This window comes from Haloarcula salina (assembly GCF_010119195.1).
Classification (GTDB): Archaea; Halobacteriota; Halobacteria; order Halobacteriales; family Haloarculaceae; genus Haloarcula; species Haloarcula salina.
The window spans coordinates 167,863-389,731 of record NZ_WRXL01000002.1 but is presented as its reverse complement, the minus strand read 5'-3'; the positions used below and the strand labels follow the sequence as shown (position 1 = coordinate 389,731).

At 67.7% G+C, this 221,869-nt stretch carries 232 protein-coding genes and 4 tRNA genes (2 of these 236 running past the window's edge); 96 read left to right on the top strand and 140 right to left on the bottom strand.

What is annotated here, in order from left to right:
• Both GM656_RS06945 and GM656_RS06940 read left to right on the top strand, forming a co-directional pair.
• A protein-coding gene (locus GM656_RS06945; RefSeq protein WP_162412938.1) for a molybdopterin-dependent oxidoreductase crosses the window boundary here: on the top strand, positions 1-361 show its final stretch. Its footprint begins 1,160 nt before the window's first position; 361 of the gene's 1,521 nt are visible here — the last part of the coding sequence; its start codon lies off the left edge, out of view; it ends in the stop codon at positions 359-361.
• Between the two features lie 42 nt (positions 362-403).
• The gene (locus GM656_RS06940) at positions 404-694 is read left to right on the top strand and encodes a DUF7526 family protein (RefSeq protein WP_162412937.1); all 291 of its coding nucleotides are present in this window, start codon (positions 404-406) and stop codon (positions 692-694) included.
• A 94-nt stretch (positions 695-788) separates the two neighbouring features.
• On the opposite strand, the gene GM656_RS06935 is transcribed toward GM656_RS06940, so the two are convergent.
• On the bottom strand, positions 789-3,953 hold the full coding sequence (locus GM656_RS06935) for an adenosylcobalamin-dependent ribonucleoside-diphosphate reductase (RefSeq protein ID WP_162412936.1): 3,165 nt from the start codon (positions 3,951-3,953) through the stop codon (positions 789-791).
• Between the two features lie 525 nt (positions 3,954-4,478).
• Here GM656_RS06935 and GM656_RS06930 point away from each other — a divergent pair.
• Positions 4,479-4,667 carry a hypothetical protein gene (locus tag GM656_RS06930; protein ID WP_162412935.1) on the top strand — a complete coding sequence of 63 codons (189 nt, stop codon included), beginning with the start codon at positions 4,479-4,481 and terminating at the stop codon, positions 4,665-4,667.
• On the opposite strand, the gene trpG is transcribed toward GM656_RS06930, so the two are convergent.
• From trpG to trpD, 4 genes are read right to left on the bottom strand one after another with little or no spacing between them, the layout of a single operon-like run.
• Entirely contained in the window at positions 4,664-5,287 is a 624-nt protein-coding gene (gene trpG, locus GM656_RS06925) for an anthranilate synthase component II (RefSeq protein ID WP_162412934.1), read from the bottom strand. The genes GM656_RS06930 and trpG overlap by 4 nt on opposite strands.
• Positions 5,284-6,930: an anthranilate synthase component I gene (gene trpE / locus GM656_RS06920; protein WP_162412933.1), complete on the bottom strand. Its 1,647-nt coding sequence runs from the start codon at positions 6,928-6,930 to the stop codon at positions 5,284-5,286. Before trpE ends, trpG begins: the two co-directional genes overlap by 4 nt.
• A complete protein-coding gene (locus GM656_RS06915) occupies positions 6,927-7,571 on the bottom strand; it encodes a phosphoribosylanthranilate isomerase (protein ID WP_162412932.1) in 645 nt (214 codons plus the stop codon). The genes trpE and GM656_RS06915 overlap by 4 nt, the downstream gene beginning before the upstream one ends.
• The gene (gene trpD / locus GM656_RS06910) at positions 7,568-8,563 is read right to left on the bottom strand and encodes an anthranilate phosphoribosyltransferase (RefSeq protein WP_162412931.1); all 996 of its coding nucleotides are present in this window, start codon (positions 8,561-8,563) and stop codon (positions 7,568-7,570) included. The genes GM656_RS06915 and trpD overlap by 4 nt, the downstream gene beginning before the upstream one ends.
• A 178-nt stretch (positions 8,564-8,741) precedes the next feature.
• On the opposite strand from trpD, the gene GM656_RS06905 reads away from it, so the two are divergent.
• The 3 genes from GM656_RS06905 to GM656_RS06895 all read left to right on the top strand — a co-directional run bounded on the left by GM656_RS06905 (position 8,742) and on the right by GM656_RS06895 (position 10,451).
• Positions 8,742-8,816 (top strand) — tRNA-Val (locus GM656_RS06905).
• 473 nt (positions 8,817-9,289) lie between these two features.
• Positions 9,290-10,033, top strand: coding sequence for a class I SAM-dependent methyltransferase (locus GM656_RS06900; RefSeq protein ID WP_162412930.1), 744 nt, complete (start codon positions 9,290-9,292; stop codon positions 10,031-10,033).
• Between the two features lie 58 nt (positions 10,034-10,091).
• Positions 10,092-10,451, top strand: coding sequence for a helix-turn-helix domain-containing protein (locus tag GM656_RS06895; protein ID WP_162412929.1), 360 nt, complete (start codon positions 10,092-10,094; stop codon positions 10,449-10,451).
• Here the strand turns inward: GM656_RS06895 and GM656_RS06890 are convergent.
• Positions 10,448-10,939, bottom strand: coding sequence for an HTH domain-containing protein (locus GM656_RS06890; RefSeq protein ID WP_162412928.1), 492 nt, complete (start codon positions 10,937-10,939; stop codon positions 10,448-10,450). The two genes, GM656_RS06895 and GM656_RS06890, sit on opposite strands and share 4 nt — an antisense overlap.
• Before the next feature lie 169 nt (positions 10,940-11,108).
• Positions 11,109-11,441 carry a lycopene cyclase domain-containing protein gene (locus tag GM656_RS06885; protein WP_162412927.1) on the bottom strand — a complete coding sequence of 111 codons (333 nt, stop codon included), beginning with the start codon at positions 11,439-11,441 and terminating at the stop codon, positions 11,109-11,111.
• A 107-nt stretch (positions 11,442-11,548) separates the two neighbouring features.
• On the opposite strand from GM656_RS06885, the gene GM656_RS06880 reads away from it, so the two are divergent.
• Entirely contained in the window at positions 11,549-12,691 is a 1,143-nt protein-coding gene (locus GM656_RS06880) for a CBS domain-containing protein (RefSeq protein ID WP_162412926.1), read from the top strand.
• A gap of 68 nt (positions 12,692-12,759) precedes the next feature.
• Here GM656_RS06880 and GM656_RS06875 read toward each other — a convergent pair whose 3' ends face one another.
• Positions 12,760-13,773, bottom strand: a complete 1,014-nt coding sequence (locus GM656_RS06875) for an NADP-dependent oxidoreductase (protein ID WP_162412925.1) — start codon at positions 13,771-13,773, stop codon at positions 12,760-12,762.
• A 206-nt stretch (positions 13,774-13,979) separates the two neighbouring features.
• Here GM656_RS06875 and GM656_RS06870 point away from each other — a divergent pair, with 206 nt between their 5' ends.
• Entirely contained in the window at positions 13,980-15,338 is a 1,359-nt protein-coding gene (locus GM656_RS06870; RefSeq protein ID WP_194242949.1) for a hypothetical protein, read from the top strand.
• Positions 15,339-15,374: 36 nt separating this feature from the next.
• Here GM656_RS06870 and GM656_RS06865 read toward each other — a convergent pair whose 3' ends face one another.
• Positions 15,375-17,600: a CDC48 family AAA ATPase gene (locus tag GM656_RS06865; protein ID WP_162412924.1), complete on the bottom strand. Its 2,226-nt coding sequence runs from the start codon at positions 17,598-17,600 to the stop codon at positions 15,375-15,377.
• A gap of 255 nt (positions 17,601-17,855) precedes the next feature.
• Here GM656_RS06865 and GM656_RS06860 point away from each other — a divergent pair, with 255 nt between their 5' ends.
• The gene (locus GM656_RS06860; RefSeq protein WP_162412923.1) at positions 17,856-18,272 is read left to right on the top strand and encodes a universal stress protein; all 417 of its coding nucleotides are present in this window, start codon (positions 17,856-17,858) and stop codon (positions 18,270-18,272) included.
• Positions 18,273-18,384: 112 nt separating this feature from the next.
• The gene (gene larC / locus GM656_RS06855; RefSeq protein WP_162412922.1) at positions 18,385-19,728 is read left to right on the top strand and encodes a nickel pincer cofactor biosynthesis protein LarC; all 1,344 of its coding nucleotides are present in this window, start codon (positions 18,385-18,387) and stop codon (positions 19,726-19,728) included.
• Here larC and GM656_RS06850 read toward each other — a convergent pair whose 3' ends face one another.
• Entirely contained in the window at positions 19,729-20,526 is a 798-nt protein-coding gene (locus GM656_RS06850; protein ID WP_162412921.1) for a hypothetical protein, read from the bottom strand. It lies immediately after the preceding gene.
• Between the two features lie 167 nt (positions 20,527-20,693).
• Between GM656_RS06850 and GM656_RS06845 the strand changes: the two genes are divergently transcribed.
• Positions 20,694-21,524 carry a hypothetical protein gene (locus GM656_RS06845; protein WP_162412920.1) on the top strand — a complete coding sequence of 277 codons (831 nt, stop codon included), beginning with the start codon at positions 20,694-20,696 and terminating at the stop codon, positions 21,522-21,524.
• A 41-nt stretch (positions 21,525-21,565) separates the two neighbouring features.
• Positions 21,566-22,273, top strand: a complete 708-nt coding sequence (radB, locus tag GM656_RS06840; RefSeq protein WP_162412919.1) for a DNA repair and recombination protein RadB — start codon at positions 21,566-21,568, stop codon at positions 22,271-22,273.
• A 208-nt stretch (positions 22,274-22,481) separates the two neighbouring features.
• Here radB and phoU read toward each other — a convergent pair whose 3' ends face one another.
• The 9 genes from phoU to GM656_RS06800 form a co-directional block, all read right to left on the bottom strand.
• Positions 22,482-23,162, bottom strand: a complete 681-nt coding sequence (gene phoU / locus GM656_RS06835) for a phosphate signaling complex protein PhoU (RefSeq protein ID WP_162412918.1) — start codon at positions 23,160-23,162, stop codon at positions 22,482-22,484.
• Positions 23,163-23,267: 105 nt separating this feature from the next.
• Positions 23,268-23,594 carry a hypothetical protein gene (locus GM656_RS06830; protein WP_162412917.1) on the bottom strand — a complete coding sequence of 109 codons (327 nt, stop codon included), beginning with the start codon at positions 23,592-23,594 and terminating at the stop codon, positions 23,268-23,270.
• A gap of 55 nt (positions 23,595-23,649) precedes the next feature.
• Positions 23,650-25,185 (bottom strand): TrkH family potassium uptake protein, encoded by a 1,536-nt coding sequence (locus tag GM656_RS06825; RefSeq protein ID WP_162412916.1) that lies wholly within the window; start codon positions 25,183-25,185, stop codon positions 23,650-23,652.
• Positions 25,186-25,280: 95 nt separating this feature from the next.
• Positions 25,281-26,612 carry a Trk system potassium transporter TrkA gene (gene trkA / locus GM656_RS06820; RefSeq protein ID WP_162412915.1) on the bottom strand — a complete coding sequence of 444 codons (1,332 nt, stop codon included), beginning with the start codon at positions 26,610-26,612 and terminating at the stop codon, positions 25,281-25,283.
• A gap of 110 nt (positions 26,613-26,722) precedes the next feature.
• Complete coding sequence (locus GM656_RS19470) at positions 26,723-26,851, bottom strand: hypothetical protein (RefSeq protein ID WP_277815042.1); 129 nt, start codon at positions 26,849-26,851, stop codon at positions 26,723-26,725.
• A 207-nt stretch (positions 26,852-27,058) separates the two neighbouring features.
• Positions 27,059-27,607 carry a DUF7344 domain-containing protein gene (locus tag GM656_RS06815; RefSeq protein WP_162412914.1) on the bottom strand — a complete coding sequence of 183 codons (549 nt, stop codon included), beginning with the start codon at positions 27,605-27,607 and terminating at the stop codon, positions 27,059-27,061.
• A 57-nt stretch (positions 27,608-27,664) separates the two neighbouring features.
• Positions 27,665-28,357, bottom strand: coding sequence for a DUF7344 domain-containing protein (locus GM656_RS06810; RefSeq protein ID WP_162412913.1), 693 nt, complete (start codon positions 28,355-28,357; stop codon positions 27,665-27,667).
• 502 nt (positions 28,358-28,859) lie between these two features.
• A complete protein-coding gene (locus tag GM656_RS06805) occupies positions 28,860-30,578 on the bottom strand; it encodes a DUF7343 domain-containing protein (protein ID WP_162412912.1) in 1,719 nt (572 codons plus the stop codon).
• A gap of 180 nt (positions 30,579-30,758) precedes the next feature.
• A complete protein-coding gene (locus GM656_RS06800; RefSeq protein ID WP_162412911.1) occupies positions 30,759-31,532 on the bottom strand; it encodes a helix-turn-helix domain-containing protein in 774 nt (257 codons plus the stop codon).
• Between the two features lie 148 nt (positions 31,533-31,680).
• On the opposite strand from GM656_RS06800, the gene GM656_RS19315 reads away from it, so the two are divergent.
• Positions 31,681-31,794 carry a DUF2089 domain-containing protein gene (locus GM656_RS19315; protein WP_217284957.1) on the top strand — a complete coding sequence of 38 codons (114 nt, stop codon included), beginning with the start codon at positions 31,681-31,683 and terminating at the stop codon, positions 31,792-31,794.
• Between the two features lie 151 nt (positions 31,795-31,945).
• Here the strand turns inward: GM656_RS19315 and GM656_RS06795 are convergent.
• Positions 31,946-32,020 (bottom strand) — tRNA-Val (locus GM656_RS06795).
• Positions 32,021-32,067: 47 nt separating this feature from the next.
• The gene (locus GM656_RS06790) at positions 32,068-32,337 is read right to left on the bottom strand and encodes a DUF7553 family protein (protein ID WP_162412910.1); all 270 of its coding nucleotides are present in this window, start codon (positions 32,335-32,337) and stop codon (positions 32,068-32,070) included.
• Between the two features lie 161 nt (positions 32,338-32,498).
• Between GM656_RS06790 and GM656_RS06785 the strand changes: the two genes are divergently transcribed.
• Positions 32,499-33,449, top strand: coding sequence for an MBL fold metallo-hydrolase (locus GM656_RS06785; protein ID WP_162412909.1), 951 nt, complete (start codon positions 32,499-32,501; stop codon positions 33,447-33,449).
• Positions 33,450-33,496: 47 nt separating this feature from the next.
• On the opposite strand, the gene GM656_RS06780 is transcribed toward GM656_RS06785, so the two are convergent.
• The 11 genes from GM656_RS06780 to GM656_RS06730 form a co-directional block, all read right to left on the bottom strand.
• A complete protein-coding gene (locus tag GM656_RS06780) occupies positions 33,497-35,059 on the bottom strand; it encodes an NADH-quinone oxidoreductase subunit N (RefSeq protein ID WP_162412908.1) in 1,563 nt (520 codons plus the stop codon).
• A complete protein-coding gene (locus GM656_RS06775; RefSeq protein WP_162412907.1) occupies positions 35,060-36,595 on the bottom strand; it encodes a complex I subunit 4 family protein in 1,536 nt (511 codons plus the stop codon).
• On the bottom strand, positions 36,596-38,689 hold the full coding sequence (gene nuoL, locus GM656_RS06770; RefSeq protein ID WP_162412906.1) for an NADH-quinone oxidoreductase subunit L: 2,094 nt from the start codon (positions 38,687-38,689) through the stop codon (positions 36,596-36,598).
• A gap of 3 nt (positions 38,690-38,692) precedes the next feature.
• On the bottom strand, positions 38,693-38,995 hold the full coding sequence (gene nuoK / locus GM656_RS06765) for an NADH-quinone oxidoreductase subunit NuoK (RefSeq protein WP_162412905.1): 303 nt from the start codon (positions 38,993-38,995) through the stop codon (positions 38,693-38,695).
• Positions 38,992-39,414 carry an NADH-quinone oxidoreductase subunit J family protein gene (locus GM656_RS06760; RefSeq protein WP_162412904.1) on the bottom strand — a complete coding sequence of 141 codons (423 nt, stop codon included), beginning with the start codon at positions 39,412-39,414 and terminating at the stop codon, positions 38,992-38,994. Before GM656_RS06760 ends, nuoK begins: the two co-directional genes overlap by 4 nt.
• Positions 39,411-39,680 carry an NADH-quinone oxidoreductase subunit J gene (locus tag GM656_RS06755; protein WP_162412903.1) on the bottom strand — a complete coding sequence of 90 codons (270 nt, stop codon included), beginning with the start codon at positions 39,678-39,680 and terminating at the stop codon, positions 39,411-39,413. Before GM656_RS06755 ends, GM656_RS06760 begins: the two co-directional genes overlap by 4 nt.
• 321 nt (positions 39,681-40,001) lie before the next feature.
• The gene (locus tag GM656_RS06750; RefSeq protein WP_004518194.1) at positions 40,002-40,463 is read right to left on the bottom strand and encodes a NuoI/complex I 23 kDa subunit family protein; all 462 of its coding nucleotides are present in this window, start codon (positions 40,461-40,463) and stop codon (positions 40,002-40,004) included.
• A 34-nt stretch (positions 40,464-40,497) separates the two neighbouring features.
• Positions 40,498-41,538: a complex I subunit 1/NuoH family protein gene (locus GM656_RS06745; protein WP_162412902.1), complete on the bottom strand. Its 1,041-nt coding sequence runs from the start codon at positions 41,536-41,538 to the stop codon at positions 40,498-40,500.
• Positions 41,538-43,220, bottom strand: coding sequence for an NADH-quinone oxidoreductase subunit D (locus GM656_RS06740; protein ID WP_162412901.1), 1,683 nt, complete (start codon positions 43,218-43,220; stop codon positions 41,538-41,540). Before GM656_RS06740 ends, GM656_RS06745 begins: the two co-directional genes overlap by 1 nt.
• 3 nt (positions 43,221-43,223) lie before the next feature.
• On the bottom strand, positions 43,224-43,916 hold the full coding sequence (locus GM656_RS06735; protein ID WP_162412900.1) for an NADH-quinone oxidoreductase subunit B: 693 nt from the start codon (positions 43,914-43,916) through the stop codon (positions 43,224-43,226).
• Entirely contained in the window at positions 43,909-44,322 is a 414-nt protein-coding gene (locus GM656_RS06730; protein WP_162412899.1) for an NADH-quinone oxidoreductase subunit A, read from the bottom strand. The genes GM656_RS06735 and GM656_RS06730 overlap by 8 nt, the downstream gene beginning before the upstream one ends.
• A gap of 197 nt (positions 44,323-44,519) precedes the next feature.
• Here GM656_RS06730 and GM656_RS06725 point away from each other — a divergent pair, with 197 nt between their 5' ends.
• Entirely contained in the window at positions 44,520-45,467 is a 948-nt protein-coding gene (locus GM656_RS06725; RefSeq protein WP_162412898.1) for an AAA family ATPase, read from the top strand.
• On the opposite strand, the gene GM656_RS06720 is transcribed toward GM656_RS06725, so the two are convergent.
• Positions 45,464-45,922: a GtrA family protein gene (locus GM656_RS06720; protein WP_162412897.1), complete on the bottom strand. Its 459-nt coding sequence runs from the start codon at positions 45,920-45,922 to the stop codon at positions 45,464-45,466. The genes GM656_RS06725 and GM656_RS06720 overlap by 4 nt on opposite strands.
• Before the next feature lie 6 nt (positions 45,923-45,928).
• Positions 45,929-47,353 (bottom strand): sulfatase-like hydrolase/transferase, encoded by a 1,425-nt coding sequence (locus tag GM656_RS06715; RefSeq protein ID WP_162412896.1) that lies wholly within the window; start codon positions 47,351-47,353, stop codon positions 45,929-45,931.
• 411 nt (positions 47,354-47,764) lie between these two features.
• Between GM656_RS06715 and GM656_RS06710 the strand changes: the two genes are divergently transcribed.
• Positions 47,765-49,120, top strand: coding sequence for a DUF7827 domain-containing protein (locus GM656_RS06710; protein ID WP_162412895.1), 1,356 nt, complete (start codon positions 47,765-47,767; stop codon positions 49,118-49,120).
• Positions 49,121-49,155: 35 nt separating this feature from the next.
• Here the strand turns inward: GM656_RS06710 and GM656_RS06705 are convergent, their stop codons facing one another.
• Positions 49,156-49,767, bottom strand: coding sequence for an ArsR/SmtB family transcription factor (locus tag GM656_RS06705; protein ID WP_162412894.1), 612 nt, complete (start codon positions 49,765-49,767; stop codon positions 49,156-49,158).
• A gap of 65 nt (positions 49,768-49,832) precedes the next feature.
• Positions 49,833-51,134 carry a S8 family serine peptidase gene (locus GM656_RS06700; protein WP_162412893.1) on the bottom strand — a complete coding sequence of 434 codons (1,302 nt, stop codon included), beginning with the start codon at positions 51,132-51,134 and terminating at the stop codon, positions 49,833-49,835.
• A 184-nt stretch (positions 51,135-51,318) separates the two neighbouring features.
• Here GM656_RS06700 and trpB point away from each other — a divergent pair, with 184 nt between their 5' ends.
• On the top strand, positions 51,319-52,473 hold the full coding sequence (gene trpB, locus GM656_RS06695; protein ID WP_162412892.1) for a tryptophan synthase subunit beta: 1,155 nt from the start codon (positions 51,319-51,321) through the stop codon (positions 52,471-52,473).
• 25 nt (positions 52,474-52,498) lie between these two features.
• Here the strand turns inward: trpB and GM656_RS06690 are convergent, their stop codons facing one another.
• Genes GM656_RS06690 through GM656_RS06680 form a run of 3 tightly spaced genes read right to left on the bottom strand, consistent with a single transcriptional unit; the run spans position 52,499 to position 55,413 of the window.
• The gene (locus GM656_RS06690) at positions 52,499-54,214 is read right to left on the bottom strand and encodes an ABC1 kinase family protein (RefSeq protein ID WP_162412891.1); all 1,716 of its coding nucleotides are present in this window, start codon (positions 54,212-54,214) and stop codon (positions 52,499-52,501) included.
• Between the two features lie 18 nt (positions 54,215-54,232).
• Positions 54,233-54,589 carry an Hsp20/alpha crystallin family protein gene (locus GM656_RS06685; protein WP_162412890.1) on the bottom strand — a complete coding sequence of 119 codons (357 nt, stop codon included), beginning with the start codon at positions 54,587-54,589 and terminating at the stop codon, positions 54,233-54,235.
• A gap of 47 nt (positions 54,590-54,636) precedes the next feature.
• Positions 54,637-55,413, bottom strand: a complete 777-nt coding sequence (locus GM656_RS06680; RefSeq protein ID WP_162412889.1) for a GIDE domain-containing protein — start codon at positions 55,411-55,413, stop codon at positions 54,637-54,639.
• A 126-nt stretch (positions 55,414-55,539) separates the two neighbouring features.
• Between GM656_RS06680 and GM656_RS06675 the strand changes: the two genes are divergently transcribed.
• Complete coding sequence (locus tag GM656_RS06675; RefSeq protein ID WP_162412888.1) at positions 55,540-56,463, top strand: molybdopterin-binding protein; 924 nt, start codon at positions 55,540-55,542, stop codon at positions 56,461-56,463.
• A gap of 1 nt (position 56,464) precedes the next feature.
• Here the strand turns inward: GM656_RS06675 and GM656_RS06670 are convergent, their stop codons facing one another.
• From GM656_RS06670 to ahbB, 6 genes are all read right to left on the bottom strand, one after another.
• Entirely contained in the window at positions 56,465-57,097 is a 633-nt protein-coding gene (locus GM656_RS06670) for an HAD family hydrolase (RefSeq protein WP_162412887.1), read from the bottom strand.
• A gap of 128 nt (positions 57,098-57,225) precedes the next feature.
• Entirely contained in the window at positions 57,226-57,642 is a 417-nt protein-coding gene (gene lwrS / locus GM656_RS06665; protein WP_162412886.1) for an LWR-salt protein, read from the bottom strand.
• A 1-nt stretch (position 57,643) separates the two neighbouring features.
• On the bottom strand, positions 57,644-57,922 hold the full coding sequence (locus tag GM656_RS06660; RefSeq protein WP_162412885.1) for a 4a-hydroxytetrahydrobiopterin dehydratase: 279 nt from the start codon (positions 57,920-57,922) through the stop codon (positions 57,644-57,646).
• Between the two features lie 49 nt (positions 57,923-57,971).
• Positions 57,972-59,318 (bottom strand): glutamyl-tRNA reductase, encoded by a 1,347-nt coding sequence (hemA, locus tag GM656_RS06655; RefSeq protein WP_162412884.1) that lies wholly within the window; start codon positions 59,316-59,318, stop codon positions 57,972-57,974.
• Positions 59,315-59,962, bottom strand: coding sequence for a precorrin-2 dehydrogenase/sirohydrochlorin ferrochelatase family protein (locus tag GM656_RS06650; protein ID WP_162412883.1), 648 nt, complete (start codon positions 59,960-59,962; stop codon positions 59,315-59,317). The genes hemA and GM656_RS06650 overlap by 4 nt, the downstream gene beginning before the upstream one ends.
• Before the next feature lie 37 nt (positions 59,963-59,999).
• A complete protein-coding gene (ahbB, locus tag GM656_RS06645; protein WP_162412882.1) occupies positions 60,000-61,055 on the bottom strand; it encodes a siroheme decarboxylase subunit beta in 1,056 nt (351 codons plus the stop codon).
• 118 nt (positions 61,056-61,173) lie between these two features.
• Here ahbB and GM656_RS06640 point away from each other — a divergent pair, with 118 nt between their 5' ends.
• Positions 61,174-61,479 carry a DUF7577 domain-containing protein gene (locus GM656_RS06640; RefSeq protein WP_162412881.1) on the top strand — a complete coding sequence of 102 codons (306 nt, stop codon included), beginning with the start codon at positions 61,174-61,176 and terminating at the stop codon, positions 61,477-61,479.
• On the opposite strand, the gene GM656_RS06635 is transcribed toward GM656_RS06640, so the two are convergent.
• From GM656_RS06635 to GM656_RS06625, 3 genes are all read right to left on the bottom strand, one after another.
• Complete coding sequence (locus GM656_RS06635; RefSeq protein ID WP_162412880.1) at positions 61,466-61,876, bottom strand: DUF5778 family protein; 411 nt, start codon at positions 61,874-61,876, stop codon at positions 61,466-61,468. The genes GM656_RS06640 and GM656_RS06635 overlap by 14 nt on opposite strands.
• A gap of 164 nt (positions 61,877-62,040) precedes the next feature.
• A complete protein-coding gene (locus GM656_RS06630; RefSeq protein WP_162412879.1) occupies positions 62,041-62,235 on the bottom strand; it encodes a cold-shock protein in 195 nt (64 codons plus the stop codon).
• 2 nt (positions 62,236-62,237) lie between these two features.
• Positions 62,238-62,432 (bottom strand): cold-shock protein, encoded by a 195-nt coding sequence (locus tag GM656_RS06625; RefSeq protein ID WP_162319255.1) that lies wholly within the window; start codon positions 62,430-62,432, stop codon positions 62,238-62,240.
• Between the two features lie 115 nt (positions 62,433-62,547).
• Here GM656_RS06625 and uppS point away from each other — a divergent pair, with 115 nt between their 5' ends.
• A complete protein-coding gene (gene uppS / locus GM656_RS06620) occupies positions 62,548-63,474 on the top strand; it encodes a polyprenyl diphosphate synthase (protein ID WP_162412878.1) in 927 nt (308 codons plus the stop codon).
• Between the two features lie 21 nt (positions 63,475-63,495).
• Here uppS and GM656_RS06615 read toward each other — a convergent pair whose 3' ends face one another.
• Positions 63,496-64,104 (bottom strand): undecaprenyl diphosphate synthase family protein, encoded by a 609-nt coding sequence (locus tag GM656_RS06615; protein ID WP_162412877.1) that lies wholly within the window; start codon positions 64,102-64,104, stop codon positions 63,496-63,498.
• A gap of 101 nt (positions 64,105-64,205) precedes the next feature.
• Here GM656_RS06615 and GM656_RS06610 point away from each other — a divergent pair, with 101 nt between their 5' ends.
• Positions 64,206-65,567 (top strand): DUF92 domain-containing protein, encoded by a 1,362-nt coding sequence (locus GM656_RS06610; protein WP_162412876.1) that lies wholly within the window; start codon positions 64,206-64,208, stop codon positions 65,565-65,567.
• Positions 65,564-65,992: a GNAT family N-acetyltransferase gene (locus tag GM656_RS06605; protein WP_162412875.1), complete on the top strand. Its 429-nt coding sequence runs from the start codon at positions 65,564-65,566 to the stop codon at positions 65,990-65,992. The genes GM656_RS06610 and GM656_RS06605 overlap by 4 nt, the downstream gene beginning before the upstream one ends.
• Positions 65,993-65,998: 6 nt before the next feature.
• Here GM656_RS06605 and dnaG read toward each other — a convergent pair whose 3' ends face one another.
• Both dnaG and GM656_RS06595 read right to left on the bottom strand, forming a co-directional pair.
• On the bottom strand, positions 65,999-67,294 hold the full coding sequence (gene dnaG / locus GM656_RS06600; protein ID WP_162412874.1) for a DNA primase DnaG: 1,296 nt from the start codon (positions 67,292-67,294) through the stop codon (positions 65,999-66,001).
• A gap of 115 nt (positions 67,295-67,409) precedes the next feature.
• A complete protein-coding gene (locus tag GM656_RS06595) occupies positions 67,410-68,120 on the bottom strand; it encodes a sugar phosphate isomerase/epimerase family protein (RefSeq protein WP_162412873.1) in 711 nt (236 codons plus the stop codon).
• A 51-nt stretch (positions 68,121-68,171) separates the two neighbouring features.
• Between GM656_RS06595 and GM656_RS06590 the strand changes: the two genes are divergently transcribed.
• The 6 genes from GM656_RS06590 (at position 68,172) to GM656_RS06565 (ending at position 74,766) form a co-directional block, all read left to right on the top strand.
• The gene (locus tag GM656_RS06590) at positions 68,172-68,516 is read left to right on the top strand and encodes a tRNA-binding protein (RefSeq protein ID WP_162412872.1); all 345 of its coding nucleotides are present in this window, start codon (positions 68,172-68,174) and stop codon (positions 68,514-68,516) included.
• Positions 68,517-68,591: 75 nt separating this feature from the next.
• Positions 68,592-68,810, top strand: a complete 219-nt coding sequence (locus GM656_RS06585) for a DUF3311 domain-containing protein (RefSeq protein ID WP_162412871.1) — start codon at positions 68,592-68,594, stop codon at positions 68,808-68,810.
• Positions 68,803-70,329: a sodium:solute symporter family protein gene (locus GM656_RS06580; protein WP_162412870.1), complete on the top strand. Its 1,527-nt coding sequence runs from the start codon at positions 68,803-68,805 to the stop codon at positions 70,327-70,329. Before GM656_RS06585 ends, GM656_RS06580 begins: the two co-directional genes overlap by 8 nt.
• A 95-nt stretch (positions 70,330-70,424) precedes the next feature.
• Positions 70,425-70,850, top strand: a complete 426-nt coding sequence (locus GM656_RS06575) for a YgaP family membrane protein (RefSeq protein WP_162412869.1) — start codon at positions 70,425-70,427, stop codon at positions 70,848-70,850.
• 85 nt (positions 70,851-70,935) lie between these two features.
• Positions 70,936-71,853, top strand: a complete 918-nt coding sequence (locus GM656_RS06570) for an HFX_2341 family transcriptional regulator (protein WP_162412868.1) — start codon at positions 70,936-70,938, stop codon at positions 71,851-71,853.
• 240 nt (positions 71,854-72,093) lie between these two features.
• The gene (locus GM656_RS06565) at positions 72,094-74,766 is read left to right on the top strand and encodes a valine--tRNA ligase (RefSeq protein ID WP_162412867.1); all 2,673 of its coding nucleotides are present in this window, start codon (positions 72,094-72,096) and stop codon (positions 74,764-74,766) included.
• 59 nt (positions 74,767-74,825) lie between these two features.
• Here GM656_RS06565 and GM656_RS06560 read toward each other — a convergent pair whose 3' ends face one another.
• Positions 74,826-75,317, bottom strand: a complete 492-nt coding sequence (locus tag GM656_RS06560; protein ID WP_162412866.1) for a DUF3592 domain-containing protein — start codon at positions 75,315-75,317, stop codon at positions 74,826-74,828.
• Between the two features lie 221 nt (positions 75,318-75,538).
• Between GM656_RS06560 and GM656_RS06555 the strand changes: the two genes are divergently transcribed.
• Positions 75,539-75,763 (top strand): hypothetical protein, encoded by a 225-nt coding sequence (locus GM656_RS06555; RefSeq protein ID WP_162412562.1) that lies wholly within the window; start codon positions 75,539-75,541, stop codon positions 75,761-75,763.
• 48 nt (positions 75,764-75,811) lie between these two features.
• Here the strand turns inward: GM656_RS06555 and GM656_RS06550 are convergent, their stop codons facing one another.
• Positions 75,812-76,582: a DUF1405 domain-containing protein gene (locus tag GM656_RS06550; RefSeq protein WP_162412865.1), complete on the bottom strand. Its 771-nt coding sequence runs from the start codon at positions 76,580-76,582 to the stop codon at positions 75,812-75,814.
• A 142-nt stretch (positions 76,583-76,724) separates the two neighbouring features.
• Here GM656_RS06550 and pdxS point away from each other — a divergent pair, with 142 nt between their 5' ends.
• Both pdxS and GM656_RS06540 read left to right on the top strand, forming a co-directional pair.
• Complete coding sequence (pdxS, locus tag GM656_RS06545) at positions 76,725-77,633, top strand: pyridoxal 5'-phosphate synthase lyase subunit PdxS (protein WP_162412864.1); 909 nt, start codon at positions 76,725-76,727, stop codon at positions 77,631-77,633.
• 83 nt (positions 77,634-77,716) lie between these two features.
• Complete coding sequence (locus GM656_RS06540; RefSeq protein WP_162412863.1) at positions 77,717-78,916, top strand: mechanosensitive ion channel family protein; 1,200 nt, start codon at positions 77,717-77,719, stop codon at positions 78,914-78,916.
• Here the strand turns inward: GM656_RS06540 and GM656_RS06535 are convergent.
• Positions 78,907-79,215 (bottom strand): hypothetical protein, encoded by a 309-nt coding sequence (locus GM656_RS06535; RefSeq protein ID WP_162412862.1) that lies wholly within the window; start codon positions 79,213-79,215, stop codon positions 78,907-78,909. The two genes, GM656_RS06540 and GM656_RS06535, sit on opposite strands and share 10 nt — an antisense overlap.
• Before the next feature lie 300 nt (positions 79,216-79,515).
• Here GM656_RS06535 and GM656_RS06530 point away from each other — a divergent pair, with 300 nt between their 5' ends.
• From GM656_RS06530 to GM656_RS06520, 3 genes are all read left to right on the top strand, one after another.
• Positions 79,516-80,439, top strand: a complete 924-nt coding sequence (locus GM656_RS06530) for a sulfite exporter TauE/SafE family protein (RefSeq protein WP_162412861.1) — start codon at positions 79,516-79,518, stop codon at positions 80,437-80,439.
• Positions 80,440-80,588: 149 nt separating this feature from the next.
• Positions 80,589-81,173: a DUF2150 family protein gene (locus GM656_RS06525; RefSeq protein WP_162412860.1), complete on the top strand. Its 585-nt coding sequence runs from the start codon at positions 80,589-80,591 to the stop codon at positions 81,171-81,173.
• Positions 81,174-81,218: 45 nt separating this feature from the next.
• Positions 81,219-83,201, top strand: coding sequence for a hypothetical protein (locus tag GM656_RS06520; RefSeq protein WP_162412859.1), 1,983 nt, complete (start codon positions 81,219-81,221; stop codon positions 83,199-83,201).
• A 22-nt stretch (positions 83,202-83,223) separates the two neighbouring features.
• Here the strand turns inward: GM656_RS06520 and GM656_RS06515 are convergent, their stop codons facing one another.
• Positions 83,224-83,973, bottom strand: a complete 750-nt coding sequence (locus tag GM656_RS06515; protein ID WP_162412858.1) for a CAP domain-containing protein — start codon at positions 83,971-83,973, stop codon at positions 83,224-83,226.
• A gap of 179 nt (positions 83,974-84,152) precedes the next feature.
• Here GM656_RS06515 and GM656_RS06510 point away from each other — a divergent pair, with 179 nt between their 5' ends.
• From GM656_RS06510 to GM656_RS06500, 3 genes are all read left to right on the top strand, one after another.
• Positions 84,153-84,833: a hypothetical protein gene (locus GM656_RS06510; RefSeq protein WP_162412857.1), complete on the top strand. Its 681-nt coding sequence runs from the start codon at positions 84,153-84,155 to the stop codon at positions 84,831-84,833.
• A 95-nt stretch (positions 84,834-84,928) separates the two neighbouring features.
• Positions 84,929-86,266, top strand: a complete 1,338-nt coding sequence (hmgB, locus tag GM656_RS06505; RefSeq protein ID WP_162412856.1) for a hydroxymethylglutaryl-CoA synthase — start codon at positions 84,929-84,931, stop codon at positions 86,264-86,266.
• 164 nt (positions 86,267-86,430) lie between these two features.
• Positions 86,431-87,573, top strand: coding sequence for a hypothetical protein (locus tag GM656_RS06500; RefSeq protein ID WP_162412855.1), 1,143 nt, complete (start codon positions 86,431-86,433; stop codon positions 87,571-87,573).
• Here GM656_RS06500 and GM656_RS06495 read toward each other — a convergent pair.
• From GM656_RS06495 to GM656_RS06485, 3 genes are read right to left on the bottom strand one after another with little or no spacing between them, the layout of a single operon-like run.
• Positions 87,570-88,277 (bottom strand): helix-turn-helix domain-containing protein, encoded by a 708-nt coding sequence (locus GM656_RS06495; RefSeq protein WP_162412854.1) that lies wholly within the window; start codon positions 88,275-88,277, stop codon positions 87,570-87,572. The two genes, GM656_RS06500 and GM656_RS06495, sit on opposite strands and share 4 nt — an antisense overlap.
• Positions 88,278-88,325: 48 nt before the next feature.
• Positions 88,326-88,895, bottom strand: coding sequence for a type IV pilin (locus GM656_RS06490; protein WP_241692714.1), 570 nt, complete (start codon positions 88,893-88,895; stop codon positions 88,326-88,328).
• A 54-nt stretch (positions 88,896-88,949) separates the two neighbouring features.
• Positions 88,950-89,519 (bottom strand): hypothetical protein, encoded by a 570-nt coding sequence (locus GM656_RS06485; protein WP_162412853.1) that lies wholly within the window; start codon positions 89,517-89,519, stop codon positions 88,950-88,952.
• A 124-nt stretch (positions 89,520-89,643) separates the two neighbouring features.
• Here GM656_RS06485 and GM656_RS06480 point away from each other — a divergent pair, with 124 nt between their 5' ends.
• On the top strand, positions 89,644-91,167 hold the full coding sequence (locus tag GM656_RS06480; protein ID WP_162412852.1) for a replication factor C large subunit: 1,524 nt from the start codon (positions 89,644-89,646) through the stop codon (positions 91,165-91,167).
• Here the strand turns inward: GM656_RS06480 and GM656_RS06475 are convergent, their stop codons facing one another.
• The 5 genes from GM656_RS06475 to GM656_RS06455 form a co-directional block, all read right to left on the bottom strand.
• Positions 91,168-92,160, bottom strand: a complete 993-nt coding sequence (locus GM656_RS06475) for an amino acid ABC transporter permease (protein ID WP_162412851.1) — start codon at positions 92,158-92,160, stop codon at positions 91,168-91,170.
• Positions 92,161-92,163: 3 nt separating this feature from the next.
• The gene (locus GM656_RS06470; RefSeq protein ID WP_162412850.1) at positions 92,164-92,916 is read right to left on the bottom strand and encodes an amino acid ABC transporter ATP-binding protein; all 753 of its coding nucleotides are present in this window, start codon (positions 92,914-92,916) and stop codon (positions 92,164-92,166) included.
• Entirely contained in the window at positions 92,913-93,593 is a 681-nt protein-coding gene (locus GM656_RS06465; protein WP_162412849.1) for an amino acid ABC transporter permease, read from the bottom strand. The genes GM656_RS06470 and GM656_RS06465 overlap by 4 nt, the downstream gene beginning before the upstream one ends.
• Before the next feature lie 3 nt (positions 93,594-93,596).
• Complete coding sequence (locus GM656_RS06460; RefSeq protein ID WP_162412848.1) at positions 93,597-94,391, bottom strand: basic amino acid ABC transporter substrate-binding protein; 795 nt, start codon at positions 94,389-94,391, stop codon at positions 93,597-93,599.
• A gap of 126 nt (positions 94,392-94,517) precedes the next feature.
• The gene (locus tag GM656_RS06455) at positions 94,518-95,006 is read right to left on the bottom strand and encodes a COX15/CtaA family protein (protein ID WP_162412847.1); all 489 of its coding nucleotides are present in this window, start codon (positions 95,004-95,006) and stop codon (positions 94,518-94,520) included.
• 125 nt (positions 95,007-95,131) lie between these two features.
• Between GM656_RS06455 and GM656_RS06450 the strand changes: the two genes are divergently transcribed.
• The gene (locus GM656_RS06450; protein ID WP_162412846.1) at positions 95,132-97,066 is read left to right on the top strand and encodes a methyl-accepting chemotaxis protein; all 1,935 of its coding nucleotides are present in this window, start codon (positions 95,132-95,134) and stop codon (positions 97,064-97,066) included.
• 105 nt (positions 97,067-97,171) lie between these two features.
• Positions 97,172-99,424: an NADP-dependent malic enzyme gene (locus GM656_RS06445; RefSeq protein ID WP_162412845.1), complete on the top strand. Its 2,253-nt coding sequence runs from the start codon at positions 97,172-97,174 to the stop codon at positions 99,422-99,424.
• A 215-nt stretch (positions 99,425-99,639) separates the two neighbouring features.
• On the opposite strand, the gene GM656_RS06440 is transcribed toward GM656_RS06445, so the two are convergent.
• The 26 genes from GM656_RS06440 to GM656_RS06315 form a co-directional block, all read right to left on the bottom strand.
• Positions 99,640-100,302: a ribonuclease H family protein gene (locus GM656_RS06440; protein WP_162412844.1), complete on the bottom strand. Its 663-nt coding sequence runs from the start codon at positions 100,300-100,302 to the stop codon at positions 99,640-99,642.
• 168 nt (positions 100,303-100,470) lie between these two features.
• Positions 100,471-101,937 (bottom strand): preprotein translocase subunit SecY, encoded by a 1,467-nt coding sequence (secY, locus tag GM656_RS06435; protein WP_162412843.1) that lies wholly within the window; start codon positions 101,935-101,937, stop codon positions 100,471-100,473.
• 6 nt (positions 101,938-101,943) lie between these two features.
• Complete coding sequence (locus tag GM656_RS06430; protein ID WP_162412842.1) at positions 101,944-102,429, bottom strand: uL15m family ribosomal protein; 486 nt, start codon at positions 102,427-102,429, stop codon at positions 101,944-101,946.
• On the bottom strand, positions 102,429-102,893 hold the full coding sequence (gene rpmD, locus GM656_RS06425) for a 50S ribosomal protein L30 (protein WP_162412841.1): 465 nt from the start codon (positions 102,891-102,893) through the stop codon (positions 102,429-102,431). The genes GM656_RS06430 and rpmD overlap by 1 nt, the downstream gene beginning before the upstream one ends.
• The gene (locus GM656_RS06420; RefSeq protein ID WP_162412840.1) at positions 102,893-103,531 is read right to left on the bottom strand and encodes a 30S ribosomal protein S5; all 639 of its coding nucleotides are present in this window, start codon (positions 103,529-103,531) and stop codon (positions 102,893-102,895) included. The genes rpmD and GM656_RS06420 overlap by 1 nt, the downstream gene beginning before the upstream one ends.
• Entirely contained in the window at positions 103,528-104,091 is a 564-nt protein-coding gene (locus GM656_RS06415; protein WP_162412839.1) for a 50S ribosomal protein L18, read from the bottom strand. Before GM656_RS06415 ends, GM656_RS06420 begins: the two co-directional genes overlap by 4 nt.
• Positions 104,091-104,540: a 50S ribosomal protein L19e gene (locus GM656_RS06410; protein WP_162412838.1), complete on the bottom strand. Its 450-nt coding sequence runs from the start codon at positions 104,538-104,540 to the stop codon at positions 104,091-104,093. Before GM656_RS06410 ends, GM656_RS06415 begins: the two co-directional genes overlap by 1 nt.
• Positions 104,540-105,397 carry a 50S ribosomal protein L32e gene (locus GM656_RS06405; protein WP_206673696.1) on the bottom strand — a complete coding sequence of 286 codons (858 nt, stop codon included), beginning with the start codon at positions 105,395-105,397 and terminating at the stop codon, positions 104,540-104,542. Before GM656_RS06405 ends, GM656_RS06410 begins: the two co-directional genes overlap by 1 nt.
• Positions 105,397-105,933, bottom strand: coding sequence for a 50S ribosomal protein L6 (locus tag GM656_RS06400; RefSeq protein WP_162412837.1), 537 nt, complete (start codon positions 105,931-105,933; stop codon positions 105,397-105,399). The genes GM656_RS06405 and GM656_RS06400 overlap by 1 nt, the downstream gene beginning before the upstream one ends.
• Before the next feature lie 2 nt (positions 105,934-105,935).
• Positions 105,936-106,328 carry a 30S ribosomal protein S8 gene (locus GM656_RS06395; RefSeq protein WP_162412836.1) on the bottom strand — a complete coding sequence of 131 codons (393 nt, stop codon included), beginning with the start codon at positions 106,326-106,328 and terminating at the stop codon, positions 105,936-105,938.
• A gap of 2 nt (positions 106,329-106,330) precedes the next feature.
• On the bottom strand, positions 106,331-106,516 hold the full coding sequence (locus GM656_RS06390; RefSeq protein ID WP_162412835.1) for a 30S ribosomal protein S14: 186 nt from the start codon (positions 106,514-106,516) through the stop codon (positions 106,331-106,333).
• A complete protein-coding gene (locus GM656_RS06385) occupies positions 106,513-107,046 on the bottom strand; it encodes a 50S ribosomal protein L5 (protein WP_162412834.1) in 534 nt (177 codons plus the stop codon). Before GM656_RS06385 ends, GM656_RS06390 begins: the two co-directional genes overlap by 4 nt.
• Positions 107,039-107,746: a 30S ribosomal protein S4e gene (locus GM656_RS06380; RefSeq protein ID WP_162412833.1), complete on the bottom strand. Its 708-nt coding sequence runs from the start codon at positions 107,744-107,746 to the stop codon at positions 107,039-107,041. Before GM656_RS06380 ends, GM656_RS06385 begins: the two co-directional genes overlap by 8 nt.
• The gene (gene rplX, locus GM656_RS06375) at positions 107,743-108,105 is read right to left on the bottom strand and encodes a 50S ribosomal protein L24 (RefSeq protein ID WP_162412832.1); all 363 of its coding nucleotides are present in this window, start codon (positions 108,103-108,105) and stop codon (positions 107,743-107,745) included. The genes GM656_RS06380 and rplX overlap by 4 nt, the downstream gene beginning before the upstream one ends.
• A 4-nt stretch (positions 108,106-108,109) precedes the next feature.
• On the bottom strand, positions 108,110-108,508 hold the full coding sequence (locus GM656_RS06370; RefSeq protein ID WP_162412831.1) for a 50S ribosomal protein L14: 399 nt from the start codon (positions 108,506-108,508) through the stop codon (positions 108,110-108,112).
• Complete coding sequence (locus GM656_RS06365) at positions 108,508-108,861, bottom strand: 30S ribosomal protein S17 (RefSeq protein ID WP_162412830.1); 354 nt, start codon at positions 108,859-108,861, stop codon at positions 108,508-108,510. Before GM656_RS06365 ends, GM656_RS06370 begins: the two co-directional genes overlap by 1 nt.
• A complete protein-coding gene (locus tag GM656_RS06360) occupies positions 108,852-109,139 on the bottom strand; it encodes a ribonuclease P protein component 1 (protein WP_162412829.1) in 288 nt (95 codons plus the stop codon). Before GM656_RS06360 ends, GM656_RS06365 begins: the two co-directional genes overlap by 10 nt.
• Positions 109,139-109,354, bottom strand: a complete 216-nt coding sequence (gene rpmC, locus GM656_RS06355) for a 50S ribosomal protein L29 (RefSeq protein WP_162412828.1) — start codon at positions 109,352-109,354, stop codon at positions 109,139-109,141. The genes GM656_RS06360 and rpmC overlap by 1 nt, the downstream gene beginning before the upstream one ends.
• Positions 109,351-110,259: a 30S ribosomal protein S3 gene (locus GM656_RS06350; RefSeq protein WP_162412827.1), complete on the bottom strand. Its 909-nt coding sequence runs from the start codon at positions 110,257-110,259 to the stop codon at positions 109,351-109,353. Before GM656_RS06350 ends, rpmC begins: the two co-directional genes overlap by 4 nt.
• On the bottom strand, positions 110,259-110,726 hold the full coding sequence (locus GM656_RS06345; protein WP_162412826.1) for a 50S ribosomal protein L22: 468 nt from the start codon (positions 110,724-110,726) through the stop codon (positions 110,259-110,261). The genes GM656_RS06350 and GM656_RS06345 overlap by 1 nt, the downstream gene beginning before the upstream one ends.
• A gap of 2 nt (positions 110,727-110,728) precedes the next feature.
• Positions 110,729-111,151 carry a 30S ribosomal protein S19 gene (locus GM656_RS06340; RefSeq protein ID WP_162412825.1) on the bottom strand — a complete coding sequence of 141 codons (423 nt, stop codon included), beginning with the start codon at positions 111,149-111,151 and terminating at the stop codon, positions 110,729-110,731.
• Positions 111,148-111,870, bottom strand: a complete 723-nt coding sequence (locus GM656_RS06335) for a 50S ribosomal protein L2 (RefSeq protein WP_162412824.1) — start codon at positions 111,868-111,870, stop codon at positions 111,148-111,150. Before GM656_RS06335 ends, GM656_RS06340 begins: the two co-directional genes overlap by 4 nt.
• Before the next feature lie 2 nt (positions 111,871-111,872).
• Positions 111,873-112,130, bottom strand: a complete 258-nt coding sequence (locus tag GM656_RS06330; RefSeq protein WP_162412823.1) for a 50S ribosomal protein L23 — start codon at positions 112,128-112,130, stop codon at positions 111,873-111,875.
• Positions 112,127-112,867 carry a 50S ribosomal protein L4 gene (gene rpl4p / locus GM656_RS06325; protein ID WP_162412822.1) on the bottom strand — a complete coding sequence of 247 codons (741 nt, stop codon included), beginning with the start codon at positions 112,865-112,867 and terminating at the stop codon, positions 112,127-112,129. The genes GM656_RS06330 and rpl4p overlap by 4 nt, the downstream gene beginning before the upstream one ends.
• Positions 112,868-112,870: 3 nt before the next feature.
• Positions 112,871-113,887, bottom strand: coding sequence for a 50S ribosomal protein L3 (rpl3p, locus tag GM656_RS06320; RefSeq protein WP_162412821.1), 1,017 nt, complete (start codon positions 113,885-113,887; stop codon positions 112,871-112,873).
• A gap of 4 nt (positions 113,888-113,891) precedes the next feature.
• Positions 113,892-114,737: a putative RNA uridine N3 methyltransferase gene (locus GM656_RS06315; RefSeq protein ID WP_162412820.1), complete on the bottom strand. Its 846-nt coding sequence runs from the start codon at positions 114,735-114,737 to the stop codon at positions 113,892-113,894.
• Positions 114,738-115,083: 346 nt separating this feature from the next.
• Here GM656_RS06315 and GM656_RS06310 point away from each other — a divergent pair.
• The 5 genes from GM656_RS06310 to GM656_RS06290 all read left to right on the top strand — a co-directional run bounded on the left by GM656_RS06310 (position 115,084) and on the right by GM656_RS06290 (position 118,144).
• Positions 115,084-115,155 (top strand) — tRNA-Gly (locus GM656_RS06310).
• A 446-nt stretch (positions 115,156-115,601) separates the two neighbouring features.
• Complete coding sequence (locus tag GM656_RS06305) at positions 115,602-116,255, top strand: HVO_2922 family protein (RefSeq protein ID WP_162412819.1); 654 nt, start codon at positions 115,602-115,604, stop codon at positions 116,253-116,255.
• Between the two features lie 114 nt (positions 116,256-116,369).
• Entirely contained in the window at positions 116,370-116,702 is a 333-nt protein-coding gene (locus GM656_RS06300) for an MTH1187 family thiamine-binding protein (RefSeq protein WP_162412818.1), read from the top strand.
• Between the two features lie 24 nt (positions 116,703-116,726).
• Positions 116,727-117,659 (top strand): methenyltetrahydromethanopterin cyclohydrolase, encoded by a 933-nt coding sequence (gene mch, locus GM656_RS06295; RefSeq protein WP_162412817.1) that lies wholly within the window; start codon positions 116,727-116,729, stop codon positions 117,657-117,659.
• Positions 117,660-117,661: 2 nt separating this feature from the next.
• Complete coding sequence (locus GM656_RS06290; protein WP_162412816.1) at positions 117,662-118,144, top strand: hypothetical protein; 483 nt, start codon at positions 117,662-117,664, stop codon at positions 118,142-118,144.
• A gap of 3 nt (positions 118,145-118,147) precedes the next feature.
• Here the strand turns inward: GM656_RS06290 and GM656_RS06285 are convergent, their stop codons facing one another.
• From GM656_RS06285 to GM656_RS06260, 6 genes are all read right to left on the bottom strand, one after another.
• Positions 118,148-119,773: a GTPBP1 family GTP-binding protein gene (locus tag GM656_RS06285; protein WP_162412815.1), complete on the bottom strand. Its 1,626-nt coding sequence runs from the start codon at positions 119,771-119,773 to the stop codon at positions 118,148-118,150.
• 258 nt (positions 119,774-120,031) lie between these two features.
• Complete coding sequence (locus GM656_RS06280) at positions 120,032-120,715, bottom strand: phosphoglycolate phosphatase (protein ID WP_162412814.1); 684 nt, start codon at positions 120,713-120,715, stop codon at positions 120,032-120,034.
• Between the two features lie 37 nt (positions 120,716-120,752).
• On the bottom strand, positions 120,753-121,328 hold the full coding sequence (locus GM656_RS06275) for a J domain-containing protein (protein WP_162412813.1): 576 nt from the start codon (positions 121,326-121,328) through the stop codon (positions 120,753-120,755).
• Between the two features lie 63 nt (positions 121,329-121,391).
• The gene (locus GM656_RS06270) at positions 121,392-122,342 is read right to left on the bottom strand and encodes a segregation/condensation protein A (protein ID WP_394352094.1); all 951 of its coding nucleotides are present in this window, start codon (positions 122,340-122,342) and stop codon (positions 121,392-121,394) included.
• Positions 122,296-125,889, bottom strand: coding sequence for a chromosome segregation protein SMC (gene smc, locus GM656_RS06265; protein ID WP_162412811.1), 3,594 nt, complete (start codon positions 125,887-125,889; stop codon positions 122,296-122,298). Before smc ends, GM656_RS06270 begins: the two co-directional genes overlap by 47 nt.
• A gap of 20 nt (positions 125,890-125,909) precedes the next feature.
• Entirely contained in the window at positions 125,910-126,215 is a 306-nt protein-coding gene (locus GM656_RS06260) for a DUF7518 family protein (RefSeq protein WP_162412810.1), read from the bottom strand.
• Between the two features lie 164 nt (positions 126,216-126,379).
• Between GM656_RS06260 and gatB the strand changes: the two genes are divergently transcribed.
• On the top strand, positions 126,380-127,894 hold the full coding sequence (gene gatB, locus GM656_RS06255; protein ID WP_162412809.1) for an Asp-tRNA(Asn)/Glu-tRNA(Gln) amidotransferase subunit GatB: 1,515 nt from the start codon (positions 126,380-126,382) through the stop codon (positions 127,892-127,894).
• Between the two features lie 347 nt (positions 127,895-128,241).
• Here the strand turns inward: gatB and GM656_RS06250 are convergent, their stop codons facing one another.
• The 7 genes from GM656_RS06250 to GM656_RS06220 all read right to left on the bottom strand — a co-directional run bounded on the left by GM656_RS06250 (position 128,242) and on the right by GM656_RS06220 (position 134,416).
• Positions 128,242-128,790, bottom strand: coding sequence for a hypothetical protein (locus tag GM656_RS06250; RefSeq protein WP_162412808.1), 549 nt, complete (start codon positions 128,788-128,790; stop codon positions 128,242-128,244).
• A 64-nt stretch (positions 128,791-128,854) separates the two neighbouring features.
• Positions 128,855-129,628, bottom strand: a complete 774-nt coding sequence (glpR, locus tag GM656_RS06245; protein ID WP_162412807.1) for an HTH-type transcriptional regulator GlpR — start codon at positions 129,626-129,628, stop codon at positions 128,855-128,857.
• A 229-nt stretch (positions 129,629-129,857) separates the two neighbouring features.
• A complete protein-coding gene (locus GM656_RS06240; RefSeq protein WP_162412561.1) occupies positions 129,858-130,016 on the bottom strand; it encodes a hypothetical protein in 159 nt (52 codons plus the stop codon).
• A gap of 17 nt (positions 130,017-130,033) precedes the next feature.
• Positions 130,034-131,164: an ABC transporter ATP-binding protein gene (locus tag GM656_RS06235; protein WP_162412806.1), complete on the bottom strand. Its 1,131-nt coding sequence runs from the start codon at positions 131,162-131,164 to the stop codon at positions 130,034-130,036.
• A gap of 5 nt (positions 131,165-131,169) precedes the next feature.
• A complete protein-coding gene (locus GM656_RS06230; RefSeq protein WP_162412805.1) occupies positions 131,170-132,090 on the bottom strand; it encodes a carbohydrate ABC transporter permease in 921 nt (306 codons plus the stop codon).
• Between the two features lie 2 nt (positions 132,091-132,092).
• On the bottom strand, positions 132,093-133,019 hold the full coding sequence (locus tag GM656_RS06225; protein WP_162412804.1) for a carbohydrate ABC transporter permease: 927 nt from the start codon (positions 133,017-133,019) through the stop codon (positions 132,093-132,095).
• Between the two features lie 47 nt (positions 133,020-133,066).
• Entirely contained in the window at positions 133,067-134,416 is a 1,350-nt protein-coding gene (locus GM656_RS06220; protein WP_162412803.1) for a sugar ABC transporter substrate-binding protein, read from the bottom strand.
• A gap of 465 nt (positions 134,417-134,881) precedes the next feature.
• Here GM656_RS06220 and GM656_RS06215 point away from each other — a divergent pair, with 465 nt between their 5' ends.
• The gene (locus GM656_RS06215; RefSeq protein ID WP_162412802.1) at positions 134,882-137,413 is read left to right on the top strand and encodes a DNA topoisomerase I; all 2,532 of its coding nucleotides are present in this window, start codon (positions 134,882-134,884) and stop codon (positions 137,411-137,413) included.
• A gap of 67 nt (positions 137,414-137,480) precedes the next feature.
• A complete protein-coding gene (locus tag GM656_RS06210) occupies positions 137,481-137,879 on the top strand; it encodes a PPOX class F420-dependent oxidoreductase (RefSeq protein WP_162412801.1) in 399 nt (132 codons plus the stop codon).
• 33 nt (positions 137,880-137,912) lie between these two features.
• On the opposite strand, the gene GM656_RS06205 is transcribed toward GM656_RS06210, so the two are convergent.
• Positions 137,913-138,314 (bottom strand): Rieske (2Fe-2S) protein, encoded by a 402-nt coding sequence (locus GM656_RS06205; protein WP_162412800.1) that lies wholly within the window; start codon positions 138,312-138,314, stop codon positions 137,913-137,915.
• A 47-nt stretch (positions 138,315-138,361) separates the two neighbouring features.
• Entirely contained in the window at positions 138,362-138,838 is a 477-nt protein-coding gene (locus tag GM656_RS06200) for a hypothetical protein (RefSeq protein ID WP_162412799.1), read from the bottom strand.
• Positions 138,839-138,983: 145 nt separating this feature from the next.
• On the opposite strand from GM656_RS06200, the gene GM656_RS06195 reads away from it, so the two are divergent.
• Complete coding sequence (locus GM656_RS06195) at positions 138,984-139,697, top strand: phosphoglycerol geranylgeranyltransferase (RefSeq protein ID WP_162412798.1); 714 nt, start codon at positions 138,984-138,986, stop codon at positions 139,695-139,697.
• Here GM656_RS06195 and GM656_RS06190 read toward each other — a convergent pair whose 3' ends face one another.
• From GM656_RS06190 to GM656_RS06180, 3 genes are all read right to left on the bottom strand, one after another.
• Positions 139,698-141,902 (bottom strand): APC family permease, encoded by a 2,205-nt coding sequence (locus GM656_RS06190; protein ID WP_162412797.1) that lies wholly within the window; start codon positions 141,900-141,902, stop codon positions 139,698-139,700. It lies immediately after the preceding gene.
• A gap of 2 nt (positions 141,903-141,904) precedes the next feature.
• Positions 141,905-142,339, bottom strand: a complete 435-nt coding sequence (locus GM656_RS06185) for an NAD-binding protein (RefSeq protein WP_241692713.1) — start codon at positions 142,337-142,339, stop codon at positions 141,905-141,907.
• Positions 142,340-142,497: 158 nt separating this feature from the next.
• On the bottom strand, positions 142,498-142,992 hold the full coding sequence (locus GM656_RS06180) for an Lrp/AsnC family transcriptional regulator (RefSeq protein WP_162412795.1): 495 nt from the start codon (positions 142,990-142,992) through the stop codon (positions 142,498-142,500).
• Positions 142,993-143,310: 318 nt separating this feature from the next.
• Here GM656_RS06180 and aspS point away from each other — a divergent pair, with 318 nt between their 5' ends.
• Entirely contained in the window at positions 143,311-144,615 is a 1,305-nt protein-coding gene (gene aspS, locus GM656_RS06175; RefSeq protein ID WP_162412794.1) for an aspartate--tRNA(Asn) ligase, read from the top strand.
• Positions 144,616-144,653: 38 nt separating this feature from the next.
• Here the strand turns inward: aspS and GM656_RS06170 are convergent, their stop codons facing one another.
• The 7 genes from GM656_RS06170 to GM656_RS06140 all read right to left on the bottom strand — a co-directional run bounded on the left by GM656_RS06170 (position 144,654) and on the right by GM656_RS06140 (position 150,422).
• The gene (locus GM656_RS06170) at positions 144,654-145,475 is read right to left on the bottom strand and encodes a bacteriorhodopsin (RefSeq protein ID WP_162412793.1); all 822 of its coding nucleotides are present in this window, start codon (positions 145,473-145,475) and stop codon (positions 144,654-144,656) included.
• A 91-nt stretch (positions 145,476-145,566) separates the two neighbouring features.
• Positions 145,567-146,325: an aldo/keto reductase gene (locus GM656_RS06165; protein WP_162412792.1), complete on the bottom strand. Its 759-nt coding sequence runs from the start codon at positions 146,323-146,325 to the stop codon at positions 145,567-145,569.
• Positions 146,326-146,408: 83 nt separating this feature from the next.
• Positions 146,409-146,816, bottom strand: coding sequence for a DUF7344 domain-containing protein (locus GM656_RS06160; RefSeq protein WP_241692712.1), 408 nt, complete (start codon positions 146,814-146,816; stop codon positions 146,409-146,411).
• Positions 146,817-146,917: 101 nt separating this feature from the next.
• Positions 146,918-149,662, bottom strand: coding sequence for a PAS domain S-box protein (locus tag GM656_RS06155; RefSeq protein ID WP_162412791.1), 2,745 nt, complete (start codon positions 149,660-149,662; stop codon positions 146,918-146,920).
• Between the two features lie 33 nt (positions 149,663-149,695).
• Entirely contained in the window at positions 149,696-149,956 is a 261-nt protein-coding gene (locus GM656_RS06150) for a KEOPS complex subunit Pcc1 (protein ID WP_162412790.1), read from the bottom strand.
• Positions 149,953-150,087 (bottom strand): DNA-directed RNA polymerase subunit P, encoded by a 135-nt coding sequence (locus tag GM656_RS06145; protein ID WP_162316872.1) that lies wholly within the window; start codon positions 150,085-150,087, stop codon positions 149,953-149,955. Before GM656_RS06145 ends, GM656_RS06150 begins: the two co-directional genes overlap by 4 nt.
• Positions 150,088-150,113: 26 nt before the next feature.
• The gene (locus tag GM656_RS06140; protein ID WP_162412789.1) at positions 150,114-150,422 is read right to left on the bottom strand and encodes a 50S ribosomal protein L37ae; all 309 of its coding nucleotides are present in this window, start codon (positions 150,420-150,422) and stop codon (positions 150,114-150,116) included.
• Positions 150,423-150,528: 106 nt separating this feature from the next.
• Here GM656_RS06140 and GM656_RS06135 point away from each other — a divergent pair, with 106 nt between their 5' ends.
• Both GM656_RS06135 and GM656_RS06130 read left to right on the top strand, forming a co-directional pair.
• Positions 150,529-150,753 (top strand): hypothetical protein, encoded by a 225-nt coding sequence (locus tag GM656_RS06135; RefSeq protein WP_162412788.1) that lies wholly within the window; start codon positions 150,529-150,531, stop codon positions 150,751-150,753.
• 33 nt (positions 150,754-150,786) lie between these two features.
• The gene (locus GM656_RS06130) at positions 150,787-151,428 is read left to right on the top strand and encodes a hypothetical protein (RefSeq protein WP_162412787.1); all 642 of its coding nucleotides are present in this window, start codon (positions 150,787-150,789) and stop codon (positions 151,426-151,428) included.
• Positions 151,429-151,450: 22 nt separating this feature from the next.
• On the opposite strand, the gene GM656_RS06125 is transcribed toward GM656_RS06130, so the two are convergent.
• Both GM656_RS06125 and GM656_RS06120 read right to left on the bottom strand, forming a co-directional pair.
• On the bottom strand, positions 151,451-152,179 hold the full coding sequence (locus tag GM656_RS06125) for a DUF2103 domain-containing protein (RefSeq protein ID WP_162412786.1): 729 nt from the start codon (positions 152,177-152,179) through the stop codon (positions 151,451-151,453).
• Positions 152,180-152,228: 49 nt separating this feature from the next.
• Entirely contained in the window at positions 152,229-153,074 is an 846-nt protein-coding gene (locus GM656_RS06120; protein ID WP_162412785.1) for a pantoate kinase, read from the bottom strand.
• Positions 153,075-153,221: 147 nt separating this feature from the next.
• Here GM656_RS06120 and GM656_RS06115 point away from each other — a divergent pair, with 147 nt between their 5' ends.
• The 4 genes from GM656_RS06115 to GM656_RS06100 all read left to right on the top strand — a co-directional run bounded on the left by GM656_RS06115 (position 153,222) and on the right by GM656_RS06100 (position 154,916).
• On the top strand, positions 153,222-153,524 hold the full coding sequence (locus GM656_RS06115; protein ID WP_162412784.1) for a UPF0175 family protein: 303 nt from the start codon (positions 153,222-153,224) through the stop codon (positions 153,522-153,524).
• A complete protein-coding gene (locus GM656_RS06110) occupies positions 153,521-154,030 on the top strand; it encodes a hypothetical protein (RefSeq protein ID WP_162412783.1) in 510 nt (169 codons plus the stop codon). The genes GM656_RS06115 and GM656_RS06110 overlap by 4 nt, the downstream gene beginning before the upstream one ends.
• 255 nt (positions 154,031-154,285) lie before the next feature.
• Positions 154,286-154,675, top strand: coding sequence for a prefoldin subunit beta (locus GM656_RS06105; protein WP_162412782.1), 390 nt, complete (start codon positions 154,286-154,288; stop codon positions 154,673-154,675).
• A 4-nt stretch (positions 154,676-154,679) separates the two neighbouring features.
• The gene (locus GM656_RS06100) at positions 154,680-154,916 is read left to right on the top strand and encodes a DUF3194 domain-containing protein (RefSeq protein ID WP_162412781.1); all 237 of its coding nucleotides are present in this window, start codon (positions 154,680-154,682) and stop codon (positions 154,914-154,916) included.
• Between the two features lie 117 nt (positions 154,917-155,033).
• Here the strand turns inward: GM656_RS06100 and GM656_RS06095 are convergent, their stop codons facing one another.
• Together GM656_RS06095 and GM656_RS06090 are read right to left on the bottom strand one after the other, a co-directional pair.
• The gene (locus GM656_RS06095) at positions 155,034-155,363 is read right to left on the bottom strand and encodes a hypothetical protein (protein ID WP_162412780.1); all 330 of its coding nucleotides are present in this window, start codon (positions 155,361-155,363) and stop codon (positions 155,034-155,036) included.
• Between the two features lie 78 nt (positions 155,364-155,441).
• Positions 155,442-155,915, bottom strand: coding sequence for a hypothetical protein (locus GM656_RS06090; RefSeq protein WP_162412779.1), 474 nt, complete (start codon positions 155,913-155,915; stop codon positions 155,442-155,444).
• A gap of 316 nt (positions 155,916-156,231) precedes the next feature.
• On the opposite strand from GM656_RS06090, the gene GM656_RS06085 reads away from it, so the two are divergent.
• From GM656_RS06085 to GM656_RS06065, 5 genes are all read left to right on the top strand, one after another.
• The gene (locus tag GM656_RS06085; protein ID WP_162412778.1) at positions 156,232-156,687 is read left to right on the top strand and encodes a bifunctional nuclease family protein; all 456 of its coding nucleotides are present in this window, start codon (positions 156,232-156,234) and stop codon (positions 156,685-156,687) included.
• Positions 156,688-156,730: 43 nt separating this feature from the next.
• A complete protein-coding gene (locus GM656_RS06080) occupies positions 156,731-157,387 on the top strand; it encodes an HAD family hydrolase (protein WP_162412777.1) in 657 nt (218 codons plus the stop codon).
• A gap of 106 nt (positions 157,388-157,493) precedes the next feature.
• Complete coding sequence (locus GM656_RS06075; RefSeq protein WP_162412776.1) at positions 157,494-159,947, top strand: bacterio-opsin activator domain-containing protein; 2,454 nt, start codon at positions 157,494-157,496, stop codon at positions 159,945-159,947.
• 94 nt (positions 159,948-160,041) lie between these two features.
• Complete coding sequence (locus tag GM656_RS06070; protein ID WP_162412775.1) at positions 160,042-160,341, top strand: HalOD1 output domain-containing protein; 300 nt, start codon at positions 160,042-160,044, stop codon at positions 160,339-160,341.
• Positions 160,342-160,768: 427 nt separating this feature from the next.
• Positions 160,769-161,740 (top strand): terpene synthase family protein, encoded by a 972-nt coding sequence (locus tag GM656_RS06065; protein ID WP_162412774.1) that lies wholly within the window; start codon positions 160,769-160,771, stop codon positions 161,738-161,740.
• 112 nt (positions 161,741-161,852) lie between these two features.
• Here GM656_RS06065 and GM656_RS06060 read toward each other — a convergent pair whose 3' ends face one another.
• Both GM656_RS06060 and GM656_RS06055 read right to left on the bottom strand, forming a co-directional pair.
• A complete protein-coding gene (locus GM656_RS06060) occupies positions 161,853-163,361 on the bottom strand; it encodes a (R)-citramalate synthase (protein WP_162412773.1) in 1,509 nt (502 codons plus the stop codon).
• Positions 163,362-163,573: 212 nt separating this feature from the next.
• Positions 163,574-163,921, bottom strand: a complete 348-nt coding sequence (locus tag GM656_RS06055; protein WP_162412772.1) for a DUF192 domain-containing protein — start codon at positions 163,919-163,921, stop codon at positions 163,574-163,576.
• Positions 163,922-164,005: 84 nt separating this feature from the next.
• On the opposite strand from GM656_RS06055, the gene GM656_RS06050 reads away from it, so the two are divergent.
• The 4 genes from GM656_RS06050 (at position 164,006) to GM656_RS06035 (ending at position 168,265) form a co-directional block, all read left to right on the top strand.
• Entirely contained in the window at positions 164,006-164,545 is a 540-nt protein-coding gene (locus tag GM656_RS06050; RefSeq protein WP_162412771.1) for a DUF7097 family protein, read from the top strand.
• A gap of 67 nt (positions 164,546-164,612) precedes the next feature.
• Positions 164,613-165,716: an ATP-binding protein gene (locus tag GM656_RS06045; protein ID WP_162412770.1), complete on the top strand. Its 1,104-nt coding sequence runs from the start codon at positions 164,613-164,615 to the stop codon at positions 165,714-165,716.
• A 66-nt stretch (positions 165,717-165,782) separates the two neighbouring features.
• Positions 165,783-166,352: a GMP synthase subunit A gene (locus tag GM656_RS06040; RefSeq protein WP_162412769.1), complete on the top strand. Its 570-nt coding sequence runs from the start codon at positions 165,783-165,785 to the stop codon at positions 166,350-166,352.
• A 56-nt stretch (positions 166,353-166,408) separates the two neighbouring features.
• The gene (locus GM656_RS06035; RefSeq protein ID WP_162412768.1) at positions 166,409-168,265 is read left to right on the top strand and encodes a DUF2070 family protein; all 1,857 of its coding nucleotides are present in this window, start codon (positions 166,409-166,411) and stop codon (positions 168,263-168,265) included.
• A 58-nt stretch (positions 168,266-168,323) separates the two neighbouring features.
• Here the strand turns inward: GM656_RS06035 and GM656_RS06030 are convergent.
• Positions 168,324-168,408: transfer RNA gene (locus tag GM656_RS06030), tRNA-Ser, on the bottom strand.
• A gap of 243 nt (positions 168,409-168,651) precedes the next feature.
• Here GM656_RS06030 and mvaD point away from each other — a divergent pair.
• From mvaD to GM656_RS06015, 3 genes are all read left to right on the top strand, one after another.
• Positions 168,652-169,626, top strand: coding sequence for a phosphomevalonate decarboxylase MvaD (gene mvaD, locus GM656_RS06025; protein ID WP_162412767.1), 975 nt, complete (start codon positions 168,652-168,654; stop codon positions 169,624-169,626).
• 65 nt (positions 169,627-169,691) lie between these two features.
• Complete coding sequence (locus tag GM656_RS06020) at positions 169,692-170,840, top strand: NAD(P)/FAD-dependent oxidoreductase (RefSeq protein ID WP_162412766.1); 1,149 nt, start codon at positions 169,692-169,694, stop codon at positions 170,838-170,840.
• Between the two features lie 131 nt (positions 170,841-170,971).
• On the top strand, positions 170,972-172,051 hold the full coding sequence (locus tag GM656_RS06015) for a pyridoxal-phosphate dependent enzyme (protein ID WP_162412765.1): 1,080 nt from the start codon (positions 170,972-170,974) through the stop codon (positions 172,049-172,051).
• Positions 172,052-172,162: 111 nt separating this feature from the next.
• Here the strand turns inward: GM656_RS06015 and GM656_RS06010 are convergent, their stop codons facing one another.
• Together GM656_RS06010 and GM656_RS06005 are read right to left on the bottom strand one after the other, a co-directional pair.
• Positions 172,163-173,146 carry a chemotaxis protein CheW gene (locus GM656_RS06010; RefSeq protein WP_162412764.1) on the bottom strand — a complete coding sequence of 328 codons (984 nt, stop codon included), beginning with the start codon at positions 173,144-173,146 and terminating at the stop codon, positions 172,163-172,165.
• On the bottom strand, positions 173,143-174,045 hold the full coding sequence (locus tag GM656_RS06005; RefSeq protein ID WP_162412763.1) for a ParA family protein: 903 nt from the start codon (positions 174,043-174,045) through the stop codon (positions 173,143-173,145). Before GM656_RS06005 ends, GM656_RS06010 begins: the two co-directional genes overlap by 4 nt.
• A 175-nt stretch (positions 174,046-174,220) precedes the next feature.
• Between GM656_RS06005 and GM656_RS06000 the strand changes: the two genes are divergently transcribed.
• From GM656_RS06000 to GM656_RS05985, 4 genes are all read left to right on the top strand, one after another.
• Positions 174,221-174,712, top strand: coding sequence for a FlaD/FlaE family flagellar protein (locus tag GM656_RS06000; protein ID WP_162412762.1), 492 nt, complete (start codon positions 174,221-174,223; stop codon positions 174,710-174,712).
• 133 nt (positions 174,713-174,845) lie between these two features.
• Positions 174,846-175,931: an acetate and sugar kinases/Hsc70/actin family protein gene (locus tag GM656_RS05995; RefSeq protein ID WP_162412761.1), complete on the top strand. Its 1,086-nt coding sequence runs from the start codon at positions 174,846-174,848 to the stop codon at positions 175,929-175,931.
• Between the two features lie 383 nt (positions 175,932-176,314).
• Complete coding sequence (locus tag GM656_RS05990; RefSeq protein WP_162412760.1) at positions 176,315-177,802, top strand: hypothetical protein; 1,488 nt, start codon at positions 176,315-176,317, stop codon at positions 177,800-177,802.
• Between the two features lie 453 nt (positions 177,803-178,255).
• A complete protein-coding gene (locus GM656_RS05985; RefSeq protein ID WP_162412759.1) occupies positions 178,256-180,379 on the top strand; it encodes a GH32 C-terminal domain-containing protein in 2,124 nt (707 codons plus the stop codon).
• 39 nt (positions 180,380-180,418) lie between these two features.
• Here the strand turns inward: GM656_RS05985 and GM656_RS05980 are convergent, their stop codons facing one another.
• Together GM656_RS05980 and GM656_RS05975 are read right to left on the bottom strand one after the other, a co-directional pair.
• Positions 180,419-181,771: a glycoside hydrolase family 68 protein gene (locus GM656_RS05980; RefSeq protein ID WP_162412758.1), complete on the bottom strand. Its 1,353-nt coding sequence runs from the start codon at positions 181,769-181,771 to the stop codon at positions 180,419-180,421.
• Between the two features lie 112 nt (positions 181,772-181,883).
• Complete coding sequence (locus GM656_RS05975) at positions 181,884-182,111, bottom strand: hypothetical protein (RefSeq protein ID WP_174242944.1); 228 nt, start codon at positions 182,109-182,111, stop codon at positions 181,884-181,886.
• A 150-nt stretch (positions 182,112-182,261) separates the two neighbouring features.
• Here GM656_RS05975 and GM656_RS05970 point away from each other — a divergent pair, with 150 nt between their 5' ends.
• The 4 genes from GM656_RS05970 (at position 182,262) to GM656_RS05955 (ending at position 185,540) form a co-directional block, all read left to right on the top strand.
• Positions 182,262-183,308, top strand: coding sequence for a phytoene/squalene synthase family protein (locus tag GM656_RS05970; RefSeq protein WP_174242943.1), 1,047 nt, complete (start codon positions 182,262-182,264; stop codon positions 183,306-183,308).
• A gap of 138 nt (positions 183,309-183,446) precedes the next feature.
• Positions 183,447-184,688 (top strand): hypothetical protein, encoded by a 1,242-nt coding sequence (locus GM656_RS05965; RefSeq protein WP_162412756.1) that lies wholly within the window; start codon positions 183,447-183,449, stop codon positions 184,686-184,688.
• Between the two features lie 72 nt (positions 184,689-184,760).
• A complete protein-coding gene (locus tag GM656_RS05960; protein WP_162412755.1) occupies positions 184,761-185,153 on the top strand; it encodes a hypothetical protein in 393 nt (130 codons plus the stop codon).
• Between the two features lie 39 nt (positions 185,154-185,192).
• Positions 185,193-185,540 (top strand): TRAM domain-containing protein, encoded by a 348-nt coding sequence (locus tag GM656_RS05955; protein WP_162412754.1) that lies wholly within the window; start codon positions 185,193-185,195, stop codon positions 185,538-185,540.
• A 280-nt stretch (positions 185,541-185,820) separates the two neighbouring features.
• On the opposite strand, the gene GM656_RS05950 is transcribed toward GM656_RS05955, so the two are convergent.
• Positions 185,821-186,516, bottom strand: a complete 696-nt coding sequence (locus tag GM656_RS05950; RefSeq protein WP_162412753.1) for a phosphoribosyltransferase — start codon at positions 186,514-186,516, stop codon at positions 185,821-185,823.
• A gap of 87 nt (positions 186,517-186,603) precedes the next feature.
• Positions 186,604-187,986: a tRNA pseudouridine(13) synthase TruD gene (gene truD, locus GM656_RS05945; protein ID WP_162412752.1), complete on the bottom strand. Its 1,383-nt coding sequence runs from the start codon at positions 187,984-187,986 to the stop codon at positions 186,604-186,606.
• A gap of 192 nt (positions 187,987-188,178) precedes the next feature.
• On the opposite strand from truD, the gene GM656_RS05940 reads away from it, so the two are divergent.
• Complete coding sequence (locus tag GM656_RS05940; RefSeq protein WP_162412751.1) at positions 188,179-188,316, top strand: hypothetical protein; 138 nt, start codon at positions 188,179-188,181, stop codon at positions 188,314-188,316.
• Between the two features lie 7 nt (positions 188,317-188,323).
• Here the strand turns inward: GM656_RS05940 and GM656_RS05935 are convergent, their stop codons facing one another.
• Positions 188,324-189,667 carry an MFS transporter gene (locus GM656_RS05935; RefSeq protein ID WP_162412750.1) on the bottom strand — a complete coding sequence of 448 codons (1,344 nt, stop codon included), beginning with the start codon at positions 189,665-189,667 and terminating at the stop codon, positions 188,324-188,326.
• Positions 189,668-189,778: 111 nt separating this feature from the next.
• Here GM656_RS05935 and GM656_RS05930 point away from each other — a divergent pair, with 111 nt between their 5' ends.
• Positions 189,779-190,753 (top strand): C-terminal binding protein, encoded by a 975-nt coding sequence (locus GM656_RS05930; protein WP_162412749.1) that lies wholly within the window; start codon positions 189,779-189,781, stop codon positions 190,751-190,753.
• A 43-nt stretch (positions 190,754-190,796) separates the two neighbouring features.
• Here GM656_RS05930 and GM656_RS05925 read toward each other — a convergent pair whose 3' ends face one another.
• Entirely contained in the window at positions 190,797-191,720 is a 924-nt protein-coding gene (locus tag GM656_RS05925; RefSeq protein ID WP_162412748.1) for a thiamine-phosphate synthase family protein, read from the bottom strand.
• 120 nt (positions 191,721-191,840) lie between these two features.
• On the opposite strand from GM656_RS05925, the gene tenA reads away from it, so the two are divergent.
• The 5 genes from tenA to GM656_RS05905 all read left to right on the top strand — a co-directional run bounded on the left by tenA (position 191,841) and on the right by GM656_RS05905 (position 195,357).
• On the top strand, positions 191,841-192,500 hold the full coding sequence (tenA, locus tag GM656_RS05920) for a thiaminase II (protein ID WP_162412747.1): 660 nt from the start codon (positions 191,841-191,843) through the stop codon (positions 192,498-192,500).
• Complete coding sequence (locus GM656_RS05915; RefSeq protein WP_162412746.1) at positions 192,497-193,264, top strand: TenA family protein; 768 nt, start codon at positions 192,497-192,499, stop codon at positions 193,262-193,264. Before tenA ends, GM656_RS05915 begins: the two co-directional genes overlap by 4 nt.
• Complete coding sequence (locus GM656_RS05910; protein WP_162412745.1) at positions 193,265-194,773, top strand: sodium:solute symporter family transporter; 1,509 nt, start codon at positions 193,265-193,267, stop codon at positions 194,771-194,773.
• Complete coding sequence (locus GM656_RS19465) at positions 194,770-194,892, top strand: hypothetical protein (protein ID WP_277815041.1); 123 nt, start codon at positions 194,770-194,772, stop codon at positions 194,890-194,892. Before GM656_RS05910 ends, GM656_RS19465 begins: the two co-directional genes overlap by 4 nt.
• Positions 194,893-194,961: 69 nt before the next feature.
• Complete coding sequence (locus GM656_RS05905) at positions 194,962-195,357, top strand: universal stress protein (protein WP_162412744.1); 396 nt, start codon at positions 194,962-194,964, stop codon at positions 195,355-195,357.
• Between the two features lie 58 nt (positions 195,358-195,415).
• Here the strand turns inward: GM656_RS05905 and psmB are convergent, their stop codons facing one another.
• From psmB to pth2, 3 genes are all read right to left on the bottom strand, one after another.
• Positions 195,416-196,108 carry an archaeal proteasome endopeptidase complex subunit beta gene (gene psmB, locus GM656_RS05900; RefSeq protein ID WP_162412743.1) on the bottom strand — a complete coding sequence of 231 codons (693 nt, stop codon included), beginning with the start codon at positions 196,106-196,108 and terminating at the stop codon, positions 195,416-195,418.
• Positions 196,108-196,842, bottom strand: a complete 735-nt coding sequence (gene psmA, locus GM656_RS05895; protein WP_162412742.1) for an archaeal proteasome endopeptidase complex subunit alpha — start codon at positions 196,840-196,842, stop codon at positions 196,108-196,110. Before psmA ends, psmB begins: the two co-directional genes overlap by 1 nt.
• A gap of 73 nt (positions 196,843-196,915) precedes the next feature.
• On the bottom strand, positions 196,916-197,254 hold the full coding sequence (gene pth2 / locus GM656_RS05890; RefSeq protein ID WP_162412741.1) for a peptidyl-tRNA hydrolase Pth2: 339 nt from the start codon (positions 197,252-197,254) through the stop codon (positions 196,916-196,918).
• A 445-nt stretch (positions 197,255-197,699) separates the two neighbouring features.
• Here pth2 and GM656_RS19205 point away from each other — a divergent pair, with 445 nt between their 5' ends.
• From GM656_RS19205 to GM656_RS05870, 4 genes are all read left to right on the top strand, one after another.
• Positions 197,700-198,812 (top strand): hypothetical protein, encoded by a 1,113-nt coding sequence (locus GM656_RS19205; RefSeq protein ID WP_194242948.1) that lies wholly within the window; start codon positions 197,700-197,702, stop codon positions 198,810-198,812.
• Positions 198,813-198,900: 88 nt separating this feature from the next.
• Positions 198,901-199,488 (top strand): dCTP deaminase, encoded by a 588-nt coding sequence (dcd, locus tag GM656_RS05880; RefSeq protein ID WP_162412740.1) that lies wholly within the window; start codon positions 198,901-198,903, stop codon positions 199,486-199,488.
• 168 nt (positions 199,489-199,656) lie between these two features.
• Positions 199,657-200,550 carry a thiamine-phosphate synthase family protein gene (locus GM656_RS05875; RefSeq protein ID WP_162412739.1) on the top strand — a complete coding sequence of 298 codons (894 nt, stop codon included), beginning with the start codon at positions 199,657-199,659 and terminating at the stop codon, positions 200,548-200,550.
• On the top strand, positions 200,547-201,197 hold the full coding sequence (locus GM656_RS05870; protein WP_162412738.1) for a class I SAM-dependent methyltransferase: 651 nt from the start codon (positions 200,547-200,549) through the stop codon (positions 201,195-201,197). The genes GM656_RS05875 and GM656_RS05870 overlap by 4 nt, the downstream gene beginning before the upstream one ends.
• A 77-nt stretch (positions 201,198-201,274) precedes the next feature.
• Here the strand turns inward: GM656_RS05870 and GM656_RS05865 are convergent, their stop codons facing one another.
• Positions 201,275-202,147 (bottom strand): ABC transporter permease, encoded by an 873-nt coding sequence (locus tag GM656_RS05865; RefSeq protein ID WP_162412737.1) that lies wholly within the window; start codon positions 202,145-202,147, stop codon positions 201,275-201,277.
• Positions 202,144-203,211 carry an ABC transporter ATP-binding protein gene (locus GM656_RS05860; RefSeq protein ID WP_162412736.1) on the bottom strand — a complete coding sequence of 356 codons (1,068 nt, stop codon included), beginning with the start codon at positions 203,209-203,211 and terminating at the stop codon, positions 202,144-202,146. The genes GM656_RS05865 and GM656_RS05860 overlap by 4 nt, the downstream gene beginning before the upstream one ends.
• A gap of 89 nt (positions 203,212-203,300) precedes the next feature.
• Here GM656_RS05860 and GM656_RS05855 point away from each other — a divergent pair, with 89 nt between their 5' ends.
• Entirely contained in the window at positions 203,301-203,975 is a 675-nt protein-coding gene (locus GM656_RS05855; protein ID WP_162412735.1) for a helix-turn-helix domain-containing protein, read from the top strand.
• Here the strand turns inward: GM656_RS05855 and GM656_RS05850 are convergent.
• The 3 genes from GM656_RS05850 to GM656_RS05840 form a co-directional block, all read right to left on the bottom strand.
• Positions 203,972-204,733: a DUF7001 family protein gene (locus GM656_RS05850; protein WP_162412734.1), complete on the bottom strand. Its 762-nt coding sequence runs from the start codon at positions 204,731-204,733 to the stop codon at positions 203,972-203,974. The two genes, GM656_RS05855 and GM656_RS05850, sit on opposite strands and share 4 nt — an antisense overlap.
• A gap of 161 nt (positions 204,734-204,894) precedes the next feature.
• Positions 204,895-205,383: an HTH domain-containing protein gene (locus GM656_RS05845; protein WP_162412733.1), complete on the bottom strand. Its 489-nt coding sequence runs from the start codon at positions 205,381-205,383 to the stop codon at positions 204,895-204,897.
• A 172-nt stretch (positions 205,384-205,555) separates the two neighbouring features.
• Positions 205,556-206,488 (bottom strand): sulfide-dependent adenosine diphosphate thiazole synthase, encoded by a 933-nt coding sequence (locus GM656_RS05840; RefSeq protein ID WP_162412732.1) that lies wholly within the window; start codon positions 206,486-206,488, stop codon positions 205,556-205,558.
• 144 nt (positions 206,489-206,632) lie between these two features.
• On the opposite strand from GM656_RS05840, the gene GM656_RS05835 reads away from it, so the two are divergent.
• Positions 206,633-208,054 (top strand): YjiH family protein, encoded by a 1,422-nt coding sequence (locus GM656_RS05835; RefSeq protein WP_162412731.1) that lies wholly within the window; start codon positions 206,633-206,635, stop codon positions 208,052-208,054.
• Here the strand turns inward: GM656_RS05835 and GM656_RS05830 are convergent.
• Positions 208,049-208,693 (bottom strand): helix-turn-helix domain-containing protein, encoded by a 645-nt coding sequence (locus GM656_RS05830; RefSeq protein WP_162412730.1) that lies wholly within the window; start codon positions 208,691-208,693, stop codon positions 208,049-208,051. The genes GM656_RS05835 and GM656_RS05830 overlap by 6 nt on opposite strands.
• An 81-nt stretch (positions 208,694-208,774) precedes the next feature.
• Between GM656_RS05830 and hutU the strand changes: the two genes are divergently transcribed.
• The 4 genes from hutU to hutH are packed head-to-tail and all read left to right on the top strand — an operon-like array spanning position 208,775 to position 214,300.
• A complete protein-coding gene (hutU, locus tag GM656_RS05825) occupies positions 208,775-210,529 on the top strand; it encodes a urocanate hydratase (RefSeq protein WP_162412729.1) in 1,755 nt (584 codons plus the stop codon).
• Positions 210,526-211,449 (top strand): formimidoylglutamase, encoded by a 924-nt coding sequence (hutG, locus tag GM656_RS05820; protein ID WP_162412728.1) that lies wholly within the window; start codon positions 210,526-210,528, stop codon positions 211,447-211,449. The genes hutU and hutG overlap by 4 nt, the downstream gene beginning before the upstream one ends.
• Positions 211,446-212,705 carry an imidazolonepropionase gene (gene hutI / locus GM656_RS05815; protein ID WP_162412727.1) on the top strand — a complete coding sequence of 420 codons (1,260 nt, stop codon included), beginning with the start codon at positions 211,446-211,448 and terminating at the stop codon, positions 212,703-212,705. Before hutG ends, hutI begins: the two co-directional genes overlap by 4 nt.
• 8 nt (positions 212,706-212,713) lie before the next feature.
• Entirely contained in the window at positions 212,714-214,300 is a 1,587-nt protein-coding gene (hutH, locus tag GM656_RS05810; RefSeq protein WP_162412726.1) for a histidine ammonia-lyase, read from the top strand.
• A 39-nt stretch (positions 214,301-214,339) separates the two neighbouring features.
• On the opposite strand, the gene GM656_RS05805 is transcribed toward hutH, so the two are convergent.
• Both GM656_RS05805 and GM656_RS05800 read right to left on the bottom strand, forming a co-directional pair.
• The gene (locus GM656_RS05805) at positions 214,340-216,910 is read right to left on the bottom strand and encodes an AAA family ATPase (RefSeq protein ID WP_162412725.1); all 2,571 of its coding nucleotides are present in this window, start codon (positions 216,908-216,910) and stop codon (positions 214,340-214,342) included.
• Positions 216,907-217,656, bottom strand: a complete 750-nt coding sequence (locus GM656_RS05800; RefSeq protein ID WP_162412724.1) for a 4-phosphopantoate--beta-alanine ligase — start codon at positions 217,654-217,656, stop codon at positions 216,907-216,909. The genes GM656_RS05805 and GM656_RS05800 overlap by 4 nt, the downstream gene beginning before the upstream one ends.
• 96 nt (positions 217,657-217,752) lie before the next feature.
• Here GM656_RS05800 and GM656_RS05795 point away from each other — a divergent pair, with 96 nt between their 5' ends.
• The 3 genes from GM656_RS05795 to GM656_RS05785 all read left to right on the top strand — a co-directional run.
• Positions 217,753-218,667, top strand: a complete 915-nt coding sequence (locus GM656_RS05795; RefSeq protein ID WP_162412723.1) for a PhzF family phenazine biosynthesis protein — start codon at positions 217,753-217,755, stop codon at positions 218,665-218,667.
• A gap of 120 nt (positions 218,668-218,787) precedes the next feature.
• Entirely contained in the window at positions 218,788-221,094 is a 2,307-nt protein-coding gene (gene ppsA, locus GM656_RS05790) for a phosphoenolpyruvate synthase (RefSeq protein ID WP_162412722.1), read from the top strand.
• A 52-nt stretch (positions 221,095-221,146) separates the two neighbouring features.
• Positions 221,147-221,869: the 5' portion of an RAD55 family ATPase gene (locus tag GM656_RS05785; RefSeq protein WP_162412721.1), read on the top strand. The gene runs 186 nt beyond the window's last position; the window shows 723 of its 909 coding nt (coding positions 1-723); its start codon is at positions 221,147-221,149; its stop codon lies beyond the right edge, outside the window.

Below are 221,869 nucleotides of genomic sequence, written 5' to 3'. Positions count from 1 at the left end.
CGGGACCGGCCCGGTGATCCCCGTTGCGAAACTCCACTACGAATCGCTGCTGGACGACGGCCGTCGCCGCGTCGGCGGTCACGCCTACGCCGGCCTGCGCGGCGTCGAGCGCGTCGAGGTCTCGACCGACGGCGGCGAGACGTGGGCCGACGCGACACTCTCGGACCCGCTGCCCGCGGCCGACGGCGAAGGCCGCGCAGGGGACGCCTGGCGGCAGTGGGAGTACACCTACGACCCGCCCGCGGGCGGCCACACCCTCGTCGTCCGAATGGTCGACCGCGACGACGGAGTCCAGCCCGAAGCGGAGGCCGATCCCTACCCCAACGGTCCCTCGGGATGGGTGTCGAAGCGGTACGCATAACGAAGCGGGCGACACATACCGGTTCGGCCGCAAGCGACGGGTATGGACGAGACGATCACCGGCGAAGTCATCCACGTCGTCGGCCCGGACGAACTCGACGACTACGACCTCGAATCGGACCTCGCGTCGCTCGCGGCGTCGCGCTACGTCGTCGTCTGCCGGAAGGGCGGGCGGCCGTCGTGGGTCGAGCGCGTGTGGGCCTTCCTCCGTCGACGGCCCATCGAACCGGTCACGCTCGTCACGGACACGGCGGTCGAGGAGGGCCAGGAGATCACGGCGACCGCCGAGGAGACCGCCGTCGCCGGCGTCTACGACGTGACCGAACTCAGGTAGCCGGCGCTGGGCGCGAGCGACGGGAAAAGCGGGCCGCGGGCGGATGCGGCGAAATCAGGCTCCGTGTGTCACAGTCGTCGGCGACGGGCCGGTCTCAGCACTCGGACCAGCCGCAGGACTCGCAGGTCTTGCAGCCCTCCGAGTAGTACAGCGAGAGCGAGCTACATTCGGGGCACTCGGGGCTCTCGCCGGCGTCGATGATGTCCTGCTGGTCGCCCGAGGCGGCGTCGGCCTGCGCGGCGGTGGCCGCCGGACCGCCAGCAGACTGCGTCTGCTGTGCTCCGGAATCGAGCGATTCCGGACCGCCGTCGGTCTGGGTCGCGGCGTCGGCCTCGCCGTCCTCGTCTTCGGCGGTCTCCTCGAGCGTGACCTGCTGCGGGTAGGCCTTGTCGACCTCGCCGTCGAGGTAGCGACGCAGGGCCGTCCCGATGGCGTCCGGGATGGACTGGATCTGCTCGCCCTTGTCCCAGGCGACCTTCGGCGACCGGATGCCCTGGAGCTCGTCGGCGATCTCCTCGGGGTCGACGCCCGAGCGGAGCGCGGTCGAGATGGTCTTGGCCAGGGCCTCGGTGAACGAGGCCGTGAAACCGCCGGAGTTGCCGATGTTGGCGAACAGCTCGAACGGCCGGTCGGCCTCGGGGTCCTCGTTGATGTTGACGTACAGCTTCCCGTAGCCGGTGTCGATGCGCTGGGTGACGCCGTGGAGCACGTCCGGCCGGGACTGCTTCTTGGCGAACTCGGCATCCGCGTCGCCGTCTGCGACGCTCAGAATCTCCGCGACGGAGTCGTCGATAGCGGCCCGGACGGCCTCGTCTTCGAGGAAGCCCTCGATGCCGCCGAAGACCTCCTCGATCTGGGCGACGACCTCCTCGGCGTCCATGTCGGCGAACTCCGTGTTCTGGGCGCGCGTCGTCAGCACCTGCTTCGAGCGGGTGCCGTCGCGGTAGTAGGTGACGCCCTTGCCGCCGTGGTCGTAGATGTACTCGAACACCGCGGCGGCGTCCTCGATGGTGGAGTCGTTGGGGGCGTTGACCGTCTTCGAGATGGCGGAGTCGACGCCCTCCTGGCAGGCCACCTGAATGCCGGCGTGCTGTCGCGCCGAGAGGTCGCCCGTCGTGACGAACAGTTCGCCGATGGCGTCCGGGACCGTCGTGAGCCCGTCGACGCCGTCGAACTCGTTGTTCGCCATCTGTTCCTGGGCCTCCTCCTTGACGGCGTCGACGTCGATGTCGTTGTCCTCCAGGGCGCGCAGGAAGTAGTCGTCGAACTCGACGAGCATCTCGTCGCCCTGCACGTCGTCGGAGACGTTCTTGTAGTAGGCGACGTTGTAGATCGGCTCACAGCCGCCGGTGGTGTTGCCGATCATCGAGGTCGTGCCCGTCGGCGCGATGGTCGTCGTGTTGTGGTTGCGGATGGGGTAGCCGTCTTCCCAGTCGTCGGCGTCCTCGCCGGTCTGCTTCTCGAACCACTCGCGGTACTCGGTCGGGGTCGCGTACTTGGAGTTGTCCCACTCCTCGAAGACGCCGCGGTCCTCGGCGAGTTCGTGGCTGGTGGCCTTCGAGCCGTGGTTGATGTGGCGCATCGTCTGCCGGGCGATCTCGTTGGCCTCGTCGGTGCCGTAGGCGACGCCGAGCTGGATGTACAGCTGGGCCAGCCCCATGATGCCGAGGCCGATCTTGCGCATCTCGCGGACCTTCTGCTCGATCTTCTCGACCGGGAAGTCCGACATCGTGACGACGTTCTCGAGGAAGCGCGTGCCGAGTTCGATGCGGCGGTCGAACTCCGCCCAGTCGATTGCGTCCTCGAGGAACGCCTCGATGGCCGCCTCGGTCGAGTCGTACTCGTCGCCGTGCTCGGCGGACCAGACGCGCCAGTCCGGCGCGTCCTGGGCGGCCAGCGTCGAGAGATTGATGTGGCCGAGGTTACAGGCCTCGTACTCTTCCAGGGGCTGCTCGCCGCAGGGGTTGGTCGCGAGGATCTGGTGCTCGGGGTGTTCCTCCACGTCGAAGGAGTGCTGCTTGTTGACGCGTTCGAGGTAGATGACGCCCGGCTCGCCGTTCTCGTGGGCGCCCTGCACGATGCGCTCCCAGAGCTTCTCGGCGGGGATGGAGAGGACCTCGCCGGCCTCGACGTACTCGCCGAGGTCGAACATCTCGTAGAGCTCCTCGGTCTGTTCGGTCGCGACGTGGGGCTCCTCGGTGCGGGGGTTCGTGAACGTGAACTCCTCGCCGTTCTGGAGCGCGTCCATGAAGTCGTCGGTGATGCCGACGGAGATGTTGAAGTTCGAGAGGTGGCCCTCGACGGCGTTGCGGAGGTGCTTGGGCACCTTGCCGTCCTCGTCGATGAGCTCGCGGGACTCCTCTAAGGCCTCGGCGAAGGAGTTGTGCGTGAAGTCGTCGGGGTCGTTCAGGCGCAGCGTCTCGGCCAGCGAGACGTCCTTGTTCTTGGCGTGGATGAACTGGATGACGTCGGGGTGAGAGACGCGCATGACGCCCATCTGTGCACCGCGGCGGGCCCCGCCCTGCGCGATGGTCTCGCACATCTGGTCGTAGGTCCGCATGAACGTGATCGGCCCGGAGGCGATGCCGCCGGTGGAGCCGACGGGGTCGCCGTACGGGCGGAGCTTCCAGAACGCGTAGCCCATGCCACCGCCGGACTGGAAGACCTGCGCGGCCTCCTTGGCGGTCTGGTGGATGTCGTCGATGTCGTCGCCGGGCGAGTCGACGAAGCAGGCGGAGAGCTGCTGGAGCTCGTCGCCGGCGTTCATCAGCGTCGGCGAGTTCGGCATGAACGAGAGCTGTTCCATCTGGTCCTGGAACGCGTCGGCGACGGACTCGACGTGGTCGCGGACCTCCTCGGGGAGCTCCGGAACGACGGTGTCGTAGGCGAACTTGTTGACGTTGTAGACGGAGAGCTCGGTCTCGGCGTCGTCGTCGACGGCAGTCCCTTTCCCGAACACCTCGGCCGCGAGTTCGTCGCGGCGCGGGTGGTCGGGCTTCAGCTGCTCGGGCGTGACGGTCACGTCGGCGCCCCGCTTGTTCGCTTCGAAGACGGCCTCGGCGAGCGCGATGTTCTTCGCGACCCGCTGGAAGAGGTCTTCGGGCTCCTCGACGAGGTCGCCGTTGGCGTCCTTCCGGAGATAGCGCGCCGGGAGGATGTTGTGGTAGGCGTTGCCTGTGAGCCGTTCTTCGAGGGTGTCCCCGTCGGTCCGTTTGATCGGAAGCGTGATCTCGTCGGCGGAGAGGTCGCTGTTACTCATCGCCCGTTCCTCCGCCCGGCAGCGGCCCGCTGCCGGTCGATACCCCGTTCAGTGGCTACCCGTGTTCCGGTCATTTCTGGCGGCAGATACGTATTCATCGATGGCGTTTAATCCTTCCTTCTTGGCTGCGAGTTCGGCGCGACCGCACTCGCGAGACAGCGTCGCAACTACGGTGTTCGTCGGTCTGTGCGAGCGACGCGGAGACGATAGTCGCGTACATCGGAATAGATGCGCCGGACTCTTCTTAATAGTGTGTAGACCGCAGTGAAAGTGAAATCGGCTCCCACGGAACCCCCGGACGGGAGCGACATATCCAGTCGAAACAGCAGGGGGTTTCGGACCGAGATAGCCGCCGACTAACGGCGAGTAGGAGCCGAATACAAGTGCGTCAGACGGACTGCAGTCATGCGATTTCCCAAATAGAGCGGCGGCCCGCGCACCGCCGCAATTCGCCGCGTCGACCGACCGCCCGCCACGTCCGATCCAGCCACGAAGTATTTCCCGCCGGCCGTCGTTGTCCACCGTATGCTCTGGCTCCTGCAACTCGGCGGGGTCCCCTCGCTGCCCGCGCTGCTGGGCGGCCTCCTCGTGATCGCGCTCGTCCTGCTGGTCGGTCGGTTCGTCATGAAAATGGCGTGGCGAATCGTGGTTCTCGCCATCGTCGCCGTCGCCGTCCTCTGGCTGCTCGGGATGCTGGGCTTCCAGATTATCTAGAGTCCAGCGAGGAAGTTCCGGATCACGTCGTGACCGACCGAAGTCAGGACGGACTCCGGGTGGAACTGGACGGCCTCGATGGGATGCTCGCGGTGACGGACGCCCATCACCAGTTCCGTGCCGTCCGCCGTCTCAGTCGTCGCGCTGACGACGAACTCGTCAGGGACGCCCTCTGCGACCAGCGAGTGATAGCGCCCGCCCTGAAAGCCCTGTTCGAGGCCGCGGAAGACGCCTTCGCCGTCGTGATCGATGGGGAAGGCCTTGCCGTGGATAGGCTCCGGCGCGCGACCGATGGTGCCGCCGTAGGCGTACACCGCCGATTCGAGACCGAGGCAGACTCCGAGGGTCGGCACGTCGGGACTGATCTCGCGGAGCACGTCGAGCGTGACGCCCACGTCGCGCTCGTTCTTCGGGTGACCCGGGCCGGGCGAGAGCACGATGGCGTCGGGGTCGAACGCTCTCACGTCGTCGAGCGACGCCGTGTTCCGGACGACTTCGGTCTCGGCGTGTTCGGAGACGTACTCCACGAGGTTGTACGTAAAGGAGTCGAAGTTGTCGACGAACAGGACCCGCAGGTCGTCCCTGACCGCGTCCTCGCCGGCCGGTCGCGACGCGCTCATCGGGGCACCTCCCCGGCGTGCTCGTCGCCGTCGGTCGTGTCGGCCTCGTCGCCGTCGGTTCTATCGAATCCGTCGGTCGACCGGTCATCCTCGATGCGCTCCAGCGCCGTCAGCACGCCGTCCATCTTCTGTTCGGTCTCGACGTACTCGCTCTCGGGGTCCGAGTCGGCGACGATGCCCGCGCCGGCCTGGACCGTGATGCGGTCGGACTCGTCGGTGTCCTCGATGGTGGCCGAGCGGATGACGATGGCGAAGTCTGCGTCGCCGCCCCAGTCGAAGTAGCCGACGCCGCCGCCGTATGGCCCGCGCGGCGAGCGTTCGAGCTCGTCGATGATCTCCATGGCTCGAATCTTCGGTGCGCCCGAGAGCGTTCCGGCGGGGAACGTCGCGCGGGCGGCGTCGAAAGCGTCCTTCTCGGGCGAGAGCCGGCCCGTAACCGTCGATTCGATGTGCTGGACGTGGCTGTACTTCAGGACGTTCATGAACTCCTGGACGCGGACGCTGCCGGCCTCGGCGACCCTGCGAACGTCGTTGCGTGCCAGGTCAACGAGCATCGTGTGCTCGGCGCGCTCCTTGCCGTCCGCGAGCATCTCGCCGGCGAGGCGGCGGTCCTCGACCGGGGAGTTCCCTCGCGGGCACGTGCCCGCGATGGGGTTCGAGACGACGTGGTCACCGGCCACGGAGACCAGCGTCTCCGGGCTCGCGCCGACGATGGTCAGGTCGTCGTAACCGAGCAGGTACATGTACGGCGATGGGTTCACCGCCCTGAGCGCCTCGTAGAAGCCGAGCGGATCGACCTCGCCGTACAGCTCGCGGGTCCGCGAGATGACGCCCTGGTAGATGTCGCCCGAGAGGACGTACTCCTTGGCGCGCTCGACGGCGGCCTCGTACTCGTCCTGCGGGCCGGCTACTTCGCGTTCGCGGCGGAAGCCGCCGGTCGAGAGCGGGCCGAGGTCCGAGAGCACGGCGTCGACGCGTTCGGCCTCGGCGACCAGTTCGTCGTAGCGTTCGCCGGCGTCTTCGTCCTGTCTGACGACGGGCGTGAACACCAGCGAGACGGTCTCCTCGACGTGGTCGAACCGGACCGTCGACGTGGTCAGGACGAACTGGGCGTCCGGGAACCGCGAGTCCGGGCGGTCGAGGCCAACCTCGTCGAGCCAGAGGTCGTAGACGGCGTCGTACGAGAGGAAGCCGACGAGGCCGCCTTCGAGGTGCTGGCGGTCCATCTCCGGGAAGTTCCGGAGGGTCACGTCCGGCATCGCGGCGCGGAGGTCGTCGACCACGTCGCCGCCGTCCGTCGTCACGAGGTCGGCGTAGCGCTCGTCGAGGACCTGTACCTCGCTGTCGTCGCCGGTGACGGTGACGACCGCCCGCGGGTCGTAGCCGACGAACGAGAAGCGGGCGTGGCGGTCGTCGGTCTCCGGGGCGAACGCGCCGTCCGGGTCGCTGGAGGCGACCTTCTCGGCGCTCTCCAGTAGGAACGTGTAGTCGCTCTCGGCCGCGTCGCCGGTGCGCCCGCTCAGCGCCGCGTAGGCGGCGAGCGGCTCCACGTCCGCGTCGAGTTCGGCGGCTGTCCGAACGACGACTGGCCGGTCCGCTTCGGCCTGCTCGACGAACGCCTCGCGGGAGAGGTCGAGACTCATGCCGACCCCTCCGTCGCCCGGGTCGCGTTGCGGACGAACCGCTCGACGGCGTCGTGATCCTTCCGGCCGCCCTCGGACTCGACGCCGCTGGCCACGTCGACGGCGAACGGGTCGACCGTTTCGACGGCGGCCGCGACGTTCTCGGGCGTCAGTCCGCCGGCGAGGACGACCGGAACGTCGAGCGAGTCGACGAGGTCGCGCGTGCGCTCCCAGTCGTGAGTCTCGCCCGTGCCGCCGCCGCCGTCGGCGTCGACGGAGTCGACCAGCAGAGCGTCGGCGTGGGCCGCGTAGTCCGCGATGTCGGGCGCGTCCGCCGAGACGACGGCGACGATGGACTGGGTGATCCGGCTGTCGAGCGCGCCCAGTTCCGCCGGCGAGAGCCCGTCGTGGACCTGCACCGCGTCCGGTTCGACCGCGTCGACGCGCGTGACGGCCTCCTGGACCGTCGTCGGCATCGTCACGAGGACGCTGGTCACGAGCGGCGGGACGCCGTCGACCAGGTCTGCCGCCGTCGCTTCGTCGACTTCGCGGGGCGTGTCTACTGGGACGCCGTGGATGACGCCGACGGCGTCGGCTCCGGCCGCGACGACGGCGTCGCGGTCCTCGTCGTCGGTGACGCCACAGATCTTCACGCGCGTCATGCCCCGACCAGGTCGTCGAGCTTCGCCGCGGCGTCGCCGGACTCGATCGCGTCTCGCGCCAGCTCGACGCCCTCCTCGTGGGTGTCGGCGACGCCGGCGACGTAGATGGCCGCGCCGGCGTTGGCGAGGATGATGTCCCGCTTCGCCCCGGTGAGCTCGCCGGAGACGATACCGCGGAGGTCGGCCGCGTTCTCCGCGGGCTCGCCGCCCGCGATGTCCTCGATGTCGTGGGTCTCCAGGCCGATGTCCTCGGGCGTGATGGTGTACTCCGCGATCCGGTCGCCGGTGACCTCGGCGATGGCCGTCTCGCCGTGGATGGCGATCTCGTCGAGGCCGCTGCCGTGGACGACGAGCGCGCGTTCCACCTCCAGACGGGCCAGCGCCTCGGCCATGACCGGGACGAGGTCGGGGTCGTAGACGCCGAGGACCTGCGCGTCCGCGTCGGCGGGGTTGGTCAGCGGCCCGAGGATGTTGAAGACGGTCCGGATTCCGAGTTCCTTGCGCGGACCGATGACGGCCTTCATCGCCGGGTGGAACACGGGCGCGAGCATGAAGCCGATGCCCTCGCGCTCGATGGTCTCCTCGACGTCTTCGGGTTCGGCCTCGATGTCGACGCCGACCTCTTCGAGCACGTCGGCGCTCCCCGAGGCCGACGACACGGAGTAGTTGCCGTGCTTGGCGATCGGAACGCCCGCCCCCGCCGCGACGATCGCGCTCGTCGTCGAGACGTTGATCGTGTTGTAGTCATCGCCGCCCGTCCCGCAGGTGTCGACCATCCCCTCGCGGTCGGGTCGGATGGTCCGCGCAGCGTCGCGCATCCCCTCCGCGAAGCCGGCGATCTCGGCTTCGGTCTCTCCTTTCGCCCGCAGCGCCGTCAGCAACGCACCGATCTGAGCGTCGGTCGCGTCGTCGAAGACGGTCGTCGCGACGCGGCGCGCTTCTTCCTGTGTCAGGTCCTCTCCGTCGGTGACGCGTTCGATATACTCCTTCATTGTATTCACCAATGGACTTTTTCGTGTTGTGATGTACAAATCCGTACATCGACTTAAGCCTATCGGGCCGGTACGTCTCCGAGGCGGGTGTGGGGCCAATCAACAGACGCCGTGGCGATACCGAATTCGAAACCTTCAATTATACCCCCGGGATACAATGAGGTGTACCTCGCAGTGAGGGTTCGTGGTCTAGGTCGGTTATGACACCTCCTTGACATGGAGGAGGCCGGCGGTTCAAATCCGCCCGAACCCACTCATTCTGTCGCGAGCATCCCGCGAGCGACGAAATCGTGCGTGAGGGCGATTTGAACCCTGTAAGGCGAGCGACGCGGATCTTCATTCGGTTCACAATCCGTCCGACCCATTTTGTGGATGTCACCGGAGAACGTCGCGAGTCTCGGTTCGTGTCACGATCTGTTCGGACTCGTTCTATCGACTCTTCGCGAGCGAACGGTGTGCGTTCGAGTCACGACAGCGTGGACGCGAGTCGGTAATGGAACAGATACGCAGGACGGACGGGCTTTTGAAGGTGTCTGCGACACATCTAGAGATATCGAAGTTTGGTCGGCTTAATGTGTGGTTTCGCGGTTACGGGCTCCATATCGCCCATCTGTCCCACGAACCTTATTACCCACTTATGTGGATAAGTGACGGATAGTGATAGGGGCTCCCGATTGAGTAGCGCATCAAGCAGACCGCAGTCGGCGGCTCTCGCTACCCCACGACATGACATCGACAGTCTTCAAACAGCTGTATCGGTCGGCGCTCGCCGATTCGGAGCGACTGGACGAGGATTCAGTGCTCCTCGACATCGGCGCGAAAGACGGCAAGATAGCGTCGGCGCTGGCGGACGCGATCGGCTGTCGGGCGATCGTACTCGACATCGACTTCGACGAGGACGCGACGGATCGCGACTGCGATCTTATCAGAGGCGACGGGACGGAGATTCCGCTTCCGGACGACAGCGTCGACGCCATCGTCTCGAACATGGTGTTCGAGCACGTCCCCGACGAGGAGGCGCTCATCGCCGACACCGCGCGCGTCCTCTCTGACGACGGCGTGTTCATCTCGATCTGTCCGAACCGCGCTTGGCCGGGCGACGGGCACGGGTATCCGCTGGGGATGCCGTGGTTACCGGAGTCGATCGGCGGCCGTGTGGCCCGGCCGTACGACCAGAAGTACGAGCGCGGCGAGGGCTGGTACAGGGAGGCGTACCACCCGGTGTGGTCGATCACCGTCCGCAGGGAACTGAGCAGGTACTTCGAGACCGTGGAGTACCGATCCGGAGACCTGCTTGACCTCGATCTCGACGCGTCGAACGGGAAACAGCGGTTACTGGAGACGTTCGCAGAGCCGCTCGAACTGGCGTTTTCCTCGCGGCTCGGGCGGCGACTCGTCGAGGCGGTGTTTCCGACGCCGGTGTACGTCTCGAAGCATCCGAAGCGCGGCAGGCGGCGTCCGAACGGGTGAGTCGCTGGCTCGTTTCACCTTCCAGAACTTTCTTGATGAAACCCTGACAGTGACAGGTATGGACAGCCTCGACACGGCCGACTCGTTCGAACAGTTCGTCCTGCTCTCGGTCGTCGAACTGACCGTCGCGGGAGAGACGCCGGTACACTCCTACGACGTGGCCCAGACGGCGAAGGCACACCTCGACGACCTCGAGCGAGAGCCATTCGGTGGCGTCGAGCGGCAGGAAATCATCGCGGCGCTCCGGACGCTCGCCGACGCTGGCCTGTTGACGAAAGCGCGGACGGAGTCGGCGACGGGGAAGGGGCGACCGGCCTACGAACTGGCGGTCGAACCGGAGGAGGTACTGACGATGCTCGAGGGGGCGGAGTCGTTCGGTCCCTACGTCGAGACGATTCGAGCGGAGACCGCGGACTAGACCACGCTGACGCCGCGTCGCTCCTGTTCGAGCGCGGGCGGCTGCCCCGCTTCGAGGCGTTCGAGACGGTCGACGATGGTGTGGACCGTGTCGCCCTTGGTGCAGGGCGCGACGTGGGCGAGCTCGTCACCGTCGTACTCGGCGAGACCCATGACGGGGAGCGTCATCGCGTCGTAGGCCGACTCGGCGGCCTCGGAATCCACCTGCGTGCGCTGATAGAACGACTCGAACGAGACGTTGTTCGAGAGCGCCCACTGCTTGAACTCGGCGACGCGGTTCAAGATGAACTGCCCTTCCGCCGTTCCGGCGGCGGCCGACTGCGGAGCGATCTGCTTGCCCCAGACGATGACGTTGAAGCTCGCGATCTGGTCGTTCTCTTCGAGCGTATCGAGGCGGTCGATGACCTCCTCCTGGCGTTCGTGGGCACCGTCGGGGAGCATCGACCGGACGTAGAGCTCGATGTGAGGTGTCGGGATAGTGTCAGTCATGGCTGGTCGATGCAACTCTCGGCTGACACATATAGCTACTGTGGGAGGTGACGGCATACGCCGGATTGGGCGCTCGGTAGCCCTATTGTGGGAAATCGTGACATTCACTCAATGGTAGCGTTTCCAGTTGCTGGACGAATTGCCGCGTGAGTTAGGGCTGTAAAACGGGTTAGCGTCCTGACCGTTCCGTGCTATCGTCACTCGTTCGGACCCGGAGCGTTTCGTGGATACCGAGGACGAGTGCGGGGACGACGACGATGAAGATGTGTTCCTCGACGGGGATGCCGAGCAGGTCGACGCCGGTCCGGAGGTCGATCGAGAAGACGCCGACGGTGAGAGTGTACCAGTCCCAGACGTACGCGATCGGGTAGAGAACTGCGATGGTCCGGGCCGCCTCGCGGAGCGCGCCCGCCCGCCACAGCAGCGCGAGGGCGACGCTCCCCCAGACGACCTCGGTGACGAGGTAGGTGTACGGACCGAAGACGCCGATGTCAGGGAGCACAGCTAAAGGTTGGTTCCAGCGGCCTAAAGCTTGGCCCGTCTCCCGATTCCCAGGAACTAAACCAAGGTTGATAACCCTTCACGTAGAACCTCGAACTGTGAAGCACGATGGATATTGCTGATATCGCCACCAGAGAGTTTGTCGAGGTTGACGCCAACAAGCGCCTGGGGAAGGTTCGATCTATCTTCGAGCGCGAGAACCCCAAGGGCATCATCGTCACGGACGACGGTGCGTACGCTGGCGTTATCACGCAGAAACAGTTGGTCCAGTCCCACGTCGAGGACAACGCGAAAGCGGGGGCGATGACGCGCTCGGCCCCGAAGGTCGGGCGCACCGACGACGTGCGCGAGGTCGCGCGCGTCCTCGTCGAGGGCGGGGTGAAACTCGCCCCCGTCTTCGAGGCCGGCGAGCTCTGGGGAATCGTCACCGAGGACGATATCCTCGACGCCGTCCTCGAGAACCTCGACGCACTCACCGTCGAGGACATCTACACGCAGGACGTCATCACGGTCTCGGAGGACACCAACGTCGGGCAAGTCGTCAATCTCCTCCGGAAGCACGGCATCTCCCGGCTCCCCGTGCTCGACGAGACCGACAGCCTGACCGGCATGGTTACCCGCCACGACATCGTCGACGTGGTCGTCCGCGACATGAATAAGGCGACCCGCGGCGACCGCGCGGGCGAGATCGAGCGGGTCCTCGACCTCCCGGTGTACGACGTGATGAACAGCCCCGTCGAGACGGTTCGAGTGGGCGATTCCGTCGAGGACGCCGTGGCTCGAATGCTCGAAAACGACTTCGCCGGCCTCGTCGTCACGCCGGAAGACGACGACAGCGCGGTCGTCGGCATCCTCACGAAGACCGACGTGCTCCGGGCGCTGACCTACACGGAGGAGGAACACATGGACGTGCAGATCACCAACATCACCCTCCTCGACACCATCTCCCGGGAGGACATCCGAGCCGACATCGAGACGGTGGCCGACAAGTACCAGGCGATGCAGGTCCAGCACGCCCACGTCCGGTTCCACGAGCACAAGGAGAAACTCCGCGGCACGCCGCTCATCCAGTGTCAGATCCGCCTCCGAACCAACAAGGGGCAGGCCGCCGGCTCCGGTGAGGGATACGGGGCCGAGACCGCCTTCAACGTCGCGCTCGACAAGCTCGAACGGAACGTCCTCGAACTGAAGGGCGTCCAGGCCGACGAGGAGTACCGCGGTCAGCTCCTCCGCAAGCTCGGCGAACTGTAAGGCGATACCCCCGTTTTCGCGCTCGCTCTCTCGCTTTTCCCGGCCGACAGGAGGGTCCGCTCGCCGGGCTACCGGTCCGCCACTTTGACGAGCTGTTTCCCGATGTTGTCGCCCTCGAACAGTCCGAGGAACGCGTCCGGCGCGTTCTCGAGCCCCTCGGTGACGGTCTCGCGATACGCGATGTCGCCCGCGGAGACCCACTGCCCGAGCCGAGTCGCGGCCTGCTCGAACCGGGGTTCGAAGTCGGACACCAGGAACCCCTCGACGGTCGCCCGGGTCTGGATCACCTGCGACAGCTTCCGCGGTCCGACGGGCATCTCCTCGGCGTTGTACTGTGAGATCTGTCCGCAGACGGCAACGCGCGCGTCGGTGTTGAGCCGGGTGAACACCGCGTCGGTGATCTCGCCGCCGACGTTGTCGAAGTACGCGTCGACGCCGTTCGGCGCGGCCTCGTCGAGCGCCGCGCGGTAGTCGTCGGTCGCCTTGTAGTTGATGCCCGCGTCGAAGCCCAGGTCGTCTTCGAGGAAGGCCACCTTCTCGTCGGAGCCCGCGAAGCCGACGACGCGCGCGCCCCGGAGCTTCGCGATCTGGCCGGCGACCGAGCCGACGGCCCCCGCGGCACCGGTGACGACGAACGTCTCGCCGGCCGACGGCCGGGCCACCTCACGCGTCCCGAAGTACGCGGTCAGACCCGGCATGCCGAGCACGCCGAGGGCGGTCGAGATCGGTGCGCGATCGGGATCGACGCGCGTGAGCGCCGGGCCGGGTGCTGTGGCGTACTCCGCCCACTGGAGGTCGCCGGTCACGACGTCGCCGGCCTCGAACCCGGCGCCGTTCGACTCAACGACCTCGCCGACGACGGCCCCGCGGAGGGGGTCACCGACGTCCCACGGTTCCGCGTACGACTCGGCGGCGCTCATCCGGCCGCGCATGTACGGGTCGACCGAGAGGTACAGCGTCCGCACGAGTGCTTCGCCGGGCCCGGGTTCTGGGACCGGTTCCTCCGACAGGTCGAACGTGTCGCGGCCGGGGGTTCCTTCAGGGCGTTTCGCCAGTCGGTACACGCGATGTGTCTGCGACATCGGTTTCGTTAGCCCGGTCTACCGAAAGGGGGCTTCGAAAGGAGAAAGAACCACTGGTTCAAAGTTTATTTTACATTTTCGACAGGGGTCCCGATCTGTCGAATGGTGCATATGAGCAGGAGCCAAGGGGTGCCCGCCGCGTCGAGAGTACAGTTCCGGTTTGAGCCTTCACCAGCTATTTGACAGCTCCCGGAAAGGTGTCACGTATGCCCTCCCACGGTTCCCGCTCGCTCCCCCTCCTCCTGAGCGTCCTGCTCGTCGGTTCACTGCTCGCGCTCGCCGCGCCCGTCGGCGCAGCGCCGCCGCCACGACCGCTCTGTGACGCCTGCGGCGACCAGTTCGCGACGACCGCGGAACGCCACGGCGTCTCGCTCGCCGTCGAGCGCAGCACGGCGACGGTGGCCGTCCACGAGAACGGCACCGCCACGTGGGTGGTCCGGAACCATCTCGCCGGCGACGGCGCGAGACTGCGGTCGAACGCGACGCTCCGGCGCGCCATCGGCGACCGCGCGATGTGGGACGTCGAGTTCCTGAACGCCACGGTCTCCCGGAGCGGCGTCGTCACGCTCCGGTATCGCGAGCCCGATTTCGCCGAGCCCGCGATCGGCGGGACATTCCGCTCCGGGGCGTTCACCGAGACCTACGGCTATCGAAACATCGACGGTCTCGGCGCGGACCGCCTCGTCGTCGTCGCGCCGCCGGGCACGCGCGTCGGGCGGCCGCTGCCGGACAGCACCGTCTCGTCTGACGGTCGCCAGATGCACATCACGTCGTTCGACCGCGGCGGCATCGTCACGTTCGTCCCGCAAGAGAGCGCCGTCGGCCCGCTCCTGAGCCTGCTCGCGGTAGTGACGATGCGCGGCCCCGCCGTTCTCGGGAATCTCTTGACGAACGTGGCCGTGCCGGCCGCCGCGTTCGGCGTACTGGTCGGTGCGGTCGGCGGCGGACTGTCAACCATACGCCACCGCCTGGCCACCGGCGCGAGGGGAGCGGGCTGCGCACTCGCGGGCATCGGGCTCCTCGTGGCGCTCGCCCCGCTGGTCGCCGGCGGTCTCTCGGTCCTCAGCAGTTCGGTCGCCCCGCTACTTGGTGTCGGAATCGCCTTCGTCGCGCTCGGACTCGGCCTGTCGCGGACCGGACCCGAGTGGGTCCGCTCGTTCCCGGCGCTCGTCGGCGTCGCGGTCGGTGGACTCGCTGTCGCGGTCCTCGCCACCGCCGTCGGGACCCTCGCCGTCGGAATCCGCGGGCTCACGCTCGCGATGTGGACGAGCGCCAGGTTCCTCGTGCCGGTGTTCGCGCTGCTCCCCGCCGGCTACGCGGTCGGCGCGGGCCGACGACGACTCGGCGTCGCGACCGCCGTCCTCGGGTTCGTGCTGGCCCTCGCGCCGACGGCGACGCTGTACTCGCCGTTCTACGGGTTCGGCGTGCTCGTCTTCGTCTTCGTGCTGGGGATGGCCGCGGGCGTCGTCGCGCTGGGCGCGCCGCTGTTCGGCGTGGGCTTCGTCCTCGCGACGACGCGGCCGTCCGACGAAGCGGAGAACGACGCCGCTCGCGGCGAGCAGTGAGCGGCGAGCGGAACCGCAGAAAACGGGACTGCGACGTTACTGGAAGCCGATGCGGCCGCCGGTGCCGGCCTGGCGCTGCGGGCTGGAGCCGCCCTTGAACTCCTCTTCCATCTGCTCGTAGTACTCGCGGATGTCGTCGGTGATGGTCGGGCGGACGCTGTCGATGGCCTGTCGGAAGTGGCGCATCTCGACCTCCTCGGCGTCGTCGGCCTCGCGGAGCGCCTCGATGGCGGCCTCGCGGGCGATGGACTCCAGGTCGGAGCCGACGAAGCCCTCGCTGACCTCGGCCAGTTCGCGCAGGCTCACGTCGGGCGACAGCGGCGTGTCGTCGGTGTGGATCTTCAGGATCTGCTCGCGGCCGTCAACGTCCGGCTCGCCGATCATGACGAGGCGGTCGAAGCGCCCCGAGCGGATGAGCGCCGGGTCGATCATGTCCGGCCGGTTCGTCGCGCCGATGACCATCACGTCCTCCATCTCTTCGAGCCCGTCCAGTTCGGTCAACAGTTGGTTGACGACGCGCTCGGAGACGTTCGACCCCATCTCGCCGCCGCGGCCCGGCGCGAGCGAGTCGAGCTCGTCGAAGAAGATGACGGTCGGAGCGACCTGTCGGGCCTTCCGGAAGGTCTGGCGGATGGCCTTCTCGCTCTCGCCGACCCACTTGCTGAGCAGCTGCGGGCCACGCACCGAGATGAAGTTCGCGTCCGTCTCGTTGGCGACGGCCTTCGCCATCAGCGTCTTCCCCGTGCCGGGCGGGCCGTACAGCAGTACGCCCGAGGGCGGCGTCACCCCCATTCGCTCGAACTTCTCGGGGCTGTTCATCGGCCACTCGACGGCCTCCTGGACCTGCTCTTTGGCCTCGGTCAGGCCGCCGACGCTGTCCCAGGACACCTTCGGGAGCTCGACCAGCACCTCCCGCATCGCCGACGGACTCACCTCGTTGAGCGCGCCCTTGAAGTCGTCGCGCTTGATTATCATCCGGTCGATGAGGCTCGGCGGGATGTCCTCCTCGTCGAGATCGATCTCGGGGAGGTAGCGGCGCAGCGCCTTCATCGCGGCCTCCTTCGTGAGGCTCTCGATGTCAGCGCCGACGAAGCCGTGGGTGTCGGTCGCCAGCTTCGCGAGGTTCACGTCGTCCGAGAGGGGCATCCCGCGGGTGTGGATCTGTAGGATCTCCTCACGGCCCACCTCGTCCGGGACGCCGATCTCGATCTCGCGGTCGAAGCGGCCGGGGCGACGCAGCGCCGGGTCGACGCTGTCGACGCGGTTGGTGGCGGCGATGACGATGACCTGGCCCCGCGATTCGAGGCCGTCCATCATCGTCAGCAGCTGGGCGACGACGCGGCGCTCGACCTCGCCGGTCACGTCCTCGCGCTTTGGCGCGATGGAGTCCAGTTCGTCGATGAAGATGATCGACGGGGCCTCCTCGCTGGCGTCCTCGAATATCTCGCGTAACTGCTGTTCGGACTCCCCGTAGTACTTCGAGATGATCTCCGGCCCGGCGATAGAGAAGAAACTGGCGGAGGTCTCGTTGGCGACGGCCTTCGCGAGCAGGGTCTTCCCCGTCCCCGGCGGACCGTGGAGCAGGACCCCCTGTGGCGGCTCGATGCCGAGCTTCTTGAAGATCTGGGGGTGTTTCATCGGCAGTTCGACCATCTCGCGGACGCGCTGAATCTCGTTCTGGAGGCCGCCGATGTCCTCGTACGTGATGCCACCGCCGGTCTTCTCGAAGCCGGAGATGGGTTCCTCGCGGAGTTCGACCTCCGTGTCCTCGGTGATGAGACAGACGCCCTCGGGGTCCGTCTCGACGGCGATGAGCGGGATGGCCTGGCCGGGCGAGCGCATGAACGGGTGGTTCGTCGAGGACATCACGGGGACGATGTCGCGCTCGACGACGGGGCGCTTGAGGATCTGCCGTTTGACCATGCCGGCGGCGTCGGAGCCGAACTGGACCGACGCCTCCTCAGGGGGCGCGAGGACGAGCTTGTCCGCCTTCTCGGCCTCGGCCTTGCGGATAGTGACGCGCTCGCCGATCCCCACGTCGGCGTTCTGGCGCGTGAACCCGTCGATGCGGACGGTGTCCGTGTTCCAGTCCTGGCGGTCGGCGCGCCAGACCTTCGCCGCCGTCGTGTCGCTGCCCTCGATCTCGATGATGTCGCCGGGCGAGAGCTTGAGGTGAAGCAGCGTATCGGGGTCGAGTCGGGCGATGCCGCGACCCGAGTCGTTGGGGTACGCCTTCGCCACTTCTAATTGGACTTCGTTCATAGTAGAGTCAGCTTATAACGAACTGGGGTAGCCCCGGAGATATGCTTTATGCTACCGGCGGGCAAGACGCCCGGCGACGGATTTATATGTTACCTAATAACATGGGGTCGAGAGCGACAGCGAACAGCGAGGCCGCGACGGGACCGAGCGCGACCGCGGGGTTCTCCGGACCCGACAGGTCAGGGTGTCTGTCACCACACTGCGCCGACCGCCGGAATCGCCTCGTTTCATAAGGCTGGACCCGATAGCGCTGATATGGTCTTTCTCGTCCCCTTCGACGGATCGCCGCTCGCAGACGCCGCGCTCGACCGCGCAGTCGCCTACGCCGCCGCGCTCGACGAGGACGTCGTCGCTGTCGCTTTCATCCCGACCGGCGACGACTACGCCGAACGCCGCCGCCGCGTGGACCCCACTGAAGACTTCGCCGCCGAGACCGCGGCGAGCGACCTCCGACGCAAGATCGAGGAGGCGACCGACGACGCCGAACTCCGCTACGACGACGTGAGCGCCCACTCCACGAGCGAGCTGTCGGCGACCATCCGACAGACCGCTCGCGACGTCGACGCGGGCGTCGTCTTCCTCGGGAGCGACGACAGCGAGAACATCGTCGTCCCCATCGAGGACCTCACCGACGGCGACGGCTACGACGTCCACATCGTCCGCCAGGACTGAGACGGCCGTCGTAACGAGGTCTCGGTGTTCACCCCGCCTCGCCGAACACCGGTACACGACGACGAGCGTCCGTATGACCGGGCTTTTACTCGCGGGGCGCGAGGCCCCGACTATGCGAACACTCGCTTTCGACGGCCGGACGGGCGCGGCGGGCGACATGCTGCTCGGCGCGCTGCTCGCGGCCGGTGCGGACCGCGACGCCCTGTCGCCGGTCGAAGACGCGCTCGACGTGGCGTACGCCGTCTCCGAGGTCGACCGCTGCGGCGTCGCCGCCACGCGCGTCGAGGTGCTTCTCACCGACGACGGCGGTGACGACGAGCAGAGCGACCGCGGCCGCGAACACGGAGACTCGGACGAGGGTCACGACCACGCCCACTCGCACGACGGCGATGGCGGCCACGACCACCAGCACGACCACGACGGGGGTCACGACCACGGCGACCACGACCACGCGCCCGCGGAGGGCCACGGACCCAGTCGGACGTACGGCGAAGTCGTGGACCTCGTCGAGGAGATGCCCCTCCCCGAGGAAGTCAGAGACGACGCGCTCGCTATCTTCGAGATTCTGGGGACCGCCGAGGCGTCGGTCCACGGGACGGACCTGGAGGGGACGCACTTCCACGAGGTCGGGGCCGACGACGCCATCGCCGACGTGGTCGGGGCCTGCCTGTTGCTCGAGGACCTCGGCGTCGAACGGGTGCTGACGACGCCGCTCGCCACCGGCGGCGGGACCGTCGAGATGAGCCACGGGACCTACCCCGTCCCGACGCCGGCCGTCGTCGAGATCGCCGAGCGGGCCGACTGGTCGCTCCGGGGCGGTCCCGTCGACGCGGAACTGCTCACACCCACCGCCGCGGCCATCCTCGCGCACGTCGCAGCGGGCGTCGACTCCCTCCCGCCGCTGCGGGTCGACGCGTCCGGCTACGGAGCCGGCGGCTGGGACTTCGACGACCGGCCGAACGTCCTCCGGGCGTCGGTCGGCGAGACCGCGGGCCGCCTGCGCCGCGACGACATCACCGTGCTGGAGACGAACGTCGACGACGTGTCTCCCGAGGTGCTCGGCGACCTCCAGCGCTCGCTCGGCGATGTCGGCGCGCGCGACGTGTCGGTCGTCCCGGCGACGATGAAGAAGTCGCGCCCCGGCCACATCGTGAAAGTCATCTGCAAGCCCGGGGACGCCGAACGCGTCGCCCGCCGCCTCGCCGAGGTGACGGGAACGCTCGGGGTCAGGGAACACGGCGCGGGCCACCGCTGGGTCGCCGACCGCGAGTTCGAGACCGTCGCGCTCGCCGTCGGCGACGAGACCTTCGAAGTGACGGTCAAGGTCGCGAGCGACGGCGACGGGTCGGTGTTCGACGTGAGCGCCGAGTACGACGACGCGGCGGCCGTCGCCGAGGCGACGGGCCTCTCTGTCAGGGAAGTCAGCCAGCGAGCAGAGCGGATGGTCAGAGAGTAGTCAGGCGTCGTCGCTCTCGGCGTCCGTCGGTCGTTCGCCGTCATCGGTCTCCTCGCCGTCGTCACTCCCCGTACCCCCGTGTTCCGCGAGCGCTTCCTCGACGGTCAGTTCCCCAGCCGCGACGCGCCTTGCGAGCCCCTCCCCGATAGCGCGGTTCGTGTCGCTCGCTTCCCGCGAGCGGTCCTTGATCCGCGTCAGTTCGCCCGCCGTCGGCTCGATGGGCCGGCTCTCGATCTCCTCGCCGTCGAGGCGGGCGATGTTGACCGCGGCCAGTACGTCGCCCATCCCGCGTGCCCCGGACCCCAGATAGGGCGTCGTCCCGGTCTCGTCGACCAGTTCCACCGGGACTGACTGGATGTCGTCGATGATGCGCGCGCCGACGAGTCGCGCACCGTCGCCGATGCGGACGACCGGATCGACCGCGTCCTCGACCTCTCGGCGGACGATCTCACCGGCTTCAGCCGCCGGCACCTGGAACGCGGCGACGACCATCTCCCCGTGCAAGACCGCGATGCCCGGGCGCTCTCCGGGGTCGATACCGATGACGGTCCGCCCGTCGCCGCCCCGGAGCGTCGAAATGGCCGACTCGACGGCTTGCCGGGGGCGGTCCGACTCCGCCCGCACGACTTCGACGCCGTCGGGCACCTCGACCGCGTCGCCGGCCGCGACGACCGCCACCCGCGTTCTCTCGGGCCACTCGTCCCCCGGTTCGATAGTGGTAAACGACACCCCGCGGTCACGGAGTTCGGTGACCACGCCGTGGTAGACCTTGAAGTCCTCGGTGGCGACGACGATCACGCCTCGATTTCGCGGGCTGCGTACTTACAGGTGTGGGCCCGCGTTGACGCCGTCGCGGGAGCTCCCGATAGTTACCAGATACCGTCGAATAGGGCTATTATCACACTGCTATAGATACCTCTTGGAAATAATGGACTTTTTAGTAACAAGTGTGAGAACGAACGGTGATGCATTCGGCACAAGCCGCCGCCGGCGCGTGCCGGGACGAGGACCCGCGATTCGGGGCGATCTGTGGGGGGTATCTCGGCCTGTTGGCGACGCCGCCGGTGGTGCTGCTCGTCGCGTGGACGGTCTCGCGCAGTCCAGTGGTGCTGGCCGTGACGCTCGTCGCCGCGCTCGTCACCGTCGGCCTCGCCACTGCGTGGTGGCTCCGATCCCGGCCGTCGCTGGCGGTGGCCCTCGGTGCGACCCGCAAGCGATGGGCGTTCATCGCGCTCGCCGTCGGCTACGCCGTCGCCGGCTTCGCACAGACTGGCGCGGTCGGCCCCGTCGGACTCGTGGCGGTGGCCTGTGGGCTCTTCGCGTCCGTGTTCGGCATCGCCATCGCAGTCATGTCCCACACGAGATACGCCGTCTCGGCCACCACCGGACGCCCGGAACTCGCCCGCTGGACCGCGAGCTGGCCCGAGCGCGAGCAGCGGCGACGGTTGCGTCACGGCGGGGCGTTCGCCGGCGTCGCCACTGTCGGCTTCGCCGTCGGCACGATTCTGGAGTCCTCGCTGTTGCAGTACACCGGGCAGGTGCTGTTCCCGTCGGGGTTCGTCCTCATCACCACGGGCGGGACCCGGACGGCGGTCGCCACCGACGCGGGCCTCGAAGTCCGCCACCCCGGCGCGCGGCGCTTCTACGCCTGGGACGACCTCTCGGGGTACGACCTCGATTCCGAGGCGCTCGTGCTCACCCGCGAGTGGGGGGCTGATCTCCGGTTCGCGACGGCCGAAATCGACGACGTGTCCCTCGTCGAGTGGACGCTGGCCGAGCGGCTGGACGACGCGTGACAGTGCCAGCGTTTTTATCGGAACCTGACTAACGCTCGGTCGTGAGCGAGTACGTCCCGACCGGGTGCGACGCGATCGACGGCCTGCTGGGTGGCGGGCTCGAACGCGGCGCGGTGACGCAGGTGTACGGACCGCCCGCGGCCGGGAAGACCAACTTCGCGCTGTCGGCGGTGATGGAAGTCGCCGCCGCGGGCGACGCGGCCCTGTACATCGACACCGAGGGGCTCTCGGCAGATCGCATGGAGCAGGTCGCACGCGGTCGGGCACGCGGGACGGCCCAGACGGTCGACGACCTCGCCGGCCGGCTCATCGTCACCGACGCGCTGGACTTCGACGAGCAGGCAGAGGCCGTTCAGGACGCCGCCGAGTTCGCCGCCGAGGTCGAACTGATCGTCCTCGACAGCGCGACCGGCTTCTACCGCCTCCGACGCGACGACGCGGACGGGGGCGAGACGCTCCGCGACGTGGCCCGCCAGATCACGCACCTGCTGTCCCTGGCCCGCAAGCACGACGTGGCCGTCCTCTTTACGAACCAGGTGTTCACCGACCCCGACAGCGACCGCTCGACGGCGCTGGGCGGCCACACCCTCAATCACTGGTCGAGCGCAATCGTCCGCCTCGACCGCTTTCGCGGCGGCAACCGCCGCGCCACGCTCGAAAAGCACCGCGCCAGGCCCGCCGGCGAGACGGTCCAGTTCCGCATCACCGACGACGGGCTGGCGGGCGACGACGCAGTCGATCCTGCGTAAGCGTTCCCGACGCGGATTCGACGGCCCTATCGAAACCGTCCGAGTAGCCGGTTCGCTGTCGCGGAGGGCATACGGCGAGCGGAGCGAGCCGTTTCACCGGATCGAGGCCCGTGGCCGAGATTCCGGCCTTTTTAGCGTAGATTTTTGCGCCGAGCGGTACCCGCAGGCCGCCGACGACGGCCGAGGATACCCGAGGCGGAAAAAGGTACTAGTAGATGAGGTCGTCGTCGTTCTCGACCATGTACAGCGTGCGGGCGGCGATGTTGACGGCGTGGTCGCCGACCCGCTCGATGTCGCGGATCGTCAGCAGCAGCCGGGACACGTCGGCCATCAGCTGTTCGATCTCCTGCTCGCTGGAGTCGGCGTCGATCTCGCGCTCGATGAGGTCGCGCACGACGGTCTCGGAGGCGCGCTCGCAGCGCTCGTCGACCTCGTCGTCGATATCGGCGATGGCGTAGCACTGCTCGGGGTCCTCCTCGGCGTAGGCGTCCATCGCGGACTCGACCATCTCCAGGGTCACGTCGGCGACCTCCTGGATGTCGACCTCGGGGAACACGTCGCGTTCGGCCTCCAGCGAGTACTCGCCGAGGTTGGTCGCGAGGTCGCCCATCCGCTCCAGGTCGGTGATGATCTTGAACGAGGCGGCGATGAACCGCAGGTCGGAGGCGACGGGCTGCTGGAGCGCCAGCAGGTCGATGCAGTCCTGTTCGAGATCGAGATACAGCTGATTGATCTCGTGGTCGCCCTCGATGACTTCGCGGGCCATCTCCTCGTCTTTCTGCTCGATGGCGTCGAGCCCGAGTCGGAGCCGTTCGAGCACGACTTCGGACATGTAGAGTACGTCTTCGCGGAGCGTTTCGAGTCGCTCCTGATACGATTCGCGTGGCATGGTCCGAACTGTTGCCGGTGGTATGTATCAGCCTTTCCCTTGTCCCAATATCTCCCGATACCGGGGCCGGGGCGGCGACGGTCGCACATCAGGGTCGCCGCCGCGTCACTCGGACTCGGGCGTGACCGACTGGGCGGTCTCGGCTTCCCGAACTTCGATGGCCAGCGTCGTTTCCACACCGAGTGCGTCGCCGCCCTCGACGCGCTCGACGCGGAGGAGCACGTCTTGTGGCGTCGCACAGCCGCAGCTGACGAACTCGTCCCACTCGTCGCCCACGGCGACGGCGCCCTCGTGAGCGCGCTTGAGGTACGTCTCGTAGGTGTCCTTGCGGAGTTCGCCGAGGAGCCACTCGGTGTCGACGTGTTCCCACGGGTCGTCGCCCTCGGCTGGTGCGACGGAGACCGTGACGCGTGAGGCCACTGGACTGGTCATGCAGGAACTACGCGTCGAACCGCTATATCCGCTGGGGTCACCGCGGGCGCAGCGGTCACTCGTTCCAGAACGGACCGGTGAAGATGACGAACACGGGGATGATCTCCAGGCGGCCGAGCCACATCAGGAAGATCATCAGCAGCCTGCTGGTGGTCGGAAACTCCTCGTAGCTGCCGAAGGGCCCGAGGAATCCGAAGCCGGGACCGATGTTCCCGAGCGTCGCCAGGCTGGCGCTGACCGCTTCCAGGACCGTCAGTTCGAGGCCGACGCGCGTCGCATCGAGCATGAGCAGTATCGACGACGTGCCCAGGACGATCAGGTACAACAGCGTGAAGCCGTAGATAGCGCTGATGACGTCCTCGTCGATGACCTGTCCGCCGAGGCGGACGGGCCGGACGGCGTCGGGATGGGCCGTCGTGAACAGCTGTCGGCGGAGGCTCTTGAAGACGACGAGCCAGCGGACGACCTTGATTCCGCCGCCGGTCGACCCGGCGGAGCCACCCACGAACATCGCGAACAGCAACACCGCCTGCGAGGTGGCGTCCCACTGCGCGAAGTCGCTGGTGGCGTAGCCCGTCGAGTTTACCAGTGACGCGACCTGGAATGTGGCCTGCCGCAGAGAGTTTTCGAGCGCGCCCTGCGTGACACCGCCGACTTCCAGCGCCGGCGCGGAGCCGGTGAAGAGCAGCCCCCACAGGAGCACTGCGAAGCCGGCGTTGGCGCCGAGATACGCCTGGAACTCGCGGTCCCTGAAAAACGAGAGGTAGTCGTCCCGGAGCATGAAGTAGAACAGCGCGAAGTTGGTCCCGGCGACGAGCATGAACGGAATGGCGAGCCACTGCACGGCCGGCGAGAACGCGGCCATGCTAGCGGCCTCCGGCGAGAAGCCGCCCGTCGGGAGCGTCGTGAAGCCGTGTGCGACCGCGTTGTACACGCCCATGTTCGGGGCCGCGCCGACCGCGTGGAGCGCGAGCAACAGGACCACGTACAGCACCGTGAAGCCGATGTAGAACAGCCAGAGCAGGCGGGCCGTCTCGGCGATCTTCGGCGTTAGCTTCTGGAGCTCGGGGCCGGGGGCCTCCGACTCGATCAACTGCGCCCCGTTGACGGCGGCCTCCGGGAGGATCGCGACCATCAGCACGATGATCCCCATGCCACCGAGCCACTGGCTCAGCTGTCGCCACATCAACAGGGCGTGAGAGTGCTGTTCGAAGGAGATCTCCACCGTCGCGGTCGCGCCGGTGGTCGTGAACCCCGACATCGACTCGAAGAGGGCGTTGACGGGGTCGCCCAGCGCCGACTCCGTGCCGTAGCCGGCGAGGACGTACGGGATCGCGCCGACCAGCGCGACCGCGCCCCACGACAGCGCGACGAGCAAGAGCCCCTCTCGCGGGCCGAGTTGCGGGTCGTCGTCCAGGCGTTCGAGACCGAGCCCGATGGCGACGGTAATCGCGATGGATGCGAGAAAGACGATGGTGTCGTCCCCGTAGACGAGGCTGATTCCGAGCGGGACGAGCATGGTCGCGGCGAGGTACTTGAGTATCGTTCCAGTGAACGCGACGCTCTGCTGCCAGGCTACGCGGACCGACACGGCGGGTCACCCATTGGACGACCGTGACGCGCCGAGCGCGAAAAATCCCCCGTTCCGCGACCGGTGTAGCCCGGCCACGGCGACGGGCCCCACGCTCAGAGCATGTCGCTCACGGTGTCCAGGCACTCGGCGTCGACGAAGACGACGACGTGGTCGTCGCGCTGGACGACCGTATCACCGCGCGGGATGACCAGTTCGCCGCCGCGGCTGATCGCGCCGACGACGACGCCGGACGGGAACTCCTGGATCGACTCGCGGATCGGGCGGCCGGCCAGGACGCTCTCTTCAGTGACCTCGATTTCGAGCACCTCGGCGCGGTCGGACTCGATGATGGCGACTTTCTCGGCGTCGTACTCGCGCGTGAACCGCGTGATCTCCTCGGCGGTCGCCTCGCGCGGATTGACGGCGACGTCGACCCCGACGGCCTCGAACAGGTCGACGTACTCGCCGGCGTTCACGACAGAGACGGTCCGCTGGGCCCCGAGTCGCTTCGCGAGCAGCGCCACCAGGAGGTTCTTCTCGTCGCTGTCGAGCGCCGCGACGACCGCGTCGGCGTCGGCGATGTGCTCGCGCTCTAGGAACTCGCGGTCCGTCGCGTCGCTTTCGAGGACCGTCGTCCCTTCGAGTTCTTCGGCGAGTTCGCGGGCTCGGTCGTGGTCGTGCTCGACGAGGCGCGGCTTGATACCGCGGTCCTGGAGCAGCGAGGCGGTGTGATAGCCCACGTCGCTCCCGCCGATGACCACGACGTTCTGGGTCGCGTTCGAGTCAGGTGCGATCGCGGCCGCGAACGTCCGGACGCTCTCGGGGCTCCCGATGACGACGATGTCGTCGTCCGCCCGGATCACCGTCTCCCCGCGCGGAATGATCACGTCGTCGTCGCGCAACACGGCGGCGAACGTCAGCGACTCGTAGCGGTCGGCCTCGGCGACCGTCTGGTCGGCGATGGGACTCGATCCCTGGATCTCGAACTCCGCCATCTGGACCATGCCGTTGACGAACGTCTCCACGTCGCGCGCGCCGGGGAGCCCGATGACGCGAGCGATGTTCTCGGCGGTGAGCAGGTTCGTCGCGACCATGTGATCGACGCCGAAGGCCCGGCGAGACTGCTGCCAGGTTCGCAGGAACTTCGCGCTCTTGACCCGCGAGATGGTGAAGGCGTCGGCGATCGTCATGGCCGTGCCGCAGGTGACGATGTTCGTCTCGTCGTCGTCGGTGCTGGCGATGAGCACGTCGGCCTTCTCGATACCGGCCTCGGCGAGCGTATCGAGATCCGCCCCGTCGCCCTCGACGCCGAGGATGTCGGCGTCGTACATCAGGCTCTCGACCCGCTCGCCGTCGATGTCGATGACCGCGACTTCGTGGTTGTCGGAGAGGCTCCGGGCGATACTGGATCCCACCTCGCCCGCGCCGACGATCACGACGTACACTGTCGCTCCTCCGCCTGGTTCATGTCCGACGGCTTCCGGCCGGCCGGTGAAGTGTATTTCCATCCCGCCGGGACGCGTCGCTCGTGGGGAACTCGGCGCTCGACCGGACGCTACGGCTCGTCTCGGAGCGGCGTGTCGATCCAGGAGTAGAGCGGCGACTGGCGATAGAACCGTTCGACGGCGTCGAACGACTCCTTGGTCTCCTCGATCGCCCGCCGCATACTGGCGTAGTCGGTCATGCTCACCCCTTCGGGACAATCCCGTTTGACTATACGTACCCTTACGCCGCGGCGAATTTCGGTATACGCCGACTTCTCGGCGTACGCGAACACGGTCTCGCGCACGGCCGACTCGGTGTGAAAATCACCGGACTCCGCCGCGGCGGGCTCTCGGCTATCAGTGAGTACCAACTGTCTACCCGTCCGCGAGATTCACCGGCGAACCGCTCACTCGCCGAACGGGCCGTATTCGAGGCCGAGGCCGACGAGGTTGACCGCTGCGAGTCCGAACAGGACGACGGCGCTGAGCGCTGGGGGACTGACGATCAGGGCGGGGAGACTGCAGACCGTCGCCACGCACGCGACGGCGAGTGGGCTGACGGGACGGCCGGAATCGGGCTCGCGGTCGGGAGCGTCGAGAAGGTGGTCGATGTCGCCGAACGAGGGACCGGTCTCGACCAGTTTCTCGTCCCGGTCGTACTCGACGAGGCCGACCGAATCGAGCCGCGGAAGATGACTTTGACACAGCGAGATATAGACGCTGTCGTAGAGGTCGTCCTCGTCGGTATCCGGGTCGGTCACCTCGCGGGCGACCGCTCGACCGAGGTCGCTGACCGGGAGACTGCCGTCACGGCCGGCGAGATAGTTGAGACAGGCGCGACGACGTTCGTTCCCCAGGATATCGAACGCCGTGTCGTCGTCGATTCCGGAGTTGTCAGGCGTGACCGTCCGCTCTTCGACCTCACCGACGCTTGCGAGTCCGATAACTGGTGTCATACGGTTGAGTGTCGTCCGGTCGTCACGTCGTGCGATCTGTCATGTTCTACGCGGGGCTCACTTCACACGCCCGACAGCCGACGAGACGAGGTCGGCCGTGTGACGTTCCGAGGGCGTCGACAGCCAGTGACCCAGTCCGATCCCCAGGAACAGGACGCTGGCCAGTATCGCGAGCCCGACGCCGGAGAGGGCCGGGAGGAAGAGGCTACCGATCCCCAGTCCCGCGGTGGCGAGCACGACCCCGGCCGCACCGAGAGACCGCGTCGACACGTCGGTGTCCCGAGACTCGGCCGTCGTCGCGTCACGGTCCCGGGACTCGGTCGCAGCCCGAGCCGGCGTCTCGTCGGTGGGCGTCGACAGGAGCGACGGCTCCTGATCCAGGTACCTGTCGAATGCGCTCGCGAGCGGCGTCGGTTCGACCAGTCCGCGGTCCTGGTTGTAGTTGACGACGCCCGCGTCGTCCATCTTCGGGAGGTGGGACTGGTACAGCGCGATGTACACGCGCTGGCGTTGCTTCGACCGGAGCGCGTCGACCGTGGTGTCGTGCTCCAGCGCGGCGATGTGCTCGGCGATGTCGCTCATGTCTGCCGGCTCGTCACCGGAGTACTCGTGCAGATACTTGAGTACGAGGCGGCGACGACGACATTGGAGGACGTGGAAGATGTCGTCGCGCGTGAGTTCCTCGTCTGTCTCTAACTCGTCGTCGGAACCGGCTGCGGAGGGTTCTGTAGTCGTCTCAGCTATCGACATGTTCGTCTCACCCTTTGCTACCCACCCGACATATACCGGGCCGACTGTTCCGCCGGTTGCGACTGTTTCACCGTTTTACCGGGGAGATAACGAACGGTTTACCGTCAGTTCACAGCGAGAGAACCGGACATATGGGCCCACAGTAGCCCATTTTCGGCACGTTAGCCGATGCTTCGGTTCGGCCGATCGTTTCGAGACAGATAGACAACCGTTTTCGCGTTTCTGCTGGAGATTATGTAGGATACCGAACCGTTTCGCGCAAATCCGCCAGACACATGTCAGAGCTGATAACATACCTCGAATATCGAATTCGACCATGTACGGGCTTGAGGAGGACAAATTCGGCCAATTCGAGGTGATGCGGAGGGGTGTCGGGATCGCGGACGAGGAATCGACTCGTTCACGTGATGGTCCTGCGAGCGAGTGAAGCGGGCGCGAGCGCCGGGTGCGGAAGAGAGATGTGACTATCGACCGGGCTGGCCCGGATGTCCGTGGCGGAGAGTTATCCGCCCGGTGTGGGCGGCCGTCCGTCGGTCGGATTCGCAGCGTGAGTGGGCGTCGCGGCGGCGGGCTTGGCCCGCTCCAGACAGATGAGGTTCTCGCGTCCGAGGCGAATCTTTACGACGTCGTCGGCGTCGGCCATGCTCGAGAGCAGCCGGCTGACCTTCGCCTTCGACCAGTCCGTGGCCGCGACGATGTCGCTCTGGTGCATTCGGCCGCTCTCGGCTTTCAGCATCATCGTGACGAGTCGCTCGTCGGGGACGAGTTCCGTGTCGGCACGCTCGAACACGTCACTCGCGCACTCCGCATCGGACATCGGTTCGTCCGGTGCCCCACGCTGTTCGTCGCCGGCCTCGATCTGCCTATTGATCTCGATGATTTCCCTGTCGAATTCGAGCGAGCGGTAGACGAACAGCCTGAGCGACGCGGAGAGATCCGTGAGCGAGCCGCGCCTGATCGCGGCGACCGTCAGCCCGATTCCGATGACGAAACCGAGGAACGCGGACGTGACCCACGCCGGTGTGAGCGCGCTGTTCGGGTCCGTCCCCCAGGTGACTTCCTGCTGATCGCTGAGCAAGTCGCCGTCGGAGTCGGACGCGAGCGGCGACGTTCCGGTCGTCGAGACCTCGGTGCCGTCGCTGAGGCCGTCGCTGTCGGTGTCGACCGTCAGCGGCGACGTTCCGACCTCCAGTTCGCGGCCGTCGGCGAGGCCGTCACCGTCGGTGTCGGAGACCGTCGGCTCGGTCCCGGCCCGGAGTTCCGCGCCGTCGCTGAGGCCGTCGCCATCAGTGTCGACCACCGTCGGGTTCGTCCCGAGCGAGCGCTCGCGCCCGTCGGCGATGCCGTCCCCATCGCTGTCGGCCTTCGCCGGGTTGGTACCGATCTTCAGTTCCGTCCCGTCCAGCACGCCGTCACCGTCTGTGTCGGCAACTGTCGGGTCGGTCTTCCCCGAGACCTCCCGCTGGTCGGTCAGGCCGTCACCGTCGGTGTCGATCGCCGACGGGTTCGTTCCCACCGCCAGTTCGCGCTCGTCGACCAGTCCGTCCCGGTCCGTGTCGGCCAGCGTCGGGTCGGACCCGCCCCGTACCTCGGCGGCGTCGACCAGTCCGTCCTCGTCAGTGTCGGCGATGGACGGATCGGTCCCGTACTGGTGCACTTCCGCACCGTCGGTCAGCCCATCGCCGTCGCTGTCGGCGGTGGTCAGGTTCGTCCCCAGTTCGATCTCGTTGCTGTTGTTGAGACCGTCGGCATCGAGGTCCCCGGTCCGCTCGATCGCCTGAAGCGGGACCGTCTCGGCGTCGAGCGTCGCGTTCGAACTCGCGTTAGAGAGAGAGACAGTGAGCGACGCGAGTCCGTCAGCGCCCGGGGTCGAGAGGTTCACGTGTCCGTCGGGGCCAACGGGCGCACACGAGACCGATCCGTTCGCGCGCAGACAGACCGACGCGTTCGCCCCCGGTGAGACGACGCTCGTCGCGATTTGATAGCCGCTGGCGCGCTCGCCGTCGATCCGTTCCCAGACGAAGGCAGTTCCGTTCGGTCCGCGATCGACGGCCTGTGTCGGCTGGACCGTCGCTATCGCGGGTCCGCTCTCGTTCGTGACGACCGTCGCGTTCTCGGCTTGCGGAGCTGCACTATTGGCTGCGACGACACCGACGGAGAGAGAGACGACTGCGACCAAGAGGAGAAACGTGCATAGTCCACTGACGATTCTGTATCCCATACCATATGACTGTCAGAGCGGAATAATATCCTTTTTGGCACAGCATCACCGATCGGACGAGGACTGGCATTACCGATCAACGTCTCCGCTCGTGTGGTTAATCGGTTGATAGATGTAGTAATCACGCCTTATCTCCGCACTCTGTTCGATTCCGGTACCGAGTTACCACATTCGACTCGCTTACTCCGTGGGCACGTCGAGTTCCGACCCGAGGACCTGATCCAGCCCGCGGCGGATCCGCTGTGACACTGCCGACGGCGAAATCCCGAGTTCGTCCGCCAGCTCGGCCTGTGAAATCCCGCGTGGAACGTCGAAGTATCCCTCGCGGTGCGCGGTTTCGAGCGCCGTTTGCTGGTCAGCGGTCAGACCACAGACGCCAGCGTTCGACCCGCCACCCGTCCGGTACAGGCGGTCGAGTCTGAAGGTGACGTTCCGGTCGGTACAGACGGCCCGGAACTCCGAGAGCGCCGTCCGTGAGACGAACTGCGCGCAGACCTGCCACTGTCCGTCGGCGGTTCGCATCTCGAGGACGCGACCGCCCGAACGGACGAGCGACGGTGTGATCCGTTCCGCCTCGCCGGTTACCTCGACGCGATAGAGCCGTCTGCTCGGACTGCGGTCCAGTACGGCGGGGTCGGTAACAGTCGCGTCCGCGCCGAGTGCCGCCTCGAATCCCTCGAAGTCGTCGCCCTCGACGGCGACCACCAGCAGTGTCGATTCGCCGTCGGCCACCTGTTGTTCCAGGGAGACGGTTACGTCACTGCCGGACGCAACGGCATCCGTCAGGACCAGCCCGGCGTGGCTGAGACAGAACTCCACGCCGAGTGGCTCCCGTTCCCGACTGCTCTCCGATGACGTATCCCGTTCCTGCGAGAGCGGCGCGGGTCCGTGGGTAGTGTCGTCGGGCGGGCGAGCAGTTTCGGTGGTCGACCCCTGGTCGGCGGTGTCGCGCATACAACAGTACAGTCGTAATGGACAGAAGCCCATTGCTACTATACAGATAGTGAAGTACCCGCGAAAGTACTATGCTGATAGCGATACTCTGGGGTGAGCGTCTCGCCGGTGAGAAACGTTCACGTCGATCGCGCCCGACGGTGTTCGTATGGGCGATCCCGCCTGTTATCGCGACTACTGCCCCGCCTGCGACATGCAAGTGACGATCACCGACGGCGAGTGCCCTGACTGCGGTGCCTCGCTGGAGACACACGACTCGTAACCGCTCGGGCCCGGCGATTGTTCTATCAGATCTTCACCGCAAAACGAATGGGTTGGGGCGGATTCTCACCGGAGCGAGACTCACAGCGTTCGTCTCGCAGGGTCCGAATCGACGACCCAGACCAGCCGCTCACAGTGTTCGCGGCAGGGTATGGGTTGGGGCGGATTCGAACCGCCGACTTCCTCCGTGTGAAGGAGGTATCATAACCGGACTAGATCACCAACCCGCTCACCTGTGGCTATTCGAGGGGATGCCTTAAGAATTGCTTTCCGACTACGCCTCGGTCTCTTCTTTCTGGCGGTACGCTCCGATCTTCTCGCGAGCGTCGGCTATCGCCTGCTCGGCTTCGCCCTCGGCCTTCCCCTGCAGTTCCTTCAGGTCGGCTTTCACCGAGTCGAGGCGGCTCGGTTCGGGCTCTTCTTCTTTCCCGGTGAGTTCTCGGAACCGTTCTTCGACTGGTTCGAGTTCCTCTTTGACACCTTTCGTGGCCGTCTCGCCAGCGCGCTTCAGGTAGTACCGGGCGTCCTCGAAGTGTTTGTTCATATCTGTCCCTACGTGAAGGACGAATATATCTCTTGTGCCCGGCTAGTAACAATCGACTACCTGATATACCCACTCTCAGTGACCTACGGCCCAAGTGTCGCCCCTGCCAGCCCTCCGGATCGGGGTGAACTGTTTTCAGCGGGCGACCGTTATGACGAGACATGTTTACGCGGGTGTCGATACCTACACCTTTTCAGGTGGGTCCGGTCAACGCCTACGTCGCGGGCCGAACGATCGTCGATCCCGGCCCGGACAGCGAGGAGGCGTGGTCACGGCTGGTCGAGGCGCTGGAGGCACGCGAACTCGCCCCCGCCGACATCGAACAGATCGTGGTCACGCACCCGCATCCAGACCACTTCGGGTTGGCGAAGCGCTTCGCCAGCCAGGGCACGCGAATCCTCGCCAGTCCGCCGGCCGCACGCATCATGGCGGACTTCGCGGCGCAACTCGACACCGAGCAGTCGTACTTCGTCGACTTCTTCGAGCGCTGTGGGACATCCGCTGAAACCGCCGCGACGGTCACGCAGCTCCCGGAGGCGTTTCTCGCCTACGCGCAGAGCGTCGACACCGACCGCAAACTGGACGCCGGTGACACGGTGACGGTCGACGACCGGATGCTCACTGTCGACACCGTCGAGGGGCACGCCGCCGGTGAACTGATCTTCTCCTACGACGACGAGGGCCGACGCGAGGCGCTCGTCGGCGACAACGTCCTCGGCGACATCACGCCGAACCCGTTCCTCCAGGCCCCGCCGGAGCGCGGAGCCGAACGCCCTCGTGTCCTGCCCGCGTTCAACGACTCGCTGCGGTGGCTCCGCGAGCAGGGACACGACCGCTTTCTCACCGGTCACCGCGAACCCGTCGACTCACCGCGAGAGCGCATCGACACTATCCTCGACGAACACGACCAGCGGACCGACGAGGTCGCGGAGATCGTCGCCGGCGGCGCGACGACCCCGGTCGACGTGATGACGGCCCTGTTCGGTGATCTGCCGGCGACCGAGTATTTCGCCGGACTCAGCGAAGCCGTCGGCCACCTGGACGTACTCGAAGCCGACGACCGCGTCGAGCAGCGTGAGACCGGCGGCGTGTTCGTGTACGAGTCGGTCTGATCGGACGAGATAGGCGAGAACAGCGACAGAAAGCAGAAATCGGGCGTCTACAGCAACTGCGCGGCCTGGAAGGCGATCTCCGAGACCTGGTTGAAGCCGGGGACGAGCAGGAACGTCACGATCGCCGCCCCGACGACGGCCGTGTACAGGCCCATCGGGTACGAGTCGATGGAGCGCTCGCCGGTCGGCTCCTCGATCCACATCGCCTTGACGACGCGGGAGTAGTAGAACAGGCTCAGCGCGCTGTTGATGATGAGCGCGGCGGCCAGCGACCACGCGCCGACGTTCAGCGTCGCCTGGAACAGGTAGAACTTCGAGAAGAACCCGCCGCCGATCGGCAGGCCGGCCAGGCTGAACAGGAACACCGTCATCGCCGCGCAGGCGACCGGCGCTTCCTTGCCGAGGCCGTTGTAGTCCTCGAAGCGGCGGCCGACGCCCCAGTACTCGGCCAGCGCGATGAACAGGAACGCGCCCGTGTTCATGAAGCCATAGACCAGCAGGTGGGACATTCCGGCACTGATACTGAAGCTCAGCCCCTCACCGGAGGCCGACACCGCGGCGAGGCCGATGAGCACGTAGCCGGCGTGGCCGACGCTGGAGTACGCCAGCATCCGCTTGACCTTCTCCTGGGTCGCCGCGGCGAAGTTCCCGATGAACATCGTCGCGATGGCGAGGATCTGGAAGGCCACGACCCAGTTGATCGCCCCGCCGGTGGCGAGCAGGTCGCCGATCGGGAAGGCGACGGCGAAGACGCGGAACGCCAGCACGAAGCCTGCGGCCTTCGACGCCGACGAGAGGAAGCCCGAGATGGGCGCGGGCGCGCCCTCGTAGGCCTCCGGTGCCCAGAAGTGGAACGGCACGGCGGCGGTCTTGAACGCCACGCCGCCGATGACCATCAGGATCCCGACGCCGAGAATCGACATCGGCACCGCGGGCTCGCCGGACTGCGCCTGGACCGATCCGTCGACGATGGTCTGGATGGTCCCGCTGGAGATGGCCGTCGCGATGCCGTCGAACCGGAGGACGCCGGTCGCGGCGTACACCAGCGAGATGCCGTAGGCCAGCACCGCCGAGGACACCGCGCCGATGAGGAAGTACTTCAGGCCCGCCTCGACGCCGCCCCTGTTCTTCTTGAGGAACGCGACGAGCGCGTACGAGGGAAGCGACACAAGTTCGAGCGCGACGAACGCCGTCGCGAGGCTGTTGGCCGCGCTCAGAAGCGTCATGCCGGTCGCCGACAGCATCACCAGCGCGAAGAACTCGGCCTGGTAGCTGTGCTCGGACACGTAGTCGTAGCTCGCGAGCACGACCAGCGCAGTCACGCTGGCGACGATGACCATGAAGAACAGAGCCATCTGGTCGACGACTAGCTGACCGCCGAACAGGACCGGGGTCCCCTGTCCGCCTTCACTCGTCGGGACGCCCGTGCCACCGATGATGAACCCGACGGCCGAGGCCAGCGCGACCAGCGAGCCCACGACGGAGATGCCGGCAAGCGCCGGCGTGTTCGTCGTGTCCGGATCGATGGAGTCAGACAGCAGCAGGACCAGCGAGGCCAGTCCGAGCGCGAGCGCGGGCGCGAGCCCCATCCAGCTCGGTAACTGTGCCATCTATGCACCACCTCCGAGGTCGAGAACCGGGGAAATCGAGTGCTGTATCATGTCATACGAGAGGTCGGGAGCGACGCCGAGCGCGATGACCAGCAGGAGCAACACCGCGAGCGGGGCCACGTCGTGGAACGCGGCCGGGCCCACGTCGTAGTCCGTCTCGATGGCGAACGGCCCGAAGAGGGTCCGCTGCATCGCCCACAGCAGGTAGCCGGCCACGACGACGATGCCGAACATCGCGAGGGCGGTCAGCACCGGTGCCGCGCCGCCGAGCGTCGCGGCGTCGAACGAGCCGAGGAAGACGAGGTACTCGGCCGCGAAGCCGCTCATCAGCGGCAGGCCCATGTAACCGAAGGCGGCGGCGACGAAGATGCCGACCGTCCACGGCATCCGGTCCGCGAGGCCGGACATGTCGCCGACCATCCGCGTGTGCGTCGTGTTGTAGATGACACCGACGGACATGAACATCAGTCCCGAGATGAGACCGTGAGAGATCATCTGGAAGGTCGCCCCGCCCATTCCGTGGGGCGTGAACGCGACCAGTCCGAGGATGACGTACCCCATCGAAGAGATGGAGGAGTACGCGACGATGCGCTTGAGGTCGCGCTGTGCCAGCGCGAGCATCGCGCCGTAGATGACGCTGACGACGCCGACGATGGCGAGCGGCACCGCGAGCTGGCGGGCCGTGTCGGCGAGCATCGTGAAGTTGAACCGCAGCAGGGCGTAGGTCCCCATCTTCAGGAGGACCCCGGCCAGCATGACCGACACCGGCGTCGGGGCCTCGACGTGTGCGTCGGGGAGCCACGTGTGCAGGGGGAAGACGGGCACCTTCACCGCGAAGCCGAAGAACATCATGACGAACGAGAGCGTCATGAGGTTGATTCCGGCGACGGTCGGCAGACCGCTCGCGTTACGGAACGCCTCGGCCATCGCGGGCAGGGCCAGCGACGTGAGGTCGGTGGCGAACACCAGCGCGAATAGGCCGGCGAACATGACCAGCGACGCCACGTTCGTGTACACGAAGAACTTGATCGCGGCGTACTTCCGGCGCGGGCCGCCCCAGACGCCGATGAGCAGGTACATCGGTATGAGCACGCCCTCCCAGAAGACGAACCAGAGGAAGAAATCGAGCGCGGAGAACACGCCGATGAGGCTCACCTCCATCAGGAGCATCAGCCCGTAGAACTGGGACTGACGCTCGTCGATGGGCGTCCAGGCGGAGACCAGCGCGAGCGTGGTCAGGATGGTCGTCAGCGCGAGCAGCGGCATGCTGACGCCGTCGAGCCCGACGTAGTACGACACTTCGAGCCCGCCAAGCGAGATCCACGGGATCTGCTGGCTGAAGGCGATGTCGCCCGGCGAGAGCAGGGCGTTACCGGTGCCGCCGTACTGCGTGAGGTACACCCAGTACATGTAGACGCTGATGAGGGCGGGGACGGCACTGATCCCGGCGGCGAGCTTCCCGGCGTACCGGTTCGGGGCCAGGAAGACGACGCCCGCGCCGAGGAGCGTGATGGCGATGAGTGCGGCGACCCACATTCAGAACCACCCCCCCATGACGCCGAAGAACGCGAGCAGCAACACGAGCCCGAGCGTCAACAACATCGCGTAGTTGCTGACGAGGCCGGACTGGATCCGGCGGATGCGGCTCCCGCCGAACAGGCTCACGCTGGAGACGCCGTTGACGACGCCGTCGACGACGCCCTGATCGAACTTGTCCATCGCACGCGCGACCGGGTAGGTGACACCCGTCGCGAGCCACACCTGATACTCGTCCTGGTAGTAGTTGTGCATGAGTACCGTCTTCAGACCGCCGAGTTTGTCCGTGTGCTCGACCGGATCGGGACCGGCATAGAGGCTCCGGGCCGCGAGCACGCCGGCGAGTGCAAGCCCCAGCGAGATGCCCGCAGAGGCGAGCAGCGTCGGCGTCTCACCGAGCGGGTAGCCCTTCGTGACGTGTGCCACGTCGTGCAGGAGCGTCTCGTAGTGGTGCAGTCCCGTGTTGAGCGCCGCGGGCCAGCCGCCCTCATCGGGGCCGTTGAGCCACACGTGCAGGAAGTCGATGTGCGCCCCGGTCAGTTCCGCGACGGGCTTCATGTTGATGAACCCGATGGTCGCGGCGAGGAACCCGAGGACCGCGAGCGGCCCCTTGACGTTCCAGCGAACCGGAACGGGGTCGCGTGCGGTGTCGGAGCGGGCGTTCCCGTGGAACGTCAGGTAGACCATCCGGAAGGTGTAGAAGCCGGTGAAGAACACGGCGAGCAGCCCCATCGCGTACGCGAGGAGATACGCCGTGCCGAGGCCGCCCTCCGTCCCGAAGCCGTGGATGAGCGCCTCGTAGAGCACCTCGTCCTTGGACCAGAAGCCGGCGAACGGAACGATGCCGGCGAGCGCGAGCGATCCGGAGAGGAACGTCCAGTAGGTCACCGGCATGCGCTCTTTCAGGCCGCCCATGTCCCACATGTTCTCGTTGTGGTGCATGGCGATGATGACCGATCCCGCGCCGAGGAACAGCAGCGCCTTGAACACGGCGTGGGTTGTCAGGTGGAAGACCGCGGCGATGTACCCGCCGGAACCCAGCGCGAGCATCATGTACCCGTACTGGGAGATGGTGGAGTACGCGAGGACCTGCTTGATCTCCTGTTTCACGAGGCCCATCGTCGCCGCGAACAGGGCCGTGAAGCCGCCGACGAGCGCGATGACCGCGAGCGCCGTCGGGGAGATGGCGTAGAAGCCGTACATGCGCGCGACGAGGTAGACGCCGGCCGCGACCATCGTCGCCGCGTGGATGAGCGCCGAGACGGGCGTCGGGCCTTCCATCGCGTCCGGGAGCCACGTGTGTAGCGGGAACTGCGCGGACTTCCCGATGACGCCGCCCAGCACGAGCAGGCCGAGGACCGTGAACCAGGCCTGCGCGCTCATCCCGACGGTGTCGAGCATCGCGATGGACTCCGTCTCGCCATCTATAACGGCGTGCTCGGCCAGCACCGGGAAGCTCTCGGCGACGACCTCACCGCCCTGCGTGACGGGCGCGAACAGGCCCGTGCCGAAGGTCGCGAAGATGCCGACGACGCCGATGAGGAAGAAGTAGTCACCGAAGCGGGTGACCAGGAACGCCTTCTTCGCGGCGCTCGGCGGTCCCGCCTCGCGGAACCAGAAGCCGATGAGCAGGTACGAACACAGGCCCACCAGCTCGAAGAACATGAACGCCATCAGGAGGTTGTTGGCGACGACGAACCCGAGCATGCTCGCCGTGAACAGACCGAGACCGGCGTAGTAGCGCGGTAGTCCGGTCTCGTCCTCGTCGTTCATGTATCCGAGCGAGAAGATGTGCACGAGGAAGGAGATCAGACAGACGATCAGCAGCATGAGCGCCGACAGCGGGTCGAGCAGCAGTCCGAATCGGAGTTGCAGGGACTCGACGCCTGCGACCCACGTGTAGACGAACTGGTTGTACGTCTCACCGCCGGCGACGGTCAGCGCGACCCAGATCGACAGCAGGAGCGATCCACCCGTCGCGGTGATCCCGGCGAGCGCGCCGCCTTTCGGCATGCGGTCGCCGGCGAACAGCGCCACGAGGAACGATACGAACGGCAGCAAGACGATCGCCGGAGCGTATGTGAATGCAGCCATCTGTTACCACCTCATCGTCGTCGCCTTCGTCACGTCCACGTCCGTGAAGTTGCGGTACAGGACCAGGATGATGCCGATGCCGATGGCGACCTCCGCGGCGGCCAGCGCCATCCCGAACAGCGCGAACACCTGGCCGGTGAGGTTCCCGTGCTGGAGCGAGAACGCGACGAAGTTGATGTTCGCGGCGTTCAGCATCAGTTCGACGGACATCAGGAAGATGAGGGCGTTCCGTCGGGTGAGGATGCCGAACAGTCCGATACAGAACACCGCCGCCGAGAGCAGCAGGTACGTCTCTGCGGGGATCACGCGTCGTCACCCCCGGTCTCGTCCGACGGGGCGGTCGGCTCGCCGCCGTCCGCGGCGACGGACTGCTGGTCGGTTTCGGTCCCGCCGAACGCGAGCGAGACGATCTCGCCGGCGTCCTCGCGGCGCGCGAGCATCACGGCCCCGACGAGCGCCGCGACGAGGACCACGTCGATGATCTCGAACGCGACGAGGAAGCCCTCGCTCGGGACGGCCGATTCGCCCTCGCCCATGATCGCGCTCGGCGCGATGTCGAACATCGCCGCGCCGAGGCTCTTGGTTATCGCCGCGCCCTCGCCGAAGCCAGCGGGCGTCGGAAACGAGACGCCCATGAACACGGCACCGAGGACGACGAACAGGGCGATCGCGGCCAGTCCAGCGACGAAACTCCCCTCCGTGTGCAGTTCGGGTTTGTTGGTCATGGTGCCACCTCGATCACCGACTCGTCCTCGCGGGTCAGCATCACCGCGAAGGTGATGAGGACGAGGACGCCGCCGACGTACACCAGGATCTGCATCGTTGCGACGAACGCCGCCTGGTTCATCACGTAGAACACTGCGACGCTGACCAGTGACACGCCCAGTAACAGCGCCGAGTGCCAGACGTCCCGGACTAACACGACGCCCGCCGCGCTGCCCACTGTCACCAGAGCGAACAGCGCGAACGCGATTGACTCGTACAGTGCCATCTTACTTGGAGACTCTTGCCGGCGGCCCTTTGAAGATTCCTCTTTCGTCTCGCCAGTAGAGCCACTGTTTGCCGGTATGTCCCCGCGCTCGTGGGCCGCGTGTCAGACGAATCGCGGACCTATCGGTCCGGCAACCAATACGAGGGGATTCGCCGCGCACGTGGGCATCGATACCGCCAATTTTTTACGCCGACCTTCGGCGATGCTACCGTTCCGGTCGCGGCTGACCTCAGTCAGAGCGGTGGTCACCCAACGGAAAGCATGCTGAGAACCAGGTCCCGAGTCGAGGCCTCGAAGACTCGGAAAAAACTGCCGTCTGTTCTACTGGTAGTCCACTTCGCCGTCGCCCTCGCCGATCCACGCGCCCCGGTCCGGTTCGCGGGATTCGAGCGGGTCAATGTCCTTGTACCACGGCACGTTCTTGAGCTGCTCCTTGTCGTAGGCGAACTCGTCTTTCGTGTCCGCGGTGAACTCGAAGTTCTGGGTCAGCAGGATGGCGTCTGTCGGACAGACCTCCTCGCACAGCCGGCAGTAGATACACTGGCCGATGTGGAGGTTGTACTGCTCGCCGTTGCGCTGCTCGTCCATCACGATCTGGATCGTGTTGTTCGGACAGACGTTCTCGCACTGCCGACACCAGATACACCGCTCCTGGCTCCACTTGTGGACGCCGCGGAAGCGGGGGCTCACCTCGGGGGCCACGTCCGGGTACTCCACCGTGAACGTCTCCCCGTCGAGGGCGTGTTTCATCGTCGTCGCCATCGATTTCAGGATTCCAATCATGACAGGTCACCTCCGTTCGCTCGCGTGCGGGACATCAGGCGATCACCCCGACGATGACCGCGGTCAGCAGCAGGTTCGCCAGCGAGAGCACCAGCATGCCCTTCCAGCCGATCTCGATGAGCTGGTCGATCCGGACGCGGGGCACCGCCGAGCGGGCCCACTGCGTGAACAGGAAGACGCCCCAGATCTTGATCATGAACCACACGATGCCCGGCAGGACCGGACCGGCCGGTCCGCCGAGGAAGATGGTGGCGATGATCGCGCCGCCGAGGAAGATGTGGATGAACTCGCCCAGGTAGACGAGCACGAAGTACACCGAGGAGTACTCGGTCTGGTACCCGGCGACGATCTCGGTCGGCGCTTCCGGAATGTCGAATGGGTTGCGGCCGACCTCCGCGAGGTTCGCGATGAGGAACAGCACGAACGCGAAGGGGTTCACGAAGGCGTACCACGACGGCAGCGGGCCGATCAGCGACTGCTGCTGGGCCGCGACGATCTCGCTCATCTGGAGCGAGCCGGCGAAGATGACGACCGACGCCCCCGTGAGGATGAGCGGGATCTCGTACGCGACGTTCTGTGCGACGGCGCGCAGACCGCCGAGGAACGAGTACTTGTTGTTCGACGCGTAGCCGGCCATCACGAGGCCGACGGAGGCCATCGAGGCCGTCGCGAACACGTAGGCCAGGCCAACCTCGGGGTCGGCCAGCTGGATACCGTTGCCCATCGGGATCACGGCGAACCCGAGCAGGGCGGTGCTCGCGATGACCAGGGGCGCGAGGTCCCACGCCGGACGGTCGACGCCCTCGGGGACGATGAGTTCCTTCGAGAGCAGGCGGACGGCGTCTGCCACGATGATGAACAGGCCGAACGGACCGATCCGATTGACCGCGATCCGGTCGGTGAACGCGGCGGTGATCTTCCGCTTGGCCCACGGACCGGCCAGCGCCGTGTTCGTCATCATGAGCGTCCCGATCAGCGCCGCACCGATCAGGCTCATCACGATCATCACCGGCGTGCTGTTGGGATCGAACCCGAGGAGGTTCGCGAGCGTCTCTGGCAGGGGCGCGGACTGCATTAACGGTCCACCTCCCCGAGCACGATGTCGAGGCTGCCCAGCGAGGCGATCATGTCAGGGATGTACTCGCCCTGGGACATCTCCGGCAGCGTCTGCAAGTTCGAGAAACACGGGCTGCGGATCTTGAACCGGGCGGGCTTGTCCGTCCCGTCCGAGCGGATGTAGATGCCGAGTTCGCCCTTGGCGCCCTCGACCGCGCGGTAGACCTCCTTGTCGGGGTCGGGCCGGAGCGTCCGCGGCACGTTGGCCTGGATCTCGCGGTCGTCCTCGGGCCAGTCTTCCAGCAGGTCGACGCACTGGGAGATGATCCGGGCCGACTCCTCGACCTCGCGCATCCGAACGAGAACGCGCGAGAAGTTGTCGCCGCCCTGTTCCGTGACGACGTCCCAGTCGAGTTCGTCGTAGTAGCCGTAGGGGTCGTCCCGCCGGAGGTCGTAGTCGACGCCCGAACCGCGGGCGACCGGACCGGTCGCACCGTACTGCTTGACCTGATCCCGCGAGAGGACGCCGGTGTCGACACACCGCATCTGGAAGATCTCGTTTCCGGTGACGAGGTCGTGGTACTCTTCGAGCTTGTGTGGGAGCCCGTCGAGGAAGTCCCGGACCTTCTCGAAGTACTCCTCGCGGGGCTCCGGGAGGTCCCAGGCGACCCCGCCCAGGCGGAGGTAGTTGAACATCAGCCGCTGACCGGTCAGGTCCTCAAGCAGGTTCTGAACGATCTCGCGGTCGCGGATGCCGTACTGGAAGACGGCGGTGAAGTCGCCGAACACGTCCAGCGCGAACGTCGCCAGCGCGAGCATGTGCGCGGCGATTCGGCACATCTCCGCGGACATCGTCCGGATGATCTGTGCGTACTCGGGGACCTCGATGTCCGCCAGGTCCTCGGCCGCGCGTGCGTAGGCCCACTCGTTGAGGATGCCGGCCGAGATGTAGTCCCACCGGTCGGGGTAGGGCATGATCTGGTGGCGGTACGTGCCCTGCTGGCACATCTGCTCTTCACAGCGGTGCAGGTAGCCGATGTCCGGCTCGAGGCTGGCGATCTGCTCGCCGTCGAGCACCGTCTCGACGTGGAGGACGCCGTGGGTCGCCGGGTGGTGGGGACCGATGTTGACGAACATCGTGTCCGGGTCGTCCTCGCTTCGATGGTCGTCCTGCAGCGGGTTGGCGTTCTCCCGGAGCGGGACGATCTGTGGCTGATCCTGGTTGTAGTCCTGGCTCAGCGGGTGTCCCTGCCAGGTCTCGGGCAGGAGGATGCGCCGCAGGTCGGGGTGGTCGTCGTACTCGATGCCGACGAGGTCGTACGCCTCCCGCTCGTGCCAGTCCGCGGTGTCGTAGACGCGAGCGGCCGACTCGTTGTGCGGGTCGTCCTTCGGCGAGGGGACGACGACCGAGAGTTCCTGCGTGGGGTCGGCGTACTTGCGCAGGTGGTAGATCGACTCGTAGCGGTCGTCGTACTCCTGTGCGGTGACGCAGCTCAGGTGGTCGAAGCCGACCTCCTGTCGCAGCGTCGAGAGGACGTCCTGCACTTCGTCCGGGCGGATGACGAACCCCTCGGCGTTGACGTGTTCCTCGCGGTCGAGGACGTGTCCGCCGAGCAGGTCCGCGAGCGCGTCGTAGTCCAGCCCGTCCTCCGTCGCGCCCACGTCGAGTTCCGTGTCGCGTGATGGTTTTTCAAGACTCATGGATCAGGGGGAATCGTTCCAGTTGTACCGCATCACGAGGTCGTCCTCGTCGATCTCGCTCGCGAGCTTGTCCACGAGCTCGTCCTGTTCGAGATCGCCGAACTGCTCCAGTTCGTAGGGCTTGACCGTCACCGGCGAGGACTCGCCGTTGGCGACGCGCTCCTGGAGCTTGGCGACGCCGTAGATCAGCGCCTCCGGGCGCGGCGGGCAGCCCGGGACGTGGATGTCGACCGGGATGACCTCCTCTGCGCCCTTGATGACGTTGTACCCCTCCTGGAACGGGCCCCCGGAGATGGTACACGACCCCATCGAGACGACGAACTTGGGCTCGGGCATCTGGTCGTAGACCCGCTTCATCCGCGGGGCGAACTTCGAGACGATGGTCCCCGGGACGATGATCACGTCCGCCTGGCGCGGAGAGGCGCGCGGGACCCCAGCTCCGAAGCGGTCGAGGTCGTGCTTGATCGCGTAGGTGTGGATCATCTCGATGCTACAGCAGGCGATCCCGAACTGCAGCATGAACATCGAGGAGCCCCGGACCCAGTTCATGAACTTGTCGAACTTGGTCAGGATGAACGGCGTCGATCCGAACGCTTCGCGCAGCGTCGAGTTGAAGCGGTCGTCGGCCCCGTCACCCATGCGGGCCTCCTGTGTCGATACGTCTTCGACGGCCGGTGGTGTCTGGTCACTACTCATACGTGTCTGCCCCCTTCGTGGCGCGCGGGCTGCGCACCCACTGGACTGCGCCGTTTCGCCAGGCCCACCCCAGTCCGACGACGAGCACACCGATGAATACGACCATCGGCAGGAGCACTTTCGTCATCCCGACCGCGGCGACGGCGTCGCGGTAGATGACCGTCCACGGGAAGATGAGGACGGTCTCGATGTCGAAGATGACGAACAGCAGCGCGACCATGTAGTACTGGATATTGAACTTGATCTGCTGGCTGCTGCCTGTCGGCACTTCGCCGGACTCGTAGGTGGCGCGTTTACCTTGTTCCGGCACGCTGGGCCGCAAGAGGCTCGAAACTGCCATCATGCTGATCGGGATGGCAACTGCCACGACCGCGAGCGCGCCGATGGCGATCCATGGATTACTCATTCCGGTATCTCCTATCGTCTGCCGGTTAGAAGTACTCGCATATAAGGGTTCATTGTTCGGTTTTCCCGCCCCTCGGGGTCGTATAAGGGGCGACACCGCAATCGGCGCTGTCGGCGTCCTCCGGCGGGCCGCGCCGGGTCGTGATCGGCGACCGCGGCTCTCGATACGCATTTACCGGGCCCGGGACATGACAGGATATGGACGCTACCGAGGCAAGCGAGGTGTCGAGTCGGGTGCTCGACGAGATCGGCAGCGCGGTCGTCGCTGACAGGGGATTCTTCGAGACGGTGCTGCTGGGCGTCGTCGCGAAGGGCCACGTCCTGCTGGAAGACGTCCCCGGGACGGGCAAGACGCTGACCGCCCGAAGCGTGGCGACCGCGCTCGGCCTGTCGTTCTCGCGTATTCAGTTCACGCCGGACCTGCTCCCGGCCGACATCACCGGGACGCACGTCTTCAACGAGCAGTCGCGCGCCTTCGAGTTCACCGAAGGGCCGGTGTTCGCCAACGTCGTGCTGGCCGACGAGATCAACCGCGCGCCGCCGAAGACCCAGTCCGCGCTGCTCGAAGCGATGGAGGAGGGACAGGTCACGGTCGACGGCGACACGTACGAGCTGCCGACGCCGTTTTTCGTCATCGCGACGCAGAACCCCGTCGACATGGAGGGGACGTTCGAACTCCCAGAGGCCCAGGTCGACCGGTTCCTCGCGAAGACCTCGCTCGGCTACCCCGACGGCGAGGGCGAGGTCGAACTCCTCCGCCGGCGGGCCGGGCGAACGACGCAGAGCCCGACCGTCGAGCCGGTGCTCGACACCGAGTCGGTACAGGCGCTCCGGGCCGTCCCGGAATCGATCACCGTCGACGATGATCTCCTGCAGTACATGGCCGACCTCGTGCGCGCCACGCGAGAGGACCACCGCGTGGACGTCGGCGTGTCACCGCGCGGCACACAGCGGCTGTTCGAGGCCGCCCGCGCGATGGCCGCCATCGCCGGCCGGGAGTACGTCACGCCGGACGACATCAAACGCGTGGCCCAGCCGGCGCTGGCCCACCGGCTCGTCCTGACGCCCGACGCCCGCGTCGAACAGGTCGACAAGCGGGCCGTGATGCGGACCGTCCTCGACGAGGCCCCGGTCCCGACCGTCTAGCCCCACGTCCAGTAGGCGTCGAGCGCGTACCGGTAGACGCCGGTCAGGGCGATGGCCCCCGCGTTCGCGAGCAGGATCTCCGAGCTCTGCCAGGTCGCAGTCGTCCCGCTGCTGGCGAGCACGTACTCCACGGCCCCCGACGTGACGAACACGTAGAGGATGCCGAGCTGGATCAGGAGCGCCGAGACGCGGACGAGGTTGGTCTTGCCCATCCCGACGAGGTACTCCCTGAGCGTCGAGTGCGCCGAGCGGTGGAACGTCCAGGCGTTGTTGAGCACGTACTGGAGGAGGATCGTGATCTCGATGGCGATCGCCCCCGCGACCAGATAGTGCAGTCTGGCGACTGTGACGAACGTCCACAGCAGCGCGGTCTGGACGAGCGCGGCCAGCAGTCCGACGAGAAAGAAGCGAACGAGTTGCTGTCGCCGTGCCGGCGTGACGACAGCTGACGCCATACGTCGCTACTGATAACCGAGCGCCTTTAGTCGTGCTGTTATCTCCTCGGACGTGTCGGCGCTCGTCCCGTTCGAGCCCGTCTGCTCGTCGAGCGCGTCGAGGTGGTCGGAAACGGCCGACGAGAGCCTGTCGAGCACCGTCTCGGGCGGATCCGCGTCGGTCGCGTCGGCACAGAGGTCCTCCTGTTCGCCGGGATCGTTCGCCCGGTCGTACAGTTCTCGCCGGCCCGAGTCGGTGAACTCGATGTACGTGTAGCGCTCGTCACGCGCGCTCAGGAGGAGTTCGCCGTCGGTCCGACTCCGCGGAATCGGCTGGCTGGTCACGCTCTCGCCCCGGACCGCCGCCGAGACGATGGGACCGCGGTCCGCGATTGCCTCGCCGCTGACGGCCGGCGCGACGGACTCGCCGTCCCACTCGTCCGCGGGGGAGAGCGACAGCAGGTCACAGACGGTCGGCGGGATCGTGTCGAGGCCGACCGGCGTCTCGACCCGCCGGCGGTCGCCGTCCGGCGTCGAGACGATGTAGGGCACGTCGACGAGTTCGCGGTAGAGTTTCGGGTAGTGCGCGAGGTGGCCGTGGTTGAGGAACTCCTCGCCGTGGTCGCCGGCGACGACGACGGCCGTGTCGTCGGCGTGGCCCTCGGTATCGAGCGTCTCCAGCAGGCGACCGACGCTCGCGTCGACCTGCCGGACCGTCGCCTCGTACAGCGTGCGCAGCGTCTCCAGCGTCCGCTCGTCGACCTCCCAGCCCAGACCGGTCCGGATGTGCGACCCCAGCATCCGCAGGACGCCGAAGTGGTTGTCCGAGACCTCGCGGATGTGCCGCGGAGCGGGGACGTACGGCGTGTGCGTGTCCATGTAGTGGACCCAGAGGAAGAACGGGCCGTCCGTCCCTTCGAGGAACGTCGTCGCGCGCTCTTCGAGGTCGCCCATCCGCGACACGTCGGCGAAAGGGCGTTCGTCGGACCCGCCGCGAAGGAACGTCGCGGCGCGCTTGAACGGCGACGCGCCCAGTTGGACCCACGCCTGCACGGTCGGGTGGGCGGCGAGGTACTTGCTGTAGCCGCCGCTCTCGACGAACGGCTCGAACTCGTCGAACCCCCGGTCGTAGCCCCAGTGGTCCGTGAGGAAGCCGTTCGCGGCGTTGAATCCCGCCGTCTCGATGCCCGCCTCGGACAGCCGCTCGGCGAGCGTCGGCGTCGACGCCAGGCCGATGTCGTCGCTCTCTGTGAACACCGGCCTGGAACCGTGGATGCTCGGGAACGAGAACGGCGTCCAGTTCCCCTGCGCGACGGCGTTTTCGAACACGACGCCGTCCTCGGCCAGAGAGTCCAGCACCGGTGACGGACTGTCCGTCCCGCCCAGCGCGTCCGCCCGCAGCGAGTCGACGGTGATCAACACCACGCTGTTCGTCGCCGGCGAGCCTGTCATCGCCTCGCCTCCGCGCGGGACTGTCCGGTCGTCGCCTCGCCGGAACGGGATGTCGGGACCGGTGGCCCCACCACGTCGTCGCTGGCCACTTCGCTCATACCCCCTCATATAGGACACTGAATACTGAACGTTCCGGATGTATTCACCGCACGCCCGGGGAATCAGACCGCCCGATGCCCGCAGTGGCCCGAAAATGGAGGGTCTTCGACGGTCGTCGCAGGTCCCACAGACCCGTGACGAGGGAGACAGCGCCGTCGGTTTCAAACTGGATTTAAGCTATCGGAGCGCGTTTTGGGTCCCGAGGCGAACGTTCGCCCGCATGCCAGCGAAGTGCCCTCCATCCGCGGTATCTCCGTGGGTAACACCGCCGCACAGACACCGACCGCTCCCGCGTTCCGTGGGGGTGGTGCCGTGAGCGCGCGCTCGCTCGCGCTCGTTGCCCTCGTCCTCGGAGCCGCCGCCGTCGGAACGCTCCCGGCCGCGGCCGAGCAACAGACCTCGTTCGACGAGGACAGCTTCCCGCTCGTGGCCGCCCAGCAGCAGGTGGTGACCGGAGAGACCACCGTCGAGCCCGGAACGGAAGTGACGGTCCGGATCCAGTCGACTGAGCCCGAGACCCCGTTCCTCTATCAGTCACACACCGAGGTACAGGACGACGGAGCATTCGCCGCCGTGCTCGGCCTCTCCGCCGTCCCGGCGAACACGAGCTACGAACTCGCCGTCCACGCCGACGGGACCGAGCTAGCCAACCGGAGCGGGACGGTCCGCGCGTGCGAAGACGACTGTACCGACCCGATTCCGGAGACGCCGACGCCCTCGGAGGCCGCGAGCGACCCGACCGTCGTCACGGTCGAACAGGGCGGGACGGCCGAGATCCCCGTTCCGATGGACGGTGACGAAACGCGGACGCTCTCCGTCGGTGGTCCGGAGGTCAACTACGTGATCAACGCGACCGTCACTGACGGCGACGACGACGGCGAGGTGCTGGTCCTGTTCAACACGACGAGCGCCGGGACCGACGCCCCGACGCTCACGGCGGCCGACGACGGCGACTCGGTCTCGGTCACCCGTCCCGAACCCACCCTCTCGTCGCCGCTCGACCCCGCGGCCTACGAATACCGACTGTTCGACGGGACGGATACCGGCGGGAGTCCCGATGTCGCGGGAACACTTCAGATAGTGGACGACGGCGCGACTGACGGGGAGTACGTCGTCGAAGAGGCCGGGGAGTTCGGGTTCGAGCGCGCAGTCGTCCGGACCGGACAGAGCGCGACCGCCGAGGTCCCGATCGTACTGGCCGACGCGGACGCCGTGTCACTCTCTATCGGCAGTCCCGACTCGGGCTACGAGATCAACGCGACCGTCCGAGACGGAAACGGTGACGGTCGCGCAGTCGTGCGGTTCGACGCGACGTCGGCCGGCCGCGAGGGCGCGACGCTCTCGACGGCGGCGGACGCCGACGCCGTCTCGGTGCGGCCCGGGTCAGAGGTCGCGCTGGATAGCCGACTCGACGCCGGGAACTACGACCTCACGCTGTATCGCGGGTCGGAAATCGACGGCGAACCCGACGAGATCGGGACGCTCGTCGTCACCGCCAGGAACGAGACGGCCTCACAGTCTGGCGAGTCGACGACCGCCTCCGTGACGGGCGGCGACGACCCGGTGGGACAGCGGAGCGCGCTCGGTTCCGGTGCCGGCGTTCTCGCCCTCGGCGGCCTCGTGGGCATCGCCGGAATCGCCGTCGTCTTGCGAGCGATTCGCGGCTGAGCGCAGGCCGCTTCTCGACCGAAGAGCCCCGGTTTTTACGCGTCCGTCGCCAGCGCGACCAGGCCGAGGATCGCGAGACAGCCACAGAAGAAGAGCACGCCGGGCTCGACCACCTCGAAGACGAGGTGCGCGAGCGTCCCGGTCGGCTGTACCGGCCCCGCGTTCGGGCTGGCGGGCGCGAGGACGCTCGTGCCACGGGCGGACGCGGCCAGCCGCTCGGCCCCCCACTGGACGAACAGGCTGGCGACGCCGAGGAGGCCGAGGCCCGCGAGCACGTCGGTCAGCGACTGCTCGACCCGCGGCCCCAGGTCGCTGTCGCCGACCAGCACGATGGGATCGTTGGCCGGGCCGTACACCGTCATCTCGTTGCCCTTCTCGGAGTATATCGTGTCGATCGGTTCGACGAGGTCCGCCGATTCGAGGTTCGAGAGGTGGTAGTGGGCGTTCTGGACGGAGGTGTCACAGCGCTCGGCGATCTCCGAGGCGGTCCCCGGCTGGTCGAAGAGGGTCCGAAACAGCGACCGACCGGTGTCAGAGGCGAGCGCGTCGAGCACGGCGTCCGTCTCCGTCTCCGCCACGTCGAGCACGCGCGGGTCTTCGTCCGCGGTCGCCGAGCGATCCTGGAGGGACTCGATGAGGCCAGACATAGATCGTCGTCACTCACGCCTGACGGGGCGGACAGCAAAACCCTGTCGCAGGCTCAAAACGAGATTTAAGTCGCCGACTCGTTGGTCGCGGCCCGGACGGCGCGGTCCGGTGCCACCTCGCCGTGACCGGTCGCGGCGTCGATACCCGGTCGGCCGACGTCTCGGGCCGTGAGTTCGAGCAGGAGCGCAGCCCGCCGCGGCGACAGCGTCGGGTCGGCGTCCAGCAACAGCGCGGCGGTCCCGCCGACGTAGGGGACCGCGGCTGAGGAACCGACGAACTCGGACGACGACGCGTCGGCGAAGCGACGGTCGGGCGCGACGAGGTCGACACCCGTCCGCCCGTCGGCCGTCGGCCCGCGCGAACTGTACGGTTCGACCCGATCGACGCGGGTGTTGTAGGCCCCGACGGTGACCGCGCCGCGGGCGGTCCCCGGCGCGACGACGCTCCCGTCGGCGACCGCGTGCTGGAACTCGTGGGTCGGCGACACCAGCCGCACGCGGGTCCCCGTCGGCTCGCTCGGCCCGTGAACGACGAGGTAGTAGCGCCCCGGCTCCACGTCGGCGACGATGCGCTCGTTCGGGACCGCGTCGGCGCGGTACGGCTGTGAGCGGGCGACGAGCCGGGAGACGGTGCCGTTTGTCCGGTACAGTTCGGCGGTGTAGTCCTCGTTCCGCCCCTCCCGGCCCCAGGAGAGCCAGACGGTCATCTCGGTGTCGCCGCGGACGAAGTTCCGGCGGCTGTCGTTCGCGAACAGCACCGTCCCGTTCGCCGCGGTCTCGCCATCGTAGCGCCCCGACCAGTGGGACTCGGCGAGGTTCCCCGTCGGCGCGACGAACAGCACCCCCTCGTTCGCGGCCCGCGTCGTCGCCCTGGCGACCGGCCCGGTCCCGTCGCCGGGCTGGCCGTAGAACGCGACCGGCGCGACGATCACGTCGACTCCTTCGGCGAGGAGCCAGTCGACCGCGCGCCGGTAGCTGTCGACGCCGTCGACGCGCGCGAGGTAGAGATTGGCGTCCGGGGCAGTCCGGGCGAGCACCCGCGCCGCGGCCGTTCCGTGGTCGTCGTCGCCGGCGCGTAGCCCTCTGGTCCCGAACGCGCGCGTCTCGGCGACGTGCGGCCGAAGACCCCCACGGCGGACGTCGAATCCGGTCGGATCGACGACGCCGACGGAGACGTTCTCGCCGGTGACGCCGGCGGCGTGGAGGGCCGCGAATCGCCCGCTGGACGCACCGTCGGCGCTCGATCGACCTGCGCTCGAGGGCGAGGCGTCCGGATCGTCGAGCGACGTCGTCGCCAGCGCGCCGATTCCGGCGGTGAGCGCCAGCACCGCCAGCGACGCGGCGACCAGCGCGCTCCGTTCACGCATCGGCGCTCACCGCCCGAAGCCCGCGGCTCACGACCGACAGACGGCGGGCGACCGCTCGGCTCGACATGCACGTCGCCTCGACCGCCAGCCCCTAATCAGTACGGCACGCTCAAAACCACGTTTGAGTCGGATCGGTCGGGCGACAGTAGACACACCTATTATCGGAGCCGTTCACAGCGGGCGTATGACGGACGGAGACTTCGACGGCTACGGCGGCCGGTACGTGCCGGAACCGCTGGAAGAGCCGCTCGAACAGCTAGCGACCGCGTACGACGAGCACAAGGACGACGAGGCGTTCCGGGCCGAACTCCGAACGCTACTCGAGGACTTCGCCGGGCGGCCGACGCCGCTGTTCCACGCGGCGAACCTGAGCGAGCGCTGGGGCGCGGAGATCTACCTCAAGCGCGAGGATCTTCTCCACGGCGGGGCCCACAAGATCAACAACACGCTCGGGCAGGCCCTGCTCGCCAAGAAGGCCGGCCGAACCCGGCTCATCGCGGAGACCGGTGCAGGCCAGCACGGGACGGCCACGGCGATGGCCGGCGCGCTCCTCGGGCTCGACACGGAGATCTACATGGGCAAGAAGGACGTGGAGCGCCAGCAGATGAACGTCTTCAGGATGCGCCTGATGGGGGCCGAGGTCAACGAGGTGACCCGCGGGGGCGAGGGCCTCGCCGACGCCGTCGACGCCGCGCTCGAGGACTTCGCCGAGAACGTCGACGACACCCACTACCTCGTGGGCTCGGTCGTCGGGCCGGACCCGTTCCCGCGGATGGTCCGGGACTTCCAGAGCGTCATCGGCCGCGAGGCCCGCGAGCAATTTCAGGACCGCACCGGCGACCTGCCCGACGCCGCGGTCGCCTGCGTCGGCGGCGGGAGCAACGCCATGGGGCTGTTCCACGCCTTTCGCGACGACGACGTGGCCTTCTACGGGGCCGAGGGCGGCGGCGAGGGAGCCGACTCCGAGCGCCACGCCGCGCCGCTGGCCGAGGGCGACGACGACGTGCTCCACGGGATGAAGACCCGCGTCATCGACGACGACGTGGAGGTCCACTCCGTCTCGGCCGGCCTCGACTACCCCGGCGTCGGCCCTGAACACGCCATGTTTCGCGCGGTCGGCCGCGCGGAGTACCGCGGCGTCACGGACGACGACGCCCTCGACGCGTTCCGCGAACTCAGCGAGGCCGAGGGGATCATCCCCGCGCTGGAGACGAGCCACGGGCTCGCGCTGGCGAAACAACTGGCCGCGGAGGGCGACCACGAGACGCTCCTCGTCAATCTCTCGGGGCGCGGCGACAAGGACATGGAGCAGGCCGCACAGCTGTTCGACCTGTCCTGACGCCCCCGCGACCGACGGCGCCCCGTCAGTCGCTCCCGTAGGCGTCCTCGCCGTCCTCGGCGTAGCTCGTGTCGAGCGTGGCGCTCTCGCGCTCTCGCTCGCGCATGCTCTGACGGGTGAACTGCGGCTTGGCCCGGACGCTCTTTTTCGACCGGAACGACCACCACAGCGCCACGGTCAGGGCGGCGACGCCGACGAGCCCGACGGCGACGACGGGGAGCGTCGCCTGCGCGTAGAGGTACACCGTCGAGAACAGCGTGCTCGCGAGCAACATCCCGAGGATGAGCCGCTTGGTCATCGTCGCGAGCAGGCCGTCCGAGTCCTCGATATCGGCCCGGACGGTGAGGTCCTCGCGCTCGACTCTGTCGAGGACCGACTCCAGTTTCGGTGGGATGCGAACGGCCGAGCGCGTGGCGTCGGTGACCTCGGTGGCGCGGTCTTCGAGGTAGTTCCGGGCCCCCTCCGCGATGTACCCCTCGCTCCGGAGGTAGTCTGTCGCGACCTCGATGAAGTCGAAGTCCGGGTCGAGCGTCACGCAGACCCCCTCGACGACGGTGGCGACGCGGAGGACGAGCGCCAGGTTCGACGGGAGGCGAAGCGGGAACTCGTAGATGGTGTCCTCGACCTGCTGGATGATCTGCTGGACGCGGTACTGCTCGATGTCCTCGCCGCGGGCGTCGGCGATGGCGAGCTCCATCACGTCGCCCATCACCTGCCGGTCGGCCTCCGGCGAGAGCGTCCCCATCTCGATGAGCGCGTCGAGGATGGCGTCGATGTCCTGGTCGGCGACGGCGGCGTAGAACTCGACGATCTTGTCCTGGACGAACGGGTCGACCCGTCCGGACATCCCGAAGTCGTAGAAGACGAGCGTGCCGTCGCCCTGGACCGCGAGGTTTCCCGGGTGGGGGTCGGCGTGGAAGACGCCGTCGTCGATGATCATCTGGAGGTACGCCTGCTGGAGCGTCCGGGCCAGTTCGGTCCGGTCGACGCCGCGCTCGTCGAGGTCGTCGATGTCGTTGATCTTCGTTCCGGGAACGTACTCCATCGTCAGCACGCGCCGCGTCGAGTGGGACTCCTCGACGCTCGGGATGCAGATGCGGTCGTTCTCGAGGAAGTTCTCCCGGATTTCGGTGAGCATCCGGGCCTCGCGCTGGTAGTCCATCTCCTCGCGGATGGTCTTCGCGAACTCGTCGGCGAGCGTCTCCAGCGAGAACGACCGCGACTCGTCGATGAAGTACATCAGCAGCGGCAGCGACCAGCGAATCACCCGCAGGTCGGCCTCGACGAGGTCCTCGATATTGGGCCGGCGGATCTTCACGGCGACCCGCTCGCCGTCGATCTCGGCGAGGTACACCTGCCCGAGCGACGCTCCGCTGATCGCGTCCGAGTCGAACTCCTCGAAGCGCTCGTCGACGGGCCCGAGTTCGTCCTCGATGACTCGCTTCGCGTCCGCCCAGTCCGCCGGTGGGACGCGGTCCTGAAGCTTCGAGAACTCCTCGATGTACTCCGGCGGGAGGATGTCCGGCCGCGTCGACAGCAGTTGCCCGAGCTTGATGAACGTCGGCCCGAGCGTCAGCAGCGAGTCGAGCAGGTCCTGGGCGCGCTCGCGGCGCTGTTCCGGGGTGACGCGCCGGGGCGATCCGGCGACGAGGAACCGCTTCCGGTCCCGGGCGTACGCGACCAACAGCGGCAGGAACTGCCGAGCGACGACGAAGAACCGCCAGTACGCGCGAACGTTCACCGGCTGGGCACCCCGGTGTCAGTCCTCGCCGATCGGGATGGTCGTGCTCGGCGCGGCGGTCGCCTTCGGAAGCCGAAGTTCGAGGACGCCGTTTTCGACCGTCCCCTCCGCGCCCTGCCCGGTCGTGTCGGGCGGGAGCGGGAGTTCCACGTCGAGAAACACCGAGCGGTCCTCCCGGACGAACCGGAACTCGCCCGGGGCGTCCTTGGTCCGTTGCCCTTCGATGCGGAGCCGACCGCCCTCGACGGTCGCGTCGATCGACTCCGCGGTCACGCCCGGCAGGTCCAGCACGAACAGGTACGCGTCCTCGGATTCGAGCACGTCCGCGAACACGGCGTCGGGGAGATCCCGGAGCGCCTCACGCAGGGCAGGCATACGCGCTCGTTGGGATTGCGCGGTGGTAAACCCGACGGTATCGGTCACTACCACAGGCCGCTCAGGAGGAAGACGAGGCCGAAGCCGGCGACGACCGTCCCGAGAACCGCCCGCCAGAGCCCGCCGCGCGCGATTCGCCACGCGGTTCCTCGCTCGCTGGTGTCCGAGATGACGAACACGGGCGTCCCGTCACCGTCCCCGACGACGGCGTCGACGAGGTTGCTGCCCCACTCCGTCGCCGGCCCCCGTCTCGCCAGCCCGTAGACGTACACCTGCTCGCCGGCGTCGAGTCGCTGCTCGGTGAAGCGCTGTCTGTTGCCGACGCTGAGTTCGGTCACCAGCAGATTCACCGTTCCGTCCTGCGCGTCGACGCCCGGCGTCCGCTCGACGTACGCGGCCAGTCGGTCCGGCAGTTCCGTGCCCGGCGGGACGGTCACCGAGTGGGACTCGAAGCGCACGTCCGCTCCGTCGGGATTCACCCGCACGCGGTCACTGCCGTCGTCGACGACGAAGTCGACGCCGGCCTGCCCCTGGTCCAGCGTCTCCCAGTTCGAGTGCTTCCCGGACGACCGGAGCTCCTCGACCTCGTAGGTGTAGGCCAGGCACTCGCTTCCGGTGAAGGGCGCAGTCACCGTACCGGCGTCCTCGTCGGCGACCGCCGTGCCGGTGATCTCGACCGGGCCGGTGTAGCCGTCCAGGTCGCGGATGGGGACGGGGTCGTTCCGGAGGACGTGGAAGACGGTGCGGAGCTCGCGGCTGCCGCCGACGAGCAGGTAGCCGCCGACCGCGAGGAGGACGAGACCGAAGAGCTGCGGGAGGACCATGTTCCGATACCGGATGCCGGCGGGCAAAAGCGTTCGCGGTGGCCGCCCGGGGCCGTCGCGCACACTTCGAGCGGATGACTGGGCCCTACTCGGGGCGTTTTTCCCCCGCCGCTCGCTAGTGCGGGCATGGTCGACTCCTCGCCGTCGGACGCCGAGACGGTCTCGCTCGAAGCCGCGCGCCGGGAACTCGGTCGCCTCGCCGCGCCCGTCGACCGGACGGACCGGGTCCCGCTCTCGGTCGCCGTCGGACGGGTCCTCGCAGCGGACGCCACGGCGGCTGCGCCCGTCGACTCAGCCGATCTCGCGGCCGATGAGACGATCTTCCAGACCGGCCGTCGGATCCGTCCCTCGGACGTTGGCCTTCTGAAGGCGGCGGGCGTCAACGAACTTCGCGTCCGACAGCGACCGCAGGTCGGCGTCGTCCCGACCGGCGACGAACTGGACGACGCGGCCGGCGGCGACCGCGCCGAGACGGCCGGTTTCACGCTCGCGCAGTACGTCGACCGCTGGGGCGGGAAGGTGACCTACCGGAACCCCGTCGCGGACGACGCCCCGGCGCTCCGCATGGCCGTCCAGCGCGACCTGACGCGGGACGCCATCGCCGTCACGGGGACCGAACCCGGCGATACGCTCCGAGAAGTGGTCGCCGACCTCGGCGACGTGCTCACCGACCGTATCGCAATCGCCCCGGGCGAGAACACCGGACTCGCCGTCGTCGAGGGACGACCAGTGCTGTTGCTCCCGGAGTCGCCGGCCGGCGTGCGCGTCGGGGCGACGCAGTTGCTCCGGCCGCTGGTGAAGACACTCGCGGGCGCGCCGCTGACGCCGTTCCCGGAGCGACACGCCGAACTCGCCCGGGACGTCGACACCGACGCGTCGCACCGGACGTTCGTTCCCGTGACGGTCGACGGGGACGAAGTGACGCCGATCGCTGGGAGCGACCTCGGGACGGTCACCCGAGCGGACGGCTGGATGTCGATCCCGCCCGAGTCAGACGGACCGGCGGTCGGAACGACCGCCACCGTCGAGAACTGGGACTACCTCCCCTGACCTACGCGAGGTCGAGCAGCGACGAGACGCGTCGGTCGCCGCGGACGCATCGGCCGGTCTCCGACGCCGGCCGGCGGCTGACGTGGACGCCGTCGAGTCCCGCGTTCCACGCGGCTCCGATGTCAGTCGGGTTGTCGCCAGCGAGGACGCCGCTGTGTCCGTTGTGCGCGACGTTCATGTCCCGCATGGCCGTCTGGACCGGCCGCGGGTCGGGCTTCCAGCCGATGTCGTCGTCACAGCAGATCACCGTCTCGAACCAGTCGGCGATGTCGAGGTGTTCGAGCACCGGTTCGGTGAGGTACTGCTGGCAGTGCGTGACGAGGCCGGTGGGGGCGTCCAGTTCGGTGAGGAAGCGCTCGGCGTCGTCGTAGAGGTACGTCGCCTCGGCGCGCGCCACGGGATTTTCCTCCTCGTGGAACAGCCGCCAGAACTCCTCCTGTTCGATGTCGCGCTCTTTCAGGCACTCGGACCGTGTCCCACCGAACCCGTACCAGAGCGCGTCGCTCTCGCGGTCGGTGAACTCGACGCCGAGGCGGTCGCCCACGGCGCCCATCACCGTTCGGGGATACTCTGGCTCGATATCGACGAGCGTGCCGTCGAGGTCGAACAGCCAGAAGTCGTATTCGGTGGTCATGAGGGATACGTGAGTATGTGGCACGCAGGTATAGTCTTTCTGTGCCTACCCGCAGTTGTACGGTGTATAATACGCCGTAGACACTCTCTACACCGCCGCGTCGTCCCGTAGATCGGTGCGCCCCACGACTATCGAACGCGAATCGAACTCCCGAGGTACGTCCGCAGGACCGCGTCGACCGTGTCGGGGTCGAACCGGTCCAGGTCAGCCGCAATCGCTTCCCGAAGCGCCGCTAGGTAGTCGTCGTCCGTCCGCAGTTCGCTGAACGACGCCGACTCGACCGGCCAGCCGAGTTCGTCCGCGGCCAGTCGCCGAAAGTGGGTCTCGTCGGCCAGTTCCCCGCGCCAGAGCATGTCGCGGAAGAACAGCCAGCCGTCGGTCCCCGGGGGGTCGGCCGCTCGGTACAGCGTCGTCTCGAAGCGGTCGGGGTCGGTCCACAGCCCGTCGGCCGCTGACGGCAGACGGACCTCGATCCGAAAGACGTAGCGCGCGCTCGCGCCGTCCGGTTCGGTCGGTCGCAGCGAGGCGATGCTCTCTGGCCCCACGTCAGTCGTAGATGCCGTTCAGCCGCTCGGCCAAATCGATGTCCTTCTCGGTGATGCCGCCGGCGTCGTGGGTGGTCAGTCGCACCTCGACCTCGCCCCAGCGGACGGTCATCTCCGGGTGGTGCCAGGCGTCCTCGGCGAGGCCGGCCGCGGCGCTCAGAAAGCCCGAGGCGTCCAGGTACCCGTCGAACTCGAAGACGCGGACGATTTCGTCTCCGTCGCGGGACCACTCGTTCGGGAGTCGCTCGGCGATCTCGTCGTCTGTGAGCAGGTCTGCCATACCCGTCACGTCGGACGGCCCGCTGAAAAAGGTGGCCCGACCGTCGGATTCAGTCGTCGGACAGTTGGTCCAGCATCGCGTTCGGAATCTCCTCTCGCATCCCGTCGGGAATGTCCTCGACGGCCATTCCCTCGACGAACGCGGGCGGCTCCGTCTGGTCGAGGCTGCCGAAGTCCGGGTCGAACAGTTGCAGGGCGGTGTGGATGGTCGACCAGTCGTCGTCTTCCGCGGCGTCGCGCAGGCTCCTCGTCGGCGCGGCGAGGATCTGCGAGACGATGGCGTCGGCCATCGACTCCACGATCTCGGCCTGCTCGTCGTCGAACTCGGCCGCCGAGAGCGCGCGGTTGACCTCCGAGGCCTTCACCTGCTCGGCGCTCTCGTACATCGTCGAGATGACCTCGTCGGCGCGCTTTCGCTTGTACTGGGCGAGCAGGTGCTCGAACTCCTCGTCGACGATGCGTTCGACCGCCTCGGCGGCGCGCCGGCGCTGGCTCCGGGTCTCGGCGGTGACCGACTCCAGCGTGTCGAGGTCGTACACCGTCACCGACGGCAGCCGACCCGCTTCCGCCGGCACGTCCCGTGGCTGTGCGATGTCGACGACGGAGACCTCGCCGGCGTCCTCGAATGACGACACGCCGAAGACCTGGTCACCGCTGCCGGTGGCCGAGACGACGACGCGGGACTCCGAGACGGCCGCGTCGACGGCGTCGAGCGCGACCGCGCTGGCGTCGACATCGACCGACTCGGCCACGTGTTCGGCGTGGGGAACCGTCCGGTTCGCGACGAGCACGCGGTCGACCTCGTCTGCGAGGGCCTTGGCCGCGAGCTGGCCCATCTCGCCCGCGCCGACGACCAGCGCGGTCTCGCCGTCGAGGGAACACTCCTGGTCGAGCAGGCGGACGGCCGCCGAGGCCAGCGAGACGACGCCCTCGTTGATCTCCGTCTCGGTGCGGGCCCGCTCGCCGACGTGGATCGCCTTCATGACGCCGTCTTCCAGCATCGGTCCGACGCCGCCGACGCCGCGAGCCGTCTCGTAAGCGGACCGGAGCTGGCCGAGGATCTGGTCCTCGCCGAGGACGATGGACTCGAGGCCCGCGGCCACTCGGAGCAGGTGGCGCAGGCTCTCTTCGTGGCCCATCTCGACGACGGCGTCGTCGGGGACCGAGCGGGTGAACAGGTCGAGGGCGTCGAGGCCGTCCTCGCGGTCGGAGACGACGACGTACCCCTCAGTCCTGTTACACGTCTGGAGGGCGAACGCCTCCGCGACGGCGGGGTGCGAGAGCAGCGTCTCGACTGCCGCCCGTTCGCTGTCGGCGGCCGCCGTTTCCAACTGGTCGACGCTCGCCCGTTCGTGGGAGATACAGACTCCGACAATGACTCCAGATTCCCCTCTCACAGTTGATCACCAGGTAAGTCTCCGATCACGTCTGTAGCTACTTGCTCTGCCTTGGACCTGCCACTATCTAAAGCCTTCCAAACTTCCCGGGAACTGACAACGGACCGGACGGCGGCGCGCCGGTCTCCGGGTGAGACGCCCCGGTCGCGGAGGTCCTCGCGGAGGTCGCCGACCAGGTCCGCCATCGCCCCGGCGTGTTCGAACTCGTCCTCGAAGCGCTCGCGGAGGTGCTTCGACAGCGCGGGGGCGTTCCCGCCGGTGGCGACGGCGAGCGTCACCGGGTCGTCGCGGACCGTCGCCGGGACGACGACGTGCCCGACGTCCTGCTTCCCGTGGTCGTCGGCCCGGTTGACGAGCGCACCGCGGTCCCGCGCCGCGGACGCCGCCGCCTCGTTCAGCGCCGAGTCGTCCGTCGCGGCGACGACGAGCGCGGGGTCGAGGCGCTCGATCCAGTCGGCCACGCCGTCCGGGGTCGGTGCGGCGCGTACCAACCGGGCGTCGCCGAAATCTCGGTCGGCGAACGCCGGGCTGAGGACGACGACGGTGGCCTCGGCGGCGAATCGCCGTGCCTTGCGGGCGCCGACTGCGCCGCCGCCCACGACCAGCACCGTCTCGCCCTCGAAATCGTGCATGAGGGGGATCACGGTAGCTCGCCTCCCGAGCGACGTGTTCGGTCCACGGTCACGCCGTCTCTGCGTTCTCGCGCGCTCGTTCGTCCAGCCTGATGCCGGTCTTCTTCAGGATGCGCGTCGAGAACAGCGTGTCCCAGTCGTCCTCGGTCACGTCCCAGTACTCGGCCATCCGGTCGCGGACCTGCCCGATGCGCTCCTCGCTCTCGGCCTCGGAGCGGCCGTGCGTCATCGCGAAGAAGTTGTACGGCCAGACGCCGTCGTGGCGGGGACGCTCGTAGCAGTGCGTGACGAAGTCGAACTCGGCGATGGCCGGCCCGACCTCGTCGATGACCTCGTCGGGGACGTCCCAGACGGTCATGCCGTTCTCGCTGTAGCCGAGCGCGTAGTGGTTCGGGATGACCCCGACGCGGCGCACCTTGTCCTCCGCGTCGAAGCGCGTGATCGTCTCGACCACCCAGTCCACGTCGGCGTCGATCTCGGCTGCCACGTCGGCGTACGGCGTCGCCGTCACCGGCAGGCCGTCCTGAATCGCCAGCACGAGGTCGAGTTCGTCGGCGGTCAGCAAGCGCTCGCCCGTCGGCGTCACGTCTGGCCCTAGGTCCGAGCAGTCGATCCCCTGCGTCTGTGGCCCCTCGACGGGGAACTTCGCGCCGACGTGGAACTCCTGTTGCTTGGGGAGGTTGTACGTGGCCTCGCCGGTCTCCGCCTCGATTTCCGCGAGGACTTCCTCGACTCGGTCCTCGTCGGCGACGGAGAGGACGAACCACATGTTGAGGTGCGGGTGTTCGCGCTCGTAGTTGTGCGCCACCTCGGGATGGGCGTTGATCAGGTCGGCGTGCTCGTCGTAGCCGTCCTCGGGCGCGTGAGTCGCCACGAGCGTCGCCGTCCCGCCGATCTCCTCGGCGTTGATGAGGGCTCCGAACCGCGTCAGGACGCCCGCTTCGTCGAGTCGCTGGACCCGCTCGAGTAACTCGTCCGCGTCGATGTCGATACCGTGGTCCGAGAGGGCCGCCGCCGCGGGTTCGAACGGCCGCTCGGTGACCGGAAAGCCGCCCTGGAAGGCGTTCAGCACCGCGCGGTCCACGGTCCCCAGGTCTTCGCTCATGGGTGACGGTGAGGGTTCTGCGGATAAAAGCGACGCGGACGGGCCGTCCCAGCCCACGTGCGGGCCGAGCGCGGCGCAGTTGCGGAGGATTTTACCGCGTCCGTCCCGTCGCTAGTCCGTGGACATCTCGACGGGCGAACTGGCGTTCAGACTGCTGGTGTACGGGGTCGTCCTCGCAGGCGTCCCGCTGTCGTTCGTCCTCCTGTTCCGACTCATGGACTACGCGGCCCACGAGCCGCTGGTCGAACAGTTCAGCGGCCAACGAAACGCCCGCGACACCGGCCAGCTCAACGCCTACTTCGAGTCCGCCGGCATGGCGGCGACGACGTGTCGCATCTGCGGAGCCGCGAACGGTCCGGACTACACGTACTGCCACAACTGCCAGGAGCGTCTGGCGGGCGGCGACGACGCTAGTCGCCCTTGACGCCGGTGACTCCGTAGCCGGCGTCTTCGATGTCGGCCAAAATCCCCTCGTGGTCTGCGCCGGCCTCGTAGTAGAACACCAGGTCGAACGACCCGTTTCGCAGGAGCTGCTGGCACTCCCAGACGAACTCCTCGCCGTCGAGCGTGCGGCCCTGGTGCTGGTTCGACGCGAACTCCGGGTCGTCGCTGCCCGAGTAGACGAACGTGTCCTTCGGGTCCAGCCCCGCGCCCGTGGCGATGATCTCGCCCACCTCGATGGTGGACTGCATCATCTCGATCTCGTCGCTGCCGTCGTACTCGGTGTGGACGACCGCGCCGTTGAGCTGGATCTCGCCCGGCTCCAGCAGCTGCTTGGTCCGTCGGTAGAGGTCCTCGTCGAGTGCATCGGCCTCGCTCATACCGTGGCGTCCGCGACGAGGTCCCTAAGGCACTTCGGATTCCGACCGCTGGCCGGGTGAAACCGAAGATATTCCGGACTTCGACCGAATGACGTGTGAGCAGCGAGTACAGCGGCCGCTCACCGTGGTTCGACACCACGCTTCGAGAAGCGAGTCGCGCTCGCTTACAGCCGTGTGAGGTTCTTCGCGCGCGGGCCCTTGTCGGCCTGCTCGATGTCGAACTCCACTTCCTGGCCCTCCTCGAGGTCGGGGCCTTCGATGTCTTCCATGTGGAAGAACACGTCTTCGTCGGAGTCTTCGGTGTCGATGAAACCGTACCCGCCCGTGTCGTTGAAGAAGTCGACAGTTCCTGTAGCCATGGTCACAGCCGTTTGAGATTGGTCGCCCGCGGACCCTTGTCCGCTTGCTCGATGTCGAACTCGACCTCCTGCCCCTCCTCTAGGTCGGGGCCGCCGACGTCTTCCATGTGGAAGAACACGTCCTCGTCAGCGTCGTCAGTCTCGATGAAGCCGTAACCGCCTGTGTCGTTGAAGAAGTCAACCGTACCGGTCGCCATTGCATCTCGAATGACGCCCCCGGACGTATTAAAACTATGCGCAAATATTTCCAGGGATTAGGCGGGAAATAACTGAACGGGGCCGCTTCCACAAAGCCCTTATTGAGTGGTTGAAATGTACACAACGATGATTTCGAGGGGGAAGCGATTGGGCTATGCGGCGTACGAGCGACTCTTGCAGTTGGAAGTATCGGGGACGCCGGACCACGTGGCGGTTATCATGGACGGGAACCGGCGGTATGCGCGAAAGCGCGGCTCTGAGACGCAAGCGGGCCACCGCGAGGGCGCGGAGACCACCGAGGCGCTGTTGAACTGGTGTGACGAACTCGACGTTCGGGAAGTGACGCTGTACACCTTCTCGACGGAGAACTTCAACCGCGACCCCGAGGAGCGCGAGCACATCTTCGATCTGGTCGAGCGAAAGCTCCGGACCTTCGCCGACGCCGACCGGGTCCACGAGGCCGGCGTCTGCATCCGCGCCATCGGCGAGACCGAGATGCTCCCCGATCGGGTCCGCGACGCCATCGACTACGCGGAGGGGCGGACGGCCCAGTACGACCGGCTCAATCTCAACGTCGCGCTGGCCTACGGCGGCCGGGCGGAACTGCTCGGTGCGGCCCGCGAGGTGGCCGGCGCGGTCGAATCGGGCGACCTCGACCCGGACGACGTGACCGCCGAGACCGTCGAGGAGCGGCTCTACGAGGGCCCGACACGCGACGTGGACCTCATCGTCCGCACCGGCGGCGACGAGCGCACGTCGAACTTCCTGCCGTGGCACGCGAACGGCAACGAGGCCGCGACGTTCTTCTGTACGCCGTACTGGCCGGAGTTCCGGAAGGTCGACTTCCTCCGTGCCATCCGCACCTACGAGAACCGCGAGCAGTCGTGGCGGACGACGCGCGCCCAGCGCTCGCTCGCGCTGGTCCGCGCCATCGAGCAGTCGGAGATGCCGACGGCGAAGCGCATCCTCGGTCGGTTCCGGGACGCGCTGCCGAGCGCCGAGCGCGAGCAACTGGACGAAGAGTACGAGATCGCCGATTGAGACGGACAGCGACCCGTCCAGTTACCGGCCGAAGCGGCGCTGGCGCTCCTGGTAGTCCCGCAGCGCCCGCAGGTAGTCCCGCTGCCTGAAGTTCTGCCAGTTCACGTCCGTGAAATACAGCTCCGAGTACACCGACTGCCAGATCATGAAGTCCGAGAGGCGCTCGGCCCCCGTCTTGATGACGAGGTCCGGGGCCGTCGGGAACACGAGGTGTTCCTCGACGGCGGCCTCGTCGATGTCGTCGGGGGCGAGCGCTCCCCGGTCGACGTCTTCGGCGAGCTTCTGGACGGCCGTGGCGAACTCCGACTTGCCGCCCAGCCCGATCGAGACCTGAATGGGGGCGTCGGCGGTCGACTCGTCGTCCGGCACGCGGACGGCCATCTCCATCGGCGCGGTCACGTTCTCGAGCTCGCGCCGGAGCGTCGGGATCGCCTCCTCGTCGAGGACGCTCACGTAGACGACGACGGTCTCGGTGCCGTACTGGACGGCCCAGTCGAAGAAGCGCTCGAGCGTGTCGTACGCGCCGTCGCCGAGCAGGTCGCGCTCCGTGATCACGAGGGCGACCGTCTCGGGCAGGTGGGCGTCGCTCAGACGCACGCGGGTCGCCAGGTACCGGTCGTAGAGTCCCACGCCCGGCGGTATGCCGACTGCCCGCCTAAATCTCACGGTCGACGGGGCCGCCACGCTCTGAAAGGGAAAGGGTAAGTGCCTCTCGGGGATACCGATTCCACGTGACCTCGACAGTCCGTCGGGCGGGCGGGTTCGCCGCCGTGGGGACGCTCGCGTTCGTCGTCCCGGCCGCGACCGGCGTTCGCTCGCTCGACCTCGCGACTGTCGCCGCCGTCGCGCCGTTCGTCGCCGTCGCCGCCGTCGCCGTGACAGCCGTCGACCAGGGCTCGTCGTGGTTCGACCTGTTCGCCCGCCCCGGCGACTACGAGGACGGGAAGCTGTACGGCCTGGCGGCCTTCGCGCTGGCCGCCGCCGGATTGGCGCTGCTTGCCGTCCGATTCGGCCTCCCGGTCCCCGTGTTCGTCGGCGTGGTGCTGCTCGTCGCCTACGGCAACCTCGGCCAGCGCCTCGCCTACACCGTCCGCACCGACGAGTTCGTCGCGACCGCCGGCTTCGTCGTCGTCGGATTCGTCGCCGCCGTTGCCGGACAGGTGTTCGGCACGCGGATACAGACCGCCGTCGGCGCGTCCGGCGCGGACCCACTTGCCGTTCCGACCGTGCTGTTTCTCGGCGCCAGCGGCGCGTTCGTCGCCGCACTGCTCCGGTCGGTGCTGTTCGAACGCGACGACCCGCTGGTGATGCTCACCGTCGGCCTCCTGCTGTGGCTGTTCTTCGAACTCGACCCGTCCGTGACCGCCCAGCGCGTGGTCGTCGCGCTGGCGGTGACAGTACTGCTCGGCTACCTCTCCTACGCGCTCGATACGGCGTCTCTTCCGGGGATGCTCACCGGCGTCCTCCTCTCGTTTCTGACCATCGTTCTCGGCGGCTTCGGCTGGTTCGCGATGCTCATCACGTTCTTCGGACTCGGCGGGCTCTCGACGAAGTTCCGCTACGACGAGAAGCTCGAACGGGGCATCGCCGAGGAGAACGAGGGCGCGCGCGGCAGCGGGAACGTCCTCGCGAACTCCATCGTCGCGCTGTTCGCCGTCGTCGCCGCGGCGGCGAGTCCGAGCCACATCGCCGTCGACCCCGTGCTGTTCTTCTACGCCTTCGCCGGAGCCGTCGCGGCCGCCATGACGGACACGTTCTCCAGCGAGTTCGGCGGCCTCTACGACAACCCGCGGCTCATCACGACGCTCGAACGCGTCGAACCGGGCACGGACGGCGGCGTCACCTGGCAGGGCGTCGCCGCCGGGCTCGTCGGCGCGGGTCTCATCGCCGGCATCGCCGCGCTCCTCCAGCACGTCTCCCCGCTGGGCGGCGGCGTCATCCTCCTGTGCGGCCTCGTCGGCATGACCGTCGACAGTCTCCTGGGCGCGACCGTCGAGGGGTCGGTCGTCGGGAACCAGGGCGTCAACATGCTCGCCACGCTGGCTGCCGCGATCACCGGCACCGGCCTCGTCGTGGCCGTCGGCCTGGTATGATTCGGGAGGCCCGCCCGAGCGACGAGGCGCGCCTGCGAGCGATCCAGACGAGCGCGCTGGACGAGCCGTGGCCGGAACTGCTCGACGTTGGAATCGAGGGGCCGCCGCTCGTGCTGGTGCTCGACGCCGGCGAGCCCGCCGCCTACGCGCTGGTCGTGCCGGACCGCCCGGTCGCGTACCTCGCGGAGTTCGCCGTCGCGCCGGCGATGCAGAGCCAGGGCCTCGGCACAGCGCTCATGGAGGGCCTGCTGGGACGATTGCGAGAGACAGGGTTCGAGACGGTTCGGCTCACCGCGCGCGAGGACGACGAGCGCGCGAGATCGTTCTACGACGGGTTCGGGTTCTCGAAAGCGGAGGCCCTCCCCGACCACTACGACGACGGCGACGGCGTGTTGCTCGTTCGAGAACTCGGTCGCCCGGAGTGAAGGGAACTATTCGCCGGCGATGCGGACCTGGACGGCGGTCGGCTGTTTGACGTACTCGCCGTGATCCGCCGCGACGACCACGCCGACGCCGCGCTGTGCGGCGACGTCGAGCAGTTTCTGCGTGCACGTTCCGTCGACGACGACGGTCCGCGGGACCGTCTCGGCGCTCTCGACGAGCGAGACCGCGTCGTCGGCGTCGCCCTCCGCGAGCGGTTCGGCGTTCTCGTCGAGCAGTCGGACCGTTCCGCTGCCCCCGCTCACGACCGCCTCGATGTGGTCCGCGAGCGAGATCACCGACACCGCGTCGTCCGCAGATGGGTCGGCCGCGTCGCTCGCGGGAGCGGCGTCCGAGTCGACGCGCTCGTCGGGTGCGGCGGCCGAATCGGCACGTTCGCCGGTCGACGCCGCGGGCGACACCGCAGTTCCGACCGCCCCGCCGTCGGCAGTCGTCGACTCGTCCGCGCGCGAGGACTCCTCGCGAACTGCGTCGAGCGTCTCCGCGTCGGCCACGACGTCGTACGGGACCTTATCGCGCAGGGCGGTCATCACCTCGCTCCGGGAGAGGTCCTCGACGGACTTCCCGTCGGGCGCGACGGCCACGTAGTCCACGTCGCCGACCTGGGCGAGTTCCTTGAGGATGAGGTCGCCGCCGCGGTCGCCGTCGAGGAACGAGGTGACGGTCCGGTCCGCCGTCAGGTCCGCGATGGCCGCCGGCACGTCGGTGCCCTCGACGGCGACGGCGTTCTTGATACCGTACTTGAGCAACTGGAGCACGTCGGAGCGCCCCTCGACGACGACGATGGCGTCGGAGTCCATGACCCGGGGGCCGGCAGGGAGGCCCTCGTAGTCGGTGATGTCGGCGACTCGGACCTGCTGGCGGACCGTCTCGACGATGTCCTCGGTCCGCACGGACTGCTCCTCGAAGGCGTTGAGCAGTTCCGTGGCGCGCTCGACGACCTCGCGGCGCTTGGCGCTGCGGACGTCCTCGATCTCCGAGACCTGGATCTCGGCGCGACAGGGCCCCACCTGGTCGATGGTCTCCAGCGCCGCGGCGAGGATGGCCGTCTCGACCTTGTCCAGCCCGCTCGCGACGGTGATCTCGCCGAAGGACTGGCCGCCCTCGGAGCGGATCTCCACGTCGATACGACCCACCTTCTTCGAGTCCTGCAGGTCCCGCAGATCCAGTTCGTCGCCGAGCAGTCCCTCCGTCTGGCCGAACACCGCGCCGACGACGTCGCTTCGCTCGACGACCCCCGCGGCTGTGATGTCGGCGTGTATCAGATATTTCGCCGTGTCTTGCATGATTGTCCCAGTTCCCAGCCCGTCGCGGCGCGACGGACTGCTGTCACTACGCTGATGTTGGTCAGTACCGCAGAATAACCTTGCGCACCCGGCTCAGAGCGAGCGCCCGGGCCGGTTACGAGAGCAGCGCTCGCAGCCCGTCTATCCCGTTGGTGATCGCCGCCTCCGGGTCGTCGGGTTCGTCGTGCTCGAAGACGAGCCACTCGGTCCCCGCTTCGCGGGCCGCGGCGACGACGGCCTCGAGTTCGAGGACGCCGTCGCCGAGCGCGGTCGGTTCCCCCTCGGCGGTCACGTCCTTCAGGTGGACGACGGGCGCTCGCCCGTCGAGGCGGTCGAGCAGGTCGACGGGGTCGCGACCGGCCGCGCGCGCCCACCCGGCGTCCAGTTCGAAGCCCACGGAGGTCTCGTCGATGAGGCGGTCGTAGGCGGTCTCCCCGTCGAGCGCGGCGAACTCGTGGTCGTGGTTGTGATAGAGCAGCGGCCGGTCGTACGTGGCGTCGAGCGTGTCGAGCATCGTGGCCGTCGCGGCGACGGCGTCCGCGTCGGCGAAGTGGTCGACGTCGAGGTACGGGACGACGACGAAGGGGACTTCGAGCGCGTCGAGCTGTCGCGCGACGGCGCTCTGCTCGGACTGCAGGGCGTCGATACCGACGTGCGCGCCGACGACGCCGAGACCCGCGTCGTCCAGCGCGCGCCTGCTCGCGCCGGGGTCGCCGACGCCCGCGAACTCAACGGCGTCGTAGCCGGCGGCCGCGACGCGGTCGAGGACCGCCGAAAGCGGTTCGCGGAGCGTCCGGAGCGTCCAGAGCTGAATGGCGGTCTGCATACCTCGTCTGAGAGCGCCGCAGTGAAATAACTGGACGGATAAGCCGCGGATATGGGATTCACCGAATCGACGATCGACCCCGCACGGTTCCTCGAAGACGTCGAGATGCGCGTCGGCGAAATCGTCGACGTGGAGCGGTTCCCGGAGGCCCGCAAGGACGTCTACAAGCTCACCGTCGACTTCGGCGACGAGACCCGCCAGTCCGCCGCCGGGCTGACCGACGTGTACGAGCCCGACGACCTCCTCGGGTCACAGGTCGTCGCCGTCGTCAACCTCGGGACCGTCTCGGTCGCCGGCTTCGAGAGCGAGTGCCTGGTCACCGGCGTCGACAGCGACGAGGGCGTCGTCCACCTGACGCCCGAGCGCGACGTGGAACCCGGCACGCGCGTCTATTGAAGAACATATTTCTTCAGAGAAGCTCCGTGAAGAATCGTCACCGATTAATACCGGTAGTGACTAGCATGAGCAACTATGAGTCGCGCTCGAGTCGTCGGGTGGGCCGTCGTCGCACTCGTGCTGATGGCACTGGCCGTGCCGTGGTTCCTGTGGGACAGCGCACGTCTCGCGTTCGGTCTGCCGCTGTGGCTGTGGTGGCACGTCGGCTGGATGGCGCTGGCGAGCGTCGTCTTCGCCGTCTTCGCGCGGACGGACTGGGGCGTCGGCGTCGAGGGGGTTGGCCGCCGTGGCTGACACCGCGCTCCAACTGGGCATCGTCGGGGCGTACATGGTCCTCGCGCTCGCCGTGGGCGCGGTCGCGTACCGGCTGACCGAGCGCACCGCCGAGGACTACTACCTCGCGAGCCGGACGCTCGGGACCGTCGTCCTCCTGTTCACCACCTTCGCCACGCTGCTGTCGGCCTTCACCTTCTTCGGCGGCCCCAACATCGCCTACAGCGCCGGCCCCGAGTGGATCCTCGTCATGGGGCTGATGGACGGCATCATCTTCGCCGTCCTCTGGTACGTGCTGGGGTACAAGCAGTGGCTCGTCGGTAAGCGCCACGGCTACGTCACGCTCGGGGAGATGCTTGGCGACCGCTTCGGGTCGACCGCGCTCCGGGTCGTCGTGGCCGCGGTGAGCCTGTTCTGGCTGTTCCCGTACGTGATGCTCCAGCAGAAGGGCGCAGGCCAGGCCATCGTCGGCCTCACGGACGGCGCGGTCCCGTTCTGGGTCGGCGCGGGCGGTATCACGCTGTTCATGATCCTCTACGTCGCGCTCTCGGGGATGCGCGGCGTCGCCTGGACCGACACGCTCCAGGGCCTGTTCATGCTCTCGCTCGTCTGGGTCGCCGTCGCGTGGGTGCTCTCGGCCGTCGGTGGCGCGGGCGCGGCGACCGACCTGCTCGCGAACGAGAAGCCGGCGTTCGTCGCGCTCGGCGGGGGCCTCTACACGCCGCAGTACGTCGTCTCGACGGCGGTGAGCATCGCCTTCGGCGTGACGATGTTCCCGCAGATCAATCAGCGGTTCTTCGCCGCCGGCTCCAAGCGCGTCCTCAAGCGGACCTTCGCGCTGTGGCCCGTCCTCGTCCTCCTCCTGTTCGTCCCCGCGTTCATGCTCGGCGCGTGGGCGGCCGGCCTCGGCGTCGCGGTGCCGGAGGGCGGCAACGTCATTCCGGCGCTGCTGGGCGAGTACACCCCGACGTGGTTCACCGCCCTGGTCATCGCCGGCGCGATGGCCGCGATGATGTCCTCCAGCGACTCGATGCTCCTCTCGGGGTCGTCGTACCTCACCCGCGACCTCTACCGACCGCTGACGGGCCGGGGCGACGCCAGCGACGAGCGGACCGACCGCCGCGAGGCGCTCGTCGCCCGCGTGGGCGTGGTCGTCTTCGCGACGCTGTCGTTCGTCGCGAGCCTCTACACGCCGGGGACGCTCGTCCAGATCGGTGACACCGCTTTCAGCGGGTTCGCCCAACTGACCGTCCCCGTCGCGCTGGCGCTGTACTGGCGGGGCACCACCCGCTCGGGGATGTACGCCGGCGTCCTCGGCAGCCAGGCGTTCTACACCCTGCACGTGTTCCCGATCGTGTCGACGCTCGCGGGGCTGGTCGGCGTCGAGGTGGCCCTGCCGACGGCGTATCTCGGCTGGACGCCGGGCGTCGTCGGTATCCTCGTCGGTCTCGTGCTGACGGTCGCCGTCTCGCTGGTCACCTCGCCGGCCGCCACGGAGAACCGCACGGCCTACGCCGTCTCCGGGGTCGAGAGCGATTGAGCGATATGAACCACAGACCTGCCGAACCGCTCGACGGCGGTCGCCGCCGTGCCGACATGTAAACCTACAAAAGCATCCGGCCCAATAGTGGGGGTATGGACTCCAAGGAAAACGTCGGCGGGCGCGACCGCCTGCTCCGAGCGGCACTGGCAGTCGTCCTGACGATCGTCTCCGTCCGCTGGCTCAAGAGCGGCAAGCGCAAGCGCGGCCTCCTCGCGGGCGTCGGCGCGCTCGGCCTCGGCTTCAACGCGACGACCGGCTACTGCGGCGTCAACGAGTCTCTCGGCGTCGACACCACCGCCGGGGACGACGAGGACGACCCCTTCGAGATCGACGAGACCGACGACGACGCGACCGAAGTCGACGTGGACTTCACGACTGCCGACGACACCGACGCGCAGTCCGTCAACGCCCGCTCGAACGGAGCGCTGACCTGTGCCGTCTGTGACGAGCCCATCGTTCCCGGCCAGCGACGCGGCCCCAACGACGCGGGCGCGACCGTCCACGAGAGCTGCGAGTAAGTCCCGCGTCGGCGCGAGATCCGTCGCGCCGACCGGCCGCGGCGAGTCTGGTGCTTTTTATTACCGCCGCGCCTCCGTGTCAGGTATGCAGACCCACATCGTCCCGGTCGGCTTCGATTACGACCGGCTCATCGCGCCGCTCGTGCGCGAGCAACTCGACGTGGACCGCGTCATCCTGCTGGAGGGCGCGGTCGGGAGCGAGGCCAACGTCGAGTACTCGCGCAACCTCGCGAAGAAACTGGAGAAGGACTACCGGAACCTACTGGGGGCCGAGACGGAGCAGTTCGTGGTCGACGACGTGTACGACTACGACGAGGCCTTCGAGCAGGCCTTCGAGCTCATCAACGCCGAGCTCGACGCGGGCAACGAGGTGTGGGTCAACGTCTCGGCGATGCCCCGGACGGTCTCCTTTGCCTTCGCCACCGCGGCCCACTCTATCATGGTCGAGCGCGAGGGGGACCGCGAGCGCATCCACACCTACTACACGGTCCCCGAGAAGTACCTGGAGACCGAGCTCGCCGAGGAACTTCGCAAGCAGACCGCGATGCTGGAGGACTTACAGACCGGCGAGAACGTCTCCGAGCGCGTCGACGAGCGCCTCGAAACCGCCCGCGACCTCCTCGACGAGTTCGACGAGCGCGGGACCACCATCGGCGCGAAGGAGATCGACGGCTCGCACATCGTCGAACTGCCCGTGGCCTCCTTCTCGAACGTCAAGCCCTTCGAGGAGGTCATCCTGTTCACGCTGGGCGAGCACGGCGAGTTCGAGTCCGTCTCCGAACTGGCCCAGGAGCTGGCCCGCGACATGGGCGAGGAGTACACCGACTCCTTCCGCTCGAAGGTCATCTACAACGTCGACCGCCTCGGCCCCGGCGGGAAGGGCTACATCGAGCAGGAGGAACACGGCAAGTCCTACCGGACGACGCTCTCGCGCATCGGCGAGCTGTGGGTGCGGGCACACAGCGCCGAGGACCGCGAGCGTCGCGAACCGGACCTGACCTGATCTGAGTCGGTGCGCGGGCCGAGACCGAAGGCGTGACTCGCCGCCGAAAACCGAAGTCGTTAATCCCGCCCTCGGCCGAGTACTGACCAGATGGTGCGTCGACTCTCGCAGACGCTGGTTCTCGCTCCGGTCGGTGTAGGGGTTCCCACGCCCCACACCACCCCCACCACTCGACGCACGCACCGCTGACAACCGCGCCGCAGTCCACCGCTATCCGGGCGCTACGCCCACCGTTCGAACATGAGTGACACACAGGACCCACCGCAGGAGGAATCGACCGCAGACCAGCAAACCGACGCCCTCGACGGGGAGTACGACCCCCGCGAGGTAGAGCCCGAGTGGCAAGAGCGCTGGGTCGCCGACGGGACCTACGCCTACGACGAGGACGCCGACACCCGCTTCACCATCGACACGCCGCCGCCGACGGTGTCCGGGAACCTCCACATGGGCCACCTCTATCAGTTCACCCTGCAGGACTTCGTCGCCCGCTACCACCGGATGGCCGACGACACCGTCTACTTCCCCTTCGGCTACGACGACAACGGCATCGCCTCGGAGCGTCTGACCGAGCGCGAACTCGGCATCCGCCACCAGGACTTCACCCGCCGTGAGTTCCAGGAGAAGTGCCGCGACGTCTGCACGGAGTACGAAGACGAGTTCACGCAGGACGTGCAGTCGCTCGCCATCTCCGTCGACTGGGACAACACCTACAAGACCATCGCGCCGAACGTCCAGCGCGTCTCCCAGCTGTCCTTCCTCGACCTCTACGAGAAGGGCCGCGAGTACCGCCAGCGCGCGCCGACCATCTGGTGTCCCGACTGCGAGACGGCCATCTCGCAGGTCGAACAGGAGGACAAGGACAAGTCGACGCTGTTCAACGACATCGCCTTCGACCTCGTGGAGACGGGCGAGGGTCCCGCAGACGACGGCGCGACGTTCACCATCTCGACCACCCGGCCGGAACTGCTCCCCGCGTGCGTCGCCGTCTTCGTCCACCCCGAGGACGACGACAATCAGCACCTCGTGGGCGGGACGGCACGCGTCCCCATCTTCGAGCAGGAGGTCCCCATCATCGCCGACGAGCGCGTCGACATGGAGACCGGCAGCGGCATCGTGATGTGCTGTACGTTCGGCGACCAGAACGACATCGAGTGGTACCAGGCCCACGACCTGCCGCTCCGCCTCGCCATCGACGAGTCCGCGACGATGACCGACCTCGCCGGCGACTACGCGGGGATGCACACCACCGAGGCCCGCGAGGCCATCATCGAGGACTTGGACGAGGAGGGGGCGCTGCTGGAGAGCCGCGACCACGACCACACCGTCCAGGTCCACGAGCGCTGCGAGGAGGAGGTCGAGTACCTCGTCACCGAGCAGTGGTACATCGAACTGCTCGACAAGAAGGAGGAGTACATCGAGGCGGGCCGCCAGATGAACTGGTTCCCCGAGAAGATGGTCACCCGGTACGAGCACTGGATCGAGGGCCTGGAGTGGGACTGGTGCATCTCGCGCCAGCGCGACTCCGGCATCCCGATCCCGGTGTGGTACTGCGACGACTGCGGCGAGCCGGTGCTGGCCGAGCGCGACCGGCTCCCCGTCGACCCGCTGTCGGACGACCCGCCGGTGGATAGCTGTCCCGAGTGCGGCCACGACTCGCTGACGCCCGAGGAGGACGTCTTCGACACGTGGGCAACGTCGTCGCTGACCCCCCTCGTGAACGCCGGCTGGGACTGGGACGACGACGCGGGAGAGTTCGCCTGGGACAACCCCGAGCTGTACCCCTTCGACCTGCGCCCGCAGGGCCACGACATCATCTCGTTCTGGCTGTTCCACACCGTCGTCAAGTGCTACGAGCACACCGGCGAGGTCCCCTTCGAGAACGTGATGATCAACGGGATGGTGCTGGACGAGAACCGCGAGGCGATGTCGAAGTCCAAGGGCAACGTCATCCCGCCCAGCGAGGTGCTGGAGCAGTTCCCGGTCGACGCCGCCCGCTACTGGGCCGCCGGCACGTCCATCGGGGACGACTTCCCGTACAAGGAGGGCGACCTGGAGGCCGGCGAGCGCCTGCTTCAGAAGCTCTGGAACGCCTCGCGGCTGGTCGACCAGCTCACGCCCGCAAGTCAGCCCGACGAGCCAGCGGATTTGGCCGCGGTCGACGAGTGGTTGCTGGCCGAACTGGACGCGACCGTCGAGTCGGTCACAACAAAGTTCGAGGAGTACGAGTTCTCGAAGGCCCGGAACGAACTCCGCTCGTTCTTCTGGAACACGTTCTGTGACGACTACCTCGAAATCGCCAAGCAGCGACTTTCAAATGGAGGAGACGCCTCGACCGAGTTCACGCTCCTGCAAGCCCACCGGACCTTCTTGCAGCTGTTCGCGCCGTTCCTGCCCCACATCACCGAGGAACTGTGGGAGCGCGTCTACAACGAGGACGGGTCGGTCCACACGACCGACTGGCCGACCGCGGGCGGCTACGACGCCGACCTCGAAGCAGGCGAGACGGCGATGGAGGTCGTCTCCGCGCTCCGCCGGTACAAGACCGAGAACGGCCTGCCGCTGAACGCCGACCTCGACCACGTCGAGGTGTACGGCCACGTCGCCGGGTTCGAGGACGCGATCGCCGAGGCCATGCACGTCGCGACGCTGGAGGCCCACGACGAAGCGCCGGAGATCACCACCGAGGTCAGCGGCATCGACCTCGATTACTCGCTGGTCGGCCCCGAGTTCGGGAACGAGGTCGGCGCGATCGACGCCGCCATCGAGGACGGCGACTACGAGATCGACGGCGACGAACTCCGCGTCGCCGGCGTCGCGCTCACCGACGAGATGTTCGCCGTCGAGGAGACCCGCACCTACTCCGGCGAGGGCGAGATGACCGAGACCGAGAGCGCCGTCGTCGTCGTTCGGTAAGCCCGGCCGGCGTTCGAAAGCCGACCCGGTTGGCAGTCACGAGAGCGGCGATTTCTCGCTCACAGGTGTCTCACCGCGGAGACGCCGCTGAAGATGACGAAGAACAGGCCGATACCGACGGCGAACAGCGGCGCGTTCGATTCCTGGTGCTTCAGATAGGCGTCGTCGGGGTCGCCGGGTGGCACGTACACCGTCACGGTGGTCCCGGTCTCGTACCCGTCCAGGACCGACCGGGCCGCGTCCTCCGTATCGTACGTCGGGGCGATGTTCGCTGGGAAGACGTTCGTGCTCGTGTAGGCGGTCCCGTCGTACTCGTACGTGTATCGGACCGTCGGCCGGTGGCTGACACCGGACCGTCGCCCGCCGGAACTGGTTTCGACGCCCTTCTCGACGAGTTCGCCGTCGACTTCGACGGCGTTCGTGAGGGCGTCCGACTGCTGGGCGTAGTCGTAGGCTCCGTATCCGGTCACCAGCAGGCCGACGAGCACCAGGAGTACCGCCCCGCGGAGCGTCTCCGGACCGTTGATCGAAAATCCCGTGATCTCAGGCATTCGAATCACTCCGCCTGGTTCCGTGAAGACTGCGTTCGGCGCGTTGCGGCTGCAACCGTACAGCGTGGTGGATGGAGGGCACACCAGGGCGTCCGAAACGTCGCCGGAATAATCTTCTGGTCGCCCGTCTCGCGGGCTGTGGACACGGCGACCCCGAAGCGAGCGGTCGGTAAAGCGGGTCGAGGACCGGGGCGAGTCTCGTCGCCCTCGTCGGTCCCTCGATGACCGCCACCAGTACCATCAAGGCGCGCGGCGTGGTCGATTCCACCATGCGAACGGAGGAGACCATCCGGGACCGCATCGAGGCGCTCCGAGACGAGTACGACAGCCACGACCCGCCGTCGACGGAGCTGGAGGACGAGGCCGAGGTCGCGATACTGCGCGCCATCGAGGAACTGGAGTGGGTCCTCGACGAGCGCGACGCCGACGAGGGGTTCACGACCTGACGTGACGGCGGAGTGCGAACCGAGAACCGACCGAGCCGCGACGGACGCTCACGACCGACGCTTCACTTTCTCGACGCGTGTCGCGAGCGCGAAGAACGTCGCGAGGAGCGTCAGCACGACGGCCCACCCGGCGGCGAGGTCGTGAGCGAGGACCGTGTGGTCGAACTGCCCGGCGGCGACGAGCGGCTCGGCGCGCAGCCAGGTGTGGTGTGGCCCGCCGAGCACGGGCACGAAGTAGTCGACCACGTCGTTGAGGCCGTACCAGAACAGGGCGACGGCGACGGCCGGGACGGAAAAGGTCGCATAGCGGTGGATGAGAAACGCCTCAAGCGCCATCGCGAGATGGCTCAGGATCAGGAACCAGTAGAGCCACGGGGCGATGCCGCCGGGGCCGTTGAGGACGAGCTGGACGAACGGCGTCCACAGGCCCAGCTTGATGCAGCCGAAGAAGCCGAGCATGTGGAGCCACTGTGCGTCCCAGTCGAGCCGCCAGGCGACCAGCGAGAGCCCGATGAACATCGTCGCCGCGGGCGAGTCGGGAATCAGCGGATAGGCGGCGATTGGCGCCGCGCCGAGCTGTCCCTCGACGAGCGGCGGCGCGGCCTCAAGCGGTCGGCCGGCGTAGTACCAGAAACCGAACAGCGTCCCGACGAGGTTGACGAGGGCGACGGGCCAGGCCAGCCGCAGCCCGACGTTCTCCAGCCACTCCGGCAGTGGCGCGACGTAGCGCGGTAGCCCCTCGGCATCGGGCGGTTCGCGTCCGAACAGCCGGGCGACGGCCGCGTCGATGCGCCCACCGACGCCCTCGTCAGTAGCCATGTCGAGGCAGTGGGGAGAGGCGATGAAAACGGTAGTGGTCTCAGCCGCTCGGACGCTCGGTGCGCGCCTCGGCGAGTCGCCGTGACCGGGCCCGCCGGCGGAAGGACACGCGTTAAGTAAATCCAGTTCTAACCCGCAGATAATGGCTGAAGCTACCGATCTGGAGGACCTCCGCCGCGGTACTGACCTCGTCAAGCGCGGCTTCGCGAAGATGCAGAAGGGGGGCGTCATCATGGACGTCGTCACCCGCGAGCAGGCCCGCATCGCCGAGGACGTGGGCGCGGTCGCGGTGATGTCGCTGGAGGCCGTTCCGGCCGACATCCGCAAGCGCGGCGGCGTGGCCCGGATGGCCGACCCGGCCGAGGTCGAGGAGATCATCGACGAGGTGTCGATCCCCGTGATGGGCAAGTCCCGCATCGGCCACACCAAAGAGGCCCAGATTCTGGAAGCCACGGGCGTCGACATGATCGACGAGAGCGAGGTGCTCACCCCCGCCGACGATCGCTACCACATCGACAAGCGTGAGTTCACCGCGCCGTTCGTCTGCGGCGCGCGCAACCTCGGCGAGGCGCTGCGACGCATCGACGAGGGCGCGGCGATGATCCGTACGAAGGGCGAGGCCGGTACGGGCGACGTGAACCAGGCCGTTCACCACCAGCGCAACATCAAGGGCTCGATCCGCGAGCTCGAAGGCGCGAGCTACGAGGAGCGCGAGAAGTGGGCCCGCGAGAACGAAGCCCCCGCCGAACTCGTCCACGAGACCGCCGAGATGGGCCGCCTCCCCGTCGTGAACTTCGCCGCCGGCGGCATCGCCACGCCGGCCGACGCGGCGCTGATGATGCACCACGGCTGTGACGGCATCTTCGTCGGCAGCGGCATCTTCGGCGCGGAGGACCCCGAAACGATGGGCACCGCCGTCGTCGAGGCCGTCAACAACTGGGACGACCCCGAGGCGCTCGCCGAGATCAGCAAGGACATCGGCAGCGGCATGAAAGGCGACGCGAACGCCGACCTCCCCGAGGAAGAGAAGCTCCAGGGCCGCGGGGTCTGACGGGAGACGCCGGCGGATCGAGCAGAACAGTTCTTCGCTATCGAAGGCAAACACCCAAGTCCACCCACCTGCGTGTGTAGCCTATGCAGCAGTCCGAGGCGGTCGTCCAGCAGGCCAGGACGATTCTGGAGCAGCTGACCTCGACCGAGGGACGGCTCGTGGTCAGCGCGGGCGTCCTCGTGGTGACGGCGCTCGTTGCGATCCTCGTTCTTCCGCTGGCGATTCGCCAGCTCCGCCGAGCGCTGACCTCGCGCTACATGACCGGGCAGGTCGGCGAGACGGTGGACATCGTCGGCGACTACATGCCGACCTCGTTCTCGGGTGTGGTCCTCCGCCTCGGGCAAGTGACCGTCCTGCTGGGCTCTGTCTTCGCGCTGTTGATCGTCTGGGGGCTGTTCGAGTGGGCCATCGCGATGGTCGACATCGTCTCCTCGGCCGTGCCGGACCTGTTCAAGGCCGGGCTGACGCTACTGCTGCTCCTGTTGAGCTTCGCGGCCTCCGAGCAGCTCAAGAAGGCGGTGTCACAGCTCGGCGACGGCTCTGACCGTATCACCGAACACCAGGAGGAGATCATCCTCCGGGTGGGACAGGTAGCGCTGTTCGTCACCGTCGTGGCCAGCGCACTCACGTTGTGGGGGATCAACCTCAGCGGACTGCTGGTCGGGGCGGGCTTTCTCGGCATCGTCGTCGGTTTCGCGGCCCGGCAGACGCTCGGGTCGCTCATCGCCGGGTTCGTGCTGATGTTCTCGCGGCCCTTCACGATCGGCGACTGGGTGCAGATCGGCGACAACGAGGGCATCGTCACCGACATCACCATATTCAACACGCGGCTCGAGAACTTCGACGGGGAGTTCATCATCATCCCCAACGACAGGGTCGGCGACCGGGCCGTCACGAACCGTAGTCGGAAGGGACTTCTCCGGCTCACAATCGACGTCGGCGTCGACTACGACGCGGACGTGGACCGAGCGATGGACCTCGCTCTCGAAGCGATGGCGGACATCGAACACGTCGTCGAGTCGCCGGCCCCCGACGTGGTTCCGAAGTCCTTCGGCGACTCCGCCGTCGTCATGGAGTGTCGCTTCTGGATCGACCATCCCACGCCGCCCCGGAAGTGGCGAGCAGTCTCAGCGGTGGTTCGAGGCATCAAAGACGCCTTCGACGACGAGGGGATCACGATTCCCTTCCCCCAGCGGACCCTCTCGAACCGCGAGGGCGCGCTGCTCGACGAGGAACTGGAACTCAGCGCCACGATGCGATCCGACGGCGACGCTCAGTCGTAGAGACCGTCCAGGAGCAGTCCCAGGCCGAGAAGCCAACAGCCGAGGAGTGTCCCGAGCGCGCCGGCGTGGAACAGCACCGTGAGCCCGCGCCCCGCCAGCACTGGCCCCTGCATGGCAGCCGCTGCCGTCGTCAGCGCGGCCGACGGCGACGCCGCCTGCATGGCCAGACCCGTGAACGCGACGAGCGCGAGCGGGAGCGTCACGGCGACCAGCGCGAGTCCGACACGCTCCGCCAGCGCCGCGGCCGTGACCGGATCGGTGGGGTCGCCGTAGCGACGGGTCGACTGACGCTGTGCCATGTGGTGACATAACATCCTCTGACGCCATAAAGCCACGGGCGTCGCTCGGCGAACCGGGCGGGCGGCAGAGCGGTTGCCCCGTGTCTCGGCGCACGTCGATGAGAATATTGCCCGAATCTATGACGGATAGATCTGGCCGAATTCCCGATCCCAGGCGCTATCGGACCCGCGTATCGCCGGTTCGCTCGTCGCGGTTCGACGCGAGTTGCTGTCGATCTCTCCGCGATAGCCGGAGGGTTAGGGCCCGGTCGCTAGGCTCCGGCGAGCGCGGGCCCGCCGCGGGCCCCACAGCGCAGAGTCATGAGTTCATCAGAGTCCCACATCGACGTCGAACAGTTCGCTTCGAATCTCGTCGAGTTCCGGTATCGCGAAGTGATGATGGCCGTCGCGACCCTGGCCGTCGTCGTCGGCTCGGTCGTCTTTTTCCCCGGGTTCGACGATCTGAGCACGGGACTCCGGTCCGACCTGTCGCTCGGACTGCTCGCGGCGTTCGTCCTCGTGGCCATCGTCGCCGGCGTCGTCAAGGGGATGCTCGGGTTCGGGTACGCGCTCATCACGACCCCGATATTCGCCTCGGTGATCGACCCGACGGTCGCCGTCGCCGTGCTGGCGATTCCGCCGTGGATGCTCAACATGTTCCAGATCGGCGAGACCGACACCGGACTGGCGTTCGTCCGCGAGGAGTGGGTCCTGCTCCTCATGGCAATCGTCGGCTCGGTCCTCGGCGTCGTCTTCCTCGCGGAGTTCAGCACCGGGCCGATCGTCCCCTTCCTGATCGGGCTCGTGATACTCGGGTACGTCGTCTTCCAGCTCGTACAGGACTTCGTGACCGTCGATCGCACGCACAACCCCATCGCAGTGAGCACGGCCGGCTTCCTCGAAGGGTTCCTGCTGGCCGTCGCCAACCTCGGTCCGCTGCTTCCGGCCTACTTCCATACCTTCGAGCGCGACACCGAACGGTACATCGGCGGCCTCTCGATGGTTCTCGGTGCGATATTCACCGTCAGAATCGTCCAGATGGCCCTGTTTACCGACCTCCTGACGCCCTATCGACTCTGGCTCGGCTCGGTCATCGCGGTCGTGACGATCGTCGGCCTCCTCCTCGGGACGTACCTCCGTCGCATCGAGATCGACGAACGGCGGTTCAACCGATTCGTCGTCGCCCTGCTGTTCGTGATCTCGCTCAACATCTTTCGGAACACCGTTCCGGCGCTGTTGTTCTGATTCCGGGCGGTCGAGAGGTGCGTCCCAGCGGACCGAAGGTCCGGGATCGGCCGTCCGTCGCCGTGAGTTGCCGGTTCGCGGTTCAGACGACACAGTGACCGTGGAACGCCGGTCGAAACTACTATCCCCAACGGGACGAACGGAGTGGTATGAGCACTCCGCCGGGGGAGTATTACACCGAGGAACGCTGGCAGAACTGGCTCGACCGCATCGACGAGGAAGACGTCGACCCTGAAGACGAGGACTCCGCGCGCCTCCTGTTGAACCTGCAGGACGACGCCGCCATCGCGGTCGCGAAGATCATCACCGACTACGAGGACGACACGCTCGACGAGGAGACGACCCTCGACGAGCTGGCGGGGGTCCGAAGCATCGTCCTCGACGACATCGATATCGACGACGAGGAGACGCTGATGCTGATCGACGGCGTCCAGACCTCGCTGCTGTGCGTGTTCTACGCCGCCGAGGAGTACGTCGCGGAGGGCGTCGCGGCCGACGCCACCGTCGCCGACTACATCGAGGCCGCGGCCGACGCCGAGGCAGAAGAGGACTTAGACGCCGCACTCGGCTACTGCGTGCAGGCCGGGACACAGATAATCGACGGCGAGGACCTCCCGATGGAGGTCGCCGAGGAACTGGAGTACGGGCTGGTCTCGGAGTGGGTCAACGGACTCGACAGCCTGCAGACCGCGATGAGCGACCCCGAGGTCGTCGAAGAGGAAGACGAAAGCTGATAATTGCGCAGTCAGCTTTTTATCACCGACTCCGCAACTGACGGCATGGATTTCACGGGCGACGAGCGCGGCCAGTCGGTCCAGATCGGGGCCGTGTTGCTGTTCGCCGTGCTGATACTCGCTTTTTCCTCGTATCAGGCGTTCGTCGTCCCGGAACAGAACCGCGAGGTGGAGTTCAACCACAATCAGCAGGTGCAGTTCCAGCTCCAGGACCTTCGAAACGCCGTCGTCTCGCAGTCCGGTGGCGGATCGCTGACCGCGGTGTCGGTGACGCTCGGGACGAACTACCCGAGTCGCGCGGTCGCGGTGAACCCCGGTCCGCCGTCCGGGTCGCTCCGAACGAACGGCACGGCGACCGACGCGGTCAATCTGACGGTCCGAAACGCGACGGTGACCGGCGAGACGGGCGACTTCTGGAACGTCACGACTCAGCCAGGACAGGGTCGCGTCTACTCGACGGGGAGCATCGTGTACGACCCGTCGTACAACGTCTATACGACGCCGCCACAGACGGTGTACGACCAGACGATGCTGTACAACGATTTCCGGACCGCACAGCTCACGATGGCGAACCAGTCGCTCGTGGACGGAACGCAGATCTCACTCGTCACGCTCAACGGCTCGCTCGACCGCGCCTCGTCCGGGAGCGTGTCGGTCGACGTGCGGCCGATCAGTAGCTCCACGCGCGAGGTCCAGATCGACGCCCCCGACGACGACTCGCCGATCACGCTCCTGCTCGTCACCAGACGCGCTCCGGCACAGTGGGAGTTCCTGGAGACCACCCAGTCGAAGGTCACCGCGGTCGAAGACGCGCCGACGCCCGCACCGCCGGGCTACCACACGGTGCTCGTGAAGCTTGACCCCGGCGAGACGTACCAGCTACAGATGACGAAAGTCGGTGTCGGGAACCGGCGAACGTCAGAGCCAGTCGCGTATCTCACGGACATCGAGGGGGACGGGAAGACGGTCTCACGCGGCGAGACGACCGAACTCGTTCTGGAGGTCCGGGACGCGTACAACAATCCGACTGTCAGGGAGAGCATCACGGTTGAAGGAGGTGTCGACGGCGGAAGTGGCGGGAGCCTCGACCGGAACGAAGCGACGATCAACGGCGACGGTCGGGTCACCTTCGAGTACCAGACCAGCGACTCCACGCCGCTCGGGACGAACCAGTTGAACTTCAGTATCCAAGGTCTCGACGGCACGTTCGACGGGTCGACCCCCGAAAACGTGTCGATGGACGTGTCGGTCACCGATGGCGGCGGCGGGTCCGACGGCGGCTCCGGAAACAGCGGCCTCATCTACAACGAGGACGCGGTCGCGGTCGCGAGCGACGGCTCGACCGAGAGCGGGGTCCGGTTTACCGTCACCAACGAAGTCGGCGAGAGCATCGAGATCACGACGGTCGCGATCGATCCCGTAGACGACGACATCGACTACCTCAGCGACACGGTCAGCAACTACCTTCCCCCGGCTCCCCAGCGGAACGAACTGTACATCGAAGCGGACACCGACGGCCACACTGACTTCGGCGGCGGAGCCGATATCCCGCGGACGGTGGACGTCGACGACGACGGCGACCTGAACGGCCAGAACCCGGTGATGTCAGACACGTCGAGTGCGACGTTCCACCTGTTCGAGTTCGAACGGTTCGGGAGCCGGACGGACATGAGCGGCGAGAGCGTCACGATAACGGTGACCTACGAGCGGGCGAGCGGCGGCACGGGCTCGAAGATGTTCACGGTCACCCCCGGCGGTGCGAGCGAGAGTCAGCGACCGAACGCCGAGTTCACGATCTCCTCCGACGGACCGCAGTCGAACGACAAGTGGGACTTCGACGCCGGTTCGTCCAGCGACCCACAGGGAGACAGTCTGGACTACGAGTGGGACTTAGACGGAGACGGACTCTTCGACGACGAGACGGGCCAGACCCTACAGAGCGAAAAAGTGTCGTCCGGTACGACGGTGTCGCTCCGGGTCGTCGATCCCGCGGGGAACGCGGACACCATTCGAAAGGACGTTCCGTAACCCGGTCGCGCCGTCCCCGAACTTAGCAGAGCACGACGGTGACGTAGACGACGCCGTCGGCGGTCGCCGCGCCCACGCCGACGTGGTTCACGTTTTGCATGTACAGCGTATCGCGCGGCCCGGACAGGTCGAACCAGTAGTCGGCGACGGCGTCCGCGGTCCGGGTCGCGTTCGCGCCGTTGGGGTCGACGCTCGTGACCAGTTCGAGGTCGGTCACCGGCCTGAAGTACGCGTTCGTCCCGTGGCGCGGCCGGCACCGCTCGGCCAGGCCGGCGGCCGCGTAGCGGTCCCGGGTGTCCATGCCGCCGGCGATAGGCGAGGCGTGCCCCTGCGCGGCCATCCGTTCGCTGTGGTTGCGGGCGAGGGACGAGAGCGTTCGCCCGGTCTTCGTGTCGGTGGCGAGAGACGCGTCGACGGCGTCGTCGGCGAGCGGGTCGCCCCGACGGTCGTTGATCGCCGCGACGAGGTGGGCTTCGAAGCGGGCCTCGTCGATACCGGAGTCGGGTGCCGTCTGTGAAGCCGCTGTCGGCGTCGAGAGCGCGCGATGGGTCCCCGCAGCCCCCTCGTCGGCGTCGCCACCGGCCGCTGTTGCCACCGCCGCATCGGCCGCTTTCGGCGTCGACGGCGGCGCGCCCGTGGTTGACAGCGGCGCGGTCTTCGCCGAGTCCGCGCTGTCGGCCGCCGTCGGTCCGTCCGCGACCGAACCGACGACCAGGGGGGCGCTCACCGCCGCCAACACCACGAACCCGAGCGTAAGGAGCCACCTGTTCATGTGTGAAGTGTGTCCCGCCCCGAGAGATGACGATTCGAGAACATGTATTTGGAGGCTGATACGAGTACCGTAGGGTCGGCTTTCACTCCACAAATATGTTTGGACGAAATCGGCCCGCCGATTACCAGCGACGAAAACACGCCCGTAAACATCTTAACGGTCGGTGAGTGTCCTGAGATATGAACGACCTGTCGCGCCGCGGATTCGGGGTGGCGCTGCTCGCCGCGTTCTCTGCCGGCTGTCTCGGAACGCGTTCACGACAGGAATCAGACACGACGCCGGTCCCCGAGGCGACGGCGTCGCAGTCGCCCGCAACGCCCGAACGCGCCGAGGTTTCGACGCCCGCTGACAGTCCGCCTGCGGCCGCCGACACCGCGACGCCCCAGCCGTCCGCCTCAGCCCCGGCGGACGGGACGACGGACAGTCCCGCACGGATTCAGGTCGAGACGGAGACGCCGGAGCCAAAGACGGACAGGCGGTCGATGGAGGCCACGTTCCGGCTCGAAGAAGACACGTACCAGGACTACGGGGTCGAGTCGACCGAGCAGTTCGCGCTGACCTACGACATGATCGTCCGCCGTGGACCGCCGGTCGACGTGCTCCTGTTTACCGAGGAGGAGTACCAGGCCTTCCAGCGCGAGTACCGCGCGCGACACCTGGTGGAGGTGTCGAAGTTCCACGAGACCAACATCGCGGAGAATCGGGTCACCGTCTCGCCGGGCGCGTACCGACTGGTGGTCAACAACACGGCCTGGTCGCGCGCCATACCGTCACCGGACGAACCGTACGACGCCGTCGAGGGCGAGTGTATCGTCGATTTCTCGTTCAGCACGGAGTTAGCCGGGACAGAGAGTGGATAGCGACTGTCGGGTTTCCACGCTGTCGACCACGGTATTAGACAGCTGTCGATGCTAGAGTCGACAAACCCATATACAATCGCATTGTTCGTGCGTGTATGACTGCAGTCGGTATCGACGCCATGGAAATCCGGACCGGGAAGCTCAAACTCGACCTCGCCGAGACGTTCGCGCCGGCCCAGGGCGACGATCCGGGGAAGTACACGAAGGGGCTGGGACTGCGCGCCTCGTCGTTCCCCGACGTCTACGAGGACATCGTCACGATGGCGTCGAACGCCGCGTACCGCCTGATGGAGCGCAAGGGGCTGACGCCCGACGACATCGGTCGAATCGACGTGGCGACCGAGAGCGCCTTCGACAACTCCAAGCCGGTGTCGACGTACGTCGCCGGCTGTCTCGAACAGGTGTTCGACGAGGACTTCCACCACGCCAACAAGGGCGAGCGGAAGTTCGCCTGCATCGCCGGAACCCAGAGCCTAGACGACGCATACAACTGGATCCGCGCGGGCCGAAACCGCGGCCGCGCCGCGCTCGTCATCGCCACCGACACGGCGCTGTACGCCCGCGACGACCCCGGCGAGGCCACGCAGGGAGCCGGCGCGGTCGCCATGCTCGTCGACGAGGACCCGAGCCTGGTCGAACTCTCCGCCGAGCAGGGCTTCGGGAGCGCCGACGAGACGGACTTCCTCAAACCGAACCAGCAGTTTCCGTCGGTCGACGGCAAGCGCTCGGTGAACGTCTACCTCGCCCGCATGCGGGAGGCGCTCGACGACTTCGCAGAGGTGGCCGGCGACATCCACCCGGGCGACTACGAGATGATCCCCTTCCACACGCCCTTCCCCGGCATGGTCCGGAAGGCAGCCGCCCTGGGCTACCGACACATCGTCCGCGGGACCGACGTGGAGGACCTGCTCGCCGAGGAGATTGGCCACCAGCCGGTGCGCGAGGAGTTCGAGACCGACGACGAGTTCCACGCCGCAATCAAGGAGTACACCGACGACCTGACAGAGACGGAGCGCTACAAGGACTGGTACGCCGACGCCATCGAGCCGACGCTCGAAATCTCCCGCGAGGTCGGGAACTGGTACACCGGCTCCGTCCACATCGCCCGCGCCGCCGGCCTCAAGCACGCCCGTGAAAACGGACTCGACCTCGACGATGCCAGGCTGTTGGTCGCCTCCTACGGCTCCGGCGCGCAGGCCGAGGTCCACGCCGAGACGATCGTCCCTGGCTGGGAGGAGGAGATCGCGGCGCTGGACGTGGACACCCAGATCCGGAACCGCCACGACATCACCTTCGAGGAGTACGAGCAGATCCACGACGTGCACAACCACGACACCGACGCCGACGTGGAGGAGTTCACCCCGCCCGAGCAGGAGTTCGTCTTCGACGGCTGGGGCCGGATGGGTGAGCGGAAGTATCGGTACGTGGAGTAGCGAGGGGCGCGCGTAGCGCGGCCCTCGAACGCGAACGGGGAACGTAGTGACCCGTGAGCAGCGAGGAATCACCGAGCGACCAACGGTCGACGCCGTCCCGCTAGACTCTCGCGATTGATAGCGCGCACGCAACGCTTAAGCCGAATTTTCCGACAAGTGGCCGTATGGTCAGACGGGCGCTTCTCGCCGTGCTTGTCCTCGCCGGAGGAGCGTACGCCGGCACACTCCGACTCGGTGTAGTCGCCCCGCCGTCGCTCTCGGTGGGCGCGCTCGTCGACGCGATCGGACGCCTCCCGCGCGAGGCCCTGCTGGTCGGCGGCGCGGTACTCGGGCTCGTCACGGCCGGTGCCGTGCTGTGGCTCGCAGCGACGCTCGGCTACCGACTGTTCAGACTCGGCGCTCGTCTCGCACCCGGCGGCCCGTCGTCGCCGAAGGCCGTGTTCGCGGTCGGGAGCGTGGTTCTGCTTGCGGTCTGTTTCGGGTCGATGTTGCTTGTGCTCGGCGGGACCGGTTCGATGTGGGACAGCGACGCGGGCGCGACCGGCGTCGCGAGCGACGTCCAGCGCGCGGGGATGTCCTCGTCGATCGGCGCGGCGGTCGAAGGAGACACGGTCGCGCCGGCGAGCCTCTCGAACGCGACCGGTCGGTGTTCGCGGCCGACCGGCGTCGACAGCGACGGCGACCGGTTGCCGGACGCCTGGGAGCGAAACGAGTCGACGCCGGACGGCGCACCGCTCCCGGACGCCGACCCGGACCGCAAGGACGTCTACGTGCAACCGATCTACGCGGCCGGGGCCGAGCGGTTCACCGCGACGGAGAAGGCGCAACTGCGCCGCGTCTGGGACGAGATGCCCGTCTCGAACCCCGGCGGCGAGACGGGGATCGCGCTCCACTTCGTCGACAGGGTTCCCGACGGCGGACGGATGGAGTCGCCCATCGCGATCGCGAACGACCTCCAGCCCGTCCGAGATCGGTACTACACCCGCGAGACGATGGGCGCGGGCCGCTGTCGGTACCACCTCGTCGCGGTGGGGACGGTCGCCGGCGACTCGCTCGCGGGCTACGGAGACCGGCCCGGGTTCGTCTCGATCGTCGACGCCGAGCGCGTCCCGGCCTACAACGGCTCGGTGACCTTTCGAGTGGCGGTGACGACGCACGAACTGCTGCACAACACCGCGGGGCTGGTCGGCGGGCAGTCCCATCCGGGATCGGGCTGGCTCGGAACCGGCGGCGAGTACCTGGGCAACGAGACGAAGCGGGACCTCGACGACGGCTTCGCGCCGCCGAGAGCGTACTGGGGGCGCTAGGGGAGGGTCCGCAGGCCCCCGAGGAGGGAGTCGAGATCCATGTCGGTGATCGCCAGTGAGAAGTCGTCGATGCGCGCGAGGTCCTCGGCGTGCTCCCAGACGGCGTCGTCGTTCAGGCCGTGGAGGATGACCGCGTTGGGCGTCGGGGAGACGACCCTGAGTGCCACGAGCGGAGACTCCCCCCGGGTCACGTTCGTGAACACGAGGGCGCGGTTGGTCGACTGGCCGTACAGCTGGTAGAACTCGTCGGAGGAGAGCCGCGTGATGGCCGCGATGGAGTTGATGACGGTGTGGCCGGCGACGGTGTCCTGACTGCCCCGGAACAGTTCCTCGGCGTCGGTGGCGTCGTAGACGCGCTCCACCGGGACGTTGGCCGAGTACTCCCTGAGGTCGTGGACCACGTCGCTGTCGAAGCCGGCCGAGAGGACGCGGGCGTGCTGGCGGATGTGGTCGCCGCCCCGATTCTCGTCGATATCGAGCAGCGCGACGACGAGTCGCCTGACGACGCCGATGCCGGGGTTGTCCCGTCGGCCGCTCTCGTAGTCGGACACGACGGACGGCGACACGTCGAGTTCCTCGGCGAGTTCCGTCTGGGCCACGTCGAAGTCCGTTCGCCACTTCCGGAGGGTCGCGCCCGGTTCGTCGCTCAGCGCTACCTCGCCCGCCATCTTTTCCGCGAGATCGTCGCGCGCTCCCCCTGCCATTAGTTCACACGGTGGCGTGTCTCGAATAAAAGGGTGTCGGAACGGTGGTCACTCAGGGCGAGCGGTGATGGTGACCGCCGCGAGGATTCCGCCGGAGGGCTCGTGGACGACAGACACCTCGATTCGGTCGCCGGGCGCGACCGTCCCTCCACCGGCGTTCACCTGGAACGCGATGGCGCGACCCGCCGTCCACGGCCGACCGCCGTCGGCGATGACGCCGCCGACGCAGTAGTCGTAGACGATATTGTCGGGATCAGAGACGGCGGACGGGCCGAGGGCGGTCCCGGATACAGGGAGGTCGACCAGCCGCGCCTCGGCGTCGGCGTCAGGGAGCCGAACTGCGACCTCGATGTCTTCGGGCGCGATCCGCTCGCCGCCCTCGTGGCGGACCAGAATCGTGTTGTCGCCACAGCCGCCGGAGGGGCCGGTCTCGAAGCTCCCCGTCGAGCGAGCGACGGTCGGGATCGGCCGGCCCGCGTCAGCCGCGGCGCTCATCGCGTATCCGCCGACCACCGCCGCCAGGAGGACTGTGATCGAGACCATGAGCGCCACGCCGACGACGGGCGTGACGCCGCGGCGGTCGCGGGCGAGTCGGACGGTGCGTCGGGACGGTGTCACGGCTGTCCCGGGCTTGCCGCGGCTTCCCACATAAACCTCCGCGGCGCTCGCGCGCTACGAGCCGTCCAGCGCCGTCGCGAGCGCGGCCCCGACGGTCCCGAAGACGACCGGGTAGAGGAGGCCGGCGACGACGACCGCGGTCAGCAGGGTCGGCGCGCCCTGTCCGGCCTCGCCCGCAGTGACGGTGAACAGGACCGCACCGAGGACCGACAGCGGGAGATAGCCGAGCGCGACCGCAGGGCCGACGCGGACCGCACGCCCGAGATCTGTAGCGCCGTCGAGTCGGGCCGTCGCGACGCCAGCGGCCGTCAACAGCGCGGGCGGAATCGCGTACAGGGCCGGCGACAGCGAGTCGTTCTCGGCGATGAAGTTGACCGCCGACGTGCCGCCGATGAACGGAACGTCGACGGTGATCGTCGTCGTCACGAACTGGGCGTTGAACAGCACCCAGCCGACGATCTTCCAGGCCGCCCGCTCGTCGCCGAACGCCTCGGCGACCTCGGTCAACAGCGCGTCCCGGACCACCGAGATGCTGAGGGCGTAGACGAGGACGTACGCGAGAGCGAACGCCGCGACGCCGGCAACTGCACCGACGGCGTAGCTTCGCCGCTGTGTGTCACTCATAGCTGGGGAACGAGCGGTGTTCGGGATATGTCTTCTGGCTGTGAGACGGTCCCCAATCCGAAAGCGATCACCGAGGAGTGACGCTCCGCAATCCCTAAACGCCGGTCGCGCCAACCACGTCCCAATGGACTGGACGGAGAAGTACCGCCCGACGACGCTGTCGGAAGTGCGGGGCAACGACAAGGCCCGCGACGCGCTCAAGGAGTGGGCGGACACGTGGGACGACCACCGCGAGGCGGTCATCCTCCACGGCTCGCCCGGGATCGGGAAGACCTCCGCCGCGCACGCGCTGGCCAACGACATGGGGTGGCCGACCATCGAACTCAACGCCAGCGACTCCCGGACGAAGGACGTGATCGAGCGGGTGGCCGGTGAGGCCGCCAAATCTGGAACGCTCACAGCCGGTGGCGGCGGCCGACGGCTCGTCGTCATGGACGAGGCGGACAACATCCACGGGAACGCCGACCGCGGCGGCGCGCGGGCCGTCACCGCGCTGGTCAAAGAGGCCAGCCAGCCGATGATCCTCATCGCCAACGAGTACTACGACATGTCCAACGGCCTGCGGAACAACTGCCGGGACATCGAGTTCCGGGACGTGTCGCCGCGGTCCATCGTTCCCGTCCTCCGGGACCTCTGTCGACAGGAGGGCATCGAGTTCGAGGCCGAAGCCCTAGAGGCCATCGCCGAGCAGAACAGCGGCGACCTGCGGGGCGCGGTGAAGGACCTTCAGGCCATTGCCGAGACGACCGAGCGCCTCACCGCCGAGGACGTGGTGACCGGCGAGCGTGACACTACCGAGGGTATCTTCGAGTATCTCGACGTGGTTCTCAAAGAGGGCGGCGCGCGGGAGGCCCTGGAGGCGAGCTACGACGTGGACGAGACGCCGGACGACCTCATCAACTGGATCGAGGACAACATGCCCAAGGACTACGAGGGGGCCGAACTGGTCCGCGCCTACGCCGCGCTCTCCGACGCGGACCAGTGGCTCGGGCGGGTCCGCGAGACGCAGAACTACTCGTTCTGGCGCTACGCCGGCGACAACATGACCGCCGGCGTCGCCGCGGCCCGCGACGGCAAAAAGGGCGGCTGGACGCGCTACGGTCCGCCGAGCTACTGGTCGAAGCTCGGGCGCTCGAAGGGGACGCGAAACACCCGCGACTACATCGCACAACAGATCGCGACCATCGACGGCGTCTCGATGCGGACGGCCCGCCGGGAGATCCTTCCCTTCCTCTCGACGATGACCCACCACTGCCGGAACCGCGACCTGACGGTGGCGATGGCGGCCACCTACGACCTGGACGCCGAGCACGTCTCGTTCGTCACCGGGTCCGGCAAGGACACGAACAAGGTCCAGTCCATCGTCGAGGACGCCGAGGAACGCCGCGAGGAAGCGGCCGTCGAGCACTCCGGCGGCGCGTTCGAAGGCGCAAGTGCTGACGCCGGCGGTGACGCTGACGGCGCGACGGAGGGCGACGAGGACGAGTCAGTCGGCGACGGCGGCTCGTCCGAACAGCAGGTGACGCTCGGCGGCGACGGGGACGACGCGGCGGAGACGGCGGACGCCGACGGCGACGGGGACGACGAGCGAGCGAGCGAGGCGGCCGAAGACGACGACCAGCAGTCCGGGCTCTCCGACTTCATGTAGTCACCGGCCGGACGTGCCGAGGCCGGGAATCGCGACGTACCGTTCGACGGCGTCCATCAGCAGCGACGCGGAGACGACCAGCGCGAGGTACAGCAGGCCGGCGAGGACGAACAGCTCCGTGTAGCGGTAGGTCTCGCTGGCGATGGCGTCGGCCTGCTCGAACAGCTCTCGGACGGTGATGAAGCTCGCGAGCGAGGAGTACTTGATGAGGTAGACGAGCTCGTTCGACCAGCCGGGGATGGCGTAGCGCAGCCCCTGTGGCAGGACGACGTGCCGGATCCCCTCGACCTTCGAGAGGCCGATCGAGCGCGCGGCGGTGAGCTGTCCCTCGGGGACGGAGTTCAGCGCCGACCTGATGTACTCTGACTGGTAGGCCGCGCTGTTGAGCGTGAACGCGACGACCGCGACCCAGAACGCCTGGGCGGGCACGAAGCCGGTCCCGACGGCGGGCAGTTCGCGGATGTAGATCGAGAGCGGCGTCGCGAAGTACAGCACGAACAGCTGTGCCAGCAGCGGCGTGCCCCGGAACAGCTCCGTGTAGGCCAGTGCGACAGATCGGGTGATCGTCCCGCCGTACACCCGGGCGATGCTGAGCGGGACGGCGATGACGAACCCGAAGGCGATGCCCGAGACCGTCAGCAGGACGGTCACCCACACGCCGGTCGCCAGTTCCGGCAGGTAGGGAACCGAGGCCGCGACGAACCCGACGAGACCCGCGAGCCACCGGAACGGGAGGCCGAAGACGCCGAGGTCCGCGGCGACGCCGGACAGCGTGGACGCGGCGAACTCGATCGGCGCGGTCGGGAAGAACGACGTTCCGCGGGGGGCGAGCGAGCCGTCGAGGAGGAAGTCGTTCGTCCACCGGACGACGAGCCACGCCCAGAAGACGGCGACGGCGAGCGCCGTGAGCGGCTGGTCGGTCAGGTCGGCGGCCCGGGCGCGGACCGTCCGGCCGCCGGCCGCGGACGCGGACTCCTGTGTCTCGGCCCCCATCCGTCAGCCCTCCTCGTGTTCGGTCCGCAAGCGACCGAGGAACTCCCGGGTCCGGTCGGCCCGCGGGTTCTCGAACAGCTGTTCGGGCGGGCCGTGCTCGACGATTTCGCCGCCGTCGAGGAAGACGATGTCCGACGCGGCTGAGCGGGCGAAGCCCATCTCGTGGCTGACGACGAGCATCGTGATCCCCTCGGCCGCGAGGTCGCGCATCACGTCGACGACCTCGCCGACGAGTTCCGGATCGAGCGCGCTGGTCGGCTCGTCGAACAGCAGGAGCTTCGGGTCCATCGCGAGCGCCCGAGCGATGCCGACGCGCTGTTTCTGCCCGCCCGAGAGTTCCGCCGGGTAGGAGTCCGCCTGGTCGAGCAGGCCCACCTGTTCGAGGTGTTCGTACCCCTTCTCGCGAGCGGCAGATTTCTCCATGCCGCGGACCTTCCGGAGGCCGAGCGTGACGTTGCCCAGCGCGGTCAGGTGCGCGAACAGATTGAAGTCCTGGAACACCATCCCGACCTGCTTTCGCAGTTCGTTCACGTCGGTGTCGGCGTCGGTGACGCAGTCGCCGTCGAGGTAGATGGCCCCGCTGTCGATCTCTGTCAGTCGGTTCACGCAACGCAGCATCGTCGATTTCCCGGACCCGCTCGGGCCGATGACCACGTCCACGTCGCCGGTCTCCATCTCGAAGCTGACGCCGGAGAGGACCCGCTCGTCGCCGTAGGACTTGTAGACGTCGTCGAGGCGCAACAGCGGGTCGCTCACGCCTGCTCACCTCCGGGGATTGTGAAGTGATCGTCGACGTAGTCGAGCGTACGGTTCGTGGTGAACGTGAGGACGAAGTAGATGAGGCTCACGGTGAGGAAGATCTCCAGTGCCGCGGTCGACTGCCCGCCCTGATAGAGGTTCTGTCCGACGGTCAGTAGTTCGCCGAGACCGATGACGATGGCGATACTGGTGTCTTTCAGGACGATGGTGAACTCGTTTTGAAACCCGGGGACGCTCCGCCGGAGCGCCTGCGGGACGACGACGTGACGGATGGCCTGCAGACGCCCCATCCCGACGGAACGCGCGGCCTCCAGTTGGCCCTCGTCGACGCTCTGGAGCGCGCCGCGGAAGATCTGTGACTGGTAGGCCCCGCTCCGGAGGCCGAGCGCGACGGCCGCGGTGACGAACGCGCTGCTCGAGACGGAGACGACGAAGAACAGGATGATGATGATGACCAGCAGCGGCGTCCCGCGAAGAACGACGCCGGCCGTCTCGACGATGCTTGCGAGCGGGCCGCGGCCGTACACCTCCACCGCCCCGGCCGGAAACCCGAGCAGGAACCCGAGGGCGATGCTGGCCGCGGTCAGTGCGACCGTGACGACCAGCCCCTCGAACAGCAGGTCGAGGCTGCCGAGGACGAACGCCCAGTCACTCTGCAACGGAAACGCGTGCATCGGTCACTGCTGGCCGAACCACTTGTTGGTCAGGTCCTGGTAGGTGCTTCCGTCCTGGACCGCGGCCAGGCCGCTGTTCAGCGCCTGCGTGAACTCGTCGTCTTCTTCCCGGACGCCGAACCCGAAGTTCTCGCCGGTCTCGTAGGTGAACGCGATTGTGACGGGCCGCTGTGCGGCGAACGTCTCGGCGACCGGCTGGTCGATGACGACGGCGTCGATGTTGCCGTTCTGGAGGTCCTCGACCGCCAGCACGTAGTTCCCGTAGGAGTTGTAGTTGCTCTCGTCGAGGGAGCCGCCGTCGATGAGTTGCTCCTGAACGACGCTCTCGCCGGTTGTCCCCTTCTGTGCCCCGATCGCGTGCCCCGAGAGGTCGGACAGCGAGCCCGGCGAGAAGTCGCCCTCGGCACGGACGACGATGGCCTGATTCGAACTGTAGTACGGGTCGGTGAAGTCGATCGTCTGATCGCGCTCGTCGTTGATGGTCATCCCCGCGGCGACCACGTCGATGTTGTCGTTCGTCAGCGCCGGGATCAGCGACTTGAACTCGAACTCCTTCCAGCTCGCCAGGGTGTACTCCGTCTCGTCGATGACCGCTTCGAGTAGGTCGATGTCGAAGCCGACGAGTTCGCCGTCCTGCTTCATCTCGAAGGGCGGGAATCCCGGTGCAGTCCCGGCGACGACTTCGTTCTCGTCGCTGCCACCGCCACCGCCGCCCATACAGCCGGCGACCGAGAGCGTGACTGCGGTGCTACCGACGACTGTGAGGTACTCGCGTCGAGACGTTCGATTCTCGGACATACGCATTGCGAACTTCCCGACAGATATGAGTCTTACGAAGGATTTACAATCTGCGTGGTTGTTCCGTCCAGTTTTCCGCCGAACGCGGTGTGACTCGAACTGACCGCGACCGCACGGCAGTCGGACTCAGTCGTCCGCGCTGGCCGCCCGGGCGCTGTCGGCGGTCCGCGCGGCCTCTGCTTCGCCCGTGTCGCTGTAGGCCCACGCGGTGGCCGCGACCATCGCCCCGAAGATGAGCTGTGCGGCGCCGTGGTGCAGCACCTGGGCGAGCACGCCGAAGTTGAAGATGGTGTTCGCGCCCAGCAGGACCTGGACCGGGAGGACGACCGTCGCGACGGCCGTCGCGAGCCTGATCCGCCGGCTGTACCCGCCGCGCCAGGCGGCGATCGTCGACCCGAGGATGGCGAAGCCGGTGATCATCGCGACGAGGCGATGGAACCACTCGACGAAGCTCGCCCAGTTTGCCGGGAACAGTCCCATCCAGCCGTCGCAGAACGGCCAGCGCGCCGCACAGGTCAGTCCCGCACCGACGGCACCGGTGTACACGCCGAGCAGGATGAGCGCGAACGTCAGGACGGTCGTCGTCGCCACCAGTCGGCGGAAACGGGTGGTCATACCTAGAACTTCGGTCGCACGTACTTATGCTCTCTTTTCGCGCGCGACAGTACGTGATTATCGTCCATGATATTATTGGGCTCACTTTTATGCGGGTGAAGAAAAGACCAGAAATCAGTCAGATCATGTTCGAAGACATCACCGAACGGATCCGTGAACGGGACCCGCGAACAGGGTCCTCAGCACGGCCGCGGTCCGACGGGGGAGTGGGCGTCGCAGACGGACAGACGCGCTTTCTGGACGACGCAATCGACGCCGAGTCGCCTCGGCTCGCCGATGTCTTCGACGGCGACGACGCCGCCGAGGTCGGGCGACAACACGTAGAGCGCCAGTTCGCGCTGGACCCGGCGACCATTCGCGACCTGATCGCCGAGTACGAGCGAGACGGCATCGGCCCCGACGAGTTCGTCGCGTCTCAGGGCTTCGTCGTCGAGTCGCTCGTCGAGGCCGCGTTCGGACACCTCCGGCAAGAACTCGATTCCGACGCGCACGCCACCCTGGACGCGGTCGAGAACGAACTCCGGGACGGGCTCGAAACGGCCCAGTTCGTGACGCGAACGGGCGTCGACGCCTACGCGGCCGCCGACGACTCTGCGGCGTCGCCGACAGCAGCCGCCGATCCGGTGGCGGGCCTGGACTTCCACAGCGTACTCGACCACATCGGCACGCCGCTGTTCGTCCTCGGCACAGACGGGGACATCCTCACGTGGAACAGCTCGATCGAAGAGCTCACCGGCGTCTCCGAAGCGGAGGCACAGGAGATGGAGATGTCGAGCATGGCGTTTTATCCCGACGGGCGCCGAGGCAAGACGCTCGCCGATAAGGTCCTCGACGCGCCGGAACGGACCCACGAGGAGTACGACGTGCCGAGGGTCGAGGACGCGGACTTCACGCTCTACCGCGACACGAGCGTGATGGCCGACCAGTACGGCAGCGAGCGCCACATCTCGTTCAGCGCGGCGCCGATATACGACGGGGACGAGCTCGTCGCCGTCGTCGAAATGGTTCAGGACCGGACCGACGAAGCCAGGCGTCACGAGGCGGTGACGGAACTGGTCGAGGAGGTCAAGTCGACGATGTCGGCGCTCCAGAACGGCCGACTCGACGCCCGGGCGTCCTTCGACCGCGACGAGAACGAAGAGTACGTCGACGACCAGCTCTACGAGGTCGTCACGTCGCTCAACGACATGGCCGAGCAGGTCCAGCAGTTGACCCACAAGGTCGACGAACAGGCACAGGAACTGGCCGCGACCATCGGACAGACGGCGTCGTCCGCGGAGACCGTCGAAGAGCGGGTGAGCCAGCAGTCCCAGTCGCTGACCAGAGCGGCCGAGAACATCCAGAACATCGGAGCCGGGATGGAGGAGGTCGCCGCCACGTCGAGCGAGGTCGCGTCGGCGGCCAAGCGAGCCAAAAGCGCCGCCGAAGAGGGGTCGGACGCGGGCGAGGCGGTCAAGGACGTCACCGACGGCCTCACGGAGACGAGCCAGGACCTCGTCGAGACGGTCGAGGGCCTGGACGAGCAGATGGACGAAGTGAGCGAGATCGTCGAGATCATCGCCGACGTGGCCGAGCAGACGAACATGCTCGCGCTCAACGCCAACATCGAGGCCGCTCGCGCCGGCGAGAGCGGGAGCGGGTTCGCCGTGGTCGCAGACGAGGTCAAGACGCTGGCGAACGAGACCGGAGAGTACGCCTCCGAGATCTCCGCGAGCATCAACACGATTCAGGACCAGGCGACCGAGACCACCGAGATCGTCGACTCCACCCACGAGCAGATCGAGCGCGCCGAGGCCGAGATCACCCAGGTGCTCGACGCGCTCGGTGAGATCTCCGAGGCGGTCGAGGAGGCCACGAACGGGATTCAGGAGGTCGCGAACGCGAACGACGACCAGGCCGGCGACATCGAAGACATCACCGCGATGGTCGAGGACGTCCAGGAACACGCCGAGGACGCCGAGGCGGCGACGAACCAGATCGTGGCGGCGACCGAACGCCAGCAGGACGCCGTCGACGAACTCACTGACCGCGTCGACGACCTGACCAGCGACGGCTCGTGAGCGGCGAGGCGGTCGACGCGCGCCATCGATTCGACGACTGTCGGTGTAACGCTCGTTTATTGACGGTAAAGTTGTCTTTTTTAGGGATGCGTTCGACCCCGCGATATGGGACTTGACGAGGACGCCCTCGAGTATCATCGGCGGGAGCCGCCAGGAAAGATCGAGATAGCGACGACGAAGCCGACGAACACGCAGCGCGACCTCTCGCTCGCGTACTCGCCGGGCGTTGCCGCGCCGTGCGAAGAGATCGCCGAGGACGCCGAGCGGGCCTTCGAGTACACGGCGAAGGGGAACCTCGTCGGCGTCGTCTCCGACGGGTCGGCAGTGCTCGGCCTCGGCGACATCGGCCCCGAGGCCGGGAAGCCGGTCATGGAGGGGAAGGGCGTGCTGTTCAAGCGCTTCGCCGACATCGACGTCTTCGACATCGAACTCGACACGGACGACGCCGAGTCGATGATCCAGACGATCAGCGCGATGGAGCCGACCTTCGGCGGCATCAACCTCGAAGACATCGCCGCGCCCGAGTGCTTCGAGGTCGAACGCCGCCTGAGCGAGGACCTCGACATCCCGGTGTTCCACGACGACCAGCACGGGACCGCTATCATCTCCGGCGCGGCGCTGGTCAACGCCGCCGAGATCGCCGACAAGGAACTCGACGAGCTAGAGGTCGTCTTCTCCGGCGCCGGGGCCTCGGCCATCGCCTCGGCGAAGTTCTACGTCTCGCTCGGCGTCGAGAAGGAGAACATCACGATGTGTGACTCCTCGGGGATCATCACCGAGGAGCGGGCCGCCCACGAGGACCTCAATCAGTTCAAACAGGAGTTCGCCCGCGACATTCCGGGGGGCGACCTCAGCGACGCGATGCGAGGTGCCGACGTGTTCGTCGGCCTCTCGGTCGGCGGCATCGTCGACCAGGAGATGGTGCGATCCATGGCGAGCGACCCGATCATCTTCGCGATGGCCAACCCCGACCCCGAGATCGCCTACGAGGACGCCAAGGCCGCCCGGGACGACACGGTCATCATGGCGACCGGGCGCTCCGACTACCCGAACCAGGTCAACAACGTGCTCGGTTTCCCGTTCATCTTCCGCGGTGCGCTCGACGTTCGCGCGACCGAGATCAACGAGGACATGAAGGTCGCCGCGGCCCGCGCCCTCGCGGACCTCGCCAAGCAGGACGTGCCCGACGAGGTCGTGAAGGCCTACGGCGACCAACCGCTCCAGTTCGGCCCGGACTACATCATCCCGAAACCGCTCGACCCGCGCGTCCTGTTCGAGGTGACGCCCGCCGTCGCGCGAGCGGCCATCGAGAGCGGTGCGGCGCGAAAGGAGATCGACACGACTGGCTACGTCGAGAAGCTCGAAGCCCGCCTGGGCAAGTCCCGCGAGATGATGCGGGTCGTCCTCAACAAGGCCAAGAGCGACCCGAAGCGGGTCGTCCTCGCCGAGGGCCACGACGAGAAGATGATCCGCGCGGCCTACCAGCTCGTCGAGCAGGGCATCGCCGAGCCCATCCTCATCGGCGACGCCGACCGCATCGAGTCCACCCGCCGGAAGTTCGGCCTGGAGTTCGACCCCGTCGTCGTCGACCCCGAAACGGCCGACGTGGGCGACTACGCCGATCGGCTGTACGAACTCCGCCAGCGGAAGGGGGTCACGCGCCGCGAGGCCGACGAACTGATCCGCGACGGGAACTACCTCGGCAGCGTCATGGTCGAGATGGGCGACGCCGACGCGATGCTGACCGGCCTGACCCACCACTACCCCTCGGCGCTACGTCCGCCGCTGCAGGTCATCGGGACGGCCGACGACGCCGACTACGCCGCCGGCGTCTACATGCTGACGTTCAAGAACCGCGTCATCTTCTGTGCGGACACCACGGTCAATCAGGACCCCGACACCGACGTGCTCGCCGAGGTCACGCGCCACACCGGCGAACTAGCCCGGAGCTTCAACGTCGAGCCGCGCGCCGCGATGCTGTCGTACTCGAACTTCGGCAGCGTCGACAACGAGGGGACCTACAAGATCCGCCGCGCCGTCGAGCGCCTGCAGAACGACGGCCGCGTCGACTTCCCCGTCGACGGCGAGATGCAGGCCGACACCGCCGTCGTCGAGGACATCCTCAACGAGACCTACGAGTTCTCCGAACTCGACGACGCCGCGAACGTCCTCGTGTTCCCGAACCTCGAAGCCGGTAACATCGGCTACAAACTGCTCCAGCGCCTCGGCGGCGCGGAGGCCATCGGCCCGATGCTCGTCGGCATGGACAAACCCGTCCACGTCCTCCAGCGCGGCGACGAGGTCAAGGACATCGTGAACCTCGCCGGCGTCGCCGTCGTCGACGCACAGCAGGAGTAGACACGCGAGCGACGCGGGCGCGTTTCGCCCACGTTTTTCGACTCCTTTCTGGTGGTACTATCGGCCGAATCGAGTGACATCACCGGTGTGCAAGCCGGTCACCGAACCGCGGTCTCAGGCCCCGTCACGGCCGCCGCGCGTCGGCGGGTTCAGAAAGAGAGCCGAGCGACGACGCTATCGCCGCCGGTTCCGGGACGCTCACTGCGGCCGGCCGCTCAGTCGGAGACGCCGCCGCGTTCAGCGCGCGACGGCGGCGGGACCCGCTCGTCGACCGACGGGGACTCCGGCAGGACACAGCGGTCCGGTTCGCCGTTGACGTGGGCGTACTGGTCGGGCGCGTTCGCCAGCGGATGCGCGGGGTTACGGTCCCCGGAGATGCGAGCGGCACGGACCTCGCCGAAGCCGTTGATACGCGCCTGAATCCCTCGCCAGTGAAGCCCCGTCGCTGGCGGGACGGACACGGAGTGGGGCGGGTCGTACGCGGAGCCGTGGGTCGCCAGCACCTCGGCGTTGACGTTCGCCGCGAGCTGGTCGTGGTCGATGAGGAGCCCGACGCGGGCGTTCGGCGGTGCGCGCGCCGCGAGCACGTCGAGGCCCAGGTGGAGCGCTCGATACTCCGCGACGTTGTTGTCGGGGCACGTGTCGGGGACCGACAGCCGGACCACGCGCTCGCCGTCGAGCGTCTCGACGACGACACCGAGTCCACCGGTCGGTCGCTTCGAATCGCCATCGGTGACTGTCGCACCGCTGTGGGGTTTGAACGACCCGTCTGTAGCGATGTAGAAGTCTCGATGGTGACTCCGCGGCGGATGCGCGATGTGCGGGGTCGGTGATTCGTCGAACAAGTCTCGAAGGGACGGCCGGCCGTATGCGGCCATGGGACTACTTAGTTGAGGACGCTATTAAATATATGCCCTCAAGGGAGTACCAAACACGGGTTCACTGGACACCCAACGACGCAATTGTCCAGATAATCCCACTGGCGGTCGGTAAGTGAAACGCAGAACGGGTGTGATCGGCCGCCGGTCGACCGAACGCGGCCCAGATCAGCCGAACATCTGGCGCATCATCGGATGCATCTCCATGAGCTGCTCTTCGGCGATCTCCTCGTACAGCTTGTACGTGATGGAGACCGTCAGCAGCAGCCCGGTACCGGAGACGCCGCCGATAGTACCGAGCATGTTGGCCATGACGGCCAGGAGGCCGACGAGCGCGCCGCCGATGATCGTCACCTGCGGGATGTAGCGCTCGAGGACCTTCTCGATGACGCCGACGTTCTGGCGGAAGCCGGGGATCTGCATCCCGGAGTTGTGGATCTGCTTGGCCGTCGCCTCCGGGCCCATGTCGGTCGTCTCGACCCAGAAGACGGCGAAGATCGCCCCACCGACCAGCATGACCGTGAGGTCGATGCCGACGCGGATGAGGATCTGCCAGATCGGTTGGGTCGTCCCTTCGAGCCACCACATCCAGTCGGCACGGCTCTGGACGGGGGCGAGATAGTAGAACAGCCCACTGGTCGGCTGCCCGTTGGCGTACGTGCCGAGGAACGCGGGCATGTCCGCCTGTAACTGGGCGTTGAGGATCCGGCCCAGGAACTGAACGTTGGCCTGCAGCGCCCGGACGAGAATCATCGGCAGGACGCTCGCGTAGATGAGCTTGACCGGGAACCGGCCACGCGCACCTTTCACGCGGGCGTTCGAGAGCGGGATCTCGACGCGGACCGACTCGGCGTAGACGACGACGGCGAAGATGAGCACGGTGGTGACCAGGCCGAGCAGCTCGCCCTGGAGCAACACCGTCTGGAGGCCGTCGGCCGCGAGCACGGGTCCGGTCCCGCGCTCGCCGGTGATGAACAGGTACCACGTGTAGAGGATCCCCTCGCTGTTCCCGATGAACGGCGTCGTCAGCACGCCGCCGACGAGCCGTTGGCTCACGCCGGCGACGATGAACAGGCCGATACCGGAGCCGACGCCCCACTTGGAGATGACCTCGTCCATGAACAGGATGAGGACACCGCCGACGAACATCTGGGCGAAGATGAGCCACTGGACACCGAAGGTCCCGATGCCCAGCGAACTCGCGACCGCCGTGTCTGCCGGCAGGAAATTGCCGGCGAACACCATCGGGATCCCCGTCAGGCAGATCATCACGAGCACCAGCAGCTTCTGGAGGCCCTGATAGAGGATCTGGTCACGCGGGTCCTCCTGGGTGTTCAGTCCCAGCAGGTCCGCACCACCGAGGAGCTGTAGCACGATGGACGCCGTGACGATCGGACCGATGCCGAGTTGCATGATGCTCCCCTGCCCGGACGCGAGGATGGACGAGAAGCGCCCGAACACCTGCTGGCTGGCGTCGAGGTCCAGCCCGAACAGCTTCACGTTCGTCAGGAAGAAGTACATCAGCAACACGCCCCCGGTCCAGGTGAGCTTGCGCTTGAACGGGACGTGGCCCTCCGGACGGCGGACTGCGGGCATCCGGACGAGCAGTGGTTCGGCGGTGTCCTTCCAGCTCATCGGTCGTTACTCCTCGTCCGCGTCTGTTTCGGCCTCGTCCTGCCGTTCCTGTCCGAGGTCGGTCAGTTCGACGCTGCCGCCCGCGGCCTCTACCTTCTCGCGAGCGCCCTCGGAGAAGTCGTCCGCGACGAGCGTGAGCTCGTGTCGGACCTGCCCGGCACCGAGGACCTTCACGTAATCGGCGTCCTCGGCGTCGTCGACGACGTCGCGTGCGTCAACGCGGAAGCCGCCATCTTCGACCTCGGCGACGTCTTCGGCGGCCAGGAGCGTGACGTTCTCGTCGATCTCGCGGACGTCGATCGTCGCGACGTCTTCCTGGACCTTCTGGGGACGCTTGAAGCCGCTCTTGCCGAGCGGCTCGTAGTTGTGCATCTCGTGCTTGTCACGACCGGCGGCACCGCGACCACCGCGGTGACCGGCACCGCGACGGTTCTTGTGCGAGCCGCCGCCGTGCGTTCGCGAGCCGCGCTGTCGTCGCTTCTTGCTCGTCATTATCGCATCGCCTCCAGGAGGTCGTCGATACCGTCGGTGTCGTGCTTCCCGATCTGACCGCCTTCCTTGACCGGGTGCTTGACTCCGTCGTGGCCGCCGCGGGGCGGGTGCAGACGGAGCGTCGGGGAGAGCCCCTGCTCTCGCAGCGTCGTCTCCTCGGAGATGAGCGCCCACGCGAGTCCGGCGACGTCGTCGTACTCGGTGTTCTCGGCGACCCACTCGTCGTCGACGTCGGCGTCGCCTTCGAGCGGCTCGGCGCGCGTCTCCAGGACCGTCTCGAGGGTCTCCTGGCTCGGCTCGCCGTAGGCGACGAAGTCGTTGACCTTCGTCACCATGCCGCGATAGGCGTCCGTGTCGGGGACGAGCGTGCAGTGGTTCACGTGGTGGATGTTGAGCATCTCCAGCGTGTCTTCGATGTCTCCGTCCATGTTGACCGTGCCGCGGAGCTGGACGAGCGCGTGCATCACTCGATCACCTCTCGCTTCTCGAAGGTCCGTTCGGGGACGCGGGCCTCGGCCGTGTTCTGGAGGGCGTTGAACGTCGCCTTCGCGAAGTTGACCGTGGTCCGCGTGTTACCGCTACTGCGCGTCCAGATGTCCTCGATGCCGGCGAGTTCGAGCACCTTGCGGACGGTCTCTCCGCCCGCGAGGCCCAGCCCGCGCGGGGCCGGCTGGAGCTCGACCTCGACGCTCCCGGCCTTGCCCTCGGTTCGCAGCGCGACCGTGTGCGGACGGCCACAGCCACACTCCCAGGACCCGCAGCCGCGGGAGACGTCGATGAGGTTCAGCTTCGCGATGTCGATCGCTTTCTGGATCGCACCGCCGACCTGATCGTCTCGCCCCTCGGCGTAGCCGACGAGGCCGTTGCGGTTACCGACCGCGACCACGCAGCGGAACTTCACGCGGCGGCCGGAGTCTGTCATCCGCTGGACCATGTTGATGTCCAGCACTTCGTCTTCCAGGTCGGGAACGAGCTGGTCGACGACTTCCGATTCCTTCAGCGGGAGCCCGGAGTTCAGCGCCTCCTGCATGGAGTCGATTTCGCCCTCGACGACCTGCTTGCCGAGGCGTGTCCGCGGCTCCCATCCGTTGTTAGCACTCATAGTTCGATGTCACCTTCCAGTAGGGTCTCGCGGAGCTCGTCGAAGTGCTCCGGGAGATCTGCAGCGTCGAAGTCGCCGCTGTACAGCGGCTCGTCGAGCTGCTCGTCGTACTCGGCGATGTGGGCACCGCGCGTGCGCTGCCAGTCGGCGAGTACGTCGTCGTTGTGCGGGATCTCCAGGCCGGCGTCGATCGCGCCCTCCTGGATCGCGAATACTTTGCTTCCGGGTGTCGGGCTGTTGAGGCCGATGTCGAGCACCGCCTCTTCGACGCCCGCTTCCTGTGCGCGAAGCCCGGCGAGCAGACCGGTGAGGTACGCCGAGGGCATGTTGCCCGTCGGAGCCTCCCAGCCGTACTCGGCGAGGTCGCTCGAGTGAGCGGACGCAAGGGTGTCGTCACCGTTCTGCCCGAGAGTCACCAGCTGCGCCCTGACGTGTTTGTTACTCTTTCGAGCAACGAGACGGGGCTTGCCGGATTTCAGCAGGCGCAACCGCTGATGGTAATCGGTTCGGGCCTCGCGGCGTCGCCGCATCGGCACTTTGTATCGTGGTCCTGTCGCCATTATGCGTCACCGTGGTTTGCGTCGATATATCGTTCGAGATCGGCGACGCTGTCGAACTCGCCACCGCCGGCCTTGTCGTAGAGGTCGCGGTACTGCGAACTCGACAGCGAGCCGTCGTCGCGCAGTTCGCGCAGCTTCTTGCGCTGCGCGCGGATGCGCGACTCCCAATCCTTCTTGGGGTCCTGTCGCGCCCCGGCCTTGCCCTTCCGGGAACCGGCTCCCTTCTGGTGGCCGTAGGCGCGTTTCCGCTGTCGCTCCCGGGCGCGTCCCCGGGAGTTGCCTTTCTCGTCTTTCGCCTGGATGGCGCCCTCATCGACCAGTTCGCGAACGTCCTCGCGGGTGATCGCGTCGGCGATGTCGCCCTGTCGGTCGGGGTTGAACCAGACGCGGTTCTTCCCGACGTCGAGTACGTCCGCCGCGAGTCGCTTCTGTGCGGAGAGGTCTGTCATCACTCACTCACCTCGACTTCGACGTAGGTGGGGTTGAGGACGCGAATGCCGGCGTCCTCGGCGGCCTCCTCGATTCGCTCGCGCTTGCGAGCGCCGACCTTGGAGGCGATGCGGACCGCTTCGGTGTCCCCGTCGACGCCGTCGAGGTCGGCCACGTTGTGCACGCGGACCTCCTCGAAGCCCGAGGGGTGCTTGCCGCGGACCGCGGTCGGCGAGCGGAAGCCCGCCTCGACGGTGTCGCCCTTGCCCTTGATGCCGCGGCGCTGCTTCGAGAGCTGGCCGCGCGGGCGGCGCCACGAGGTCGAGACGCGCTTTTTCTTGTGGTGATCCTGCCGGTTGAACTGCGGCTTGCCGACCCGTCGTCGCTGGGCCAGCAGCCGCGCTTCCTCGTCGTCGAGGTCAGGCGTCTTCTCGCTGAGGCCGCGGGCCTGGAGTTCCGTCTCCACGTCCTCGTCGGCCTCGGTCGCTTCGTCGCCTTCCTCTTCGACTTCGGCCTCGGTCTCGGACTCGACTTCGAGTCCGCCAACGTCGGCCTTGATACGGGCCGCGAGCGCGTTCCCGATGCCGCTCACTTCCGCCAGTGCGGACTGGTCGGCGGCGCGGACGTCGTCGACAGTCTCGAAGCCGGCCTCGCGCAGGGAGTCCGCCTTCGCGTCACCGACGCCGCTGATGTCGGTCAGGTCGGCGTACTCGTCGTCGTCTTCCTGCGCTTGCTCGGCCACCTTGTCGGGGTCTTCGGCGCGCTCGCCGTCGAGCGGCTGTTCCGACTCGACGTCTTCCTGCGGGCCGTCGCCCTGCGTGAGCGCCTCTTCGTTCGCGTCGGCGTCGCTGCTCTTCCTGTCGGGGTTGTCTGCCATCAGGCGTCACCTCGGTTCGGTTTCTGGGTGATGTACACCCCGTCCTGGAACACGCGCACGTCCTTGTCGTTGATGCGCGTGAGCTGTTCGATGTCCGCGGCGGTCTGGCCGACGGCCTCGATGTCGGGGCCGGTGAGCGTGAGCTCCTCGCCGTCGATCTCGACGTCCGTGTCGCCGTGGATCGACGTGCGGCGGGCGGCCTTCTCGCCGAGGAAGTTCTCGATGACGACCTCGTCACTCTCGACGTTGACCTGCATCGGGAAGTGAGAGTAGAAGACTTCCATCTCGTACTCCCAGCCCTCGGTCACGCCGTGGAACATGTTCTCGATGTGGCTCTCGAAGGTACCGATCGTCGACATCGTCTTTGCGTCGTCCTCGTCGGACTCGATTGCGATGGCGTCGCCGTCGACGCTCACGTCGATGTCGGGGTACCAGAGCCGACGTGTGACACTGCCGTTGGGGCCCTCGACGGTGACGTCGAGATGGTCCTGCTCGGCGGACACGTCCTCCGGAATTTCCAGTTCTACTCGTGGCATTGTTAGTATACGTACGCGATGACCTGGCCACCAACGCCCTCCTCACGAGCCTCGTAGTGGCTCATGACGCCGTGGCTGGTGGTGACGACGAGGGTCCCGTAGTCACGGGCGGGGAGGAACCGCTTCTCCCACTTCTCGAACTCGTCGGCGCCCGCCGAGTAGCGGGGCTTGACCGGGCCACACTCGTTGATGGCTCCTTTCAGTTCGACTTCGAACTCACCGGCTTTGCCGTCGTCGACGAAGCTGAACCCGTCGATGTACCCGCGGTCGTAGAAGACCTCGAGGACGGAACCGATCTCGTTCGAAGCGGGCGATACTGTCTGCTCTAAGTGCCCGACGCTCTCGGCGTTGTTGAGTGCCGACAGTGCGCTGGCGAATGGGTCGTTCCCTGTCATTGTTAGCTGTACTTCTTGAAGCCCATACCCCGCGAAATCTCGCGGAAGCACTGGCGGCACAGCCAGATGTCGTACTTGCCGACGAGTCCCTGTTCGCGCCCGCAGCGCTGACAGGACTCGAGCTGGCCAGTCCGTTCGCTGGCTGCCGTCTCGGAATCGGGCTCGTCTGTGGTTTCACTTTCGCTCATTCGCTCACCTCCACGTCGTAAGTCGACTCGACGAAGGCGACCGCGTCGGCCGGGTTGAGTCGATGGTTCGTCGGAATCGAGCGCGACGCCTTGTCGCGCTTCGCGACACGGTAGCCGGGGCGGACGAGATTGACCGTCACGTCCAGCCCGTAGATTCCGATGCTCGGGTCGTACTCCTGGCTCGGGAACTCGGTGTGTTCCTCGACGCCGAAGCTGAAGTTGCCGGTGTCGTCGAACTGAGTCGCCGACAGGTCGGCGAGCGGCAGCGCGGTCGTGAGGAACTCCTCTGCGATCTCGTCCCGAAGCGTGACCTTCGCACCGATGGGGTCGCCCTCGCGGATGTCGAACTCGCCGACGGTCCGCTTGGCCTTCGTGCGCACCGGCGTCTGGCCGGTGATCTCGCCGAGGATGTCCTCGGCGTTGGCGAGGTCGCGGCCACCGTGGCCGATGCCCATGTGGACGACGACCTTCTCGACGCGCGGTTCGCGCATCTCGTGGAAGTCGCCGCCGGCTTCGCTCTCGCTACTCATCGTCATCACCCGTGAAGTTCTCGTCGATGACGACGACGTACTCTTCGACCGTCTCGAAGCCCTCGCCGTCGTCCTGGGAGACCAACACGTTGTTCTGCGCCGAGCCCGGCGTGACCTGAATCTCGTCGATTTCGCCGATCTCGCCGGCGTGAGCGCCGTCGACGGCGGTGACGAGCGCGCCCTCCTCGTACTCGAAGTGAGCGACGATCTCGCCGTCCTCGTTGCCGACGACGACGGAGTCGTCGACGGCGTAGGTCTGGTCGTCGTCGACGACGAGCGTCTCGCCGTCGTGGAGACCGAGCTGGACGTCCCCGCCCGGGACGCGCGTCTTGGTGACGATCTTGCCGAGCTTGGACTCGGCCGCGTCCGGGTCGATCGCGGTCAGCGCCAGCCGACCGCCCTCGCCGGGGAACACGCGGTAGTACTCCTCGCGCTCGGTGAACGCCAGGATGTCGAACATCCCGACGGGGCGCTCCTCGTCGGAGATGGCCTTGCCGTTGATGAGGACGTTGTCCTCGTTGAGGGCGTAGCGGGCTTCTTTGCGGTTGTCGGCGTAGCCGAGCACGTCCCGCAGGACGATGAGCAGGGGGACCCCCGACTCGCCGTGCGGGCCGGCGCCGGCCTTGACCGTAAACGTCGCCGTCTTGCGCTCTACGGGCCAGCTGTCGGGCACCGAGAGCCGCTTCTGGTGGTTACTCATGCGGAATCATCCTCCGATTCGAGACGCGCCTCGCGCTTCTCGTCGTCGAGGTCCAGATCCGTCACGCGGACGTTCGAGGTGTCCAGCGGTCGCGGGACCTCCTCGCCGTCGGTCTTCTCGAGCGTGACGTCTTCGACGTGGATGACGGCGTCGTCGAGGTCGACGTCGACGACCTCGCCTTCCTCGCCGGCGAAGTCGCCGCGGAGCACCTCGACGGTGTCGCCGGCGTTGACGCGGACGTTGCGCTGCCCGTACTCCTCGCGGAGGTCGTCGGACAGCGTCGCGCGGACCTGCTTGTGCTTCTCGTGAAGCGGCGCGCGTCGTTGACTCGTTCGCTGTTTGTGTGGTTGCTTGCTCATGGTTCTATACGATCATCGTCGCTGCGGATGCCACGCTGCCGTATCGCTGTGCGACTTCCCGTGCGATGGGACCTTTCAGCTCGGTCCCGCGCGGGTCCTCGTTCTCGTCGACGATGACGGCCGCGTTGTCTTCGAACTTGACGCGGGTACCGTCGGGTCGACGGATCGGCTTTCGCTGGCGGACGACGACGGCTTCGAGCACCTGGCGACGCATCTCCGGCGTCCCCTTGGTGACCGAGACCGTGATCTTGTCGCCCAGCCCAGCCTTGGGGTGGCGGTTCTTCGTTCCCGAGTAGCCGTGGACGGAAATGACCTTGAGCTGTCGCGCACCAGTGTTGTCCGCACACGTGATGAGCGAGCCCTTTTCGAGGCCCTGCGTGACGTCAGCACCGAGTGCTTCCATCAGGCATCACCGTCCTGTTCGCCGTCTGTGGGCTCGTCAGAGCCCACGCTGACGACGACGTGGCTTTTCGTTTTCGAGAGCGGTCGACACTCTGCTATCGTGACCGTGTCGCCGACCGCGAGGTCGAGACAGTCGGGTGCGTGAGCCGGAACGCGGCTCCGCCGCTTCATGAAGCGGTCGTACTTGGGCACCTTCACGTCGTACTCGCGCTCGACGACGACAGTCTTCTCCATGTCGGTGGAGGCTACCTCGCCGTCCAGCGTCTGACCGCGCACGGAGAGCTCTCCGTGGAACGGGCAGTTCTGGTCGGCACAGGCTTCCTCCGGTTCCTGTACGTTCAGTCCTAGCGCCATTGTGAATCTCCTGTGTTCTCTGTGCGACGAGCGGGACGGGCGACGAGACGGTCACCCTCCACGCGGACTCTCTCGCCCGCGGGGAGCGCGAACGCGAACGTCGCCGTGTCCTTCGGCACGTGCCACACCCGGTCTGCACCCTCGATGGCAAGCGTCTGGGTCGTCTCGGCGACGACCGTTCCGCTGATGCCGACGGCGTCCACGCTGGACGCGGCGACGACCTCGCAGTCGAGGCCGACGAGTTCGTGACGGGGGAGCGTCTCGGGCGTCAGTGGCATTATTCGTTCTCCTGAAGGTCGCCTTCTTCGCGCTGGACCGTCTTGATCCGCGCGATGGCCTTCTTCAGTTCCTTGATGCGGCCGGGGTTCTCCGGCGCGCCACCCGCGGCCTGCACGGCCCGGGCGTTCAGCAGTTCGGTCTTCAGTTCGTCGAGCTCAGACTCCCGCTCGGCGGGCGTCATGTCGCGGACTTCCTGGACGTGCAGGACGGTCATTCGTCGTCATCCTCCTCGTCCATTTCGTCCATCAGCTCTTCGGCTTCGGCTTCGACGTCTTCGTCGAGTTCCTCGTCGACCGCGTCTTCGAGTTCGTCGACGTCGACGTCCTCGACGTCCTCGTCAGTCGGGACTTCGACGTCCTCTTCGACGATCTCCTCTTCGATGACCTCCTCGTCGACGTCGTCGTCGACTTCCTCGGGGTCGGCGTGGCCGACCTCGGTGGTCTCTGCGTCTTCCTCGGGCTCGCCTTCGAGGAGTTCCTCGACCGACTCGCCGTCGGTGTCGGCGACGTAGTCCTCGACCTCGACGTCCTCGTAGATCTCGAAGTCGTCGGGGAGCTCCGCGTCCGGCGGGATGATCTTCACGCGGACGCCGATGGTGCCGAGCTTCATCACGGCGACGCCGACGCCGCTGTCGACGATCTCCTCGGCGGGCTCGCCATTGTGCTTGACGTAGCCGCGGTTGAACTTCTCCACCCGCGAGCGAGCGCCGGTGACCTTCCCCGAGAGGACGATCTCCGCGCCCAGCGCGCCGGATTCCATGATCCGGTCGATCGTGGTGTGGCCCGCCTTGCGGAAGTACCAGCCACGCTCGAGGGCGTTGGCCAGTCGGTCCGCGACGATGCGGGCGTTGAGATCCGGTTCCTCGACCTCCTGCACGTCGACCTGCGGGTCGTCGAGGTCGAAGCGCTCTTCGAGTTCGGTCGTGATCTTCCGGATGTTCTTCCCGCCCTTGCCGATCACCATACCGGGCTTTTCGGCCTTCAGGACGATCTGGGTCCCCATCGGCGTCTTGGCGACGTCCATGCCGCCGTAGCCGGCGCGACCGAGTTCGTCAGCGAAGAACTCGTCGATCTGGGTCCGCTGGAGTCCGTCCTCGATGAACTGCTGTTCGTCGGCCATTATTCGGCCTCCTCCTGTTCTTCGAGGATGAGTTCCACGTCGACCTGCGGGCTGTTCCACGCCGAGGCGCGCCCCATCGCGCGGGGCTTGCGACCCTGCTGTTCGCCGACCTTGTGGGCGGCGACGTGCATGATCTCCATGGCTTCACCGTCGAAGCCCTGGTGGTCGGCGTTGCCGACGGCGTTCTCGAGCAGGTCCAGGAACGCCTCGCTCGCCTTCTGCGGGTAGCGACCGGCGTCCCAGCCGTCGACCTTGCGCTTGTGGCCGACGCCCGAGTTGTGCTGTTTGAACGGAACGGGCTGGTCGCCCTCGATGACCGCTTCGAGGTAGTCGACAGCCTCGCCGGCCGTCTTGCCCTTGATCGCTCGGGCGATGGCCTTGCTGTGCTTGAAGCTCATCTGCCGCTCCCGGAGCATCGCTTTGGCCGTCGTGTCCGGGTCGGCTTCGACTGAGTAGCTGATTCCCATGATTACTTGAGCGGTACGAACTTCGAGGAGCGTGTTGCCCCGATACCGGCCTGACCGTGTTCGACGCTACTCCGGGTGAGCTGGAACTCACCGAGGTAGTGACCGAGCATCTCGGGCTCGACTTTGACACGCTCGAAGTTCTGGCCGTCGTGGACGGCGAAGGTGAGACCGACCATCACCGGCAGCACCGGCATGTCGCGCAGGTGCGTCCGGATCGGGTCGTTGGCCGTCTCCTCTTCGCCGGCCTCGCGGGCCTTCTCGAGCAGCTTCTGCTTCTCCTCGGTCAGGCCGCGTGTGATACTTCGCCGCTGTCGAGCGGGGAGCAGTTCCGCGACTTCGTCGAGCTCCATCTCCTGCAGCTCGTCGAGCGTGTGGCCGCGGAAGGAGAAATCTCCTTCGTGGCCGATTTGATACTCTGAACTCATTCGTTGCCACCTCGACCTGTTCGCTTCGAGGCGATGTCCCCGACCTTGCGGCCAGGCGGGGCGTTACGCGAAATGGACTTCGGCTTGCCCGGGTGCTGTCGGCCGCCGCCACCGAACGGGTGGTCGACGGCGTTCATCGCGACACCGCGGACGTTGGGCCACTTCGTCCCGCGCGCTTTCATCTTGTGGTACTTGTTTCCGGCCTTGACCATCGGCTTGTCAGTGCGGCCGCCACCGGCGACGACGCCGATGGTGGCGCGACACTGCGGGTCGAGCCGTTTCATCTCTCCGGAGGGGAGCTTGACGACCGCGACGTTGCGGTCGTGGGTGAGCAGCGTCGCGTTGACGCCGGACGCGCGGGCGAACTTCCCGCCGTCGCCGGCGCTGGCCTCGACGTTGCACACCGGGACCCCTTCCGGGATCTCGGCGAGCGGGAGCGTGTTCCCGGGCGCGATCTCGGCGCTGACGCCGACCTGTAGTTCGTCGCCCACGCCGACGCCTTCCGGCGCGAGGACGAGGCGGCGGTCGCCGTCCTCGAACTCGACTGCGGCGACCGGAGCCGAGCGGGCCGGGTCGTGCTCGATGTCGACGACCGTGCCGGCGATGACGTCGCCGTCCTCGACCTTGCGGTGCTCCAGATCAGCCTTGTAGCGGTGCGACGGGGCGCGGAACGTGGAGGTCCCGCGGCCGCGCCGTTGCCCTTGGATTCGTCGTCCCATCGTTAGAACACCCCGATCCTGGAGGCGACTTCCTGGGCGTCGTCGTCCTCGGAGAGGCGAACGACGGCCTTCTTCTCGCCGTCCATCGTGTTCTGCGTGTTCACGCTCTCGACCGTCACCTCGTACTGCGCCTCGACGGCGTCGGCCACGTCGGTCTTGCTCGACCGGTCGTCGACGACGAACTGCAGCTTGTTCTGGAAGTCCATGTCGTTCATGGCCTTCTCGGTGACGTGCGGGTACTTGATGACGTCCCAGCTCATCTGTCGGCCACCTCCGCGAGTGCGGACTCGGTGAAGACGGTGAGTCGGCCGGGCTGGCCGCCGGGGGCCAGGTCCTCCGCGTTGACCTCCTGTGCCGTGGCCACGGTGGCCCCGGCGAGGTTGCGGGCGGCCGTCGACGGCTCGTCGCTGGTGACGAACAGAATCGAGGAGGGACGGCGGTACTTCCGGCCGCGGCCCTTCCCCTGTCCGGCCTTGATCTTCGTGTCGTCGGCGCGGTCGATGTCCGCGTGGACGGACAGCGCCTCCAGCACGTCGACGACTTCCTGCGTCTTGACCAGGTCCTCGAAGTCGTCGGAGACGACGACGGGGACCTCGTCGCGGTCGAAGTCGTGGCCGCGCTCGGCGACGAGGTCGGCGTCGGCCGTGGCGGCCAGCGCCGAGCGAACGGCCAGTTGCCGTTCCTTGTCGTTGAGGTCGATCGAGCGGTCCTTCTCGGCTTTCGGCGGGTGGGCGCGTCGCCCCTTGACCGCCTGCGGGACGCGGCGGGCGCGGCCGTCCTGCTTCGGGACGTGCGCCTGACCGCGACCGCTACCGAAGGACTCGGCCGGCGTTCGGAGGCCGGCGTACTCGTCGGACCCGTAGTCCTGCTTCCGGTTTGCCTGGGCGGCGCGTACGGCCTTGGCGATGAGGTCGGACCGAACCGGCGTCTCGAAGACGTCCGGCAGGTCGACCTCGCCGTCGGCGTCGCCGTCCAGGTCGTAGATTGTTGCCTGCATGGGTTATCCCTGGTTCGATTCGGTGGAGACGTAGCGCACCTCGGGGTCGAGGCGCGGCTGGTCGTTCGGACGCACTGCGGGCCGGAAGCGCACCAGGCGCTTGTCCGGGCCGGGCACGGAGCCCTTCACGAGCGTGTAGGACCCGTCGACCTCGCCGTAGTTGACGAAGCCGCCGTCGACGGAGGGCTCGTCGCCCTCGCCGATGTCGACGAGGCGCTTGTTCAGCTCGGTGCGCTGGTGGTAGCCGGTCTGCCCCTGCTGGGGGACCGTCGAGCGCACGCGGGACGGGTTCCACGGACCGAGGTTTCCGATCCGTCGACGCCATCCCTGGCGGGCGTGCTTGCCCTTCCGCTTCTGGACGCCCCAGCGCTTGACGGGACCCTGGGTCCCCTTGCCCTTCGTGACACCGGCCACGTCGGCGTACTCGCCGGCGCGGAAGATGTCGTTCATGGCGTGCTCGCCGCCGTCGGCGACGAGGTCGAGCGCGTAGTCGAGGCGGTCCGAGACGGAGCCGCCGCCGACGCGAGTCTCCATCACGTCGGGCTTTTTCTTCGGGACGTTCGGGACGGCGTCAGGGACGGTGTGCGTGATAAGTCGCACGTCCCCGAGAGTACCGGCCTCGAGTGCGTCTCGTACCTGTTCCTCTGCAGCGTCCGGATCGTGGTCCTCCGGAACGTCCAGTGTCCGATCGAGTTCCGAGTGGAACTCGTCGGTCCAGACTTCCGTCAGCGGACGCTGACCGTACGGCGTGTCTTCGTACGCACGCAGGGCGACGGCGCGCATCGGCGGCGTCTCGACGACCGTCACGGGGACGGTCTCCTCCATCCCCTCGCGGGGGGAGTTGGGCTCGTCGTTGACGAGCACGACGTGGGTCATGCCCGCCTTGTAGCCGGCGAACCCCTGGACGCCCGGCTGGCCGTCGTCGGACGGCCAGCTGTTGAAGCGAGGCGTCTCGCTCGTCGAGCGCTTGCGCGGGCCGAAGCCCAGCGAGCCTTTGCGTGGTCTGCTTGGTTGTGGCATTCGTTTACTCCGTGAGGGTTAGACAGGCGAGGGAGGCGAACAGAGCTTCCTCCGTTCGCACGACCTCGCTGCCCTGGTTCGGAACCGTATTCAGCCAGAGGTCGAACCCTGCTGGATCGTCGTCTGTCTGGTCTCCCCCGACGGCGTCCGGGGCGACGTCGAGTATCGACGGTAACCCGCGCTCGGGTGCCCCGAAGGCGACGGTCATGCCGCCCTCGGCGTCGCGCCGCTCGGCCAGCTGGCCGAGACGGGTCGACGTTACCGGCTCGCCGTATCGCGAGGACGCGATAGTGTGCCCGGCATCGTCGCGCGAGAGTGCCGCATCGAGGTCCGCGGCGACAACGTCGAATCCCGACTGTGGGACGTCGACGAGTTTCGCCCGGACCGGCCGTCGCGAAGAGACCCTGACGGTCACGCGCTCCCCCTCGCCCGCGTCCAGTCCGTCTGGAACGGGGAGGGAGATCGGGTGTTGCATGCCGCAATTGACCCGGACGCGCCCATCAGCTCCGACCTCGGTCACGATTCCCTGTCTTAACGACCCCGAACCCTCAGATCCGGAGCCGGTCTGTGAACGCACGCGGAGCGGCGGCAGGACGCCGACGTACTCCAGTTCGTCCCGCTTATCCCACATCTCCTTTCGGAGGTGCGGGGGCGTCGCGGCGTACCGCAGCACGGTTTCGACGAACCCGTCTTCCCACTTGCCCGCCCCGTCAGGGTCGGGGTACACTGTCAGCCGATCCACCCGGAAGACCGCGGCCGCGCGGGCCACGTATCCGAGCTTGCGAGTTGCCTCGCGTCTGTCTTCGGCTTCCCGTGCGAGGGAAGACGGCACGAGTACGCTGGTCGTCATGCCGTGACGCTTCCACGTCGCGCCACTAGACTGTGCCGGTATCTCCCCTTCCCGTCCTTAAAAAGACCGCGTTTCGCGCTCGCGGTGCGGCGCGTTCACATGGTCCGTCATGCCGCCTCGAGACCGAACGCGCGGTTCGAACCGTTGCCGCTTTCGAAAGTCCATGTCGTGTGACCACAACACACGCTCCCCGAAGGTCCGGCGGGGCGATTGGCCTCACTTCCCACGGTTTTCCCGGAAAACGGAAGGCTTTTTACTATCACCCTCCCCAGATTTGATTGCAACGAGGCGTTGCGCGCTGGTACCGAGCGACCGACGGTCGCGAGGGTCAGGGCGAACGAAGTGCGCGCTGGTAGTGTAGTTGGTATCACGTGACCTTGCCATGGTCACAACCTGGGTTCAAATCCCAGCCAGCGCATTTCTACTGACGCTGACCGACGAGCGCAGCGAGTCGCGTCGCGAGACGAAATCGTCCTGATTTGAACGCTACGAGGAGCGCGCAGCGACCAGCGTGAGCGAGCATTTCTCGGTCCGGGTCAAATCCCAGCCAGCGCAGTTCTACGGTGAACAATCCCGTCGAGTACCGCGTCGCGTGTGCGTGTCTTCCGTGAGTCGTGAACTCGCACTCGGATTTGAGTCGCGGAAATTCGACCGTAGCGAGGATTTGCACCGGGTTCAAACACCGACAGACTTCGTCTGTCGGGAATCGCAATCGCTCCGCGATTGCTCACTCCCAGCCAGCGCATTTCTGTCGAACGCAACTCCCGAGCGGACGGTCCGCCGAATCGCTCGGTTCGCCCGGGTCGGAACTCGGGCCCGGTTTGGGAATACCATTATCTGTCGACCGGTCGATTGTTCGGCCGCATGACAGACGAGACGGTCCACGAGTCGTCAGAGAAGCGCAGTCGAAGAGGAATCGCGTCGTACTTCCGGCGGCTGGCGGACGCACTTGGCCGCGGCGAGCCCGTTCCGGCAGACGACGAACAGACTGTGACGGTCGACCCACCGGCAGAAACCGACCTGGCGGTCGAGATCGAGCGCGCGGACGACACCGTCAGCCTCGATATCCAGATGGAGTGGCCCGCGGACGCGGGCGAGATCGACACGGACGCCCAGGCGAGCTTAGCGACGTTCGAGGTCTACGAGGACAGCGCCGAACAGTGGCGCTGGCGACTCGTCCACCGCAACGGGAACATCATCGCCGATGGTGGCGAGGGGTACGCATCGAAGCAGAAGGCCAAACAGGGCCTCGAAAGCGTCAAGAAAAACGCTCCCGGCGCGTACGTCGTCGACCAGACGAGAGACGACGAGCCGGAGACGCCCGCAGAGGGCGGTAGCAAGGCGACGTTCGAACTGTTCGAGGACAGCGAGGGCAAGCCGCGCTGGCGGCTCCGCCACGACAACGGCGACATCATCGCGGACTGCGGCCAGGGCTACGCCTCGAAGCAGAAGGCCAAGCAGGGCCTCCGAAGCGTTCAGAAGAACGCCCGCGGCGCACCTGTCGAGGACGCCGAGTAGGCCACAGCGTCCCGCCCTGCGGGAAGGGCAGTTCGCTCCGTCCCGACTCGCGATCCGGCAAGGGCCGTGGAGCCAAGGAGCAATATTTAGTCACAGGCGCGCGTGCGAACGCGCATGACCTGTATCGGGTTCCTCTCGGTCGCACCGGTCATCGAAGACAGCATGTCGCCGTACGTCGCGGACGCCGTCGCGGCCCTCGACGACTTCGACGTGGAGTACGAGACGATGCCGATGGGGACGATCATCGAAGCGGAGGACAGCGAAGAGTTGTTCGCTGCCACCCACGCCGCCCACGAGGCCGTCGGCGCGCAGAGCGACCGAGTGAGCACGTTCCTGAAGGTCGACGACAAGCGGACCGTCGACCAGCGGGCGAGCGACAAAGTGGACGCCGTCGAAGACCACCTCGGCCGCGAGGCCCGCAGCGGCGCGTCCGAAGGTGGAGATTAAAGGGGAGGGTGCCAAAGACCGCGCATGGACAGCCTCAATCGGATGGCCACGGAACTTATCGACGAGGCCATCGACTTCGCCGACGAACTCACGATAGACGTACACGCGCTCGACGGCGACGCCGCGGTGCTCGACTTCGGCGTCGAGGTCCCCGGCGCTGTCGAGGCCGGGATGTTGCTCGCGGAGATCCAGACCGCCGGCCTGGCGACGGTCCAGTCGACGATGGACACCGTCGACGGCGCGCCGCTGACCCACGTGGAACTGGCGACCGATCACCCGGCGCTCGCGCTGCTGTGCTCGCAGAAGGGCGGCTGGGAGCTCGCCGTCGACGGCTTCGAGGGGCTCGGGAGCGGCCCGGCCCGCGCGCTCGTCGCGGAGGAAGACGCCTTCCAGCGGATCGGCTACCGCGAGGACGCCGACTTCGCCGTGCTGGCCGTCGAGACGGACGAACTCCCGGACGAAGCCGTTGCGAGTCGAGTGGCCGAGCGGACCGGCGTCCCCGAGACCGGCGTGTTCCTCCCGTCGTTCGCGACCGCGAGCGTCACCGGAAGCGTCGTCGCCGCGGCCCGAGCCGCCGAACTCGCCGTCTTCCGACTGACCGAACTCGGCTACGATCCGGTCTCGGTGCTGTCGGCCAGTGGCCGCGCGCCGGTCGCGCCCGTCGCCGGCGACGAGGCGACGGCGATGGCCCGAACCACGGACGCGCTGGCCTACGGGAGTGAGGTCCACCTCACCGTCGACGAGCCGTTCGACCGCTTCGAGGAGGTCCCGTCCGTCGCGGCCGCGGAGTACGCGGAACCGCTCGAAGGCGTCTTCGAAGACGTTGACTGGGACTTCGCGGAGCTCCCGGTCGAACTGTTCGGCCCCGCCGCGGTGACCATCGACGTCGTCGGCGACGACACGCACGTCGTCGGCGGGACGCGCGACGACGTGCTGGCCGAGAGCTTCGGCCTCTGACCGTGCGATACAAGGTCGCCCCGCCGCCGCGCTCGCTCGTCTTCCTGGAACGGGCCCGCGGCGCGATTCCGCTCGTTCCCGGCGACGAAGCGGACTGCTGTCGAGCGATCCAGCAAGAGACGGACGTGGGAGACCGCGAGACCGCACAGGCGTATCTCGTCTTCCTGCGAGCCCTCGGTCTCGTTGCCGAGAGCGATCGCGGCTACTACCGCACCAAGCGTGACTTCGAACCGGAACAGGCCGCCGAGGCGTTCAGACGGTCGGTGTTCGGCGTCGACGCGCTCGTCGACGCGTTCGCTGACGGGTCGCTGGACCCCGACGATGCGTTCGATGCGCTCCGCGAGGATATTCCCCGCTGGGAGCGCGAACGCCACGCCGACTGGGAAGTCGTCTGGCGGGAGCGAACCGAGAATCTACTGGAGTGGGCGGTCGAGTTCGGTCTCGCCGAGAAGACTGCTGGCGAGTACGTCGCTCGCAGAGAGTAGGCGTTACTCCGCCGGGGTGATGTCGGTCACCGTTCCGACGCCCTTCGAGCGGCCCTCACGGAAGACGAACTTCTGGCCCTCCTCGACGAGATAGGAGCGGAACTTGAACCGGACCGTCGTCTCGCCGGCGTCGCCCGGCAGCAGCTGTCCGCCCTCGGGGTGGAACACCGCGGCCTCGCTGACCGTCTCGAGGTGGACGACCGGTTCGTAGCCGTCGCCGATGCGCGTCGGGTGATTCAACACCATCACCTCGGCCTCGAACTCCCGGACCGGCGTGGGGTCGGCGTCGCGCGGGAGCAGGACCATCCCGCGTTCGATATCCGCTTCTCGGACGCCCTTGAGCGCGATTCCGACGATTCGACCGGCCTTGGCCTCGTCGACGCGATGGTAGTGCATCTCGATCGAACGGACCTCGACCGGACGGAGGCTCCCGTCCTGCATCGGCCCGATCAGCAGTTCGTCGCCGGCCTCGACCTCGCCCGACTTGATCGTCCCCGACGCGACCGCACCGACGCCCTGGACGTTGTAGGTCCGGTCGACGTACATCCGGAAGTCGCCGACCTCGCCGGCGGTCTTCGGCAGCGCCTCGAACATGGCGTCGAGGTCACCGAGACCTTCCTGGGTGACTGCGCTCGTGGTGATGACGGGAACGACGGTCTCCGAGATCTCGTCGATCGCCGTCCGGACGCCGTGGCGCTCGACCCGCAGCGGCGTCTTGTCGACCTCTCGCAGCGCCCGCTCGACGGAGCGTTCCACGTCGGCAACGCGCTGCTCGTCGACCAGATCGATCTTCGTTATCGCGACGACCGTCGGGAGGTCCGTCGCAAGCAGGATGCCGAGGTGTTCGCGCGTGGTCTCGGTCACGCCGTCGTCGGCCGCGACGGTCAACAGTCCGTAGTCCAGTTTCTGCCCGACCAGGCCGCGGATCGTCGTCCGGAGCCACGGCTCGTGGCCGACGGTGTCGACGAACGAGACGAGGCGGTCGGACTCCTCGACGACGCGTGCGCGGTCGTCTTTCCGGTGTGGGTTGTCCATCCGAATCGGCTCCCCGTCGTCGTCGAAGCCGTAGACGCCGTAGGAGAGGTCCGCCGACAGCCCACGCTCGACCTCGTGTGGCTGTACGTCCAGGAAGCCGCGAGTCCCGCCCTGGCCGTCGTCCGCGTCGCCCGTGACGAGCGACCCGACGAGCGTCGATTTCCCGTGGTCGACGTGGCCGGCGGTCCCGACGACGATGTGGTCGTCGTCCGCGAGGACCGATCCCTCGGTGACGGTCGCGACGCCGACGATGCCGTCGGCCGCGCCGTCGCCCCCGACGCCGTCGACGCCCCACGTCTTCACGTCCTCGATGTGAGCGTTCGCCTCGTCGGCGAGCAGGCTCAGCACGTCCATCGACTCGGAGAACTCGGCCGGCGAGATGCCGGCGAGGCCGCCGTCGTCGGTGACGCCGACGACGTAGGTCGCCTCCCCGTCGCCGGAGAGGACGCGGTGGCGCAACTGCGCCGCGAGCGATTCGAGTCGCCCCTCGGACAGGTGGAGGTTCTCGGTGAGCCGTTCCTTGAACTCGACGCTGCCGCCCTCCCGCTCGCCGCGCTCGAGCGCGCGCCGGAGGACGGCCCGGTCGGGGCTCATGTCACTCCGTAACGGTGGCGGAGATAAAAGCCTTCCCCGGATTTTCGGCTCCTGAGCGGTCCTGTGGCCGATGGCTGAGTGTCTCTCTCACAATAACGCTCGTGAGAGGGTTCTTGACCGAAGCCGAGTCCAGAACGACCGATGGACTGAGCGGCCACGCGGGACCCGCGGTCGTGCGACGCCATCCCGCGTGGAAGGAAAGGCCGGCGGTGTCGCCTGTTCGCCAGACACAAGCGCGACGAGCGACCCGAACGCGATTCAGGCCCGGTACGGTGCGACGGCTTCGAGGAACCCGTCGGCGAAGGACGCGTCTGTCACACGGTCCGCACGGTCGCGAGCGGTCTCGTCGGCGTTCGCGACGGCGACTGCCTCGCCGGCGAGATCGAACATCTGCGCGTCGTTGACGGAGTCGCCGACCGCGAGGAAGTCGCCAGGGTCGAGCGTCAGTTCCTCGCAGACCGCCTCCAGACCGGTCCCCTTGTCGACGACCGGGTCCGTGACGTGATAGGCGAATCCGGTGTCGAGGACCACCAGCCCCTTCGCGGCCGCCAGTTCCTCCAGCGGTTCCAGGGGCCGGTCGAGACTCACGACCAGTTCCGTCTCGCGCCAGCGGTTCGCCAGGTCGATCTCTCCGAACCCGAAATCGTATCCGAGGTCGCGGTACGCCTCGGCGACCGCGACGGCGGCTTCGTAGTCCCCTTCCAGCCTGAGTTCGTCGGTCGCCTCGACGAACACGACGCCGCCGTTCTCTGCGACGACGGTCCGTTCGATACCGAGGAACTCACAGAGGGCGATAGGGAAGGGCATCGCCTTTCCGGTCGCGACGACGACCCGTTCGGGCCACTCCCGAAGTACGGGGACGACACGGGGGTCGAGCGCTCGTGACTCGTCAGTCAATGTCCCGTCTATATCGACGACGAGCGGCGGCACGTCGCTGTCCATGTCTCTCACTCCGGTCGGCCGGATATGTGGATTGCGGTCAGTCGTCCGACAGTCGCTCGTAGGCCGCCTTCACCTGCTTGAACTCGGCCTCGCTCCCGCTGTCGGTATCGGGGTGGACCTCCTTGACCTTCTCCCGGTAGGCCCGCTTGATCGCGCCCTGGTCCGCGTCCGGGTCGAGCCCGAGCGTCCGATAGGCCTCTGTGGGGCTGGGCCCGTCGGCCGCCTGGACCCGCTGTCGGCGACGTCGTTGCTTCCCTTGACGCTGTTGCCGTCGCCGCGTCGACTGACGGCCGCGCTGTTGGGACTCGCGAGCGCGGCGCGTACCGCGTGCGGTTCGGCCGTCACGCGGCGGCTCCCACTCCTCGCGCGGCCCGGCCCCGAACCCACCTCGGCGAGCGCCGCCGGTGTTCTGCGCGGCGCGGCGTTCCACCCGTTCGTAGAGACTCGCGGCCATCTTGCCGCTGAGGTGGTAGTACATGACGTACGTCGAGACGCCGAACATCAGCGCCAGGAAGAGCACGGCCGGATTGACGACGACACCGATCGCTGTGAGGACGACCGTCAGGACGGCGAACACCGCTGCGACTCCCTTCGAGAGGTCGTCGTACTGCACGCGCCGGACTTGGGTCCACAGAACCGTAAGCGTCCCGCCTCCACGACCTCGCCGCCCGCCGGCTCAGTCCGCGACGGCCTCGCCCGACCCGGTCGCCGTGTTCGGGTCCTGAATCCAGAGGTCGCCGAACAGGTCGTCCTGCTGGAGGCGAACCTGGCCGCGGTGGGCCAGGAAAAGCAGTCCGAGAAACGTCTCGACGCGCGTCCCGCCGGCCGTCTCGACCTCGCGGTACAGCACTTCGTCGCGTCCCTGGTCGTAGTGTTCGCGCACGGCGTCGTGGACGTCATCGATGATGTCATCGATGTTCTCGGCGTGGGCCGTGCCGGTCACGTCGGCCGCGGTCGGCTCGTCGTCCATCCGAAAGTCGTCGGCCCCGCGGTAGTCCAGTTCCTGTGTCCCGCGCTGGAAGCCGCTCGGAGAGTCGCTGGTGTCGTACTCGCGGGACTCCTTCCACCACGAGTCCCGCTCGGCGTCCCGGAGGTCGCGAACCAGTTCGTCGAGCGTCTGTGGCATCCCGCGGGCGCGGCGGCGTTCGAGCCGCCGATCCATCTCTGACTCCAGCGCCGAGAACGGGTCCGGCTGCTCGATGGGCGCGTCCTCGGTCATCGCCTGCTCCCACGGCTCGGCGGGGTCCTCCTCGGCGTCGTCCTCGCCGAGCATCGCGTCGCTCTTCATCCGGATCAGGACGCTCGCGTAGAACAGCGCCCGGCCGGAGGTCCGGAGGTCCGCGTCGTCGATGCGCGTGAGGAACTTGTCGGTGACCCGAACCACGTCGATGTCCCACGGATCGATCTCACCGTCGTCGGCCAACTGCACGAGGACCTCTACCGGTTCGACGTCGTCGGTCGCTTCGTCCTCGTCGGAGTCTGCCTCGGAGTCCGACTGCTCCGCACCGCCGAGAAGCGACGACGCCCCCTCGGGCGGCTCGCGGTCCTCGTGTCCGGTGATGTTCAGCGGGATGTCGTCGTCAGTCATCCGCCGGCACCTCCTCGTCGCCGTCGTCCGCTCCGTCACCCGAGAGGTCGATGCCGGTGACGGCCGAGACGTTGTCGCCCTGCATCATCACCCCGATGGCGCGCTCGGAGCGCTCCAGCAGGGCCGAGCGGTGCGAGACGACGACGAACTGGGCGTCGCCGGCGAGTTCGTCGACCATCTCGCCGACGAGGTCGGCGTTGGCCGCGTCGAGGAACGCGTCGACCTCGTCCAGCGCGTAGAACGGCGCGGGGTTGTGACGCTGGATGGCGAAGATGAACGCCAGCGCGGTCAGCGACTTCTCGCCGCCGGACATCGCGTTCAGCCGCTGGATGGGCTTGTCGCCCGGCTGGGCCTTCATCGTCAGCCCGCCTTCGAAGGGGTCTTCCTCGTCCTCCAGGTGGAGGTGGCCGGTGCCGTTCGAGAGCCGTTCGAAGATGTCCTCGAACTGCTCGTTGATCTCGGTGAACGACTCCATGAACGTCTCCTTCTTGCGCGCCTCGTAGGTGTCGATCCGCTCTCTGATGCCGTCGGCCTCCTCGACGAGCGTGGCCTTCTTCTCCTCCAGTTCCTCGAGGTCGTCGGCCACCCGGTCGTACTCTTCGATGGCGCGCATGTTGACCGGCTCCAGCTTCTCCATCTCGCTCGCCAGCCGCTCGATCTCGCGCTCGACGGTCTCGTGGTCCGGCACGTCGTCGGGGTCGTAGTCACCGACCTGCGCTTCGAGTTCGTCGATCTCCCACTCGAGGCGCTCGCGCTCCTCGCGCTCGCCTTCGAGGTCTCGCTCGACCTCGGAGACGGCGGCCTGCTGTTCGTCGCGGGCCTCCTTCGCGTCCTGGAGGGTCTCTCGCAGTTCCTCTCGCTCCGCTTTGAGATCGGCCAGTTCGTCCTCGAGGTCCGCGACGGCCTGTTCCTTCTCGGCTTTCAGCTCTCGCTTCTCCTCGATCTCCGCTTCGAGGTCGTCGATGCGTTCCTCGTGTTCGGCCTTGCGGTTCTGTGCGGCCTCGATGTCGTCGTGGAGGTCCTCGATGGCCTCCTCGGCGTACTGCTTCTCCAGTTGGTACTCGTTGAGCTCGGCGTCGAGGTCGTCCTGCCGGTCTTCGAGCGCGTCGACGTCGTCCTTGATGGCTTCGCGCCGGTCGGTCAGGTCCGGGAGCGCGGAGTCGGCGACCTCCGATTCGAGCTCGTCGATGTCGGACTGGAGGGACTCGATCTCAGCGGTCTTGTCCTCGATATCGGCCTCCAGTTCGTCCATCTGGTCGGCCACGTCCTCGCGCTCGGCCGCGATCTCTTCGAGGTCGGCCTCCAGTTGCTCGATGCTGTCGCGCGTGTCCTGAAGGGTCTCCTCTTTCCGCTCGATACTGGCCTCGATATCGCGGAGTTGCTCGGTCGCGTCGGACTCGCGGTCGCGGGCGTCGTCGAGGCGCTCCTCCACGTCTCGGAGGTCGTCGCGCACGTCGGCCCGCTCGTCTTCGAGTTCGTTGATGCGCTTTGCGACGCGTTCGAGCTTCCCTGCTCCACCGGAGAAGGAGAACCGCGTCCCCGAAGAGGAGCCGCCGGTCATCGCGCCGGACTTCTCGACGAGGTCGCCGTCGAGCGTCACCATCCGGTAGTCGCCCATCAGGTCGCGGGCGGTATCCATGCTGTCGACGACGACCGTGTCGCCGAGGACGTAAGAGAACACGCCCGCGTACTCGGGGTCGAAGTCGACGAGGTTGTACGCGAAGTCGACGACGCCGTCAACGTTCGGCAGCGACGGGAGCGAGCGGTTCTGCATCTGCGTGATCGGCAGGAACGTCGCCCGGCCGGCGTTGCGCGATTTGAGGTACTCGATACAGCGCTGACCGACGCCGTCGTCGTCGACCACGACGTGGGTGAGTCGCCCGCCGGCCGCCGTCTCACAGGCCGTGGCGTACTCGGGGTCGACGCCGCCCAGTTGGCCGACCGTGCCGTGGACGCCGTCCCGGCCGGCGTTGAGGATGGCCGTCACCGCGCGGCCGTACGAGGAGTCGCCGTCTTCGCCGGCCTTCGCCTCCAGTTGGGCGTACTCCTGTTGCTTCGCGCTGATCTCGTCTTCGAGGTCGTCGAGGTCCGACTGGAGTTCCCGTTTCTCGGCGCGCAGATCGTCGACCACGTCGGCGATGGTCGCCTTGTTCTTCTCGGCTTTCTCCAGTTCCGTCTGCAGGTCGTCGATCTCGGCTTCGAGGTCGGGGATCTGCGCCTCGGCCTCCTCGATGGCCGCGCGCTTCTCGTCCTCGGCGTTCGAGCGCCGTCGGGCCTCGTCGAGCAGTCGGTCCTGCTCGCGCTGGAGGTCGTTCTTCTCGCTCTTGAGCGTCTCCAGCGTCGAGCGCTTCGCTTCGAGTTCGTCCTTGACCTCCTGGAACTCCTCGCCGACCTCGTCGATGCGCTGCTGGACCTCGGCGAGTTCGGACTCCTTCTCGGCGATGTCGGCCTTGACGTTCGACTTCGCGACCTTCGTCTCGCGGATGTCGCTCTCCAGGTCGTCGATGGTCTCCTGCTTGCGGTCGATCTGGACGAACGCCTGCCGGCGCTCGTTCTCGGCGCTCTCGACCGCCTCCTCGGCCGACTCGATCTTGTCTTCGAGCCGCGAGATGTCGCCTTTGATCTCCTCGATATCGCGCTTGATGGCGAGCTGTTCGTCCTCGCCCTTGCGCTCGATCTCCTGATTGAGCCCGTGGAGCTCGTCTTCGAGTCGGATGACCTTCCCCTGTCGCTCGTCCAGTTCGGTCTGGAGTTCGGTGAGTTCGTCTTCGAGGTCGTCGATCGTTTCCTCGACCGCCGTCAGTTCGTCCCGTTTGTCTTCGAGTTCGGCGGCCTTCCGGTAGCCCTCGTACTCTTCTTTCTCGTCGCGCAGTTCCTGGTACTGCAGGGCCGTCTCGCGCTCGTCTTCCAGTTGGTCGAGCCGCTCTCGTTTCTCCTCGATGCGGAGTTCGGCCTCGTCGATGCGGTCCTGGACGACCTCCAGTTCGTCGAAGGCGTCGGCCTTCTTCGCGTCGAACTGAGCGACGCCGGCGATCTCGTCGATGATCTCCCGGCGAGAGCCGGCCGTCATGTTGATGATCTCGGTCACGTCGCCCTGCATGACGACGTTGTAGCCCTCCGGCGTGACGCCGGCCTGAGCGAGCAGGTCCTGAATGTCCGAGAGGTTGACCGAGCGGCCGTTGATGTAGTAGTAGGAGTAGTAGTTGTCCTCGGTCTCCTTGACGCGGCGCTTGATGGCGATCTCGTCCACGTCGCCCACGTCCTCCGTGCCGGCGGCGTTGACGACCTGCGACCGTTCGAGCGTCCGGTCTTCGTTGGCGAGAATCACCTCGACGCTGGCCTGGCGCTCGCCGTCGTAGTCGGTCTCCTCGTCGGCGTGGCCGGGGTTGTAGATGAGATCGGTCAGCTTCTCGGCGCGGATGCCGGAGGTTCGAGCCAGTCCCAGCGCGAAGAGCACGGCGTCGATGATGTTCGACTTGCCCGAGCCGTTCGGGCCGCTGATGGTAGTGAAATCTTCGTAGAACGGGATTCGGGTCTTCCGCCCGAAGCTCTTGAAGTTGTCGAGGACGAGCTCTTTGATGTGCATGCGGTGGTGTGACCGACGGCCTACGCGACGATGATGTCGGACCCCGACTCCTCTTCGGACTCGGTCTCCGACTCGGCCTCGGCTTCCTCCCTGTTATCCGATTCCTCGGTATCCTCGGTGTTAGGTGTGTCGGCCTCGTTCGGGGTGACGATCTCGTCGTCGGACGAATCGGCGGAGTCGGCCTCGAACCCGCTGTCTTCGTCGACGGCGCTCTCCAGTTCACGGATGCGGACCTTGCACTCGACCAGTTCGTCGGTCAGCCCCTCGACCGACGCTTCCAGTTCTCTGACGCGCGTTTCGAGTTCCTCGACGCGATTGCCGCACATACCCGTTACCCAGCCGGTCTGGACACTTATACCTACGTCAGACATTGGCACTACGGCTGATACGTTCGCACTCGCTGACTGGAAGCGACCGCCGGCGGGCACGTCGGCTGACCCGTCTCTGACGGGTCGTTAGCCTTTAGCCACGCGCCACCGAACCCCGGACAATGACCGCACAAGCGTCCGAGTCCCGCGACCTCGCGGCCGTCATCGGGCTGGAGGTCCACGTCCAGCTCGAGACGGAGACGAAGATCTTCTGTGGCTGTTCGACCGACGTCGCCGACGCCGAGCCCAACACCCACACGTGCCCGGTGTGTCTCGGCCTGCCCGGCGCGCTCCCCGTGGTCAACGAGGGGGCCGTCGAGGCGGCGGTGAAGGTCGGCAAGGCCATCGACGCCGACATCCCCGAAGAAACGACGTTCCACCGGAAGAACTACTACTACCCCGACCTCCCGAAGAACTTCCAGATCACGCAGTACGACTCGCCCATCTGCCAGGACGGCGAACTGGAGTTCGCCGTCGAGAGCGAGCGCCGGAGCGTCGATATCCGACGGGCGCACCTCGAAGAGGACCCCGGCTCCATCAAGCACGTCCGTGAAGGGACCGGCCCGCTGGAGTCCCGGACCTGCTCCATCGAGCGCGCGGACTACACGCTCGTCGACTACAACCGCGCCGGCACGCCCCTGATGGAGATCGTCACCGAACCGGACTTCCGCGCGCCGGGCGAGGTCCGCGCCTTCCTCGAAAAGCTCGAAGAAGTCCTCGAGTACCTCGGCGTCTTCGACGCGACCCGGGACGGCAGCCTCCGCATCGACGCGAACCTCTCGATGGTCGACGCCGACGAGGTGGGCGAGGGCGGCGACATCGACGACGCGGTGCTCGAAGACGCCAACCGAACCGAGGTCAAGAACATCTCCAGCCACAAGGGGGCCGAGCAGGCCCTCGCCTTCGAGGCCTCGCGCCAGCGCAAGCTCATCCAGTCGGGCCGCGCCGTCGCGCAGGAGACCCGCCACTTCAACGAGACCCACGGCAACACGGTGTCGATGCGCTCGAAGGAGGAGGAGAAGGACTACCGCTACTTCCGGGAGGCCGACCTGCCCCCGCTGCGGGTCAGCCACTGGAAAGACGAGGTCCCCATCCCGGAACTGCCCGACGCCCGCCGCGAGCGCTTCGTCGCCGAGTACGGCCTGAGCGAGGAAGCGGCGTCGAAGCTCACCAGCACGAAGCAGGTCGCCGACTTCTTCGAGAGCGTCGCCGAGCGCTTCGACGCCGACCTCGCGGCCACGTGGGTCGCCGACAACCTACTGGGCGAACTGAACTACCGCGACATGGAAATCACCGACCTGGACGACCGCTTCGACGAGGTGACGCGCCTGGTCGAACTCGTCGCTGAGGACGAGATCACCGCCAAGAACGCCCACGAGACGGTCCTGCGGGAGATGCTCGACACAGGCGACGACCCCGACGCCATCGTCGACCGCGAGGGCCTCGGCAAGACCTCCGGCGACGAGGTGCAGCAGGCCGTCGAAGCCGCTATCGACGAGAACCCCGACGCGGTCTCCGACTATCACGCCGGCGAGGACGGCGCGCTCAACTTCCTCGTGGGCCAGGTCATGCAGAAGACCGGTGGGAGCGCCGACCCCGGCGACGTGAACGGGCTGCTGCGAGAAGAGCTAAACTGACCGCGAACGACCGTCGGGAGTGAGCGGCATTTTCGCCCACGTTTTTCGAGGCGCGGTTCGCGAGCGCAGCGAGCGAACCCAACGAGTAAAAAGGTGGCAGCAAGACCGGCGGGAGCGCCGACCCCGGCGACGTGAACGGACTGCTGCGCGAGGAGCTGGACGGGTAGCATCCGTGGCCGTCGGCCACGGTTCACGGTCGTGAGCGAGCGGGGCGAGCGAACGAGCGCGTTTTGGTCCAGATTTTTCGACGAGTGGTGCGCGACCGACGGGAGCGCACCCGAGGTCGAAAAAGGTGGGGTGACGTGAACGGACTGCTGCGCGAGGAACTGGACGGGTAAGAGGGCGAGCTACGAATCGCTGGACGCGTTCGACTCCGCGCGGTCCCGGCGTTCGGCCGGGAGTATCGCGGGGTCTCTCCACAGCAGCGTGACGAATATCGCGGCCGCGACGGCCTCGATGGTCTTGATCGCCGACTCCACCGGTTCGGTGTTGAAGTGGTCCAGTATCAGCAGGACGGTGCTGCCTCCGTTGTGGTGGCCGCTACCGCCCGAGGAGGGGGCGGAGAAGCCGTCGACGAGGAACGCGCCGTGGCCGGTGGCGTGCCAGAACACCCACGCGGCGATGGACGCGACCATGAGGAGCATGCCGGCGAGGTAGGCGTTCCGGAGGCCGACGACGCCACGGGTCACGAGGTACGGGCCGGCCAGCAACAGCGCGGCGAAGGCGACGAACAGGAACGGACGCGGGTCCGGCGGCAGTCCCTGACCGAGGAGTCCGTCCATCGCCTGCGCGTAGATGATGCTCCGCGGGAGACCCCACCAGAGGTGAAACGCGGCCGTCGCGAACACGAGCGCCGCGGCGACGCCACGAAGGACTTTGCTGGTCCGGCGGTCCATACACGGTGTTCGGCCATCGGCGACAAGAGTGCGTCGAAGTCGACGGTCCGGACGGCGAGCGGCGTCAGCTCACGACGAGTTGGTTGTCGATCATGCGCACGTCGGCCCGTTCGAACACGTCTCGCATCTCCTCGTCGAGCGCCACGTCGGTGATGAAGATGTCGATGTCGTCGATGGTGGCGAACTCGCGGAAGCTCTGCTTCCCGAGCTTGCTCCCGTCGGCGACGAGGATGACGCGGTGACCGCCGTCGACGAGCAGCGACTTGATGCGCGCCTCGTCCTCGTTGGACACGGAGAGGCTGCCGTCGTCGTGGATGGCGTCGGTCTCCAGAAAGACGAGGTCGAAGTTCGTCTTCTTGAGGTAGGACTCGCCGCTGGGTCCGACGAGCGCGTCCGAGGTGGGCCGCAGCGAGTCGCCGACGACTTTCACCTCGCCGCAGGACTCCCTGAGCTCGAAGGCGGTCTCCGGGGAGTTCGTCGCCACGAGGAGGGACACGGAGTCGGGAATCGCCTTCGCCACCTCCATCGCGGTCTGGCCCGTGTCGAAGAAGACCGCGTCGCCGTCTTCGAGTTCCTCGACCGCCCGCTCGGCGATGGCCTGCTTCCCGCTCGGGTTCTTCACGTCGTCCTGGACCCGTCCCTCACTCCCGTTGTGGTCCGGCGCCGGTAGCGCACCGCCGTGGAACCGCTCGATAAGCCCGTCTTCGGCCAGCGAAGCGAGGTCACGCCGGATCGTCGCCCCCGAGACCCCGAACGCCTCCGTGAGTTCCTCGACCGTCACCCGATCTGACTCGTTGACTTTCCGCACGATCTCCTTCCGACGTTTGTCAGGCAACATAGTCACGTGTCAAACCCGGGCAAGCGAGTCTGTGGTCTACGTCCACGTACAGGCGTGGGACGTAAATTAGTAGTTATTCGTTTCATTCTGGTCACTCGTGGAGTCGGCGTCCATGGCGTCGAGCGGAGACGGGCGTTCGGCGGCCAGTGGAAGTCTCAGAGATATATTGCACGGTTTCTATTTCGGTATTTATATTGTTTGTGACACACATGGCTGTGTGGTCCGCGACTTATTCGGCGAGGGTCCCCAGCAGCGTCGCGACGACCGTCCCGATGCTGCTGACGATCGCGCCACCGTAGACCCCGGACGCGTAGTTGTATATCGCGATCGCCGCCAGTACGCCGGCGATGGCGAACGCTGTCAGAGAGACGCGAGACGGGACATGCACAGTCTCTGCTCGCATCGTCAGGCGGTTACTTTCTGTTCCGACGCCGTCTCGTAGGTCAGGGACTCACCCGTCTGCGGATCGAAGTACTGGAGCGAGTCGCGGTCGAAGCGCAGATTGACGCTGTCGTCCATCTCGACCGTCGTGTCGGGGTCGACGGCGGCCTTGATCGTCTGGTCTGTGTCGAGGTCGAGTTCGAGGACCGTCTTCTCGCCCTGCGGTTCGACGACCTGAACGGTCGCGGGGTGGACGTTCGCGGCGATGCCGTCCTGATTGAGCGAGATGTTCTCGGGTCGGATGCCGAGGACGACGCGCTCGCCGATGTATCCCTCGAGTTCGTCTGCGAATTCGGCGGGCACGTCGTGCGTGTCCGTCCCGAGGTCGAGTTGCAGTTTCCCGTCGGAGTCTCGCCCGAGCGTGCCTTCGAGGAAGTTCATGCTCGGGGATCCGAGGAAGCCGGCGACGAACATGTTCTGCGGGTTCGAGTAGACGTGCGTGGGCGCGCCGACCTGCTGGATCTGGCCGTTGTCCATGACGGCGATCTGATCGGCCAGCGTCATCGCCTCGACCTGATCGTGGGTGACGTACACGGTCGTCGTCGACAGCTCGTCGTGGAGCTTGTTGAGTTCGGCGCGCATCTGGACGCGGAGCTTCGCGTCGAGGTTCGACAGCGGCTCGTCCATCAGGAAGACGGCCGGGTCGCGGACGATGGCGCGGCCGAGCGCCACGCGCTGTTGCTGGCCGCCCGAGAGCTCCGCCGGGCGGCGTTCGAGCAGTTCCTCGATCTGCAGCAGTTCGGCGGCCTCGGCGACGCGGTCCTGGATGATGTCCTCGGCGGTGTCGTGCTGTTCGAGGCCGAAGCGCATGTTCTCGCGGACCGTCTTGTGCGGGTACAGCGCGTAGTTCTGGAACACCATGGCGATGTCCCGCTCGTAGGCGCGCTGGTCGTTGACGACCTCGTCGCCGATGCGGATCTCGCCGTCGGTCGCCCGTTCGAGCCCCGCGATGAGGCGCAGGGTCGTCGTTTTCCCACAGCCGGACGGCCCGACGAGGACGGTGAAGCTCTCGTCGGGGATGTCGAGCGAGATGCCGTCGACAGCCGTGACGTCGTCGAATTCCTTTACGAGTTCGTTGAGTTCTACGTGTGCCATAGTGATTACTCCTTGACCGCTCCTTGCGTTAGTCCGCTCACGATGTACTGCTGGAAGAACAGCCCGAACAGGATGCCGGGCAGTGCCGCGATCATCCCTCCGGCGGCGAGGTGCGCCCAGTCCACGAAGTCGTCGGCGACGAACAGCGAGACGGCGATGGGCAGCGTCTGTGCCTGCTCCGAAGACGTGAGAACGAGCGCGAAGACGAACTCGTTCCACGAGAAGATGAAGGCGAGAATCGCCGTGGCCGCGATGCCCGGCTTCGCCATCGGGAGGATGATCTTGACGAACCCCTCCCAGCGCGAACAGCCGTCGATGCGGGCCTGTTCGTCCAGCGACTCGGGGACGCCGTCGAAGTAGTTCTTCATGATCCAGACGGCGAAGGGGAGATTGAAGAACGTGTACGTCAGGATGAGCGCGATTCGGGTGTCGTACAGACTCCCCGTGAGCCCGCCGATGAGCGGCGGGTTCGACATGATGGTGAAGAACGGAACGATGAGCGCGATCGGCGGGATCATCCGCGCGCCGACGATGGACAGCAACAGCGCCTTGTTGCCCACGAAGTCGTACCGGGAGAACGAGTAGCCCGTGACGGTCCCCAGCGTGACGCAGATGAGGGTCGTCGTGCTAGCGACGATGAGGCTGTTGAGCGTGTACAGTTCGAACGGTCGGTTCTGGAAGATTTCGACGTAGTTGCTGACCGTCGGCTGGGTCGGGAGGAACGAGATGGGGATGTCGAGGACGGCCCCGGACGGCTTGATGCTGGTGATGAAGATGAAGTAGATCGGGAACCAGATGACGAAGACGTACAGGCCCAGCAGTCCGTAAGCGACGAGGCGCTCGCGAACGACGTGGGGCCACTCGTTGTCGGTGTCGAGTCCGAGCGCCGCGATCAGTTGGCCGAGGGTGGATTGGTTCGTACTCATTGTCAGTAGGGGGAGTCACCGAAGACGTTGTACAGCACGGCCACGATCATGAACGTGACCGCGAGCAGGACGACGCCGAGCGCCGCGCCCTCTCCGGGACGGTTGAAGACCTGTGCGGTGCGGTAGAGCCAGGAGGCCCAGACTTCCGTGGACTTGCCCGGACCGCCCTGGGTCATCACCCAGACGAGGTCGAGCGCGCGGATGTCGAAGATGATGCGGATGGTCAGCGCGACCAGGATCGACGGCTTCAGGAACGGGTAGGTCACGTTGACGAACCGCGAGATCCGTCCCGCGCCGTCGACTTCCGCTGCGTCGTACAACTGCTCCGGGACGTTCTGCAGTCCGGCGAGCAGGATGATGATGATGAACGGCGTGAACACCCAGATGTCCGCGATGATGAGCGCCATCATCGCCAGCGTCCCGTCCGAGAAGAACGCGATCTTGCTGGAGAGAAGCCCGGACTGGGTGAGCAGGCCGTTGATCGCGCCGTACTCGGACTGGAACATCCAGCGCCACATCAGGCCGCTCATCACGTACGGCAGGATCCACGGGACGATGACGGCGGTCCTGAACCAGCCCCGTCCCTTGAGGTCCTTATCGAGCAGGAGCGCGATGCCGAGGCCCAGTGCGAACGAGATACTCACGCTGAGGCCGACGTAGACGATAGTGTGCCAGGTGATCGAGACGAAGTCCGGCGCCAGTCCGAGGAACGCGCCGCCTTCCTCGGCGAAGATGAGCCGCTGGAAGTTTCGAAGCCCGACGAACTCCCGCTGTCCGTTGATGGGATTCGTCCAGAAGACGCTGCTCCAGAACAGCTTCAGGGTCGGGTAGACGATGACGGCGGCGATCCAGAGCATCGTCGGCCCGACCGTCAGCGGCACGAACAGCCGGTCGAGTGTGCGTCGAAGCGATTGTTTTTCTGTCGACATGTAGTGGAATGGTCAGTTCAGTTGGGTGTGGTGTGTTCAGCCCGCGATCAGAGCAGTCCGATGTCCTGGTACAGCCGCTCGATGTTGCTCTGGGCGGTTTCGAGGGCGTCCTGCGGATCCTTGTCGCCCAGCAGCGCGGGCGTGATCTGCTCGGAGAGGTAGTCGTCGACCTGCGGTTGCGCGAGGTACGTCTCGCTCTTGGCGTGTTCGAGGTTGAACTTCATGTCCTCCAGCAGCCAGGACGGGTACTGGTCCTGAATCTCCGGCTCGTCGTAGACCGACGGGATGACCGCGGGGTTGCCTTCGACCTTCATGTTGGTCTTCGAGGACGCCGGCGTGGTCATGTACTGCGCGAACTTCTTCGCCGCTCGCTTGTTCTCCGAGAACGCCGAGACGCTGATGCCGTTCGTGTCCTGGAAGGTGGCGCGCGAGTCCGGCCCTTCGGGGGGCTTCGCGCTGCCGAGGCGGTCCGCGCCCCAGCCGTCGGCGTCGAGCGCGCGAGCGCCCAGCGGCGTCCAGGACTCCACGGACGCCAGTTGGCCCGCGATGAACGTGTCGCCCGCCCCGCCCTCGCCCATGCTGGAGATGCCGTTGGGCAGGAGGTCGTTCTCGCGGAGTCGGGTGAAGAAGTTCATCACGTCCATCCCCGCGTCGACGAACGTCGGCTCGTTGCTGTCGTTGAACAGCTGGCCGCCGGCCTGGTAGAGGAACTGCTTGAACGTGAACACGTCCTTGTTCGACCACGTGAAGGCGAACGGCGACGTGTCCTCGGTGTTGAGCTGTTTCCCCTTCGAGACGACCTCGTCCCAGGTCTGGGGCGGTTCGCTGACGCCCTGTTCCTCGAAGTGGGCCGCGTCGTAGAGGTAGGTTCCCCACTTGCCGAACTCCGGGGCCATGTACGTCTTCCCGTCGAGCGTGACGAGGTTCCGGAGGTTCTCCGGGAAGTTCGACATGTGGCTGTCGCTCAGTTCGAGCGGTTCGAGCCAGTCGGAGGCGACGAAGTCGGCCAGCCACCACGTCGGGCCGTTGAACGCGTCGACAGTGGCGTCCTTGTTCCGCCAGATGGTGGTGAGGCTGGTCTTGAGGTTGTTCCACGGGACCTCGTTGACCTCGACGGAGATGCCCGTCTCCTCCTCGAACCGGGTGATGTTCTCCTCCGTCCCGGGGTCGTACTTCAGGCTCCCGGCGTTGTAGAAGACGATGCTGTCGGCCATCGACTCCGAGCCGGTCCCCGTGCTCCCGCCGGAGCCGTCAGAGCCGTCGGAACCTTCCGTGCCGCCCGACCCGTCCGAGCCGTCCGAACCGGCGTTGCCGCCGCAGCCCGCGAGTGCGATAGTGCCGATAGTTCCCGCGCCTTTGATGAACCGCCGCCGAGTGTGACTGTGGTCTCCCTGCATACAAATACTCACGATATGCCCATGGTATATAAATCATGTGGAATTATGCTCGAATACGTTCATTGCGGATATAGCTCAGGAAAGCGACCAGATCACCCCAATACACGATATATGGGGGATTTGGTCCGGTTCTCGTCTCGACTATTGCCGTGAGCATTTCCAGTTTTGAATGCGCAGATGAACAGAATTGCTCAAATTCTGCGCGCTATTCGTGCACGATCTGCAGTACGCGAGGGTTGGTACCGTTGCACGTGTCAGAACGGGCAGTGTCGCCGACGTCAGCGTCAGCGGCGGCTCGACATCAGCGACGCAGACGAGCGGAGAGGCCGATTGTTCCTGCCCGCGCGTACACCCGCGGGTGTGACGCAAGCGCTCGCACACCCGCGCTGTCGGCCGATTTTGCCGAAAGCTTTTAGAACGTGTCGCGGCGTAGCGACCCGTAATGACAGAGACAGGTGGTGTCTGATGAGGCTGATCATCACCGAGAAGGACAACGCCGCACGCCGGATCGCGGAGATCCTCTCGGAGGGGAGCGCCTCCGCGCAGCGACGCAACGGCGTCAACGTCTACCGGTGGGGCGACACCCGCGTCGTCGGCCTCTCCGGGCACGTCGTCGGCGTCGACTTCCCCGCGGAGTACAGCGACTGGCGCGACGTAGAGCCGGTCGAACTCATCGACGCAGACGTGACCAAGGAACCGACCCAGGAGAACATCGTCACGACGCTGCAACAGTTGGCCGAGAAGGCCGACGAGGCCACCATCGCGACGGACTACGACCGCGAGGGCGAACTCATCGGCAAGGAGGCCTACGAGCTCATCCGCGAGGTGACCGACGCGCCCGTCGACCGCGTGCGCTTCTCCTCGATCACCGAGCGTGAGGTCCGCGAGGCCTTCGCCAACCCCGACGACATCGACTTCGACCTCGCGGCCGCGGGCGAGGCGCGCCAGATCATCGACCTGGTCTGGGGCGCGGCGCTGACCCGCTTCCTCTCGCTGTCCGCGCGCCAACTGGGCGACGACTTCATCTCGGTCGGCCGGGTCCAGTCGCCGACCCTGAAGCTCATCGTCGACCGCGAGCGAGAGATCCAGGCGTTCGACCCCGAGGACTACTGGGAGATCTTCGCGGACCTGCAGAAGAACGGCTCGGGCTTCGAGGCCCAGTACTTCTACGACGACGACGGGAAAGAGGCCGAGCGCGTCTGGGACGAGGGCGACGCCGAGGCCGCCTACGCCGACCTGCGGAGCGTCGACGCGGCGACGGTGACGAGCGTCCGCCGCCGGACCCGCACCGACAGTCCGCCGACGCCGTTCAACACCACCGCCTTCATCTCGGCGGCCGGGTCGCTCGGCTACTCCGCCCAGCGCGCGATGTCCATCGCCGAGGAGCTCTACACCGCCGGGTACATGACCTACCCGCGCACGGACAACACGGTCTATCCCGAGGACCTGGACGAGGAGGAGCTCCTCGACGAGTTCGTCGGGGCCGGCTCCTTCGGCGAGGACGCCGAATCGCTGCTGGAGCAAGACGAGATCACCGCCACGGAGGGCGACGAGGAGACGACCGACCACCCGCCGATCCACCCGACCGGCGAGATCCCGCCGAAGGTCGACCTCTCGGACGACGAGTGGGAGATCTACGAACTGGTCGTCCGGCGCTTCTTCGCGACGGTGGCCGAGGCCGCGACCTGGGAGCACCTGCGCGTCGTCGCCGAAGCGGGCGGTCGCTCGCTGAAGGCCAACGGGAAGCGCCTCGTCGAAGCGGGCTACCACGAGGTCTACCCCTACTCCAGCGCCAGCGAGAACCACGTCCCCGACGTGGAAGAAGGCGAGGAGCTGTCGATCACCGAAGTCCGCATGGAGGACAAGCAGACCCAGCCGCCGCGTCGCTACGGCCAGTCGCGGCTCATCCAGACCATGGAGGACCGGGGACTCGGAACGAAGTCCACGCGGCACAACTCCATAGAGAAGCTGTACGACCGGGGCTACATCGAGGGCGACCCGCCGCGGCCGACGACCCTCGCGATGGCCGTCGTCGAGGCCGCCGAGGAGTTCGCCGACCACGTGGTCAGCGACGAGATGACCGCCCAGTTGGAAGCGGACATGACCGCCATCGCCAACGGAGAGGAGACGCTCGACACGGTGGCCGACGAGTCCCGCGAGATGCTCAAGCGCGTCTTCGATGAGCTTCGGGATTCCCGCGAGGAGATCGGCGAGCACCTCCAGGAGTCGCTGAAGGCCGACAAGACGGTCGGCCCGTGTCCGGAGTGCGGCGAGGACATGCTAATTCGGCGCTCGCGACAGGGCTCGTACTTCGTCGGCTGCGACGGGTTCCCGGACTGCCGCAACACGCTCCCCCTCCCGTCGACCGGCGAGCCGCTCGTGCTGGACGACCACTGCGAGGACCACGACATGCACCACGTGAAGATGCTCGCCGGCCGGGACACCTTCGTCCACGGCTGTCCCCGCTGCGAGGCCGAGAAGGCCGACGCGAGCGAGGACGAAGTGATCGGGCCGTGTCCAGAGTGCGGTGACGGCGTTGCTCCGGAGGAGCAACGAGGCGAAGGCGGCGAAGCCGCCGAAGCGCACGGCGGAGAACTCGCAATCAAGCACCTCCGCTCGGGGTCCCGTCTCGTCGGCTGTACGCGCTACCCGGACTGCGACTACTCGCTCCCGCTGCCGCGCAACGGCGACATCGAGGTGACCGACGAGGTCTGCGAGGAGCACGACCTGCCCGAACTCGTCGTCGACCCCGACAGCGACGACCCGTGGGAGCTTGGCTGTCCGATCTGTAACTTCGAGGAGTACCAGGCCCGGACCGCCGTCGAGGACCTCGAAGACCTGAACGGCATCGGCTCGGCGACCGCCGAGAAGCTCGAAGACGCGGGCGTGGACTCGCTCGACGCGCTCCGCGACGTCGACCCCGACGTGATCGCCACGGAGGTCCAGGGCGTCAGCGCCACCCAGGTCCGGGAGTGGCAGGGCGAACTGGAGGCCTGAGTCGCTTCGCGTCGCCGCCGTTCTCGACGGCGGTACAGTTAATCGGCCGGCGAGAGTGCGTCGACGCGTGCCATCGATACCCGAGGAGTTTCACGACCTGTTCGAGAAGGCGACGTTCGCGCACGTGACGACCATGAATCCGGACGGAAAGCCCCACACGACACCCGTCTGGATCGACTACGACGACGACGGTGACCGGCTGCTCGTCAACACCGAACGCGGGCGGCGGAAGGCCCGCAACGTCGACGCCGACCCCACCGTCTCCGTGAGCATGACCGATCCGGACAACCCCTATCGGTTCCTCTCCGTGACCGGCGAGGTCGACGAGGTGACGACGGAGGGCGCACGCGAACACATCGACACGCTGGCGAAGCGCTACATGGGCGAAGACGAGTACCCGAACCCGATCGAGACCGAGCGCGTGATCCTCGGTATCCGCGCTGATGAGGTGCTCACCGGCGGATAGCCCGACGATCGAACGGGAATCACCGTCGGCGGTTCACAGTTGCAGGTGCGACGTGGAACTCGGGCCGTCGTCGTCGTCGATGCCGCCCTCGTGAGCGAACGCGTAGTCGTCGTCGGTGAGGTACACGTCGCCGTGCGTCTCGGAGATGTCGACGGAGGGGAGCGTCGTGCCGGCCGCCTCGCCGTTGTCGCAGTCGCCCTCGCAGGCGTCGAACAGCGAGCCGTGTCGCGGACAGATGAGCTGGTCGTCCCGCATCGGGACCCCCCGGCCGGTGTCGAAGCGCTGGGCCTCGTGCGTACACCGATTGATCCAGGCCTCGACACCGTCCTCGCAGGGGACGAGAATCACCTCCTCCGGGTCGCCGTGCGGGCCGTCGGCGGTGAACAGGTACGACCCCTCCTCGTGGACCGAATCGACCGTCGTCAGATTATGCACGGCGGCCCGTTGGACGCCCGACGGCATCAGCCTTCGGCCGCCCGCCGTCAGTCCGCGGCTTCCTCGGCGACGAGTCGCGCCACCGCGTCGACGAACACCTCGAACAGCCGCCAGGCCAGCACGCCGCTGACGGCGAACGCCCCGAGCACGATGGCCACGAACCAGACGAGGAGGCCGAGTTGCAACTGCGTGATCAGTCCGATCGCCAAACCGACGGCGAATCCGCCGAGAAACAGGCCGCCGGCTCCCTGGAGACAGCGCCACTGCCAGTGGCCGAATCCGAATCTCTCGCCAGTGCCCAGTAGCGACGGCAGGACGATTCCGAGCCCGATGCCGCCGAGCGCGAGGAGGAAGAGGGCGCTCCCGAACAGGTAGGCGAGTCCCCGGACGAAGCCGCCGTGCTCCGCCGTCGACGCCGGCATCGACGCGAAGGAGTACAGGACCGCCACCGTGACGACGAGACCGGAGAGCACGAGTACGCCCCGAATGGTGGCGAGGACGTACCGTCGACCGTCAGGGATCATCGTCAGACGTTTGTAACATAACCGTCATAAATCTTCGGAGACGTATATAGTCGACTGTTAGCGTGCAGAGCGGTTCGACAGGCCGGCGCGGGCCGACATCGGTGTATCCGAAGCGGTTATACGGCCACGCGCAAGTCTGGCAGGTATGAGCGACTGGGCGGACTGGGACCACATCGTGAAGATCGACCCGGACAAGACGCTGGTCGACGGCGAGACCTACGAGGACGTGGCCGCGACGGGGACCGACGCCATCGAGGTCGGCGGGACGACCGGCATGACCGAGGAGAAGATGAAGCGGGTCGTCGACGCCTGCGGCAAGTACGACATCCCCGTCTACATCGAGCCCTCGAACCCCGCGTCCGTAGTCCACAGCGACCGCCACGACGGCTACCTCATCCCCGTCGTGATGAACGCCGGCGACGTGACGTGGATCACCGGCGCGCACAAGGAGTGGATCCGCATCGACGACGACATCGACTGGTCGCGCACCTTCACCGAGGCCTACATCGTCATGAACCCCGACGCCTCCGTGGCCGCCTACACGCAGGCCAACTGCGACCTCGACGCCGACGAGGTCGCCGCCTACGCCGAGGCCGCCGAACACCTGCTGGGTCAGGAGATCGTCTACGTCGAGTACTCCGGGATGCTCGGCGACACCGAGAAGGTCGCCGCCGCCGCCGACATTCTCGACGACGCCACGCTGTTCTACGGCGGCGGCATCCACGACTACGAGTCCGCCCGCGCGATGGCCCAGCACGCCGACACCATCGTCGTCGGCGACCTCGTCCACGACGAGGGCGTCGACGCCGTCCGCGAGACGGTGAAGGGCGCACAGGACGCGACCGCGACGGTCAGATAGCTAGAACGCCAGCCGTTCGAGGAAGCGACCGACGACGCCGTCGGGATGCGTTTTCGTGTGCACCTCCATCGACGCGTGGTCGCCGTCCTCGATCGCCGACTGCGCGGTCCTGCCCTCGTCTGATGCGCGGGCCGAAAGCCCCCCGTTGTTCGCGTGCACCAGCAATTCCCTGTCGCTCCCAGCCGCGTCGATCGCCGCCGAGAGGTCGTTCCGGTCGACGAACGTCCGCTCCGTCGGCACGTCACAGAGGTCCAGTAGGTCGTCGTGGTACGCTTCGAGTTGTGCCCGTTCCTCGGTCGACTGGCGCTCGTCGAGCGGATAGAGGAACCGGAGGGCGGCCCCGGTCTCAGTCGCCACGGCGTTGCCGACGCGGACCTTCAGCGGGTCGTACGGGCCGCGGGTCGTGACGAGGGTGATCGTCTCCAGCGCGTCGAGTGGGTGGGCATCGACGGCGATAGTGTCACAGTCAGCTTGCTTTCGGATGCGCTCGATACTGTCGCCCAGCAGCGAGTCCTCGAACGTCGCGCCCTGTTCCACCAGGAGGATGTCGACGGCTCGCTCGTCGACCGCGTTGGCGACGGCCCGTTCGGGATGGTGGCTCACGAGCTCGCCGTACTCGACGGGGACGTCGAGGTCGGCCGACAGCGCATCGGTGCGGCGTTCGAATTCGAGGTCGTCGGAAGACTGCACGCCGGAGGCGTAATCGAGGGGCTGCTGGTCGGGGACCTCGTCGAACTGGACGACGGAGAGACGGCTGCCGTCGGGCGAGAGCGCGGCTCCGATCTCCAGCAGCGTCGCTTCGCTCTCCCGCGAAGCGCCCTCGGGAAGCGCGACCAGCACCGAGGACTCTGCCGACCCGTCGAGCGTCTCCTCGGTCCGGTCGAGCGCGCGGTCGCCGAGGCTCCGGCGGACGGACCCCTTGATCGCTCCCTCTCTGGTGACTCTCGGCCGGACGTACCCCAGATACCAGACGACACTGGCGGCGACGATGCCGACGGCCCCGACCATCGCGATGAGGCCCATCTGTGTCAGCAGGGCGAAGCCGGTCAGGGTGCCGAATATCGGCGTCCACGGGTACAGCGGCACCTCGAAAGAGGGGTCGTAGTCCGGGGCGTCGCTCTCCCGGAAACCGATGAGCGCGACGTTGATGAGCGCGAACACGAGTATCTTGAACGCGCTCGCGAGTTTCGCGATTTCCAGAATCGGAACGAAGAGGATGAGGAGGAGCATCACGCCGCCGGTCAGCGTGATCGCGGTCACCGGGGTGCCGAATCGGTCGCTGACCGTGCTGAACAGTCCGGGTGCGAGTCCGTCGCGGCTCATGGCGAACGGGTAGCGCGAGGAGGAGAGGATGCCGGCGTTGGCCGTACTGACCAGAGCCAGAATCGCCGCGAGGACGACGGCCGCGACGCCGGTAGTGCCGAGCGTCGCCGCCGCCGCGTCCGCGATCGGCGTCGTGCTCCCGGCGAGCTGGTCGAGCGGGATGACGCCGACGACGACGGCGACGACGAGCACGTACAGCAGCGTGGTGAAGGCGAGCGAACCGAGCATCCCGAGCGGGATAACGCGGTCCGGGTCCTCGACCTCCTCGGCGATGGAGGCGATCTTGGTCACGCCCGCGAAGGAGACGAACACCAGGCCGGTCGCGGCGAATATCCCCTCGACACCGTAGTCCCACATCCCGCCGTAGCTGGCGGGATCGACCGCCGGACCGCCGCCGGCGACGAACCAGCCGATCGCCACGAGCATCACCGCGACGATACCGATCTGGAGCCGGCCGGTCTGTTCCGCGCCGAGGATGTTGACGAGGACGAGAACGACGGCGAGCGCGATCGCGACCGGACGGATCGGGAGGTCGAACAGGAGCACGAGGTACGGGACGCCGCCGACGAGCGCGAGCGCACCCTTGAACGAGAGAGAGAACCACGTCCCGAGTCCGGAGACTGTCCCCAGAAGCGGCCCCATCGACCGCTCGATATAGACGTACGTGCCGCCGGCCTCGGGCATTGCCGTCGCCATCTCGGCCTTGCTGAGCGCCGCGGGAAGCACGAGGACGCCGGCGAGGAGATAGGCGGCGATGACACCGGCCCCGGCGTCTTTCACCGCCAGCGCCGGCAAGATGAAGATGCCGCTCCCGACCATCGCGCCGATGGATATCGCTACCACTGACAGCAGTCCGAGGTCGCGTTCCAGGTCCTTTGCCATGGTTAGGCGGTTTCGGGGGACTGGAGCGCTGTTTCGACAGCACCTTGCAGTTCCGTCGCCAGGACCCGCGAGCCACAGATCACTGTCGAGGCGACCGGCTCGAACGCCGCTCGGTTCTGTGGGTCGTTGAGCACGACGACGACGGTCTCGACGTCGAACCGCGTCCGAAGCAGTTGCGTCACCAGAAGAGCGCAGTGGTCCGTCCGCATCGAAACCAGGGCCAGATCGGTCTGTTCAGCTCCGGCGTCTCGGAGAACAGCACCGTCTCGCCCGTCACCGACCACCACACTGATGTCCTCGGGCGTTTGCCCGGCAACGCCGTCGTGGTCGGTGACGAGGCAGGCGTTGGCGGCTCGATGTAACGTCCGTACTACTTCAGATCCGACGTGACAGTCGCTGATTACCAGTACCGATGGCGGGTCGACGTCGTCGTCCACTCGTTCGCGAAGCCGTGTGAGAGATATCATGGGGTTCGTGGAAGCCGGACCATCCCGGCTGATAGCTCTCTCTCTCTTTATTCCGACACCCGATAAATATCTAGGAAATAATTCCGATTCCGGATCTAAATAGATATATAATCCATTCCCGGAAGAACCTACGAGTCCGTATCGGCGTCGTAGTCGTCGGTCCCGAACCGGTGGAACGGCCGGGTGTACTCGTTCCGGATGAGGTCCTCGTCGACGACCTCCAGACCGATTTCGTTGAGGTCCCTCCCGATTCGGCTGAGGTCGTTTCCGTCGGTTCCGACAACCTCGACGTGGACGTTGTCGGCCCCGGTCATGACCTCGCGGATGGCCACGACGCCGGACACGTCGAGCGCTCGCTGTGCGATCTCCTCGCGCTCGTGGATGGGTGCGGTACAGACGATGAGCGTGTGGAGCTGATAGCCCGCCGCCTCGTAATCGACTTCGACGTCGTAGCCGGCGATGACGCCGGCCTCTTCGAGTTTGTTGATCCGGTTCCGAACGGTCCGGGCAGAGACGTCAAGCGACTCGGCGATCTCGCTCGCGGACGTGTGTCTCGCGTCCTGCTGGAGCGCGTAGATGATGTTCCGGTCCAGATCGTCGATCGGATAGTCCGGGTCTGCCATGTCGGCCGTTCAGCACCAACCGGTACAAAGGTTCAGGGTGTGCGTTCAGAGAAGATACCGCTTCGCGAGCGCGGCGAGTCGCTATCGCCCCCGCTCGCGATACCGAGGTCCTTTCCTCCGGTCGGGCCCCTCGCTGCTCACGGCTCACTTCGTTCGCCGTTCGCCATAGCCGAGGCCCCTCCCTTCGGTCGGGCCCTCGCTACTCACGGCTCACCTCGTTCGCCGTTCGCAATATCGAGGGCCCTCACTCCGTTCGGCCCCTCGCGACCCTCGCTCTGAAAGACTGTCCTTAAGTCACACCGTCCAGAACGAACCCGCATGGAAAACCGCACTTACACGGCGGACGCAGAGCCGGGCGACAGCGTCACGGTCGCCGGCTGGGTCCACGAGATTCGCGATCTCGGTGGCATCGCCTTCCTCATCCTCCGGGACACCACCGGGAAGATCCAGGTCAAGTTCGAGAAAGACGAGATGGCCGACGACCTCGTCGAGACCGGCCTCAACGTCCACCGCGAGTCGGTCATCTCGGTGACCGGGGACGTAGAGGAGGAACCGCGCGCGCCCACCGGCGTCGAGGTCACGCCCGAGTCGGTCGACGTGATCTCCGAGGCCGACCCGGAACTCCCCCTCGACCCGTCCGGGAAGGTCGATGCCGAGCTCCCGACCCGTCTCGACAACCGCACGCTCGACCTCCGCAAAGACGAGGTCAAGGCGATCTTCGAGATCCGCGCGGAGGTCCTGCGCTCGGTCCGCGAGGCGTTCCGCGAGATCGGCTGCACCGAGATCAACACGCCGAAGATCGTCGCCACGGGGACCGAAGGCGGCACGGAGCTGTTCCCCATCACGTACTTCGGCCGCGAGGCGTTCATGAACCAGAGCCCGCAGCTGTTCAAGCAGCTGATGGTCGGCTCCGGCCTGGAGCGCGTCTTCGAGATCGGTCCGATCTTCCGCGCCGAGGAGCACAACACGCCCCGGCACCTCAACGAGGCGACCTCCATCGACTTCGAGTCGGCCTTCTACGACCACACCGAGGCCATGGACGCCTGCGAGCACGTCGTCCGCTCGGCCTACGAGGGCGTCGCCGAGAACTGCCAGGACGAACTGGAAGCGCTCGGCCTCGAAGACGAGTTCGAAGCGCCGGCGGGCGACTTCCCGCGGCTCAGTTACGAGGACGCGCTCGACCGCATCAACGCCACCGGCGAGCTCGACGAGCCGCTCGTGTGGGGCGACGACCTCTCGACGGAGGCCGAACACGTCCTCGGCCAGGAGGTCGGCGAGCACTACTTCATCACCGACTGGCCCAGCGAGATCAAGCCGTTCTACATCAAGGACCACGACGACGACGAGGAGGTCTCGACCGGCTTCGACATGATGCACCCGTCGATGGAACTGGTCTCCGGCGGCCAGCGTGAGCACCGCTACGACCGGCTCGTCGCCGGCTTCGAGCAGCAGGGCCTCGACCCCGAGGCCTTCGAGTACTACACCAAGATGTTCAAGTACGGCATGCCGCCCCACGCCGGCTGGGGACTGGGCGGCGAGCGCCTCGTCATGACGATGCTCGGACTGGAGAACATCCGCGAAGCGGTCATCTTCCCGCGGGATCGCCAGCGTCTGAGTCCCTGACGGGACCGCGGAACGCTTTTCGGGGCCAAGACGGATCGTCAGTCGTCTGCCGGTGTCGCGGTATCGGCGGCGGCCGATCCGACACTCACCGTCCCCTCGTTGGCCGCGACCCAGCGAAGCAGGAGGTACGCGAACAGGTACTTCGCGCCGACGTCGAGGGCGGAGTAGCCCCACGAGGTGAGGCCGACGGACTGGACGACTGCCAGCCCCTCGACGCCGAGCGCCCAGATGATCGGGTACCCGAGCCACAGCACGACGGTGAGCGCCCGGAGCGTCCCGAATATCTCGTCGGTGCCGGCCGCGGCGGCGCGCTGTGGCCACTCGACGAGAATCGCGTACAGCACGACCACGAAGAACGCGCAACTGATCACGTAGAACGCCCAGCGGAGCGCGTACGACGAGGTGACGAGCGCGGCCGCGAGCCCGGTCACGCACATCCCCACGTCCGCCGCGATAACGGTGAAGAGGCTAGACCGGTCTACGTCGGCGAGCAGGCCGAGCGCGAGCAGTATCATCGGCGTCGAGAGCGTCCACGTGAGATACCGACCCCACTGGCTCATGACCTCCTGCCCCGCGAGCGGATGCCCAGCCGGCATCGTGGTGAAGCCGACGGTCAGGCCGGAGATAAGCGCCAGGTAACTGGAGAGCGAGACGAGCGGGACCAGCAGCGTCGCGCCCCAGATGAACCGCGCGCGAGTGTCCGTGACGCGCCGTCCCATATACACGAACAGCAGTATCGACACGCCCGCGAGCGCGACGTTCACCCACAGCGACGACGAGAGGAGCGCGTCGCTCTGGATCGCCTCGAAGGCGTCGGTCTGTGTCGCCTGGAGCGGTGCTCCTGGTGGTACGGGTGTCATATACTAGTTCTTGGGACGCAGTACGTAAGGTCGTGGCACCGAACCGTATCGGTACGTGCGACGCGGTCGTGGCCGGACGGCGGTCACCGGCTCACTCCGGAAACAGCTCTTCTTCGCGGTCGATCCCCTCGATGCGCTCGATCTCCGCGTCGGCCAGTTCGAGCTCCGCGGCCGCCAGGTTCGCTTCGAGGTGGGCCCGCGACGACGCCTTCGGGATGGTCACGACGGGCTCGTAGCTGGTCACCCAGGCGATGCTCACGGCGGCCGGCGAGGCGTCTCGGCGCTCCGCGATGTCGCGGATGACCGGCTCGTCGAACACGCGACCGCCGGCCAGCGGCGAGTACGCGACCAGCGGGTACCCGTTGGCTCGGGCGTCCGCCAGCAGGTCCTCACGCCAGTACAGCGGGTGGAACTCCACCTGGTGGGCGGCGATGTCGACGTACTCGCGCGCCGCCGCGAGCTGTTCCGGTTCGAAGTTCGAGACGCCGACGTGCCGAGCGAGCCCGTCCTCGCGGACCGCCTCGATCGCCGGGAGCGTCTCCTCGGGGTCGTAGTCGCCGCGCGGCCGGTGAACGTAGAGGAGGTCGACGGCGTCGAGCCCGAGCCGGTCGAGGCTCGCGGCGGTTCCGGGCCGGACCGCCGACGGTCCGAGGCTGTCGACCCAGAGCTTGGTCGCGACGAGCAGGTCGGACCTGTCGACGGCGGCCGCGTCGATTCCAGCGCCCACGACGGCCTCGTTGTCGTATATCTGTGCGGTGTCGAGGTGCCGGTAGCCGGCGTCGATGGCCGTCCGAACGACGCGCTCGTCGTCGATGCCCATCGTTCCCAGCCCGACCGGTGGCAGGTCCATGCGTCGCTCCTCGCGCGCGGACAGCATAATGGTGGTCGCCGCGGCCGTCCCCCCGGACGGCGCACGGGCCCACCGTGACCCTGTTAGAACTCGTCGCGCCGCGTGACCGCTGCCGCGTGCTGGGCCCACTTCTCGACGGTGGGTGACCCCCAGTACTTGACCGCGCCGCTGCGCTCGTCGTAGTCGACGAGGCCGATGCGGTGGAGCGTCGGCAGATGCTCGGATTCGAGTTGCGACTGCACGGCCGACGCCGACGTGTCGCCGTCGTCGACCGCCGCCGCCGACCCTCGTCTGGCGACGGCGGCCGCCAGCGTCTCGACGTCGGTTCCGTTCTCGTCACGGGTCGCGAAGTACAGACACACCGCTCGTCGCCGCCAGTCCGAGAGGACCTCGAATACGTCGTCGACCGCCGACGTCGAGAGGTCCCGGTCGTCCGGCGTCATCCCGTGCCACTGTTCGCTCTTCGGACTCCCGCGTGCTTGATTACCCATTATCTGCGTGTTAAACTTACTCCCTTCTCTGGTATCAAATGAGTGCCTAGACGGTTAGGTAGTCGTGCCAGTGGCGGGTGACCAGCGCAGTGCGGCGACCGTCAGAAGTCGAACACGTCGTCGATGAGGTTCCGCTCGGCGCGCCGGAGGTGCTGGTGGAGCGTCGGCGACGCGATACCGAGCGTGTCCGCGAGTTCCTCCGCGTTCGTGTCCCTGGGCCAGGCGTAGTATCCGGCGAGATAGGCCGTGCGGAGGACCTCTCGCTGACGGTCTGTCAGGCTGTCCCGTGGCCCATCGTCGCCGTCGGGGCTCACGCGCTCTCGCTCGCGCTCCCGCCTCGACGTCAGCGAGAGCGGCGGGAGACACTCGGAGAGCGTCTCCTGTATCGTCCGGGAGTCAGCGTCGGGTGGGGCCTCGACAGTGATCGTGAGTGTCCCCCCCTCGACCACCAGTTCGGTGGCCCGCGCGCCGACGTCGAGCAGGCGCGACTGGAAGACGTCCTCGACCTGGAGTTCGACGACGCCGCCGGTCTCGTCGCCGCGGACGACTCGGCCATCGACGATGTCGGCGATGGCCACAAGCCCGTCGAGAACACGCACCGGCGAGGCACCCTCGACCGAGAGATAGAAGAGGACCTCCGCACCGAGGTCGACGTGGCCCGCGGATTCGAGTCGGCAGTCGTACTCGGTCGCGATCGTGAGCAGCGAGTGGTCCGGCCGTTCGGACTCGAAGGTCAGTTCGAGAACGGTGTCGCGGGCCAGTAACCGCCGGTTCTGGGCGGCGGTGAACGCGAGCCCGATCATCTCGCCGAGGACGGCGAAGCTCTCGACCGCCCTGGGGCTGAACGCGTTTTGCCGGGTCGCGCACACGCAGAGGACGCCGTGGGCAACGTCGCCCCGGACGAGCGGAATCGCCGCCGTGGCAGCCAGATCCCGCTCGTCGAGCGCGCGGTGCCATCGCTCGTCGTCTGTGTCCGCGAGCCGTACCGTTCGGACCTCGCGAGTCTTGAGCGCCTCCGCGCTCGGACAGTTCTCCTCCTCGTCGACGAGCGGCGGGTCGATATCGGCGGCGGCGGAAACGGTCCGCGGCACGACCCGGTCGTTCGCCCCCGTCCGCTCGCCGATCCACGCCACCTCGAAGAAGGCGGACTCGACGATCCGGTCGCACACCGACTCCGCGATCTCGGCCCGGGTGGTCGCCCCGCCGAGCGCCCCGATGAGATCCTGAATCAGGACGTTGATGCGGTCGAGCGTCGCCAGTTCGTCGCGCTGGCGCTCGATGGCTCGCTGGCGCTCCCGCCGCTCGGTGACGTCCTGATGGATGCCGACCGCCCGGACCGCCTCGCCGTCGTCGTTTCGCTCGAAGACCTTCCCGATGTCTCGAACCCACTTCCACTCCCCCGACGTGGTTCGCATCCGGAACTCGGTCTCGTACAGTTCGATGTCGCCGCGCTTGAGCTTCTCGAGTTCGCGCTCCGCCTCCGGCAAGTCCTCAGGGTGCACCAGGTCCGCCCACGACTGGTAGCACGGCTCAAGTTCGTCGGGGTCGAACCCGAGCATCCCCGTCCAGCGTTCGTCGAATGCTACCTCGTTGGTCTTCGGGTTCCAGTCCCAGACGCCGAGTTCGGCGCCTTCGAGCGCGAGATTCAGCCGCTCGGTCGTCTCCCGGAGCTTCCGCTCGCGCTCGCGGCGCTCCGTGATGTTCCGGACCACGCCCATCAGGCCGCGATACCGGTCGCCTTCGCCGTAGATCAGCGTGTAGTGGATCGACACGTCCTGTTTCGTCCCGTCCTTCTGGACGAACGTCAGGTCGACCGTGGTACTCTGCTTGCCGGGGGTTTCGAGGAGGTGCTCGATGGTTCGCTGGCCCGTTTCGAGTTCGCCGGGTGCGAGAATCGTCGAGGCGTGGCGGCCCCGGAGTTCCGAGGGCTCGTACCCGAGGTGGGCCGCGAACGAGTCGTTACAGAAGTCGATGACGCCCCGCTCGTCGAGCGTGTAGAGCCCGTCCTGGGCGTGGTCCACCAGGAGCTCCAGCAACGCCGTTCTCGCCTCTCGGGTCGCGGTGTCGGTCACGTCTTCGAGCACCACGAGCGTGTGTCCGCCCGCGGCGTCCGGGAGGTCGTAGCCGCGCCGGAGCAGGTACCGGTCGCCATCGCCCGCGGTCACGCGGACGGTGAGCGGTGCCGTGGGTCGGTCCCGCAACTGTTCGAGCCGCCGTTCGCTCCGGGGTGTGTCCGGCATCGCGGCAGCCAGAACGTCGTAGAGTCCCTCGATGTCGGCGTCCGCCTCGTCGCCCGCGACGAACGACGACACCGACCCGTTGGTCCAGACGATATCGCCGCGTTCGTCGACGAGCGCGGCGATTTCTCCGTCCGCGGCACGCGACTCGATGGCCGAGAGCGCGTCGCTCAGCGCGTATTCGCGCCGATCGATCGGCGGCGAGACGACGCTCTTGATCTTCTGGGCCAGGAACTCTCTCCGGTCGTCGGTCTGCTTCTGGACGGTCGTCGCGGCGGATTCGCGTAGTTTCGAATCGAGGTCGCTCGGGTCGCGGTCGCTGTAGAGAACGACGGGGAACCGGTCGTTCGAGACGAGCGAGTCCGGGACGTCGTCGAGGCCGGCCGGGTCGACGACGAGGCAGTCCACCGCCGACGACGCCGCGGCAGCAAGCGCGTCGTCCGGCGTCCCGACGCTCGTCACCCGCAGCGTCGGCCGGTGGGTCGACAGCGCGTCGTGGGTGGCTCGCCGAGCCGTCTCGTCGGCGTCGAGGACCAGCACCTCGAGTTCGCGCTCGGCGGAGTCGGGCCGCGTCTCGGGTGGCGTCGGTTCGTCGGGTTCGTCTCCCATGAGGGGGTACCGATACTACACGTCACCCGACGCTTAAAACTGTTCTGTGGCCGCGCGGTCGCTCTCCTCCGCGACCGACAGGAGCGTCAGCCACGTGTTGATTCCGGCCCGGAGGGCGACGAGGTCGTCCGCAGCGACGCGGACTTCGACGGTCTCGTCGTCGCGGTGGAGCGTCGCCGTGGTCCGGTCGCCGTCGATCGCGCCGATCTCGGGTCGCACGCTCCGCTCGACGATTCGGGCTCGCTCGGGGCTGTCGTACTCGACGGAGAGAAGCGTCCGGTGGGGCGCGGTCAATTGACGTCGATCTCTTTGACGTCCGGCGACCGCTCCTTGAGCAGGACGCGGTGTCCGCAGTACGGACAGCGGACGCCGCCGTACTCGTCCAGCGTCACGTCGCGCTTACAGCGTGAACACTTGTAGCTCATAGCTGAGAGATAGGGGTGACGGTCCTTTACTCCTCGTCTTCGGACAGCGCGGCCCGAATCGAGCGACGGACGGTCTTGCCGCCGGGGGTCTCCGGCGTGTAGCTGCCGCCGGTGAACGTGTAGTCGCAGTAGCCGCACTGCCAGATGCCCGTTCCCTGACGGTCGACGCGGTCCTCGCCGCAGTTGGGGCAGGCGTGGTCCTCGTTCATCTCCGATTCGATCTCCGCGACGCGCCGCCGGGACACACGCCCGTAGCGAGCGCCGAACCGGCCGGCGCTCCCGGTGCGTCCTTTCTTCGTGGCCATAGTGGTCTGTTGTCCGCCGAGCGTCCACATAAGGCCTTCGAGATGCGGTCCCGCCGCGGACCGCGGGCGTTTCGCCCCAGCCGGCGGTCGAGCGGCCACAGCAACTAACAGGCTCCGTCGTCAACCCCCGCCCGGTATGGACGAGATACTCGACGCGGTCGACCTGCTGGCGGACTCCGGACTCGAGGGTATCGTCACGTGGCTCGTGCGGGTCGTCGGTCTCGTCGCCCTGCTCGCGGGGCTGGGACTGTGGCTGTTCACCGAGATGGGACTGCTCGTCGTGCCCGCACTGTTGGTTCTCGTCGGCCTTGTCCTGCTCGTCGCACCGAGCGTCCTCCTGTTCGCCGCCGAACTGGCGTAACCACTGAAGGGGCGGGCAGCCGAAGCGCGTGACATGGCAGCGTCCGACGCGCTCCGCCGTCGGCTGCAACGGGTCGCTCCGGCCACCAGCGGCCGGCTGACACCGGCCGAGTTCCTCCTCTCGGGAGCCGCGGCCGGCGCGCTCGGGTGGAGCGGCACGCAGGCGCTCGCCCGGGTCGATCCCGACGCGGGGGCCGTCCTCGCGACGACGCTGTGGGTTTTCATCGCCGGCGGCTTCGTCGGACTGACGGTCCTGCACGCGCCCGAGTCGCTCCGCTTCTCGGACGTGCTGTTCGTCTGGGGGGCGGTCAACGGCGGCGCGATGGCACTGACCGTCGGCGGCCTGCTCGGGCTCGTTCCCGCCGCAGTGGCGTTCTGGCACGCGTGGGTCGCCGCGACGGCCGTCGGCTACTGCTGGTCCGGCGGCGTGCTGGAGGGGGCCGGCCAGCCCGTCCGCGGCCGCGGCTATCTCGGGGCCGGCGTCGTCGGCCTCGGCCTGCTCGCGGTCGGCGTCCTCGCCGTCGACCGCGTCGAGTCGACGCGCTATCTCGCGCTCGGAGCGCTGCACGCGCTCCCGCTCGTCCTCGACGTGCGGACGGCATTGCCCGCGCGCTCGCGAGCGACCGTCGTCGCGCTCGGTGTGGCCGCCGCTCTCGGTGCTGGCAGCGTGGTATAGCGGGACGGTGACTGTCCGCCGGTCACTCCTGTAGCTCGGCCTCGCGGAGCGCGTCGTTCAGGTCGGCCCTGACGTGTTCGCCGAGTTCGCGGTCGCCGGCCGTCGTGACGACGCGGTTCTCCTGGACGCTGGAGCCGTCGCGGATGAGCACCCGGACGTTCCCGTTGTCGTCGGCGCGCGTCGCCTTGGCCCGGACGCCGGTGGGAGAACTCGCGCCGCCGGCGTCGATGGGGCCGGGGATGACCTTCTTGACGTGGGGGTGGCCGGCCACCGTCTGAACGACCCGCTGGCCCGCTCGACCGCCGATGAGGGTCGTGTGGCTCCCGCCGAGTTTCTCCGCCGGCGCGGCGTCGACGACTTCCAGCGCCGGTTCGCCCTGCCGGTCGAGGACGCGCTGGACGGGGTCGTCGCCCTCGACGCGGAAGAACTCGTAGTGCAGTTGCGGCCGGACGGCCGCGATGACGTCGCGGTCGCCGGTGACGTACACCTCCTCCGGGCGCTTGCGCCGGACCTCGTCGGCGACGAGGCCGGCGAAGTTCCGGAGTTCGACGACGACGGACTCGTCGCTCCCCTCGCCCTCCGGGGTCGTCGTCACTGTCCGCTGACCGACGACCGAGCCGTCGAAGACGGCGGTCACCGTCGCCCGCTCGCGACCGAGTTCGAGGACGACCGCGTCGGCGTTGGCAGTGTGACAGACCAGGCAGTAGTCGCCCGGTCGGTCGAGCGGCGTCGCACACTGCCGGCAGTCCATATCCGTGGCTACGCGTCGGTGCGGATAAGGAGGGCGGTTCGCCGCGGCGCTACGCCGTGGGCGGCCCGTCCTCGACGGTCGCACCTGCGGGGTACACGGAACAGACGCTCGCGTCGTAGCCGGCGTCGGTGAGGCCGGTCCCGAGTGCGAACACGGTCTCGCCGAGCATCGCCATCGCGGCGTCGCCGCCGGCCGCGGCCACGTCGTCGATGACCTCCTTCACCGCCGGCGTCAGCAGGTCCGCTTCGCGGGAAAAGCGCCGCGACGCTCGCGTGAACGTCGCCAGCGTCGGCTCCTCGACCACCGACGAGAGCGCGCGCTCGCCCGCTTCGGTCAGCGCGTCGGTGTCGCCGCCGACCACGTCCTCGGTCGAGAGTTCGCCGAGCGTGACGTACTCGACGCGGCTGCGGGCCGGAATCGCGTCGAGATAGTTGTACTGCGGGCCGCCGGGTTCGAGGCGGAGCGGCACGCCGCCGCGGGCCTGTCCCACCACGTCACCGAGTCCGGACCCCGACTGGACCTCCGCGCCGTGGGCGACCGTCACCAGTTCGTTGTACGAGAGCCGCCGGTCGAAGGCGGCGTTGGCCGCGAGCGCGGTCCCGAGCGCCAGCCCGCCGGAGACCCCGAAGCCCGACCCCAGCGGGAGCGGCGTCTCGGCGGTGACCGTCGCCGTGGTTCGCAGCGCGTTCAGGACCCGCTCGACGGCCTCGACCTCGATCGCTTCGCCGTTCAGCGTGACCCGCGTGTCGTCGCCGGGGCGAACCGTGACGGCGACCCCGTCCGACAGCGCGATGCCGCCGCCGCGCGACCCCGTCTCGATGGGGTCTTCGCCCCGAGCCACCGTGAAGAAGCCGGTGACGTGACCGGGGACGAACGCGTGTGCTGCGTCGCTCATTGGCCACCCGTCGGACCGGGTGCGATTAAGCGTTGGCGGTCGCGGCGTCGCGACCGGGCGAGATTGGGACGGAAGGAGTCACTTCCCCGACAAGCGCTTTGCCGACCCGTAGTTTGATGTGCGTTTACACCGCATGACTGCGCAAACATGCCCACTATCAGCGCTCGCCTCCCCGCCGAGGAGAAAGCGGAACTCGACGACGTAGCGGAACTGCTCTCGGAGGACCGCTCGACGACCATCCGAAAGGCGCTCCGGGAGGGCCTGGAGACGCTCCGAATCCGCGTCGCCGTCGAGCAGTACCAGTCCGGCGACGTGTCGGCCGCCGAGGCCGCACAGCTCGCGGACCTCTCCATCGCCGAGTGGCTCGACGTGGCCCGGGAGCGAAACCTCACGACGCAACTGGAACTGTCCGACCTGGAACTCGACGCCGACACCGCCGCGGAGCTATGACGCGTATCTACGTGGGCCCGACCGCCCTGTACTCGCTGGGACAGGTGGGCGAGCTCTCGCTGCTGGACGCCTTCGACGGCGACATCGTGATTCCAGAGCCGGTCGTCGACGACGTGCAGGTGGAACCGACCGCGACGAACCTGGCCGAGTACCGCGAGGGCGGCGTCGACACCGCCGTCGACGAGGACCACATCGAACAGGCCGAGGCGCTGCTCGGCGAGAAGGACCTGGGCGCGGCCGTCACGGTGCTCGCCGGCGTCCTCGCGCACCGCGACAGCGCCGACCGCACGGCCGTGGCCGTCGTCTCGGAGGACCGAACCGTCCGCCGGATGGCCCAGGGGCTCGGGGCCGAGGTGACGAGCAGCTTCGGCGTCGTGGTCCGGGCGGCCATCGAGGACAAGTACCTGAAACCGACGCAGGCAAAGCGCATCGTCAGGCGGATCGATCAGCACGGAACGCACCTGACGGGAGAACTGCGCGAGCGGGCCGTCGGCGAGGTCGCCTGAGTTGAAACCGCCGCGAGTCCGGCGAGCGGCGGCCTTTTCGCGTAGGTTTTTCGAGGAGGGTGTGCGGTGTCCACCCGACGACGAAAAAGGTACACCGGCACGGAACGCACCTGACGGGAGAACTGCGCGAGCGGGCCGTCGGCGAGGTCGCCTGAGTTGGAACCGCCGCGAGTCCGGCGAGCGGCACGCGGGTGAGCGCATCGCCGATAGTATCGAAAGCGTGGGTTTAACAGTGCGGGCCCCGACCCTCGGAGTATGCAGGGTAATCTTCCGCCTGAAGCACAGGAGAAGCTCGAGGAACTGCAGGACCTCCAGCAGACAGCACAGCAGGTCGCGGCCCAGAAGCAGCAGGCCGAGACGGAACTGCAGGAGTCCCAGACCGCCCTCGACGAGCTAGACGACATCGACGAGGACGCCACCATGTACCGCGAGGTCGGCGAGCTCCTCGTGAAGACGGGGTTCGACGAGGCTCAGGACGACCTCGAAGAGAAGGTCAGCAGCCTCGAAGTCCGCGTCGAGACGCTCGAAAAGCAGGAACAGCGCGTTCAGGAGCAGTTCGAGGACCTGCAGGGCGAGCTCCAGCAGATGCTCGGCGGCGCGGGCGGCGCGGGTCCGGCCGGCGGCCCCGGCGCTGGCGGCGCGTAAGGCGATGCCGACCGACGACGAGGTCGTCGAGACGGCCGCGCAGGCGGCCGAAAACGTCGTCTTCTCTCGGTTCGACGCCAGCGAGGTCGAGGACCTCGACGTGACGGTGTCCTTCGAGGACGACCTGCTCGAAGTCGACGTGTACCTCAACGCGCCCGACGCTCGGCGGGACGAGGAGCGGGTCGCGGACGACGCCGCGCTCGCCGCGCGGTCCGCGGTCGACGACCTGTTCGAGGAGTGAGGCGGTCACGCACCGCCGTTTTCTTCCGTTCTCCTGCTAGCTGTTGCTACGTGGGTTGCGTTCGTGGCTGCTGAATAGCGGTTTTCGAATCGAGCGTGCGATGTCGAGCGACGGCCGTCAGTCGTCGTCCGCCCTCGGGTCGCCGGTCCGGTCGCTCGCGAAGCCGGTCCGGAACGCGATCCAGCCGAGCACCGAGACGAACAGGATGGGCGGCAGGATCATGAACCCCCACAGCGGATCGAGGCCCCAGCCGAGCAACAGGGCGAGGTCGAACAGCCCGATGCCGACGAACGGCGCGATGTACTTCGTCGCCTGCCACCGGTTCATGCCCTCCGCGTCGAGCAGCCCGTCCGACGAGTCCGCGTCGTCGCCCGCGAGCAGGTCCGCTGTCGTGCGGGTCCCGGCTCCGTCGTCGGTGCGGGCGCTGGGCTCGGCGGTGTCGTCCATACACGCCTCTCGGAGTTCAGCGGGCAAAAAAACCGCGTTTGTGCGATCGGCTATGGGGAGAGCCAGCGCGTCAGGGGGTTACTGGTCGCCGTCGGTCGGCGTCGCGTCGTCCGTCGCAGTGGTACCGTTCGCCGTGGCGTTCGTCGCGGCCGGATCCTCGGCGGTCTCGTCCGTGTCGTTCTCGTCCGGCGTCAGATCGCTGATCTGCGCGCCGAGGTCGCCGGTGAGGTCGCCGGACATCTTCTGGCGGATCAGATCGTGGATGTCGCCGACGAAGTCCGGGACCTGTGCGGGGAGGTCAGCGGGCGGTCCGCGTCGGTCGGCCGCGCTCCCGGCGTCGGCTGGCGGTCCGCGTCGGTCAGCCTGCGCGGCGGACTCGTTCTCGGAGCCGTTCGCGTCCGGGTCGGTAGCGTCGTCCGACGCGTGTTCGTCCGCCTGTGCGTTGTCCGCGTGGTCGTCGGCCTGTGCGTCTGCCGCACCGGGCAGCGCCGCCGCCGAGCCCGTGATGACGAGCACGGCCAGCAGCGCGCCGGCGATCTTGGTGAGCTTCATCGTGTTCGGTGCCTCCGCTCGACGCTCTGTCCCGGTGGCATATCAAGGGGGCAAGCGAGAAAGGCGGATTAAGCCGATTTTAGCCGATCTGAATACGCTATTCTCCGTTTTAATTCGGCTTAATCGGGATTTAGAGTGGTCGAACCGCGACGACGGCACCGCAGGTGTCGGTGACCGTCGGCGGCGGTTCACGCGCTCCGGTGGGACTGTCACGGAGGCGACGCGGGCCGGGGCTTCCGTGTGCTTCACCCCACCGCCTCCACGCGAGCAGGAGCGTCGGGCTAGCTTTTCATACCCGCGAGCCATATCCGGTGGCATGGAACACGATGCCACGGTTGAGGGGATCGGCGTCGGCGTCAGCGAGGAAGGTGCCGGAACGCCGGTCGTTCTCCTCCGTGCGCGCGAGGAAATCGTTCCGATATTCGTCAGCACGGACCAGGCACAGTCCATGCAGCTGGCGCTGTCCGGGGAGCCCTTCGAGCGCCCGCTGACCCACGACCTCATGGTGGAGATGATAACCGAGTTCGGGAGCGCGATTGACCGGGTCCGCATCGACGACCTGGCCGACGGGACCTTCTACGGCAAGATCGACGCGGAGCAGTACACCGAAGACCGCCGGAAGGACATGGTGTTCGACGCCCGCCCGTCCGACGCCATCGCCGTCGCCCTCCGGGTGGAGTGCCCTATCATCGTCTCCGACGAGGTAATCGACGAGGCGGGCCGGCCGCCGGAGCAGTTCGACCACGAGGGCGGCGAAGACCTGGGGCTGTGACGCCGCGAAACGCTTCTCACTGACGGCGTCGTAGGTACGCTTGATGGGCTACGAATCGGTCATCTTCGACAACGACGGCGTGCTGTTGACACTGACGGACATGGACGCCCACTACGCCGGCGCACGACGTGCCTTCGAGACCGTGGGCGTCGCGTCGCCGACGACGGCCCACGTCGAGGCGATGAGCATCGGCGTGACCGTGCCCGAACTCACCGCGGTCTGTGAGACGTACGACATCGACCCCGAGCGGTTCTTCCGGGCGCGCGACGAGGCGATGGCAGAGACACAGCGGTCGCTGATTCTTGCGGGCGAGAAACAGCCGTACGGCGACATCGCGGCGCTCGATCGGCTGGACTGCCCGCTTGGCGTGGTGTCTTCGAACCAGCGCGAGACGGTGGCCTTCGCGTTCGAGCACTTCGGCCTCGCGCGGCACTTCGACAGCGTGTGGGCCCGCGAGCCGACCGTCGAGAGCCTGCGTCGCAAGAAGCCCCGTCCGTACTATCTGGAGCGGGCGATGGACGACTTAGGCGTCGATAACGCGCTGTTCGTCGGCGACAACGAATCGGACATCGAGGCGGCCCACCGGGCCGGCGTCGACTCGGCGTTCATCCGCCGACCGCACCGGGTCGACGCGGAACTCGGAGTCGACCCCGACCACGACGTTCGGGGGCTCGACGACGTGGTCGACCTCGCCGGCTGACGCCCGGAAATTCGGTAGCCAGTCGACATACAGCAGTGTGTGAAACGTAACTATCTGGGACGCATTCCTGGATCAACCTTTCAACCGGCAAGTGCTGTGGTGGGGTATGGAGAAGCCGGCCAGTGGAACAGACGGGAACGAACAGGAGGACCAGCCCTCGACACAGCAGTCACCGCCCGTCCTTCTGGAGACGCTCGCGTCACGGATGCCGGAACCGATCGTCGTGGTCGACAGCGAGGGCCAGATTCTCACGGGCAACGACCTCCTCTGTGACCTCCTCGGCGAAGCGCCGGCGGACGTGTTCGGTACGCGGCTCGGCGCGTTCTTCCCGGCGCTGGAACCGCTCGACCTCGCCGAGCACTGCGAGGGATCGGCGGGCCCGGTCACCGCCGAGTACCGCGGTGGCGACACCGACCGCTGGGTCGAGATCGCGTTCGAACCCCAGGAGTGGGACGGCGAGACGCACTACCTCGGCGTCGTCCACGACGTGACCGAGCGGCACGAGCGGACACAGATGCTAGAGGAGTACGAGCGCATCTTCGAGACAATCGAGGACGGTATCTACACGCTCGACGAGTCGTTCACGATTCAGACCGTCAACAGCGCCGTAGAGTCGATGATGGGCTACGAGGAGGACACGCTCGTCGGGGCGAACGCGGCGCTGCTCGCCGACGACGACGTCATCGACGGGGTCGCTGAGATGACCCGGCAGTTCCTCGAGGGCGAACGCGAAGTCGGGACGCTCACGACGGATCTCAGTACCGGCGACGGCGGGACGCTCCCAATCGAAACGCGGTTCACGATGTACGACCTCGACGACGGCGGCTATCGGCAGATCGGGGTCGTCCGCGATATCTCCGATCGGAAACGCTTCGAGGAGACGCTCGAAGCGCTGCACAAGTCGACGCGGAAGCTGCTGCACACCGAGACAAAAGCGGCGGTGGCCCGACAGATCGTCGGGACCGCCGTCGACATCCTCGGACTCCCCGACGCGGCGATCTACCTCTTCGACCGGAGCGACAACGTGTTGCGCGCCGTCGACGGGAGCGAGGACGGAGCGGCTCGGGAACGAACCGTGGGACCCGGCGACGGGCTGCTCTGGGATGTCTTCGTCGAGGACAACGCAGTCGAACTGGCGGCCGGCGACCCGATCGATCTCGGGGACGGACCGGCCGCGGTCGACGCCGATCGGCTCTGTCTCCCGCTGGCCGACCACGGCGTGTTCTACGTCGAGACGGGCGAGAAGCACGGCGACGCCCGGATTCGAGAGATGATCGACCTGCTCGCCGCCAGCGCGGAGGCCGCGCTCGCCCGCGTGGACCGCGAGACGACGCTCCGCGAACGAGAGGCCGAGCGCCGGGAACAGAACCGCGAGCTGCGGCGGCTCAAACAAGTCAACGCCATCATCCGGCGCATCGACCGGGTGCTCGTCGACGCCGACACCTGCGAGGAGATCGAGCAGGCGGTCTGTGAGGAACTGGCCGAGTCGCAGTGGTTCTCGTTCGCCTGGCTCGGCCGGCAGGACGCGACCGAGCTCGTCCCGCGGGCCTGGGCCGGCGACACTGCGAGCTATCTCGACGCCGTCTCGCTGTCGCTCGAACGCGAAGGTGGCCCGCCGGCCGTCCAGACCGCCCAGTCCGAGCAGATGGCGGTGATCCCCGCGATCGCCGACGGGCTCCGGGGAGAACACTGGCGGACCGAAGCCATCTCGCGCGACTTCCAGTCGGCGCTCAGCGTCCCGCTCCAGTACGACGAGTTCGTCTACGGCGTGCTGACGGTGTACGCGAACCAGGAAGACGGGTTCGACGAGATGCTCCAGGAGGTGTTCACCGAACTCGGAGAGACCATCGCGAACGCCATACGCGAGGTCGAGTCCAGGCAGCGACGGGCCGGCGACGGGACCATCGAACTGGAACTGACGATGGCTGCCCCGCAGTCGTTCCTCTCGCAGTTCGCGGACCGACTGGGCGTCCCGGTCGTCTGCGAAGGGGCCGTGCCGCGGAGCGACGACACCGTTCGGCTGTTCCTCTCGATTTCCGACTGTGACCCGTCGATCGTCGAACGAGAGGCGTCCTCGATGGCCCGAGTCGAGTCCGCCCGTCCCATCTCGACGGACCAGCGCGACGGACTCTACGAGGTCGTGGTCTCGGGGCGGACCGTCGCCGGGACGCTCCTGGAACAGGGCGGTCGGCTGACGACGCTTCGGACGACGCCGGACGGAGTCGAGGTGACCGTCGCCGTCTCCGGCGAGACGGATGTCAGACAGTTCGTCAGCCGACTCGGCGAGCGCTACGCCGACGTGCGGCTCGTCGCGAGGCGCGACGGGACGGACTCGGACAGCCCACACGGGGGGAAGGCCCGCTCGGCACTCGAGGATCGGCTCACCGACCGACAGCTCGAAGTCCTCCAGACGGCGTATCTGAGCGGCTTCTTCGACTGGCCACGGGAGACGACGGGCCAGGAAATCGCCTCGATCCTCGAGGTGTCTCAGCCGACGGTCAACCGGCACCTCCGCGTCAGCGAGCGGAAGCTTCTGGAGTTCGTCTTCGGCGACCGCTGACGGCGCTATACTGTTAGTGACGGCCCGGACGGTCACGTATCAGTGTAGCCACAATCACCTTTCGAGTATGGAGGCAAGAGACGATAGAGATCACATGTCTCAGGCAAAATTGGTCTACCGACCGTCGCCGAACGAGCCGCTGAGCGAGACCATCGTCCACGCGGTGGCGGACACGCTTGGCATCGATCCTGTCGACCTCGACGACCGCATCAGCGACTGTATCGACCCCGACGCGCTGGACCGACTGTTCCGGACCGGGGAGCCCGGCGAGCCGAGCCCGGACGGGCTGGTCGTTTTCAGCATGGCCGGCTGTCGGATCGAAGTCGAGGGGGACCGTTCGGTCCTCGTGACGCCCTGCCGAGAGCGATCGAACGCGTCCGGCGTCCAGGCGTAGCTTCTTCTGCGATCGCTGTCGTCTACACAGCAGTACTTGGATATGTGATAACTTAGCGACGAGCCATCGCTCGGGACAGTCGCCAACGAAATCCGCCCCGTATTTCTCAAATTTGGTAGTAAGGTATCATTTCTCCGAGCGAGCAAGGCGGTATGAATAGAAAAACTGGTACGTATCTCACTCCAAATGCGGTCAAAATAGTCAATTATTGTGTCGTTATACGTATCTTACGCGTCAGTACCACTTTAAGGACAACGTTACCTCTCGGATGTATGGGCCGCGGACAACAACGTGTGATACTCGCCCCGGAAACGGGTGAAGAGCACGAAGCGACTGAAGACACGACCGGATCATACACGTCTAACAGTAAGGTAGCTGAACATTACTCGTCCACAGACCGGACGCAGTCGTTCACAGGTGATTCTCGGTGAGCGCCGACGCGGCCGCACCGGATACGGGCGAGTTCCTCGAAGAGATTCGAACCACGTCGCTGCCCGACCAGGTCGAAGAGCTCGCGGACGAGTACGAGCGCGTCTGTGGCGAACGCGACCGGTTCCTCTGGCAGTGGATCTACTCGCTGTTTCCCGAGTTCACCCTCTCGTCGGTCGACGCGAAACACGCCGACCACGTTCGCACGCAGAAGACCATCCTCACGATGTACGTCACGATCCTCGACGACGTCGTCGAGAACGACGGCGACCGCGCTACCTTCGAGGAGGCCCGTCGCCTCGTCCACAATCCGTCTGCCGTGGACCCGCGCCGTGCCGCGGTAAGCGACGAATACTTCGCCTTCATCGAGCGCGTCTGGCGCGAGTTCGAGAGCGGACTGGCGGACGCGCCCCGCGTCGACGAGTTCGCGGACATCTTCCAGTACGACATGCGCCAGACGCTCAACGCGATGGACTACAGCGCGGTCGTCAACGAGAACCCCCGCATCGCGAACCTGAGCGGCGCCGAGCGATACGGCGCCCACAACATGGTAATGTTCCCCTACGCCGACGTGGACCTGATGTACTCCTCCGATTTCGTCCACTCTGACTTCGGGACGGTCCGGGACCTGCTCTGGGACCTCCAGGAGATGGCTCGGATCGGAAACTGGCTCACGACCTGGGAGCGCGAGGTCAAGGAGGGTGACTACACCGCGGGAATCGTGGTCCTCGCGCTCCAGGAGGGACTCGTCTCGCCGAGCGACCTCAGCGGCTCCGACGACCGGAAGACCGACATCATCGAGAAGATCAAATCCGAGCAGTTCGAGCGCCGGTTCCGCGACCGGTGGGCCGACCGGTATCGGGCGGTCCGCGACAGGGAGTTCGACACTGAAAGCGTCGACCTCGACGCGCTCGTCCGTGGAATGGAGACGGTGTTCCAGTACCACGAGGCCAGCCGCGGCCACAAGTAATCGCACCGAACCGTTCCGCCGACCCGTTTTCACACCGGCCACGCTGTCGCTCGAGAGTCAGTTCTGTCCGTCAGCGAACGGCGAAAAACCGGTGTCGGGATCCGAGCGCCGCTCAGTCGTCCGCCACGAGCGGTTCCTCGTCGTCGGCGACGAGGCGGTCCATCGCGTCGACCATCGCCCGCACCGAGGCGCGGGTGATGTCGGAGTCGCTCGCGGTGACGACGACGTGATCGTCGCGCCGCGACATCTCGATCTCGACGGTGACGAGCGCGTCCGTCCCGCCGGTGATCGCGTCGACGTGGTAGTCTTCGAGCGTCGCGTCGGCGGTGTGGGACAGCGCCACCTCCGCCGCGTTCATCGCGGCGTCGACCGGCCCGGAGCCGACCGCCGCCTCCTTGCGCTCCTCGCCGTCGACCGAGAGGCGGACGCTCGCTGTCGGCGTGTCGGAGCCGGAGACGGCCGTCAGGCCGAGCAGTTCGACCCGTCGGTCGCGCGCGTCGCCGGTCACCTCGTCTGCGATAGTCAGCAGGTCCGCGTCGGTGACGCGCTTGCCGCGGTCGCCGATCTCCTTGACGCGGGCGACGATGTCGGAGAGTTGCTCGTCGGTGACCTCGACGTCGTGTTCGTCGAGGGCGGCCCGGACGCCCGCGCGGCCGGCGTGCTTGCCGAGCGCGAGGCGGCGCTCCCGGCCGACTTTCTCCGGCGGGTACGGCTCGTACATCGAGTCGTCCTTGAGCGTCCCGTCGGTGTGGATGCCGGACTCGTGGGTGAAGGCGTTCTCGCCGACCACGGCCTTGTTCGGGGCCAGCGGGATACCGGTCCGGTTGGCGATGAGCTGGGCGAGGTCGTGGACCTCGGTCAGGTCCATCGTCTCGACCCCGTAGCCGTGGTCCAGCGCGATGGCGACCTCCTCGAGCGCGACGTTTCCGGCGCGCTCGCCGATGCCGTTGATCGTCCCGTGGACGAGGTCCGCGCCCGCCGCCACGGAGACCAGCGCGTTGGTCACGGCCAGCCCGAGGTCGTCGTGCGTGTGGGTGCTGACCGGACCGAGGTCCGAGAGCCGTGAGACGCACTCCAGCGCGCGATCCGGCGTCGCGTGACCGACGGTGTCAGCCCAGCAGACGCGGTCCGCGCCGGCATCGAGCGCCGCCCCGAGCAGTTCTTCGAGGTAGTCCAGGTCGGCGCGCGAGCCGTCCTCGCCGATGACCTCGACCCACAGCCCGTGGTCGGCCGCGTACTCCACCAGTTCGACCGTGTTCTGGACGTTGTCGGCCTTCGAGGTGCCGACCTTCTGCTCGACGTGCTTGTCGCTGGCCGGCACGACGAGGTTGATCCCGTCGACGCCGCACTCCAGCGCGAGGTCGATGTCGTTCTGGATGCCGCGACAGAAGCTGGTGACCGTCGCGTCGAGATCGAGCCCCGCGACTCGCGAGATGGTCTCGCGCTCGCCCGGGCCCGTACACGCGCTGCCGGCCTCGATAACGTCGATACGCGCCGCGTCGAGCTTGCCGGCGATATCGGCCTTGTCGTCGGGCGTCAGCGAGACGCCGGGGGCCTGCTCGCCGTCGCGCAGCGTCGTGTCGAGAAACTGTACCTCACCGACGTCTGAGAGCGCACGCATCGCTGGGTGCCCTCCGAATAACGTATTCTGGCTCACAGAAGGTCCACTTCCATCACACAGCGTCGCGAATTTCACGGCCAGCCGCCTCGCGGCGACTTCCTCTATCCTCCGTCGGGTGTTCCGACATAGTACTGAGTACTCTAACCCTCACGGTCTAAAAGGTGGCGAAAGCGCGGCGAGCGGTGAACCCCGCGACGACGTGTCGAGAGGGCTCACGGGTCCAGGCGCACCGTGTCCCCTTCCGTGACGCCCTCGGCCGCGCCGCCGGGCAGTTCGACGACGGTGTCGGCGGTCGCGTAGTCGAGCGACAGCCACGGCCGAAGGGTCGACACCTGCCGGACCTCGTCGTCGACGAGCCAGAGCACGTCGAGGGGGAACCGGACGAACAGCATGTGGATGAACTGCCGGCTGGGCCGGTCGAACGGGAAGACGAGCGCGTAGTCGTCGGGGACCGACGAGCGGAACATCAGCCCGCGGCCCTGTTCGAGCATCGACTCGGCGAACTCCACCTCCGTAGCGAGGGTGCGGGCCGCACCCGACGACTCGTGGACGAGCTTCATGGCCCCACGGTAGTCGAGCGGGGCTTATGATTCTGCTGGGCGGCGAGCAAGGGCTTTACTTCGTCGGCAACTACCGCCGCACAGATGGTCCGGAAAACGTCGCAGGGCACCTCCGTCGGCGTCGACGACCCCTACGCCCACGTCGAGCGGTGCGACTTCGTCACCGACGGGGGGAAGTGCCGGTGGGCGCGCGAGCACGGCCACCACGATCCCGAGTTCGCGAACGCACGGAGCGCCGACGGATTCCGCTGTCCCGCGGCCGTGGGCTCCGACGACGAGAGCGGGCCCGAGTGGGACTGGGCCGACTGCCCGCACTTCCGGTCGCGGAACCACGACCGCGAGTGCGTCCGCTGTGGCCTCGACGAGCGGCGGCTGGCTCACTCCGACGAGCGCCCGCTACTGGAGGAACACCACCTCTCCTACGACGACGGCGAGTCGCTCTCACACGAGATAACGGTCTACCTCTGTCGGTGGTGTCACGCCAAGATTCACCAGTCGTGGGCCCGCGTCGACGACGACGCCAACCCCGACCCCGACGCGATTGCAGCGCGTGAGGAACGTCGCTCCCGCGAACAGTCGGAGCTCGGATTCGAGTCGGCCGCCGACCGGTACGACGAGCCGTAGTCGAATATCAAATAAGATAACGAGTGGGCGAGAACTAAGTGCTCGCTCGCGGTAGCCCCGAACTATCGTGACCGCTCCAGCGCTTTCGAAGCAGTCGCTGGGTACGGGCTACGTCGTCGCCACAGGCGTGGCACTCTCGGTCGCACTGCTCGCACACGCCGTTTCGATGATCCGACTGACTGTCACCGACGGCGTGATACTCGCCGTGGGGCTGACACCGGCGCTGACGCTGGTCGCGGCACACTACTGGCTGCCGATGAGCGGGCTCGACGGCGAACAGATCTGGACCGCCGCGGAGTGGTGTGGCTGTGGCGTCGCGCTGTTTACCGTCATCAACGTCGTCATCCTCCTCTCCCCACTGCCCCACAGCTCGATGGTCCCCTCGATCCTGGCGAGCAGCGTCGCCGTCGGCGGGTTCGGGGGCACGCTCGTCGGGTGGCTGCTCGAACTCAGACGGAGCCGGCGGCGGCTGAAACAGAGCAACGACGTGCTGTTTCGCGTCCTGCGACACGACCTCCGGAACGACCTGAACGTCGCGCTCGGCCATCTCGGCGAACTCAAGCGAGAGCACTCCGACCGCCGAGCGTCGGTCGGCGAGCCGCAGGCACACGTGTGCAAGCTGAGCGAGTCCGTCGAGGCCCTCATCGACACCACGGAAAAGGCGCGACAGATCGCGTTCGCGTTCGACGCGGACAAGCGCGCACGGCGGCCCGTCGACGTCGTCCCGCACGTCAGAGAGCAGGTGGCGACCGTCGAGCGCTGTCACCCCGCGGTGAGCGTCGAGACGGACCTCCCGGACCAGGCCCCGGCGTACGCGGACTGGATGCTCGGCACCGTCCTCGAAAACGTCCTGGAGAACGCGGTCGTCCACTGCGAGGAGACGCCCTCGCTGTACGTCTCGGTCGAGAGCCGCGACGGCCGCGTCTTCGTTCGGGTCAGCGACAACTGCCCCTCGATCCCGCAACACGAACTGGCGGTCTTCGACAGCGGGACGGAGACGCCGCTGCACCACTCGAAGGGCATCGGCCTGTGGCTGACGACGTGGATCGTCGAGAGCTACGGCGGCGCGCTCTCCCTCGACTCGAGCGACGACGGCAACACCGTGCGCCTCGAACTGCGCGGCCCCACCCGCCTCGACCGCCTGTGGGAGTGGCTCCAGTCGCGGCTCTGAGACGGTGTCAGAGCGCCTCGAACCGCATCAGGAAATATATACGGCTTCGTGGCCTTCGCGTCAGTAATGACCCGAATCGACGTGATCGACAACCACGGCCAGTTCACCCACCTCGAGCAGCGCGCGCTCCGAGACATGGGCGTCGACGTCTCGCTCCGGGACAACACGACGCCGCCGGAGGAGATCGACGCCGACGGCATCGTCCTCTCGGGCGGCCCCGACATGGACGACATCGGCAACTCCCCGGCGTACCTCGACCTCGACGTACCGGTACTCGGCATCTGTCTGGGAATGCAACTGATCGCCGCGGAACTCGGCGGGCGCGTCGGCGGCGGCGAGTACGGCGGCTACGCGGACGTGACGGTCGAGGTCCTCGACGAGGACGACCCGCTGATCGGATCGCTGTACCCCGAGACGCGAGTCTGGGCGAGCCACGCGGACGAGGTCAAGGAGGTCCCGCCCGGCTTCGAGCGGACCGCGACCTCGGACGTCTGCGGCGTCGAGGCGATGAGCAACGCCGACGAGGACATCTTCGGCGTGCAGTGGCACCCGGAAGTCGCTCACACCGAGGAGGGCGAGGAAGTGTTCGAAAACTTCCTTTCGGTCTGCGAGCGGCGATCCGTCGCCCGTCAGTGAGTTCCGGTCTCTACAGGTGACGGGATTTATATGTCGGCGTGGGGAGTGATACGTAAATGACGGCGACACAGGGCAACCTCGCCAGCCTCTCGCGGTTCATTTTCCGGGCCCCCAGGTGGTACCGGAGTCTGGCGTTCGCGTTGCTCATCGCGGCGATGACCGGCATCGCCGCGTTCGACTCGCGGTTCGTCCTCGACGACGCCTGGCAGGGCGTGTTCCTCGTCGGTCTCCCCACGTTCATCGCCAGCGCGGTCACGCCGTGGGTCGACCGACAGATGGGCGGTCAGCTGACGCCCAACCGCGCCACCCTGCTCGCCGTCATCTGCGAGCTCGTCACCATCGCCATCCTCACCGTGGCCGGCGTCATCGCCCTGTTGACCGTCCGGCTCGGCCAGAACTTCGTCTTCGACGCCCTGCTGGTCGCGCTGGCCTCGATCTTCGCCTTCCGGCTGCTGATCCTGATGGCCGTCTCGCGGCACTCGCTGCTGAAGGCCGCGGTGCCGGCGAGCGTCCAGACCGTCGCCGCCGCCGTCCTGCTCGCGGTGTACTCCGGTGCGACGGCGTTCATCCTCGAGGACCCGATGCTCCGGGAGTACCTCTCGCGCCCGGAAGAGGTCCCCCCGCAGGTGCAGGGATTCCTGCCCCAGGACTTCATCATCCTCGCGGTCATCTGCGTCATATACGCGCTTGCGGTCTGGCTGTTCCTCGTCGTCATCGACCAGCCCTGGCGCTCCTCGCTCGGCGTCTCCGCGCTCGACTTCCTGCGGGGGTTCATCGGCCACATCGCCGAGGGGACCCGCGAACTGGAGGAGTTCTTCGAGGAGATCGGCGAGGAGGCCGTCGTCCCTGTCACCGTCCTGTCGGTGCGACGACCCGGCGGCGCGGAGAAGGCACGGTTCGTCCTGCCGATGATCCACCCCGGACCGATGGGCGAGATCGGCGGCGGGAACCTTCCCAAGCGCGTCGCCGAGTCCGCCGACGGGCTGGCGTTCCCGCCGCACGCGACCGCCGGCCACGACTTCAACCTCGTCACCGAGCGCGAGGTCGACACGATCCTCTCGACCGCGAACGCGGCCTACCAGCAGCTCGAGTACGACAGCGAGGCGACGGTGGGCCACCGCGTGTCCGAGGGGGAAGCCACGCTGACGGGCCAGGCGTTCGGCTCGGACGCGCTGGTCGTGAACACGTACGCGCCCGGGTGCGCCGACGACGTGGAGTACGCCGTCGGCCTCTCGGCCATGTCCGAGGCGCGCGCCGACGGGCTCGACGACGTGTTGCTCGTCGACGCCCACAACTGCAACGACGGCCTCGAAGGGGACGACCTCGGCCACGTCGTCCCGGGGAGCGAGCGCTCGTTCGACATGCTCCACGGCGCGGGAAAGCTCGGCAGTCTGCTCACCGACGCCGAGACGGGACCGATCCACTGCGGCGTCGCCTGGGACGAGACGCCGTGGGGCCCGATGGAGGGCATCGGCCCGCTGGGCATCCGCGTCTGCGTCTTCGAGGTCGCGGGCCAGCGGACGGCCTACGTCCTCATCGACGGCAACAACATGGAGCCCGGTCTCCGGGAGGAGATCGTCGACGCCGTCGACAGCGTCGACACGATGGAGGTGATGACCAGCGACACCCACATCGTCAACACCGTCGAGGCCGAGAACCAGGTCGGACAGGTCATCCCCGAGAAGGAAATCGTCGCGCTCATCGCGGACCTCACCGAACGAGCGGTCGCCGACCTCGAACCCGTCGAGGCGGGGATGGCCAGCGAACGAGCGCGTGTGACGGTGTTCGGCAACGACCGCACCGAGACGCTGGCCTCGACGGCGAACGCCATGGTGTCGATGGGGGGCGCGCTGGCCGCGATGTTCATCCTCGCCGTGATGACCGTCAGCGTGCTGATCTTCCTGTTGACGTAGTCGGACACGGTCGCCAGAACAGACTGCTCGCTACGCTCGTCGGGTCGGCTGCAGAGAACGCCGAGGAGGAGATTTGAACTCCTGAGTCCGTGAGGACAGTTGCTCTCGAAGCAACCGCCTTGGCCAGGCTAGGCTACCTCGGCTCACCCCAGAGTTTCGCCGTCTGCTCTTTAGGGGTTTCGATTTCCGCGGGCGGCCGGGAACCGTTTCCGTGCCGGTGCGTCGCACTATAGTAGCCATTGAAAGTCAGTGCACACCCGATCGCACGACTGCAGTGCGATCGGTGTGTAAATCGTCTCAATTGATACTATAGCGTGCGAGACACCCGCGAACGGCCGACCGCCGGCGTTCGCAATAGCAAAGTGACCGGCCCGGAAGGGTGAGGTATGAAAGCGACCGCGAAGGCACACCCGATTCAGGGGCTGGTGAAGTACCACGGGATGCGCGACGAGGAACTGCGGCTGCCGTACCACGACAGCATCTCCGTCTGCACCGCGCCGAGCCACTCGAAGACGACCGCGGCCTTCGAGCCCGACCGCGAAGAGGACGTGTACGTCATCGACGGCGAGGAGGTCACGGGCCGCGGGGCCGAGCGCATCGACGCCGTCGTCGACCACGTCCGGGACCTCGCCGGCATCGACCACGGCGTGCGCTTCGAGTCGGCCAACGACTTCCCGACGAACATCGGCTTTGGCTCCTCGTCGTCGGGCTTCGCCGCGGCCGCGATGGCCCTGGTCGAGGCCGCCGGGCTGGACATGACCCGACCGGAGATCTCGACGGTCGCCCGGCGCGGGTCCTCCTCGGCCGCGCGCGCAGTGACCGGCGCGTTCTCGCACCTGCGGACCGGGATGAACGACCGGGACTGCCGGAGCGAGCGCATCGAGACGGACCTCGAAGACGACCTCCGCATCGTCGCCGGGATGGTCCCCTCTTACAAGGAGACCGAGGAGGCACACAAGGAGGCCGCCGAGAGCCACATGTTCGAGTCGCGGATGGCCCACATCCACGGTCAGATCTCGGACATGCGGGACGCGCTGTACGACGCCGATTTCCACCGGACGTTCGAGATCGCCGAGAAGGACTCGCTGTCGCTGGCCGCGGCGACGATGACCGGCCCCGCCGGCTGGGTGTACTGGCAGCCCCGCACAATCGAGATCTTCAACGCCGTCCGCGAGCTCCGGACCAGCGAGGACGTGCCGGTGTACTTCTCCGTCGACACGGGCGCGAGCGTCTACATCAACACCACGGCCGAGCACGTCGACCGCGTCGAGGAGACGGTCGCCGACTGCGGCGTCGACACGCGCGTCTGGGAGGTCGGCGGCCCGGCGCAGGTCCTCGACGAGGACGAGGCGCTGTTCTGAGGCGGCCCCGATTGTGACCGGCCGGCCACAGGGTTAACCCAGCGCCGCCCTAACTGCCGCCTACAATGCGCGTCGCCGTCCTCGGAGCCGGATACGCCGGGCTGACACTGGCACGGAAACTCGAACAGACCCTCCCAGACGGCGTCTCGCTCGTCGTCGTCGACGAACAGGAGTCCCACCTCGTCCAGCACGAGCTCCACCGGGTGGTCCGCCGGCCGTCGCTGGCCGACGAGATCACCGTCGATCTGGACGAGGTGCTGGACTGCGAGATCAGGCGGGCCGCGGTCACCGACGTGGACGCCGACGCCGGCGTCGCGACGCTCGACGGCTCGGAGACGCTATCGTACGACGTGGGCGCGGTGTGTCTGGGCGCGCGGACGGCGTTCTACGACCTCCCGGGCGTGCGCGAGCACGCCACGCCGCTGAAGCGACTCGACCACGCCCGCGAAATCCGCGAGCGCTTCCTCGACCTCGGCGACGGCGACCGGGCGGTCGTCGGCGGCGCGGGCCTCTCGGGCGTGCAGGTCGCCGGAGAACTGGCCGAGATGCGCGACGGGCGAGACGTCGACGTGGTGCTGCTGGAACAGGAAGCGCAGGTCGCGCCGTCGTTCCCGCCGTCGTTCCAGGACGCGGTCCACGACGCGCTGGTCGACGCCGGCGTGACCGTCCGCACCGGCACGGGCGTCCGCGGGGCCGACGCCGAGGCGATCACGCTCAACGACGGGACGGAACTGGAAGCGGCCCAGTTCGTCTGGACCGGCGGTATCACCGGGTCGCCGGCGATGGGCGACGACCGGCCCGTGGTCCGGGCGGACCTCCGACTCGGCGACGCGACGTTCGGCGTGGGCGACGCCGTGCGAGTCGTCGACGGCGACGGCGAGGCCGTGCCGGCGAGCGCGTCGGCCGCCATCCGCGAGGCCCGCGTCGCCGCCGACAACGCCCGCGCGCTCGTCGACCACCGGATGGACGGCGAGGGCGAGTTCAGGCCGCGGCTCGCGCGCTATCAGTTCGACGTGCCGGGCTGGCTCGTCTCGGTCGGCGACGACGCGGTCGCGAAGGTCGGCCCCTCCGTCGTCACGGGCCCGGCCGCGCTGGCGCTCAAGACGACCGTCGGCGCGGGCTATCTGGGATCGGTCGGGGCCGTCGAGAACGCGGTCGACCTCGTGCGAGAGGAACTGCACCTCGACGACGGGGCGCTCGAAGAGGAGAGATAACAGTTGGCGCGGATACAGCGAGTGTATCCACAGCCGTAGCGGGCGGTACAGGGCACTCACCTACCGTCGCGCAGTGATAGCTACGTTGCCACCATCAAAGTGCCTTCGATGATACGTAACCAAGAGAGCGCATGGATACTCCAGATCTTCTCTGTTCTTCGTGTGGCCGGACGTACACCGATCAGTGGCGGTGTGAATGTGGCGGCGTCCTTGACTTTACTCACCAACCGCTACCCACAGCCGACCAGCCGGACCCAGCACAGTTCGATACGCGAGATGGACTCTGGTCGTTCGATATGTTCATTCCTGTCGAGAAGAGGGCCTCTCTCGGCGAAGGAATGACGCCGCTGGTTTCGTCATCGGAGTGGGATGCTCAGTTTAAACTGGAATACGTCTCGCCAACGGGTAGCTTCAAGGATCGGGGTGCAACCACGACGATCAGCCACGCAATCCAGTGTGGCGCAGATCGAGTCGTCGAAGATTCATCGGGGAACGCTGGAGCGGCAATCGCAACCTACGCGGCTCGTGCTGGACTCGACGCGGAGATTTACGTTCCAGCGTCGGTGAAAGACGCGAAGCTCCGAGCAATCGAACGGGCGGGTGCAACGCCGATTCGAATCGAAGGCGGACGCCAAGCCGTGACTAATGCGTGCATCGCGGCTGTCGAGTCGGGCGATGCGTGGTATGCGAGTCACTCATGGAGTCCAGCATTCTTCGCAGGGACGGCGACATTCGCGTACGAACTCGCACTCCAACGAGACTGGAACGTCCCTGATGCGATCGTGATGCCGCTCGGCCATGGAACCCTGTTTTTGGGCGTGTATCGTGGATTCACGGCGTTGTCTGAAGCAGGGTGGATTGATTCCGTTCCACGTCTGCTCGGCGCGCAAGCCGCGGGATATGCCCCGATAGCGAGCGAACTCAACGCAGTCCCCGAGAGCGAGAACGATGTCGCAGATGGCATCCAGATACGGGAGCCGACACGAAAACGCCACCTCCTGAATGCGATCGCTGAGACCGACGGTGATGCGATTGCGATTACGGAAGATGCGGTGCAAACTGAGTTAGACCGGCTCCACTCACACGGCTTCTACGTGGAACCGACCTGTGCGATTGCGCCTGCGGCACTTGCTGCCTATCGAGAGCGTAGTACGCTTGAGCCAGATGCAGAGGTGGTGATGCCACTCACGGGACATGGATTGAAGACGTAACCGGACGGGACGTTCGTCAGTACGCTCGCGGCGTACCGAGTCGCAATTCCAGTCCTTCTGACTAAAAAACCGCACTCACAGCGACTGGGAAGGCGAGAGAACGGAACCGGATCAGTCCGACTCGGTCTGGGTCGCGTCTGCGAGCACCTCGTCCGGTTCGACCCAGATGACGAAGTCGCTCTCGTCGTCGCGGTCGACGACGCCGTTGATGTACTCGCCGTCGACGGGCGCGGTGTTGACGTCCGACTCGGCGACGGGGACGACCTGCCGGACCTCGTCGACGATCCAGCCCATCGCGCCCTGTTCTTCGAACACGTCCGGGTCGAAGACGACGATGAGGTTCTGGGTCCCCTCGTCGTCGATGTCCATCATCTCCTTGGGGTCGAGGATGGTCGTGATCTGCCCGCGGAGGTCGACGACGCCCTCGACGTAGTCGTCCGTGTTCGGGACGCGGGTGACGGTCTCGCGCTTGACGATCTCCTCGACGTACTCGATGTCGATGCAGTAGTACTCCTCGCCGAGCGCGAACTCGAGGACGCGGACGAGTTCTTCGGTCTGCGTGCTCTCCTCGTCGTCCAGCGCGGCGGCCCGGGACGCCCCCTCGGCGGTGGCGGCGGTGCTCGATTCCATGGCCTCCTGAATGAGCTCCTGATCCGGCAGTTCGACGCCGGTCGGCCCCTGCATCGGGTTGGCCGATACCGAGAGGTCGTCGCTGGGCTGGTCGACGGCGGTGTCGCCGCTCGCGCCGGCCAACTGAGAAGACGCCTCGGCCGCCCGCTGGGCAGCGGCGACGGCATCGTCGGTTCCGTCGGATTCGTCCCCGTCATCGGACTCGGCCGGGTCGGCGTCCCCCGCAGCGTCGGCCGGGGTAGCGTTCTCGGCGTCGCCCGTGAGCAGATCGCTGTCGTCGGTGAAGGTGTCGTCCGACTCGTCGGCAGCCGCCACGTCGTCGGGCTCGGCAGTTGCCTCGTCGTCGGACCCCGCAGCCGCGTCGTCCGCGTCGGTCGACGCTTCGTCGTCGGTGGTTTCGGCTTTGTTCCCCTCGCGCATCCGGCGGATGCGCTCCGCCCTGTCCATCCGTTCGTCGTCACTCATGCTGTTACCTCGGTCTCCGTGAATCCGAATTGCTCGTCCAGTTCCGCCGCGATGTCTTCGAAGACGGCCGCCATGTCACACGACTCCTCGGTCGCGAATACCGACTGCCCCGAACTGAAGGCGCGCTGCAGTGCCACCCGCTTGCGGACCTCCCAGACGGGGCTGTCGGGGAACGCCATGTTGAACCACTCGAGCATCGTCTCGTCCTCGGAGGTCGTCTCGACGCGGTTGGCGACGACGCCGAGCGTGCGGATCGACGCGTCGGTCTGGCGCTCCATCGCCGCCGTCTGGTCCATCAGCAGCTCGATGGCGCGCTCGGAGGTCGCCTCGGTCAGCGCCGGGATGAGGACGTTCTGTGCGGCGTACATGCCGGTGTCGGTCAGCTTCCCGTAGAACGGCGGGCAGTCGATGACGACGTAGTCGTACGCGCGGTCGAGCGTGTCGAGCGCCCGGTCGAGCGTGTCGAGCGCGTGGGTCCCCGTGACCATCTCCGGCGTGACGTTGATGGCGAAGGAGGCCAGCGCGTCCGGGTCGACACCGCCGCCGCGGGCGTTGACGCGGGCGATGAGGTCCGCGATTGTCAGTTCGTGTTCCGCCTGGAGCATGTCGATGCTCGAGGGGATCACGTCCATCTCCTCGCCCTCGACGACGAGGTCGCCGAGCGCCGACGGGTCGCCGGTCAGCGCGTCGAACAGCGTCGGGGGTTCGGCGTCGTACTCCTCGACCAGGCCGACGCCCTCCGTGGCGTTGCCCTGCGGATCGAGGTCGATAAAGAGGACGTCCCGTCCGCGGTCGTTCAGTGCCCCGGCCACGTTGATGGCGATCGTCGTCTTTCCGGTCCCGCCTTTCGCGTTGGTCACGCAGAAGCGAGCCGGACCGGTTTCTGATTGCCGGTTCATCGTCTAAGTGCTCTCAGGTCGAGCCCGGGCAACTATAAAAATACGGTCCCGATTATCAACGGTCGCAATTCGGGGACGGGTCACGGGCGACCGCGGGAACGCCCGGGAACGCGCGCAAGACGGTCGTCTGACGGTGTGCAAGATTTATGAACGTGTGCGTTGAAGGGACAGTATCATGACGATCAACCCACGCGATTACGACCTCGACGAGCTCCGGAAGATGGCTCGCGAGCGCGGGGAGTCGGGCAACGGGGTGGGCGAGGACGTGCCCGACCCGACCGATCTCGACGTGGGCCTCGACGACAGCGAGGAGGAGGTGCTCGCTGGGAGTTCCTTCCGTTCGGGGCTGTACCGCGAGTTGCTACCGTTCCTCGGCGGCGAGAGTCAGGAGAAGCCCTACCTCGAATCGCTCCCCGAGACCTACGCCGCGGAGTTCGTCGTCTTCGAGTGGCTGGAGTTCCTGTTGATGCACTCGGGCTATCAGGGGGCCGACGAGGCGCTCGACTACTACGAGTCCATCGACTGGATCACGGCCGAGGTGCAGGCCGACCTCTCGGACTACCTGCTCGGCATCGACGAGTCCGCCACCAACGACGACAACGATCTGAGCGTCGACGACCACATGCTGAGCCTGGTGTACGTCGCGAAGCTGACGGCGATGACCTGACTGGGGCCGTCCGGTCGAGGGTACCCGACCCGCAGAAACCGATCTCCTCGTTCTCACGTCTCCGTAGACACTATATCACTGCTGATATTTGAGGGGAGGATATATACCGGGCGGTCGATAACCACCACCGTACATGAGTGACGACGACGCGGACGACGCGGGAGGCGACTCCGCCGCGCCGTCCGGCGGGAGCGCGGCAGTTCCGGTCGGGGTGAAACTCGGCAGCACGCGGACTGTCATCGCCCTCCCGGGCGAACACGGCACGGAGAATCGCATTATCAAGACGCTGACGTGTATGGCGACCTACGAGGACGCACTGACCGGCGAGGAGAAGGTCCTCTACGGCGAGGAGGCGGCCCGCGAGTACCCGGACCGCGTCCAGTACATGCTCCGGTCGGGACTGCCCGAGGACGCCGACCGCGCCGAGATGACCAAGACGTTCTTCGAGGCGGTCATCGAGGAGAACGACATCCCGGCCAACAGCGGCGTCGTCTACGCCATCCCGACCATCGATAACCCCACCGGACTGGACAACCTCCGGGGCGTCATCGAGGACTCCTCCATCGGCCTGAACCTCGTCGAGAGCTATCCGGAGTCGCTCTGTGGTGCGATTCCGGCCTTCGGCGACGACCTCGAAGCCATCGACGAGATCTTCGTCGCCGTCAACATGGGCTCGACGAACCTCGAAGCCTCGGCCTACCGGCGCGGCGAACAGCTCTCGCCGTTCACGACCGGGGCCGTGACGGGCAACGAGGTCGACCGCATGATCGCGAACTACGTCGAGGAGGAGACCCAGGGCCGGGTCAACATCGACACCCAGACCGCCCGCGAGTACAAAGAGGAACACGCGGACTTCGTCGAGTTCGAGCCGTTCACCGACATCATCCAGCAGCCCGGCGGCGGCTCACACGAGTTCACTATCGAGCGCTCCGTCATGGACGCGGTCGACGAGTACGTCGACGACGCGGTCGACGAGCTCGCCAACACCTTCCTGCCGGAACTGGCGAACGACTACATGAAGGTCTACCAGCTCGCGCTGGACCGCCCGATCGTCCTCACCGGCGGGATGGCCTGTATCCCCGGCATCGTCGAGGAGTTCGAGGAGCGCCTCAGCGCGGAGCTGAACCGCGAGATCGAGGCCATCGCCGCCGACGAACCGGACGTCGCACCGACGGTCGGCGCACAGCGCATCGCGGCGCGACTCGTCGAGAACAGCTAACGGCGCTGCCAACAGTTCAGCCAGCGCTCGATTCGGGGCCGCGACAGGGGGCTGTCGACCCACGGCTTCTTCGAGAGGCTCTCGAACACGTCGGTGTCGATGCGAACGTGACGTTCTGCGGTCGGTGGGCGTCGGTTCGCTCGCCCGTTCGACTCCCCACCGAGACGGACACGAGGCATACACCCGGCTACACCGACCTGACACCTAAAGCCAAGTCAGACGCGCGTCCGTCGACTGGCAGACGGCCGTTCCCGCGCGGCTTCGAGGGGCGATGGACGACGGACCACAGCCGATACATCTCGACACGAACCGGCTTATTTTACCCATCCAATATCAGAATAGATAAGTGAATATCAAGTCTTCAGACGTTTTCTGTCCAGTTAATGGGCGATATTATCAATCTAGATAATTTTGATGGCGAACTCCCCGACGCCCTCACCGAGACGGGCGCTGGCGGGCTTCTCTCGTCGGGCTATCTCCGGGACGCGCCGGCAGCGGCGGCGCTCGACGACCACGAGCGGCCGCGCTTCGTCCTCACCAGCGCGAAGCGAGGGCTGGAGATCGAGCGCGGCGACGAAACCGACGCGATCCGGCCGAGTCGGGGCTATCGAATGGTCGGCGTCGCGACCGACAAACGGCTCCTCGTGCTGGTCGGGGACGCCGACGGGGACGGACGGCTCACGCTGCCCTACGCCGAGATCGAACAGGTGGACGGCGAGACCGGTCTGAGTCACGGCCGCTGTACCGTCCGCCGCGGGAACGGGGCCGTCTGGCACGTCTACTGCGGGAAACAGGGACTCCTCGAGCTGACGGCGTACCTCTCGCACGCGACCCAGGCGTGGGTCCACGTCGAGAACACCCTCGACGAAGCGACGCGGACGCTGGTGACGGCGGCCGAACGGCGCGATCGCGGCGAGTACGACGCGGCGCTGACCGCCGTCGAAGCCGCCGGCGAGCGCCTCGACGAGGCAGTCGAGACGGCCGCGGACTTCGGAGCGGCCGACGGCGCGAGCGCGCTCGAACGGCGAGTCCGGGCGGTGCGCAAGCGCCACGCGGACGCCCTCACCGACGTCCGCCGGAGTCGGGCGCGGCGGGCGGCGGACGCCGCCGAGACCCACTGGCGGGACGAGGCGTTCGAGGCGGCCTACGAGGCCTACGAGGACGCGCGGGCCGAGTACGACGCGATACTCGCCACGCCGGAGGCGTTACTCGACGAGGCCGACGCGATTCGGGCCGAGAGCGAGCGCCTCGACAGCGTCGTCGACGCGCTCTCCCAGTCGCCGCTCCGGCTCGCCGTCGAGGCCGATAACGCCGCGATCGCGGCCGACGACCCCGCCGAGGCCGCGGCGCACTGGACCGACGCCCTGGAGGCGTACCGCGCCGTCCTCGAACTCGACTGGGGCGCGGACGAGCGGCGATTCGCCGGCGGTCCCGAGAAGATCAGGGACAGACTGCGGGCCGTCGCCGAAAACCTCGTCGCCGCTCGCCGGACCGTCGCGACCGACGCGATGGAGGCGGGCGACTGGTACGCGGACGCCGGCCGACCCGAGGTCGCTCTGGAGGACTACGAATCGGCCCGAGAGGCGTTCGAGTCGGCGCTCGAAGCCGCTCGCGACTGCTATCCAGACGCGGTCGACCACCTGGAGGCCGAACTCGACGCCCTCACGCACCGTCTCAAGCGGGCACGCGCACGGGCCGAGGGTGACGGCGTGGACCCCGACGACCGATTCGACGACCGCCCCGAACCGGACGTCGACGTCGGTCCTTCGACCGACACGCTCGCTCCCGCCGACGCCGCCGACCTCTCTGACATCGAGCGCGCGCTCGACGGGACGGACACGGGCCTGGATCCGACGGCCCCCGGGTCGTAGCCAGACCACGTCTCGCGGTAACTACTCTCTAGGACCATGTGATGAAACCCCACAATTATCGGTACTCAGGCCGTCTCTCCCGGGAACAGTCCGCCGATCGGGGGAAAGCTTATAGTCCTTAATTAAGTATATACAATTATAATGCGTTGCCCTAACTGCGGCACACGGATGTCGTACAACGACCAGACGACGAAGCTCACAGAGTTCGTCTGTCCCAGTTGCCACGACACGGTCATCGACTGGAAGTCGGAAGCCCGCAGCGCCCGCGTCCACTGATCACGGTCTCCTCCTGTCGTAATTGCATCACCCGTAGCCTCGGGTACGGGCACATCACCGGCGCGTCGTCTCTCCGTCGACCGCTCCGCTGGCACCGCCGAATCGTGCAATCCCGATCACACCAGTGCAGAAACGGTTACCGAATGTTTTTACGTCTCACACGACCACCCTCGGCCAATGACGCAGTCGCGACGCGTCGGCTGTCTGTACGCCGACTCCTGTACGGACGAGCAGCGGTCGGCGTACGACTGGTGTAGCACCGCGCTCGACGGCGCGGACCGCCGGCCCCTCAGCGAGGTCGACCCGTCGGAGTACGACGTGCTCTGGTGGCATCGGGACGAGGGCTTCGACGAGCGAGCGCTCCCCGAGGAACGCGCGGCCGCGCTGGCCGCGTACGTCCGCGAGGGGGGAACGTTGCTGCTGACGCTACGAGCGTTGTCCGCCGTCGAACCACTCGGTATCGACGCGGTCGGCCCGGACGCGACCGGCTGGGAGGAGATCGCGGAGCCGACAGGCCACCTCTGGAAGTCGCTGTACGCCGACCACCCGATACAAGACGACTACGACACGCTCCGGGTCCACACCCGCGGCGCGGGCGTCACCGCGCCCTACGCGCGCTACGAGTCCGTCCTGCCGGAGTCCGGCGACGTGCTCGCGAGCACTGTCCGCGGCGAGCGCGACGCGGTCTCGCAGTTGTCGATCGTCTCCTGGGAGCCCGGGGACGGACGGGTGCTCGGCATCGGCTCGCCGGTGACGTTCGCACAGCCGACCCACGACGTGTGTCGGATGAACCGCGAGACGCTGATCGAGAACTCGCTCGCGTACCTCGCGGACGGCGAGCGCTACCCGCTGACGGGCCGGCCGGCGGACGCCGCGGCGCTCGGTCGGTGGCGCGAACGCCTCGACGACGACCCGAACCGCCCGGCCTATCACGTCACCCCGCCCGCGAACTGGCTCAACGACCCGAACGGGCTCATCCACTGGAACGGCCGCTATCACCTGTTCTACCAGTACAACCCCGCCGGGCCGTTCCACGGCACCATCCACTGGGGCCACGCGGTCAGCGACGACCTCGTCAACTGGGAGGACCGCCCGGTGGCGCTGTCGCCCTCGCCCGACGGGCCGGACCGAGACGGCTGCTGGTCGGGCTGCGCGGTCGACGACGACGGCGTCGCCACCGTCCTGTACACCGGCGGCCGGGACAAGCGCCAACTCCCCTGTATCGCCACCGCGGCCGACGACGGCCTCACCTCCTGGGAGAAGGACCCCGAGAACCCGATCATCGAGGAACTGCCCACCGATCCGGAGGTGCTCCGGACCGAGGACTGGGAGGGCGAGTTCCGGGACCACTGCGTCTGGCGCGAGGGCGAGACCTGGTATCAGCTCATCGGGGCCGGCATGGAGGGCGGCGGCGGCGCGGCGCTGCTGTACGAGTCCGCCGACCTCCGGGACTGGGAGTACCGCGGCCCGATCCTCGCCGGCGACCGCGACACGGCCGGCACCGTCTGGGAGTGCCCCGAACTGCTCGACTTCGGCGACCGACAGCTGCTGCACGTCTCGAACTACGAGGACGTGGTGTACTTCCTGGGCACCTACGAGGACGGCGAGTTCGACGCCGAGCGCCGCGACAAGCTCGACCACGGCGACTTCTACGCGCCCCAGTCGATGTGGACGGACGACGGTCGCGTCCTGACCTGGGGGTGGATTCCCGAGGCCCGCGACCGCGAGGCCCAGTGGGACGCCGGCTGGTCCGGCGCGCTGTCGCTGCCCCGGGAGCTGTCGCTGGCCGACGACGGCGGACTGTGCCAGCGGCCGGCCCCCGAACTCACCGAGCTTCGCGGGGACGAGACGAGCCGCGACGCGGTGCGGCTCGGGTCCGGCGACACGGAGCGCCTGCCGGTCGAGAGTCGGACGTTCGAGCTGCGCGCGACCGTCCGCCTGGAGGACGCCGAGGCCGTCGAACTCCGGGTCCTCGAATCGCCCGACGGGGCGGAGCGGACGCCGATACGCTACACCTCCGAGAGCGAGATCGCCGTCGACCGCTCCCGGTCGAGCGAGAACCCGCAGGCGACGGTCGACACGCAGTCGATGCGCGTCACGCCGTACGACGCGCCGCTGTCGCTTCGCGTCTTCGTCGACGGGAGCGTCGTCGAGGTGTTCGCCAACGAGCGCCACTGCCTGACCAGCCGCGTCTACCCCACCCGCGACGACGCCACCGGCGTCTCGCTGGCGGCCGAGGGCGGTCGGGCGACGGTCGCGTCGCTCGACGTGTGGGAGTTACGGAGCGCGTGGGAGCGATAATCGGGGAGTTACAGGGCGCGTGCGGGAGGTAGACAACCGTTACTCGCTGTCGGCGTCGCGGTCAGCCGGCCGCGCACCGTAGCCAGCGCCGGTCTCGCCATTCTCGCTCGCCTTCCCGCGCCGGATCAGTTCGCGGTCCGTCGGCGGCAGTTCCTCGCCGGCCAGCGGGATGTGCCAGTGGCCCAGCGCCCCGAGGATTCGCGTCCGCGTCCCCGCCACGTCGAGTCGGAGCGTCGGCCCGAGCGTCCCGCCGAAGCGGCGCATCTGCTCTGCCCCGGAGAGGTGCGCGATCTCGTCCAGCGTCTCGCCGGCGAAGTCGTAGTAGTTGAAGAAGCTCTGGACCAGCACCTCCTCGCCGTGAGGGAAGGCCATCCACGAATACGACTGGAACGGCGCGTTCTCGGGGTTCGTGGCGACCAGGCCGGAGTCGTTCAGCGGCACGTACTCGCCCCGGAGGTCCTCGGCGACGAAGCCGTACAGCGCGTCGAACCCCTCCAGCCCCGGCGCGAACGTGTGGAGGTGGCTGGAGACGAACAGGTAGTACAGGCCGTCGCGGTAGACGACGTGGGGCCGTTCGAGCTCCTGATTTACGCAGACGGCGTCCAGCAAGGGGTCCGCGAGCTCCCACTCCAGCGGGTCGCCCGTCGGCGAGCGGGCGACGCCGACGCTGCCGTTGAACGCCTGCAGCGCGGCGTCGCCGCCGCAGGCGTCGCTCCCCTCTGGGACGGGCGTGTTCGCCTCGAACAGGAGCCACGTCTCGCCGGTCCCGGGGTCCTCGAAGAACCACGGGTCTCGAAAGGTGTAGATCATCCCGCGGGACTGGTCCTCGCGCTCGTAGCGCTCGCCGTCCGGCGTGAGCAGTTCGTGGTGCGTCCAGGGCCCGGATAGCTCGAAGCCGCCGGCGGTGTCGATGCGCCCGCCGCTCGCGCCGACGATGCGCTGGGTGTAGGTCAGGTCCTCGCTCCCCTCCTCGCCGGCCGCGGTGTAGAACAGGTAGGCGCTTCCGTCGTCGTCGTACAGCGCCGACCCGGCCCACTGGCGCTGGCCGAGCGCGCCCTCGAACACCGGGCCGGCGTCGTGCCAGGTCCGGCCGTCGTCGGAGTAGAAACATCGGATCGTCGCCACGTCGTGGCGCTTGCCCGGCAAGAGGTCCGAGGGAGCCGTCAGCGAGAAACAGACGCGGTAGCCGTCGACCGAGGCGAGCGTGCCGTCGCGCTCCCGGAGGAACCACGTGTCCCAGATGTGGACCTCGGGAATCTGGTCGGTCTCGGGCGGGTAGACGATGGGCGCGACGGTGTCCTCCGTCCGCTCGATTCGACTCGCCTGCTCGCGCGTCCAGCCGGTGCGGGCCCCCGTCCCCGGTGACCCGTCGCCGAGCGTCTCGTTGGTCATGCCGAACGTTGGACCGACGAGCGCAATAAGTGTTCCTCGAAGGTACAACAGGTGTTGTATACGATTTGATCCGGCTCGACGGCTCCGAGACGGACGGCCACCGACGGGAACGCTACTCGTGGGCGTCCTCGCCCCGCTCGACGCCGTCGGGGCCGGTGATGTCCAGCGGGCGGATCCACTCGTACCAGAGGAACACGACGCCGAGCCCGTAGCCGAGCGCCCAGACGGCGCTCCCGAGCCACGGCCGACCGAGCGCGCTGAGCGCCCAGTTCGCCAGTCCCGGAAGCACGACGACGGCGATGACCGTCAGCGAGAGCACGACCGCGTCCTGTGCGTTCACGACCGGAACCCCCCGTTGTGTCGAGCAACCATACCTGCCGTTCGGACTCCGAACAGGTGATTCTGTCGGACCGCCCGTCGGGCGCGGACGGCAAACGACGTTGTAGCCGTCCCATTTTTATCATCGTATGCCCTACCCCGGATGTCGGGAATGTCTCAAAACCACACAGGCCGGTCGTCTTCGGAAGACGTCGAGTGGTGTTACGATGCCGTTCACCGCGTGTCGCGGACGTTTAGTCTGACGATTTCGGAACTCAACGAACCGATGGCCCGGGACATCTGTCTGGGCTATCTCCTCTGTCGCGTCGCCGATACGATCGAAGACGCCGGTCACCTGCCGCCAGCGGTCCAGGCCGAACTGCTCCGGACGTACAGCCGCGTCCTCGAACCGTCGAACGGGACCTCCATCGCGGCGTTTCACGACACCGTCGGGGAGTGGATCCCGGCGACGACGGACGCCGACTGGGAGGTCGTCGCGAACGCCGGCCGCGTCGTCGACGTGTTCCGCACGCTCGACGACCACTCCGCGCGAGCCATCCGCGGGCCGGTCCGGGAACTCGTCGACGGCATGGCGATGTTCGTCGACCGCTATGCCGACGCCGGCGGCCTGCGCATCGAGACGCTCGACGAACTGGAAGAGTACTGCTGGTACGCCGCCGGCACCGTCGGGACGCTCGTCACCGGTCTCGTCTCCCACGAGGCCACCGACGAGCAGGTCGCCCAGATGGAGGAGAACGCCCGCTCGTTCGCGCTGTTGCTCCAGCTCGTCAACGTCGCGAAGGACGCCGCGACCGACATGGAGGAAGAGAACAACGTCTACCTCCCACTGGAGTTGCTCGACGAGCAGGGGCTCGACCACAGCGACGTGGGCGACCCCGACAACGTCGACTCGCTGGTCCCGGTCATCGAGCAGGTCACCCGGCGCGCCGAGGGCTACCTCGACGACGCCCACCAGTGGCTCGAAGCCATGCCCGAGACCCGCGGGAACACGCTCTCGGCGTGGGCCATCCCGTTCCTGCTGGCCGTCGGGACCATCCGCGAACTCCGCGAGCGCCCCGCGGACGTGATCCAGCAGGGCAACGTCAAGATCTCCCGCGAGGAGGTCCACACCGTCTGTCAGCAGTTCGTCGGCGAGAACGACCCCTCGCTCGCCGACCTCCGGACGAAGATCCGACAGCGGCCGCTCCACGAGTACTGAGGACCCAATCGACATTCCCACTCGCCGCCCGCGGCAGTCGTCCCGATCGGCCGTCGCCGCTTCTGCCCCTCGCCACCGACTCCCCTTAGCCGCGCCGCCGTGGACAACACTCATGCCGGTCCTGTGTGAACGCCGGCCATGGCTACCGCGGCGGACGGGCTCGCCGAACCACAGGTGCTCGCCCGGACCAAGGACAGGCTGTTCGACGGCGGCGAGGACGCCTACGTCGTCGCCGACACGCAGTTCGCACAGGCCCGCTGGCTGGACGAGACGCCGATTTCGGAGTCGGTGCGGGACGCGCTCGCCCCGTTCAACCACGTTCAGGTCGGGACGGGCTACCCGGACCTCGTCGGGGTCGACCGGCTCGGGTCGGACCTGCTGGCCGTCGACCGACTGGGCGACGACCCGCCGCTGATCGCAGTCGAGGCGAAGGGGTACACCGACGCCGGGACCGTCGACGCCGAGCGCGCCGTCGTCCAGGCCCACGACCGACTCAACGAGGCCAACGTCGCCTTCGTGAGCGCGCCGCGCGGGGCCATCCCGACCGCGGCGCGGACGATGGCCCGCGAACTCAACGTCGGCGTCCTCGGCGTCGAAGCCGACGGCGAGGTGACGGTGCTCGAACGCCCGCGCGTCGTCGGCCACGGCTCGACCGACGCCGCCTCGGCCATCCGGTTCCAGGCGAGCGCCCAGGGCGTCGCCGACCGGAACTTCGGCCTCAATCACCCCAAGAACTACGTCGGCGTCCCGCTGGCCGTCGCACACGACGGCGACGCCCGGTCGCTCGTCGAGGACCGAGTCGTCGGCGCGGTCGACTCGGCCGTGGCCGGCGCTGTCTTCCTGAATCTGGTCGACGACAGTCGCGGCTCGCTCGCGCTGACGCCGCTCGGTCGCGAGGTCGTCCGCTTCGCGCTCCGCACGGCCGGCTCCGTCGACGCCGCGCTCGACGGGTTCGCGGACTGGAAGCGCTCGCGGAAGCGGTTCGTGGAGGTCGCGCCCCAGTGGGGCGAACTCGTCCGCCGGATCGTCTATCACTACCCTGCGACCCAGTTGCTCGTCGAGGAACTGTACGCCCTCCACCGCGACGGCCACGCGACGCCCTCGCTCGTGGAGTTCGTCGAGTACCTCCACGCGCTCCATCCCGAGTTCACCGTCGAACTGTTCCTCCGCGGCGACGACGACGTGCGCCAGCGAGTCCTGACCGGGGACGGCGACCTCCGGCGCGAGGCGCTCACCGACGGGAGCGTGTACCACTCGCCCACCGTGTTCCAGCTGAAGGCGATGTACTACCACGCCGGCGTCCTGACGACCCGCGGCGCGGAGCCGTCGAACCTCGACCCCGCGGCCGACGAGTGGGCGCTGTGCGACCCGCTCGTGTAGCGTCGACTGCGGCCCGAGGTCGGCGTCCGCGCCCGCGGAATCCTGAAAGGGCCGAGGCCCGTAGCGGCGAGTATGTCCGAGACGCTGGAACTGCCAAACGGCGACGTGGTCTCGCCGGACGACGTGTTCAACTACAACGACTACCCGTACCGGCTCGTCTGGCTCGACGGCGACGCCCACGACTTTGCCTTCTCACCGCTGTACTGGGGCGACAGCGGCATGGACATCCCGTTTCGCGACCGGGAAGCGCTCGTCGACCAGTGGGAGGTCGACGCCGAGGGCCTGCTGACGCCGGCGGAGTGGGAGGACTGGCTGGACGAGGCCGCCTCGGACCCGCGGTTCAGCGACGAGGAGGTCGCCGGCCTCGCCGACGAGCTCCCCGGGGAGTGGGACGGCGACGCCGGCGAATCCGACTCCAGTTCTCGGGAGTCGAGCGGCGGACTGCGAGACCGCCTCGGACTCTGAACCCCGAACGGTAATACGCTCCGGCCTGAGAGACCAGCTATGCAACTCGTCTGGCTCATCGCCGGCGGGGCCGCCCTCGCGGTGCTCGCCCTCGGCGGCCTCCTCCGGCGACGCTCCTCGGGCGAACGCGCGTCGAAGCGCGCCCACGACGCCGCACAGCAGCGCGACCCGCCCGTCGAACTCGGCGAGACCTACGAGTTCGGCGTCACGGAGTTCACCGATCACCACTCCGGCGACCGCGTCGCGGTCGGGAAGGTCGAGGGGTTCGTGCTGTTCACCGACGACGTGCCCGCGTCGGTCTCGCCCGGCGACGTGATCCGCGCGAAGGTGCTCTCGTTCAATCGCGGTCACACCTCCGCCGACGCGCGGTTCGTCGAACGCGCGTAACCGCGGCCCGTGAACCGCGCGTAGCCGCGGCGGCCGTCGAGCGGACGCGAACCGGACCTGTCGCTCCGTGAGAAAGAGTTATCACGCATCAAGTCGTATGTTAACAGTAACCATGACACCGGCCAAGATCCGCGAGCGCCTCGAAGAGTCGGAGGACCGCGTCGACACCGAGCTGTTCCTCAGCGCGCTCGAATACGTCCGCGACGACGGCCGAACGCGCCGCTGACCGGAAGCGGTGACAGAACCGCGACCGCGACGATAGCCGCCGCGCTCGCTCCCGTCAGTTCTCGGCCAGTCGCCAGCCGTCGCCGGTCGACTCGACGACGCCGCGCCGCTCCATCTCGCTCGTGACCTCGTCCAGTCGGTTCGGCTGGGCGATCTCCAGTTCCGTCCGCGAGACGCCGTGGTACTCCCGGAGCAGTCGCCGGAGGTCGTCCTCGCTGTGGACCGAGCGGTCGCTCTTTTCCATGACGCCGGCGGCGAGTTCGATCATGTCTTCGACGAAGTTCCAGGGATAGACGACCCAGGCCCACTCGTCGAGGTGCTCGCCGACGAAGTCCGGTTCGTGGTCGCTGGTCTGGAGCAACTGGAGCGTCGCCGTCCGAACGCCGCTCGGGTCCCGGTCGCGGACGCACTCAGCGGCCGTCTCGATGGACTGGCCGGTGTCGGCGATGTCGTCGACGACGAGCACGTCCTTGCCTTCGACCGCGCCGTCGGCGAGCGGGTAGCGGACCTGCGCCTCCTCGCCCTTCTCGGCGGTCCCGACGTAGTGTTCGACCTTCAGGCTCGCGAGGTCGTCCAGCCCGAGGAAGTCACAGAGACAGCGCCCGCCGAACCAGCCCCCGCGGGCCAGCGCGACGACCACGTCGGGCTCGAAGTCGGCGGCCTTCACGTCGTCGGCCACGTCGCGACAGAGCCCGTAGATGTACTCCCAGTCGGTGATGGTACACGAGAACTCGTCCGGTAGCTCGCCCATACCGGAAGGGGCGGGCGACCGGACTTACCCGTTTCTACTCGCCGGAGTGGACGATCGGGACGAGTCGCGGCGGTCCCGAACGGCGGCTCACGCGGCCGGGTCGCCCTTCCGGAACTCCCGGAGGACCACCGTCGCGTAGCTCCCCTTCGGGAGCGCGAAGGCGAACGTCAGATCGTCGCCGTCGCGGTCGACGCCGAGGTCGGTCCGGAGCAGTATCGCGCGCCGTGTCCCATCGCTGTGGAACTCGCCCGGGAGATCGAAGTCGCCGGGTTCGAGGCCCACGTCGTCGAGCGCCGCGCGTTCGATGTCGCCCGGTTCGCCGTCGCCGAGGTCCGTCTCGGTCCCCACCAGCGGCGCGGTGACGAACGCCCGGCCGCGCTCGCAGTGGCGCTCGACGGTGGACAGCCGCTTTTCCGTGACGCGCTGGACGCGGCCGGGGTCCGGGACCGCGAGGTCGCTCGGCGCGTCGCCGTCGCGGAAACACACCACGTCGCCCTCGACGGGGCGGTCGAACGGCAGGCCCCGCTCCAGGCGCTCCGAGAGGATGCGGTTGAACACGTACGACTGGGCGGCGTTGACGAACAGCGACTGGAGGTTCGACGGCAGGGATTCGAGGGCCTCGCGGAAGTCCGCCGGCTCGTCGGCCCCGTTCTCGACGAGGCGGTGACAGATGGAGCGCTCGTAGCCCAGCGCCCCGGGCAGCCTGTCGAGCGCCCCCGCCCAGTCGCGGGTCTCGTCCGCGTAGGCGCGGGCCTCGCGGGTGGCCTCCGGCTCGCGCTCGTGCGGATTGCCGACGTACGCCAGGACGGCGGCCTCCCAGTCGCCGCGGGCGATGGCGAGGCCGACCTCGTGGGTGACCGGGCGGCGCGACCCGAAGCGCTGCTGGCCGAAGTAGTTCGGCACGCCGACCGTCGTCTCGCCGTCCGGCAAGTCCTCGGTGGCACTCGCCCCGTCGTCCGCCGTCGGGTCCTCTCCGCAGGCGAAGGCCGCCAGGTCCGCCACGACCGAGGCGGCGTTCTCGGGCCGCTCGGCGTCGCGGACGACGATCTCGAAGGCGTTGCCCGCGAGGTCGCCAAAGAGGATGGGGCGGCCCGCGCGACCCACGGCCTCGACGGTCGCGCCGTCGATTTCGGGGAGCGCGTCGGCGTCGATTCCCTTCACCGAGAACAACTGCGTCGTGACGGCGCGCTTGTCCTTCGTCCCCGCCCAGGACACCCGCTCGCGGGAGATGCCCAGTCGGTCCGAGAGGCGACTGGCGAAGTCGTTGGTGTCCCAGTTGGCCAGTTCCGCCCGGAAGACGAGGTGCGGGTACGCGCCGGTGTCGGCGTCGACCGGTTCGGTGTCGAACGCCTCCAGCTCCCGGACGCGGAAGTCCGCGGGCCTGTCGCGGAGGCGACCGCCCACCCCCGCCGCGTCGCTGACGTAGTGCTCCATGCCGACCGCCCGCTCGATGGGGTGGGCCTCGCGCATGGTGGGGTGTTCGCGGGTCGACGCTTAGGGCTGGCGCTCTCGGGCGGCGCGTCGCGGGGGAGCGTGACGCAGCGATCCGGGCCGCTAGCCGCCGAACGTCCCACCGCTAGCCGACCCGTGCGCAGACTTACCACGCTGGGCGTCCCAGGTACGGGTAGGTCGTCGAACGGCGGACGGCCAGTGAACACCACGATGGCAAAGATAGCATGCGAGCACTGCGGCCGACGGATCACGTTCGACAGGGACGGCCAGGAATCGCGCGCGCCGATGCGGTACTGCCCGCGCTGCGGCGAGGAGCTCCCGCCGGAAGAGGAGTGGGAGGCGCTGTGAGGGCGGCTCAGGCGTACGCCTCGAACTCCCGGCCGAAGGCGAGGAAGTACGCGACGCCGACCAGTCCGACGGCGGTCGCCGCGCCGAAGGCGAGTTCGGGGCCCGCCCGGAGCGTCAGCCCGCGGACGGTCAGGGCCCACTCGCTGCCGTAGAGCCAGCCGCCGAGCGCGGCGCTCGGGACGACGACGACGTTTCTGACGAGGTAGTACGTCCCCGTGACGCGACCGCCGGCGTTGCGCTCGGCCGGGCCGACGATGAGCGCCTTGTGGGCGGGCAGACCGGCGAACCGGAGGCCGGAGAAGGCGAACAGGAGGAGGACGAGCCACTGATCGGCGGGGGCGACGATGAGCAAGAGCGGGAACGTCGCGTACACCAGAAAGCCCAGGGCGACGGCGGGCTTGAGGCCGGCCCACTCGGCGAACTTCGAGACGGGTGCCATCGAGACGACGGCGACGACCATCTCGACGCCGAGCAGGACGCCGAAGAAGGCGTCCGGGCGCAGCGAGACGCCGAATCCGGTGAACCCGACGGAGAGGAAGTCGGTGACGACGATGACGAAGAAGACGTACACCATGCCGTTGGCGAACCGGATGAGCGTGTCGGCGACCAGCAGCGGCCGCAGGGTCGCCGGCATCGTCCGCAGGTCCCGAAGGGCCTGGCCGACCCCCTCGAAGGACTTTCCGAGCGTGTCCTCGCTGGCGTCGTACAGCAGGTGCTGGGCGACCGTGGCGACGAACCCGCAGGCGACGGCGAGCAGGAGGACCCGCTGGAAGCCGCCGACGAACGTCGCGGTCGCCGCGAGCAGCGCCGCGGCGGCCAGCGGCCCGACGAGGAAGCCGATGCGCCGGAACACCTCGGTGCTGGCGAAGCCCATCGCCAGCCGCTCCGGCGGGACGCTCTGCTTGACGATGGCGAAGGTCGCGCCCAGCCCGAAGGACTTCCACGCCTGCGCGAGGAAGAGGCCGAGAAACACCAGCCACCACGCCGGAAGCGTCCACGCGCCGACGGTCACGTCGCCGACGACGCTCGCGAGGTACCAGACGCCGAACCCGAGCGTCGCAAGCGTCGCGAAGGCGGTCAGCGCGAGGCGCGAGCCGATTCGGTCCGAGACCGCGCCGCCGGGATAGGGGTACACCGCGCTGATGAGGTTGCCGACGCTCCCGTAGAGGCCGATGACGCCCGCGCTGGCCCCCAGGATTCGCATGTACTCCGGGACGTACCGGCTGGTCATCTGAAAGGCGAGGCTGAACGCCAGCATCGACAGCGAGAGGACCAACACGTCCCGCTCCAGTGCGAAGAATTGCCGGAAGGAGTCGAGCAGGTCGACGCCCCCCTCGGTATCGGTGGCCATCGGCTAGCGGTACTTTCGGGCTCGACTTATAGTCGAGAAAACCGGCGAGGGAGGAGCGCCGTCCGCGTGCCGTGTGGTGGGTTTATTTCGACCCGAGCGGAACGCCACGGTATGACACATCGAGTCGTGGTCTCGGACACGAAAGTCATGGACGAAGCGACGCGGGCGGCCGTGCTCGACGCGGCGGACGCGACGGTCGAGACGACGGACGCGAAGGAGCCGGCCGCCGTCGCCGAGGCGGTCGCGGACGCGGACGCGCTGATCGTCGACGCGGGCACGCAGGTCACCGCCGAGGTCGTCGACGCCGCGGACTCGCTGGAAGTCGTCGGCCGGGCCGGCATCGGCGTCGACAACATCGACGTGCAGGCCGCGGCCGACGCCGGCGTCACGGTCCTCAACGTCCCCGACTACTCCGTCGAGGAGGTGTCGACCCACGCGTTCGCGCTGATGCTGGCCTGCCTGCGGAAGATTCCCACCTTCGACCGCTCGGTCAAGGGCGGCGAGTGGGAGTGGGCGGTCGGCCAGCCGATGCACCGCCTCGCGGGCCAGACCGTGGGCCTCGTCGCCTTCGGCAAACTGGCGAGCCGGTTCGCCGCGAAGCTCCGGGGATTCGACGTGGACGTGATCGCCTACGACCCGTACGTCCCGGCCTACCGGATGGGCGACCTCGGCGTCGAGAAGGTGGACGACTTCGAGACGCTGCTTTCCGAGTCGGATATCGTCTCGGTCCACGCGCCGCTGACCGACGAGACGCGCGGGCTGTTCGACGCCGACGCCTTCGATCGGATGCGCGACGACGCGCTCCTGGTGAACACGGCCCGGGGCGGCCTCGTCGACGAAAAGGCGCTGTACGACGCGCTGACGAACGGCGACATCGCCGGCGCGGGACTCGACGTTCGCGCCTCGGAGCCGCCCGGCGAGTCGCCGCTGCACGACCTCGACGGCGTCGTCTGTAGCCCTCACGTCGCGTGGTACTCCGAGGAGTCCCGGGCTGAACTGACCGAGACGGTGACGGAGGACGTGCTGCGCGTGCTCCGGGGCGAGGAGCCGAACAACCCGATCGACCCCGAGACGGGCTGGTTCTGAGGCGGTCCCCGGACTGATTCGACGGGCCGCCCGAATCGCCGGGCTATCCGGCCGCGTCTTCCAGCAGTTCGACGGCGAACTCCGCCGCGTCGACCGCCGTCTCGCCGAAGACGTAGGTGATCGGCTCGACGCCGAACGCGCCCTCGTGATAGATGACTCGCGGGACCGCCCCGCGCTCGCGGAACGCCGCTTCGAGGCGGTCGTCCCGGTCCTCGTAGCCCGCGTCGAACTGCAGGGGGTCGACGCCGCGCTCGCGGGCGCTGTCGAGGACCGCCTCGTCGGTCACGAGATTGAGCGCGGCCCGGCGCGTCGGATCGACGGCCGTCGCGGCCAGAATCGTCCCCGCGACGTGCTCGGAGGCTCCGAACTCCGGGTTCGACGGGACGTTCACGCGGCCCCGGAGGTCGTGGATGCGGCCGGGGACCGCGGCGACGTCGAGCGCGTCGTCGGCGCCGGGCAGCGCCATCCCGACGTTCATCCCCACGTTCGGGATGGCGGCGACCACGACGGCGGCGTCCGAGAGCAGGCGCGTGGCCCGCCGAACCGAGGAGAGGACGGTCCGCTCTTCGAGCACCGCCGCGTCCGTGCCCCGCACACAGAGGTCACAGCCCATCCCCTGCAGGGCCGGCATCTCCTCCTCGTGGACCGCACAGATGGGGCCGCGGTCCTCGAACTCGCGGACGAGCGCGAGCAGTTCGTCGAGCACTGCATACTCGTCCATCTCGTCGGCGGCCAGCCCCGCGGCGATGCGCTCGATGGTCTGGACCATCCGCCGGTCCTCGCGGAAGCGCTCCTCGACGGAGACCTCGCCGCTCTTGTACTTGCTGACCGCGGCCTGCGTGACGCCGAGCTGGTCGGCGATCTCCTGTTGGGTCCACCCCTCCGCGTCGAGTTCCGCCGCGAGCATCGCGCGAGCCGTCGGCAGGAACCGCTCGACGACGATCTCGCTCGGCAACTGCAGTGTCATTACCCCACGTGAGACGCCCCGGCCACAAGTAGCCTGCCGGCCCTCGCCGCTCGCCCGAATGCTACAACCAAGTTATATTAGAAGCCTATAACACGACGGAACGTGTTTGACCGGCCACCCATGGCATTCAGCGACCGACTCCTCGACGCCGGGGAGGACATCTGGGCGGCACAGAAGGCCCACCCGTTCGTCACGGAACTGGCCGCCGGCACGCTCGACGAGGCGGCGTTCCGGCACTGGGTTCGACAGGACTACCGGTACCTGCAGGACTACGCGCGCCTGTTCGCGCTGGCCGGTGCGACGGCCCGCGAGGAGGAGACGATGGCGCACTTACTCGGCGTGGCCCACCAGGTGCTCGACACCGAGATGGACCTCCACCGGGAGTTCGCGGCCGACTACGGCATCGCCGCGGCCGACCTGGAAACGACGGAGAAGGCGCCGACGTGCCTCGCCTACACGAACTTCCTCGTCCGGACGGCCTACGAGGGCCGCGAGGCCGAGATCGCCGCCGCGCTCTATCCGTGCATGCAGGGCTACCTCGACGTGGCCGAGCACATGGCCGACCTCGCCGAGGAGGAGCACCGCTACACGCCGTTCATCGAGATGTACACCGGCGCAGAGTTCCGCGAGGCGACCGAGTGGTGTCGCGCGTACGTCGACCGCTGCGGCGACCGCTACCCCGGCCAGCACGACGCGATGGAGCGGGCGTTCCTGACGAGCGCGAAGCTCGAACACCGCTTCTGGGAGATGGCCTACACGCGGGAGGGCTGGGAGCTATGAGCGGCGGCGAGACGTACGCGGACTACGCCGCCGGCGTCGAGGACCCGCGCTTCACCGAGTGGCTCCGCGACCGGGACCGGGCCGCGTGGGACGCCGCCGTCGACCACCGATTCGTCCGCGAACTCGGGGCCGGGACGCTCTCGGAGGACGCGTTCGCGCGCTACCTGGTGCAGGACTACGCCTTCGTCGGCGAACTCGTCGGGACGTTCGGCTACGCCGTCGGGCAGGCCCCCGACATGGCCGCGAAGCGCAGCCTCGTCGAGTTCCTCGACACGGTGACCGACGAGGAGGACGACTACTTCGAGCGCTCGTTCACCGCGCTGGGCGTCGACGACTCGCGCTGGCGGGACCCCGAGCCATCGGCCGTGACGGCGCAGTTCCGCGACCTGCTCGGGCGCGCCGCCCGCGAGGGGGGCTACGCGGAGACGCTGGCCGTGCTGGTCCCAGCCGAGTGGGTCTACGAGACGTGGGCGACGGCGGCCGCCGAACGCCACGGTGACCCGGACGCCGACGGGCCGCCGAGCGCCGGCATGGGTCTCCCCTTCTACTTCGCGGAGTGGGTCGACCTCCACGCCGTCGAACCGTTCCGGGCGTTCGTGGGCTGGCTCAGCGGCCAGCTCGACGCCGTCGGCCCGACGCTGTCGCCCCGGCGGGAGGCCCGCGTCGCGACGCTGTTCGACCGGACCGTCGAACTCGAACGGCAGTTCTTCGACGCGGCGTCCGACGCGACGACGGCGACGGACGAGCGCGAGGTGAGCCCGTAGATGGTCTCCGCGACGGTCGCGCTCGCCGCGACGGCGGTGACGGTCCTCGTCTTCACCGGCGTCGGCCTGCTGGTCTCGCGCGGCCGCGTCGACTCGGTGGAGTCATTCATCTCGGCGCGCGACTCCGCGGGGAGCGGGACCCTCGCCGCGACCGTCATCGCGTCGATGATGGGCGTCTGGATCCTGTTCAGTCCGGCCGAGGCGGGAGCCGCGTTCGGCGGCCTGCCCGCCGTGCTCGGCTACGCCATCGGGAGCGCCGTCCCGCTGGCGCTTTTTATCCCCGTCGGCGCGCGCATCCGCGAGGTGATGCCCGCCGGCCACTCGCTGACGGAGTTCGCCTACGCCCGCTTCGGGACCGGGATGTACGTGTTCGTCCTCGCGGTGTCGGTGTTCTACATGTTCGTCTTCCTCGCCGCGGAGATGACCGGTATCGCCGGCGCGCTCGCGTTCGTCGCCGGCGTGCCCCACTGGCAGACCTCGCTGCTCGTCGGCGGGTTCGTCCTGCTGTACACCACTTACGGCGGTCTGCTGGCGAGCATCGTCACCGACACCGTCCAGACGCTGGTCATCCTCCCGCTGCTCGCGGTGGGCTTCGCGGGCGCGCTCCTGTCGCTGGGCGGCGCGGGCGACCTCCACGCCGCGGCGGTGTCGACCGACCCGGTCCTGCTCGACCCGGCGTTCGGCCCCGGCCTGGAGTTCGGGCTCTACGTCGCCTTCGCCCTGCTCGGCGCGAACATGCTGAACCAGGGCGTCTGGCAGCGCGTCTACGCCGCCGACGGGGAGCGCTCGCTGCGCCGCGGGATGGGCCTCGCCGCGGTCGTCGTCGTCCCGATGCTCGTGCTCTCCGGCCTGTTCGGTATCGCCGCGGCGGGCCTGGGCCTCACCGAGTCGGGCTCCGCGAGCATCGCCTTCTTCCTCGTGATGGCCGAGGCGTTCCCCGCGTGGGTCACGCTCGCCGTCGTCGTCCTCGCCGTCCTGCTCGTGATGAGCTCCGCCGACACGATGTTCAACGCCATCGCCAGCGTCGTCACCGCCGACCTCGCCCGCGCGCTCGACGACCCGGACGAGCGGACCCTCTGGCTGGGCGGGCGCGGCCTGACGGTCGCCGTCGCGCTCGGCGCGATCTTCATCGGCGCGCAGGGCTACAGCGTCCTCCAGCTGTTCCTGACGGCCGATCTGCTCGCCGCCGGCGTGTTCGTCCCCTTCCTCGCGGGGCTGTACACCGAGCGGCTCACCGGCCCGGGCGCCATCGTCGCTGGGCTGGCGGGACTCGCCGTCGGCTTCGCGTACTTCCCGACGCTCCGAGGCCTCCTTGCCGCGATACCGGGCCTCGGGAGCGTCCTGCCGACGCCGTCGTTCCTCGTCGCCTTCGCCGGCGCGACGCTCGTCTCGGCGGCCCTGACCGCGGCCGCGACGGCGCTCGGCGACGCGGACGCCGACCTGGAGACGCTGGGTCGCGACGTTCGCTCGCTCGATGACCCGGTCACCGACGGGGGGCACGAGCGATGAGTCTCGTCGCGCTGGCAGCGCTCGGACCGACGGCCTTCGCGGCGCTCGCGTGGGGCTCGATCTGCCTCGTCCTCGCCGTCTTCGCCGCGGTCTGCTGGCTCGTGCTCAGCGAGCGGTAGCCGCCCGACTTTAGGTGACGTGTGATAACGTAGAACATACTTATTATTCAGGCCGACGGGAACGAGGACATGACGACCTTCGTGCTCGCGACGAACGCGGTGTCAGTCAGCGAAACGCTGTGTTCGTACCTGCAGAGGGTGCTCGACGCCGAGGACGTCGTGTACGCGGTCAACTCACAGCGCGGCGGTGCCAACACGTCGGAGCGGGCCATCGCGGACGGGAAGACCGCACTGGAGGTCGTTCCCGACCGACTCGGAGAACAGGCGACGGTGGAAACCTACCAGATCATCCGGGGGAACAGCCCGGCGACCGATATCTTCGACATCGCGGCGGAGATCGACGCCGACGAACTGGTCATCGGCGTCCGCAAGCGCAGTCAGACAGACCGGCTGCTCTTCGGTAGCGTCGCCCAGGACATCATGCGCCAGTCGGACTACCCGATGCGCGTCGTCCCGCGGGAGTGAGAGAAGCCGCTGTACCGACCGCGACGACCGCCGGACTACAATCCGAAAAACGGCCGGTCTACGACGCCGACTCGTAGTCGTCGAAGGCGTCGACCTCGACGCCCTCGGCGGTGATCTCGGCGATCACGACGCCGTTGCCGGAGCCGGTGTCGCGCTCGGCGGCGGCCTCGACCGCGCGGATAGCGAGCGAGCGCGCCTCTTCGAGGCTCATCTCGGGGTCGTACTGGCCCTCGATGGTCCCCGTCGCGACCATCGTCCCGGAGCCGGTGACGGTGTAGTCGTCCTGGAGGACGCCGCCGGCCGGGTCGACGGAGTAGACGTGACTGCCCTCCTCGTCGACCCCGCCGACGATGGGGTTGATGGCGAAGTACGGGCCGCCGCGGGCGAAGTTACCCGCGAGCGTCGCCAGCGCGTGGATCGAGAGCGGCTCGTCCCGGCGGACCTCGTAGAGGTCGGCCTCCGCGCGCAGCGAGCGGATGAACGACTGCGCGCCCCCGACGCTGCCGACCAGCGTCATGGCGGCCGTCGGGTGGATCTGCTCCACCTTCGTGACCTGCTTGTTCGAGACGAAGCGGCCGCCCAGCGAGGCGCGCCGGTCCGTCGCGATGATGACGCCGTCCTCGGTCGAGAGGCCGACGGTCGTGGTCCCGGTCTTGACGACGTTCTCCTCGTCGCGGCCCTCGTCCTCGTTGGGGAGAGTCCCGACCTCGGGCTCGTAGGCGTCGGTGAGTCGGTTCTCGGGGTCGTACATCAGTTCTCACCTCCGAGTTCGAACTCCTCGAGGCGTTCGGCGATGTCCTCCTCCGAGAGCTTCCGGAACTGCTCGGTCTCCACGTCGATGGTGGCGATGTCGACGCCGGTGGCGTCGAGGCCCTCGTCGTTGACCGACGCGAGCGCCCGGAGCGCGAGTTCGATGCCGCCTTCGAGGTCCATCTCCTCGCCGTACTCGTCCTCGAGGAACGACTGGATGTCCTCGCGCGAGCCGCCGATGGCGACGGCCTGCCACTCGTAGGGCGTCCCCGACGGGTCAGTCTCGAACAGCCGCGGCTGGCCGTCCTCGATACCGGCCACGAGCAGCGCGACGCCGAACGGGCGCGCGCCGCCCGTCTGCGTGTACTGCTGGATGTAGTCGGTGATCTCCTTGGTCAGCGACTCGACCGACGCCGGCTCGTCGTACCGCAGGCGGTTGACCTGGGCCTGCCGGCGCGCCACGTCGATGAGCTGGCGCGCGTCGGCCACGTGACCGGCGCTCGCGACGCCGACGTGGGAGTCGATCTCGTGGATCTTCTCGATGCTGTCGCGCTCGATGAGCGGCGACCGGGCGTGGCGGTCGGCCGCGATGACGACGCCGTCCGCGGTGCGGACGCCGACGCTCGCGGTCCCGCGCTTTACGGCTTCCCGTGCGTACTCGACCTGGTAGAGGCGTCCGTCCGGCGAGAAGATGGTGATCCCGCGGTCGTACGCCTGTTGTTCGTTTCCTTGCATGATGTGTGATGTCTGTTGTTCACCTGAGGTTAGGGTTACTATTATATAGTCCTATCGCGCGTGCCGACTGCCCTCAGTACAGCGGCAGGTCGCCGGTGACGCGGTCCACAAGCTCGTCCTCGGCGGGGCCGACGGCCAGCGCCGTGACGGTCCCGGGATCGAGCTGTGTGTGGCCGGCGTCGCGGACGACCGCATGCGGCAGGCCCTCGCGCTCGGCCACGTCGGCGAGTTCGAACAGCTCGGACTCGCTGGTGGCCTTCAGGACGACCTTCTTCTGCCCCTCGCCCTTCCAGGCCTTCCGGGGCTTCCGACCGGCGTCCTCGTAAGCCGACAGGGAGGCGTGGGCGACCTGCGCGGCGAGTTTGCCCTCGCCCATCCCGACGTCGGCCCGCGCGACGATAGCCTGCTTCATATTCTGTCATAGACATCCTGGCTTAAACGCCCGTCGGAGTACCCGCACGGTTGCACATACCATAGAGTACATACGCCGTGGCCGAGCAGGCCCCGGCACTGCGCTCCGTCCCCAGGCAGTTGCTCCCGAGACTCTCTCGGTCTTCGGTTAGTGGACCGGCCAGCCCGGCGGCGTTCGCGATACCCGGTAGCCGCACCCCTTCTCGCCGTTCCCATGGGCACCGCCGCGGTCCGCCGCCGAGTAGAGTATCTGGGTTGTAACTTTGATCACACAATCCTTGTTGGCTGATAAAATGGTCGAAGCGTAGTCTTACCGCTGTAAATTGGGTACTAACGAAGCATACACCATTGTCACTAATGCTCGATGTCGTCGAGATTATCGATCAGAGCTACAGTTGCTGGGGAGCCGCGTCGCCCGGACCGGAAACCGGGCAGGGAGTCGTGCGATGAGTGACGGGTCGGGAAGCGCCAGCCTCCCACTCGTCGTCGTCACGGCCGCGATCGCGCTGGTCGTCGTCGGATCGACCGTCGCCGTCGCCGGGGTCGGACTGTCGCAGGTGACCCAGTCCACGCAGTCGCTACTGGTACAGACAGACGACCGGAGCCCGCCACAGCCCTGCGCTCCGGGCGAGGAGTTGCTGGCGAAGTACAACTGGGCGTCGACCAACGGCGACTACGGCTTCGTCTTCGAGAAGGGGGCGAACGACGTCGTTACGTTCAACGAGACAGCCTACGATGACGGGAATCCCGCTGAGGGTCCCACGGAAGTCAACTGGACCTCACAGGTCCCCGTCGACGTCGTGGTCGTCAAGTCCGGCGGTGGGAGTACCATAAACCAGGCCATCGAACAGGACCCGCCGCAGACGACCGGGGTGGTCACCTCGCAACAGGGAATCAGTTTCCTGGCGTTCTGTACGGTACCGTCGACGCCGACCGAAACGCCGGAGGAGCCAACCGAAACGCCGGAGGAGCCGACCGAAACGCCGGAGGAGCCGACCGAAACGCCGGAAGAGCCGACCGAAACGCCGGAGGAGCCAACCGAAACGCCGGAAGAGCCGGTGTACTGGCAGATAGACTTCGGACCGGGCGAAGCGCCACCCGAACCGCCGTACTACGCGGAGAACGACCGCGACCTGATGTCCGCGCTGGGGAACTCCGAGGACGGCGTCGAGCAGAACCCGTCCGTGCTCCACCAGAACAGAGCGGGTCAGTTGAAGAACGTCACTATCACCGGGCAGTCGTTCACCTTTGACGACCCGGACGACCCGACACAGGTAACGGTAGAGTTCACGGTTCCCGAGGACGGACCGAACCGGACGCTCCACCTCGCGTCGTTCACGATGCCCGGACCGTTCAACTACTCCGAAGTCCCCCAGCAGGAACTGCACGCGACTACCAGCGGGACCTTCAGCGCCGGCGAGACCGGAACGCTGACCATCAGTGTCCCGCAGCCGTCCAGCGGGCCGAGTTCGTCGGCGGAACGACTGACCGCGCTCATGCTGCTCGGGTTCGGCGGCACGCTGGTCGGTATGACGGTCGTCAGGCGACGGACGCTATAGCGGACTGATAGCTTCCGCGCCGAACTCGCCGTCTCCGGGGTGGACGGGAACCGGGAAGTTTAGGCCTGCGCCCGCAAACGGCCCTCTCATGATACTCTCAGACGCGGATATCCTCCGGCGACTCGAGGAGGGCGACCTCGTCGTCGAGCCGCTCGACGACCCGGACATCCAGATCCAGCCCGCCAGCGTCGACCTGCGGCTGGGCCGGGAGTTCCTGGAGTTCCAGCACGCCAACATCCCCTGTATCCACCCGAACTCCGAGGACGAGGTCGCGGACTACGTCGACGAGACCGTCGTCGAGGATGACGGGGAGTTCATCCTCCACCCGGGCGACTTCGTGCTCGGGACCACCCACGAGCGAGTCGCCATCCCCGACGACCTCATCGCCCACGTCGAGGGCCGGTCGTCGCTCGGTCGGCTGGCGATTGTGGTGCATGCAACTGCCGGATTATGCGACCCCGGGTACGAGGGCCAGATCACGCTCGAACTCTCGAACCTCGGCACCGCACCGGTCGCGCTCACGCCCGGCATGCGCATCTCGCAACTCACCTTCACGGAACTCAAGACGCCCGCCGACCGCCCGTACGGGGCCGAGCGAGGCTCGAAGTATCAGGGCCAGACCGGGCCGCAGGCGAGCAAGATACAGGGAGATCGCGAGTTCGGAGGCGATCAGTGATGGCCGCAATGCGTGGCGTCGCGGTATCGGCGAGAAAGTCGGTCGAGTTCGGAGGCGACCAATGAGCGGGCCGGGAGCACTGCGAGCGGGCCGTGAATCTCGGCTGGGTGCGAGTGAGTTCGGAGGCGACCAATGAGCGGAACACCATGCAGCGGGGGCACCAGATAGATGCGCTTCGTCGAGGAGATCGTCGTCGACGACTTCCTGCCGACGTTTCGCTCGCTGCTGGCCGACGCGCTCAGAGAGCGCGGGCTGACCCAGTCCGAGGTCGCCGACCTGCTGGGGATCAGCCAGAGCGCCGTCTCGAAGTACGTCCACGGCGACGTGGAACGTCACGCGGACCTGCTGGACCACCGCGGCCTGAACGAACTCGTCGAGCGACTGGCCGACGGGCTGGCGTCGGGCGAGATGAGCCCCGTCCAGGCGCTCGTCGAGACCGAGGTGTTCGTCCGCGAACTCGAACAGGGCGGCGCGCTGGCAAAACTGCACGAGGACGCCGTGCCGGAGCTGTCGGCCTTCGACGACTTCGCCGTCCACGACCCCGATTCGACGCTCCGGACGGCCGAGCAGACGCTCGCGTCGGTCCGCCGCGGGCTCTCGGTCCTGGAGAACACGAGCGGCTTCGCGACGCTCATCCCGGCGGTCGGGTCGAACCTCGTCCAGTGCCTCCCCGACGCGGAGGGCATCGAGGACGTGGCGGCGGTCCCCGGTCGCATCCTCGACGTGAAGGGGCGGGCGACCATCCCGGCCGAGCCGGAGTTCGGCGTCAGCGAGCACGTCGCCACGCTGTTGCTCGCGGCGCGGGCCGCCGGCAGCGACGCTCGCGCGGTCCTGAACGTCCGGTACGACGAGTCCGTCGTGGCCGCGCTAGAGGACGCGGGCTACACGGCCGTCGAGTTCGACGCCGGTGAGACCGTCGAGACCGCCGTCGCGGCCGCGCTGGCGGACGACCCCGGAGCGGACGCGCTGTATCAGACCGGCGCGATGGGCATCGAGCCGGTGGTGTACCTGCTCGGCGACGACGCCGCGTCGGTCGCCGAGACGGCGCGCGAGATCCTGTGACCGACGCGCAGTCCTTCTACGGCCGGTGGGCTGCCGTCTACGACCGCCTCGCGAGCGCGCCGGGCGTCTCGTCCTGGCGCGAGCGGACCGCGGACGCGCTCGCGCTCTCACCCGGCGACACCGTCGTCGAGATGGGCTGTGGGACCGGGGCGAACGTGCCGGTCCTCCGCGAGCACGTCGGGCCGGCAGGCCGAGTGATCGGCGTCGACGTGACCCGCGAGATGCTCGACCGGGCGCGCGAGCGCCCCGCTCGGACCGGCGAGAGCGTCCACTACGTCCGGGCCGACGCCGCCCGACCACCGGTCAGAGACGTCGACGCCGTGCTCGCGACGTTCGTCGCCGGCATCTTCGAGGACCCCGCGGCCGCCGTCGACGCGTGGTGCGACAGCGTCCGCCCGGGTGGACGGGTCGCGCTGCTGAACTTCCAGCGGAGTCCGAGCGCGCTCGCCGCCCCGCTGAACGTCGCCTTCGAGGGGTTTGTCAGGCTCTCAGCGTCGGGGACGCGGCTGTCCCGGCAGTCTCACGCCAGCGCGTTCGAGCGCCGGGTGGCCGCGGCCCGGGAGCGACTCACCGATCGGACGACCGAGCGGCGCTACGAGACGATGGCCGGCGGCTTCGTCGGCCTGCTCAGCGGGACAATTGCGTAGCGCACGCGGGTCTCGGGGGAGGCCGGGAGGGCCGAAACACTTCCAGCGGATTCGGCGGGTAGGTCAGAGCGGCCCGATCACATCACCTCGGATCCCGTCGCACGGCCCATGAGCCAGACGGAGACGGCACCGAAGACGACATCGAGCGCACAGAGAACCGCGAGCGCCGGCACGAGGGTATCGGAGACGCCGCCGAACGCCGTCACCTCGACGACTGTCAGCACGTCCCGTCCGAGGACCAGCGCTCGAATCGCGTCGACGCCGTAGGTGACCGGATTGACCATGGCGACCACCTGCACCGCCTCTGGCAGCGACGACACGGGGAGGAACGCCGAGGAAAGAAACAGAAGCGGGAACAGGAGGAGGTTCCCGACGGCGTCGAGCGTCTCCTCGTCCCGGGTCACCACCGCGACGGCGTTCGAGAGCGCCATGTACCAGAGCGCGAAGAGGACACAGACGAGGGCGATGCCGAACAGCCCCACGAGTCCGGTCTCGACGGTGGCACCCATCGCCAATCCGAGACCGAAGATGACGAACACGTAACAGACGAGGCGGAACAGTTCGGCGGCGGCCTTGCCGGCGAGGACGGCGGTCCAGCGCATCGGCGAGACGGTCACCTTCTCGAACATCCCCGTCTGGAGGTCCTCGACCAGTCCGAGGCCAGAGGAGAGCGACGACGACATCGACACCTGGACGACGGCTGCGGGGAGGACGAAGGGGAGGTAGCCGACGCCCTCGAATCCGGCCCGTTCGATAGCGAGGGTGCCGACATCGCCGAAGACGGCCGTGAACATCAGCAGGGAGAACACCGCCATGAAGAGTTCGAGGAAGACGACGGTCGGATTCCGAATCGCCTTCCGGGCCCACCGCTTGAAATTGACCCAGATGTCTCCGACGAGGGAGTTTTCGACCGACCGCGACGGACCGGCGTCGACGCCCGCGGAACTCATCGTGTCCCTCCGGACGTCCCCGGCCCGGTCTCGCCGTCGTCCCCGACGTCGAAGCCGTCGGTTCGCCCGTCCGCGATGGCGAGAAAAACGTCGTCGAGCGTCGGTTCGTCCACGTCGAAACCGGTCACGGCGATGCCCGCCTCGTGGAGCGCAAGCAGGTAGTCCGTGCCGCGTTCGGCGGCGTCCGTCGTCGTCACCCGAACCGTGTCGTCGACGGTTTCGATCGTCGCGTCCGGACCGAAGCGCGTCCCCTCACGGGCCAGGTCGGCAGCCGTTTCGGCAGTCTCACGGCCGCCGTCCACGTCGACTTCGAGGATCTGACCGCCGACGCGGCGCTTCAGTTCGGCGGGCGACCCCGTCGCGGCGATGCGGCCGTCCCGGAGGACGGCGACGCGGTCACAGAGCGCGTCGGCTTCTTCGAGATACTGGGTCGTGAGGAATATCGTGGTCCCCGCCTCGTTGAGTCGGCGGAAGTGATCCCACAGGCGGTTTCGCGCCTTCGGGTCCATCCCCGTCGTCGGTTCGTCAAGGAAGACGAGGTCCGGGTCGTGGACGAGCGCCGTCACGGCGTCGAGTCGCTTCTTCATCCCACCGGAGAACCGTCCGGCGGGCGTGTCGGCGACATCTCCGAGGTCTGCGAGGTCGAGCAACTCTTCGATTCGCTCTGCTCGCCGACCGCGCGGGACGCCGTAAGCCTCGCAGGCAAAGGCGACGTTCTCTCGCGCCGTCAATTCCTCGTCGACGCTCACGTCCTGTGCCATGTATCCGATGGTCTCTCTGACCGCCGTCTGCGCCGCGGTCGCGTCGTGACTGTTGACGATGACTCCCCCCTCGGTCGGTTCCAGCAGCGTCGCCAACACCTTGACGGCAGTCGTCTTGCCGGCGCCGTTCGGCCCGAGAAATCCGAAGAACTCGCCGCGAGGGACGGTGAGCGTCACGTTCTGGACGGCTGTCGTTCCGTCCGCGTAGGTGACGCGGAGGCCGTCGGCACGTATCGCCGCCGTCGAAGCGGCGACCGCCCGGTCGGGCTCGCTCGCACCACGTTGCTGTTTCGGTTTCGCCATCGTCGTCAGCGTTGTCGCTCGCCGACACCGAGAGCATTCTGTGACGTATGAGAGGTGGATTTATATGACGATTCTGGCACAATTCGGACATGAAACATCTCCGGGTCACCGCTCGCGTTCCGCCCAACTACGCGCCGGAGTTCTTCGATCTGCTGGCGAACGACTCCGAAGTCAAGGAGTCGCGTATTATCGACTGGAATCGTACCTCCAAAGGGTGTGATACCGTGCTGTTCGCCATCGACGGCGACGCGACCCGGTTCGCCGACCGCGCGCCCTCGACGCCCGGCGTCGAATCGGTGACGCTCTCGGGGGCCAAGCGGCGACGGACGTACGCACTCGTCGAGAACCGGCCGCTGTCGATGCCGATGTTCGACGCGATACACGACGCCAGCACTCGGCTCGGCATCGTCGTCCTCAAGCCGCTCATCTATCGCGACGGCACGGTTTCCTGTCGCGTGGTCGGCGAAGCGGGGCCGCTGCAGGACGCCCTCGACGACGCGCCAGCGCCCATCGACGTACGGCTGGACAGCATCGGCGCCGTCAGCGATGGACTGGCGCAGCCGGCGTCCAAGCTCAGCGAGCGTCAGCGCCAGGCCGTGAAGACGGCCCTCGCCCTGGGATATTACGACCGGCCTCGCGGTGCGACCCACGAGGACGTGGCCGCCGAACTGGAGTGTGCCCCCGCGACGGTCAGCGACCACCTCCAGCGCGCCGAGGCGAAACTCGTCCGTGCTGTCATGGACGACTTCGGACCGACAGTCTAACGCCCGTAGCGGTCGGCGTGGCGCGGACAGAAGTCGGTGCCGCGCAACTGGGCGTCGACGACGCCGGGCTGGCGATGGGGGTTGTGGAGCCGACAGCCCTCGTCCTCGCAGAATGCCTCGCCGGTGTCGAGGTAGTGGTACGCCTGCAGGACGTAGCCCGTCAGCGCGTCGGTCGTGCGCGGGTCGTCGGCCACGAGGAAGTCGCCCTCGACCTCGGTTTCGAGCACCTCGCGGGGCGGCGCGTCGCCGGAGAGGAGGGCGTGTTTCTGCTGTTCCTTGTAGTACGCCTCGGGCTTGGCGGGCGCTTCGTACAGCCCCGGCACGGAGACAATGGCGGGCTGGCCGAGGACGGTCACGCGCTTGTGCCAGCGGCCGTCGTGGTCGCCCCAGGTCCCGACCACGCGGTCCAGCAGCGGGACGTGGAGGTGGTCGAGCGAGCGTTCGTCGGCGGGGAGTCGCTCGTGGAGCGCGCGCTGGACCGCCAGCCCGTCGTAGATGACGCCGCCGGCGCGCTCGGGCGAGTCCAGCGCCCGCTCCTCGTAGCGGACGATGCCCAGCATCGTGTTGCCCGTCTCCCGGTCGTGGGGCGAGAGCACGCGGGCCTCCGCGAACGATTCGGCGAGGTCCGAGTCGCCGTGCAGCGAGAGGAACCGATCCCGGACGGCGACGGCGGCATCGACGCGCTCGTCGAGCCACGCGGCGATCGCGTCTGCGTCGACCGCGGCCGTCGGCGCGCGGTACAGCGTGACGGACTCCATCGTATCGGCCGGTGGTATCGCTGAGTGATACCGTTTTCGCTCCCGCGTTTCTGTCCCGGCAGAGACTGGCGCAGTGGCATCCCCTGGTCTGGGATGACGGCGAGGCGGCGACAGGCGAGTGTGACGACCGCACGGATCCGGGCGTCGGAAGGCCAGCGGCGTCAGGCGGGGGATTCGTGGGGCAGTTCGGTGAGACCGCCTTCGAGCGCGTCGAGGAAGTCCGTGATCGACCAGTCCGAGGTACCGTCGGTACAGGGGTAGACGCCGAGCAGTTCGTCTCCCTCGTAGGCGGCGGCGACCAGCATCGGGGTGCGGAGCACCTCCTTGCTCCCGCCGACGAGCAGCGACGACGTGCGCGTCTCGAACGGCGGACGGAGGCTCAGGCCCCGCTCGCTCGCCCAGGTCTCGTAGCGCTCGACGGTGTCGAGAACGTCGCTGTGTACGCTGTGCTCCGACACGGCGATTTCCTCGGGCCAGGTCTGGATCTCCACGTCGTCGAGGACGCCCGCGGCACGGAGTTCGGTGAGTCGATCGATGACCGTCGTTCGCGGCCCACAGACCGGCCGACGACTCCACAGGCGGACCGTGACGGTGCCGGCTTCGACGTCGTCGAAGGGATCGTCGTCCGTCCGCTGCATCTTCTCAGGCATGGGTGGTAATTACACGCACTTTCTACCCGCTATAGCATAATTGTTGGTGTTAGTGCAATATTAGTGTCTGAATGTTCATTCTTGGCGGTGAAAATAGCCTAAATGTAAACTGCCAGAGGGCGGCACGGCGACGTGCCGCGACCGGGCCGTCCGTCGCGCGACGGCTGTGGGCTCAGTCGTCCGCGGGCGTCGCGGCGTCGCGGCTCGTGATGTCGACGGGGTCGGCGTCGACCTCCAGTTCGTCGAGCGCGACCTGGGCGGCGCGCTTGCCGGAGACGAGCATCGCGCCGAACGTCGGGCCCATGCGCGGGAGGCCGTACGTCGTCGCCGTGGCCATGCCCGTGACGACGAGGCCGTCGTGGGCGAGGCCGGTGTGCTCGACGACGGCGTCCTCGCTCTCGCCGACCCACATCGAGTCGTGGCCGGGCGAGTCGTGGCCGGGCGCGCCGTAGGTGTCGTCGCTCGTCTGGTCCATGCCGGAGTTGGACTTCGCGTCCTCGATGCCCGGGGCGTTCAGGACGCCGCGCTCGTCGAGTTTCTTGACGGCCATCGCGTCGTGGCCCGTCGCGTCGATGACGAGGTCCGCCTCGACGGCGATGGGGTCGACGCAGGTGATCTCGCGGGGCAGCGCGTGGACCGGCGTCCAGTTCATGACGATGCCGCCGACGCGGTGGTCCTCGCGGATGACGATGTCGGTGAACTCCGTCATGTTCTGCATCTTCGCGCCGGCGTCGCAGGCGGCCTTGATGAGGCCCGAACAGGCCTCCGGGCCGTTGGCGACGTAGAGGCCGTCGCTGTCCTTGGACTGCTTGTAGTCCACGTCGAGTTCGGAGAGGACCTGCTGGGCCGGGTCGCGCACCGTGACCTTGTTCATCAGGAAGCCGCCGAGCCAGAACCCGCCGCCGAGGTAGTTGTTCTTCTCGACGACCATCGTCTGGACGCCGCGCTCCGAGAGTTCCTTCGCGGCCATCAGCCCCGAAGGACCGCCCCCGACGATGATGACGTCGGAGTCGGAAAAGTCCATGAACTCCTCGGTCCACTCCTGGCCGATCGCGCGGGTCACTTCCGCCTCGCCAACGTCGCTGAACTGGTCGAAGTCGCTCATACCACTTAGTGATATTTTGTGGTGGTACAAAGTCGTTCTGATGCGGCGCGTCGCTCGCGCGGCCGGGCCGGCCGCCATTACGTATAAACCCACCCCCACACGGTGGTTTCAGGACTAACGGCCGAACAGGGGTAGTGTGTGGTAATGTCTACCGAAACCGGCGGGACGTACACGGTCGACACGGAACCGAGCGCCAGAGACATCGACGACATCGATCTCCACGAGTACGACGCGCGGCCGGTGGTGAAGTTCCTCGTCGCCTTCCTCGTCGGCGGCGTGTTCTTCCTCCTGCCCGTGCCCTATCAGGGCGAGGTCACGGTACCGTTCGACATCGTCGTCAGCGCGGTCACCGAGACGTTCCCGACCGCCGTCGGCGTCTACTCGCTTGCGATCATCGCCGCGGGCGGGGTACTGACGACGCTGGCGATGGTCGGCGACGAGGACGTCGCGGGCTACGACCTGTCGTACTTCGAGACCTCGGGCGTCTTCTGGGCGCTCCGGGTCGCCGGCCTGCTGCTCGCGCCCGTGATGTTTCTCAAGCTCGGCCCCGAGTGGCTCCACACGCCGGGCACCGGCGGCCTGATGTGGGGGACGCTCGTCTACAGCGTCGGCGTCATCATCCCCATCGGCGCTGTCTTCATCACCATCTTCGTCGAACTCGGCGGCCTGGAGTTCGTCGGGACGCTCGCCCGCCCCGTCATGCGCCCGCTGTTCAAGGTGCCCGGCCGGGCTGCGCTCGACAGCCTCGCCTCGTGGGTCGGCTCCTACAGCGTCGGCCTCTACGTGACGCGGAACGTCTTCGAACAGGGCGGCTACCACAAGCGCGACGTGTTCACCATCGCGACGTGCTTCTCGACGGTGTCCATCGGCTTCGTCGGCGTCGTCGCCGCCACGCTGGAGATGCTGCCCCAGTTCCCGCTGATCTTCGGCGCGTACTTCCTCTGTGTCGTCGTCACCGGGGCCATCCTCGTCCGTCTCCCGCCCATCTCGACGATGCCGGAGGAGTACATCGCCGAGCCGGACCCGGAGGTCGCGTTCTCCGGGTCGCCGACGGACTACGTCAGGCTCGCGATCAGCGAGGCCGTCGGGAAGGCCGCGGAGGGCGAGACGTTCGCGCAGGCGGCGAAGCGCGGCTTCGTCGACGGGCTGAAGCTGACGAGTCTCATTCTCGGTACCATCCTCGCAGTCGGCCTCGCGGCCACGCTCCTGTCGGCGCACACGCCGGTGTTCGACATCCTCGGTCGCCCGCTGACGCCGATCATCGCGGCGCTCGGCATCCCGAACGCCGAGGTGGTCGCGCCCGCGACCATCGTCGGCATCACCGAGATGTACGTCCCTGTCCTGCTGGTGACCGAGACGGCGACGAAGGCGAAGTTCTTCGTCGGCGTCCTCGCCGTCTCCCAGCTCATCTTCTTCTCCAGCGTCGGCCCGATGATGATGGACATGTTCAGCGACGTCCCCATCCGCTTCCGTGACCTCGTCGCGCTGTTCGTCATGCGGACGGTCATCCTCGTCCCGCTCGTCGCCGGCATCACCCACGCGCTGGCCGCGCTGGGCTTCCTATAGGTACTCCACCAGCGCCTCGGCCAGCTTCTTCTCCGCCCGTCGCAGGTGGTCCTCCGCGGTTCGGCGCTGCACGCCCACGCGCTCCGCGACGGCCTCGGTCGTCGTCTCGCGGGGCAGTTCGTAGTACCCGTCCTCGTACGCCGCCAGGAACACCTCGCGCTGGCGCGGCGAGAGGTCCGGGAGCACCGCGCCGACCGTCAGCAGCGGGGCGTCCGGCGTCACCGACTGCACCTCGCGCTTGGACTCGACCGTCACGTCGAACTCGGCGGCCAGCGAGCGGTACACCCCCGACAGCGAGTCGGCGCTGAGCGCCAGCGCCCGGACCAGCTTCCCGCCCTCCGCGTACTTCAGCGGCGGGACGAGCAGACACCCCTCGCTCGCCAGGTAGCGCTCGACGTTGTTGTCGAGGTGGGATTTCAGGCAGTCCTCGGTGACGAGCACCTGTTCGTCGCCCTTCTCCAGGCGCTCGCCGATACCGACCGTCTCGCGCACCTCGGCGAGCACGGCGTCCGCGTCGCGGCCGCTGACGTGCAGCAGGTCGCTGTGGTCGTTGCACCACAGCTCGACGACGGTCCCGGTCCCGTCCGTCGCCGCCTCGTAAGCTCCGTCGCCGTACACCCGGAACACCGCCTCGTACATAGCTATCGTTTCACAGGGATATTTAAAAACACTTCCGAGCGGTGCGGGGTCGCTATCACGCTCGCGACCCTTTGTCGTGGTATGGCACAGCAGTCAGCACCCGACGACGCGAACGGCATCGGCACTCCCTCCGAGCAGTGGCGCGAGTACCGGGGCGCGCCCACCGGGACGGACATCGAGTGCGAGGGGTGGCGACAGGAGGCCGCCCTCCGGATGCTGAACAACAATCTCGACCCCGAGGTGGGCGAGCGGCCCGAGGACCTCGTCGTCTACGGCGGTACCGGCCGCGCGGCCCGCTCGTGGGACGCCTACGACGCGATCATGGACGAACTCCGGGACCTCGGCGACACCGAGACGCTGCTGGTCCAGAGCGGCAAGCCGGTCGGCCGCTTCGAGACCCACGAGCGAGCGCCCCGCGTCCTCATCGCCAACTCCAACCTCGTCGGGAAGTGGGACACCTGGGAGCACTTCCACGAACTCGAAGCGAAGGGCCTCATCATGTACGGCCAGATGACCGCGGGCTCGTGGGCCTACATCGGCACCCAGGGCATCATCCAGGGGACCTACGAGACGCTGGCCGCCCTCGCGCGCGAGCACTACCCGGGCAACGACGGCCTGCGCGGGAAAATCGTCGTCACCGGCGGCCTCGGCGGGATGGGCGGCGCACAGCCGCTCGCGGTGACGATGAACCACGGCGTCTGCATCGCCGCCGAGGTCGACGAGGAGCGCATCGACCGCCGCATCGAGACGGGCTACTGCCAGGAGAAGACCGACGACTTGGACGAGGCCATCGAGCGCGCCCGCGAGGCCGCCGACAACGGCGAGCCCTACAGCGTCGGCGTCCACGCGAACGCCGCCGACATGCTGGAGGCGATGCTCGAACGGGACTTCGTTCCGGACGTGGTCACCGACCAGACCAGCGCCCACGACGAACTCGAGGGCTACTACCCGTCGGGCCACACCGTCGCGGAGGCCGACGCCCTCCGCGAGCGTGACCCCGAGACCTACGTCGAGGAGAGCCTCGACACGATGGAGCGCCACGTCGATGGCATCCTCGAGATGCAAGAGCGCGGCGCGATCGCCTTCGAGTACGGCAACAACATCCGGGGGCAGGTCGAAGACCACCGCGACCTCGACGCGGCCTTCGACTTCCCCGGCTTCGTCCCGGCGTACATCCGCCCGCTGTTCTGCGAGGGGAAGGGGCCCTTCCGCTGGGCCGCGCTCTCGGGAAACCCCGCGGACATCCACCGGACCGACGAGGCCGTCAAGGAGTTGTTCCCAGAAAAGGACGACCTGCACCGCTGGATCGACCTCGCACAGGAGCGGGTGTCGTTTCAGGGCCTCCCCTCGCGCGTGTGCTGGCTCGGCTACGCGACCGAGGACGGCCTGACCGAGCGCGCCCGCTTCGCCCTGCGCATCAACGAACTGGTCGCCGACGGCGAGATCTCCGCGCCCGTCGTCGTCACGCGCGACCACCTCGACGCCGGGAGCGTCGCCTCGCCGAACCGCGAGACGGAGGCGATGAAGGACGGGTCCGACGCGGTCGCGGACTGGCCCATCCTGAACGCCCTGCTGAACTGCGCGGCCGGCGCGGACATCGTCAGCGTCCACGACGGCGGCGGCGTGGGCATCGGCAACGCCCTGCACACCAACAACCACGTCGTCCTCGACGGGTCCGACCTCGCCGCCGAGAAGGCCCGGCGCGTGTTCACCACGGACCCCGGCATGGGCGTGATCCGCCACGCCGACGCCGGCTACGAGGTCGCCGAGGACGTGGCCGACGCCCACGGCGTGGCCGTCCCGATGCGCGACCGCGAGGACGAGCGCGAGCGATGACGGGACTGACCGACCCCGCGCCGTGGGAGGGGCCGTCGAGCGACCCGAACGACGAGCAGTTCGGCGACGTGGTCGAGGCGGCCGACCTCGACAGCGCCGGCGAGTACGACGCCGTGCTGGTGGGCGAACCCTACGACGGAGCCGTCATCGGTCGCCCGGGTGCGCGAGAGGGGCCGGCGGCCATCCGCCGCGAACTCGCCGGGACGAAGACCCACCACGTCGAGCGCGGCGCGGTCGACTCCGTCGCGGACCTCGGCGACGTGGAGATTCCGCCCGGCGGCGTCGAGCGCGTCCAGAACGCCGTCCGATCGGTGACCACCGATATCCACGCGACGAACACCGTGCCCGTGTTCCTCGGCGGCGACAACTCCCTGACGGTCCCCAACGCCGCGCCCCTGTTGACGCACTCGACCGTGGGGGCGATCAGCTTCGACGCGCACCTCGACTGCCGGGCGGTCCGGGACGCCCCGACCAGCGGGACGCCGTACCGACAGCTCCACCGCGCCGGCCTCGACACGCTGGCCGTCGTCGGCGCGCGCCACTTCGAGACCTCGACGGCGTACCACGACTACCTCGCCGAGCAGGGCGGGCGCGTCCTGCCGCCAGACGCCGTGGGCGGTGACCCGCTCGGCGCGGTCGACGAGGCGCTGGCCGCGCTGGGCGACGTGGACGCCGTCTACGTCAGCCTCGACCTCGACGTGCTGGAGGCGGCGGCCGCGCCCGGCGTGAGCGCGCCGACACCCGGCGGCCTCACGACTCGAGAGCTGTTTCGGATGCTCGGCCGCGTGGCCGGCGACCCCCGCGTGGCGGGCTTCGAGGTCGTCGAGTGCGCGCCGCCGCTGGACGACGGGACCCGGACGGCCCGCGTCGGTGCCCGCGCCGTCGCGCACTTCCTCTCCGGACTGGGGGCGGCCCGATGACCGGCCTCGACGCCGTGGTCCACGGCGCGAACGAACTCGTGGTCGGCCCGGACGAGCGCGGCCGCGGCCTCGAAACCGTCTCGGACGGCGCGCTCGCCGTGGTCGACGGGTCGGTGGCCGCCGTCGGGCCGACCGAGGAGGTGACGCGGGAGTACCCGCCGGAGAACGCCGCCACCGCCGTCGACGCGAGCGGGCGGGCCGTCCTGCCGGGATTCGTCGACCCGCACACCCACGCGCTGTTCGCCGGGGACCGCTCCGACGAGTTCGCCGCGAAACTGCGCGGGAAGTCCTACCAGGACATCCTCGCCGAGGGCGGGGGCATCCTCCGGACGGTCCGCGCCGTCAGGGAGGCCGACGACGAGACGCTCCTCTCGAACCTCCTCGGCCATCTCGATACGATGCTCGCCCACGGGACGACGACGGTGGAGGTGAAGTCTGGCTACGGCCTCGACACCGAGACGGAGCTTCGGATGCTGCGGGTCGCCGAGCGCGCGGACGACGCCCACCCGGTCGACGTGGTGCCGACCTTCATGGGCGCACACGCCGTGCCGGAGGGCCGCGACGCCGACGAGTACGTCGACGAGGTCGTCGACGAGCAGATACCGGCCGTCGAATCGCAGGGGATCGCCGAGTTCTGCGACGTGTTCTGCGAGGAGGGCGTCTTCTCCGTCGCGCAGTCCCGCCGCGTCCTCGACGCGGGGCGGGAGGCCGGGCTGACGCCGAAGGTCCACGCCGAGGAACTGGCGCATCTCGGCGGGACCCAGTTGGCGGCCGAACTCGGGGCCGCGAGCGCCGACCACCTCCTGCACGCCACTGACGACGACATCGCGGCGCTGGTCGAGGCGGGCGTGACGCCCGTTCTCCTGCCCGGGACGGCGTTCGGCCTCGGAGCCGAGTACGCCGACGCCGAGGCGTTCCTCGACGCCGGTGCGCCCGCGGCCGTCGCGACGGACTTCAATCCGAACTGCCACAGCCACAGCGTGGGGTTCGCGCTGTCGCTGTCCTGCGTCGAGATGGGGCTGACGCCGGCCGAGGCGCTGATCGCCGGGACGCGCAACGCCGCGCTCGCGCTCGACCGCACCGACGGTCTCGGAACGCTCCGCGCGGGCGCGCCGGGCGACGCGCTCGTGCTCGACGCGCCGACGCACGTCCACGTCCCCTACCAGTACGGGACGAACGTCGTCGACACCGTCCTCAAGGGCGGCGCGGTCGTCGCAGAGAGCGGTACCCCAACGTATCAGTCCTCGGGGCCGTAGTGGGTAGCATGCCAGACGACACCACGGCCGAGGTCGTCCTCGACGGGGAATCGCTCTCCCCCGCCGACGTGGTCGCCGTCGCGCGGGACGACGCGACCGTCGCGATCGCCGACGCGGCCCGCGAGGAGATCCGGGCGTCCCGCGAGCGCGTCGAGAGCGTCCTGGGGAGCGGCGAGGCGGTGTACGGCGTCAACACCGGCTTCGGCGACCTCGTGGACGAGCGAATCCCGGCCGACGAACTCGAAGCCCTCCAAGCGAACCTCCTGCGGAGCCACGCCGCCGGCGTCGGCCGCGAACTCACTCGCGAGGAGGTCCGCGCGGCGACGGTGGCCCGCGCGAACACGCTCGCGAAGGGCTACTCCGGCGTCCGCGAGGCGGTGGTGGACCTGCTGGTGGCGATGCTGAACGCTGGCGTCACGCCCGTCGTCCCCTCGCGGGGCAGCCTCGGCGCGAGCGGCGACCTCGCGCCCCTCGCCCACCTCTCGCTGGTCTGCATCGGGGAGGGCGAGGCAGACGTCGACGGCGAGCGACTCGACGGCGCTGACGCGCTCGCGGCCGCCGGACTGGAGCCGGTGACCCTGCGGGCCAAGGAGGGACTGGCGCTCGTCAACGGGACGCAGGTGACGGTCGGCCTGGCCGCGCTCGCCCTCGTTGACGCCGAGCGGCTGGTGAGCGCCGCCGACGTGGCCGGCGCGCTCTCGACGGAGGTGACGCTGGCCTCGACGGTCCCGTCCCACGAGGCCGTCAGCGCCGTGCGGCCCCACGCGGGCCAGGCCGCGAGCGCGCGGAACGTCCGCCGCCTCACCGCCGACTCCGACGTGGTCGAGTCCCACCGGAACTGCGACCGCGTGCAGGACGCCTACTCCTTCCGCTGTCTCCCGCAGGTCCACGGCGCGGTCCGTGACGCCGTCTCGCACCTCCGCGAGGCCGTCGAAGTCGAACTCAACAGCGCGACTGACAATCCGCTGGTGTTCGCCCGCGATCGAGTCGACGACCGGGCCTCGGGGACCGACAGCGCGGCCGTGCTCTCGGGCGGAAACTTCCACGGCGCGCCGCTCGCGCTCCGCCTCGACTACCTCGTGAGCGCGCTCACCGAACTCGCCGCCATCTCGGAGCGCCGCGTCGACAGGCTGCTCAATCCGAACCTCCAGGAGTCCCACCTCCCGCCGTTTCTCACGGCCGACAGCGGCGTCCGCTCGGGCTACATGATCGCCCAGTACACCGCCGCGGCGCTGGTCAACGAGTGCCGGTCGCTCGGCCGCCCCTCGATGGACAACACGCCCGTCAGCGGCAATCAGGAGGACCACGTCAGCATGAGCGCGCAGTCGGCCCTGTTCGCCCGGCGCGCGGTCCGAAACGTCGCGTCCGTCCTCGGCGTCGAACTCTGCTGCGGGGCGCAGGCGGCCGAGTTCGTCGACGACGGCCTCGCCCTCGGCGTCGGGTCGGCGGCGGCCTACGACGCCGTCCGCGAGGTCGTCCCGCCGCTGACCGAGGACCGGCCGGTCCACGATGACATCGAGGCCGCGAGCGCTCTCGCCGAGTCGGCGGCGTTCGCGGGCCGCGTGGCGGCGGCGCTCGACGGCGACCTTGAGTGAGGCGGACGACCGTCCCGCGGCGGCCGCCGCGGTCCCCGCTCACCGACTGCGTCCGAGGTCCGCCGTATCGTCGGCCCGCTGGTAGCGCTCCCGGTCGTCCCAGTCGGCGATGCTCGAATGCGTCTCCCGGGCGGCGGTTTCGAGGTGTTCCTGTGCGATCTCCGAGCCGTCCCGGAAGGCGTGTCTGGCGGCGTCCTCGACCAGCAGTTCGAGGTCGCTCGCGGCGTAGCCCGCGCTCAGTCCGGCGACGGCCGCGCGGTCGATGTCGTCCGCCACCGGGCGGTCGCGGAGGTGAATATCGAGGATCGCCGCCCGCGCCTCGGCGTCCGGCGGCGGCACCTCCACGCGCTCGTCGAACCGGCCCGAGCGGCGCAGCGCCGCGTCGATGTCCTCGACGAAGTTCGTCGCCGCGACCGCGACCACGTCCTCCTCGGCCGCGCCCTCCAGTTCGGTGAGCAGCTGGTTCACGAGCTGCTGTTCGCTCGCGTTCATCGAGCCGCGACGCGACCCGGCGATGCCGTCGATCTCGTCGACGAACAGCACGCACGGCGCGTTCGCGCGGGCGATCTCGAACACCTCGGCGACGTTGCGCGCCGGCTCGCCCATCCACTTGCTCGTCACGTCCGCGGGGCTGATCTCGACGAAGCTGTGGCCGAGTTCGCCGGCCAGCGCGCCCGCCAGGTGGGTCTTCCCGCAGCCCGGCGGGCCGTACAACAGCAGGCCGGAGAGCACGTCGATGCCGTACTCGTCGTAGGCGTCGGCGTTCTCGATGGGGTCGACGACGGCATCGCGGAGCCGCGCCTTCAGGTCGCCCATTCCGCCCACGTCGTCGAAGTCGCGTCCCGGGTCTGGTTCGACGAGCGAGGCGGCCTGCAGGTCGACGCCGTCCGGTTGGACGACGCCGTCCCCGGCCACCGTCTCGGGGTCGACCCAGTCCGCGATGCTGGTGTCGATGTCCCGGGCGGCCCGCAGGAGGTGGGCCGTCCCGATGGGGGCGTCCTCTCGTAGCGCGTGGCGCGCGGCGTCGTCCGCCACGAGTTCCACGTCGCTGGCGGCGAAGCCGGCCGTCTCCTCGACGACGGGACCGTGGTCGAGGTCGGTCTCCGTCGGCCGCCCTGCGAGGTGGATGTCGAGGATCTGCCGGCGGGCCTCGGCGTCCGGCGGCGGCACCTCTACGCGCTCGTCGAACCGGCCCGAGCGGCGGATCGCGCCGTCCACATCCTCGACGAGGTTCGTCGCGCCCAGGACCACCACGTCGTCCTCGGCGATTCCCTCCAGTTCGGTGAGCAGTTGGTTCACGAGCTGTTGCTCGCTGCTGTTCATGTTGCTGTCGCCGTCGCGCGCGCCGGCGACGCCGTCGATCTCGTCGATGAACAGCACGCATGGGGCGTTCGCGCGGGCGATCTGGAACAGCTCCTCGACCTTCTGGGCGGGCTCGCCCATGTACTTGCTCGTCACGTCCGCGGGGCTGACCTCGACGAAGGCGTGGTCGACCTCGCCCGCCAGCGCGCCGGCGACGTGGGTCTTGCCACAGCCCGGCGGGCCGTGCAGGAGGACGCCGTTGACGACGCCGATACCGTACTCCTCGAAGGTCTCGGGGTCCTGTAGCGGCCGGACGACCTTGTGGTTGAGCGTCTCCAGCAGGTCGGACATTCCGCCCACGTCGGCGAAGCTCCGCGAGGGGTTCGGGTCGACCAGCCGCTCGGCCCGCAGGTCGACGCCGTCGGGCTGGACCACGCTGTCCTCGTCCGAGGGGCGTTCGTGGTCGACGGTCGGCGCGCCGTCACCGCGGTCCGGCGCGGTCCCGTCGCGTCGCCCGCGGGCGTCCCGGCCGGCCGACTCGTCTGTCTCGGTGGCCCCTTCGATGCGCTCGCGGATGTTCCGTTCGAGCCGGTCGGGGTTCACGTCGTAGCCGTACTCGGCGAGCCGTCGCGGGTCGGCGCTGAGGAACTGCGAGAGCCACGCGTGGCGCTTCAGGTCCTCGACAGGTGCCGAGGGGTCCCGGAACGTGACGAGCTTCACCTCCTCGCGGTCCGGCGTGTGGTACTCGGCGAGCCAGAACGGGAGGTACAGCCGGTCGACGCTCGTCACCGCGTCGAAGCCGTCCGGGTCGAAGTCGCCGGGGAGCCCGTAGGACTCCCGGAGCTTCCGCAGGAACACGTTCGCTGTCCCCGAGGCGGCCGTCCGCCGCTGGTCGCGGTACTCCGAGACGCGCCGGGGCAGCAGCGACCGCGCCTCGTCGTCGGTCACCTGGAACTGGAGCAGGACGGACCGGCCGAGCGCCGGGTCGCCGATGCCGAAGTCGTAGTCGGCGGTGGCGCGCCGGACCACGTCCTCGGTCCCGTCGGCGTACTGGGCGACGGCCCGGTCGTTGTCGGTCCAGAGGCCGTCGAGCAACGCCGTCGCCCGCTTTTCCTCCGTCCCGAACAGCTTGCCCTTCCCCGTCTCGTAGGCGTACTCGACGGCGAACACCGGGTAGAACACGCGGTGGAGGCGTTCGAGTTCCTCGCGCTCCCCGAACTCCGTCAGCGTCCGCTCGTCGAGTTCGGCCCGGACGGTGTCCTCGTCGGGGAGCCGGCGGTCGGCGTAGACGTACGGCGGCAGGCTCATTCCAGGTCGCCCTCGCGGATGGTGCGCTCCGCGTCGGCGCGGGCGCTGTCGGCGTCGAAGCCCTCGATTGCGGCCCGCTGGGCCTCGGCGTCGCCCCGGAGGTCCCGGGCGTGTTCGGTCACGTTCGGGACCGCTCGGATGATGTTGTCGACGATGGGGACGGCCGCGACCTCGGCCGAGCGGCTCCGCGGATTGAGGTCGACGACGAGTTCGGTCTTGCCCATCTCGCCCAGCGCCTCGGCGCGGTCGCCGTCCTCCAGCGGGACCAGCACCACGTCGGCGTCGCCGATGCCGTCGGCGTCGACCTTCGCGCGCTCGTGGTCCAGCCCGGGGATGCGGCCGTCGGCGGTCAGTCCCTTCACGTCGCTCGCGCCGTGCTCGCGGAGGTACTCGGCGATGGCCTCGATCCGCTCCTCCGTGCGATTGAACAGATTCACTTCGAGGTCCGCACCGGTCACTTCGGCCAGTTCGACCAGTTCGCCGGGGACCAGCGCGGCGGCGTTGCCGTTGACGGAAATCACGGCGTGGTCGGCCGAGAGGAGGTATGCGGCGGCGGCCCGCTCGGCGCGGTCGGCGCTGTCGATGGTCCGCTCGCCGAGCAGGTAGTCGAAGGCCTCGCCGCGGCCCTGGGCGATGAGGCCCTGTCGGGACGTGATGCCGCGGTCGACGCCGGCCTCGATGCGGTGGCGGGTCAGCAGCGATTCGTAACGGGGGTGACTTTGGGGGACCTCCACGTCGTCACTCATGACTTCAGGTGGGAGACCCCCGTACAAAAGTCGCCCGTCGGGATCGCGAACCGTGGTCCGGAAAAGGTTATCCCGAGGTCGACACAATGCCGTGCCATGGAGACCCGACAGGCGTTGCTCGTCGACGCGTTCGCCGCCGAACCGACGGTCGGGACGCCGGCCGGCGTCGTGCCGGACGCGGCGGGACTGACAGACGACCAGCTGCGGGCCGTCGCCAACGAACTGGGGGCGCGGGCGACGGCGTTCGTGCTGCCGGCCGAGGGGGCCGACCGACGGCTCCGCTTTTTCACGCCGACCGGGGAGGTCGAGCGGTCGGCCACGGCGACGGTCGCCGCCCACGCGGCGCTGTCCGAGCGCGGACTCGCCGAGGCGGGCGAGTGGACGGTCGCCACCGGCGACGGCGTGGTCGACGGGGAGACGAAGGAGGACGGAACGGTGTGGGTCGACCTGGGCCGCGCCGCGGTGACCGAGGTCGACCTCGGGTACGACGAGGTGGCAGCGGCCCTGGGCGTCGACCCGGCGGCACTACAGGACGTTGGAGCGGACCTCCCGCTCGCGACGGCCGACGCCGGCGAGTCCTGGCTCGCCGTCCCGGTCAACTACTTCGAGCACCTGAGCGGGCTGTCGGTGGACGCCGCCGCCGTCGACGACCTGTGCGACGCCGTCGACGCCGACGGCGTGTACCCGTTCACCTTCGACACGGTGGGCGGCGACGCGACCCGCCGGTCGACGCTGCACGGGCGAGCCTTCCGGGCCGGTGCTGGCGGGACCGAAGACCCGATTCTCGGCAGCGCGGCGGGGGCGGTCGCGGCGTTCGTCCGCCGCCGCGGCGCGCTCGATTCCACCATCGAACAGGTCGTCGTCGAGGGGGGACACTTCCGGGACCGGCCCGGGACGGTGTCGGTCGACACCGACGGCGACGAGGTGTGGGTCGGCGGCCGCGGCGCGACGGCGCTGGACGGGTCCGTCTCGGTCCCCGACCCCAGCGACGACGACATCATCGAGGTCTGAGCGGCGAGCGGAGACGCCGTCGAGAGGGGCTGGTTCACTCGCTATCGAGTGAATTCGAGTGCTGTCGAGAGCCAGACCGGAAGGTCCTTACTTGTCGTTGGAGATGATACAGGTGAGTCCATGCCAACACTGTGGCTCGACGAGATAGGTGCCGACGACCTCGAGCGGGTCGGCGGCAAGGCGGCGTCTCTCGGAGAACTGACCGGGGCGGGCCTGCCCGTTCCGTCGGCGTTCGTCGTCACTGCCGACACGTATCGGTCGTTCATCGAAGCAACCGGGATCGACGAGGAACTCTTCGAGACCGTCGACATCGACAGCGACGACTCGCAGGCGCTGGCCGAGGCGGCCGAGCGCGCCCAGGAACTGATCCTCGAAACTGACACCCCGCCGTCGGTCCGCGAGGACCTGCTGGCCGCCTACGACGAGATGGGCGACGAGGACGTGGCGGTCCGCTCCTCGGCGACGGCCGAGGACCTCCCCGACGCCTCCTTCGCCGGGCAACAGGAGACGTACCTCAACGTCTCGCGCGCCGACCTCCTCCAGCGCGTCAAGGAGTGCTGGGCGTCGCTGTTCACCCAGCGGGCCATCTACTACCGCAACGAGAACGGCTTCGCCCACGACGCCGTCGACATCGCCGTCGTCGTCCAGCAGATGGTCGACGCGGAGAAGTCCGGCGTCATGTTCACGAGCCACCCCTCGACGGGCGGCCCGACGGCGATCTTGGAGGCCGCGTGGGGGCTCGGCGAAGCGGTCGTCTCCGGCGCCGTCTCGCCCGACAACTACGTCGTCGACCGCGAGAGCGGCGAGATCGAGGAAGTCACCGTCGCCGACAAGAAGGTGATGTGCGTCCGCGGCGACGACGGCGAGACCATCGAGCGCGCCGTCCCCGATGACAAGCGCAACGAGCGCGTCCTCTCCGACGAGGAGATCCACCGCCTCATCGAGGTCGGCGAGCGCGTCGAGGACCACTACGACACGCCCCAAGACGTGGAGTGGGCGATCTACGAGGACGAGGTGTACCTGCTCCAGTCGCGACCGATCACCACCATCGACGAGAGCGCTGAGAGCGCCGACGCGTCCGCCGACGCGGAGAGCCAGCCCGACGGCACCGACTCCGGCGTCGCCGACGGCGGCTCGATGCAGAGCCAGTCCGAGCCGGTCAGGATCTCGGGCATCGGGTCCGCGCCTGGCCGCGTCACCGGCGTCGTCCGCATCGTCGACAAGCTCGACAACCTCGACAAGGTCGAGGACGGCGACATCATCGTCGCCGAGATGACGACGCCCGACATGGTGCCGGCGATGAAACGCGCCAACGGCATCGTCACCGACGAGGGCGGGATGACGAGTCACGCCGCCATCGTCTCGCGCGAACTCGGCGTCCCGGCCGTCGTCGGAGCCGAGGACGCGACCGAGAAGCTCCGCGACGGCGAGACCGTCACCCTCGACGGCGAACGGGGCACGGTCGAGAAGGGGGCCGAGGTCCCCCAGACAGCAGATGAGGAGGACGAGGAACCGGTCCAGCAGCACTCGCCGGTCAAGCCGATGACCGGGACCGAGGTCAAGGTCAACGTCTCCATCCCGGAGGCCGCCGAACGCGCCGCCGCAACGGGGGCCGACGGCGTCGGCCTGCTGCGCACCGAGCACATGGTCCTCTCGACGGACAAGACGCCCTCGCGGTACGTCGAGGACCACGGCGAGCGAGCCTACATCGACGAGATCGTCGACGGCGTCCGCTCGGTCGCCGAGGCGTTCTACCCGCGACCCGTCCGCGTCCGAACGCTCGATGCCCCCTCCGACGAGTTCCGCCAGCTTGAGGGCGGCGAGGACGAGCCCAGCGAGCACAACCCGATGCTCGGCTACCGCGGCATCCGCCGCTCGCTCGACCGGCCCGGCGAATTCAAGCTCGAACTCCGCGCCTTCGAGCGGCTGTACGACCTCGGCTACGACAACGTCGAACTGATGCTCCCCCTGGTCACCGACGCCGAGGACATCCTGCGGGCGAAGGCGCTCATGCAAGAGGTCGGCATCGACCCCGAGAAGCGCGACTGGGGCGTCATGGTCGAGACGCCGGCGAGCGCACTCTCCATCGAGGAGATCTGCGAGGCCGGCGTCGACTTCGTCTCCTTCGGGACGAACGACCTGACCCAGTACACGCTCGCCGTCGACCGCAACAACGGCAACGTCGCCGACCGCTTCGACGAACTGCACCCCGCCGTCCTCGAACTCATGAGCCAGGTCATCGGGACCTGCCGCGAGCACGACGTGTCGACGAGCATCTGCGGGCAGGCGGCCTCGAAGCCACAGATGGTGAACTTCCTCGTCGACGAGGGCGTCACCTCCATCTCGCCGAACATCGACGCCGTTCGCGACGTGCAACACGAGGTCAAGCGCGTCGAACAGCGCCTCCTGCTGGAATCGATTCGGTAATCGAGACGGTCGCGGACAGCAGACTTTTCCTGCTCTTTGCCGTCGTTCGGGTATGACTGCAGACCCGACATCGACGGCCAAGGGGATCAGCTCCGGCGTCTCCTACATCCCGTTCGGGATTCCGGGGCTGGACGGCCACGTCAGGGGCATCCCGACCGGGAGCACGGTCCTGCTGGCGGGGGCGTCCGACGCCGGCGGCGACGCCTTCACCTACACCAGCCTCGCGACGCTGATGCTCGCGAAACACCGCCCGGAGATGGTCCCGAACGGCGTCGCCGACCGCACCGCGGCGATCCCCGACTCCGTTACGTACGTCACGCTCTCGCACGACCGGGACCACCTCTACAGCGAACTCGACGCCGTGCTGGACGGCTACCAGTTCGAGGCGCTGACGGCGAACATGACCGTCGCGGACTTCTCCCAGCGGTACATGGAACTGCTCCCGGTCCCGAACCCGCTGTTCGACGCGCGGCGGTCGGCCGACGACATCGAACAGCCCGAGACGGAGCCGGACCCGTCGGCGACGGAGCCGTCGGAGGAGACCTTCGAGAAGTTCCTCGAAGACGTGAGCGAGCGGGTGACCGACGCCGCGGACACGCTCGTCGTCGTGGATTCGCTGACCGACCTGGAACGGGCGACCGAGTTCGGCCTCCCGAGGAACCACGAGGTGGCGTTCCTGATGGGGCTTCGCGAGGCCGTCGTCAACTGGGGGACCGTCGCGTTCGTGAAGCTCGACCGGCCCGCGAGCGCCGTCCGCTCGGACGAACTCATCCAC

Excerpts from the sequence above, each read along its gene's own strand:
- GM656_RS06145 (WP_162316872.1), bottom strand. The coding sequence starts at position 150,087 with ATGAGCTACAAGTGTTCACGCTGTAAGCGCGACGTGACGCTGGACGAG.
- GM656_RS05955 (WP_162412754.1), top strand. The coding sequence starts at position 185,193 with ATGCAACTCGTCTGGCTCATCGCCGGCGGGGCCGCCCTCGCGGTGCTC.
- GM656_RS06085 (WP_162412778.1), top strand. The coding sequence starts at position 156,232 with ATGGAACACGATGCCACGGTTGAGGGGATCGGCGTCGGCGTCAGCGAG.
- ahbB (WP_162412882.1), bottom strand. The coding sequence starts at position 61,055 with ATGAGCGAAGACCTGGGGACCGTGGACCGCGCGGTGCTGAACGCCTTC.
- GM656_RS06410 (WP_162412838.1), bottom strand. The coding sequence starts at position 104,540 with ATGACAGACCTCTCCGCACAGAAGCGACTCGCGGCGGACGTACTCGAC.
- GM656_RS05860 (WP_162412736.1), bottom strand. The coding sequence starts at position 203,211 with ATGGCGAAACCGAAACAGCAACGTGGTGCGAGCGAGCCCGACCGGGCG.
- GM656_RS06165 (WP_162412792.1), bottom strand. The coding sequence starts at position 146,325 with ATGGACCTGCCACCGGTCGGGCTGGGAACGATGGGCATCGACGACGAG.
- GM656_RS06560 (WP_162412866.1), bottom strand. The coding sequence starts at position 75,317 with ATGCCTGAGATCACGGGATTTTCGATCAACGGTCCGGAGACGCTCCGC.
- trpB (WP_162412892.1), top strand. The coding sequence starts at position 51,319 with ATGACGGACGGAGACTTCGACGGCTACGGCGGCCGGTACGTGCCGGAA.
- GM656_RS06115 (WP_162412784.1), top strand. The coding sequence starts at position 153,222 with ATGCCCACTATCAGCGCTCGCCTCCCCGCCGAGGAGAAAGCGGAACTC.
- tenA (WP_162412747.1), top strand. The coding sequence starts at position 191,841 with ATGGCATTCAGCGACCGACTCCTCGACGCCGGGGAGGACATCTGGGCG.
- GM656_RS06385 (WP_162412834.1), bottom strand. The coding sequence starts at position 107,046 with ATGAGTAGCGAGAGCGAAGCCGGCGGCGACTTCCACGAGATGCGCGAA.
- GM656_RS06500 (WP_162412855.1), top strand. The coding sequence starts at position 86,431 with ATGGTCAGACGGGCGCTTCTCGCCGTGCTTGTCCTCGCCGGAGGAGCG.
- GM656_RS06050 (WP_162412771.1), top strand. The coding sequence starts at position 164,006 with ATGGTCCGGAAAACGTCGCAGGGCACCTCCGTCGGCGTCGACGACCCC.
- GM656_RS05805 (WP_162412725.1), bottom strand. The coding sequence starts at position 216,910 with ATGAGCCTGCCGCCGTACGTCTACGCCGACCGCCGGCTCCCCGACGAG.
- GM656_RS06305 (WP_162412819.1), top strand. The coding sequence starts at position 115,602 with ATGACAGACGAGACGGTCCACGAGTCGTCAGAGAAGCGCAGTCGAAGA.
- GM656_RS06080 (WP_162412777.1), top strand. The coding sequence starts at position 156,731 with ATGGGCTACGAATCGGTCATCTTCGACAACGACGGCGTGCTGTTGACA.
- GM656_RS06475 (WP_162412851.1), bottom strand. The coding sequence starts at position 92,160 with ATGGGGGCCGAGACACAGGAGTCCGCGTCCGCGGCCGGCGGCCGGACG.
- GM656_RS06170 (WP_162412793.1), bottom strand. The coding sequence starts at position 145,475 with ATGACACCCGTACCACCAGGAGCACCGCTCCAGGCGACACAGACCGAC.
- GM656_RS05940 (WP_162412751.1), top strand. The coding sequence starts at position 188,179 with ATGGCAAAGATAGCATGCGAGCACTGCGGCCGACGGATCACGTTCGAC.
- trpE (WP_162412933.1), bottom strand. The coding sequence starts at position 6,930 with ATGAGTCTCGACCTCTCCCGCGAGGCGTTCGTCGAGCAGGCCGAAGCG.
- GM656_RS06725 (WP_162412898.1), top strand. The coding sequence starts at position 44,520 with ATGGACGCTACCGAGGCAAGCGAGGTGTCGAGTCGGGTGCTCGACGAG.
- GM656_RS06625 (WP_162319255.1), bottom strand. The coding sequence starts at position 62,432 with ATGGCGACCGGTACGGTTGACTTCTTCAACGACACAGGCGGTTACGGC.
- GM656_RS06005 (WP_162412763.1), bottom strand. The coding sequence starts at position 174,045 with ATGAACCGGCAATCAGAAACCGGTCCGGCTCGCTTCTGCGTGACCAAC.
- GM656_RS06810 (WP_162412913.1), bottom strand. The coding sequence starts at position 28,357 with ATGTCGATAGCTGAGACGACTACAGAACCCTCCGCAGCCGGTTCCGAC.
- GM656_RS05840 (WP_162412732.1), bottom strand. The coding sequence starts at position 206,488 with ATGAGCGACTTCGACCAGTTCAGCGACGTTGGCGAGGCGGAAGTGACC.
- GM656_RS06465 (WP_162412849.1), bottom strand. The coding sequence starts at position 93,593 with ATGCACGCGTTTCCGTTGCAGAGTGACTGGGCGTTCGTCCTCGGCAGC.
- GM656_RS06700 (WP_162412893.1), bottom strand. The coding sequence starts at position 51,134 with ATGCGTGAACGGAGCGCGCTGGTCGCCGCGTCGCTGGCGGTGCTGGCG.
- GM656_RS06800 (WP_162412911.1), bottom strand. The coding sequence starts at position 31,532 with ATGCGCGACACCGCCGACCAGGGGTCGACCACCGAAACTGCTCGCCCG.
- GM656_RS05855 (WP_162412735.1), top strand. The coding sequence starts at position 203,301 with ATGAAACATCTCCGGGTCACCGCTCGCGTTCCGCCCAACTACGCGCCG.
- rpl3p (WP_162412821.1), bottom strand. The coding sequence starts at position 113,887 with ATGCCACAACCAAGCAGACCACGCAAAGGCTCGCTGGGCTTCGGCCCG.
- GM656_RS06750 (WP_004518194.1), bottom strand. The coding sequence starts at position 40,463 with ATGATTGGAATCCTGAAATCGATGGCGACGACGATGAAACACGCCCTC.
- GM656_RS05835 (WP_162412731.1), top strand. The coding sequence starts at position 206,633 with ATGTCTACCGAAACCGGCGGGACGTACACGGTCGACACGGAACCGAGC.
- GM656_RS06775 (WP_162412907.1), bottom strand. The coding sequence starts at position 36,595 with ATGTGGGTCGCCGCACTCATCGCCATCACGCTCCTCGGCGCGGGCGTC.
- GM656_RS05950 (WP_162412753.1), bottom strand. The coding sequence starts at position 186,516 with ATGGGCGAGCTACCGGACGAGTTCTCGTGTACCATCACCGACTGGGAG.
- GM656_RS06235 (WP_162412806.1), bottom strand. The coding sequence starts at position 131,164 with ATGGCACACGTAGAACTCAACGAACTCGTAAAGGAATTCGACGACGTC.
- GM656_RS06120 (WP_162412785.1), bottom strand. The coding sequence starts at position 153,074 with ATGAGCGACGCAGCACACGCGTTCGTCCCCGGTCACGTCACCGGCTTC.
- GM656_RS06660 (WP_162412885.1), bottom strand. The coding sequence starts at position 57,922 with ATGGCAGACCTGCTCACAGACGACGAGATCGCCGAGCGACTCCCGAAC.
- GM656_RS06390 (WP_162412835.1), bottom strand. The coding sequence starts at position 106,516 with ATGAGCGAAAGTGAAACCACAGACGAGCCCGATTCCGAGACGGCAGCC.
- GM656_RS05960 (WP_162412755.1), top strand. The coding sequence starts at position 184,761 with ATGTCCGAGACGCTGGAACTGCCAAACGGCGACGTGGTCTCGCCGGAC.
- GM656_RS06575 (WP_162412869.1), top strand. The coding sequence starts at position 70,425 with ATGGACTCCAAGGAAAACGTCGGCGGGCGCGACCGCCTGCTCCGAGCG.
- GM656_RS05990 (WP_162412760.1), top strand. The coding sequence starts at position 176,315 with ATGGGCGATATTATCAATCTAGATAATTTTGATGGCGAACTCCCCGAC.
- GM656_RS05845 (WP_162412733.1), bottom strand. The coding sequence starts at position 205,383 with ATGCCTGAGAAGATGCAGCGGACGGACGACGATCCCTTCGACGACGTC.
- GM656_RS06870 (WP_194242949.1), top strand. The coding sequence starts at position 13,980 with ATGCCCTCCCACGGTTCCCGCTCGCTCCCCCTCCTCCTGAGCGTCCTG.
- GM656_RS06260 (WP_162412810.1), bottom strand. The coding sequence starts at position 126,215 with ATGTGCGGCAATCGCGTCGAGGAACTCGAAACGCGCGTCAGAGAACTG.
- GM656_RS06100 (WP_162412781.1), top strand. The coding sequence starts at position 154,680 with ATGCCGACCGACGACGAGGTCGTCGAGACGGCCGCGCAGGCGGCCGAA.
- GM656_RS06190 (WP_162412797.1), bottom strand. The coding sequence starts at position 141,902 with ATGGCAAAGGACCTGGAACGCGACCTCGGACTGCTGTCAGTGGTAGCG.
- GM656_RS06805 (WP_162412912.1), bottom strand. The coding sequence starts at position 30,578 with ATGGGATACAGAATCGTCAGTGGACTATGCACGTTTCTCCTCTTGGTC.
- GM656_RS06865 (WP_162412924.1), bottom strand. The coding sequence starts at position 17,600 with ATGAACGAAGTCCAATTAGAAGTGGCGAAGGCGTACCCCAACGACTCG.
- GM656_RS06680 (WP_162412889.1), bottom strand. The coding sequence starts at position 55,413 with ATGGTCCTCCCGCAGCTCTTCGGTCTCGTCCTCCTCGCGGTCGGCGGC.
- GM656_RS06940 (WP_162412937.1), top strand. The coding sequence starts at position 404 with ATGGACGAGACGATCACCGGCGAAGTCATCCACGTCGTCGGCCCGGAC.
- hutH (WP_162412726.1), top strand. The coding sequence starts at position 212,714 with ATGCCAGACGACACCACGGCCGAGGTCGTCCTCGACGGGGAATCGCTC.
- GM656_RS06340 (WP_162412825.1), bottom strand. The coding sequence starts at position 111,151 with ATGAGTTCAGAGTATCAAATCGGCCACGAAGGAGATTTCTCCTTCCGC.
- mch (WP_162412817.1), top strand. The coding sequence starts at position 116,727 with ATGGACAGCCTCAATCGGATGGCCACGGAACTTATCGACGAGGCCATC.
- GM656_RS06330 (WP_162412823.1), bottom strand. The coding sequence starts at position 112,130 with ATGAGCTGGGACGTCATCAAGTACCCGCACGTCACCGAGAAGGCCATG.
- GM656_RS06735 (WP_162412900.1), bottom strand. The coding sequence starts at position 43,916 with ATGAGTAGTGACCAGACACCACCGGCCGTCGAAGACGTATCGACACAG.
- GM656_RS06455 (WP_162412847.1), bottom strand. The coding sequence starts at position 95,006 with ATGACCACCCGTTTCCGCCGACTGGTGGCGACGACGACCGTCCTGACG.
- GM656_RS06160 (WP_241692712.1), bottom strand. The coding sequence starts at position 146,816 with ATGGGTAATCAAGCACGCGGGAGTCCGAAGAGCGAACAGTGGCACGGG.
- GM656_RS19465 (WP_277815041.1), top strand. The coding sequence starts at position 194,770 with ATGAGTCTCGTCGCGCTGGCAGCGCTCGGACCGACGGCCTTCGCGGCG.
- GM656_RS06365 (WP_162412830.1), bottom strand. The coding sequence starts at position 108,861 with ATGGCGCTAGGACTGAACGTACAGGAACCGGAGGAAGCCTGTGCCGAC.
- GM656_RS06715 (WP_162412896.1), bottom strand. The coding sequence starts at position 47,353 with ATGACAGGCTCGCCGGCGACGAACAGCGTGGTGTTGATCACCGTCGAC.
- GM656_RS06740 (WP_162412901.1), bottom strand. The coding sequence starts at position 43,220 with ATGAGTCTTGAAAAACCATCACGCGACACGGAACTCGACGTGGGCGCG.
- GM656_RS06860 (WP_162412923.1), top strand. The coding sequence starts at position 17,856 with ATGGTCTTTCTCGTCCCCTTCGACGGATCGCCGCTCGCAGACGCCGCG.
- larC (WP_162412922.1), top strand. The coding sequence starts at position 18,385 with ATGCGAACACTCGCTTTCGACGGCCGGACGGGCGCGGCGGGCGACATG.
- GM656_RS06015 (WP_162412765.1), top strand. The coding sequence starts at position 170,972 with ATGGATACTCCAGATCTTCTCTGTTCTTCGTGTGGCCGGACGTACACC.
- GM656_RS06040 (WP_162412769.1), top strand. The coding sequence starts at position 165,783 with ATGACCCGAATCGACGTGATCGACAACCACGGCCAGTTCACCCACCTC.
- GM656_RS05965 (WP_162412756.1), top strand. The coding sequence starts at position 183,447 with ATGGCTACCGCGGCGGACGGGCTCGCCGAACCACAGGTGCTCGCCCGG.
- GM656_RS06280 (WP_162412814.1), bottom strand. The coding sequence starts at position 120,715 with ATGGACAGCGACGTGCCGCCGCTCGTCGTCGATATAGACGGGACATTG.
- psmA (WP_162412742.1), bottom strand. The coding sequence starts at position 196,842 with ATGCAAGGAAACGAACAACAGGCGTACGACCGCGGGATCACCATCTTC.
- dnaG (WP_162412874.1), bottom strand. The coding sequence starts at position 67,294 with ATGCAAGACACGGCGAAATATCTGATACACGCCGACATCACAGCCGCG.
- GM656_RS06685 (WP_162412890.1), bottom strand. The coding sequence starts at position 54,589 with ATGCCTGCCCTGCGTGAGGCGCTCCGGGATCTCCCCGACGCCGTGTTC.
- GM656_RS06935 (WP_162412936.1), bottom strand. The coding sequence starts at position 3,953 with ATGAGTAACAGCGACCTCTCCGCCGACGAGATCACGCTTCCGATCAAA.
- hutU (WP_162412729.1), top strand. The coding sequence starts at position 208,775 with ATGGCACAGCAGTCAGCACCCGACGACGCGAACGGCATCGGCACTCCC.
- aspS (WP_162412794.1), top strand. The coding sequence starts at position 143,311 with ATGGAAAACCGCACTTACACGGCGGACGCAGAGCCGGGCGACAGCGTC.
- GM656_RS06360 (WP_162412829.1), bottom strand. The coding sequence starts at position 109,139 with ATGCCACTGACGCCCGAGACGCTCCCCCGTCACGAACTCGTCGGCCTC.
- GM656_RS06055 (WP_162412772.1), bottom strand. The coding sequence starts at position 163,921 with ATGAAGCTCGTCCACGAGTCGTCGGGTGCGGCCCGCACCCTCGCTACG.
- GM656_RS06730 (WP_162412899.1), bottom strand. The coding sequence starts at position 44,322 with ATGAGTAATCCATGGATCGCCATCGGCGCGCTCGCGGTCGTGGCAGTT.
- GM656_RS06780 (WP_162412908.1), bottom strand. The coding sequence starts at position 35,059 with ATGGCACAGTTACCGAGCTGGATGGGGCTCGCGCCCGCGCTCGCGCTC.
- GM656_RS05930 (WP_162412749.1), top strand. The coding sequence starts at position 189,779 with ATGACACATCGAGTCGTGGTCTCGGACACGAAAGTCATGGACGAAGCG.
- trpG (WP_162412934.1), bottom strand. The coding sequence starts at position 5,287 with ATGAGCGCGTCGCGACCGGCCGGCGAGGACGCGGTCAGGGACGACCTG.
- GM656_RS06535 (WP_162412862.1), bottom strand. The coding sequence starts at position 79,215 with ATGGCACAGCGTCAGTCGACCCGTCGCTACGGCGACCCCACCGATCCG.
- GM656_RS05915 (WP_162412746.1), top strand. The coding sequence starts at position 192,497 with ATGAGCGGCGGCGAGACGTACGCGGACTACGCCGCCGGCGTCGAGGAC.
- GM656_RS06220 (WP_162412803.1), bottom strand. The coding sequence starts at position 134,416 with ATGCAGGGAGACCACAGTCACACTCGGCGGCGGTTCATCAAAGGCGCG.
- GM656_RS05865 (WP_162412737.1), bottom strand. The coding sequence starts at position 202,147 with ATGAGTTCCGCGGGCGTCGACGCCGGTCCGTCGCGGTCGGTCGAAAAC.
- phoU (WP_162412918.1), bottom strand. The coding sequence starts at position 23,162 with ATGCCACGCGAATCGTATCAGGAGCGACTCGAAACGCTCCGCGAAGAC.
- GM656_RS06890 (WP_162412928.1), bottom strand. The coding sequence starts at position 10,939 with ATGACTGACACTATCCCGACACCTCACATCGAGCTCTACGTCCGGTCG.
- GM656_RS06635 (WP_162412880.1), bottom strand. The coding sequence starts at position 61,876 with ATGAGCGAGGCCGATGCACTCGACGAGGACCTCTACCGACGGACCAAG.
- GM656_RS05985 (WP_162412759.1), top strand. The coding sequence starts at position 178,256 with ATGACGCAGTCGCGACGCGTCGGCTGTCTGTACGCCGACTCCTGTACG.
- GM656_RS06125 (WP_162412786.1), bottom strand. The coding sequence starts at position 152,179 with ATGGACTGCCGGCAGTGTGCGACGCCGCTCGACCGACCGGGCGACTAC.
- rplX (WP_162412832.1), bottom strand. The coding sequence starts at position 108,105 with ATGAGCAAGCAACCACACAAACAGCGAACGAGTCAACGACGCGCGCCG.
- GM656_RS05795 (WP_162412723.1), top strand. The coding sequence starts at position 217,753 with ATGGAGACCCGACAGGCGTTGCTCGTCGACGCGTTCGCCGCCGAACCG.
- GM656_RS06555 (WP_162412562.1), top strand. The coding sequence starts at position 75,539 with ATGACCGCCACCAGTACCATCAAGGCGCGCGGCGTGGTCGATTCCACC.
- GM656_RS06200 (WP_162412799.1), bottom strand. The coding sequence starts at position 138,838 with ATGATCCCTGACGGTCGACGGTACGTCCTCGCCACCATTCGGGGCGTA.
- GM656_RS06420 (WP_162412840.1), bottom strand. The coding sequence starts at position 103,531 with ATGAGTGCTAACAACGGATGGGAGCCGCGGACACGCCTCGGCAAGCAG.
- GM656_RS06585 (WP_162412871.1), top strand. The coding sequence starts at position 68,592 with ATGAGTCGCGCTCGAGTCGTCGGGTGGGCCGTCGTCGCACTCGTGCTG.
- GM656_RS06060 (WP_162412773.1), bottom strand. The coding sequence starts at position 163,361 with ATGCGTGCGCTCTCAGACGTCGGTGAGGTACAGTTTCTCGACACGACG.
- GM656_RS06230 (WP_162412805.1), bottom strand. The coding sequence starts at position 132,090 with ATGAGTACGAACCAATCCACCCTCGGCCAACTGATCGCGGCGCTCGGA.
- GM656_RS06035 (WP_162412768.1), top strand. The coding sequence starts at position 166,409 with ATGACGGCGACACAGGGCAACCTCGCCAGCCTCTCGCGGTTCATTTTC.
- GM656_RS06815 (WP_162412914.1), bottom strand. The coding sequence starts at position 27,607 with ATGACACCAGTTATCGGACTCGCAAGCGTCGGTGAGGTCGAAGAGCGG.
- GM656_RS06760 (WP_162412904.1), bottom strand. The coding sequence starts at position 39,414 with ATGACCAACAAACCCGAACTGCACACGGAGGGGAGTTTCGTCGCTGGA.
- nuoL (WP_162412906.1), bottom strand. The coding sequence starts at position 38,689 with ATGGCTGCATTCACATACGCTCCGGCGATCGTCTTGCTGCCGTTCGTA.
- GM656_RS06755 (WP_162412903.1), bottom strand. The coding sequence starts at position 39,680 with ATGGCACTGTACGAGTCAATCGCGTTCGCGCTGTTCGCTCTGGTGACA.
- hutG (WP_162412728.1), top strand. The coding sequence starts at position 210,526 with ATGACGGGACTGACCGACCCCGCGCCGTGGGAGGGGCCGTCGAGCGAC.
- GM656_RS06180 (WP_162412795.1), bottom strand. The coding sequence starts at position 142,992 with ATGGCAGACCCGGACTATCCGATCGACGATCTGGACCGGAACATCATC.
- GM656_RS19470 (WP_277815042.1), bottom strand. The coding sequence starts at position 26,851 with ATGACCGACTACGCCAGTATGCGGCGGGCGATCGAGGAGACCAAGGAG.
- GM656_RS06525 (WP_162412860.1), top strand. The coding sequence starts at position 80,589 with ATGAGCACTCCGCCGGGGGAGTATTACACCGAGGAACGCTGGCAGAAC.
- GM656_RS06225 (WP_162412804.1), bottom strand. The coding sequence starts at position 133,019 with ATGTCGACAGAAAAACAATCGCTTCGACGCACACTCGACCGGCTGTTC.
- GM656_RS05980 (WP_162412758.1), bottom strand. The coding sequence starts at position 181,771 with ATGACCAACGAGACGCTCGGCGACGGGTCACCGGGGACGGGGGCCCGC.
- GM656_RS06510 (WP_162412857.1), top strand. The coding sequence starts at position 84,153 with ATGAACGACCTGTCGCGCCGCGGATTCGGGGTGGCGCTGCTCGCCGCG.
- GM656_RS06630 (WP_162412879.1), bottom strand. The coding sequence starts at position 62,235 with ATGGCTACAGGAACTGTCGACTTCTTCAACGACACGGGCGGGTACGGT.
- GM656_RS06450 (WP_162412846.1), top strand. The coding sequence starts at position 95,132 with ATGTTCGAAGACATCACCGAACGGATCCGTGAACGGGACCCGCGAACA.
- GM656_RS06135 (WP_162412788.1), top strand. The coding sequence starts at position 150,529 with ATGGACGAGATACTCGACGCGGTCGACCTGCTGGCGGACTCCGGACTC.
- GM656_RS06395 (WP_162412836.1), bottom strand. The coding sequence starts at position 106,328 with ATGACAGGGAACGACCCATTCGCCAGCGCACTGTCGGCACTCAACAAC.
- mvaD (WP_162412767.1), top strand. The coding sequence starts at position 168,652 with ATGAAAGCGACCGCGAAGGCACACCCGATTCAGGGGCTGGTGAAGTAC.
- GM656_RS06930 (WP_162412935.1), top strand. The coding sequence starts at position 4,479 with ATGCTCTGGCTCCTGCAACTCGGCGGGGTCCCCTCGCTGCCCGCGCTG.
- GM656_RS06090 (WP_162412779.1), bottom strand. The coding sequence starts at position 155,915 with ATGAAGCTCACCAAGATCGCCGGCGCGCTGCTGGCCGTGCTCGTCATC.
- GM656_RS05995 (WP_162412761.1), top strand. The coding sequence starts at position 174,846 with ATGAGTGACGACGACGCGGACGACGCGGGAGGCGACTCCGCCGCGCCG.
- GM656_RS06520 (WP_162412859.1), top strand. The coding sequence starts at position 81,219 with ATGGATTTCACGGGCGACGAGCGCGGCCAGTCGGTCCAGATCGGGGCC.
- glpR (WP_162412807.1), bottom strand. The coding sequence starts at position 129,628 with ATGTTGCCTGACAAACGTCGGAAGGAGATCGTGCGGAAAGTCAACGAG.
- GM656_RS06790 (WP_162412910.1), bottom strand. The coding sequence starts at position 32,337 with ATGAACAAACACTTCGAGGACGCCCGGTACTACCTGAAGCGCGCTGGC.
- GM656_RS06590 (WP_162412872.1), top strand. The coding sequence starts at position 68,172 with ATGGGATTCACCGAATCGACGATCGACCCCGCACGGTTCCTCGAAGAC.
- GM656_RS06370 (WP_162412831.1), bottom strand. The coding sequence starts at position 108,508 with ATGGAAGCACTCGGTGCTGACGTCACGCAGGGCCTCGAAAAGGGCTCG.
- rpmD (WP_162412841.1), bottom strand. The coding sequence starts at position 102,893 with ATGCACGCGCTCGTCCAGCTCCGCGGCACGGTCAACATGGACGGAGAC.
- GM656_RS06215 (WP_162412802.1), top strand. The coding sequence starts at position 134,882 with ATGAGGCTGATCATCACCGAGAAGGACAACGCCGCACGCCGGATCGCG.
- GM656_RS06565 (WP_162412867.1), top strand. The coding sequence starts at position 72,094 with ATGAGTGACACACAGGACCCACCGCAGGAGGAATCGACCGCAGACCAG.
- GM656_RS06430 (WP_162412842.1), bottom strand. The coding sequence starts at position 102,429 with ATGACGAGCAAGAAGCGACGACAGCGCGGCTCGCGAACGCACGGCGGC.
- GM656_RS06720 (WP_162412897.1), bottom strand. The coding sequence starts at position 45,922 with ATGGCGTCAGCTGTCGTCACGCCGGCACGGCGACAGCAACTCGTTCGC.
- GM656_RS06670 (WP_162412887.1), bottom strand. The coding sequence starts at position 57,097 with ATGACCACCGAATACGACTTCTGGCTGTTCGACCTCGACGGCACGCTC.
- rpmC (WP_162412828.1), bottom strand. The coding sequence starts at position 109,354 with ATGACCGTCCTGCACGTCCAGGAAGTCCGCGACATGACGCCCGCCGAG.
- GM656_RS06195 (WP_162412798.1), top strand. The coding sequence starts at position 138,984 with ATGAGCGACTGGGCGGACTGGGACCACATCGTGAAGATCGACCCGGAC.
- GM656_RS06405 (WP_206673696.1), bottom strand. The coding sequence starts at position 105,397 with ATGGCAGACAACCCCGACAGGAAGAGCAGCGACGCCGACGCGAACGAA.
- GM656_RS06900 (WP_162412930.1), top strand. The coding sequence starts at position 9,290 with ATGACATCGACAGTCTTCAAACAGCTGTATCGGTCGGCGCTCGCCGAT.
- GM656_RS05910 (WP_162412745.1), top strand. The coding sequence starts at position 193,265 with ATGGTCTCCGCGACGGTCGCGCTCGCCGCGACGGCGGTGACGGTCCTC.
- GM656_RS06915 (WP_162412932.1), bottom strand. The coding sequence starts at position 7,571 with ATGACGCGCGTGAAGATCTGTGGCGTCACCGACGACGAGGACCGCGAC.
- GM656_RS06415 (WP_162412839.1), bottom strand. The coding sequence starts at position 104,091 with ATGGCGACAGGACCACGATACAAAGTGCCGATGCGGCGACGCCGCGAG.
- GM656_RS06020 (WP_162412766.1), top strand. The coding sequence starts at position 169,692 with ATGCGCGTCGCCGTCCTCGGAGCCGGATACGCCGGGCTGACACTGGCA.
- GM656_RS06075 (WP_162412776.1), top strand. The coding sequence starts at position 157,494 with ATGGAGAAGCCGGCCAGTGGAACAGACGGGAACGAACAGGAGGACCAG.
- GM656_RS06675 (WP_162412888.1), top strand. The coding sequence starts at position 55,540 with ATGGTCGACTCCTCGCCGTCGGACGCCGAGACGGTCTCGCTCGAAGCC.
- pth2 (WP_162412741.1), bottom strand. The coding sequence starts at position 197,254 with ATGAAGCAGGCTATCGTCGCGCGGGCCGACGTCGGGATGGGCGAGGGC.
- GM656_RS06495 (WP_162412854.1), bottom strand. The coding sequence starts at position 88,277 with ATGGCAGGGGGAGCGCGCGACGATCTCGCGGAAAAGATGGCGGGCGAG.
- GM656_RS06250 (WP_162412808.1), bottom strand. The coding sequence starts at position 128,790 with ATGGACCGCCGGACCAGCAAAGTCCTTCGTGGCGTCGCCGCGGCGCTC.
- GM656_RS05830 (WP_162412730.1), bottom strand. The coding sequence starts at position 208,693 with ATGTACGAGGCGGTGTTCCGGGTGTACGGCGACGGAGCTTACGAGGCG.
- GM656_RS06350 (WP_162412827.1), bottom strand. The coding sequence starts at position 110,259 with ATGGCCGACGAACAGCAGTTCATCGAGGACGGACTCCAGCGGACCCAG.
- secY (WP_162412843.1), bottom strand. The coding sequence starts at position 101,937 with ATGAGCTGGAAGGACACCGCCGAACCACTGCTCGTCCGGATGCCCGCA.
- rpl4p (WP_162412822.1), bottom strand. The coding sequence starts at position 112,867 with ATGCAGGCAACAATCTACGACCTGGACGGCGACGCCGACGGCGAGGTC.
- GM656_RS06875 (WP_162412925.1), bottom strand. The coding sequence starts at position 13,773 with ATGTCGCAGACACATCGCGTGTACCGACTGGCGAAACGCCCTGAAGGA.
- GM656_RS06785 (WP_162412909.1), top strand. The coding sequence starts at position 32,499 with ATGTTTACGCGGGTGTCGATACCTACACCTTTTCAGGTGGGTCCGGTC.
- GM656_RS06095 (WP_162412780.1), bottom strand. The coding sequence starts at position 155,363 with ATGGACGACACCGCCGAGCCCAGCGCCCGCACCGACGACGGAGCCGGG.
- psmB (WP_162412743.1), bottom strand. The coding sequence starts at position 196,108 with ATGTACGACCCCGAGAACCGACTCACCGACGCCTACGAGCCCGAGGTC.
- GM656_RS06130 (WP_162412787.1), top strand. The coding sequence starts at position 150,787 with ATGGCAGCGTCCGACGCGCTCCGCCGTCGGCTGCAACGGGTCGCTCCG.
- GM656_RS06105 (WP_162412782.1), top strand. The coding sequence starts at position 154,286 with ATGCAGGGTAATCTTCCGCCTGAAGCACAGGAGAAGCTCGAGGAACTG.
- GM656_RS06000 (WP_162412762.1), top strand. The coding sequence starts at position 174,221 with ATGACGATCAACCCACGCGATTACGACCTCGACGAGCTCCGGAAGATG.
- GM656_RS06345 (WP_162412826.1), bottom strand. The coding sequence starts at position 110,726 with ATGGGAATCAGCTACTCAGTCGAAGCCGACCCGGACACGACGGCCAAA.
- GM656_RS06570 (WP_162412868.1), top strand. The coding sequence starts at position 70,936 with ATGCAGACCCACATCGTCCCGGTCGGCTTCGATTACGACCGGCTCATC.
- GM656_RS06605 (WP_162412875.1), top strand. The coding sequence starts at position 65,564 with ATGATTCGGGAGGCCCGCCCGAGCGACGAGGCGCGCCTGCGAGCGATC.
- GM656_RS06550 (WP_162412865.1), bottom strand. The coding sequence starts at position 76,582 with ATGGCTACTGACGAGGGCGTCGGTGGGCGCATCGACGCGGCCGTCGCC.
- GM656_RS06530 (WP_162412861.1), top strand. The coding sequence starts at position 79,516 with ATGAGTTCATCAGAGTCCCACATCGACGTCGAACAGTTCGCTTCGAAT.
- GM656_RS05850 (WP_162412734.1), bottom strand. The coding sequence starts at position 204,733 with ATGGAGTCCGTCACGCTGTACCGCGCGCCGACGGCCGCGGTCGACGCA.
- GM656_RS06480 (WP_162412852.1), top strand. The coding sequence starts at position 89,644 with ATGGACTGGACGGAGAAGTACCGCCCGACGACGCTGTCGGAAGTGCGG.
- GM656_RS06595 (WP_162412873.1), bottom strand. The coding sequence starts at position 68,120 with ATGCAGACCGCCATTCAGCTCTGGACGCTCCGGACGCTCCGCGAACCG.
- GM656_RS06515 (WP_162412858.1), bottom strand. The coding sequence starts at position 83,973 with ATGAACAGGTGGCTCCTTACGCTCGGGTTCGTGGTGTTGGCGGCGGTG.
- hmgB (WP_162412856.1), top strand. The coding sequence starts at position 84,929 with ATGACTGCAGTCGGTATCGACGCCATGGAAATCCGGACCGGGAAGCTC.
- GM656_RS06400 (WP_162412837.1), bottom strand. The coding sequence starts at position 105,933 with ATGCCACGAGTAGAACTGGAAATTCCGGAGGACGTGTCCGCCGAGCAG.
- GM656_RS06380 (WP_162412833.1), bottom strand. The coding sequence starts at position 107,746 with ATGAGTAACCACCAGAAGCGGCTCTCGGTGCCCGACAGCTGGCCCGTA.
- GM656_RS19205 (WP_194242948.1), top strand. The coding sequence starts at position 197,700 with ATGAGTGACGGGTCGGGAAGCGCCAGCCTCCCACTCGTCGTCGTCACG.
- trpD (WP_162412931.1), bottom strand. The coding sequence starts at position 8,563 with ATGAAGGAGTATATCGAACGCGTCACCGACGGAGAGGACCTGACACAG.
- GM656_RS06845 (WP_162412920.1), top strand. The coding sequence starts at position 20,694 with ATGCATTCGGCACAAGCCGCCGCCGGCGCGTGCCGGGACGAGGACCCG.
- GM656_RS06140 (WP_162412789.1), bottom strand. The coding sequence starts at position 150,422 with ATGTGGACGCTCGGCGGACAACAGACCACTATGGCCACGAAGAAAGGA.
- GM656_RS06155 (WP_162412791.1), bottom strand. The coding sequence starts at position 149,662 with ATGGGAGACGAACCCGACGAACCGACGCCACCCGAGACGCGGCCCGAC.
- GM656_RS06745 (WP_162412902.1), bottom strand. The coding sequence starts at position 41,538 with ATGCAGTCCGCGCCCCTGCCAGAGACGCTCGCGAACCTCCTCGGGTTC.
- GM656_RS06010 (WP_162412764.1), bottom strand. The coding sequence starts at position 173,146 with ATGAGTGACGACGAACGGATGGACAGGGCGGAGCGCATCCGCCGGATG.
- GM656_RS05925 (WP_162412748.1), bottom strand. The coding sequence starts at position 191,720 with ATGACACTGCAGTTGCCGAGCGAGATCGTCGTCGAGCGGTTCCTGCCG.
- GM656_RS05800 (WP_162412724.1), bottom strand. The coding sequence starts at position 217,656 with ATGAGTGACGACGTGGAGGTCCCCCAAAGTCACCCCCGTTACGAATCG.
- ppsA (WP_162412722.1), top strand. The coding sequence starts at position 218,788 with ATGCCAACACTGTGGCTCGACGAGATAGGTGCCGACGACCTCGAGCGG.
- GM656_RS06445 (WP_162412845.1), top strand. The coding sequence starts at position 97,172 with ATGGGACTTGACGAGGACGCCCTCGAGTATCATCGGCGGGAGCCGCCA.
- uppS (WP_162412878.1), top strand. The coding sequence starts at position 62,548 with ATGTACACAACGATGATTTCGAGGGGGAAGCGATTGGGCTATGCGGCG.
- GM656_RS06830 (WP_162412917.1), bottom strand. The coding sequence starts at position 23,594 with ATGACCAGTCCAGTGGCCTCACGCGTCACGGTCTCCGTCGCACCAGCC.
- GM656_RS06285 (WP_162412815.1), bottom strand. The coding sequence starts at position 119,773 with ATGAGCCCCGACCGGGCCGTCCTCCGGCGCGCGCTCGAGCGCGGCGAG.
- GM656_RS06335 (WP_162412824.1), bottom strand. The coding sequence starts at position 111,870 with ATGGGACGACGAATCCAAGGGCAACGGCGCGGCCGCGGGACCTCCACG.
- GM656_RS06300 (WP_162412818.1), top strand. The coding sequence starts at position 116,370 with ATGACCTGTATCGGGTTCCTCTCGGTCGCACCGGTCATCGAAGACAGC.
- GM656_RS06070 (WP_162412775.1), top strand. The coding sequence starts at position 160,042 with ATGTCTCAGGCAAAATTGGTCTACCGACCGTCGCCGAACGAGCCGCTG.
- GM656_RS06440 (WP_162412844.1), bottom strand. The coding sequence starts at position 100,302 with ATGGCCGCATACGGCCGGCCGTCCCTTCGAGACTTGTTCGACGAATCA.
- smc (WP_162412811.1), bottom strand. The coding sequence starts at position 125,889 with ATGCACATCAAAGAGCTCGTCCTCGACAACTTCAAGAGCTTCGGGCGG.
- GM656_RS06460 (WP_162412848.1), bottom strand. The coding sequence starts at position 94,391 with ATGTCCGAGAATCGAACGTCTCGACGCGAGTACCTCACAGTCGTCGGT.
- GM656_RS06315 (WP_162412820.1), bottom strand. The coding sequence starts at position 114,737 with ATGACGACCAGCGTACTCGTGCCGTCTTCCCTCGCACGGGAAGCCGAA.
- hutI (WP_162412727.1), top strand. The coding sequence starts at position 211,446 with ATGACCGGCCTCGACGCCGTGGTCCACGGCGCGAACGAACTCGTGGTC.
- gatB (WP_162412809.1), top strand. The coding sequence starts at position 126,380 with ATGACCGCACAAGCGTCCGAGTCCCGCGACCTCGCGGCCGTCATCGGG.
- GM656_RS05970 (WP_174242943.1), top strand. The coding sequence starts at position 182,262 with ATGTCTCAAAACCACACAGGCCGGTCGTCTTCGGAAGACGTCGAGTGG.
- GM656_RS06110 (WP_162412783.1), top strand. The coding sequence starts at position 153,521 with ATGACGCGTATCTACGTGGGCCCGACCGCCCTGTACTCGCTGGGACAG.
- GM656_RS05905 (WP_162412744.1), top strand. The coding sequence starts at position 194,962 with ATGACGACCTTCGTGCTCGCGACGAACGCGGTGTCAGTCAGCGAAACG.
- GM656_RS19315 (WP_217284957.1), top strand. The coding sequence starts at position 31,681 with ATGGGCGATCCCGCCTGTTATCGCGACTACTGCCCCGCCTGCGACATG.
- GM656_RS06540 (WP_162412863.1), top strand. The coding sequence starts at position 77,717 with ATGCAGCAGTCCGAGGCGGTCGTCCAGCAGGCCAGGACGATTCTGGAG.
- GM656_RS06705 (WP_162412894.1), bottom strand. The coding sequence starts at position 49,767 with ATGTCTGGCCTCATCGAGTCCCTCCAGGATCGCTCGGCGACCGCGGAC.
- GM656_RS05875 (WP_162412739.1), top strand. The coding sequence starts at position 199,657 with ATGCGCTTCGTCGAGGAGATCGTCGTCGACGACTTCCTGCCGACGTTT.
- pdxS (WP_162412864.1), top strand. The coding sequence starts at position 76,725 with ATGGCTGAAGCTACCGATCTGGAGGACCTCCGCCGCGGTACTGACCTC.
- dcd (WP_162412740.1), top strand. The coding sequence starts at position 198,901 with ATGATACTCTCAGACGCGGATATCCTCCGGCGACTCGAGGAGGGCGAC.
- GM656_RS06485 (WP_162412853.1), bottom strand. The coding sequence starts at position 89,519 with ATGAGTGACACACAGCGGCGAAGCTACGCCGTCGGTGCAGTTGCCGGC.
- GM656_RS05935 (WP_162412750.1), bottom strand. The coding sequence starts at position 189,667 with ATGGCCACCGATACCGAGGGGGGCGTCGACCTGCTCGACTCCTTCCGG.
- GM656_RS06895 (WP_162412929.1), top strand. The coding sequence starts at position 10,092 with ATGGACAGCCTCGACACGGCCGACTCGTTCGAACAGTTCGTCCTGCTC.
- GM656_RS06880 (WP_162412926.1), top strand. The coding sequence starts at position 11,549 with ATGGATATTGCTGATATCGCCACCAGAGAGTTTGTCGAGGTTGACGCC.
- truD (WP_162412752.1), bottom strand. The coding sequence starts at position 187,986 with ATGCGCGAGGCCCACCCCATCGAGCGGGCGGTCGGCATGGAGCACTAC.